Source organism: Cutibacterium avidum ATCC 25577, from assembly GCF_000227295.1.
Classification (GTDB): Bacteria; Actinomycetota; Actinomycetes; order Propionibacteriales; family Propionibacteriaceae; genus Cutibacterium; species Cutibacterium avidum.
This window is the reverse complement of record NZ_JH165054.1, coordinates 1,751,577-1,982,262: the sequence shown is the minus strand read 5'-3', so window position 1 is coordinate 1,982,262 and position 230,686 is coordinate 1,751,577. Positions and strand designations below refer to the sequence as shown.

Genomic DNA, 230,686 nt, shown 5'->3' with positions numbered 1-230,686 from the left:
GTGGAGTCAGGTGGACGGCTGGGCATGGGAGTCGTCGACACCATGACGATCGATCAGGTGCCACCGGTGGATCGCCTCATCGACCGTGTGCTGTGGTTGGCGCGACGCACCCAGGTGGATCCCACCCTGCTGAGGGCAGGGGTGCTGAGCCCTGCCTGCGGGCTCGCCGGCTGGTTCCGTCAATCGGCTGCCGAGGTCTGCCGGACGGTGAGACGGGCAGCTGACCTCGTCGATGAGCAGCTGGATCGGGCAGGCTGAGCAGGTAGGGTTCCGATCGTGGGTTTCTTCACCAATCTCAACCTTGACGGCCAGACGCCGGAGCGCACTCGGCCGCGTGTCGGTGAGAAACAGTGGGCTCCGACTGGAGTCCCGACCACGAAGCGCAAGAAGGTGCAACGAGTTCTCGCACCCGTCGCCTTCGTCGTCGCTCTCGCGGTGTTGGTCGGGGTGGGGTACTACTTCTTCCGCATCCTCGTCATGCGCGGGTGACAAGGGTCTTCACAGCGTCGCGCTGGTGTCAGATGATGATGTGGAACCCATACTGGGTCGCCAGGGCCAGGAGGTAACACCGGATGAAGAATCCGACGGTGACCCACAGCGAGAACCACCAGAAGTGCATCTTGGTCGTCGCCGCGTAGATGACGACGAGGTAGACCGGCGGGACACCGGTAATGGCTGAGAAGAACAGCAGAGGCATGCCCCATCGCGGGGTCTCGACCACGTGAGCAGCCTTGTCATTCCATCTCCGTAGACGCCACCGCCAGGATCCCTCCGGAACCGGTTTGGGCTCCTTGTGCTTGATCCATTGCGAATTCGATCCGCGTCGGATACCGATGAACATGATCTGTTTGCCGACGCCGTGGCCAAGAGCCAGCCCCAGGGCGACTTCCAGCGGGCCCAGGAGTTTTGATCCCAGGGCGCCGACGATGAACAACTCCGAATTGAGCACCGGCACCAAGCTGGAAGCCACGCCGAAGGCGAAGGCTGACAGAACCTGGTACCAGAACTGCCAGGTGAGGTAGACCTCCATGTGACCTCAGTTGGCCAGAGCGGCCATGTGCTGCAGACGATTGAGTTCGGAAGCCAGGAACCCTGGGCCTCCCTGACGTCCGGCAACCAGACAGCGCCCCCTCGCCAGTGGGACAGCGGCGATGACGGTGTCACCCCAACCTGGCATCCAGCCAGCCTCGAGCTCAGCGACATGGGAGCGATCCATCGGCGTCAGACGTGCGATGCCCTCAGGAGTGAATTCCGGAGACAGGGCAGTCGAGATGATGACCTGCTCATCGGCATCGAAAAGTGCCGACCAATGAGTGTGGAAGACGACTGGAACGGCACCACAGAGAATCTCGGCGGAATGCTTCGGGTCCTCGGACATCCGATTCAGGGCTGCGATGTCGGACTCAATACTCCAATTCTCCGGATACCTGCTCAACCACAGCACATGAACTCCGTCCAGCATGTCGCAGGCCGATACCAAGGTGTCAGGCATCGTGGTTGGGGGAAGAGTCAGCATGAAGTCGTCGACGACGTAGTGATCGCCCTTTTCGACAATCTCGATCGCGGATATGTCGGCATCGGCGGTGCCCATGGCGGTCGCCACCGAGCCCAGGGAACCCGGCGTGTCTGGCAGCTGAATACGAATCATGAGCACTCACTCATTGTTGCGGGTGGATCCGACGATCCCAAACTGAATTCGTGTTCCGGCGGGTCATCATCGAGGGAGGAAGTGCTCATCTGGCAGTCATGTCGGCCAGTGGTCCTAGGATGGTCCGAGGGCATTCCCGCCCCCATGCCGTCAACCAGGAGATTCATCGTGGCCCTCACGCCGGATGACGTCGTCCGCCTGGCCGGCCTGGCACGCATCGACCTCACTGACGACGAGACCGCGTATCTGGTTCCTCAGCTTGACGCGATCCTCGACGCCGTGGCCGCAGTGTCAGCCGTCGCCACCGACGACGTGCCACCTACCTCGCACGCTCTGCCGCTGTCCAACGTCTTCCGCGAGGACGTCATCAAGGAGTCGATGTCGGCTGATGACGCCCTGGCCATGGCCCCTCACAGTGAGGATCAGCGCTTCCGTGTGCCCCGCATCCTGGACGAGGAGGCACAGTGAACGAGCTCGTGACCCTGACTGCCGCCGAACTCGGTGCGCGCATTGCGTCCCGCGAGGTCTCCAGCGAGGAGGTCACCCAGGCGCACCTGGACCGCATCGACGAGGTCGACGGCGACGTGCGTGCCTTCCTTCTGGTTGATCACGACGGCGCCCGGGAAACTGCCCGACGGATCGACTCTCGGATCGCCGACGGTGAGAAGCTCGGTCCGCTGGCCGGTGTGCCGCTGGCCGTTAAGGATCTCTTCTGCACCAAGGGGCTGGCCACCACGGCCTCATCCCGAATGTTGGAGGGATGGATCCCGCCCTATGACTCGACCATCGTCACCCGATGCAAGGACGCCGGTATGGTGATCCTGGGCAAGACGAACCTGGACGAGTTCGCCATGGGATCCTCGACCGAGACCTCTGCCTTCGGCCCCACCCACAACCCGTGGGACCTCGACCGAGTTCCTGGTGGCTCGGGCGGCGGATCCGCCGCCAGCCTGGCTGCTTTCCAGTCCCCGTTGGCTCTCGGTACCGACACCGGCGGGTCCATTCGTCAACCCGGTGCGGTGACCGGCACCGTCGGCATCAAGCCGACTTACGGGTCGACGTCCCGGTACGGCGTCATCGCGATGGCGTCTTCCCTGGACACCCCCGGACCCTGCGCTCGTACCGTCCTGGATGCGGCCCTGCTGCACCAGGTGATCGCCGGTCATGACTCGATGGACCAGACGACCATCGACCAGCCCGCCCCGGCCATCGTCGAGGCTGCGAACCAGCCGGACGTCGCCGGAATGCGGATCGGTGTCGTCACCGAATTCGCCGGCGAGGGGTACGACCCGCAGGTCGAGGCACGCTTCGACGAGGCCGTCGAGATCCTGACGAGTGCGGGAGCCGAGATCGTCGAGGTCTCCTGCCCCAACTTTGACCTGGCCCTGCCTGCCTACTACCTCATCCAACCCGCGGAGGTCTCCAGCAACCTGGCCCGCTACGACGCCATGCGCTACGGCCTGCGCGTCGATGATGACGGCGAGCACTCTGCCGAGCAGGTCATGCGTGCCACCCGTGGTGCCGGATTCGGTGCCGAGGCCAAGCGTCGCATCATCCTGGGTACGTACGCCTTGTCGGCCGGCTACTACGACGCCTACTACGGCTCGGCCCAGAAGGTCCGCACCCTCATCCAGCGTGACTTCGAGAAGGCCTGGAAGACCTGTGACGTGCTCGTCTCCCCAGCCACCCCGACGACGGCATTCCGGCTGGGGGAGCGCACGGCCGACCCGATGGCGATGTATCGCTCCGACCTGTGCACCATTCCGGCCAACATGGCCGGCAGCCCTGCCGGGTCCTTCCCGATCGGCCTGTCCGAGACCGACGGCATGCCCGTCGGTATGCAGGTGATGGCCCCGATCATGGCGGATGACCGTGTCTACCGGGTCGGTGCGGCCCTGGAACGGCTGCTGAACGAGAAGTGGGGTGCCCCGCTGCTTGCGAAGGCTCCCGAACTGAGGGGAGAGGCATGATGGCGGACGAGCTGCTGCCCTATGACGAGGTGATGGCTGACTACGAGCCGGTCATCGGACTCGAGGTCCACGTCGAGCTGTCGACGGCGACCAAGATGTTCTGCGGATGTTCCACGGATACCGAGAAGGATCCCAACACCAACGTCTGCCCGGTCTGCCTGGGTCTTCCCGGATCGATGCCGGCCATCAACGGCCACGCCGTCGAGTCGGCCATCCGCATCGGTCTGGCCCTCAACTGCAAGATCGCCGAGTGGTGCCGCATGGCCCGGAAGAACTACTTCTACCCGGACATGACGAAGAATTACCAGACCTCGCAGTACGACGAGCCGATCTGCTACGACGGCTGTCTCGACGTCGAGGTCGACGGCGAGGTCTTCCGTGTCGAGATCGAGCGTGCCCACATGGAGGAGGACGCCGGAAAGTCCCTGCACGTCGGCGGATCCGACGGACGTATTTCCGGTGCCAGCCACTCCCTCATGGACTACAACCGCGCCGGCGTCCCGCTCATCGAGATCGTCACCAGGCCGATCCGTGGGCTGGGAGCCAAGGCGCCGCAGGTGGCACGGGCCTACATGGCTCAGCTGCGCGACATCATGATCGCCCTGGGCGTCTCCGAGGCCAGGATGGAGCGAGGCAACCTGCGTTGTGATGCCAACGTCTCCCTCATGCCACGCGGAAGCAGCACCTTGGGCACCCGTACCGAGACCAAGAACGTCAACTCGCTGCGCTCGGTCGAAGGAGCCCTGACCTACGAGATCCAGCGTCAGGGATTCGTGTTGGCCGAGGGACGCAAGGTTCGTCAGCAGACCCGGATGTGGCAGGAGAGCGGCGAATACACCATCGCCGGACGCGACAAGTCCGACGCCGAGGACTACCGCTACTTCCCTGAGCCGGACTTGGTTCCGGTCGCGCCGTCCCGGGAATGGGTGGAGGAGCTGCGTGCTGGCCTGCCGGAACTTCCAGCTGCCAAGAGAGCTCGTCTGGCCTCCCAGTGGCAGTTCTCCGAGCTGGAGATGACTGCGGTTGTCAATGCCGGCGCCCTCGACCTCCTTGAGGAAACCGTCAACGCTGGCTGCCAGCCCGCTGCCGCGCGCAAGTGGTGGCTCACCGAGCTGTCTCGTCGTGCCAACGAGGCCGAGGTGGACCTGTCCGAGGTCGGTATGTCCCCGGCCCAGGTCGCCCAACTGCAGAAGCTCGTTGACGACGGTACCCTCACCGACAAGCTGGCCCGCCAGGTCATCGACGGTGTCATCGCTGGCGAGGGAGATCCTCAGCAGGTGGTCGATGGACGCGGTCTCGCCGTCGTCTCCGACGACGCCGCCCTTGGTGCTGCTGTTGACGACGTCATCGCTGCCAACCCGCAGATTGCCGAGAAGATCCGTGGTGGCAAGGTCCAGGCGGCTGGTGCTCTCATTGGTCAGGTCATGAAGGCCATGAGGGGTCAGGCAGACGCGAAGCGGGTCAGGGAGCTCATCCTCGAGAAGCTCTCCTGACCCACGCGGTTGAGTTCCTGCGCCCCGGCCCTCACAACGAGTGGTCGGAGCGTATGAACTCGGAGAGGGTGTCCGGCTCACCGAGGACGTCGACCTGGGCGACCGAGGTGCGCCCGGTGAGCAGTAGGAGGATTTCCGAGGGCTTGCCGACGATGGTGACGATGCGGTCACCGGGATGAAGGGTGATGGGGTCCCCCAGTCCGGTCATCTCCGCGCGCACGCCCACCGGGGAGCGACGAGTCAGAGCACGTCCGTACTTACGGATGATCCCCGCCAGTCGAAGCTCGGCGCGGTGGCCCAGTTGTCGGGGTCGCCAGCCGGGCTGGGCCCGAAGCAGATCCTCGTGGTGGATGAAGTACTCCATCGAGTTGGCGGCGGCGTCCATCCCCGGAACGCGGAAGATCGAGAAACGGCCTGGCCCCTGAGCGAAGCGTGCCACCAGATCCTCGAAGGATCCCGATGCCTCCATTTTGTCCGCACGGGCCTGTGTGACGGCGTCGAAGACGCTGACGGCCATACCGGGGATGGCCAATGGATCATTCTCCCGGAGCAGGACGTGGGTCAGCAGGTCTCGGGCGGTCCATCCCTCGCACAGAGTCGGGGCGTCGGGGCCAAGTCGTGACAGGTCTGCAGCCAGTCCGGCTCGTTCGTCTCGTGCCATGGACATTCAGGTCCTCCTTCGAGCTATGAGTCCATCTTGCCAGCACCGGTCCGAAACGCGGCGCGGACTCCAGATGTCGGTGATTCGGTGTTCAATGAGCCCGTGCTGACCGAAGAACCCACTCTCACCCCCGACGTCGCAGCGCGCCTGCGACGCAATGACGCCGGTCTGGTACCTGCCGTGGTCCAGGACGCCACGACCGGGGACGTCCTCATGATGGCTTGGATGGACGATGTCGCCCTGGCCCGTACCCTGGCCACTCGTCGTGCGACCTACTGGTCCCGGTCGCGTCAGGAGTACTGGGTCAAGGGGGAGACCTCCGGCCACACCCAGCACGTTCGTTCGGTTCAACTCGACTGTGACGGCGACACCCTGCTACTTCGCGTCGACCAGGTCGGAGGGGCATGCCACACCGGGGACCACACCTGTTTCGACGCCGATGTGCTCCTGGACGAGGTGGCCGAGTGATGATCGACGTCACCCCATCACGTGAGGAGTTCGCTGCCCTGGCGGAGGAGCACACTGTCGTCTCGGTACGGACCAAACTGATCTGCGATGACGACACCCCGATTGGTCTCTACCAGCATCTCTGCGGGGACCGACGACTGACCTTCCTGCTGGAGTCCGCTGAGTCGGGCATCTGGTCGCGGTGGTCCTTCATCGGAGTCATCACTCGCTGCGCCCTGACGTCCGACGGGCGTTCGGTGGAGTGGATCGGCGAACCGCCTGCGGGTTTGACGGTCAGTGATGACCCGCTCGGCGCCCTCAAGGAGGCCCTGGCCGCCCTGAACACCCCGGTTGAGTCTGGTCTTCCACCCTTGACGAGCGGTTTTGTTGGATATATCGGGTACGACATGGTTCGTCGCCTGGAGGATATCGGCGACGATCTCGTCGACGACCTGGGCCTTCCGGTGGCATGCCTCATGCTCGTCGGGGAGATGGCGGTCCTCGACCACCAGCGCGGCGAACTGTGGCTCATCTCCAACCAGGTGGTGGACGGAACCGATCTCGATCAGACTTACGACGACGCGGTTGACGCCCTCGAGGCGATGGTGACGAGGTTGGCCGAGCCGCGGGAGGTGTTGACGGCCCGTGCCGTGGACCGCGCCGCGAGTCAGGTACGTCGTCAACGCACGCCCAAAAAATTCGGTGAGATGGTTGACACCGCCATCGAGCGCATTCGCGACGGTGACATCTTCCAGGTCGTCCCCAGCCAGCGCTTCGACGTCGAGACCGAGGCTGACGCCCTCGACATCTACCGTCAGCTGCGTCGCACCAATCCCAGTCCCTACCTCTACCTGCTGCGGTTACCTGGATTCGACGTCATCGGATCCTCCCCGGAGGCTCTGGTGACGGTGGCAGACGGTGTCGCGACGACTCACCCCATTGCCGGTACCCGCCCGCGCGGACGCACTGCGGCCGAGGACCGGGCCATGGAGGACGAGCTGCTGGCCGACCCCAAGGAGCGCTCCGAGCACACCATGCTCGTCGATCTGGGGCGCAACGACCTGGGCCGGGTCTGCGTGCCCGGAACGGTCAACGTCACCGAGTTCATGCACGTGGGGCGATATTCCCACGTCATGCACCTGGAGGCGGCGGTGACCGGCCAGATCGTTGACGGCCTGGACGCCGTCGACGTGACGATGTCGTGTTTCCCGGCTGGCACCCTGTCCGGGGCACCGAAGATTTCCGCCATGCGGATCATCGAGGAGCTCGAGACCACCCGACGTGGCGTCTACGGTGGCGTCGTCGGGTACTTCGATCTGCACGGCAACTCGGACTGTGCCATTGCCATCCGGACCGCCGTCCTCAAGGACCAGGTCGCCCATGTGCAAGCCGGAGCCGGAATCGTGCTGGACTCGGTCGGAGCCAAGGAGAACGCTGAATGCCAGAACAAGGCGGCGGCCGTCATCCAGGCAATTCAGGATGCGGGAACCCTGCATCCCCTGCGGGAGGACACACAGTGAGGACTCCGATCCCAGTCGTGTGGCGAGTGGTTCTTGCCGCCTCCCCGATCCTGGCTGCCATCCTCGTCAGCGTCGCATCCAGGCGAACCTGGATGGAGCGTGCCGGAATTGGACTGACCGGTGCTGACGTCACGGGAGGATTGATCACGGCGACAGCCCTCATGCTCGTCATCACGGTGGCCCTCCTCCTCGTCGTCAAGACGGTCGGTCGCCGCGTCACCGGAATCGTGCAGGCCTTGGTCGGCGTCGGGATCGCGGCTGTCGTCCTCACCCACCGCAGTGCGTCGCCACATCAGTGGGCTGCCAAGGGGGTTGATGCCGGAGCGCCGCAGATGACCGTCACCCCATGGCCATGGGTGTGTCTGGTGGCCGGAGCCATGACGATTGTCACCGGCGCCGGGATAGCGGCCTTCGCCGACCGTTGGCCCAGCCGTTCAGCCCGTCGTACCGGAGAACTGGTCGGCGACTCGCGATCCGCGTGGGATGCCCTGGACAGGGGAGAGGACCCCACCCTGGCGGATTTCCGTACTCAACCAGGGGCCCGGTCACAGGCAGAACCCGAGTCGTCGGAATCGAATTCTGACGAGTTGGCCCACGAGGGCGGGAATGGCTCACACAATGGTCGGTAGGTCCGCTCCGACGGCCAATCAGGGTAGGATCATTACTGGATTCGCCGCGTTGCGGGTATCCGACGGCACCCCTGACCAGCTCGGGGAGTCCACCCGCATCATCGACCAGCTGCGTGGAACAAGCCGCGCCTGACCACCGGAGGGAACACCATGAGCGTTGATCGCGCCACTCGTCAGTACAAGCACGGTGGGAGCCCCGCGAACTGGGCAGGTTCGATCGTCGCCCTCATTGGCTTCATCGTCGCCACCGTCGGTGCCATGTCTGGCCCCAGCTGGATCACCTGCATCGTCGGCGCTGCTCTCGTCGTTCTTGGCGGTGTCGTCACCCTGGTGATGCGCGCCATGGGTTATGGCGGAGCACGCTGAATGTCGCCCACCGTCACCGGAACAATTCTTGACGAGATCATCGCTGGTGTTCTCGAGGATCTCCATGAGCGCCAGCTCATGGTCACCTCGGACAACCTTCACGAGGCCATCGAACTCGTCACACCCGCAATCGACCCCGTTCGTCGGCTGACCTCTCCTGGTCTGTCGGTCATCTCCGAGGTCAAGAGGTCCAGTCCGTCGAAGGGTCACCTCGCGACGATTGGCGATCCTGCTGCGCTGGCCGATCAGTACCGGATTGGCGGAGCAGCCGCCATCAGTGTTCTCACCGAGGAGCGTCGTTTCCAGGGATCCCTCGCCGACCTCGACACGGTACGGGAAAAGGTCGACATTCCGATTCTCCGCAAGGACTTCGTCGTCACTGAGTACCAGGTGCTCGAGGCGCGTGCTCACGGCGCCGATCTCGTCCTCCTCATCGTCGCTGCTCTGCCCGACGACGAGTTGCGACGCTTTTACGATCTTGCGACCGAGCTGGGCATGACCCCCTTGGTCGAGGTGCACACCCCACAGGAGGCTGCTCGGGCAGCGGCCCTTGATGCCCGAGTCATCGGGGTGAACGCCCGAAATCTCAAGACCCTCGAAGTCGACAGGGCCATCTTCGGCACCCTGCTTGGCGAATTGCCAGAGAATGCCGTCAAGGTGGCTGAGTCTGGAATCCTCTGCGTGGACGACGCCGTCGAGGCCCACAAATGTGGTGCCGATGCGGTGTTGGTGGGGGAGATGCTGGTTCGCCACGGTGAACCAGCCCAGGTGCTGCGCGAGATCCATCGCGCCACCGTCTGACCACGCCTGACATCCAACGGAAAGGACGACCATGTCCGCTCGAGACCTGCCCGACGTCCACGGCCATTTTGACGCCTTCGGTGGCCGCTTCGTCCCGGAGGCACTTCAGGCTGCCCTCAACCAGCTTGAGAAGACCTTTGAGGCCGCCCTCGCTGACCCCGACTTTCACGCCGAGCTGGATGTACTGCGTCGTGACTACGCGGGACGCCCCTCCCCACTGACGGAGGCCCCCCGGTTCTCCGAGTACGTGACCGAGCAGACCGGCCGCAAGGTGCGGGTCCTGCTCAAGCGTGAGGACCTCAACCACACCGGCTCGCACAAGATCAACAACGTGCTGGGGCAGGCGCTGCTGACCCGACGAATGGGCAAGCACCGCCTCATCGCCGAGACCGGTGCAGGTCAGCACGGGGTGGCGACGGCCACCGTCGCCGCCATGATGGGCATGGAGTGCCGGGTGTACATGGGCCAGGTCGACACCGAGCGTCAGGCTCTCAACGTCGCTCGTATGCAGCTCCTGGGAGCTGAGGTCGTCGCCGTGGAGGCTGGCTCTCGTACCCTCAAGGACGCCATGAACGAGGCCATGCGCGACTGGGTCGCCCACGTTGACGACACCCATTACCTCATCGGCACCGCGTCTGGCCCGCATCCCTTCCCCAAGTTGGTGCGCGAGTTCCAGCGAGTCATCTCCGCTGAGGCGCGTCAGCAGTGTCTCGACCGCGCAGGGCGACTTCCGGACGCGGTTTGTGCCTGTGTTGGCGGCGGATCCAACGCCATCGGCTCCTTCGCCCAGTTCATCGACGACCCCGAGGTTCGCCTCTACGGATTCGAGGCTGGTGGCGACGGCGTCGAGACCGGACGTCACGCCGCGTCGATCACCGGAGGTTCGGTCGGCGTGCTGCACGGCACCCGCACCTATATCTTGCAGGACGCAGACGGTCAGACGATGGAGTCCCATTCCATCTCGGCCGGCCTGGACTACCCCGGTGTCGGTCCCGAGCACTCCTGGTTGGCTGCCAACAAGCGAGCCACCTATCTTCCCGTGAACGACCGCGACGCCATGAAGGCTCTGCGCACCCTCACCCAGACCGAGGGCATCATGCCCGCCATTGAGTCGGCTCACGCCGTGGCCGGCGTCCTGCGGATTGCCAAGGATCTGCCGGACCACGACGGTGAGCCGCCGATCGTCATCGTCACTGTGTCGGGACGAGGGGACAAGGACGTCGACACCGCCCTCGCATGGTTCGACATCGACGGCAGTGTTGACGCCACCACCGGAGGTATGGAATGACCAGCAGTGCGAGTGCCTACCTGAAGGCCCGTGAGGAGAATCGTCCGGCCCTGGTTGGTTACCTGCCGGTGGGGCATCCCTCGGTACCCGATTCCATCGACGCCATGAAGGCTCTCACGACCGGTACGACTGGTATCGGCGTCGATCTCGTCGAGATCGGGATGCCCTATTCCGACCCCATGATGGACGGGACCGTCATCCAGCACGCCACCACTCGAGCACTCGAGCGCGGGGTGCGCACTCGTGACACCCTGCTCGCTGCTGAGGCGGTGGCCGACACCGGCACCCCGTGTGTCGTCATGACCTACTGGAATCTCGTCGAGCACTACGGGGTTGACGCCTATGCCCGAGATCTGGCATCGGCCGGCGGGGCTGGACTCATCACCCCTGACCTCACTCCTGACGAGGCGAAGGAGTGGATGGCGGCGTCGGAGGCCCACGGTCTGGACCGAGTCTTCCTGGTGGCCCCGTCCTCGACCGACGAGAGGTTGGCCTCCACCGTCGCCGCCTGCCGTGGCTGGGTCTACGCCACCTCCGTCATGGGGGTGACGGGAACTCGCGCCCAGACCTCCTCGGCCGCCCCCGAATTGGTGGCTCGCGTCAAGGCCGTCAATTCCGAGATCCCCGTTGGTGTCGGTCTGGGCGTCTCCAACGGTGACCAGGCAGCTGAGGTTGGTTCCTTCGCTGACGGTGTCATCGTCGGGTCCGCTCTTGTCCGCGCCCTCGTCGAGGCTGAGGAGCAGGGGGAGACTGCACACATCGGTATCGACCGGATGCGCACCATCGTCGATGACCTGGTGTCCGGAGTGCGGCGGGCGCGACTCCAGTGAACCTGCTGTCGATCCCCAGCCCATCGGTCGAGGCCTTTCACCTCGGACCGCTGACGATTCACATTTACGCCCTGTGCATTCTGGCCGGAATCGTCATTGCCTACGTCAGTGGCGAGCGTCGCTACCTCTCCCGAGGTGGTAAGCAGGAGCACTTCGAGGAGTTGTGTGCCCTCGCGGTCATCGCTGGCATCATCGGTGGGCGCCTGTACCACGTCATCACAGACCATCAGCTCTACTTCGGCCCTGGCCGGACCTGGTACCACTGTTTCTACATCTGGGAAGGCGGGCTCGGTATCTGGGGTGCCATCGCCCTGGGAAGCCTGGCGGTCTGGCGGTACTGCCGCCACAAGGGGATCATGTTCGCCTTGGTGGCCGATTCCCTGGCACCGGGCATCCTGGCCGCTCAGGCCATCGGACGTCTCGGGAACTGGTTCAACCAGGAGCTCTTCGGCCGCCCGACGACCTTGCCATGGGGACTTGAGATCGACCTCGCCCATCGGCCGGCGGGGTATCTGCAGTACGCGACCTTTCACCCCACCTTCTTGTACGAGCTGGTGTGGAGCTTGGCCGGGGCGGCGTTCCTGGTCTGGGCGGATCGTCGCTGGAAACTTGACCATGGCCGTTTGTTCACCCTTTACGTCGCGGTCTACACCTCTGGTCGTTTCTGGGTGGAGCGGTTGCGCATCGACCCGGCCCATCACGTGGGACAATGGCGACTCAACGACGTCACCGCCCTGGTGGTCCTCACCGGCGCGGTCGTCATTCTAATCATCCTGCAGCGCCGTCATGGCAAGGACGACGGGCACAGCGATCGCCCAGCTGCTCAAGCCAAGTGACTCTGCCGCAATGAGTCCACAACCCGGACATGTGTGTCAAGGTGTGGTCATCGTGTGACAGTCTGTCCCCGGATCGGGTGTGCTTGCGCAATTGCAGCACACCTGTCTCCGTCGAAAGGAGTACCGATGATCTTCGGTCATCGCCCCCGGCAGGGCCTCTACGACCCCCAGTTCGAGCACGATGCCTGCGGCGTGGCCTTCGTGGCCACCATGACAGGCGTGGCCAGCCATGAGATCGTCGAGCAAGGACTTGAGGCACTGCGCAATCTTGACCACCGTGGTGCCACTGGCGCTGATCCGGCCGCCGGCGACGGCGCAGGCATTCTCCTCCAGGTGCCGGACGCCTTCCTGCGACGGGTCACCGGAATCCGCCTCCCGGAACCTGGAGCCTACGCCGTTGGACTGGCGTTCATGCCCCTTGACGAGGCCAAACGTGCCCGCGCCCGCGCTGCCATCGAGCTCATCGCTGCGGACGAGGGCATCGAGGTGCTGGGATGGCGTGAGGTCCCGGTCCACACCCACACTCTTTCCAAGGTGTCCTTGGGCACCATGCCTCATTTCGAGCATCTCCTCATTCGTGACCGTGACGGTCGTATCGGTATGGATCTGGAGCGGCTGGCCTTCGTGTTGCGGCGACGTGCCCAGCACGAGGCCGGGGTCTACTTCGCCTCTCTGTCCTCGCGGACCCTGGTCTACAAGGGAATGCTGACGACCAACCAGCTCGAGGAGGTCTTCCCCGAGCTCCACGACGCCGACTTGTCCAGCGCACTGGCCCTGGTCCACTCCCGGTTCTCGACGAACACCTTCCCGGCCTGGGAGTTGGCCCACCCGTACCGACTCATCGCCCACAACGGCGAGATCAACACGGTGCGCGGCAACCGCAACTGGATGCAGGCTCGTGAGGCCTTGCTGAAGTCCGACCTCATCCCAGGTGACCTGGCTCGGCTGTACCCCATCTGCACCCCGACTGGATCGGACTCAGCCTCCTTCGACGAGGTGCTCGAGTTGCTTCACCTGGGAGGACGCTCCCTGCCGCACGCCGTCCTCATGATGATCCCCGAGGCGTGGCAGAAGAACACCGAGATGACTCAGGAGCTGCGCGACTTCTACGAGTTCCACTCCTTCCTCATGGAGCCCTGGGACGGTCCGGCCTGCGTCACCTTCACCGATGGCAATCAGATCGGCGCAGTGCTTGACCGCAACGGTCTGCGTCCCGCCCGGTACTGGGTGACCGACGACGGACTGGTCGTCTTCGCGTCCGAGTCCGGTGTGCTTGACCTGCCGGCGGCCCGCGTCGTCGAGAAGGGACGCCTCAAGCCCGGACGTATGTTCCTCGCCGATCTCTCGGAGCATCGCGTTGTTGACGATGCTGAGATCAAGACCCGACTGGCTTCTGCCAAGCCCTATGGAGAGTGGCTCGACCAGGGTCGCATCGACCTCGACGACCTGCCCGAGCGCACCCACATCGTTCACTCCCATGCGTCCGTCACCCGTCGTCAGCAGCTCTTCGGCTACACCTCCGAGGAGCTCAAGATGCTTATCGCCCCGATGGCGAACCAGGGTGCAGAGGCCACGGGAGCCATGGGTTCCGACACTTCGCTGGCGGTCCTGTCGAATCGGCCACAAATGCTGTGGGACTACTTCAGTCAGCTCTTCGCCCAGGTGACGAACCCGCCGCTGGACGCCGTTCGTGAGGAACTCGTCACCTCCCTGACGGGTACCATCGGTCCCGAAGCCAACCTGCTTGAACCCGGACCGGAGTCCTGCCGTCAGGTGGTCGTCAACTACCCGATCATCGACTCCGACCAGCTCGCCAAGATCGTCCACATTGATGCCGACGGTGAGCACCCGGACCGCAAGACCCATGTCGTCCGGGGACTCTTCTCCGTCGAGGAAGGCGGTGAGGGTTTGCGACGTCGCATCGAGGAGATCCGGGCCGAGGTTTCCGAGGCCATCGCCGATGGAGCCACCATCATCGTGCTCTCGGACCGTCACGCCACCCGCGAGCTGGCCCCGATCCCGTCCCTGCTGCTCACCTCCGCCATCCACCACCACCTGGTTCGCGAGAAGACGCGTACCCAGGTCGGGCTGGTCGTGGAGGCCGGTGACGTCCGAGAGGTCCACCACGTCGCACTCCTCATGGGGTATGGCGCCTCGGCGGTCAACCCCTACTTGCTCTTCGAGTCGGCTGAGGACATGGCCCGCCACGAGGTGTGGGTCTCGGCTGACCCTGAGATCGCCATCCACAACGTCTACAAGGCTCTCGGCAAGGGTGTCCTCAAGACGATGAGCAAGATGGGCGTCTCCACCATCCCCTCGTACACCGGTGCCCAGATCTTCGAAGCCACCGGTCTATCTCAGGAGTTCATCGACGAGTACTTCACCGGGACGACCAGCCGTATCGAGGGAATCGGACTGACCGAGATCGCCGACGAGATCCTTGCTCGTCACCTCAGCGCCTACCCCGAAACCGGTGTACGTCTCGCCCACCGCACCCTCAAGCCCGGCGGTCACTACCAGTGGCGTCGGGAGGGAGAGGAGCACCTCGTCGACCCGGAGTCGATCTTCCGGCTCCAGCTGGCGGCTCGCACCAACGACTACGCCCAGTTCCGCCGCTACACCGACCACATCAACGATAACTCCAGCCGACTCATGACCCTGCGATCCCTGCTGGAGTTCCGCCACGATCGTCCGGTCGTGCCGCTGGAGGAGGTCGAGCCGGCCAGCGAGATCGTCAGGAGGTTCTCCACCGGCGCCATGAGTTATGGCTCGATCTCCATGGAGGCCCACCAGACCCTGGCCATTGCCATGAACCGGATCGGCGGCAAGTCGAACACCGGTGAGGGTGGCGAGGATCCCGAGCGTCTCCACGATCTGGAGCGTCGATCGGCCATCAAGCAGGTGGCCTCCGGACGATTCGGCGTGACGAGCGAGTACCTTGTCAATGCCGATGACATCCAGATCAAGATGGCCCAGGGCGCCAAACCCGGTGAGGGTGGCCAGCTCCCCGGACCGAAGGTCTACCCGTGGGTTGCGAAGACCCGCCACTCGACCCCAGGCGTCGGACTCATCTCCCCACCGCCTCACCACGACATCTACTCGATCGAGGATCTCAAGCAGCTCATCCACGACCTGAAGTGCGCCAACCCGCGGGCCCGCATTCACGTCAAGCTGGTTGCCGAGACCGGAGTCGGCACGGTTGCTGCCGGTGTCTCCAAGGCCAAGGCCGACGTCGTGCTCATCTCGGGCCACGACGGCGGAACCGGCGCGGCCCCGCTGACCTCGATCAAGCACGCCGGTGGTCCCTGGGAGCTCGGCCTGGCCGAGGCGCAGCAGACCCTGCTCCTCAATGGCCTGCGGGATCGTATCGTCGTGCAGTGCGACGGTCAGCTCAAGACCGGACGAGACGTCGTCATCGCCGCCCTGCTGGGTGCCGAGGAATTCGGGTTCGCGACCACGGCGCTCATCGTCGAGGGGTGCGTCATGATGCGCAAGTGCCACACCGACACCTGCCCGGTGGGTGTGGCGACCCAGAATCCTGAGCTGCGCAAGAAGTTCACCGGGGACCCTGACCACGTCGTCAACTTCATGATGATGATGGCCGAGCAGACTCGCGAGATCCTCGCCGAGCTGGGATTCCGCTCCATCGACGAGGCCGTGGGCCATGTCGAGGTCCTCGACACCCGTAAGGCCATCACCCACTGGAAGGCCAAGGGCCTCGACCTCTCACCGATCCTGCACCAGGTGGAACTGCCGGAGGGCACCCCGCTGCACCATGTCTGCGACCAGGACCACGACCTGGCAACGAGCCTGGACATGAAACTCATCGACATGTGTGCCGATGCCCTCACCGACGGCACCCCGATTCGACGGGAGCTCAGCATCCGCAACGTCGATCGCACGGTCGGCACGATGCTCGGCAGCCGGGTGACGGTGGCGACGAATGGCACAGGTCTTCCCGACAACACCATTGATCTCACCTTCACCGGTACCGCTGGTCAGAGCTTTGGTGCCTTCGTGCCACGCGGCATGACGATGAGGCTCGTCGGAGACGCCAACGACTACGTCGGCAAGGGATTGTCCGGTGGCCGGGTGATCGTCGCCCCGTCCGTGGAGGCCCCCTTCCGTCCCCGTGACCAGATCATCGCCGGAAACGTCGTCGGTTACGGCGCCACCTCCGGGCAGATCCTGCTGCGCGGCCAGGCAGGTGAAAGATTCTGCGTGCGCAACTCCGGAGCCACAGCGGTGGTCGAGGGGGTTGGCGACCACGGTTGTGAGTACATGACCGGGGGAGAGGCGCTCGTCCTCGGCGCTACCGGACGCAACTTCGCCGCCGGCATGTCAGGCGGGGTGGCATGGGTCCGTAATCTCGACGTCAACCGGCTCAACCCGGAGATGGTTGACGCCCTGCCGATGGAGGAGGCTGACGTCGATCGCGTCATCGAGCTGCTGACGTTGCACCAGACCGAGACCGGATCGACCCTCGCCGGAGAGATCCTGGCCGAAGGCCCGGAGTGCATCCGAAGTTCCTTCACCAAGGTGCAGCCGCGTGACTACGCCAAGATGATGAAGGCCATGGTCGAGGCCGCGGAACGCGGACTGGACGACAACGAGATGACCGAACTTCTCATGGAGGTGTCCCATGGCTGATCTGCACGGTTTCATGAAGGTGCCGCGACAGGAGGCAGAGCGTCGTCGGGTCGAGGAGCGCATCCACGACTGGAAGGAGGTCTACCCCGGAGGTCCCGGCCACGCCCTGTTGCCGATCATCACTGATCAGGCCAGTCGGTGCATGGACTGTGGTGTGCCGTTCTGCCACACCGGGTGCCCGCTGGGCAACCTCATCCCGGACTGGAACGACCTCATCTGGCGTGACGAGTGGCGTGAGGCCCTGGAGTCCCTGCTGGCGACCAACAACTTCCCGGAGTTCACCGGTCGCCTGTGCCCGGCTCCCTGCGAGACTGCCTGCGTCGAGGGAATCAACCGTGACCCGGTGACGATCAAGAACATCGAGGTCGCGATCATCGACAAGGCGTGGGAGGACCGTCGCGTCATTCCCATCGTCCCCGAGTGGCACTCCCTCAAGACGGCCGCCGTCGTCGGGTCCGGTCCTGCCGGTCTGGCAGCAGCCCAGCAGCTCACCCGCGCCGGCCACACCGTCGTCGTCTACGAGCGGGACGACGCCATTGGCGGCCTGCTGCGCTACGGCATCCCGGACTTCAAGATGGAGAAGTCGGTCCTGGACCGTCGTATCAAGCAGATGGTGCTGGAAGGCACCGTCTTCAAGACGAACACCGAGATCGGCGTGGACATCACCGGCGAGCAGCTGCGCGAGCGGTTCGACGCCGTCATCCTGGCCACCGGTGCCACCGTGCCGCGCATGCTGGACGCCCCGGGGATCGAGCTCGACGGTGTCTGTTACGCCATGGAGTACCTCACCCAGCAGAACAAAGTGCTGGCCGGGACCGAGGTCTCCGACCAGATCCGCGCCGACAGCAAGCACGTCGTCATCATCGGTGGGGGAGACACCGCCAACGACTGTGTCGGCACTGCGGTGCGTCAGGGGGCGGCATCGATCACCCAGCTGCAGTACAACCCCGAACCGCCGAAGGATCGTCCGGCCAATCAGCCGTGGCCGACCTATCCGCTCATCCTGCGTGTCCCCAGCTCCAATGAGGAGGGCGGTGAGCGGGTCTACTCGACCAACACCGTCGAGATCGTCAGCGATGACGAGGGCCACGTCAAGGCCGTCCGAGTGGTCTCGGGCCATCGTGACGAGAACCGGGTCTTCATCGCTGACGAGGGCAGTGAGCACGACCTTCCGGCCGATCTGGTCATCTTCGCGATGGGATTCGCCCACCCCGAGCATGATGGGGTCGTCCAGGAACTTGGACTGGAACTCGACGGTCGCGGAAATATCGTCCGGAATGACGCCTACGAGACCAACGTCCCGGGAGTCTTCGCCTGTGGTGACGCGGGTCGTGGTCAGTCCCTGGTGGTCTGGGCCATTGCGGAGGGACGGGCGGCGGCCAACGGCGTCGACGCGTATCTCAAGGGTTCGCGATCAGTGCTGCCGAAGCCGGTCAAACCCTCTGATCGTCAGATGATGGTCTGATCTCGACGGGGAAGAAGCCTTGTGGGTTCGACAGGAGATACCGGGTGGGAGGAGACTGCTGGGATGAACGATGATCAGCAGGATCTCGATTCGGCGATTCATCACGCCAAGGTGCTGACGTGGGTGTGCGTCGCCCTTTTCGTGGTGCTTGACGTCGTCGGGCTGACGGCATCGAGCCAGAGCGATCCGCGCTTCGTGCTGGGCGCCTTCGGTGGGGCTGCCTCCTTCCTGGGCATCATCGGTGCCGGGGTCTGGTGGGCCTATCTGGCCTCCCAGCGCAGGGCTCGGTCCTTGGATGACCGTCTCGATCACGAACTTGGTATGGAGGACGAACACGACGACCGTCGTGAACCACCCTCCGTCTAGTGTTCCGCCATGACTGACGACCTGCGACGCAGAACCGTGGTGGACGCCTCGATGGGCGCGATCATGGCACCCCTGGCTGCCAGAGCCACCCGCGCCACGGCCTCCGAACATGGCGACTTCACCATCGTCGTCGTCGACAGTCAGATGTCTGACGGTCAGTACTGGCTGAGCCTGGGAGCAGTGCGTCGGCTCGGGGACATCTGATGGTCGTCCGCGCGGTCTCCCGCATACCGGTGCATGATCCGGATCTACCACACAGTACTGCGGTCCGGCTTGGAGGCCGGGCCGTAGTAGGTGCTCAGGGTCACTCGTCACTTGAGTTCGCGGTGGGGTGAGGTCTCCTGAGAGGTCGCGGGGGAATCGACGACCTCACCCTCGATGAGGGTATTGCGTGGATCTCGCCGCACTGCCGAGGAAATGGAGTTCGCGATCTTGTGGACGCCCACTGCGATGGCGATGTTGGCAATGCCGTAGAGCAGGACGCCGATGGCCAGCAGCCAGCTCATGGCCACCACGCCGAATCCGGGGTGGACGAGGATGACGATGCCCAGCACGAACAGTCCGATGCCGCCGCCGAGCATCCAGGCCCAGGCCTTCTCCGTGACGAACCTCATGGGCAGGGCAAAACCGGTCGCCGCAACGCCGAGGAGAACCAGCCAAACTCCGAGGAGGATGGCGATGACGTGGAGTGAGAATCCAGGGTGGATGATGAGGACGAGGCCAATGATGATGCCGATAATGCCCCAAGCTCTCATGAACCCGGTGCCAACCATGCCGCGAAGGGGCTGAGCATTGATGAGAGTCATGACGGAGTCGACGATGGCGTAGACACCGACGATCACCACGAGGGCCTCCATGGTCTGGTGGGACCAGACGACAGCCATCACCGCCGCGATGATCGCGAGGATCCCCTTCGTGAGGGGAACCCACCAAATTGACTTCCAAGTCTTTGTCAGGGTCTGTGACGACATGACTCAAGTCTACGTGAGGACCTCAGGTCCGGTGAGTGCTGACTGCCGTTCGGGTGCTGGTCAGGAAGGTTTCAAGATCGTCCATGCACAGCTGAGCGACCCTGGCGAAGAGAAAGTCGATGACGGCCAACTGAGACATTCGGCTGGACATCGCTCCGGCCCGGACCTGGGTCTCGCGGGCTGGGGTGACGAGAACGTGATCCGACAGCTGCGCGACGGGAGACTGGGGCACTCCCGTCATGGCGACTGTCGTGGCACCGTGGGCCCGAGCCGCGGTGAGAGCCTCGACGACTTCCTGGGTGTTACCGCTGAACGAGATCCCCACGGCGACGCACGCCTGTCCGCACAGTGCGGCATGGACGAGTTGGACGTGGGTGTCGTTGTGATGCTGGCAGACCAGACCGATGCGTTCCAGCTTCTGGGAGAGATCGTCGGCCACGAGCCCGCTGGAACCGACCCCGAAGAGGACGGTCCGCGGCGCGATGGAGATGGCGCTGGCCACGGCTTCGAGCTCTTCCGGGTCCACCGATCGGGCGGTGTCCTCAATGGTGCGAGCCTCATGGAAGGCGATCTTGGAGATCATCTGTTCCAAGGTGTCGTCAAGCGAGATGGTGCCCTCGGCTACCGACGAGCGCTCCATCTCAATGCTGCGGCGAGACAGGTCACGGGCAAGCTCGGCGCGCAACTCGCGGCAGCCCTTGAGTCCAAGGGCACGACAGAAGCGCACCACGGATGCGGGGGATACTCCAGCAGCCTGGGCGAGCCGGCTGGTTGATGCTTCGAGTGCCCAGTCCGGTTCAGCAAGGACCACTGCGGCAACCTGCGCCTCCGCCGGGCGCATGGTGGACCTGGCCATGTCGATGCGGGGCAACAGGCTGCCAGCCATATGAAAAATCCTTCCATGATTAACGATTCTCGTGTAACATCATTTCACACCGTCTGAACTGTTTGGTCCTGCTGCGGACCGTGGAAACACAGTGTGGTCTATGTGGCCCACACGGTTGTACAGAGGGCGTGGTTCCAAGACATGGAACCACGAAGTTTTGTCGTCGCAGGAGGCGAGTCCATGGACCATCTCACTAGGCTCACCACCACGGAGGGTCGGAATCCGGCCAGCGAGGGTCTTGATCAGCTGACGACCCTCGAGGTGCTTCACGTCATGAACGATGAGGACCACCGTGTTCCTGATGCCGTCGCCCGGCAGCTTCCTGCCATTGCGACGATCGTCGAGGCTGCGGTGGCCGGATTGTCGGCCGGTGGTCGGCTGATCTATGCCGGGGCGGGAACGAGTGGGCGGCTGGGGGTTCTCGACGCTGCCGAGTGTCCTCCCACCTTCAGCACGCATCCCACCATGGTCGTCGGTCTCATTGCCGGTGGCCAGCAAGCCATGTTCCAGGCAGTTGAAGGAGCGGAGGACGACCAGGAGTGCGGGGCTGAGGAGATCAATGCCCTGCATCCCGGGCCGCACGACGTCGTCGTCGGGCTCGTTGCCTCCGGGCGCGCCCCGTGGGTGATAGGAGCAGTGCGTGCTGCCAAGCAGGCCGGGGTGCCCTCACGGCGTCGGTGTGTTGCAACCAGGACGCCCTTATCAGTGACGAGGTCGATCTGCCCGTCGAGATCGACGCCGACCCTGAAGTGCTCGCCGGGTCGACCCGTCTGAAGGCCGGAATGGCACAAAAACTCGTCCTCAACACGATCTCGACGGCGACCATGGTCGGGCTTGGCAAGATTTACGGGTATTTCATGGTCGACGTCTCTCCGAGCAACGAGAAACTGCGGCAACGTGCCGTGTCCACGACGGGATGCACCCGGGACCAGGCCGTTACCGCCCTTCGTGAGGCTGACGGCCACGCCAAGATGGCATCGTTCATCGTCGCTGCCGCGGCATCAGAACTAATAACAATTGTAAAAATTCTCAGCGCTAAACATGTAACCCTGGCAGACGGCTTGTTCGCGCCGAGTATGAACAAAAACGGCAGACGTGCCAACCCGTTACGGAGCATGTTTGAAGAATCGCCGGGAGAATGCATATACGCGAGTTTCCCCGTCGTTGTGGCATGTTGGGAGGCAGGACGGTCGAAAGGAGGCGGCCTCCCTAAACATAAAATCGCGTGAAAATTGGAAATACGGTAGGAATCAAGGAAGTGATGACGATGAAAGCTCGCGGTCCTATTACCCGGAGAAGACTGGTGCTGGGCACGTGTGTTGCGTCTGCGGCGGCGGTTATGAGCCCGGCGTTCACGTTGGAATCGAACGCTGCGTTTGGAAAGTCAACCACAATGTGGAATGAATCAATGGGTGACGCGTTAAAATGTTTTCCCGTGGGTGGCGGATATCACACAGGAAGAGATATTCCTCCGGGCTTCCAGCAAACCGCCTGGACGGGACTGGACCGTGCCGTAGGGGTTTCGGAGTCTGGTGTTGAGGTGAACCCACAGTTCGCTACGCCGTCGTTCTGTTCCTCGGCTGTCTATCTTCTGCTACTGAAAAGCATTGAAATGTACGAAAAATCCTGCGGGCACGTCCTCCCAGAGAAGCAGTGGGAGTACCTGAAGCCTTACACTGTCGAGAATCGGGCGTACCCAATCCAAGCCGACGGAGTTGGAGCGTGGGGTCGAGCAAATGCTAATGGACCTGGCTTGGCTGAACTTGTTCATGAATTGGGAATCGGAACTAATATGTACATTGGTACAACAGATGAGTACATAAACTCAAGCGACCGCAACGCACTATTCGCCAGTATCCGCAAATTCGATTATATGAAGATCTTCTGGAACGATGAGATAGGAAAAGATGAGTCTGGTCACATGGTGGTTGTTCTAGGAAGGTCTATTGAGCGTGGCCAAGCTGGCCATAGTGTGGGCCTGCTGCACTACTGGTCTTCCAACGGGTCACACACCGATATAAATGGCGGGTATGGAATTAAATGTGTCTCGGTGGATAAAATTCATCGGGCCGTCATAACACGAATCGATTGGCCTTGGAAGCTGTGGAGCACCGAGGTGATGAGACCCGATGATGTGTGCGCGCCTCTGGCTGAGATCGCTAAGGACAGGAGTATGACACCCGAAGAGATGAAGCGATTGGTGGATGCCAAAAGCTTCTGGCCAAGAAGGGTGCGGAGATCATCGCATGATACTGACGCCGAGAGGAGCATGAGATGAACCGTATTCGGAGCTTGGCCCGGTTTCCTGGACGGTTTGTAGTGGTTGAATCATGCCGCCGCGTTAGTGGTGGTGTGAGGGGTTTTGAACTGGCCTCCTACAGCCGATGTCCGAACAGCCAGCTTGTGTACTGGCTGGCCTGGTGGGTATGCATGATCGTTCCCGGGCGGTGGTTGGCGTTGCCGGCCGGCTATCTGCAGCGTGTTGACCATCAACTCGGTGCGGGTGTGGTCGGCGATCGCCGACCACACGATCCGGCGGTTGGCTGGTCGCGCCACTTGGAGAATCACGACCGCGACATCTTCAGCACCCGGCAGGCCACCGACACGGCAGTTCTCGCCTCGGGAAGTTCTTGGACGCACTGGAACCCTATGTTGGGAGGATGTTCTCCCGGGCGAAGTAGGCCGAGGCTCGTTTCAAGGTCTCGACTTCCATTTCCAGTACACGGTTCTTGCGTCGCACCTCGGTCAGTTCACGACGCTCGTCACTGGTTAGGCTTCGGCTTGGCCGGTGTCTACGCCCTGGGACATCACCACCTCAGAATCAGTGTTCGGAAGAACGGGTCAGGCTCCAGAACGCAAACGCAGCCCGTGCGGGCGATGCCATATACCCCTTTCGTGTCGGCTTGAGAGGCTATGAGCACTGGGAGTCTGACCTGCGCGAGATCATAGATCTTGACTTCGATTTATATCGACTGTCGATTAGCTGGGCTCGTTTGTTCCCGAATGGCTTTGAAGATGAACACAATACAGATGGCGTGGCCTATTATGACCGTGTCATTCGTTGTCTTACCGACGCCGGTATCCGAGCGTTCATCACGATTAATCATTATGTACTCCCTGTTGCAGTAGTCGACAAATATGGGGGATGGAAGAACCGTGACGTTATCGATCTTTACCTAAAAATGGCGGAATATGTGGTTGGCCGATGGCGAGAAGAGGTGAATTATTGCCTCCTAATTAACGAGATCAATGCCGAGTATTTCAGTCCGTTCAATGGGTTCGGTATCACTGGAAGTGACGATCATGTTTATGGCTACGAATTCTGTATTCAATGGTCTTCATTATCAAATGGCTCGACTGGTTCGGATTGTGCAGACGGGAAAAGTATTGTGGATTACTGATCATCTTGGATCTGAGCCTCGGCTTGGTCGGCGTCCGTACCTAAGGCTGAGGAATGCGCGCTGAGGCTGACCAGCATCGAAGTTAGCCTTGCAGAACACGGGCCAACTCAGGTCATGCGCGGCGGCGAATGGGAGGGGTGGCTGGAATAGTTCGAGGATGACATCTGGATCAAACCCGCAAATGCTGAAGTCCTGGGACGTGGATCATCACGATCGCGGACAACATCATGAGAATCGGGTACGGAAGGGCGAATTGGTCCCTGACGCCCCCAATGCCGGGTGCCGCAGGGCCGGATCCCTCCAGATAGACACCGTGGGGAGATATTGCGGTGAGATCCATCTCATGGTGCACGACGATAAGCTTGACGGGGGCTTCGTCAGGGTCGGCGAGGTTGCTGGTCCGTACACGGATCTGGTGTCCCAGTTGGCTGGGGGTATGCAGGTTGACTTCGTCGTTTGCCGCCCGACGTGAGTGGTCGGGTCGCCCCGGTCGGTGGTGCGGACTAGTCTGTCCGAGTTAGCACCACCTAGGGCCGGAGTGACCTCCATTCCGGTCGGTTCGTGAAAGGACTGTCCGTGGCCCGATCCGACTTCGTCCACCTTCATACTCACACTGAGTACTCGATGCTGGATGGTGCTGCCAGCAACGAGAAGCTTTTTGCCGAGGTGGCTCGTCAGGGCATGCCGGCGGTCGCCATGACCGACCACGGCAACATGTTCGGTGCCTACGAGTTCTTCCAGATCTCCAAGAAATACGACGGAGACCAGAATTCGCTGGTCAAACCGATCATCGGCATCGAGGCCTATGTCGCCCCGAGTACGCGCATGTCCCGGGTCCAGGAATTCTGGGGAACCTCCCGTGACGCAGGTGATCCGGACGCCGAGGGTGGCAAGGACGTCTCCGGAGGTGGCCGTTACACCCACATGACGATGTGGGCCAAGGATCCGGAGGGGCTTCACAACCTGTTCCGGTTGTCCTCCCTGGCCTCTTACGAGGGCTATTACATGAAGCCCCGCATGGACCGCGAACTGATGTCCAAGTACCCCGGTGGCATCATTGCCTCCACCGGATGCCCGTCGGGTGAGGTGCAGACCCGACTGCGTCTGGGGCAGTTCGAGGAAGCCTGCCAGGCTGCGGCTGTCTACCAGGACATCTTCGGCAAGGAGAACTACTTCTGCGAGTTGATGGACCATGGTGTCCCGATCGAGAAGCAGGTGCGATCCGACCTGCTGAGGCTGGCCAAGAGGCTGGACATTCCTCTTCTGGTCACCAATGACTCGCACTACGTCACCGAGGACCAGGCTGACGCCCATGACTCCCTGCTGTGCGTCGGTGTGGGGCGTAACAAGGATGATCCGAACCGCTTCCGCTTCAATGGTTCGGGCTACTACATCAAGTCCTCTGACGAGATGAGGGCGCTGTTCCCGGATCATCCCGAGGCCTGCGACAACACCCTGCTGCTGACCGAGATGATCGGGTCCTACGACGAGGTCTTCAATCACGTCGACCGGATGCCGCAGTTCGACGTCCCGGAAGGGGAGACGCAGGAGTCCTGGCTTCGTAAGAAGCTTCAGGAGGGCATGGATGAGAAGTTCGGTCCGAATCCGCCTAAGGAGGTCCTCGACCGTCTCGAGACGGAACTCTCGGTCATTGAGCCGCTGGGATTCTCCTCCTACTTCCTCGTCGTCTCCGACATATGCAATGCGGCGCGCTCCATGGGCGTGCCGGTCGGGCCGGGTCGTGGATCGGCTGCCGGTTCCCTCGTCGCCTATCTGACGGGTATCATCGCCATCAATCCGCTGGAACACGGACTGCTGTTCGAGAGGTTCCTCAACCCGGAGCGTGTCAACCCGCCCGACATCGACCTCGACTTCGACGATCGCCAGCGTGACAAGGTCATCGATTACGTCACCCACAAGTACGGGGCGGAGTACACCAGCCAGGTCAACACCTTCGGCAAGATCAAGGCCAAGGCTGCCGTCAAGGACGCCAATCGTATTCTCGGCTATCCTTTCGCCCTCGGAGACAAGATCACCAAGGCCATGCCCCCGGATGTCATGGGCAAGGGAATTCCGCTGGGCAAGATCTTCGATCCTTCCCACGAGAGGTACGGCGAGGGCCAGGAGTTCCGCCAGCTGGTTGCCGACAACCCCGACGTCGCCAAGGTTGTCGAGACGGCGAAGGGCCTCGAGGGATTGATCCGCGGTACCGGTGTGCACGCATGTGCCTTCATCCTGTCCAGCGCTCCGCTGCTCGACCTGGTGCCGATGCACAAGCGCGACAAGGACGGCATGATCATCGCCGGCTTCGCCTACCCCCAGCTCGAGGAGATGGGGCTCATGAAGATGGACTTCCTGGGTCTGCGAAACCTCGGCATCATGGATCACTGCATCAAGATCATCAAGGAGAACCGGGGGATCGACGTCGATCTCAAGGAGCTTGCCCTTGATGACGAGAACACCTACGAGATGCTGGCCCGAGGCGACACCCTGGGCGTCTTCCAGCTCGATGGCACGGCCATGCGATCCCTGCTGCGTCTCATGGGACCAACCTGCTTCGATGACATCGTTGCCGTGTTGGCCCTGTACCGACCAGGCCCGATGGGTGCCAATGCGCACATCTCATATGCCCAGCGCAAGAACAACCGAGAACCGATCATCCCGATCCATCCCGAACTCAAGGAGGACCTCGACGAGATCCTTGCTCCCACGTACCACCTCATCGTGTACCAGGAGCAGATCATGTCGATCGCCCGGAAGCTCGCTGGCTACACCCTGGGTGGCGCTGACCTTCTGCGTCGTGCCATGGGCAAGAAGAAGAAGCACATCCTGGAGGAGAACTTCATCCCCTTCCAGGCTGGCATGCGTGAACACGGGTACTCCGACGACGCCATCCAGACCCTGTGGGACGTCATGGTCCCCTTCGCCGGATACGCCTTCAACAAGTCCCACGCTGCCGGTTATGGACTGGTCTCCTACTGGACGGCCTATCTCAAGGCCAACTACCCGGCCGAGTACGGAGCTGCCCTGCTGACCAGTGTCGGTGACGACAAGGACAAGATGGCGATGTACCTGGCCGACATGCGGTCCCAGCACATCAATGTCCTGCCTCCCGACGTCAACGCCTCCTCGCTGGAGTTCACCGCTGTCGGTGAGGACATCAGGTTCGGTCTGGGAGCTGTCCGCAATGTCGGTGCCAACGCCGTCGCGGAGATCATTCGGGCCCGTGAGGAGAACGGCCCGGCCACTGATTTCTTCAGCTTCCTTGACCAGGTCAGCCTGACGGTGTGCAACAAGAGGCTCATCGAGTCCCTCATCAAGGCTGGCGCCTTCGACTCCATGGGCCATTCCCGACGCGGCCTGATGGCGGTCTACGAGCAGGCGGTCGATGCCGTCATCGACATCAAACGCCACCAGGCCAATGGTCAGGACGACCTCTTCGGCATGGGGGACGACTCGGAACCCACCCAGCTGGGTGTCGAGCGGGTCGTTCCGGAGGACGACTGGGACCGCAGTACCAAGCTCGCCTTCGAGCGTGAGATGTTGGGTCTGTACGTCTCCGATCACCCGCTGCGAGGCCTGGAAGCTGCTCTGGAGGCCGAATCAGACATCTCGGTGGCCGAACTCGTCAACCCTGAAGGCCATCATGAGGGGCGCTACACCATCGCCGGTATGGTCACTCAGATCGTCCGACGTACCACCAAGAACGGTGACATCTGGGCCTCTATCACGCTGGAGGACCTCGGCGCCTCCATCACTATTGCCTGTTTCCCGAAGGTGTACCAGCGCGTGGAGCCGCTACTGGCCGTCGACAGCATCCTCAAGGTGCGCGGATTCATCAGGGAACGTGACGAGACCGTCGAGATGTCAGCCAATGACGTCTGGCTGCTGGACCTCACCGATGCCGGCAATGCCCCCATGACGATTGATCTACGTCGCGGACGATGCAACCGGGGCACCATCGAGGGCCTGCGGGGAGTGCTGCGCAACCACCCGGGTAGCTCCGAGGTGAGACTGCGACTCCTCGACGGAAAGGTGACGACCACCTTCCGGCTTGCCGATGAACTCAAAGTCACCACTGGCCAGCCGCTGATGGCCGACCTCAAGGCCCTGCTCGGCCCCTCATGCATCCCCAGGAGGCAGTCATGAACGAGACGATCCGTGCTCACGGTCTCGCGATTCTGCGGTCGAGCCTGCTCGTCGTGGGGATGGGCGTCGTCCTGGGCGGACTGGCTGCTCCGATATGGCACTCCATGGTGACCTTGCCGACCTACACGGTGGGATCCGATGGTGCGGCATCGACAACGGAGAAGGGCCTCACCCAGGTCTTTTCGACCGACGCCGTGTACTGCCTCGTGGGCCTGATCGTCGGACTGATCATCGGCTTCCTGAGCTGGGTCCTGATGCGCCGTCGCGGTGCGTGGGGAGTACTGGCTGCCGGGGTGTCGTCCTGTCTGTCTGCCCTGGCCTGCTGGTGGGTAGGGGTACTCATCGGCCCGGACTCCTTCGCCGAGCGCATTGTTGCGGCCAAGACGGGTGAGGTCGTTCCGGTTGATTTTGCCCTCCACACCTGGGTGTCGGTGCTGGTCTGGTTGCTTGCAGCAATGGTCCCGATGCTTATTGCATCCTTGGTGACGGCCTGGCGTCGCTCTCCGCGAACTGGACGCTCCGAACCGGCGACCGAGGCTTCACTAGACTGACGGTGTGCTGAGAATCGTCGATCTGACCCGTGAGACCACTGGCGACCTGCGTCGCGCCGTGCCGCGCGCTGACTTTGATGTCGATGCCGCGATGGCGGCCATCATCCCTGTCTGCGCTGCGGTCAAGGACCGTGGCGCAGAGGCACTGCGCGAATACAGCGAGAAGTTCGACCATGTGGTTCCGGATCATCTGAGGGTTCCGGCTGAGGTCCTGGTCGAGGCGGCTGCCGACCTTGACGACACCTTGCGTCAGGCCTTCACCGAGTCCATTCGTCGACGTCGTCAGGTGTGCCGGGAGGCCGAGGTGGAAACCTCGCCGGCACCGGTCGAGGTGGCTGCCGGTGCTCGTGTGAGTCAGCGCATCGTTCCCGTAGGCCGAGTGGGGCTCTACGTCCCTGGCGGATTTGCCCCGTTGGCCTCCTCGGTCATCATGAATGTCGTCCCGGCCCAGGAAGCCGGCGTTACGTCGATCGCGGTGGCATCCCCGCCGCAGGCTGAGTTCGGTGGCCTGCCGCACCCCAACATCCTCGCTTTGTGTCACCTGCTCGGGGTTGACGAGGTCTATGCCGTCGGCGGCGCCCAGGCCATCGCCATGTTCGCCCACGGTGTCGAAGGCTCCGACGAGGCCGATTCCTGCCCGCGGGTCGACATGGTCACCGGACCGGGCAACATCTATGTCGTTGCTGCCAAGCGCTACCTGCGTGGCACCGTCGGCATCGACTCGGAGGCTGGTCCGACCGAGATCGCCATCCTGGCCGACAAGACCGCTGATCCACGTCACGTTGCTGCCGACCTCATGAGCCAAGCCGAACACGACACGCTCGCCGCCGCTGTTCTCGTCACCGATTCCACCGAGCTGGCCGACATCGTGGAGAAGGAGTTGGCCACGATGGTCGAGGCTACCCTGCACTCCGAGCGGATCTGTACCTCACTGACCTCCGAGCAGTCGGCCATAGTCATGGTGCGCGACATCGACCAAGGTCTTGAGGTTGTCAACGCCTATGCCGCCGAGCACCTGGAAATTCAGACGGCCGATGCCGCCGCGGTGGCAGCGCGAGTCCACAACGCCGGTGCCATATTCGTCGGTCCTTGGTCCCCGGTCTCCCTGGGTGACTACTCGGCTGGATCCACCCACGTGCTGCCGACGGCAGGTGCTGCCTGCCACTCCTCGGGACTGTCGGTGCGTTCGTTCATGAGAGCTATCCACGTCATTGACTACACCGAGGACGCCCTGCTCGACCTTGCCGATTCCGTCGAGAACTTCGCCCTGGCCGAGAACCTGCCCGGCCATGCCAATGCCATCACCGTGAGGAGGCCGCGATGACCCAGCGTCGACGGACGACCCAGCCCCGTCCGATGGCCAAGCCGCAGCCGAACCCCATTCAATTGGCTGATCTGCCGCTTCGCCCCGAACTGGTGGGGGAGGAGCCCTACGGTGCCCCGCAGCTCGACGTCCCGGTGTGCCTCAACGTCAATGAGAACCCGTACCCACCGTCGGAATCGGTGCGCAAGGACATGGCCAAGGCCGTCTCCAATGCCGGCAAGGGGTTGAATCGCTACCCGGACCGAGAGGCCACGGGTTTGCGCGAGGACCTTGCCAGGTACATCGGATTCGGGGTCAGCAGCGATCAGATCTGGCCGGCCAATGGGTCCAACGAGGTCATGACCCACATCCTGCAGGCCTTCGGCGGTCCGGGTCGTACTCTCCTGACCTTCACGCCGACCTACTCGATGTATCCCGAGTACGCACGCAACACTCACACCGAGTACGTCACTCGTCCCCGCAATGCCTCCTACGGTCTGACCACCGACGAGATCGTGAGCGCCATCGAGGAGGTCAAGCCGGACGTCGTCCTGCTGACCACGCCGAACAACCCGACCGGCACCACCATCCCGGTGGCGGTCATAGACGAGGTCTGTTCGGCCACCGACGCGATCATCGTCGTCGACGAGGCCTACCAGGAGTTCACCGATACCCCGGAGGACTCGGCAATCGCCCTGCTTCCCAAGCATGGACGCCTCATCGTGGTGCGCACCCTCTCGAAGGCGTTTGCCCTAGCCGGAGGTCGTCTTGGATATGCCGTTGCGGCTCCTGCCGTTGTAGACGCCCTAAGGATTGTCCGATTGCCCTACCACTTGTCGGAGGTGTCCCAGGTGGTGGCCCGGGTCGCTCTGGCCCATGCTCCCGAGATGCTCGCTCGGGTCGACGAACTCCGTGAGACGCGTGCCAACCTCGAGGACTGGTTGCGCGCGCACGGTCTGGACGTCGTCTCGTCCCAGTCGAACTTCGTCCTCTTCGGGAGGTTCGCCGATCGCCATGCGGTCTTCCGGGCCCTTCTCGACCACGGCGTTCTCGTCCGTGAGGTGGGCCCGACTGGCTACCTGCGTGTCTGTGCTGGTACTCCTCGGGAGACCGACGCATTCCGAGCTGCACTGCTCGACGTCCTTCCGACCGCTCGTCGGCTCGATCCCGAGGAGGATTGATGACCCACCGCTGCGCTCACGTTCACCGCGAGACCTCCGAGTCCAACGTCGACGTTTCCATTGATCTTGACGGCGAGGGGGAGTCGACCATCTCCACCGGGGTCGGTTTCTACGACCACATGCTCACGGCCCTTGCCAAGCATTCAGGCATCGACATGTCGATCACCACCACCGGAGACGTCGAGATCGACGGTCACCACAGCGTCGAGGACACTGCCATCGTGCTGGGACAGGCCTTGGCCCAAGCCCTCGGCGACAAGCGAGGGATCGCTCGCTTCGGTGACGCCGTGGTCCCTCTCGACGAGGCGCTCGCACAATGCGTCGTCGACGTCGCTGGGCGCCCGTGGGTGGAGTGCACCGGAGAGCCGGAGGGTCAGATCTACGCTCGTCTCGGCGGTTCCGGTGTTCCCTACCAAGGATCCATGACCTATCACGTCGTGCAGTCACTGGCTCTCAATGCTGGCCTGTGCGTGCACCTGCGTCTGCTGGCCGGACGGGACCCCCACCACATCTGCGAGGCCCAGTACAAGGCTCTGGCCCGCGCTCTGAGGATTGCCGTCGCTCCGGATCCGCGCAATGCCGGGCGTGTCCCCAGCACCAAGGGTGCCCTCGATGTCTGATCCGGTGCGGGTCGGCATCATCGACCACGGCTCGGGAAATCTGCATTCGGCCGGGCGCGCCCTGCGCAGGGCCGGTGCCACCGTCACGATTTCCCGTGACCCGGGAGCTCTGCTCGACAATGACGCCCTCGTCCTGCCCGGAGTGGGAGCCTTGGCAGCCTGCATGGCAGGCCTGCGCGCCATGGGTGGGGACCACCTGGTGCATCGTTGGGTTGGCGAGGGACGGCCCTTGCTCGGGATCTGTGTCGGCCATCAGATGCTCTTCGAGCGTGGCAGTGAACGCGGCGTCGACGTCGAGTGCCTCGGGGTACTGCCCGGTGTCGTCGAGGAGCTGCCGGCTGACCGCCTGCCACACATGGGGTGGAACACCGTCCAACCGGGGACCCGGACGACCCTGTTTCGGCATGCGGATGGCGAGAGGTTCTACTTCGTCCACTCCTACGGGGTGCTCGTTGACGGGCCTGACGACCACTTCACCACGGCAACCCATCAAGGTGCGACCTTCGTCGCCGCCGCTGAGGTTGGTCCGGTGACCTCCACCCAGTTCCATCCCGAGAAGTCCGGAACGGCGGGTCTGGCCTTGCTCGAACGGTGGATGGCTCGGGTGTGTTGATAACCTGACCCTCGTGACCGGAGAACTCACACTACTTCCAGCCGTTGACGTCCAGGGTGGACGCGCCGTCCAGTTGCAACAAGGGGTGGCCAGTTCCGAACGCGCGTTCGGTGATCCCCTGGAGGTGGCTCACAGGTGGCGAGGTCTGGGAGCCCAGTGGATTCACCTGGTCGACCTCGACGCCGCCTTCGGACGTGGATCCAACACTGAGATCATCAGCAACATCGTCGAGCAGATGGACATCAACGTCGAGGTGTCGGGCGGTATCCGCGATCAGAAGAGTCTGGAATCGGCTCTGTCGGCCGGCGCCACTCGCGTGAACATCGGTACCGCCGCTCTGGAGAATCCCACCTGGTGTGACGAGGTCGTGCGCCGCTATGGCGAACAGGTCGCCATCGGTCTGGACGTCAGGGGAGATCAGCTCGCGGCGCGCGGCTGGACTCGCGAGGGCGGCAAGGTCCTCGACGTCCTGGCCCGGCTCGAGGACGCCGGGTGCAAGCGCTACGTCGTCACCGACGTGACCAGCGACGGCATGTTGACCGGACCGAACTATGAACTCTTGGGCCGAATCTGTGCGCGCATCCAGGGAACCGTCGTCGCGTCCGGAGGCATCGCCACCCTGGAGGACCTGCGTCGTCTGCGCGGACTGGTCCCGATCGGGGTGGAGGGAGCCATCGTGGGAACTGCTCTCTACGTGGGTAATTTCACCCTGCCGGAGGCCCTCGAGGTGTGCCGGGCACCGATCCCGGCGGACTCTGCCCCCCGTACCCGACGCTGACTGACGGTCAGGTCACCGTCCGCTCTCCTCAGCCCGATTCGACGTCGGGTGAGGAGTGTAGACTACTTCATTGTGTGCGTGGGCTCGTCCTGCGCCGAATGCTTGGCCCCTCTGGGCCGATAACTGCGACATTCGAGGAAGGGAGACACCGTTCATGAGCGGTCACTCCAAGTGGGCCACCACCAAGCACAAGAAGGCGGCCATCGACGCCAAGCGTGGCAAGCTGTTCGCCCGACTGATCAAGAACATCGAGGTGGCGGCACGACTCGGTGGTGGAGACCCGTCGGGCAACCCGACCCTCTACGACGCCATCCAGAAGGCGAAGAAGAGCTCGGTCCCCAACGACAACATCACCCGCGCCGTCAAGCGCGGTTCCGGTGAGGGCGCCGACGCCGTCAACTACGAGACCATCATGTACGAGGCCTACGGTCCCGCTGGCGTCGCCGTCCTCATCGAGTGCCTGACTGACAACCGTAACCGTGCCGTCTCCGACGTTCGCGTTGCCGTGACCCGCAACGGTGGCACGATGGCCGACGGTGGCTCGGTGCAGCGTCTGTTCCAGCGCAAGGGTGTCGTGGCAGTCTCGAAGACCTACGAGGTCGAGGAGGGTCGCAAGACCGAAACCCGTGAGGTGGACGAAGATCAGCTCATGGAGGCCACCATCGACGCCGAGCCCGAGGACATCGTCGACGATGGCGACGTCTTCGAGATCATCTCGGACCCCAACGCCGTCGTTGACGTCCGTAAGGCCGTCCAGGATGCCGGCATCGACTACGACTCGGCCGAGGTCTCCTTCAAGCCGGACTTCACCCAGCCCGTAGAGCTCGACGATGCTCGCAAGCTCTACAAGATCCTCGACGCCCTCGAGGACCTCGATGACGTCCAGAACGTCTTCTCCAACGCTGACGTCCCCGCCGAGGTCGCTGCGGCTCTCGACGAGGAGGAGTGACCATCCCAGATACGACCCCCAACCCGCGTGTCGCGCGGGTCATGGGGGTCGACCCCGGTTTGACCCGATGCGGGGTCGGGGTCGTCGAAGGCGGCCCCGGGGCCCCGTTGAGGCTCATCGCGGTCGGCGTCATCCGTACCCCCGCAGATCTGGATCACGCCCATCGTCTGCTGCGCATCCACGATGGGTTGGAGGAGTGGCGCGACCACATCCGTCCTGACGCCATCGCCGTCGAGCGGGTCTTCGCCCAGCACAACCGCAACACCGTCACCGGCACCGCGCAGGCCGCAGGCATGGCGATGATGATCGCTGCTCGCCACGGCCTGCCGGTCGCCCTGCACACCCCTAGTGAGGTCAAGGCGGCCATCTCCGGTTCTGGGCGTGCTGACAAGGCCCAGGTGGGTCTCATGGTCGCGCGGGTGTTGCGCCTGTCAGCCCCGCCGAAACCAGCCGACGCTGCCGATGCCGTGGCCTTGGCGATCTGTCATCTGTGGCGAGGCGGAGCCACCAATCGCATCGAAGCAGCCGTGGCAGCCCAACGACGTGGCCGTCCGGCACCTCGTTCCTGGAAGGATCTTGCCCGGTGATCTCCCATTTCTCCGGCACCGTGATTGCGGCCGGCCCGACCTGGGTCGTCCTCGACAACCACGGAATCGGCGTCAAGGTGCTGTGCCCGCCTGCCACGGCTGCGAGTGCACGTGTCGACCAGACGATGACCTTGCAGACCTCCCTCCTCGTCCGCGAGGACTCCCTGACCCTTTACGGCTTCGTCGAAGCTGACGACAGGGACGCGTTCGAGCTCGTCCAGACGGCTTCCGGGGTCGGCCCCAAGCTCGCCGCGGCGATCATGAGTGTGCTGGACGCCAACCAACTTGCGTCGGCGATCAGCGCCGAGGATGAGGCGACGCTGTGCCGCGTGCCCGGTATTGGTCGCAAGGGTGCAGCGAAGATGATCCTCGAGCTCAAGGACAAGATGGCAATCGTCGCTCCTGCCGGGTCAACCCCTGCCGGTACGAGCCAGCCGGTGGCACCGTGGAGAGAGCAGGTTGCTGATGGGCTCATCGGTCTGGGGTGGTCTGCGAAGGATGCTGACAAGGCTGTTGAGGAGGTGGCCACCCTCAAGGAGGCCGACCCCTCGATGACGATCGGCAACCTCATGCGAGCAGCCCTGCGCAGTTTGGCTCGATGAGATGTCGGACCCCTCTGGCACACTGACAGACGTCGTCAGGAAGGAGAATCTCGGTGGAGCATTCGCCCGTCGATCCTTGGGCCGAGCCTCCTGAGAAGGCCGAAGAGGCTGCTCTGCGCCCTGGTGCCCTGGCGGAATTCGGGGGACAGCAGCGTGTCGCCGAGCAGTTGGGACTCGTCCTGGCCGCGTCACAGTCACGCGGTACGACCCCGGACCATGTCTTGTTGTCCGGACCTCCAGGGCTTGGAAAGACCACCTTGGCCATGATCATCGCGGCCGAGATGTCCGCCCCGATTCGTATCTCCTCCGGCCCTGCCATTCAGCACGCGGGGGACCTGGCTGCGATCCTGTCCTCGCTTGTTCCCGGTGAGGTCTTCTTCCTTGACGAGATTCACCGGATGTCCAAGCCTGCCGAGGAGATGCTCTACCTGGCGATGGAGGACTTCCGCGTCGACGTCGTCGTCGGCAAGGGCCCTGGGGCCACCGCGATCCCGATCGACATTCCACCGTTCACCCTTGTCGGGGCGACGACACGGGCAGGCCTGCTGCCCGGGCCGCTGCGGGACCGATTCGGCTTCACGGCCCAGCTCGACTACTACCAGGTGGCCGACCTTGAGCGGATCGTCACCCGCTCGGCCGGGGTCATCGGGGTTGACCTGGCTGAGGGGACCGCCCATACCATCGCCTCCCGCTCTCGCGGCACGCCTCGGATTGCCAACCGACTGTTGCGCCGCGTCCGTGACTGGGCTGACGTCAACGACGAGTCCCCGGTGACACCGAGGGGGGCGGAGACGGCTCTGGATCTCTATGAGGTGGATCCGCTCGGCCTCGACCGCCTTGACCGTGCCGTGCTCAATGCCGTCTGTCTCAAATTCGGCGGAGGCCCGGTCGGTCTGTCCACCCTTGCCATCAGCGTGGGGGAGGAGCCTCAGACCGTCGAGGAGGTCGCCGAACCCTTCCTCGTCCGGTTGGGCTTCCTCATGCGTACCCCTCGGGGGCGGGTTGCCACCGACAGGGCGTGGCGCCACCTCGGTCTTGAACCACCTACCAACAGCACCGGCGACGGCCTGTTCTGACCATGTTCACCGGTCCGGGGTAGCATGACCCCGGTCACACCCGTAGACAAGGAAAACTCCCTATGCCTCTTCTCGCCAGCCCGCTGGGCGGTCTCATGCCCATCCTGATTCTTTTCATCCTGCTCATCGGATTCACCGTGTGGCAGGGAAAGAGGCAGGTCAAGAAGCAGCAGGAGGAGCGAGCCAAGCTCGAGTCGAACCTGCAGGAGGGCACTCGTGTCGTGCTCAACAGCGGTCTCTTCGTGACGATCACCCACCTGGGCGACAAGCAGGCCGTCGTCGAACTCGCCCCTGGCGTCGAGGTCAGCGTCCTCAAGCAGGCCATCGTTCGACCTGCTGGTGACGAGGAGGAATTCGCCTTCGCCGACGACGTCCCGGCACAGACCTCTCCGGCCAGCAATGAGACTCTCGCCGAGGATCCGGCAATCGACGCCCAGCCTGAGACCTCGGCTACCGAGTCCACCCTCGCTGCTGAGACTGACGAGCAGCCCCGGGCCTGACAATCCACCAAGACCAAGGAATATTTTCGACGTGGCAACGAAAAAGCGGACACACCATCCAGGCAGAACCCTGGTGATCTTCCTGGTGGCCATCATCGTCATGTACGTGCTCATGGGAGCTACGCGTACGTGGTCACCCAAACTTGGCCTGGACCTCAGAGGCGGTACGTCCGTCACCTTGACGGCCAAGACGGATGATGGCAAGGCTCCCACACCGACGAGCCTCGAGCAGGCGCGGCTCATCATTCAGCAGCGCGTCAACTCGCTTGGTGTCGGCGAGTCGTCAGTGACGACGATGGGTGATCGCAACATCGTCGTCTCGGCCCCGAACGTCGAGAGCTCCAAGCTCGTCGAGATGGTTGGCCAGACTGCCCAGCTCGGATTCCGTATGGTCTATGCCGAGGAGCCGGTGGGTGAGAAGGGTCCGACTCCCGGCCCCGCAAAGCCCTCGGCCCTCCCCACTGCCGACCCGAAGGCCAAGGCGTCGTCAAGCGCCTCTGCCAGCTCGAAGCCTGGTGCCAAGGACAGTGGCCCAAAGTACAACGAGAAGGATCCGACCTCCGCGGCCAAGATGGTCAAGGACGCCGAGAAGTGGAAGCCGTCCCCGGAGGATATGAAGGCCTTCCAGGACTTCAAGTGCACCAAGTCCGTCGAATCCCCGCCGAACAAGGCCCTGGTGACCTGTGACCGTGAGGGCAAGACCAAGTACCTGCTCTCCCCGGTCGCCATCACGGGGACCCAGGTCGAGAGCGCCGACTCCGGAATCCCGCCGGGCCAGCTGTCCTACGTGGTGAACCTGAAATTCAACTCCATCGGCACGAATTCCTTCAGTGAGGCGACCACCTTCCTGTGCTCGCGCCAGAGCCCGCAGAACCAGTTCGCCGTCGTCCTGGATGGCAAGGTCATCTCCTCCCCGCAGTTGGATGGCGGCAAGGGAGCCTCCTGTCCGATCAACGGTGGTCAGGCCGAGATCTCCGGACACTTCACCCAGGACAGTGCTGCTGACCTGGCCAACGTCCTCAAGTACGGTGCCCTGCCGCTGTCCTTCGACATCTCCAGCGTTGACAATGTCTCGCCGACCCTTGGTGGCGAGCAGCTGCGTGCCGGGATCATCGCCGGCGTCATCGGACTGATCCTGGTTGCCGGTTACTGCCTGCTGTACTACCGAGGACTGGGCCTGGTGGCCATTGGCTCCCTGCTCATCGCCGGTATCACGACCTACACGGCCATGGTGCTCCTGGGCGAGGCTGTCGGATTCACTCTTTCCCTGGCTGGTATCGCTGGCGCGATCGTCGCCATTGGCGTGACAGCCGACTCCTTCATCGTCTACTTCGAACGCATCCGAGACGAGATCCGAGAAGGACGGACCCTGCGTACCGCCCTTCAGACCGGCTGGACGAAGGCCCGCGGCACCATCCTGATGGCCGACGGCGTCTCCCTGCTGTCCGCCATCGTGCTGTTCGTACTGTCAGTCGACCAGGTGAAGGGATTCGCCTTCACCCTGGGTCTGACGACGTTCATCGACCTCCTCATCTGTTTCTTCTTCACCCACCCCGTCGTCACTCTGCTGGGACGCACCAAGTTCTGGGGCCAGGGCCGACGCGGCTCCGGCCTTGAGGCTGGGCACATGGGTGTCACGGAAGCTCAGCTGCTCGGTCGGCGAAGCAGGCGATCTGCCCCGCGGGCCAAGCGCACCATCGAGACGGAGGAGGCCTGACATGACTGACGACAAGAACGCCAAGACCTCATCCGTCGCCTCGAGGCGGTCCGAGGAGAAGAGCAAGAAGCACAAGCACGGTTTCACCCATGCCCTGTACACGGGTGAGATTTCCTACGGCTTCATCCAGCGCCGTAAACTCTGGTACACGATCTCGATCATCGTCATCGCGATCTCGCTGCTTGGCCTGTTGGTGCGTGGCTTGAACCTCGGTATCGAGTTCAAGGGCGGCGTGCAGTTCCGTTCTCCTGCCCACGTTGCGACCTCGACCGTCGACGACATCCGCAGGTCAGTGCTGTCTTCCGGAGTCCCGGACATGGACTCCACCGAGGTCGTCAGTCTCGGCTCGAACGCCGTCCAGGTGCAGACCAGGGCACTCGACAACGAGGAGACCACCAAGGTTCAGGGGGCTATCGCCAAGGCCACCGCGACCAAGACGGACTCCGTCACGTACTCCAAGGTCGGTAGTCAGTGGGGAGACCAGATCACCGGCAAGGCCATCAAGGCATTGGTCGTCTTCCTGGTCTTGGTGATGTTGCAGATCTGGGCCTATTTCCGGCACTGGAAGATGTCCATTGCCGCCCTGATCGCTCTCCTGCACGACCTCATCGTCACCATCGGCATCTATGCTTTGATCGGCTTCACGGTGTCCCCGTCGACCGTCATCGGCGTGCTGACGATTCTGGGCTATTCCCTCTACGACACCGTCGTGGTCTTCGACAAGGTGCGCGAGAACGTCCAGGACATCCAGAAACGCGACTACACCTTTGCGGAAGGCGCCAACCGGGCCGTAAACCAGGTGCTGGTGCGTTCCATCAACACCACCATCGTCGGCGTTCTGCCGGTGGCGGCACTGCTCTTCGCCGGTGCCTTCGTGCTCGGGTCCGGGCCTCTTGAGGATCTCGGCCTGGCCCTCTTCGTCGGCATGATCGTCGGTGCTTACTCCTCGATCTTCATCGCCACCCCGGTGTTCACCCAGCTGCGTGAGAATGAGCCGGCCATGAAGGAACACACCGCTCGTGTCCTGCGCCGCCGTGAGCGTGCTGCGCACAAGGGTCCTCAGGTGACGGCTCAGACCGTCGCCGCCGAAGGGCCTGGTGACGTCACGTCCATCACTGGGAGCGAGCGTCATCAGCCGCGTCGTTCCACTCGCTCCGAGAGGAAGAAATGACCTACCGTACTGACCTCATCACCGGCCTGATCCGGGATGTTCCGGACTTCCCGGAGCCCGGGGTGACCTTCAAGGACATCACCCCTCTGCTGGCCAACGCCAACGGGTACGCCGCTGCGATCTCCGAACTCGTTGACACCGCTCCGCGCGGGGTCGACGTCGTTCTCGGCATGGAGGCTCGTGGATTCATGTTCGCCGGGCCGGTGGCCCTGTCCTTGGGCGCTGGGTTCGTCCCGGTGCGCAAGCCCGGAAAGCTCCCCGGTGACGTCTACTCCCAGTCCTTCGTGCTGGAGTATGGTTCCGCCACCCTCACCATCCATCAGGACGCCGTTCAGCCCGGCTCGAAGGTGCTCATCGTCGACGACATCCTCGCGACGGCAGGAACGGTCGGTGCCACGGCATCCCTGGTGGAGAAGCTCGGTGGTGAGCTCGTCGGTGTGTCGGTGCTCATGGAGCTGTCCGCCCTGGGGGGCCGTGAGAAGCTCGACCGGGCCGGTATCGGTCCGGTCAACGCCGTGATCACGGTCTGATCATGGTGCCGGAATCAATGGAGTCTTCGAGCCGTCGCAACGTCTTTGAGCAGTCGGCCCTGGTCAAGCTTCCGTTCAAGACCACCAAACCCTTTCGAGAGCTGGTCAAGCGGCTGGTCTGGTCAGCGATTCTGTTGCTGACCAGTACCTTGATCGTCTGGGTCGACCATGACTCCTATGTTGATTCCACCGTCGGTGACGGCGTCTCCCTGATCGACGCCTTCTACTACTCGACGGTCACCGTGACCACGACTGGTTACGGTGACATCACCCCGGTCGCGCCCCATGCGCGACTCATTAATGCCTTCATCATCACCCCGTTGCGCATCACCTTCCTGGTGCTGTTGGTCGGTACCACCCTCGAGATGTTGGCCAACGAGGGGCGACGCGGACTGCTTGACAGTGCTTGGAGGAAGCGCATGAGGAACCACACCGTCGTCATCGGGTACGGCACGAAGGGGCGCAGCGCCGTCAACACCCTGCGCAACCATGACGTTCCCGTCGAGAAGATCGTCGTCATCGACAATCGTCCCTCTGCGGTGGCCGAGGCTAATCGGTCAGGCCTGGCTGCCTTCGAAGGCGACGCGACGAGGCGGGATCTGCTGAGACGAGCTGAGATCAGCAAGGCGCGCGAGGTCGTCATCACCCTCAACCGAGATGACTCGGCCATCCTCACCACACTGACGGTGCGACAGCTCAATCCGCGCTGCCACATCGTCGTCTCCGGCAGGGAGGACGAGAACCTTCCGCTGCTGCGTGAGTCCGGAGCCGACGCCGTCGTCACTTCCGCCGACGCGGTGGGCCGTCTGCTTGGTCTGTCCTCGGTCAACCCGCACGTGGGCACCGTCGTCGACGACCTGCTGTCCAGCTCGAAGGGTATGGAGGTCGTCCAGCGGATGGTCTCCAAGACGGAGATCGGTGCACGTCCGGCCGACATCCAGAACGAGCGGCTCCTGGCCGTCATCCGCAATGACGTGCTGCGCAACTTCTACGACCCGTCGATCGGTCAGTTACAGGCTGGTGACGTCATCGTCGTCGTGCGGAAGGCGGTTCCTCGCGCCACTGGCACCCAGACCGAGTCTGACCTGGTCCGCTGAGAACAGCAGGAGCCCCCGTACCGGAAGGCTCATTCAGCTGTCGGCATGGGTGCTGACCGACCACATGCCGTCGCACTCAGCCGACATGACGGTGGTAAATGCCACTAGAATGAATAATCCAACTTGCCAGGAGGTGCCCCGATGGCCGACGACAGCGTCTACGGTCCGTACGGATCGGGCAAGGGAACCCTGGGCAAGCCGAAGACTGACCAGCAGCGTCCCCAGCCCCGGATGAGGATGCGCGAGCGCATCGTCCGCTGGGGGACCCCGAAGCCATCAGGACCGCCCCAGAGCGTCACGGATCCGCTTATCTCGGTAGTCCTTGCCAATCACCCGAAGGCCGACACCGCTGTCATCGAGCGGGCATACCGCACGGCTGAGCATTATCACCGTGGGCAGACCCGCAAGTCGGGCGATCCCTACATCACCCATCCCCTAGCGGTGACGATGATCCTGGCCGAGCTCGGCATGGACGAGCAGACCCTGTGCGCCGGTCTGCTGCACGACACCGTCGAGGACACCTCGTACACGCACGAGCAGCTAACAGCAGACTTCGGCGAGGAAGTGGCCCTGCTCGTCGACGGGGTGACGAAACTCGACAAGGTCCAGTACGGGGAGTCGGCGAAGGCCGAGACCATCCGCAAGATGGTCATCGCGATGAGCCGCGACATCCGAGTGCTGGTCATCAAGCTCGCCGATCGGCTGCACAACATGAGGACCTTGGGATTCCTGCGGCCGGACAAGCAGAACCGCATCGCCAAGGAGACCCTCGAGATCTTCGCGCCACTGGCTCATCGCCTTGGCATGAATGCGATCAAGTGGGAACTGGAGGACCTGTGCTTCTCCACCCTCAATCCCAAGCTCTACGACGAGATCGTCCACATGGTGGCCGAGCAGGCCCCGCAGCGGGAGGCTCAGCTCAAGGAAGTCATCGCGATCGTCCGTCAGGACCTCGATGAGGCCGGCATCGAGGCCACCGTCTACGGTCGGCCGAAGCACTACTACTCGATTTATCAGAAGATGGTCGTGCGCGGTCGGGACTTCTCAGACATCTACGATCTCATCGGTCTGCGCATCCTCGTCGACACCCCGCGCGACTGTTATGCCGCACTGGGTGTCATGCACGTGCGATGGAATCCCCTCCCAGGGCGGTTCAAGGACTACATCGCGATGCCGAAGTACAACATGTACCAGTCCCTGCACACCACCGTGCTGGGGCCCGGCGGGCAGCCGGTGGAATTGCAGATCCGTACTCACGAGATGCACCGGCGGGCTGAGTACGGTGTTGCGGCCCACTGGAAGTACAAGGAGAACCCCAACGCCGTTGGCAAGGGGATTCAGCCTGACGGCACCGACCTGTCCTGGGTACAGTCGCTCAACCAGTGGTCCAAGGAGGAGTCCGATCCCGGCGAGTTCTTGGATTCGTTGCGTTTCGAGATCAATTCCTCGGAGGTTTACGTCTTCACCCCGAAGGGCGACGTCATGGCCCTTCCCCAGGACGCCACCCCCGTCGACTTCGCCTATGCCGTCCACACCGAGGTCGGCCACCGCTGTATTGGCGCTCGCGTCAATGGCAAACTCGTCACCCTGGACACCAAGCTGACCAACGGCGACGTCGTTGACATCCTGACCTCGAATTCCCCCGGTGCCGGTCCCAGTCGTGACTGGCTGGGGTTCATCGCCTCTCCACGTGCTCGTTCCAAGATCAAGTCCTACTTCACGAGGGAACGCCGTGAGGAGTCCATCGAGGCCGGTAAGGATGCGATCGCCAAGCAGTTGCGTCAGGCTGGTGTGCCGCTGCAGTCCTTGCTGACGGTGGAGTACCTCACCGCGGTGGCCGACGACCTGCGGGTGCCCGGCATCAACGCCTTGTACGCCGCGGTGGGGGAGCACAACGTCAGCGCCCAGTCGGTCGTCGAGAAGCTCATCGCCCTGGGCGGTGGGCCGGAGGAGACCACGGCCGACGTCGAGGAGGAGCTCGCCGTTGGCGTCAAGACTCCGCGGCATCGCAGCAACGAGACCGGGGTCATCGTCGACGGTGACCCCGACATGCTCGTCAAGCTGGCTCGGTGCTGCACCCCGCTGCCGGGGGACCCAATCATGGGCTTCGTCACCCGCAACGACGGGGTCTCGGTACATCGCACGGACTGCTCGAACGCCAAGAACCTGCTTGAGCACCCCGAGCGGATCGTGCCGGTCTCCTGGTCTGAGAACCAGCAGGAGGGCTACCAGGTCACCATCCAGATCGAGGGTCTCGACCGTGCCGGCCTGCTGCTGGACACCTCACGCGTCCTCGCCGAGCAGGGGGTCAGCCTCATCTCGGCGAACATGAGTGCATCGAAGACACATCTGGCTCGATTGCGGCTCACCTTCGAGGCTCCCGACCCAACCCACCTCAAGCACCTCATCGAGTCCATCCGGCGGATCTCCGGGGTCTATGACGTCTTTCGCGTGAAGTCGTGACCCGGTGTGGCTCTCGGGATTTGACTTCTCTGTCTGGAAAGCCGCCGGTATGACGAACGGCCCCGGTCGTTGTGACCGGGGCCGTTTCCTGTCAGTCAGGCGCTGAACTCGTCGAGGGCCTTCTGGGCCTCCTCCAGCCAGGTCTGGTAGGTCCTGATCGACTCGCGGTCCTTCTCGGCCTCCTTGGCGTGGCCAGCAGCCTCGGCCTTCTCGGCCTGGGCGCTGAGCTTGTCGATCTGGGCGCTGAACATGTCGACGGTGGCGCGGGCACGCTCACGAGCCTGCGGATCGGTGCGCTTCCACTCGGCCTCCTCCGCGGAATGGACCTGACGCTCCAAGTCACGGACGCGGGCGTCGATGCGCTTCATGGCGTCACGGGGCACTCGACCGACCTCGTTGAACTTCTCCAGGAAGGAGCGGAACTTGGCCTTGGCCTCCTCGATGTCCTTGACCGGCAGGATGTCCTTCTCGGCCTCGTCGAGAAGGTTCTCCTTGACCTCCTGGTTGCCGCGATACTCCTCGTCCTGCTGGCTCTGAGCAGTACTGCGGGCGTCGAAGAACTTGTCCTGGATGGCGCGGAACTCCTTCCACAGCTTCTCGTCGATGTCGCGAGGAGCCGGGCCAGCAGCCTTCCAACGGTTCATGAGGTCGCGGAACTGACGAGAGGTCTCGCCCCAGGCCGTCGAATCAGCCAGCGGACGAGCCTCCTCGATGATCTGCTCCTTGAGCACGCGAGCCTTCTCACGCAGGTGATTCTGCTCAGCCATGTGCTGCTTGCGGCGACGGGTGAAGGCGGTGCGAGCCCCGGAGAAGCGGTGCCACAGTTCGTCGTCGGTGGTCTTGTCGATACGGGGGAGATGACGCCACTCCTCGAGCAGGTCGCGGAACTTGCCGATGCCACCGCGCCAGTCGGTGCCAGCAGCGATGGCTTCCGCCTTGGCGACCATGTCCTCCTTGGCCTGCTTTGCGCGGGCCTTGGCCTCGGCCCTCTCCTCCCGACGGGTCTCCGCCTTGGCGTCGATGGTGGGGCTGAGAGCCTCCACCCGAGCTGCGAGCGATTCCAGGTCGCCGACGGCATGGGCCTCACGGATGGACGTGACGAGTTTGCTTGCGGCCGATCGGGCTTCCTCCGGCGAGGCGGTCCCGGAGCTCACTCGTGATTCCAGCAGCGACACCTCGGTCTCGAGGGCGTGATAGCGGCGCACGAAGAATTCAAGGGCTTCCTCGCTGGTGGAGTCCGGCACCTGGCCGACAGGCCTCTCCCCGTCACTGGTTCGGACGTAAACGGTGCCGTCATCATCGACGCGGCCGAAGGACTGCGGAGCTTGTGCGTGACTCATACGCTCCATCTTGCCCGATAAAGTGGCAAACGTGTTCATTGCGTCCTTCATCACTGGTCCTTTTCAGGCCAATTGCTATCTCCTGGCGCGCGAACCAGGGTCTGACTGCGTCGTCGTCGACCCTGGAATGGGTGCCGAGGAGTTCCTCGGCGAGGCACTCAAGACCCACCATCTAACCCCGGTGGCGGTCGCGCTCACCCACGGTCACATCGACCATGTCGGTTCAGCTCGTCAGGTTGGAGATCAGTACGGCATCCCGGTGCTGTGCCCTCGAGATGACCGGCATCTCCTCGCCGACCCCATGGCAGCCTTGTCTGACTTCGCCCGTCCACTCATCGAGCAGTGCTACGGATCGACGACCTTGCGCGAACCCGAGGAAGTCGTCGACGTCGAGCCGTTCTCCCACCACGAGTACGCCGACCTCGACCTGGAATTCCTGCACGCCCCGGGCCACACTCCTGGGTGTTCCATGATCCGCATGGTTGACGCGCAGTTCGGCCCGATCGTCATGTCCGGTGACGTCGTCTTCGCAGGTTCCATCGGTCGAACCGACATGCCCGGGGCTGACCCGGCACAGATGTCTCGCAGCCTGTCCGACGTCGTCTGGCCCCTTGACGACTCCACCCACCTACTGCCAGGACACGGGGGACCGACGACGATGGCCCAGGAGCGCATCTCCAACCCATTTCTCAACCGCACGTAGGTCTCGTCGCACTCCCACTGAAAAGTCTCACCGAACAGTGGCGAATGAGCCCGATTGCTCTCGGGCTGGCAGAATGACTCCTGCGGGGTAACCCGCCCAGATACCCAACTCTTCGAAGGATTCCTTCCATGGCCCGTCTCAAGCCCTTGTCCGGTTTTCCCGAATTCCTGCCCTCAGGACAGATGGTGGAGAACCATGTGACCCGGATCCTTGAGGAGACCTTCGAGCTTCATGGTTTCGCGCCGATCCACACCCGTGCCGTCGAGCCCATGGAGCAACTCACCCGCAAGGGAGAGATCGACAAGGAGGTCTACGTCGTCGATCGACTGCACGCTGACCCTCATGACTCGCGGTCCGAGAAGGACCGTCTGGGCCTGCACTTCGACCTCACCGTTCCCTTCGCCCGCTACGTGTTGGAGAACGCCGGCCACCTGCACTTCCCGTTCCGTCGCCACCAGATCCAGAAGGTGTGGCGTGGTGAACGTCCTCAGGAGGGCCGCTATCGCGAGTTCACCCAGGCTGACATCGACATCGTCGGCGACCAGACCCTGGCCGAGCACCACGACATCGAGACCCCGCTGGTGATGCTGTCGGCCCTTGAGCGCCTGCACACTGAGCTGGGCTTCCCGACCGTCACCATGCACGTCAACAACCGCAAGCTCTCCGAGGGGTTCTACCGCGGGCTGGGCATCGAGGACCACATGGCCGTTCTGCAGCGGGTCGACAAGTACGACAAGATCGGCCCGGACGCGGTGCGTGAGCTTCTCACTGACGAGCTGGGCCTGTCTGACGACGTCGCCGGCAAGTGTGTCGCCCTGGCCTCCATCCAGTCTGCCGACGACTCCTTCATCGGCAAGGTGCGCGAACTCGGGGTGTCCAACGACATGCTCGAAGAGGGCCTGGATTCCCTCAACCGAGTCGTCACTGCCGTCAACAAGGTCGTCCCCGGACGCATGGTCGCCAACCTCAAGATCGCCCGCGGCCTGGACTATTACACCGGCACCGTCTACGAGACCGAACTGACCGGCCACGAGTCGATGGGTTCGGTGTGCTCGGGCGGCCGTTACGAGTCCCTGGCCTCCGACGGCAAACACGTCTACCCGGGCGTGGGAATCTCGCTCGGTCTGACCCGCTTGCTGGCCCCGATCATCTCCCGAGGGGAGCTGACGTCTTCTCGTTCGGTTCCCTCGGCGGTCCTCGTGGCCGTCAACACCGAGGAGGATCGTGTCAGCTCGGAGGCCGTCGCCCACGCGATGCGCTCCCGCGGCATCCCCTGCGAGGTGGCCCCCAAGGCCGACAAGTTCGGCAAGCAGATCAAGCATGCTGATCGTCGCGGGATCCCCTACGTGTGGTTCCCGGGCGCTCAGCACAGCGACCACCGAGACCCCGACACTGTCAAGGACATCCGCTCCGGTGACCAGGTCGAGGCTGACGCCGCGAGTTGGAACCCGCCTGCCGAGGATCTTCATCCCGGCGTCGTCGGCTCGTGGTGAGTGCGGCCGACCGAAGGACGACACCTACGAGGAATAGGGCTCCCGGTAACCTCCGGGAGCCCTCCTTCACACCTCAGCAAACTGGGCGTCGCTGAGCACGGGAGGTGATGACGTCGTCGGCGGCCAACGTCAGCCACCACAGGGCGCCCAGGGCCAAGCTGAAACGCTGCCAGATCCCGGTGTAATCCATCGGGGTGCCATCGAACCAGTCCATGGCCCCGATGCCGTTGAGCAGGGTGAACACGATCCACGCCCATGCCACCACCAGACCGAAGGTGCGGAACCTCGTCATGGTGGAGTTGAGCAACAGGATCGGGAGGGCAAAACCGATGACGACGATCGTCGAGGTCCCGACGTGGACGAAGTGGCTCGGGCTGACGTGACCGGCCTCCTCGGCAGCTAGACAGGCCTTGGAACGAGTAGGGGAGCAGTCCATCGTCACCAAGGCGTCAAGAACACTGAAGAGCCCGCCAGCCACGAATCCAATGCCCGACCACCCCTTGCGGCCAAGGGGGCGATGACCAGCCCAGGCGAGAGTGGCCAGGCCTGCCAGACACAGGGAGGTCCCCATGATGACGTCGGTGGTCTGGAAGAGGTAACGCCATGGCTGGTCACGGGCGGAGTACTCCGATACGAAAGCATGCAGCTGGCTCATCGCGGGGTTGAGAATGCCTGCGAATGCCCAGGTCAGGGAGGCCAGTGATGCGAAGATGAGGAAGGTTGCGCGCCACCGTCGACACGTCGCTTCACGATGAGGATTCAGCACTGACGGCCTTCCCACTCGCTGCGCAGTATGCCGTGGTAGATCTGGTCGCGGATCGTTGACCCGCTGAGGCAGGAGGCTCGACGCAGACCCTCGGTCACCATACCGGCCTTCTCCATGACTCGTCCCGAGGCGACATTGGCCGGGTCGTGACTGGCCTCCACCTTGTTGACCTGTGCGACGGCGAAGAGATAACCCGTCACTGCGACCAGCGCCTCGGTGCAGTAACCCCTGCCCCACCAGCGCCGTCCGACGACATAGCCGACATTGACCAGGCCGACGCTGAGATCCTGTTCGACGACCGAGGTCTGCCCGATGAGGGTCCCGTCCTCGATCAGCTCAATGCCCCAGTTGAAGGTTCCTGGATCATCGTAGGAATCGACCCAGGCACCGACGATGGCCCGGCTCACATCCACGCTGGAATGGGCGGGCCACCTGAGGAACTGTGTGACCTCCGGGTCACTGGCCCAATTGTCATACATCTGCTGGGCATCGTCGACGGTCAACCGGCGAAGTACTAGGCGATCCGTCCGTAGCCGACGGGTGCCAGTCAATTCCATGCCGGTGACGATATCATCGGTTCCCAAAGGCCAATTACACGTGCAGTGACAGCTCCATCACAGGCGTTCCGTTGAGGTCTGGGCGTGATGCCGTCTGGGGAGAGGTCGGGATCTCCTCGTCTGACTCCGGCCGTATGGCCTCGTTGGCGTCGAGCTCTTCCGAGTCGTTGCGATCGCGCGCGGTGGCAGCCATCAGCTTGATGCGGTTGAGCTGGTTGACCTGGGAGGCACCGGGATCGTAGTCCACCGACACCACATTGGCATGCGGGAACTGACGGCGGATCTCTCGGAAGATGCCGCGACCGGTGACGTGATTCGGCAGGCAGGCGAACGGCTGGACGACGGCGATGTTCGGCACGCCCTCGCGGATCATGTCGACCATCTCACCGACGAGGTACCAACCCTCGCCAGCCTGGTTGCCGAGCTGGACGATGCGTTGGGCGTCCGCCATCAGCTCTGTGATCGGGGTCGGAACCTCGAACCGGGTCGACTTCCTCAGCGCCGTGGTCACCGGCTTCTGATACTGCATCAGTAGACCACGGAAGGCCTTCTTGAGGTGACGGCTCCACTTGTCAGTACCGAAGGTCTTGTAGTTGTAGTCGCCTGCGGACAAACAGTTGTAGACGAACCACATGAGCCCCGGCAGGACGGCCTCGCAGTCCTCGGATTCGATGGTGTCGACGATGTGGTTGTTGGCGTCCGGGTGGAACTGCACCAAGATCTCGCCGAGGACGCCGACACGAGGCTTGCGTGGGCCGTCAATGAGCTCAAGATGCTCGAAATCGTCGACGATGCCGTTGATGATCGCCTTGTAGGAGGTGCGCCGTCCCCAGGTTTTGGAGTGCCCGCCGTCCAGGAAGTGCTCCCGCGCGATGGTCGTCCAGTGGTGCATGAGCTCGTCAGCCGCGCCCGGAACCGCCTCGTAAGGACGAGTGCGCAGGTGGACCTTCTGCAGCAGGTCCCCGATCGTGATGGCCTGAACCATGCGGTGAATCAGGGGAGCGGTGAGGGAGAAGCCCGGGTTGTCCTCGACACCCTGCAGGGAAGCCGCGATGACCGGGATGTCCCCGAATCCGGCGTCCTTGAGGGCTTTGCGCAGTAGACCGATGTAGTTGGTGGCGCGGCACATGCCACCGGTCTGGGTGAGGAAGAGGGTGGTGTGGTCCAAGTCGTATTTGCCCGACTTTAGGGCCGAGACGAGCTGACCAATGACAACGATGGCGGGGAAACAGGCGTCGTTGTTGACCACCGACAGGCCGAAGTCGATGTTCTCCCTGGAAGCTTGCTCCAACACCTCGACGTTGTAACCGGAGGCGCGCAGAGCTGCCTCCGCGACCGAGGTCTGGTACGGGGCGAGCTGGGGCACCAGGATGGTGTGGGTCGCCTTCATGTCCTTGGTGAAGAGGACTCGGTCGTCGGAAAGCGGATGGGTCACCAGCTTGCGATCGTGGCGGGCGCGTTCCTTCGTCGCGGCCTGCAGGGAGCGCATCCGAATACGGGCCGCGCCCAGGTTTGACACCTCGTCAATCTTGAGAGTGGTATAGATGCGGTCACGCGCTGCCAGGATCTCGCGCACCTGGTCGGTGGTGATGGCGTCCAGTCCGCAGCCGAAGGAGTTGAGCTGGACGAGCTCGAGATCGGGGCGGGAACCCACGAAGGCGGCTGCCTGGTAGAGGCGGGAATGGAACATCCACTGGTCACGCACACGCAGCGGACGCTCTAGCAGGTCAGACCCAAGATGGGCCACGGAGTCCTCAGTGAGGACCGCCATGCCCAGGGAGTTCACCATCTCGGGAATGCCGTGGTGAATCTCGGGATCGACGTGATAGGGGCGTCCTGCCAGCACGATGCCGGGAACGTTGTGCTCAGCCATGTAGGCCAAGGCGCCCTCGCCCATCTTGCGGACGTCGTCATGGAAGATCTTGTCCTCCTCGAGCCCCTTGGCAACAGCTTGACGGGCCTCCTCAACGGTCACCCCGTCCTCGGCGAAAATCTCGGCCAGCCGCTCAGCGAGCTTGTCCGGGTCGGCCAGGGAGAGGAAGGGGGAGATGAGCTCGACGTCCTTCTCGCGCAGGCTCTCCACGTTGGCACGGATGACTTCGGGGTAGGAGGCGACGACCGGGCAGTTGAAATGGGCGTCGGCGTCGGCCACGCTGACCTGCTCGAAACGGATGCAGGGGTCGAAGATTCGCTTGACGCCGCGCTTCACGAGATCTTCCACGTGACCGTTGTTGAGTTTGGCGGGGTAGCAGATGTTCTCGCTGGCGATGGACTCCATGCCCTTCTCGAACAGGGCATGGGAGGAGCGCCCCGAGATCATGACGCGGTAGCCCAGGGCTGAGAGGGTCGTGAACCAGAACGGGTAGTTCTCGTACATGTTGAGGGCGCGAGGCAGACCCAGGTCGCCGCGGAAGGCCTTCTTGACGGTGAGTCGTCGATAGCTGAAGAGCCTCTTGTACTTGGTCTCGAAGACGTTGGGCAGCTCGGATTTCGGCAGTTTGGCCATCGTGCGGTTGTCGACCTCGGCGCCGCGGTCGCAGCGGTTGCCGGAGACGAAGACGCGTCCGTCCGAGAAGGTGGCGATGGTGCGCTGGCAGTGGTTCTGGCACAGGGTGCAGTCATCGCGGTGGGTCTCGACGGCGAACCCGTCCAGTTCGGCGCGATCTCGCAGACCGTCAGAGGTGGTGGGCTCGCCAGCATGGAAGCGGGCACGGGCCGTCAGCGCGGCACCGTAAGCACCCATGAGTCCGGCCTCGGCAGGACGGACGACCTCGCGGCCGGTGAGTTTCTCGAAGGCTCGCAGCACAGCATTGTTGAGGAAGGTGCCGCCCTGGACGACGATCTTGTCACCCAACTGGGACGGATCGGTCAGCTTGATGACCTTGTACAGGGCGTTGCGGACCACGGAGTAGGACAGTCCGGCAGCGATGTCGGCGGGAGAGGCCCCTTCCTTCTGGGCCTGCTTGACCGAGGAGTTCATGAAGACGGTGCAGCGGCTGCCCAGGTCGACGGGATGCTGGGCCATCAGGCTCATGTCGGCGAAGGACTGGATGTCAGTGTCCATCCCGGCGGCGAAGGTCTGGAGGAAGGACCCACATCCCGACGAGCAGGCCTCGTTGACGGAGATGGAGTCAATGACCTGGTCGACGACGCGCAGGTACTTCATGTCCTGGCCGCCGATATCGATGATGGCGGTGACTCCGGGAAGCAGGTGATCAGCAGCCCGGTAGTGGGCCATCGTCTCGACCTCACCGTCCTCGGCACCCAGGGCAGCCTTGACGAGCCCCTCGCCGTAACCGGTAGTACAGGTACGGGCGATGGTCGCCTCTGCGGGCATGGTGTCGTAGAGATCCGTGAGGATCTGCACTGCTGCGCTCACCGGGTCGCCCTCGTTGGAGGCGTAATGGGAGGCGACGATGTTGAGGGACTCGTCAAGCAGCACCGACTTGATTGTCGTCGAACCGGCGTCAATACCGAGGAAGAGGTTGCCGCGAGCGTCATGCAGTGGCAGATGGGGGAGTTTGGCCTGGGAGTGACGCTTGGTGAACTCGGCCAGCTCCTCCTTATTTCTGAACAGTGGCGGCATCGACTGGGAGATGCCGTTCTGGGTGCGGGCGTGACGGGAACGCTCAGCAGTCTCGGCGAGGTCGACCGGCTCCGAGGCGGACGTCAGGGCAGCCCCCATGGCCACGTAGAGTTGGGCGCGCTCCGGTGTGATGTACTCGTCGACCTTGCCCTCGAGAACTCGCGCGAAGGCATCTCGTAGGGCCGGCATGAAGTGCAACGGACCACCGAGGAAGATGACCTTGCCGCGGATCGGACGTCCACAGGCCAGGCCGGCGATGCACTGGGTGGCGACGGCCTGCATGACCGACGCCGCGAGGTCTTCATGACGCGCACCCTCGTTGATGAGGGGCTGGAGGTCAGACTTGGCGAACACACCACAGCGCGACGCGATGGGGTGAATGGTGTGGGCACGCGATGCCAGGTCGTTGAGGCCAGCGGCGTCGGTGTGGAGCAGGGTGGCCATCTGGTCGATGAAGGCACCCGTTCCGCCGGCACAGGAACCATTCATGCGCTGCTCGGGGACCGGCTTGAGGTAAGTGATCTTGGCATCTTCCCCGCCGAGCTCCAGGAGGACGTCGGCATCCGGGTTCCAGTGCTGGACGGCTGCGGTCTCGGCCATGACCTCCTGGATGAATGTGAGGTCCAGGGCCTCGGCGGTTCCCAGACCTGCTGATCCGGTGACGGTTGCGTGCACCGTGGCGCCGGGGAGAGCCTTGGCAGCGTCACCGAGCAGTGACGCCATGGCGCCGGTGATGTCGGCATGGTGACGTCTGTAGTCCTCGAAGAGAATGTTCTCGTCAGGGTCCAGGACGACGGCCTTGATCGTCGTCGATCCGACGTCCAGCCCCATCCGAAGGTCCTGGTCGTCCAGTGCGATCGCATTGCCACGATGTGCGTCCATGTCCCCATTTCATCACCGTGGAAATCTCTTCGCAGCAAGTGGGGTTCCCCTTTCTCGAGAGATTTTCGGGGGAGTACGGTCGTGCCATGTCTGTCCCGAGTCAGTCACAGTGCACCCGAGCGCCTCGCCGCGGCCCGCGAGGCGAGGCCGGGGCAGCACGAGCGTCGATTCTGGCGGCCGCCAGGGCCCTGTTCCTGGCCGGTGATTATCAGTCGGTGAGCCTGCGGGCCATTGCTCGTGAAGCCGGGGTGGACACCTCGCTGGTGAGCTACTACTTCGGATCCAAGCAGGCTCTCTACAACGAGGCGATGTCCCTGCCGAACGGACCACACCGGATCGTTGCTGACGTCTGTTCCGGCACAGACCCGGATCACCTGGGCGAAGCACTGGTCAAGGCCTTCATCGATGCCTGGGACGGTCATCTTGGCCTGGGCGGACCGGATCCGCAAATGCAGGGGGTGGTTCAGGCCCTCCTCACCCAGCCTGACGCCTTCGACATGGTTCGCGAGTTTTACACCGACCAGATCCTGGCGCCCGTCGTCGAGCTCTTGGTGCCCCGGTTCGGGGAAGAGGAGGCGGGGGCCCGGGCCTCCCTGGGGCTCTCACAGTTGTTGGGAATCTTCACGGCTCGTTACGTCGTCGGGCTGCGATCCCTGGCAAACCTCTCTGCCTCGGAACTCATTGCTCGGGAGGCTCCGACGCTTCAGAAGACCTTGACCGGCCCGGCATCCGAGGAATAACACGTCCGTTTTGTCCCCAGGGCGTTCAGTTCACCTACCGCAGTGCGACGGCCGGCGTTAGAGTGATACCCACAAACTTGGCGCACAGCCGCGCCTCCGCCCACGGACAACGGGAGATGACCAATGACCATCGCAATCAAGATGGGTTTCCTCGATGGTGACCCCATCGTTGACGACCAGGGTCGACTTGTCGGACGAGGAGGCGGAACCGCGCTGGTCGAGCGACTCCTCAAGATGTACCCGGGAGCCGTCGTCGTCGACCACGAGGATCGGCAGTGTGACGGTTTCGAGGCCAAGACGCTGTCCAGCCTTGACCCGCTGGAGACCCTCGTCATCAACCTCGACGTCATCGACTCGGTCGGCGTCTTCCAGACGATGCACCGTGAGGGTGCTGAGCCGAAGATCCTCAACCTGCAGTGGCTGCCCCCGTCCCACTACCACCACAAGGTGAACTTCGCGGCCATGGGCCTGGCCTACGCCCTCTTCCCGACCCTGTGCTCCGGTGAGCGCACCGCCGGCGAGGTGACCGAGCTGGTTCGTCGCTGGACGATCTCCCCGCTGGCCCACCAGGCTCGGATCGCCTGGGTTCAGCCTGGTATCCGTGACGATCTCGTCCGCGAGCACGTCGATCCCGAGGTGCCGACCGTCCTTTACCCGGCTATTCACCTTACCGACAACAAACAGCCGAAGGTCTTCCTCGACGTCATGAATCGCGTCGCCTCCGAGATGGACGTGCGCATGGAGGTTCGTCTGAGCCAGCGCGACCTCGCCAGCGTCATGGCCATGAAGATGTCCTCGCCCAAGTGGGCCTCGGTCGGCCCACTGTTCGGTCAGCGCGAGGAATACTGGGAGGCCCTGGCCCGTATGACGGCATTCCTCGCCACTGCGAAGAATGAGGCCTATGGCTTCGAGTACCTCGAGGCCTTGGTCGCTGGTGCGGTCGGTGTCTTCCCGGATGCCGCTTGGGCCCGCAAGACCGTTCCTGAGGACTACCCCTACTTCTACCGCACCACCGACGAGGCGGTGTCGATGCTGAAGGACGTGTTGCGCGATCCCGGGACGGCCCGAAACGCCATTAATGACGCTGCCGGTGGCTCGCTGCGCGAGTGGATCCTCGCCAACAACGAGCGTTCCGGTGGTAACGAGGCCATCCGCAAGCAGATAGTGGAATGGTTCCCCGAGATCGAGGCCTGATCCTTGGTCGAGACATGATTGAGCGCCGTGCGGTGTCGACCGTCACGGCGCTCAATCATGTCTCGCCGTGGGGCGTGCCCCTCGGGCAGTGCGTCCCGGATGACGGCTGAGGTGGCCGCCGGTATGCTGGCTCGCGGCCCGTACCGTCTATACGTGGCCTGCAACAACGGAAGGATGAAAACGTGCTGCGAACCCATGACGCCGGAAGCCTGCGAGCCAGCGACATCGGCAAGGAGGTGACTCTCGCCGGATGGGTCGGGCACCGACGCGACCATGGCGGCGTCGCCTTCATTGATCTTCGCGATGCATCCGGTCTGGCCCAGGTCGTCATCCGTGACGAGATTCTGGAGTCCTCCGGCGCCCATGATCTGCGCAACGAGTACTGCATCAAGGTGACTGGTGTCGTCGAGGCTCGTCCGGAGGGCAACGCCAACCCGAACCTTCCCACCGGCGAGATCGAGGTCGCCATCTCCGAGCTCGAGGTTCTCAACCCCTCGGCCCCGCTGCCCTTCCAGATCGACGAGCACGTCACCGTCGGTGAGGACGCCCGTCTCAAGTACCGCTACCTGGACCTGCGGCGTCCACGTCAGCATGAGGCCCTGGTGCTGCGCTCCAAGGTAACCCACGCCATTCGTGAGGTTCTCGACCGCCACAACTTCTATGACATCGAGACCCCGACCCTGACCCGTTCCACTCCTGAGGGTGCCCGTGACTTCCTGGTGCCGGCTCGTCTTGCCCCCGGGTGCTGGTACGCCCTGCCGCAGAGCCCCCAGCTGTTCAAGCAGCTGCTCATGGTGTCGGGCATGGAGCGCTACTACCAGATCGCACGTTGCTACCGCGACGAGGACTTCCGAGCTGACCGTCAGCCCGAGTTCACCCAGCTCGACGTCGAGATGAGCTTCGTCGACCAGGATGACGTCATCGCCCTGGCGGAGGAGACCATGGCGGCCTGCTGGAAGATCATCGGCGTCGACATGCCGACCCCGCTGCCGCGCATCACCTGGCACGAGGCCATGGACCGTTACGGCTCCGACAAGCCTGATCTTCGTTTCGGCAACGAGATCACCGAGGTCACTGATTTCTTCGCCAACACCCCGTTCCGCGTCTTCCAGGCTCCCTACGTGGGCGCCGTCGTCATGCCTGGTGGGGCCTCGCTGCCGCGTCGCCAGTTCGACGCTTGGCAGGAGTGGGCTCGTACCCGAGGCGCCAAGGGCCTGGCCTACATCACCATCTCCGACGAGGGTGTGCCTGGCGGTCCGGTCGCCAAGAACATCTCGGAGGAGGAGAAGGCCGGTATCGCCGAGAAGGTCGGTGCCAAGCCCGGTGACGCCATCTTCTTCGCCGCTGGACCGAAGACCTCCTCCCAGGAGCTGCTCGGTGCGGCCCGTCTGGAGATCGGCCGTCGTTGTGAACTCTTCGATCCCTCCGACTGGGCCTTCTGCTGGGTGGTCGACGCCCCGCTGTTCAAGCCGACCAAGGAGGCCGAGGCCTCTGGCGACGTCGCGGTCGGTGGCGGTGCCTGGACTGCTGTCCACCACGCCTTCACCAGCCCGACCCCTGAGTGCATGGACACCTTCGACACCGATCCGGGTTCGGCCCTCGCCTATGCCTACGACTTCGTCGTCAATGGCAATGAGGTCGGCGGCGGATCCATCCGTATCCATCGTCGTGATGTCCAGGAGCGCGTCTTCAACGTCATGGGCATTGGTCCGGAGGAAGCCCAGGAAAAGTTCGGCTTCCTCCTTGACGCCTTCAAGTTCGGTGCTCCGCCGCATGGTGGCATCGCCTTCGGCCTGGACCGTCTGGTCATGCTGCTCGGCAGCTTCGAGACCATCCGGGACGTCATCGCCTTCCCGAAGACCGGCAACGGCTATGACCCGTTGACGGCCGCTCCGGCTCCCATCACCCCGGCTCAGCGTCGTGAGGCTGGGGTGGACGCCAAACCGAAGAAGAAGGCCGAGTCCCCCGAGGGGCAGAGGGACGACGCAGAGAAGTCCAGGAAGTGATGATTCCGAGCTGACGGCGGGCGGCGACCGATGCGCACGGTCGCCGCCCATTCCTCATGTCGAGCGTCGTTGGACGTCGGGGTGTCGCAGCGCGGCGATATGGTGCCATGGTGAGTGAGGATCTCTTCGGCAATGTCGGGCCGGTCCAGCCGGACGCGACCAGTGGCGGGTCCTTGGACACTCCCAACCCTGACGCGCCACTGGCCGTTCGACTGCGCCCCCGCACGATTGACGAGATCGTCGGTCAGCAACACCTGTTGACCCCAGGGTCGCCGTTGCGCCGGCTGGCCGAGGGCACCGGGGCCATGAGCGTCTTCCTGTGGGGCCCTCCGGGGGTCGGCAAGACGACGATTGCCTCTGTGGTGTCCCACGCCACGAACCGACGGTTCGTGGAGATCTCGGCCGTGACCGCCGGAGTCAAGGACGTCCGACGGGAACTCGACACCGCTCGTCGCCAGCTGGCGCTGGGAAGGCCGACCGTCCTCTTTGTCGACGAGGTGCACCGGTTCTCCAAGGCCCAGCAGGACGTGCTCCTGCCCGCAGTCGAGAACCGGACCGTGACCCTCATCGCCGCCACCACGGAGAATCCATCCTTCTCGGTCATCTCCCCGCTGCTGTCCCGATCCCTGCTGCTGACCCTGAAACCCCTCACCGAGGCTGACGTGTCCTCCCTCATCGACCGTGCACTGAGTGATCCGCGCGGTCTGCGCACCGAGTCGGACGGGCTCTACACCCTTGACGACGATGCCCGAGCCGACCTGCTGCAGCTGGCCGGGGGAGACGCCCGACGAGCCCTGACCTATCTCGAGGAGGCCGCAGCCGGGGCGAGCACGGCTGGAACTGACACCATCACCAGTCAGATCGTCTCGACGGCCGTGGATCGCGCTGCGGTGCGGTACGACCGTGACGGTGATCAGCACTACGACGTCATCAGTGCATTCATCAAGTCGGTACGTGGTTCGGACGTCGACGCCGCCATGCACTACCTGGCCCGGATGATCGAGGCGGGGGAGGATCCCCGGTTCATCGGCCGCCGTCTGGTGATCTTGGCCAGCGAGGACATCGGCATGGCCGCCCCGAGCGTGCTGCAAACCTGCGTTGCCGCAGCCCAGGCCGTTCAACTCATCGGTATGCCCGAGGCCCGCCTCAACCTGGCCCAGGCGACCATTGCAGCAGCCACCGCCCCGAAGTCCAACGCCGTCATCACCGCCATCGACGGGGCACTGGCCGACGTCCGCGCCGGTAAGGGAGGAGAGGTGCCGGCCCATTTGCGTGACGCGCACTATTCATCCGCCCACGACCTCGGTCACGGGGTCGGATACCGTTACGCTCACAACTTCCCGCACGGGGTGGCAGAACAGCAGTATCTTCCTGACGACATCGCCTCGACGCGGTACTACCACCCGACTGACCACGGCAATGAGGCTGCCATCTCACAACGTCTGAGCCAGATACGGATGCTGCTCGGACGAGACACCACCGAGGAGAAGAAGTCATGACCCTGGGTCAGATCGCCGGACTCATCGCTGCCCTCGCGGCGGTGGTGCTCGTCGCGCTGTGTGCCGTTCCCCTGCTGAAACTTGGTGGCGTTCTGGATGAGGTGCGCAAGACGGTCCGCGACGTGGATGAGTCGACGGTGCCGATCTTGGAAGAACTCAAGGGAACGGTCGTCATCACCAATGGTGAGATCTCGAAGCTTGACCAGGTCATCGAGGACATTCACACCATTTCCGAACACGGCACCGTCGTCACCGGTCAGGCTGCTGAACTCGCTCAAACCTTCACCCAGACGGTCGGGACGCCGATGGTGAAGGCCGCTGCTTTTGGCGAGGGAGTGCGACGCACGATTCGTCGTCCCAGGCGTCGCAACCATCCCTCCCAGGTCGAGAACGAGGCAGCTCCCGCTGAGGTGAGTCATAGTGCGTCATCAGCTGAGGACCTCGACGACGAGAACTGATCCACAATCGGATCCCCCCTCGCTCCACGATTCCCACCTCGACATTTTCCGCGGCGCGCTGAGATGTGGCCTATCGCGCGTCCGGGTAGGGTTGGGACCCGGTATGTCCTGAAAATCTGTCAGGACGTCCCCCACAGGCCACAACCAGCGACCACGTCAAGAAGGACCAGGCATGAGAACAGCGGAGATCGGACAGCGCTTCGTCGACTTCTTCGAGAGCAAGGGTCACGCAGTGGTGCCGAGCGCCTCGCTGTTGTACAACGACCCCACCCTGCTGTTCGTCAATGCCGGCATGGTGCCGTTCAAGCCCTACCTCATGGGCACCGAGCCTTCCCCGTGGAAACGCGCCACCAGCATCCAGAAGTGCGTCCGCACTCTCGACATTGACGAGGTCGGCAAGACCACCCGCCACGGCACCTTCTTCCAGATGCTGGGCAACTTCTCCTTCGGTGACTACTTCAAGAATGAGGCCATCCAGTACGCCTGGGAACTCGTCTCCAAGCCTGCCGACCAGGGTGGATTCGGCTTCGACCCGGCCAGCATCTGGGTGACGGTCCTCGGCCCGGGGTTCCATCCGGATTACCCCGAGGGCGACATCGAGGCGCGCGAGGCCTGGCGAGCCGTCGGGGTTCCCGATGAGCACATCCAGGGCCGTTCCCTCAAGGACAACTACTGGCACATGGGCGTCCCCGGTCCGGGCGGCCCGTGCTCCGAGATCTACATCGACCGTGGTCCGGCTTACGGCCCCGACGGAGGTCCGCAGGCCGATGAGGATCGTTACCTCGAGATCTGGAACCTCGTGTTCGAGACCGAGGATCTGTCCGCGGTTCGCGCCAAGGAAGATTTCGACATCGCCGGCCCGCTGCGCAGCCTCAACATCGACACCGGCGCTGGTCTGGAGCGCATTGCTTACCTGCTCCAGGGCGTCGACAACATGTACGAGGTTGACCAGGTCTTCCCCGTCATCGAGAAGGCTTCGGAGATGTCGGGCAAGCGTTATGGCGCCAATCATGACGACGACGTCCGACTGCGCGTGGTTGCCGACCACGTCCGTTCCGGCCTCATGCTCATGACCGACGGCGTCACCCCCGGCAACGAGGCTCGTGGTTATGTGCTTCGTCGTCTGCTGCGTCGCGTCGTTCGTGCCATGCGTCTGCTCGGTGTGGAGGATCCGGTGCTACCTGAGCTGCTGCCGGTCTCCCGCGACCTCATGTCTGCTTCCTTCCCGGACGTCCTCGCCCAGTGGGATCGAGTCATCGGGGCCGCCACCGCCGAGGAGGAGACCTTCCGTCGTACCCTCAGCGCCGGTACCGCGATGCTCGACGCCGCGGTGGCAGATACCAGGGCTGCGGGCTCCAAGACCCTGTCTGGTGACAAGGCCTTCCAGCTGCACGACACCTACGGTTTCCCGATCGACCTCACCCTTGAGATGGCGGCCGAACAGGGCCTGCAGGTCGACCGTGACAAGTTCACCGCCCTGATGGCCGAGCAGCGCGCCCGTGCCAAGGCAGACTCCAAGGCCAAGAAGGGCCTGCTCACCGACCCGGAGGCCTACTCCCAGGTGCGCGCCCTCGGTGAGACTCCCTTCCTCGGTTACACGGATCTGACCGTCGACACCACCGTCACTGGCATTATCGCCAACGGTGCCTCCGTCACGGTTGCCGAGTCCGGATCCGTCGTCGAGGTCGTGCTCGCCGAGACCCCGTTCTACGCCGAGATGGGTGGCCAGGACTCCGACTCCGGCATCATCCGCGCCAATGGCTTCGATCTCGAGGTCCTGGACGTCCAGCGCCCGGTTCCCGGCCTCATCGTTCACAAGGTACGTCTCGACGGAGACCTCGCTGTCGGTGACAAGGTGACCGCGCTGGTCAACCCGACCACCCGTTTCGGGGCCTGCCAGGCCCACACCGCCACCCACGTCATCCACGCAGCCCTCCGCGAGCTGGTCGGGCCGTCGGCCACCCAGGCCGGCTCCTACAACAAGCCCGGCTACCTGCGTTTCGACTTCTCGGCCACCAAGGGACTCTCGGAATCCCTCAAGGAGGAGATCGAGGAGCGCTGCAACGTCGCCATCCACGACGATTTCGAGGTCACTGACACCCAGATGCCTCTTGAAGATGCCAAGGCCATGGGAGCCATGGCCATGTTCGGCGAGAAGTACCCGCCGATCGTGCGCGTCGTCGAACTGGCCGGCCCATGGTCCCGCGAGTTGTGCGGTGGCACTCACGTCGCCTCCACCGGTCGTATCGGCATGCTGAGCCTGCTGGGCGAACAATCGGTCGGTTCGGGGACTCGCCGCGTCGAGGCGCTGGTCTCCACCGATGCCTTCCGCCACATGGCTGCCGAGCGTGCCCTGGTCAACGAGCTCACCGGCATCCTCAAGGTGCAGCCCGACCAGCTGGCCGACCGCGTCTCCAAGCTCGCTGCCGACCTCAAGGACGCTGAGCACAAGCTGGCCGCCGCCCGCACCCGCGAACTCATGGGGCAGGTTGACGACATCGTCGCCGGTGCCACCCCGGCCGGATCCTTCGACCTCATCGCGGCCAGGGTGCCTGGTGTTCTTGGCAACGACCTGCGCACCCTGGCCTCCGAGGTCCGGGTACGCGTCAAGGATCGCCCAGCGGTCGTCACCCTCATCGGAGGTACAGACGACAAGCCCGCCATGATCGTCGCGACGACTGAGTCCGCTCGCGCCGCCGGAGCCAGGGCTGGTGCCCTCATCAAGGCCGGTACGGGGCCGATCGGTGGCCGCGGTGGCGGCAAGGACGACATGGCTCAGGGTGCCGGCAGCGATGCTTCTGGTATCGACGCCGCTCTTCGTGCCATCAACGCCGAGTTGGCTGCGCTGTGAACTCCGAGGAGCGTCCCGATACCTCCCTGCGCGGTGTGAGGATCGCTGTCGACTGGGGGAAGGCCCGGATCGGTGTGGCCGCGAGTGACCGTGATGCCATCCTTGCCTTCCCGGTCGAAACGGTGCAGACCGCGAATCGTCCGGTGCAGCGCCTAGCCGAGATCATCGCCGAGTATGAGCCCGTCGAGGTCATCATGGGCCTCCCGGTGGCCCTCGACGGCACCGAGCAGATCGCCGCGCGGGATGTTCGGCAGGCTGGACGTCAGCTGGCCGAAGCCATCAGTCCGATTCCGGTGCGCTGGGTCGATGAAAGGATGACGACACGTACGGCCGCTCGTGCTCTCCACGATGCTGGGCGAGACGCGCGCAAACAGCGTGGCGTTATTGATCAGGTGGCTGCGGTGGCCATACTGGAGCACGTGTTGGAGCAAGTCCGGTCGGCCCGATCGGCGACGACGACAGGAGGGACGGATTCGTGAGCGGACCGTTCGACGAACAGGATGACCCCAAGGCGGAGTTCTGGTACAAGTTTCGCAGTGCTGTGGCGGTCATCTTGTCCTTGGCGGTTCTCGTTGGTGGGTGCGTCTTCGTCGGTGTCAAGACTTATGACGCCTACATCTCGTACAAGTCGGCCGACGACTACCTCGGAGACGGTGAGAAGGACGTCCTGGTGCGTGTGCCCTCGGGCGCGTCGGTGAGCGAGGTCGGATCGATCCTGCTCGACAACGACGTCATCAAGTCGACGAAGGCCTACAACAAGGCCATTCGCGAGTCGGAGTCTGACGTCACGATCCAGGCCGGCCAGTACAAGCTCAAGACCCACATGAGCGCGGCGAAGGCTGTCTCCATCCTGGGCAACCCGGACAACATCCAGCGCACTCGCGTCACCCTTCCCGAGGGGCTGACAACCGAGGAACAGTTCGCCATCATGGCCAAGGGCACCACCATGCCCGTCGACAGTTTCAAGGTCGCGTACAAGCAGACCAAGAAGCTTGGCCTGCCGGTGTGGGCCAAGGACCGTCCGGAGGGTTTCCTCTTCCCTGACACCTACGAGGTGGGTTCCAACCCGACGCCGCTGGAGATTCTGCAGATGCAGGCGAACCAGTTCGTCAAACAGGTAAACACCATGAACTTCATGGGTCAGGCCCAGACCATCAAGCGCAGTCCCTATGATGCCCTCATCGTCGCCTCCATCCTGGAGAAGGAGGCCAGGAACCCCAAGGACATGAGGATGGTCGCCGGCATCATCTACAACCGTCTCAACCAGGGTATGAAGGTGGAGTCGGATGCGACGGTACTGTACGCCAACCATGCCGACGGAAAGCTGACGACGACCGACGAGCAGCGCGCCAAGGATTCTCCTTACAACACCTACCTGCACAACGGCCTCCCGCCGACTCCCATCAACAATCCTGGTGCGGCGTCGATGGAGGCGGCCGTGACCCCGATCAAGAGCGACTACCTGTACTGGGTCGTCACGGATCCCGACAAGGGGACGACGGCCTATGCCAAGACCCTGGCCGATCACGAGAAGAATGTGAAGAAGTTCCAGGCGTGGTGTCAGGACCACAAGGGTAAGTGCTGATCGGGAGGAGTTGACGATGCGGTGCGCGGTTGTTGGTCATCCAGTGGCTCATTCCGTGTCGCCGGCAATCCATCGGGCCGCATATCGGGTTCTCGGACTGGACTGGTCCTATGACGCCGTTGACGTCGAGCCCGGTGGACTGCGCACCTTTGTCGATGAGCTGGACGAGTCGTGGCGCGGCTTGTCGGTGACGATGCCCCACAAGGTTGATCTCAGTGAGTTGGGGGAGACCGACGAGACCGTCGAACTGCTCGGAGCGGCGAACACCTGGGTGCGTCGTGGCGGGAGAACCATCGTACGTAACACCGACGTGACCGGCGCCGGAGCTGCGCTTCGGTCTCGAGGCGTCACCGAGGTTGGGAAGGTCGTCATGCTCGGAGCGGGGGCGACGGCACGGTCGGTTCTTGCCGCTGCCGTCCAACTGGGGGCAGACGAGGTCATCATCATGTCGCGCTCTCGCGATCGGTCGACCGAGATCCTTGAGCTTGCCAACCGTCTTGGGATCCGCGTCGCCTGGTTGCCCTTCGAGTCCGAGCCGTCGCGTTGTGACCTCATGGTCTCGACGGTTCCGGCCGGGTCTGTCATGGACCGGGCTGAGAACCTCGTTGCCCATGCTGACGCCGTCTTCGACGTCATTTACGACCCGTGGCCGACGCCGCTGACGGTGGCTGGGGAGAACGCTGGCATCACGGTCATCGACGGTCTCGACCTGCTCGCCGGACAGGCCGTCGACCAGGTTCGTCTCATGACGGGCCATGACGTGCCCATGGATGTCTTGAGGTCCACAGCGCAGAACGCTCTGGCTGAGCGCGCCCGCCTTTGAGAGACTGGGCCCCATGTTGCGTTACCTCACTGCCGGGGAGTCCCACGGCGCTGCCCTTGTCGCGACGGTGGAGGGCATCCCGGCCCATGTCCGCGTCGGGGCCGACGAGATTTCAGAGGAGTTGCGACGTCGTCGCCTCGGGGTGGGGCGAGGGGCCCGGATGTTCTTCGAAGCCGATGAGTTGGAGCTGATCGCGGGGTTCCGGCACGGGGAGACCCTCGGCGATCCCATCGCGATCCGGATCGGTAACTCCGAGTGGGACAAGTGGCGTACCGTCATGGCTCCCGGACCGGTATCCCCCGAGGAGCTGGCCGGTCAGGCTCGTGGTGCTGCTCTGACCCGTCCCCGTCCGGGACATGCTGACCTCGCGGGTATGCAGAAGTACGACTTTGATGAGGCCCGTCCGATCCTGGAACGCGCATCGGCCCGTGAAACCGCTGCGCGAGTGGCCCTGGGAGCAATCGCCAAGGCCTTCCTCAAGCAGGCCCTCGACGTCGATGTGTTGTCCCACGTCGTGTCCCTCGGGCCTGTCGAGTGTCCTGAGGATGTGCGGCCGGAACCGGCGGATCTGGCCTGTATTGACGCTGATCCGGTGCGTTGTGCTGATCCGGCCACGAGCGAGCGGATGGTTGCTGAGGTGGAGGCGTGCCGCAAGGAGGGCGACACCATGGGTGGTGTCGTCGAGGTGTTGGCATATGGTCTGCCTGCTGGGTTGGGATCCCACAGCCAGGGGGACCGACGACTCGATGCGCGTCTCGCCGGAGCACTCATGGGGATCCAGGCCATCAAGGGTGTCGAACTGGGGGACGGCTTTGAGCTGGCCCGTCGTCGCGGCTCTCAGGCCCATGACTGGATGGAGCCGACCGAGGCGGGTATCCACCGCATGAGTGATCGTGCGGGCGGTACCGAGGGCGGCATGTCCACCGGCCAGGTGTTACGGGTGAGGGCGGCCATGAAACCCATCGCAACTGTTCCCCGCGCCCTGCCGACGATCGACACCACCACTGGTGAGGCCGCCACGGCCCATCATCAGCGTTCCGACGTCTGCGCGGTCCCGGCGGCAGGTGTCGTGGCCGAGGCCATGGTTGCCCTGGTGTTGGCCGAGTGCGCCCTGGACAAGTTCGGCGGAGACTCGGTGGCCGAGACCCGCCGTAATGCTCAAGCCTACCTGAGTCGCCTGGCCGAGCGCGGTCTGGTGGTGGCCCCGTGAGTGTCATCGTTCTCATTGGTGCTCCAGGGTCCGGTAAGTCGACGGTGGGGCCGCTCCTGGCTGAGCGTTTGGAGGAGGAATTCGTCGACGTCGATGCTCTCATCGAACAGGTCGAGGGGCGCGACATCCCGGAGATCTTCCTCGTCGAGGGAGAGCCGTACTTCCGCCAGGTGGAGAGGCGGGAGACCCTCGCTGCGATCGAATGCGGTGGAGTGATCTCCCTGGGTGGTGGAGCTCCGGTCGACATCGAGGTCGGTAAGGCCTTGGATCAGGTGTGTGTCGTCTGGCTGGACGTCTCGGCTCGTACCGCGGCTGACCGGGTGGGGCTGAAGGACACCGGCCGACCGCTGCTGGGAAGCCAGGTGCACTCGCAGTTGGTGCGGCTCATGAAGGATAGGCGAGCGGTGTACGAGCGTCCGGCAACCATCCGAGTGTCCACCGACAAACTGACTCCCGACCAGGTCGTCGAGGCGATCATGAGTGAGCTGGCCGACCTGGAGGGGGAGTCATGAACCTTGTCGAGGTAGCAACGGCTCAGCCCTACCGGGTAAGGATCGGCTCCGGCGCTGTGACGGAATTGGCTGGTCTCGTGGCAGGTCGCAGGGTCGCGGTCGTGTGCCCCGAGCCGCTTCTGGGCCTCGTGGGTCGAGTTGGTCTTGACGATCCGATCATCATCGCGGTGCCGGATGCCGAGGCCGCCAAGTCACCTGATGTGCTGGTCCGCGGTTGGCAGGGCCTGGCCGAGGCTGGCATGACTCGCGGCGACGTCATCGTCGGTCTGGGTGGTGGAGCCACCACCGATCTGGCTGGGTTCTTGGCGGCGACGTGGATGCGTGGGGTTGGCGTCATCCAGGTCCCGACGACGGTGCTCGCCATGGCCGATGCCGCGATCGGCGGTAAGACCGGCATCAATATCCCGGCTGGGAAGAACCTCGTCGGGGCGTTCCACGAACCGAGGGCGGTGCTGTGCGATACCGATCTGTTGACAACCTTGCCTGTCCGTGAGGTGCGATCGGGGCTTGCAGAGATTGTCAAGTGTGGATTCATCAATGATCCTGTCATTCTTGATCTCGTCGAGGGACACGACGTTCTCGACGTCACCTCGAAGGCCTTTGTCGAGGTGCTTACCAGGGCAGTTTCGGTCAAAGCCGCCGTTGTCAGCGGAGATCTGCACGAACGAACGTCATCACGTGGCCAGGTTGGTCGCGAGAGATTGAATTATGGGCACACCTTGGCCCACGCGGTGGAGGCCCACAAGCACTTCACCTGGCGCCACGGTGAAACCGACGCCGTCGGGATGGTCTTCGCCGCTGAGTTGTCCCGGAGGTGCCTGGGACTGTCTGTCGAGGTCGTGGATCGTACCCGGACCATCCTCTCGGGGATCGGGCTTCCCACCACCTTCGATGAGGTCGCGTGGGCGGATCTTCGCGCGACGATGAACCTCGACAAGAAGACCCGGCTCGAACCAGGCACTGGTCGGCGCGTCCTGAGATTTGTCGGTATCAGGGAGCCCGGTGAGGTCGCGATGATCGTCGACCCCTCCGAGGACGTGTTGGGCGAGTGCTACCGGAGCCTGCAGAGCGCCTGATGTCCCAGCGTATGTCGCTGTTACGTCGCTTTCCTGCTCGCGCGACTGCTGAGGCGTCCGCTCATTGATGACCAGCCGGGGGTTGGTACCTCGATATGGGTGCCGGTCAACGAGCATTGATGTCTCCGAGCACGACTGTCCGTACCCTCATGCGGCAATCGCGGTTATGAAAGCTGAGGTTGCCACTCGGGGCCGCACGGTCGGTGGTCACAACCGACATCTCCACAGCCGTACCGGGTGACAGCTCAGAACGGCGGCTACGCCATGCCAGATTGAACTAGGTGGCGGCTAGGCTGTGGCAAGGCCGCCCATGATCTTCCGCAACACCGGTTCGGTGAACATGGTCTTGGGCCGATGGCGACGGTGGAGATGGGACGCCAACCAGTCGAGTACAAATCTCGGGTTGTGTCGGATCATGGTTGGGGTGGTGTGAAGGACCTTCCAGCCATGCCGATCGAGGTGGGCTGATCGCATCATTGTTGCCTCGTAACCATCTGCGGTGCCATGGACGTTTCTGCCGTCTATCTCAAGGGCCACCTTCTCGTCCTCAAATGCTTGGTCGAGGTAGTAGTACCTGTCGCCAACCCGCACCTTGTGATTTGGTTTGTGGCCGGTGATACCGACAGCTCTCAGCATTCGGCTCATCTCCAACTCGGGAATTGACCATGCCGCCAACGTGATGTCGGCCAGAGCAGCATCGACCTGGTCCCTTGGGTAACGACCCGTCAGGCTCTTGCGTGCGCGCCGGCAGCTTTCAGGGGTCACGAGCCGTTGCCTCAACGCTTCACAAACCCACTCCCATTCCCCTTGGATGGCCAACACCAGGACCGAGACCTCCGGTGCTGCGAGACGAATCCTCTCCCTCTCGGTGATGAATCGGTGCGGAACGTGCCAGCGATGAACGCGGATGCCCGGCCTGACGAGGGCACGGGTTCGAGAGAATGCCTCAACTTTGTCGACGGTGCGCAAGTCCATCGGGCGAACCGAACCTGGGGCCGTCATCCCGAGCAGGATGAGGGCCGTCTTGCCTACGAGGACGACATCCCGGTGCCACAGGAAGAGCGCCCGGATGATTGTCTCTGGGTCGCGAGCAAGGGGTGTGGCGGCAACGACCCCGGGCAGGATGCGGACAGCGTCTCCGCGTGCCACCGCCCGGTCGGCCTGACCCCGGATGTAGCTATGACGGTGAATACGCGCGATTCCGCGGCGCTCGATCTGGTCTTGAAAGGTTCTCACGTCTTCAGTTGTCGTCGGAGACCCCGGAATCCGTCAGGCAATGTCAGATCTGTGGACAAGTGAGGTCCGGGTACCGACCACGGTTGTGGACAACTAGAGACTGGTCGAGCTTCTCGCTGGGTGGGGCGTCACCTCACACTGTCATCACCGCAATTGCCACAAACAACCCGCGCCAAGACCCAATGTTTACCTTGGATTGCGCTGTGAATGTCTCGCGCCGGGGATTTCGGAGATTGCCAGGGCTCATCGCTCACCCGTAGTGTCTTCATATGAGCGAAGATACGCATACATGCACCTTTGGTATCGACAGCGATTATGTCGACCTCGCGGCGGAAGTGTTCGCCCTGCTCGCTGACCCAACTCGGATTCGCATCATCCTGGCTCTTCGGGAGGGCGAGATGTCCGTGAGAGATCTGGCGGAAGTCGTCGGTAAACGCCCCACCGCTGTTTCCCAGCATTTGGCCAAATTGCGCATGGGTCGCATGGTGTCTGCCCGCCGCGACGGCACAACGATGTTCTACAGCCTCACCGACGAGCACGCCCGCAATCTAGTTTCGCAGGCTGTCTTCCAGGCAGAACACGATGTCGACGCCATTCCAACCCACCACATGGTTGAGATGACCCAGGGTGCGCGCTGCCCGGCCAGCCGTACGACGACGGCCTGACCGTCACGCCGGTTCCGTTTCCGATGACACAGGAACCGTCTTCCGCCCGCCGAGGGCGCATTTTTCGGCGCGAGAACCTCCGCTGACCACATTTACCTCCCTCAGGAGAACATCCATGCCCTCTTGGCGTGACCGTTTTGACCTTGATCTCGGCTGGCGCGCGGCTCTCTGCGCCGTCGCTGCCGTCATCGTCGGACTGGGTCTGGTATGGCCAGACCACCGGGTCCCCGCGATTGGGGTCATCTGCCTGACTGTCGGGTGCTGGCCTTTCCTCGCTGAGGCCTTCGACGATCTCTGTCATGCCCACATGAGTATGGAATTATCGATGCTGTGTGCCATTGCTGCTGCGGCAGCGATCGGCGAATGGGTCACCGCACTCATGATCACCACATTCGTGCTCGTCGCCGAGATCCTCGAGGACCTCTCCATGGAGCGCGGTCGTGACGCTCTCACCGACCTGATGGCTTTCCTCCCGGACACGGTTCGGGTGAGACGCAACGACGGGATCGTCGACACTGCTCTGGCTGAACTCACCGTGGGGGACCTCATCGTGATCTCGCCAGGGGATCGAGTTGCCGTGGATGGACTCATTCAAGCGGGAAGATCCGAGGTTGATCAGTCCCGAATCACCGGCGAACCGATGCCGGTGACCGTGCGTGAAGGGGACCGCGTCCTGGCGGGTTCTGTCAATCATGGCGGCGCGATTGAGGTGCGCGTCGAGCAGATCGGAGCCAATTCCAGTTATGGTCAGATCGTCGAGGCTGTGCGCTCCGGCCAGGACAGCCCGACCCCGGTTCAGCGGCTCAGCGATCGCGTTGCCACCTGGATCGTCGCAGCGGCCTTCCTCGCTGCAATCATCACCTGGTTCGCGACCCACGACCTGCGAGCCACCATCTCGGTCATCGTCGTCGCCGGTGCATGTGGTGTTGCAGCTGGCACGCCACTGGCGATCCTGGCTGGCATGGCCCGGGTTGCCAGACGCGGAGCCTTCGTGAAAGGCGGCGTGCACCTGGAGCAACTCGGTCAGGTCGACACGGTGGTGATCGACAAGACGGGCACGATCACTGCTGGACAACCGACGGTTTCCAAGGTCGACCCGGCTGCAGGCTGGGCGGATGACGATGTCCTCTCCCTGGCCGCATCCGTCGAGCAGTTCAGCGAACACCCGGTTGGCCGTGCCATATGCGCGGCTAGTGACGTGACGGCCTTGATGGCCGAGGACTTCCGCTATGAGCCTGGGCATGGTGTCTCAGGCGTCGTCGGCGGTCGCCGCGTCGAGGTCAGCAGACGCGTCCCCGCCGGGTTCTCCACGGACGCCATCGCGCGGTCATACGTGTGGGTGGACGACGAATGGATTGGCGCAATCCAGTTCGTTGATGAGATTCGTGAGACGTCCGCAGCAGCAATTGAGGAATTGCACCGCATGGGGCTTCAGGTCGTCATGTTGTCGGGAGATGCGGAGGCAACAGCCAGACAAGTGGGCGATCAGGTCGGTGTTGACGAGGTCCGTGCTGGATTGCGTCCGATTGAAAAGGCCGATGTCATTTCGGAACTCATGGCATCGGGACGCAAGGTGGTCATGGTTGGTGATGGCTTCAACGACGCTCCCGCTCTTTCGGCAGCCACCGTTGGGGTGGGCATGGGCGCCGGTACCGAGATAGCTCGACGATCTGCCGACGTCGTCCTCATCTCCTCGGACCTTGCCGACCTTGCCGGCGCCGTCAGAACGGCTCGACGGGTGCGAGGCATCATCTGGTTCAACGTCGTCGGGACCCTAGCCGTGGATGTCCTCGGCATGGTCCTGGCCGCGACCGGAGCTCTCGGACCTCTCGGTGCGGCGCTGGTTCACGTCGGTAGTGAGACGGCCTTCATCCTCAACTCGGCGCGGCTTATTCCCACTGGGTTCAATGCAGGTGAACGACGGCGCCCATAATCACGTATCAGCCCCGTCGTCAGGGGCGCCGCCATCCACCCCGGCGGGACAGCCTCCCTCAGTCTCCAACGGTGTCTCGGGCTCGACGTACCAACCGAGGATCGGGCTGGCCGACGACATCTTCGTCTTTGCCTTCGTAATCGTATTGGGACAGGAAATACCTCATGGCGTTGAGACGCGCGCGTTTCTTGTCATTGGACTTGACGCAAATCCACGGGGCAGCATCGGTGTCAGTCGCGGCGAACATCTCTTCCTTGGCGCGGGTGTAATCGTCCCAACGTCCCAAGGATTCCAAGTCCATTGGGGAGAGCTTCCAGCGGCGAACCGGATCGAGCTGACGAATTGCGAACCTAGTGCGCTGTTCCTGACGGGTTACCGAGAACCAGAACTTGGTGACGTGGATTCCCGACTCGATCATCATCTCCTCGAGCTTTGGGGCCTGGTGCAGGAAGATTCGATGCTCTTCGTCAGTACAGAATCCCATTACCCGCTCGACGCCGCCCCGGTTGTACCAGGACCGGTCGAAGAGGACTATCTCGCCGGCAGTGGGAAAATGCTGGATGTAACGCTGGAAGTTCCACTGGCCGAGCTCGCGGTCCGAGGGCTTGTCGAGGGCGACGGTACGGCAGCGACGGGGATTGAGATGCTCACTGAACCTCTTGATCGCGCCACCCTTCCCGGCTGCGTCGCGTCCCTCAAAGACGATGACGTGACGGTCGCCGGTGTCGTCAATGGAGTATTGGAGCTTGAGAAGCTCGATTTGCAGCAACCTTTTCTGGGTTTCGTACTCTCGCCTGTCCATGAGGTTCGGATAGGGGTAATCCTCATGCCAGGTCTCCACGGCGGAACCGTCTGGAGCGATGAGTTCGGGATCGTCTCCGTGCTCATCGGAATCGACGACATATCCGGCATCAGCGACCAGGTCAATGAATTCACGCAGCGAGTGCTGGTCGGAGTCCGTGGCGGGATCAAAGTGGGCGCGCAGCCCGGTGGAGTCAAGGTCGTGCATGGTGTCAACGTTACTGAAGAGGTGTGCGGCCAAGGCCTCAACAACATGAACGGGACATGACGGGACCATGTCATGGGAGCGGCGAGTGGTCCGCACCTGCCTGTCATGGGTCTGCCTTCCCCCGGCATAGGGGGGTTGAAGCCCCCCGTCCGCTAGACTTGCCCAGGATGTCGGCTGGCGTGCCGCATCCTGATCCATGATCGACGCAATTCATCTCGAAAGGGACCGACCTGTGGTTATCTCCACCAATGACATCAAGAACGGCACCGTTCTCAACCTCGACGGCCAGCTGTGGACGGTCATCTGGTTCCAGCACCACAAGCCGGGTAAGGGCAACACCGTCGTTCGTACCAAGCTGAAACACGTGCTGAGTGGCAAGGTTGTGGACAAGACCTTCAACTCTGACGTCAAGATCGAGTCGGCCGAGGTCGATCGTCGTGACATGCAGTACCTGTATCAGGATGGTGACGTCTACGTCTTCATGGACGAGACCACCTACGAGCAGCTGCCAATTCCCTCTGAGGTCGTCGGTGACGCCAAGGACTTCATGCTCGAGAACCAGACCGCCACCGTTGCCCTGCACGAGGGCAACCCGCTGTACATTGACCTGCCCGCCTCGGTCGAGCTCGAGATCACCTACACCGAGCCTGGCTTGCAGGGTGATCGTTCCACCGGCGGCACCAAGCCCGCCACCCTCGAGACCGGTCGCGAGATCCAGGTTCCGCTCTTCATCACCACCGGTGAGAAGGTCAAGGTCGACACCCGCTCTGGCGACTACCTCGGTCGTATTTCCGAGAAGTGAGTACGAACACCACTCCGACGCCTGACGACGAGGGCCCCATCGAGAGGATCGGAGACCTCGAGGTCAAGCGCGTCAGCGGAGACATCCAGAAGCACGCTGACCTCTCGACGCGGTCCAAGGCGCGCAAACAGGCCCTCGACATTCTGTTCGAGGCTGATCTCATGGGTACCGACATCCTCGAGGTCTTGGCCGCCCGTCCGGGCGTCTTCACCAACCCGGTACGCCCGTTCGCGGCTGATCTGGTTCGCGGGGTGGCTGCCTCTCAGGCTGGCCTGGACTCGGTCCTCACCGATTGTCTGTCCGAGGGCTGGACGTTGGACCGGATGCCGCGCGTCGATCGTGTCCTCGCTCGCCTGGCCGCCTTCGAGATTCTGCATACGGATACGCCGGACCCGGCCGTCATCTCTGAGGCCATTGAGCTGAGTGAGGAGTTCTCGACCGATGACTCGGCGCCATTCCTCAACGGTTTGCTTAACGCCGTCATTGTCCACGGCCCTGCTCGGGTGGAGGATGTGTCCTCTGCGGACGTTGCCCCTCCGGAGGCTGCTGGTGACGGCGAGAACGTGACCGAAAAATCAGTGGTGGAGGAATCCGTTGACGGGGCAGATCTGGAATCGGAAGAACATCCGACATCCAACGATCACGAATTGGACACAGATCCCCACGAATCGTCCCCAAGCTCCGACTAAGCAGACTAGTCTACCGAAGGTCTCCACCAGGGTTCTGGTGGAGACCTTCCGCACTGTTCGGAATGGCTGCACACTTGATCGGAGGGGCTCGTGTCCATACCCACTCTTTCACCGGAACAGCTTTCGGCTGCTCGTGAAGCAGCGACACGGGCCAGGCGAGTCCGGGCTGAGTTCAAGGCGAGGGTTCGCGCCGGGGACCTGTCGTTGTCCGAGGCCTTGGACGAGGCTGCCGAGGACGATGTACTCGCCCACGTCAAGGTTGTTGACCTGCTGAAGGCCCTTCCTCGCGTGGGGGAGAAGCGCGCTGCCGAGATCATGGAGCGCCTCGATATCGCCCCGAATCGCCGCATTCGTGGCCTGGGCAGACATCAGATCGCCGGCCTGCGTGCCGAGTTCGACCGTTGTTCCTGAGGTTCTTCGCCCCTACGCTGCGCGACGTCGTCGCCATTGACCACTAGGGTGTTGCCATGAGCAGCGACCCCGTCATCCCACAGGCCCGTGGTCTTCGACACGACCATCCCGTCACGGTGGCCGTCGTCTCAGGGCCAACGGCCGTCGGCAAGGGAACGGTGGTCGGCGCGTTGTTCCGTCGCCACCCCGAGATTGTCGTCTCGAGGTCGGTGACGACCCGTCCGCCTCGCCCCACTGAGCGTGACGGCATCGATTACGACTTCGTCACCCCGGCGCAGTTCGACGAGCTTGTCGACGGTGACGGGCTGCTGGAGTGGGCCGTCGTCCACAACAGCCACCGATACGGCACCCCACGCGAACCCGTTGAGAAAGCGGTTGCGGACGATCGCACCGTCATCCTTGAAATCGATCTTCAGGGTGCCCGCCAGGTGCGTGAGACATATCCGCAGGCCACGCAGATCTTTCTCGCCCCGCCATCGTGGGACGAGCTCGTCCACCGTTTGATCGGTCGGGGGACGGAGACCCCCGAACAGCGGGAGCGTCGGTTGCAGACGGCTCGTGTGGAGTTGGCGAATGCCAATGAGTTCGACGCCGTGGTCGTCAACGACACCGTGGACCATGCCGTTGCTTCTCTGGTAGAGTTGTTGGGTCTATGACCACACTGGGAGGACATTCCTTGACCGAGACCACGCCTGAAGGCATCGTCAACCCGCCCATCGACCAGCTCCTCGAGCACGTCGACTCGAAGTACCGCCTCGTTCTCTTCGCCGCGAAGCGCGCCCGTCAGATCAATGCGTATTACTCGCAGCTGGCGGAGGGGCTGCTGGAGAACGTCGGCCCGCTCGTGGAGACGACCAACCAGGAGAAGCCGCTGTCCATCGCCATGCGTGAGATCCAGGCCGGTGTCGTTGAGGCCCATGAGATGGACGCCGAGGAGATCGCTGCTCAGGCCGCTGCGGCCCAGGAGGCCCCGTCCATCGAGCTCGACGATCCCTTCGCTGATCTCGCTGATCCGAACGCCTGATCTGAGTCTGGCGTGAGTGTCGTCGTCCTTGGTGTCGGAGGAGGAATTGCCGCCTACAAGGCGTGTCTGCTCTCGCGACTCCTCTCCGAGGCCGGTCATGAGGTCCATGTCGTCCCCACCAGGGCCGCCCTCGAATTTGTCGGTCGTCCCACGTGGGAGGCACTGAGTGGGCATCCGGTCCACACCGAGGTCTTTGACGACGTTCCCGGCGTCGAGCACATTCGGTTGGCCGAGCGTGCCGACGTGGTCGTCGTTGCCCCAGCGACCGCCGATCTCATGGCGCGTATCGCTGGTGGTCACGCCGACGACCTCCTGACAACGACGATTCTCGCCACGTCCGCGCCGGTTGTGCTGGCGCCCGCCATGCACACCGGGATGTGGCAGAATCCAGCCACCATCGACAATGTCGCGACCCTTCGTCGTCATGGCATCGTCGTCAAGGATCCTGCATCCGGGCGCCTCACCGGTCGGGACTCCGGTCCTGGGCGACTGCCTGATCCGGATGAGATCGCCGAATTCGTTGAGCTGTTGCTGGCCTGTCCGGATGCCGCTGACGCAATGTGCCGCCGGGATCTTGCAGGGAAACGCGTCGTCATCTCGCTGGGTGGCACCCGCGAGGCCATCGACCCAGTGCGTTACCTCGGAAACTCCTCATCCGGACGGATGGGGAAGGCCATCGCTCAGGTGGCAGCTGCTCGAGGTGCGGATGTTCACGTCGTTGCAGCTCACGTCGATGTCGTCATGCCGTCATGCGTCGAGGTGACGCGGATCGACAGCACTGAGGACCTTGCCGAGGCCATGAACGATCTGGCACCTCACGCCGATGTCGTCATCCAGGCCGTTGCGGCCGCCGATTTCGCACCGGTGGCCGCCGACACCAAGATCAAGAAACACGAGGGGGACTCCGCCGTCGGCGCGACGACGTCCCTCGAACTCCACCAGACTCCCGACGTCCTGGCCCGGATCTGTGCCCAATCGGTACCGCATCGGGTCGTCGTCGGGTTTGCCGCCGAGACGGCACCTGACCGTGCCCAGCTCCTTGAGCTGGCGCAGGCCAAACTCGCCCGCAAGGGATGCGATCTATTGGTCGTCAACGACGTGAGCGAGGGGAAGGTGTTCGGCAAGGTCGGCACCGATGTCACCGTGGTCCACCAGCAGGGGCCCGGTCGACGCGTCACCGGATCTAAGTCGCAGGCTGCAGTAGCGGTCCTCGACGAGGTCCACATGCTGCTGGCCACTCAGTAACACGATGCGCGGCTTGTGGCCGCGCGGACAGGAAACCACCATGCCCACCACTCGTCTGTTCACATCCGAATCGGTGACGGAAGGCCATCCCGACAAGATTGCTGATGCAATCTCTGATGCCGTCCTCGATGCTCTCCTTGCCGAGGATCCCCACTCCCACGCAGCCGTGGAAACGGTCGTGACGACCGGTCAGGTGATGGTTTGCGGCGAGGTCACCACTGAGGCCTACGTCGACATCGCGGGTATTGCTCGTTCCCGCATCCTTGACATCGGCTATGACTCCTCGGCCAAGGGCTTCGACGGTGCTTCCTGTGGCGTCTCGGTCGCGATTGATGCCCAGAGCCCCGACATTGCCCAGGGCGTGACCTCAGCCTATGAAACTCGGCATGGTTCCACTGACCTCATCGACGCTCAGGGCGCTGGCGACCAGGGCCTGATGTTCGGATACGCCTGCACCGAGACCCCGTCCCTCATGCCACTCCCGATCGACATGGCCCACGCCCTGTCCCTGCAACTCACCAAGGTCCGCAAGGAGGGCGCGCTGGACTACCTGTGCCCCGACGGCAAAACCCAGGTGACAATCCGTTACGACGAGAACGACAAGCCGGTGGCGGTGGACACCGTCGTCGTCTCCAGCCAGCATCGCGACGGGGTAGACATCGACGCGACGATGACCCCTGATCTGCGTCGCCTGGTCATCGACCCGGTGCTGGAGCGCTACGACCTTGATCACAAGGACATGAGGGTGCTCGTCAACCCGACCGGCAAGTTCGTCATCGGTGGCCCCATGGGCGACGCCGGTCTGACCGGTCGCAAGATCATCGTCGACACCTATGGCGGCATGGCCCGTCACGGTGGCGGTGCCTTCTCCGGCAAGGACCCCTCTAAGGTCGACCGTTCCGCTGCCTACGCCATGCGCTGGGTGGCCAAGAACGTCGTCGCCGCAGGTCTGGCCGACCGCTGCGAGTGCCAGGTGGCTTACGCTATCGGTGCCGCGCGTCCGGTGGGATTCCGCATCGACACCTTCGGGACCAACCACGTTCCCGAGATCGAGATCGAGCGCGCAGTCGCCGAGGTCTTCGACCTTCGTCCCGGCGCGATCATCAAGAACCTTGATCTGCTTCGTCCGATTTACTCCCAGCTCGTCGCCGGAGGACACTTCGGGCGCGAGCTCCCTGGCATCACCTGGGAGGTGACGGACCGTGCCGAGGCCTTGGCCGCGGCCGCCCGTCTCTGAGAGAACACCATCTGTCGCGATGCCGTCGGTGGTGGGCCGTAGCATCTGACCCATGACCGAACCGCTGCTGGAGACGACCACATGGATTGCCCATGTGGTCGTCTCCTCTGGTTTGGCGCACCTGGACCGCCCCTTCGACTACCTCATCCCTGATGACCTCGTCGGTCGGATTCAGGCGGGAACGCGGGTCAGGGTGAAACTCGCCGGACGGCTGTGTGACGGCGTCGTGATGGCGGTCGACCACGAACAGGAACCAGGGGTCAAGCTTTCCCCGGTCGTGAAGTTGATCTCCGAACAGGTCGTGTCGACCCCGGACCAGCTCAGGCTGGCTCGCAAGGTTGCCGATCACTGGGCTGGCACCCTCGACGAGGTGCTCAGGTGGGCCATTCCGACCCGTCATGCGACGACAGAGGCCGCTGACCCGCCGCCGTGGCCAGTCCCGTCCGCGACGATGCCGTCAGGCACCTTGCGGGCTCTCACGGATGGACGTCATTTCCTCGACCTGGTGGCAGCCGGCGAGCGTCCCCGAGTTCATTGGCGGGTCACTCCGGTATGTGGTCCGGGGGACGACGAAGGTCTGGGTGACTGGGCCAATGGCCTGTTGCAGGCCGTCTCCGCAGCCCTTGTCTCCGGGCGCAGTGCCATTGTCTGCTGTCCGACCGTCGAGGATGTCACCACCCTCCATTCCAGGTTCGAAGCCGTTCTGGGAGCGGGGACGGTGGCCGTCCTCCACGCTGATCAACCGGCGTCGACGAGATGGCGCCATTACCTGGCCGTCATTCGTGGCACGGCCAAGGTCATCATCGGCACCAGGTCAGCTGTCATGGCCCCCGTCGAGAACCTCGGACTGGTCGCAGTGTGGGACGAGTGCTCTGACCTCCATGACGAACCGCGAGCTCCCTACCCGAACACCCGAGATGTCGCCGCCCTACGAGCCCAGGTCGATCACGGCGCCCTGCTGTTGGCGAGCTACTCCTGCTCGGTTCGCAGTGCGTCGTGGCTGAGGTCAGGCTGGCTCGTGGGCATTCGGGCAGACCGTCAGACGATGAGATCTGTCTGTGCTCCGGTACGCGTCCCAGGGGATTCCGACTTCGCTCTGGAACGAGATCCGTTGGCCCGATCCGTGCGGTTGCCCGATCTGGCCATGACGACGATCCGTGAGGGGTTGCTGCGTGGACCGGTCCTGGTGTCGGTGCCTCGAGTTGGGGATCTGGTCTCACCGTCCTGCTCGGTGTGTCGGACATCCGTGAGATGCCCTTCCTGCTGCGGCCCGGTGACAGGACGGCGTACTGGCACGGGAGTTGACCTGCACTGCACTTGGTGCGGCACCCATCTACCTCGGTGGCGTTGCCCCGAGTGCGGTTCCACCGACGTCAGGTCCGGAATCGTTGGAGCGACGACGACGGCCGGCGAACTGGGCCGCGCCTTCCCGGACGTGCCCGTCGTCGACTCCTCGGGAAACCACGTGCGAGACAGCGTCGACTCAGCTCCCAGACTCGTCGTCGCCACGCCGGGGGCTGAACCAGTGCCGGAATCGGGATACTCCTGCGCCGTCATCCTCGATGCGCTGTCCTCCCTGACTCGACCGGGGCTGGCTGCGGTGGAACAGACCGTTGATCGCTGGATGGCGATCATGGCCTTCGTCAGATCAGTTCGCGATGGCGGGCGGGTGGTCGTCGTCGGTCCATCGGAGGATGCTGCCTTGCAGGCCATGGTTCGCAACGATCCCATCGGTTGGGCGGCCCGTGAGCTCGAGGACCGACGAGAGGCTCGGTTCCCACCCGCGGTTCCCTGTGGGATCGTCGACGGGGAGCCGCAAACGGTCGCCCTGGCAACCGAGCGACTGAACGAGGACATGGGGGACAAGCTGGAAGTGCTGGGCCCGGCCCCTCAACAGCGGCGAGCTGGAGAGAGTGAGCGTGACCGGATCATCGTGCGTCCGGTGGGACAACTCTCCGTCGGGGAGTTGTCCTCAGCTCTGTTCCACCTGCGTTCCAAACACACCATGAACCATGAACAGGGCACTCTGCGCGTCGTCATCGATCCTGCGCATCTCTTGTGAGGCCGGTGGGCGTTGTCCGGCCGATAGGCTGGAAGGGTGAAATTACTTTTCGCTGGCACACCGGACGTAGCCGTCCCCACCCTGACGGCCCTTGTTGACGACCCACACCATGAGGTTGTTGCCGTCCTGACCCGGCCCGACGCCGCAGTAGGGCGTCACCGCACACCCCGTCCCTGCCCCGTCGCCAAGGCCGCCGAGGATCTTGGCATTCGCGTCATCAAGGCAACCAGCGTGAAGTCCGGCGAGGGACACGACGCCGTCGCGGCCCTCGACATTGATGCCGCAGTCGTTGTCGCTTATGGCGGTCTCATCCCCACGGATCTCCTGGCTGCGCCGAAACATGGTTGGATCAATTTGCACTTCTCCCTGTTGCCCCGTTGGAGGGGAGCTGCTCCGGTGCAGCGGGCCATCATGGCTGGGGACGAGGAGACGGGCGCCTGCGTTTTCCAACTCGTCGAAAACCTCGACGCCGGACCGGTGTATCGCTCCATGACAGTGCCGATTGGCGAGACGGTCACGGCCGGTGAGCTCCTTGACGAACTGGCCCAGACCGCGACCCCGCTGGTGACTCAGACACTCGAGGACATCGATTCCGGGATCGAGCCGACGCCTCAGTCGTCTGAAGGGGTGACGACCGCCCCACAGATACACCCAGGTGACGTCCGCATTGATCTGACGGTTCCTGCCGAGGAGATCGATCATCTGGTCCGTGGCACGTCCCCGACCCCAGGAGCATGGGCTGAACTCGATGACAAGCGCTTCAAGGTGTTGCGCACCTGCCACCTTGGCCCCGACACAACGGTCCCGGACACCGTGGCGACGGCTCAACCGGGCCAGCTCGTCGCCACCCGCAAGCAGCTCTTCCTCGGGACTGGTTCTCGGCCCCTCGAACTGTTGCAGGTCCAGGCTTTCGGGAAGAAGGCCATGAACGGAGCTGACTGGGCGCGGGGCGCAGGGATTGACGCCGGAACCAGGCTGCGATGAATCAGCGTCCCCACCAGAAACGCCGCAAGGCGGATCCAGCACGACGGCTGGCATACACGGCACTGTTGGCCGTCGAGACCCATGGTGCCTATGCCAACCTTGCCCTGGCCGACCAATTGCGTGCCACCGGGATGTCCGGACGTGACGCGGCGTTCGCGACCGAGCTCGTCGACGGCACCTCCCGCGGATCGGGTACCTGGGATCGCATCATTGAGGCCGCATCAGAGCGAAACCCTGCCAAACTCCAGCCCGGAGTGCGCGTCGTCCTACGGATGGCGGCACACCAGATCCTTGCCATGAGGGTGCCCACCCGAGCTGCTGTGGCCACTTCGGTCGATTTGGCCCGTCAAGTCATCGGGGAACGAGTAACAGGTCTTGTCAACGCCGTATCCCGGCGCATCAGCACCCACAGCCTCGAGGAATGGGCCAGCGAGATCGGTGGACGCGAGGGCGTCGACGTCATGGCCCTGCGAACCCTGCATCCAACGTGGATCGTCAAGGCCTTCCAGGATCGTCTTGGAGCTGACGAGGTGGAGGCCGCTCTGCTGGCGGACAACGAGCCGCCGATCCCGACCCTGGTCGTCCGTCCTGGCCTCGCTGAGCGCGACGAAATTGAGTCTGGGACCCCAACTCGGTATTCCCCATGGGGTGTCGTGCGCCCAGGAAACCCGTCCGATGTCGCTGCGGTGCGTGAGGGGAGGGCCGGCATACAAGATGAGGGCTCTCAATTGGTGATCCTGGCCTTGCTGCACGCAGCCGAGGCAAACGGCAGTTTTGGTCAATGGCTGGATCTCTGTGCCGGACCGGGGGGAAAATCCGCGCTCCTGGCCGGACTCGCGAACCAGCACAACACCAATCTGACCGCGGTGGAACTGCATGAACATCGTGCTGATCTCGTGGCGAAAGCCCTCAAGACCATCCCGGGCAACCATCGCGTCATGACTGCCGACGGCACGTGCCCGCCACTTCCAGCTTGGTCTTTTGACGCCGTCCTTGCTGATGTGCCGTGCTCGGGTCTGGGATCCCTGCGCAGACGTCCAGAAGCGCGCTGGCGTCGTACTCCTGCTGACGTCGAGGAGTTGACCCACCTGCAGCGTCGGCTCCTTACCTCGGCGGTCAATCTCAGTCGACCAGGTGGGATCGTCGGATACGTCACGTGCTCACCGCACCGAGCCGAAACCATCGACATCGTTGAGTATGCTCGCGCGTCCCTGCCAGTTGACGTTTTCGACGCTCCTGCCATGCTTCCGGGCATTCCTGGTATCGCTGCGTCCGGAAACTCGAACGCCATCCAACTGTGGCCACATCGTCACGGCACCGATGCCATGTTTTGCGCATTGTTCCGTATACACGACGAGTGAGGAATGCGATTATTAGGCATATGTGTGGCTGACGGATGTCAACGACATCCCAAGATCAGAAACAGCCCGGTCCACGCTGACGTCGGCACTTGATGCACTGGGTATTTCCGGAAGCGGGGCCGAAGGGTGTGGTTGCCCCGGGTTGGTGGGCAACCACACCGTAGGTCGGAACATGCTACGTGTGACATCGGTCGGCAGCGGCCTTGGTGCGCGTGGTGCTCGACACGGTATGGAGGACAAAAGTTAGCTCTCGTCATCCTGCGAAGTTCCTTGGTATACATGTAGGTAGCTCTTTGGGGGATATCCCGGCTTTTGTATTCTCAGCACTCGGTCTCGTCTGCGATAGTGACGTGGTCCGAAGTCGCGGACACGTCGCTCTAACGAGGAGAACCTCATGAGGATCAAGTTGATCGCCGCACCACTGGTTGCCGGTGCCCTGATGGCTCCAGTCGCTCTTTCCACCCCCGCGGCTCACGCTGCCGTGCCGGTTGTTTCCGCCGTGTCGAGTAATACCTCTGATGCACACGCATTGCTTGGCGATGTCAATAATCGTATTCACTCGCTGACCAATGATCTCAAGGTCGCCAAGGCCTCTCTGTCTCCTAAGGAGGTCATTGATACCATTTCGGACCTCCTGAAGCAGGCCAAGATTCTTAAGGCCCAGCTTGAGAAGGTCATCAAGGGAGTCACCACCTTCGTCAAGTCGATTCCGGCTCGTGTCGAGTTGTTCCTGACCATGTGCGACACCACGCACACCGCAACTCTCACCATTCAGGACAAGGTGCAGAACGCGCATACTGTTGTGTTCGATGAGATTGCCCACGCTATCAACGTGCTGATTTCTCTTGATTCCACCCCCGCGCAGTTGACCGACGAGGTGGCTGCCCTTAAAAAGGCTCTCGCTACGGCTCAGGCCATGCCTGACCTTAAGCCGACCGATGTTGCCACCAAGTTCGTGCGTGCCAAACTGGGACGCTTGATGGCGCAAGTTCTGTTTGATCGCGACACCTGCGTCATCAATTACAAGGACGGCGACACCATCCGTCTGCTCAACCGTGCCATCGACAGGGCTGGTCTCATTCGTGGTAACGCATGGGTGCGGGTCGCCGAGGTCGACCAGGCCATGAAGGACCTCAAGGTCGCCTACCAGGATGCCCTCAAGGCCCCGAACAAGAAGGATGCTCCGGCCTCGCCATCCTTCTGCATGCCGGCTGCCAATGCTCCGATAACTCTTGCCTGATACCAATGATCCTCGGGGCCACGGTGGTGGTCCCGAGGATTGCCTCAGGCGTGGCTGGCTATGTCAGTCGTGATCAATGTCCTTTCCACATCCGGGGCAATGGCGTGAGTCGCAGTCGTCACCGGTGGACGATGCGGAAGCCACGGTGTTGGTGATGATGCATCGAAAGGGTATTGCGGATGTCCACACATGACGGTTACCGAATCGGCCACCGTCCAGTGGCCGTGCATCGCGACATGTCGCGGGTCAGGCGTCGGTGCTCCTGCACTCGAGCCTGTGTCGATAGTTGACGAGCGACGCGTTAGTCGTCGTCATCAACTCTGGATACCCCATCACTTCAAGCGGGGATGGTGGGTCACGGTCTTGACGTCGTGGCAAGGAGAGTGCTTCCCCGCGTCCCTGTATGACCCTCTAGGCTGACAGCATGACTGTTCGCATCACGCCGTCCATCTTGAATGCCAATTTGGCCAGCCTCGCCGATGAGGTGGGACGAATCCCGTCAGCAGACGGTTTGCATATCGACGTCATGGACGGCCATTTCGTGCCGAACCTCGTCATGGGAGCGCCTTTCGTGGCATCCCTGCGTCCAACCACTGACCTCATGTTTGACGTCCACCTCATGATCGAGGACCCCGACAGGTGGGCACCGCAATATGTCGAGGCCGGTGCCCAGTCAGTCACATTCCACCTGGAAGCTGCCACCGCGCCCATCAAGCTGGCTCGCGAGCTGCGGGCGATGGGAGCGCGAGCATCTGTGGCACTGCGTCCGGCGACCCCAGTCGAGCAGCTCGCTGGTTTCCTGACCGAGTTTGACCAGATTCTCCTCATGACCGTGGAGCCTGGATTCGGCGGACAGAAATTCCTCGATCCCGTTCTCGCCAAGATCCGTAGTGCACGCAAACTCATTGACGCATCCGGGGCGGACATCTGGTTGCAGATTGACGGCGGAGTCTCGGCTGACACCATTGAGCGCGCCGCCGAGGCCGGTGCTGACACCTTCGTGGCGGGTTCCGCCGTCTACCGATCCGATGACCCCGACCAGGCCGTCACCTCACTGCGCAATCAGGCTCAGGCGGCCCAGGACTGCTGCCACTGAGTACTGCGGTCAGGTACCGCGGTGGCGTAGATAGGACTGAAACTCCACGGCCAGGACGTCTCCCGTAAGCCCCTCGGGCAGGGTGGCATCCTGTTCCGTCTCGAGGGCTGCGACGTACTCGGCCAGTTCGGGATGCTCAGACAGGGCCTCGTCGATGGCTCCGACCCATTCTCGCTTGTCCTCCTCGAGACCAGCTTGCGGCACGGCAATCCCGGTGAGTTCCTCGATCCGGACAAGGAGGGACTGCACAGCCGGAGGGCAGGGGGATTCACAGGCGTATTGCGGCACCCCGACCCACAGCCCGATGGCGTTGAAGTCGTGGCGCCGTGCCTCTGTGACAAGGACGAAGGGGATGCCCGTCGGGCCGTCGTACTCGAGCTTCTCCGCCCCCAGGGCACTGACGAGGTCAGGGTCGGTCGTCGAGACCATCACGGGCAATTGCCGTGTGTGGGCGACATCAGTGGCCATCGCGCCAAGCACGACGAGACCAGCCGGTTTGAGCTTGCGTAGTCGCCGCAGCAAGCGGAAGCAGTAGGTTCGCCAGCGCAGACTTGGCTCCGGACCGGTGACGATGACGATCGGCTGGCCTTGCCACCCGCCAACACGGATCGTCGTGCACGGCCAGTTGACGATTTCGACGTCATTCATGACGGTGATGGCAGGACGGGTCTGACGGAAGTCGTGGAACTCCTCGCCACCAATCGTCCGCCAGGTTTTCGCCTCGGAGTACTTAGCGATGAGGGTCGCCGCTTGGGTGGCGGCCGAGCCGGCGTCGTTCCAGCCACTGAAGGCCACCACGACCCATGGCCGGTCCATGTGTCGAAATCGCATGGTGCCAAGGCTAGCCTGACCCCTAGGCTGGAACCCATGACCCTTCGCACCGCTCTGTCCCGGCACGTTCTCGTCATTGATGGCGCCATGGGCACGATGCTGCAGAGCAGCGATCTCACGATAGATGACTTCCAGGGACTTGAGGGCTGCAACGAGATACTCAATGTCACCCGACCCGATGTCATCTCCCGCATTCATGACGCCTACCTGGATTCCGGGGCTGACATCATCGAGACCAACACCTTCGGTGTGAACCTGCCGGCCCTGACGGAGTACGGCATCGCTCCACGTGCTGTCGAACTGGCATCTGCTGCCACGAAACTGGCTCGCGAGGCAGCTGACAAGCGTACGGACAAGCCGCGTTACGTCGTTGGATCGATCGGTCCGGGAACCAAGCTGCCGACCCTTCGTCAGATTGGTTTCGCCGCCATCCGCGATGTCTACCAGCAGGTCATCGAGGCCATGATTGACGCGGGCGCCGACGGCGTCCAGATCGAGACCTGCCAGGACCTCTTGCAGGCTCGCGCCGCAATCATAGGCGCTCATCGTGCCGCCACCGCGCGCAAGGTCGACCTGCCTATTCTCGTCGACTTCACCGTCGAGACCACCGGAATCATGCTCATGGGGTCGGAGAGCGGTGCAGCGTTGACGGTGCTGGAATCTCTCGGCGTCGACGCCATCGGCCTCAACTGCGCCACCGGACCCGCCGAGATGGCCGAGCACCTGCGCACCCTGTCCCGCGGCGCACAGGTGCCGATCATGTGCATGCCGAACGCCGGCCTGCCCGAGATCACGGGGGAGGGGGCCCGCTATCCCCTTGGTCCTGACGATCTTGCCCCTGTTCTGGACGACTACGTTGATCGTTACGGCCTGTCGGTCGTCGGCGGCTGCTGTGGTACCACCCCCGACCACATCCATGCCATTGCCGAGCGGGTTTCAGGTCGACCGGTTCCCGAGCGCGAGATTCACCACGTCGACGCCGTGGCCTCCCTGTACAACGACGTCCCGCTGAGCCAGGACACCGCCTATCTGGCCATTGGCGAGCGCACCAACGCCAACGGTTCCAAGGCCTTCCGTGAAGCGATGTTGGCCCAGAACTGGGATGAGTGTGTTGACATCGCCAGGGCCCAGACCCGCGACGGCGCCCACTTGCTCGACCTGTGCGTCGACTACGTCGGTCGCGATGGCGTGGCGGACATGTCCGAACTCAGCGCCCGACTGGCCACCGCCTGCACGCTGCCAATCATCCTTGACTCCACCGAACCTGACGTCCTGGCTGCCGGTCTGGAGCATCTGCCCGGTCGCTGCATCATCAACTCGGTGAACTTCGAGGACGGGGACGGTCCTGGATCGCGCTACCAGCGCGTCATGCCGATGGTCGTCGAGAATGGGGCTGGAGTCGTCGCACTCACCATTGACGAGGAGGGCCAGGCACGCACCGCCGAGTGGAAGGTACGGGTGGCCTCTCGTCTCATCGATGATCTCGTCGACAACTGGGGCATGGACATTGGTGACATCCTCGTCGACTGCCTCACCTTCCCGATCGGCACTGGTCAGGAGGAGACCCGCCGCGACGGTCTGGAGACCATCAACGCCATCGCCGAGATCAAGAAGCGTTACCCGGGTGTACGTACCACCCTCGGTGTCTCGAACATCTCCTTCGGCCTCAACCCGGCTGCCCGCATCGTCCTCAACTCGGTCTTCCTCCACGAGGCTGTCAAGGCCGGTCTGGACTCGGCCATCGTCCACACCGCGAAAATCCTGCCGATCGATCGCATTCCGGAGGAACAGCGCGAGGTCGCCCTCGACCTCGTCCACGACCGGCGTCATGACGGTTATGACCCGCTCAATCGCTTCCTGGAACTCTTCGAAGGAGTGACGGCTGCCTCGATGCGTGCCGAGCGTGAGGCCGAGCTGGCCGCCATGCCGCTGTTCGAGCGCCTCAAACAGCGCATCATCGACGGCAATGCCAAGGGCCTGGAGGATGACCTCGACGAGGCCATGGAGTCCAAGGCTGCTCTCGACATCGTGAACGAGGATCTGCTGGCCGGCATGCAGGTGGTTGGCGACCTCTTCGGGTCGGGCAAGATGCAGCTTCCCTTCGTGCTGCAGTCCGCGGAGGTCATGAAGATGGCAGTCGCTCACCTCGAGCCTCACATGGACAAGTCGGACACCTCCGGCAAGGGCACCCTGGTGCTCGCCACGGTCAAGGGAGACGTCCACGACATCGGCAAGAACCTCGTCGACATCATCGTCTCCAACAACGGCTATCACGTCGTCAATTTGGGCATCAAGCAGCCGGTGACGGCGATCATCGAGGCCGCCGAGACCCATCGGGCTGACGTCATCGGCATGTCTGGTCTGCTGGTGAAGTCGACGATGGTCATGAAGGACAACCTGCTCGAGTTGAACCAGACCGGACTGGCTTCCAAATACCCAGTCATGCTCGGTGGTGCTGCCCTGACGAGGACATTCGTCGAGGAGGACCTCAACGACCTGTTCGAGGGCGAGGTGCGCTACGCGAGGGACGCCTTCGAGGGACTTCGCCTCATGGATTCCGTGATGGCCGTCAAGAAGGGGGTTCCGGGAGCTGAACTCCCGAAGCCTCGACGCCGTCGTATCAAGGTCAAACAGGCCGCTGTTGAGACCGACGACATGACTTCTGATGACAATGCGCCGCGCGCCGATGTGGCCCGACCGGTTCCAGGGTCGGTCGAGATCCCGACCCCGCCGTTCTGGGGTTCGAGAGTCTCGACGGGTATTCCGTTGGCCGACGTGTTGGTCTGGCTCGACGAGCGCGCCACCTTCATGGGCCGATGGGGTCTTAAGGGTTCGCGCAGCGACGGGTCCTGGGATCGCATGGTCAATGAGGTGGCTCGGCCCCGTCTACGACTTCTCCTGGACCGCATCCGTCAGGAGAACCTGGCCCAGTTCGGCGTGGTTGATGGTTACTGGCCGTGCTTCTCCCAGGGGCACGACCTCATCATCCTGGACCCCGAGGACACCTCGAGGGAGGTCACCCGGTTCACCTTCCCACGCCAAAGTAGTGGTCGGAAGCTCTGCCTGGTCGACTTCTTCCGCGACGTCGACGAGGCTGGCGAGTACGGCCCGGACGTCATTGGTTTCCAGCTGGTGACGATGGGCAAGGCCGTCTCGGCTGCCACCCAACGACTCTTCGAGGCCAATTCCTACCGGGAGTACCTCGAGTTGCACGGGCTGTCCGTTCAGTTGACCGAAGCCCTCGCCGAGATGTGGCACGCCCGTGTGCGTCATGAATTGAGGATTGACGACGACGGTACCTCCGTCACCGATGCCATCGATCATCAGACCTATCGGGGCTGCCGGTACAGTTTCGGGTACGCCGCCTGCCCGAACCTCGATGACAGGGCCAAGGTGGTGAAACTGCTCAACCCGGCGAGGATCGGTGTGGAGCTGTCGGAGGAGTTCCAGCTCCATCCAGAACAGTCCACCGACGCCTTCGTCGTCCATCACCCGGAGGCCAACTATTTCAACGCCAAGTGAGACGTCCTTGCACACCTCGACTGCCAACCGTTTTGCAGCGGTGTTGTGGGACTTTGACGGGACCCTCGTCGATACAGAACCTCGCTGGGTCGAGGCAGAACTGGCGATTCTGTCCTCCCACGGAATCATGTGGGAGCCCGAAAAGGCCAGTAGCTTCACTGGCGGACCGATGACCGATGTCTGCGAGGCGATGGCCGGAGAGATTGGGGAGTCGGTAACCGCCGAGGATGTGCGGCACCAGCTCATCACGATGGTCTCGACCTTCAACCGGGAACGAGAGGTGCCGTGGCGTCCGGGTGTGCTGGACCTGCTGACAGAGATCCGTGAGGCCGGTGTGCCCATGGCGCTCGTGACGGGATCGGCCCACGCCGTCGTCGAGCCGGTGCTTGAGGCCGTCCACGACCGTATCGGCAACCCCTTTGACACCGTTGTGACCTTCGACGACGTCACCCCGGGGACGGCCAAACCGGCGCCAGATCCGTACTTGTTGGCTGCCGAAAGGCTTGGCGTCGACATCGCCGACTGTCTGGCGATCGAGGATTCTCCCAAGGGGACTACCTCAGCGACGACCGCTGGGGCCGCGGTGCTCACCGTTGACGGGCTGGCCGAGATCGGTCCTGGACCTCGCCGGGTTCATCGCCCGGACCTGTCCGGTCTGTCACTGGCTGGTCTCGTCAGCCTGTGGCACCTTGCCGACGAGCCTGCTGCTCCGGTGTCAAATGGCGGCGGGGGAGTCCTGCGTTCTGGGGAGCGGATCACCCTCACTGATCCCAAGGGGCGCAAACACTCGATCGTCCTGCAGTCGGGTGGCATCTTCCACACCACGAAGGGGGCAGTGCGCCACGACGACCTCATCGGCGGGCCTCAGGGAGTCGTCGTCACCTCCGTCGGCGGCTTGCAGTTCCTGGCCATGCGACCGATTCTCAGCGAGTTCACCGTCTCGATGCCGCGTGAGGCCGCGATCATCTACCCCAAGGAGGCGGCCCAGATCACGATGTGGGCCGACATCTTCCCCGGGGCGCGCGTACTGGAGGCCGGAGTCGGGTCCGGCGGCCTGTCGATCCCATTGCTGCGCGCCATTGGGCCGAACGGACGCCTGTATTCCTACGAGAGGCGGCAGGAGTTCGCTGACGTCGCCCGCAAGAACGTCGAGTCCTTCTATGGCGAGGTGCCGTCCACCTGGGATCTCAAGGTCTCCGACTTGGTGACTGGCATTACGTCCGAGCCGATCGACCGCGCCATCCTCGACATGCTTGCCCCATGGGAGTGCGTCGAGACGGTTGGCAAGGTGTTGGTTCCGGGCGGCGTGCTGTGCTGCTATGTCGCCACCACGACCCAGATGGGTCGGGTAATGGACACTCTTCGTGCCGATGGTGGATGGACGGAGCCGCAGGCCACCGAGACGACGACCCGGGACTGGCACGCTGAAGGCTTGGCCATCCGTCCGGCTCACGGGACGACGGGTCATACCGGCTTCCTCGTCATTTCACGTCGGCTTGCTCCTGGTGTGACGGCGCCAGTGCGTAAGCGTCGCCCTGCTCCGGGCGCTTACGGGCCTGACTATCACGGACCTCGTCCACGCAACATCATCGAGCACGATCAGTGGCGGTTGCCGAAGGAGGAGAAGTGATGGTTGGGGTCGCATGACCACGTTGTGGCTGTGCCGCTGACGCGTTCAACCGCACGGTTTCATCAACAACCACAGAAGAGGGCCGGCGGGGTTCACCCGCCGGCCCTCTTGCCGTCACACCTGCCGTTTCCTGCGACGCGCCGTCCTGGTGCCGATCATCATGGCTCGCCACCCGATGAGGGTGAGAGCCAGAAAGCTTGCCGCCACGATGATGAAGGCGACTGCCACCCCCTGATCGGTGAAGTAGCGAACCACCATTCCCACGAGGAGGGTGGACGCCCACAAAACCAGTCCAGCCAGCCAGCGCTGTGCCGGGATACGAGCTGTCACGACGATGACCCAACCGACGGCAAGGCCCAGCACGAACGGCGTGCCGGTTCGTAACAGGCCACCGGGGGAGAGGGCCTCCCCGTGGCTGGCCCGTCCAATCGTTGCGAACAGGATCACGCAGATGATGTCGGCGACGAGAGCCCGTCGTACCGAGGGCGATGCCAGCTCGTCATTCATCGCGGCCTCACGGAGAAGGCGAAGTCGGCCGTGGAGGTCGATGTGATCATCGGCGGGTGCAGGTCACGCATGCGGAACAGCTTGTGGCGATGGACAAGGGCCAGGGTGATGATCGTCGAGATGATGAGGATGCCACCCTCGACGGCGAATCCAAGCGCCATCGTCGACATCGGTCCACCTGAGATGAGGACGCGGAAGGCGTCGACGGAGTACTTCATCGGCATGACGACTGCCAGCTTCTGATAGACCGGCGGCAGCATCGTGACAGGGAAGGTTCCGCCACATGTGGGCAGCTGGAGTACCAAGAGGATGAGGAAGATGGCTGTCTGTGGCGAGCCGAAGATGAGTCGCATCCAGAAGGCCAGCATCATCCATGACAGTGATGCCAACGTCACAAAACCTATGAAGTACCAGGGATGGACCGGGTCGAGTCCCAAGGTCAACCAGACGCCGAAGGCCATGATGTACGCACCAACCAAGGCGATCACCGCCAGCGGGCCAAAGCCGACGAGCGCGATCGACAGGGCATTGGCCCGACCAGTCATGGCACGACCGGAGAAGGTACGCACGACGAGGAAGGTCGAGATGCAGGCGATCCACATGGCGATGGAGAAGAACATCGGCGCGAGGCCACGTCCGTAGTACTTCGCGGAGTGGAGGATGGTCTGCTCGACGTCGACCGGGGAACTCATGACATTGGCCAGATTGGTGCGCTGGTCATCCGTCATGCCGGGTATCTGTTTGGCACCGGTATCGAGGCCCTGATGGAGCTTTGTCGCTCCCTTGGACAGAGCGTCAGCACCCGCCTTGAGCTGCCCCAGACCATTGCTCAACTGCATGACGCCAGAGGCAATTTCCGGAGCTTTCGCGGTGAAGTCGCGGCCGGCGTCGGTGGCGTTGTTGACAGCCTTGTTGAGATCCTGGGCAGCTGAATCAGCGTTGTCCATGGCACCGTTGATCGTCTCAAGGCCATTGTTGACCTGCTGCGCATCCTTGTTGAGACGGTTCAGCGAGGCCTTGGCATTGTCGGCCAGGGTGTCAGCATTCTGCTGATTGAGGCTCAGATTGAGGCCTGCCGAGATATTTGCGACCGCCGCAATATTGGACGACACGGTCGTCGTTGAACTTGCGGCGCCATTGATTTGCTTGGTCAATGCGATGTAGTCAGGATCATCGGCAAGTTCAGGATGTTTGGCAGCAAGAGCCGATGCCTTGTTCGCCGCCCCGGTCACATCGTGCTGAATCTTGACGACAGAATTCCCGTTGGGATTCTGCAACGTCGCCGTCGCGGAGACGAGGTTACCGGCCTGTTTCTGCAAAGCAGGAAGGTTCTTGGTCACATTGTTGATGAGCGGAATCATTGCAGAATTGACGGCCTGGGCATCGGCCATGACGCTTTGTGCGGCGCCGGTGATGGCTTGGGCACCCACCCGGGTCTGGCTCACTGCCATCGACGTCTTGGCCGCTGCCGAATCGGCGTTCGCCAGTGCGGAATTTACCTTGTTGACGGTTGCGGTGGAGTCGCCAACGGCCTTGGTCGCCCCCAGGACCTTGGTGTTCATCTCATTGACGCCGTCGTCAAGGGTTTTCATGCCGGAGTCGAGTGTTGCTGAGCCCTCGGACGCTTTCGTCAATGAGTCCTTGATGACGCCCAGGTTGACGAAAAGTGCATTGAAGTAGGTCTCGGACACACTTTGGTCCAAGGCCTGCTCAAGGGCTGTCTGAACCTGTGAGGTCAACAGACCGATGATGAATCCGTTTGCGTCGTCACGGTGGAGCTTGAGTGTCGCCCGAGCCGGCTTGAAGTCACCGGCAGACACGATGCTCGTCGAGAAGTTCTCGGGTACCTCGATGACCATGAAGTACTCGGCGTCACGAAGACCCTGATAGGCCTTGCCCTCATCGGTTCCGAGGAACTGCCAGTCGAATCGCGGATTCTTCTTCAGAGTTTCCTGGAACTCCTTGCCACCTTCGATGGTCCGACCATCAAACGTGGCCGGCTTATCATGATTGACGATCGCAATCTTCACCTTGTCGGTATTGGAATAAAGATCCCAGTTGGCGTGAAGATAAATACCACCGTACAGCAGCGGAATAATGAGAATGAAGATGAGGCCGAGCTTGGAGCGTCCTTTGAAACGCCGAAACTCGAACTGTACGAGTCTGATGAATCGAGTCAGCATGCGTTATCTCCGGGGGGAGTCATCGGTATGGGTATTTTCCGTCGGAGTGTTGTATTCGGTTTCTTCGTCAGGCGCAGAATCGGTCTTGGTGTCGACCTCGTGCTTGGTTTTTTCTTCCTCTCCGTCAAGAGGAATCTGTGTCACTTCTGGGGCTTCCGGGTCGCGAGAATTACCGTCAACATCCTTGTTGCCATGAATGTCGGTGACCGCATGGGCACGGTTGTGGGCCGGCAGTTCGACGTCGAGGGATCCGGGCGGCGCCATGTCGTCATCCACTGTCGCGGCGATGATGGTCGAGTCGTCGAGCTCAGTGAGCTTTGAGAACATCTCGAACAACAATCTCTGCTGGTTGTGGGGAACCATGACATCGGCATCGTCAATGACGACTACCTTCGTCTCCCTCAGCATGGCAAGAGCCACCGACGCCACGGCACGCTCAATGGCTTCGAGCTGCTCGAACTCGCAGGAGCGGTCAATGCGGAAACCGACGATTTCCTCGATCTGACGCACCCTGCTCTCGGCTGTCTTGAGGTTGACAGCATCGAGGTGGCATCGCTCGGCGACTGATTCATTGAGGGTCAGGCGATCCTCCGGGACCACGTAATCGGCGATACGGGCCACGGACGTGCGATGAATGGCGCGGTAGGGCTCGGCCATCGCATCAATGCCGTCGATGATGAGGGTCCCGCGCGTTCTGCGGAACCGTCCGGAGAGGGCCAGCAGCAGGGCCGACTTTCCGGCGCCGGCGGGGCCATGGATGACGGCTAGCTGACGCGGCGCGAGGTCCATGTCGAGAGGCCCGAAGATCATTCCTTGCCGCCCATGGGCGTTCAAGTCGCGGGCGTGGAGCACCACTCCCGAGGCGTCCTCAAGGGCCTGGGTGTCGACCGGAGGACGTTTCGAGAAACGCATCACTGGAGGAACCCCCTGATTGAACGTTCGATGACATCCGTTATGACCTGCTGGTCAATGACTGCACTGGCCACGGAGTGTTCCAGGGCAAGCACGTTGACCAGGCTGAGGACCACCACCGCGAGGCTGCGTGGGTTGGCATCCTCCGCGGACTTGACGCGGTCGAGTACACAGTACTGGGTCGTCAAATCGACCAGTTGAGCGATCCGCTGTTTCTGCAGTTTTGTGTAGGCCTCGGCGATCTCCTCGTCATGGCGGGCCAGAGCACGGAATTCCGCGAGAATGACCTGCCACGGAGCATCTTCCAGGAGGATCTCCGTGAGCTTCTCGCTGATCTGCCTCATGACCTCGTCGGGGCTGCCACCGCTCGACAAGATGGGGGAGAGGGCATCGACGACATCCCTCTCGCCACTGGCAAGCCTTTCGGTGCACACCTGTCCGAAGAGGTCGGGCTTGGACCCGAAATTGGAATACACGGCCCCTTTGGTGAATCCGGCATCCGATGCGATGCGGCGCAGACTCGCGCCGGCATAGCCGTCCCGTTCGAAATTTTCGGTGGCAGCGACGAGTATGCGGTTTTTGACCTCGTCGCGATGAGGTCTTTCCACTGCGGCAGGCATCACGGGTTGTCGTCCTTCGAAAGAGCAAGGGGATCGTGGGCAGTACCACTGGTATCGGATACCGATGGTATCTGCATCGGGGTCTGTACCCAAATCGGTCGGCTAGGCTGGAAATCCCGAGTGCATCCGTGACGAGGAGGGTCATGCCACTGTCGCTGTCCGATCTCGATGAGGATTACCTCACCGCGAGTACAACCACCGATTCGTTTGCCCTGTTCTTGAGGCGTGTGGCCCCTGAGCTGCTGCCTCCGACGACGGTGGACACCAGTGTTCCTGAGCTGTCGAGGCACGGCAGAACGGTGCTGGCCATCCGTTGCAGCGGGGGTGTGATAGCCGCCGCCGACCTCGGATCGGCGATGACGCGGCGCCCAAATCAGCGAGATATTGACCGAATTCTCGGCACCGATGATCGCTGTGTGACCGGAGTTGCAGGCGCAGCGGGTCTCTCGGGGGAGATGATTCGTCTCTTCCAGGCCGAGGTCGATCACCTCGAGAAGATCCAGGGACAACGGATCAGCATGGACGGTCGAGCCGCGAGGTTGTCGAGTCTGGTGCGCTCGAACGGCACGATGATGGCTCAGGGTATGGCTGTGACGCCATTGCTGGCCGGGTGGGATGACCTCGCTCACCGTGGACGCATCTTTTCCTATGACGGAACGGGTGGATGCACCGAGAAGCACGCTCACGCCTGCGTCGGGTCCGGGACTCTGTTCGCCACCGATGTCCTCAATGACGGTTACCGCCCTGGGATGGATCGCGACGAAGCCATCATGCTTGCGATTCGCGCTCTGCACACCGCCATCAGCGACAACACCACCTCGGCCCTGTCGGGACCTGATTTGTCTCGTGGTCTGTACCCGACCGTTGCACATGCCGATTCCACCGGTGTCACGCGGATTCCCACCGAGGAAGTCGCGGTGCTGGCGAAGCGGGTCGTCGACGAGATCACCGCCGAGACGGAGCACGAGGAGGTCCAGTCATGACGATTCCTGCCTACGTTCCACCGAGTCAGTGGGTGGCCGACCGGGCCAGTTTCGTGTCTGATTCGATCCGTGATGGAGGTGACGGCATCGTCGTCGCTCGTTGCGTGGAGGGCATTGCGTTGGTTGCCTGTCAGAGTGGTGCAGATCTTCCCAGGGGTATGAGGTCGATCTCCGAGATTCACGATCGGCTTGCCTTTGCCGCGGTCGGGATCTTCCATGAGGCCGAGGACCTGCGGGTGGCGGGCATTCGTTTCGCCGATCTTCGTGCCTACGCCTATGACCGACTTGACGTCACGGGACGCAGCTTGGCGAGCATGTACTCCCGCATCATCGGCAAGGTCTTCACCCGCCCTGAGGTCAAGCCCTACCAGGTCCAGGTGACCGTGGCAGAGCTCGGCCTCGTCCCCTCCGAGGACCGCTTCTACACCATTGACTTCGACGGGACCGTGCGTGTCAGCACTGATCCCGTTCTCATGGGGGTGGCTTCTGAGTACTCTTTCGACCTGCCGGACCATGCGTCGGTGTCTGAGGTCGTTCGGGCTTCGATGAGTGTTCTTGAGGCTGAACCAGAGAGCATCGAAGTGGGACTGCTCGATCGCCACGCCTCGACCCGACGCCACTTCCGTCGTCTCGACGCTGCCACCGTGCTGGAGGCTGACAGTGACGAGTCCTGAGGACGTTGCACTGGCCTTGAGGGGTCCCATTCTCATCGTCGGTGCAGGACTCATCGGTGCGTCAGTCGGGAAAGCCCTCGTCGCCGCGGGGGCCGACGTCCACCTGTGGGACATCGATCGCGGCAACGCCCTGGTGGCGGCCGGACGTGGCGCAGGCCAGCTGGACGGCCTCGACGACGATGCGTATCGGGTCGTCGTGGTGGCAACCCCGCCCGCCGCTGTCGCCTCGACCATCGTCGAGCGCCTCAACCGTCATCCCCGCGCCGTCGTCACGGACACCGCGTCGGTCAAGGGAGCGGTGCTCGCCGAACTCATCGACTTGACAGCTGGTCGAGATGTCGATGTCACCAGGTACGTCGGCTCACACCCCATGGCTGGCACTCAGTACACAGGCCCGTTGACAGCTTCCGGCGAACTGTTCGTCGACCGCACCTGGGTGGTGACTCCCCGTACTGACAACCGGCATGATGACGTCGAGCAGGTCATTGCTCTGGCCAGGACGTGCGGCGCTCGTGTGGTGAGCATGGATGCTGACGAGCACGACCGAGCCGTCGCCGAGGTGTCCCACCTTCCTCACCTCATGAGCATCCTCACGGCGGCCAATCTGCGGCATGCACGTCCTGAGCACCTGCGGCTCGCTGGATCAGGCATCCGTGACGTCACGCGGGTGGCTCGTTCCCAGACCGCCATGTGGCGCCAGATCCTCAACGCCAACCGGGCCGAGGTGCGTAGCCAGTTGGAGGCCATTCGCGCCGACCTCGACGACTTGTTGTCTCGCCTCGACGACCCCGATCTCTTGGAGGAGTTCCTCGGTGTCGGGCAGTCGGGGGCACGCAAAGTCGCCGGTAAGCATGGTCACGAGATGATGAAGACCACGGCGGTCGTCGTCGAGATTCCCGATGCGCCTGGTGCCCTGGCGAGGTTGTTCGCTGATGTCGAGGCTGCTGGTATCAACGTCGAGGACCTCTCGGTCGAGCACGATCCGGCCCGTGAGGTCGGTTTCCTGTCGATCGATGTTGCCCCCGATCGGGCTGAGCAGCTGACGGTGTCAATGCGCGATCAGGGATGGACGGTGCGTTCCTGACTGCTGTCGGTGGATGCCGATAGTCTCGCCTGGTCGGATCGCCATTGAAAGGCAGGCAGAACGTGTCAACCTCACCTCTTGTCATCGCCATTGACGGGCCCAGCGGGTCAGGCAAGTCGTCGACCTCTCGGGGGGTTGCCAATCGCCTCGGCGCGGCCCATCTGGACACCGGATCGATGTATCGTGCGGTGGCCTGTCGCGTCGCTCATCTGGGAATTGATCCGAAGACCAATCCGTCCGACGCCATTGAGGTGGCTCGCACCTGCCGGTTGGACATCGACACCTCTGCCGACCACGACCTCGTCGTCATTGATGGTGACGACGTCACCGAGGAGATCCGGTATCCGGAGACCAGTGCCAAGGTGTCTGCGGTTGCGACCATTCAGCCTGTTCGAGACGCCCTCACCGCTCGCATGCGCCAGATCGCGGCCAACTGCGGACGCATCGTCATGGAAGGTCGCGACATCACCACGGTGGTGTGCCCCGACGCCCAGGTGAGGGTGCTTCTGGTGGCCGACCCTGCCGTCCGCATCGCTCGGCGTCAGGCCGAGCTGGGGGAGAAGGTCGACATGGAACAGGTCATCGACTCGATTGTGCGTCGCGACCGTGACGACTCGACGGTATCGACCTTTGAGCAGCCGGCGGAAGGGGTTACGTTGATCGACTCCACCCGCCTCAATCTGGAGCAGGTCATCGACGCCGTCATCGGCCTGGTTCCTCAGTCGCTGCGCTGAGCAACGTTTCCGCGGGCGCGAGACCGTGTACCGTGGTTCAGTCCCCTAGCAGGAGTGTGTCCTCATGTCCGACTCGCCCGAGTTCTTCGACGGCCCCAGCGACGGCACCGAGGAGGCCCTTCCCAAGCCGGTCGTCGCCGTCGTCGGGCGGCCCAATGTGGGTAAGTCCACCCTCGTCAACCGCATCCTCGGACGCCGAGCGGCTGTTGTGCAGGATGTCCCCGGCGTGACCCGAGACCGGGTGTCCTATGACGCTGAGTGGTCCGGTCGTCAGTTCGTGCTCGTAGACACCGGTGGTTGGGCCTCCGATGCCTCAGGCATGGCCGCCATGATCGCTGAGCAAGCTGAGCTCGCCATCTCGACAGCCGACGCGGTGCTGTTCGTCGTCGACGCCAATGTCGGTACGACTGACGAGGACGAAGCCGTCGTCCAGGTGCTGAGGCAGTCGCGCAAGCCCGTCGTCGTCGCAGCCAACAAGGTTGACGACGTGCGTGGCGAGGCCGAGGCCGCGACGATGTGGAACCTCGGTCTGGGGGAGCCCCACCCGGTGTCCGCCATGCATGGTCGTGGGTCGGGTGATCTGCTCGACGCCCTCATCGAGGTGCTCCCGGAAAGCCCGGCCAGTTATGAGACGACAGGTGGTCCGCGCCGTGTCGCCATCGTGGGCAAGCCGAACGTCGGCAAATCCTCGCTGCTGAACCGACTGGCCCGTCAGAACCGCGCCGTGGTTTCAGACGTGTCCGGTACGACTGTGGACCCGGTCGACGAGCTCGTCACCGTTGGCAACACCCTGTACCAGTTCATCGACACCGCAGGTCTGCGGAAACGGGTCAAGGAGGCCGCCGGGCACGAGTACTACGCCTCCCTGCGCACCCAGGCCGCCATCGAGCGCGCCGAGGTGTGTGTGGTCGTCATCGACGCCTCGGAGTCGATCAGTGACCAGGATCTGCGCATCCTTACGATGGTCGAAGAAGCCGGACGCGCGATGGTCATCGCCTACAACAAGTGGGACTTGACTGACGACGAGCGTCGGCGTTACCTGGAGCGCGAGATCGAACGGGATGTGCAGGCCTATGCGTGGGCTCCCCGGATCAACATTTCTGCTCTCAAAGGTCGCAACGTTGACAAGCTCGAGAAGGCCATCGAGACGGCTGCCGCAGGTTGGGAGACGAGGGTCTCGACCGGCAAGCTCAATGCCTTCCTCGGACGTCTGGCGGCTGCACACCCGCACCCGGTTCGTGGTGGCAAACAGCCGCGGATCCTCTTCGGCACTCAGGCTCACAACTGCCCGCCGACCTTCGCTCTGTTCACCTCCGGAATGTTCGACCAGGGGTACGTGCGGTTCATCATCCGGCGGCTGCGCGAGGACTTCGGCTTCGCCGGATCGCCAGTGCATGTCGAAATCCGTCCGCGTGAGAAGCGCAACAAGAAGTGACGGATTTGGTCGTAGGAGCGGAAGTACGCTAGTGTACATCTTCGGGTCGCCGAGCGATCCAATCGGGCTGTAGCGCAGCTTGGTAGCGCACTTGACTGGGGGTCAAGGGGTCGCAGGTTCAAATCCTGTCAGCCCGACAAAATGCCTGGTGGGAATGTTTTTCTCGCCAGGCATCAGTCGTCTATATTCCACGTCGCTATTCTGAGCGGGTGGACATGCCGAAGCCAACCCCGTTTCCTGCCCCCGCCGACGATCTCCGACTGGTCATCTCCGACATGGATGGCACCCTCCTCGACGGCGAGGGGAACATCCCGGCCCAGCTGTGGCCACTCCTGGAGATCATGAAGGATCGTGACGTCGCCTTCGTACCGGCCTCCGGACGCCAGTGCGCCACCCTGTCCACGATGTTCCATTCCCACCTCGACGGGATGCCAATCATCTCGGAGAACGGTACCTATGTCGTCCGCGATGGCGCCGACGTCTCCTCATCGATCATCGACCCCGACCTTGCGCACGAGGTGATTGAGGGAGTTCGAAGGCTCGTCGAAGATGGGCATGACGTCGGTTTGGTCGTCGCGACCAAGTCCATCGCATACCTCGAGCGCGGGGATGACCTTTTTGTCTCCCACGTCGCGACCTACTACCACAGCCACACCGTCGTCGATGACCTCACCGAGCACACCGGCGACGTCATCAAGCTGTCCATCTATGACTTCGGCGAGGCCTCCGAGGTCACTCACCCGACGATGCAGCGCATCGCCCCTGACCACCAGGTCATCCTTGCCACCCCGAACTGGGTCGACATCATGAACCCCGGCGTGAACAAGGGCAGTGCCGTCAAGGCTGTGCAGGCCGATCTGGGTGTCACCCCGGACCAGACGGCGATCTTCGGCGACTTCCTCAATGACCTTGAGATGATGCCGCTGGCGAAGTGGTCCTTCGCAATGGCCAACGCCCATCCCGACATCATTGAGGCCTCGAACTACGTTGCTCCGTCCAACAAGGAGAATGGCGTCATCACGGTCCTCGCCGAGCTCCTCGACGTCGAAGTACCCGACGCCTGATCAGGCCAACCCAAACTCCCGGGCCCGCTGCCAGAGATGGTCGCGGGCGTCCGGGTGGGCAGTGTTCTCGATGAGTTGACGAGCCTGCTCATTCTGGGAGTTTCCGAACAGCTCAGCCGTGCCCTGCTCCGTGATGATGACCGAGGGCTGGATCGCCGAAACCGGTGAATCAAGCGTGTCCACGATCGTCGAACGGTTGGCTTTCGGATGCCAACTGCGCATGGTGATGAGGGCCTGACCGCCGGGGGAGTGCATGGCGCCCACCAGGAAGTCGGTGGATCCACCGACTCCGGAATGGATCTTGGTACCGACTCGAGTTGCGTTGACCTGACCGAACAGGTCCACCTGCAAAGCCGTATTGACACTGGTGGCCTTGGGCTGGCCAGCGATGATCCCGGGGTCATTCGTGGTCTCGCAGCGCAGCAACCGTACCCGCGGATTGTCGTCGAGCCACTCGTACAAGGCGGGTGTTCCCATCGCGAAGGTGCCGGTGACGACGCGATCGTCCAAGGTGTGAGCTTCGTCCAGGAGACGGATGGAGTCGGTGAGGAGTTCGGTCCACACGCCCACGTGGATGTCCTCGGGCAGCTGAGCGACGACGGCGTCAGGAACCGCACCGATCCCCACCTGGAGGGTGGCGCCGTCACGGATCCGGGAAGCCACCCGGTCACCGATCTGGCGGGCCAGCGGACCCGGGGACGGCATGGAGGCAGTTGGCAGGGAAGCGTCGACGAAAACGCCGATGTCAATGTCATCGACGTCAACGATTCCGTCGCCGAGGACATGGGGCATGTTCGGATTGACCTGGGCAATGATGAGAGCACCTCGCCGCTTGGCCGCGTCGAGGGCGGCCGGCAACACCTGGACCTCAATGCCCATGCTCACGGTGCCATTGCGTGGAGTGCTGGTGTGCAGAACGAGGATGTCGGGTGCGAGTCGCTCCTCGTAGAGGCTCGGTGCCAGGCTCAAACGACAGGGGACATACTCGAGGCTCTCGGCACGTCGACCACCCGGGCCGATGAAGATCGTCTCGTGAACGACGTCCTTGCGTGTGGGTACACCGACTGGCGCATTGATGCACACCAACCGCCACGTCTCGACACATCGGTCGATGATGCCCAGGAGTGGTAGGGGAGTGGCCCCCGAACCGCCACAGACCACCCGCGGCTGGCCTGCCACACCCCGCAAGACGCGTTCAAGGCCGACTTGATCCATCATGCGCACGACAAAGAGCGTAGTGGCTGGGACCCTTCGCATGGTGGGCGCGACGACGAGAACTGGCAGAATGGTCACGATGTCACCCCGTCTGCCAGCGCACAGAACCAGCCCCGTAGGCCCCGGAGTCGGGACCGTCGAGACCAAGTACGCGACGGTTGCCACGCCGGACGACCCTCTCCATCTGATCGCAGGTGGTCGTCTCGATCACGTCACCGTCGCCTACGAGACCTACGGCACCCTCAATGAAGCTCGTGACAATGCGGTGTACATCTGTCACGCTCTCACCGGAGACGCCCACGCAGCAGGTTTCCACCCGGGAGCGGATCGCCCAGGGTGGTGGGACAACATCATCGGACCGGGTCGCGCCATCGACACCGACCGCTTCTTCGTCATCGCCTCCAACCTGCTGGGAGGCTGTTCCGGTACGACTGGACCGGCCTCGACCAATCCGGACACTGGAAAACGCTGGGGACTCGATTTCCCTCAGATCGATATGCACGACTTCGTCGAAGTGCACCTGCGACTCGCCGAGCACCTGGGTGTGGAGCACTTTCACGCCGTTGTCGGCGGCTCCATGGGCGGTATGCAGGCCCTCGACTGGTCGCTGACGTACCCGTCAACCCTGGACAACGCCATCATCATTGCCTCGTCGAGCGGGCTGACGGCCCAGAACATCGCGTTCTCCGCGGTGGGACGTGAGGCGATCCTGCGCGATCCAGTCTTTGCGGATGGCACCTATGACGACGTCCGCCCAAACACCGGATTGTCGATCGCGCGGATGCTCGCTCACATCACTTATCTGTCCGAGGACGCCTTCGCCGAGAAGTTCGGACGGTCTCGTCAGTCCGAATCGGTGGAACGCGGGTTCGGCATCAACTTCGCCGTCGAGTCATACCTTGATCACCAGGGCGAGGCCTTCCTCACCCGATTCGACCCACTCAGTTACATCTATCTGACTCGGGTCATGGACTACTTCGACCCGTTCGGCCGCGCCGGGGCCACCGACGCACTGGTGGCAGATCCGGTCAACTTCCTCGTCATCTGCTTCGATACCGACTGGCGATTCTCCCCGGCCCACTCACGCCGGATCGCCCGTCATCTCGAGGGAGGAGGGCTACCAGTGAGTTTCGCAACGATCGCCTCGTCGTGGGGCCACGACTCCTTCCTCATGAAGCTCGACCCCTACCACGACCTCGTCAGGGCCTTCCTCACCGCCGATCGGTTGCCAATGAGGGCATCACCGCGGGCACCACATTTCGACGGCCACCTGTGCACGAGGGAGACGACGCTGTGACACTCCGTCCCGATCAACGCATCATCACCTCACTCGTGCCGTCCCATTCCCGCGTCCTTGACCTTGGATGTGGCGACGGCTCCTTACTCCGTCACCTCATCACCACCCGAGACTGTCTGGGGACCGGTGTCGAGTTGGATCAATCCTCCCTGGCCACCGCGATGTCGGCGGGGGTGCCGGTGCTGGGGATGGATCTCAACGAGGACCTGGGGGAGTTCCACGACGACTCCTACGACGTCGTCATCTTGTCGCAGACCCTGCAGGCCGTCGTCTCTCCTGACGTCGTCTTAGCGGAAATGGCACGCATCGGCACCCTGCTCATCCTGCTCGTGCCGAACTTCGTGTACTGGCGCAACCGACTCAAGATCATCGGAGGCAGGATGCCGGCCTCCCACGATCTGCCGTACTCCTGGCATGACACCCCCAACCAGTCGTATTCCGGCGTGGCGGACCTCGAGGACTGGTTCGCCGAGTTCGACCTGGAGATCGTCGAAAGGGTCTGCCTCGACGGCCGAGGTCGCCCGTCCCGGGTAGCATCTGCGGCACCGAATTTGCTCGCCGGATCTACCATTCACGTGCTGAGATCCCACTGGGCCGAACCGGGGACAGGGAGGAGCCACTCATGACCAAGCACCACGACGAGGAGGACGAGGATCGGTCGCCGATCTTGGAAGCCACCGACCGGCAGATCCTAAGTCTGCTCGAGGGAGACGGTCGGATGTCGTGGACCGAGCTCGGACATCAGACAGGTTTGTCCACCTCAGCCGCCCAGCAGCGCGTCAAGAGGCTCGAAGCCAAGGGAATCATCTGCGGCTACCACGCCGCTCTCAACCTGGAAGCCATCGGCGCAGGCATTACGGCTTTTATCTTCCTCAACCCCATCGATCCTGAGGAGGACGAGAGGATCCCCGACATCTTGAGGACCTTCTCGGAGGTGCGAGGCTGCCACTCCATCGCTGGCGCGGCCTCCTACCTGGCGAGAGTTCAGGCGCCCAACACCAGTCACCTCGACCAGCTGGTCACCCGCATCCGCAAGGAGTGTCACTGCGGGACGGAAACGGTCGTCGTCCTCGACACCATGTTCGACGATCTCGGCATGCTGGGTACCCGGTGACGCACCTCTCCCACCTTCCGCGCACGTCGTGGCTGCGCGGCCTGGCTGCACTTGCCGCCGGCGCCGCCACAGGTACTGGATTCCAGCCGCTGGATTGGTGGATCCTCGTCATTCCAGGACTCGCCGCACTCATCCTGCTCGTCCGTCCCACGACAGGCCGTGCCGCGGCCGGTCTGGGATACCTCTTCGGTCTCGGCCTGTTCGCCACCACCATCGCCTGGGTCGGCGTCATGGGTCCTCCGGTGGCGGTGCTTCTCGTTGCCGTCATGGCGTTGTGGTGTCTCCTGGCCGGGTGGGCCATCCGCTGCGTCAGCGTCCTGCCCGGCGCACCTTTGTTCCAGGCTATGGTCTGGACGGCCACAGAAGTGGGAGCCGCTGCGGTCCCGCTTGGGGGCTTCGGCTGGGTTCGGCTGGCCTGGACTGTCGTCGACACCCCATGGGTCGGAGCCCTGAGGTGGGCCGGGACGACGGGGACGAGTCTTCTTGTCGCCCTGGCGGCAGCCCTCTTGGCGCGTGTCATCGCGGCCCGAGGAAAGCGGCGTGTCAATAATGCGGTTGGCCTCATGGCAGAACTCGTCGTCGTCGCAGTCCTGGCGACCGTGTCGGGGGCGATCGCCACACGCGACAGTCATGATGACAGCGTTCGGGTACTCGTCGTCCAAGGGGGAGTGGACGGTACTGCCGGTCCCTACGCGATGGGCTATGCCCGGTCCGTCACGGACAATCATCTGTCCCAGACGATCATGGCCGTCGCCGAGCAACGGGTTTCAGGCAAGGGCGCACCCGACATGATCCTGTGGCCCGAGAACTCCACCGACATCGACCCAATTCTCGACGTTGAGAGCCACCAGATCGTCATAGGGGCGCTGGCCATCTCGAAGCGGCCAATCCTCGTGGGAGCAGTGACCGACGGACCCGACGATGACGAGCGCCAGACGACGTCGATGTGGTGGCCGGCGTCGTCACCCAAGCCGACATCCATCTATCACAAACGCAACTTGGTGCCGTTCGGTGAGTGGATTCCCGCCAGGTCATTCTTCCTGCCGCTCATTCCCATATTGGAGAATATTGGACGCCAGTCCGTTCCGGGGACGACTCCGGGTGTCCTTGACTCGACTATTTCTGGGACGAAGGTCCCGGTCGGCGTGGTGGTCTGTTTCGAGGTTGCCTATGACGACACTGTCGCGGACACGGTTCGCCATGGGGCAAGAATTCTTGCGGTTCAATCCAACAACTCGTCATTCATCGATACCGCCCAAACTCCCCAGCAATGGCAGATCACCAGAGCGCGCGCGGTTGAAACGGGGAGACACATCATCGTCTCGACGACGAATTCCTTTTCCGGGTTGGTCAATCCGGATGGCTCAGTAGCCCTGCGTACCGAAGAGGGGGCGCACACCAATTTCACGGTGCAGGTTCCGCAGGAGTCCGGGCTGACGCTGGCCGTGAGAATGGGGACGTGGCTACGGGTCGTCGTCGTTCTCGTTGCGGCTGGTGCGACAGTGGTGTCGGTGATTCGACGTCGCCGCGATATGCTCGCACAAGCAAACAACAGATCGGAGAGGAATGTTCGCCACCGACACTGAGGTCCGGCTCGATAAGGTCCTCGTCATCATTCCGACCTACAACGAGGCGGAGAATGTCGAGACGATTGTCGCGCGCACCCGCCGTGCTAATCCGAAGGTCGATGTTCTCGTCGCCGACGACAACTCTCCGGACGGCACCGGCGAGATTGCCGACCGTCTGGCGTCTGCAGACGATCACGTTCTCGTCATGCATCGGAAGGGCAAGGAAGGACTCGGTTCTGCTTACCTGGCCGGGTTCCACTGGGGTCTGGACCACGGCTACGACGTCCTCGTCGAGATGGATGCCGACGGCTCCCATCAACCCGAGCAACTGCCGTTGCTCCTCGAGGCCCTCAAGCATGCCGACATGGTCAAGGGATCTCGCTACGTCAAGGGTGGGTCCGTCGTGAACTGGCCGAAGTACCGTGAGCTCATCTCGCGTGGTGGCGGCCTGTGGACCCGGATGTGCCTGGGAATTGGTGTCAAGGATCCCACCGGTGGATTCAACGCATTCCGCGCGAACACCCTGCGGACGATCGGTCTGGACGAGGTTGCCTCGGCCGGTTATTGTTTCCAACTCGACCTGACGTGGCGCACCCTCAAGAAGGGCATGACCGTCGCCGAGGTGCCGATTGAGTTCATCGAGCGCGAGTACGGCAACTCCAAGATGAGCAAGGAAATCGTCGTCGAGGCTCTGCTTCGCACCACCTTGTGGGGGGTTGACTATCGTTCCCACCAGCTCAAGGATCTCGGGCACGTCGCCCTCGAACGGGCTGAGCAGGTTGCCGGCGACATCAAGGACCGTCGTTTGAAGCGCTGAGGCCAACCAGAGCACATGAGAGTGCCCCTTCTCTGCTGGGCACTCTCATGCTCTTCGGGGCCACGACACGCTGACTCGGTGTCGCCCCAGGGTTCTGGCCGAGGATCAATCCCCCTTACGGATCTCCTCCAGCCTTTCAGCAAGCAATTCCTCGAGTTCGGGGATTGAGCGACGCTCAGTAAGCATGTCCCAGTGGGTGCGCTGCGGCTTCTGCTTCTTCCGCTGAGGATCGGTGCCGTCGCTCCGCAGCGCCTCAGCGCCACAGCGCGGGCACTCCCACAAGCTCGGCAGATCTGCCTCGGTGGAGAAGGTGAGGTCGAAGTGGTGACCGTTCTGACAGTCGAAGCCAATCTCTTGGCGTTCGGCCATCTCAACGCCTTCTTCGTCCTCGAAGCTCTTGGATCCCAAACCCATGCCTCGCAGTGCACGGTCGGCCATGATGCTCCCTCCTGGTCGTAGGCGTCAGGCCCTGGTTGGGCCGTCGTCTATGGGTCCAGCATCCCACAAGCCACAAATTCCGGGAGCAGAACCGAATTTCGGGACGGGCGTTCGCGTCGTGGAACAAGCTGTGACCAGTGGGGCATTCAGCTCGCCGCGACTCACCGTGGAATGAGTGTCGGGGCGTCCTTGGGCTGGTGAATGCGCGCGAAGTCGCACATGAGGTCGGGACGATCCGTGACGATCCCGTCGACTCCCATGTCCATGAGTTCTCGAGCCTCTGACACCTCGTTGATCGTCCAGACGTGAACCGCTCGACCGAGGCGATGGGCAGCGGCAACGAAGGTCGGCGTCACCAGGGGAACACCGTACCGGCTCACACGATGGGGGACCTGGTACGCGTCGCCTCGAGATTCGGCCATCTGGAGGCTGTTCGGTCCGACGACGGCCCACCCAACTCCGACCGGTCCCACCGCGGTTGCCGTGCGCTCGCGCACCAAGCGGCGGAACGTTCGGATGCGTTTGCTGCTGAACGATCCGACGCAGACCCGATTCCAGGCCCGGTGACGGGAAAGGACCTCGATGAGGGGCATGGTGGCGGCGTCGTGCTTGATGTCGATATTGATGAAGGATTCCGGAAAGGCGTCGAGGACGTCATCGAGTGTGGGGATGGGCTCTCCGCCGACGCTGGCTTGTCTAACCGTGTGCCACGGCATCTTCGCAATGACACCGCTGGACTCGGTGACCCGGTCGAGAATGGGGTCATGAAAGGCCATGAGGACACCGTCACTGGTGGCGTGAACATCAGTCTCGAGGTGGGTGCACCCGAGATCCACCGCATGTCCGAAAGCCGCCAGGGTGTTCTCGATCCCCTTGTTGACGATCATTCCGGCTCCGCCCCGATGGGCAAGAACGGTGAACGGACGTTGGCAATACGGGTAGTCAGTGGCTCGCACAGCCATACATTCTTCCCCTGAGATGGTCCGGATCCGTGATCGCCATGGCAACTACAGTGTCATGCGTGAGCCCCACCGTCTTGTCATTGCAGTCCCATGTCGTCCAGGGAACCGTCGGAAACAGCATCGCAGTTCCGGTGATGCGCGTCATGGGGGTCCGAGCATGGGGGATGCCCACGGCTCTGCTGTCCAACCACAACGGCCGTTCCAGCGTCGCCGGTATCCCGATCGATGCTCAGCAGATCAACGGCATGGTTGACGCCCTCAACTCCAACGGCGAACTCAAGCATGTTGACGCTGTCTTGTCGGGTTACCTCACGGCTCTCACCGGTCCCACCGTCTTGCGGACCGTGGAGAAGTGCCGGGAGCACCATCCCGATGCCATGTGGGTCTGCGACCCCGTCATGGGAGACATGGTTGGTGATCAGGTGAGGACTTACGTTCCTGACGACACCGTGGCTTTCATGAAAGAGGCTGTCCAGAGTGCCGACGTCCTTGTGCCGAATGTGGCCGAGCTCGGCATCCTGACCGACACCATGCCGCTCACGATTGACGAGATCGTGGACGCCGCTCGTGGCCTTGATGGCCCGAAATTCGTCGTCGTCACCTCAGTACCGCATCAGGACGAGAACGGTGACGGGCTGGCCATGGTTGCGGTGGCGGGGGAACGGACCATTGTGACCCATGGTCCCCTCATCGACCGTCACTTCAACGGCGCTGGCGACCTGACGACGGCAGTCCTGACGGCTCAGCTCGTCGCAGGGGAGTCCCCGGAGACTGCACTCGGCAAGGCTGCAGGCGTCGTCCATGCGGTCCTCGAGCGCACCTGGAACCATCCCGGTGACGAATTGGACTGGTCGCCCGAGGACGCCTCGGCTCAGCCGTGGAAGACGGAGATCTTGGCTCCCAGTGCCCCGAGTCGGGTGGGTAGGTCCTCGTAACCGCGGTTGATCATGTAGACGTCGCGCAGGGTCGTCTCGCCGGAGGCGGCCAGGGCAGCCAACAACAGGCAGACGGCCGGGCGCAGGGCCGGTGGGCAGATGAGTTCACGGCCGCGCCAGCGCGTCGGTCCCCGCACGATGAGTCGGTGCGGATCGAGGAGCTGGACGTCGGCTCCGAGTTTGCCCAACTCGAGCAGATGGATGGCCCGGTTCTCGTAGCACCAGTCGTGGATGAGGGTCTGGCCCTCGGCCTCCGCGGCGATGACGGCGAAGAACGGCAGGTTGTCGATATTGAGGCCCGGGAAGGGCATCGGGTGGATCTTGTCCGCGACCGCGCGCAGCTCGCTCGGGCGGACGGTGACGTCGACCAGACGGGTGAATCCGTTGTGGGAGACGTACTCGGGGGAGAGATCGAAGTCCAGACCCATCTCGGAGAGAATCGCCAACTCGATTTCGAGGAACTCGATGGGGCAGCGGGTGATCGTCAGCTCGGACTTGGTGACGACGGCTGCCGTGAGGAGGCTCATGGCCTCGATCGGGTCCTCGGACGGCGCGTACTCGACGTCGACATCAATGTTTTCGACGCCACGAATGCGCAGGGTCGTCGTCCCGATGCCCTCGATCTTGACGCCGAGCTGGCACAGGAAGACGCACAGGTCCTGAACCATGTAGTTCGGGCTGGCGTTGCGCAATATCGTCACGCCCGGAGTCTGGGCTGCGGCGAGCAGAGCATTCTCGGTAACGGTGTCGCCGCGCTCGGTCAGGACGATGTGACGCTCCTTGACCGTGCGATCCGTCATGTGGCACTGGTAGAAACCCTCGGTCGCGACGACGTCAAGACCGAAGGCGCGCAGGACCTGGAGGTGAGGCTCGACGGTACGGGCGCCCAAGTTGCAGCCGCCGGCGTAGGGGAGCTTGAAGGAGTCATAGAAGCGCATCAGTGGGCCGAGGAACATGATGACGCTTCGGGTGCGACGGGCGGCCTCGACGTCCATGTCGTCAAGGTTGAGCTCAGCAGGACGAATGAGGGTGAGGTCGCGCTCGTCCTCGGACCACTCGTAGGTGACGCCGATGGACGTCAGCACCTCAAGGATGCGATTGACCTCCTCGATGTGAGCGACTCCGCGCAACACAGTGCGGCCACGGTTGATGAGACAGCCACACAGCAGGGCAACGGCAGCGTTCTTGGAGGAACGCACCTCGATGGAGCCCTCGAGCTGGCGGCCGCCTTCGATGCGGTAGTTCATCGTGCCGCCACCCGGCTGGGTGATGATGGGGGACTCAAGGGCCTCGGCGATGCGGTTGATGTACTCCAGCGAGAGGTTCTGTGTGCCTGACTCGACCCGGTGGATGGCGCTCTGGGAGGTCTTGAGGAGCTCCGCCAGTTGGTTCTGCGTCATGCCGCGCTGCTTGCGTGCGTCGCGGATGAGGCGACCGACGGCAGCTGGGGTGATGTTGTCCACAGCAGATCCTTTCGACGAGATGAAGTCTTCCGACAAGGATATATCAGATCTGAGGTTGAACCGCGGGGCAGAAGGGGCCAGTCGCAACCCGACAGAAATCTCCTCAGTGAGATCATCGTCACAGACCGACCTTCCCACTAGAGTGTTACCCATGAGCTCACATTTTGACGTTGTTGTCCTCGGAGCTGGCCCTGGCGGCTACGTTGCCGCCATTCGTGCCGCTCAGCTCGGCAAGAAGACCGCCATCATCGAGAAGGAATATTGGGGTGGTGTCTGCCTCAACGTTGGCTGCATCCCCACCAAGTCGCTTTTGCGCAACGCGGAACTTGCGCACATCGTCACAAAGGAGGCTGGCGCCTTCGGCATCGGCGGCGACATCTCCGTCGACTTCGGCAAGGCCTACAGCCGGTCGCGTGAGGTGTCCGACCGGATGGTCAAGGGTGTCCACTACCTCATGAAGAAGAACAAGATCACCGAGTTTTCCGGGTGGGGCGAGTTCACCGGGCCCAAGTCCGTCGTCGTCAAGGACGGGCAGGGTCAGGTGTCCGACGAGATCACCTTCGACAACTGCATCATCGCCGCTGGGTCCACCGTCAAGACCTTGCCGGGAACCCAGCTGTCGGACCGCGTCGTCACCTACAAGGAGCAGATCCTCTCCGACGAGGTCCCCGGATCGATCATCATCGCTGGTTCTGGCGCCATCGGCACCGAGTTCGCCTACGTCCTGGCCAACTACGGCGCCCAGGTCACCATCGTCGAGTACCTTGACCGGATGGTCCCCAACGAGGATCCCGAGGTCTCCAAGGAACTCACCAGGGCCTACAAGAAGCTCGGCGTCAAGGTCATGGCCGGCACCAAGGTCGAGTCGATCGACGACTCGGGAGACAAGGTCAAGGTCACGGTGAGTCCGGCCAAGGGTGGCGAGTCCACCGTGCTCGAGGCCGACCGAGTCCTGCAGGCCGTCGGCTTCGCCCCGCGGGTCGAGGGGTACGGCCTGGAGACCACCGGCGTCAAGCTCACCGAACGCGGCGCCATCGAGATCGACGACTTCATGCGCACCAGCGTCCCGGGCATTTACGCCATCGGTGACTGCACGGCCAAGCTCATGCTGGCCCACACCGCCGAGGCCCAGGGCGTCGTCGCCGCCGAGACCATCGCCGGGGCGCAGACCATGCCCATCAACTACGCCATGATCCCTCGGGTCACCTATTGTCAGCCGCAGGTCGCCACCTTCGGCTACTCCGAGGCCCAGGCCAAGGAACAGGGCTACGACGTCAAGGTGTCACGGTTCCCGTTCTCGGCCAACGGCAAGGCCTGGGGCATGGGTGACGGGTCCGGCTTCGTCAAGGTCGTCGCCGACGCCCGTCACAACGAGCTGCTGGGAGCCACCATCATCGGACACGACGTGTCCGAGCTCATCCCGGCCCTCACCGTGGCACAGATGTGGGATATCACCACTGACGAGGTCGCCCGCAACATCTTCCCGCATCCGTCCCTGTCGGAGGCCCTCAAGGATGCTGTCGAGGGTATCGGCGGAGAGATGATCAACATCTGACGTTCTCATGTATGGCTTGAGGCGGGGTCCTGGTGACGGGGCCCCGCCTCGGCGTCTGGGCCACTAGCCCCGGTGTTGCCAACACAGAGCGGGTTCGAAGACGCGAATGGCGGGCAGGAGACCCACGACGAAGACGGATCGAGGGGCCGCGGTCATCCGCGGCCCCTCGATCTCTGGTATCCGGTGTCAGTACGAGAGGTCCTCGTACTCCGGGTTGTCGATCTGGAGTTCGGCGTACCGGCTCTCGGGGGCCGAGACGTGGTACGGGCGACCCGTGGCCTGCCAGCTGAGGTTCGGCGCACAATGGACGTTCTGGGCATCGGCGTCGAGGATGATGAATCCCCAGGCCAGACGTCCTTCCTTGCCGGCGGGCAGGGTGTAGGGCCCGACGACCTGCTTGAGCGACCAGTGGACCTCGTTGACGTAGGTGAACCCGAAGGTCTGCGTCATGATCTTGGCCAGGTCACCCTGACCGGCAACCTTTGCGCTGACCTGGAGGGTCTGGGTGCGCGACTGTTTCACCTTCGTCGAGACGGGCACTGCATTGGCAGTGTTGTTCGCGACGCTGGAGGCGTCGGTCTGCTTGAACCAACGCTTCTTGGCCGTCAGGTAGGTGCCGTTCTCACCGGGGGTCGAGCACTCGGTTCCCGGCTCGTAGTCGGAGTTCCACCGTTGCGGCAGCTCGAACTGGGTGGGGTCACTGGCGGAGGCCGACTCGGCCGCATGGGCGTCGGAGACGGCGAACGGGGCCACTGACAGGGCAGCCGCCGCCGCGAGTGTGACCCCGCGACGCACCTGGTGTGTCAGGAATCCCATGGGCGATCAGGCCTCGAGGGAGGGGTCGTTGTCGCGGGTGCTGATGGCGATGTGACGCTCCTTCGGAAGGCTCGCGGTGAACTCACCACCGTTGGCCTTCCAGGTGTGATCGGCGCCGCAGACGGTGTGCTGGCCACGGAAGTCCGAGACGACCCATCCGGCACGCAGGACCGCGGTCTTGCCCGGAGCCAGGTTGTACGGGCCGACGGTGTCGCCGACCTCGTAGGACTGGCTGTCGGTGTAGCTCGTCGAGAAGGTGACGTGGATGAGGTCGAGGATCGGGAAGTCGACCCCGGCCGAGACGTTCCAGGTCTTCGTCTTGGTCTCGGTGATGGTCCGGGTGATGGGCAGCGGATCGTCGTTGTAGTTCGAGATGGTCCACGTGCCGGCCGAGCCGTCGAAGTAGCTACGGGTCCGGGTGATGGTCTGGCCGGTCTCACCGATGTTGGCGCAGGAGGCGCCGATCGTCGTGGGGTTGGCGGCCTGGGCCGGGGCGGCGGCCTGGGCCGGAACGACCGTGAAAGCGGCCGAGGCGGCGAGGGCTGCGGGAACGGCAAGCAGTCGGGTGATCATGAGTGTTCTCCTTCGTGGTCGGGATTGACGGTGGTAGTGGTGTTGAGGACGCCGAGATCAACGATCTGACTGAGTCGGCAGGGGAACCTGGCGGTACTTGTCGGGAGTGACGTCGATCTTGCGAACGCTGCCGTCCCGGGAGGTGACGGTGGCCTCGGCCCAGAAACCGCTTGGCGCCGAGGCGGTGCCGTAGTTCGACACCAAGCTGTACTTTCCGTCTCTGCCGCAGTGGATCTCGCGATAGTTCACGCGGGTCATCGTCGTGCCATAGGTGACGCGCACGCGCTCACCGGGCTGCAGGTGTACCGCACCAAGGGCGGTTCCGACGGGCATGTAGGCACGGTTGGTGGCCCCGACGCTGCCAAGCCATCCTGCCGGCAGGCGGCCGTAGCGACCCATCCAGTTGGCGTACCCGTTGTACTGGGCACCCACGACGAAGTCGGTCACCGGGTGGTAGTCGTAGGGGGCCTTCGACCAGTTGAGGAAGTCCGTCGAGTAGCCGGGCTTGCGGTAGGTGGGCTGGATCGACGAGATGTCGTAGGGGTACCACGCGATGTCGCGGGCACGGCAGGTCTGACCCTTCGCCGGCCAGGACGGATCCTTCTGCGGAGCGACGGCGGGCTCGACGACGTGGTCGGTCGGCTTCGCCACGGACTCCAGGCTGGGGCCCGACATGGCGGTGTAGGTGTCCGATCCCATCGGCTTGCTGTTGGCACCCGCGTGGCGCGACGGGATCTGCATCGCCAGATCCGAGATGGAGCCGTCGGCGTGGATGAGGTAGACGAAGGCGTATCGCTCGGCCGGACCGGTGCCGCGAATGACGTTAGCGCCGTTGGAGTTCTGTAGGACGCCGTCGCTGCAGGTGACGAACATCGAGACGAAGTCCTTCTCGAGGACGCCGTATTCGACGCGGATCGACTCACCCGGCTTGAGCTTAACGGGACCGACGGTCTCACCCTCGACCCAGCCATTGGACAGCTTGAGGCCGATGTCAGACTTGGCGGTGGTGTTCCATCCGGAGGGGAGCTTCGCCGCCGAGGTCGCCGAAATGGCGTGGTTGCTCTCAGTTTCGATCGTGCCGGTGTACGGCACGACCTGATCGGTGCGGTTGGTGAACTGGATCGTGCCGTCGCTGAGGTAGCGTCGTCCCGTCTCACCGTAATGCCACTCGGGGTATCCCTGGGCGTGGGCGGAGGCATCCGTGCACGACTCATAGAGGTGCGCGATCGGATAGCCCTGCGGCTTGGGTGGAATGACGGCGTGAGCCGCCGGCACCTGCATCATGGCAGACACTGCGAGGACTGCCGAGGCAGCCGCCGCGAGAACTCTGCGCCCTGGACGTCTCTTCAAGGGCATGGCTTTTTCATACTCCTCACGGATTCGCATCCATAGGAATTGACGTGCTTCACAGAGCCCCTGTGGAAGTCGATGCACGCCCCTGTCAAGGAGAATAGGCAACCATCCCGGGAGGATCTGCGATCCAATGCTAACGACGCGGAGGTTCAATTCACAAAGGGCGGCGATCTGGAATATCCAGTAATGACGCGGTTGTGAACAGGACATGAACCCGTGATGACGAGCATGTGATCGGACACCGAACTGGGACAATGGCCCCCAGGCAGCAACAAGACCACTGAAACCCGTCGACAGCCTTTGTTTCATCTCGTGGATACATACCGAGTCTGCACGTCGCCTTTCCGGGCCGCCACCACTGCATGACCTCGCCTGCGGACAGTGTACGAGTGAGACATCCGCCACTTCTGGGACATGTCGCTCGTGATGGAGATTTCGATTCTCGGGGCGGGTTCATGAATGAGTGGGACGATTCACCACCTGCGTGGTACGCTGCGTCTCGCCGGTCAGGGAACCTGGTGCGAATCCAGGACTGACGCGCAGCGGTGTGGGTGATGGCTCGCCGCGAGCCCACTGGGTGGAGACACCTGGGAAGGGGACGAGCCGCGCGACCCCGAGCCCGAAAACCTCCCGGCGAATGCAGCCGCCGTACGCCTCGCGAGATGGGCGTCAACCGCCAGGAGTTCCTTTGCCACATGTCCGCCATCGAGACACCCATCCCTGCGCTTCGCCCGGGCAACGGCAACTGTCGGACGGATCGACGTCATCGCGGGCCCACGAGGATCACCGGTTGCCCGCCGGGCCCGTACTGCTGGTCCTGGCGGTTGCCCTCATCCTGAGCGTCGTGCTCTCGCTGGCCTTCGGCACGATCCGGCTGCCCATCGAACAGGCGTGGCACGTCCTGGATGTACACGTGCGCGGAGGCAGCGTCGAGGCCACCGTGGACCAGATCGTGTGGGGGTTGCGACTTCCACGAACGGTGCTGGCCGTCGTCGCCGGGGCCGGACTGTCCGTCGGCGGCGCCGTCATGCAGACCTTGGTACGCAACCCGTTGGCCGATCCCTACATGCTCGGGGTCTCGGCAGGGGCCAGCGTCGGGGCGACAGCCGTCATCACCACGGGAACGCTGGCGGCCTTCGGCGTGTACTCGCTGTACCTGGGTGCCCTTCTCGGTGCCCTCGTCGCGACCGCGGCCGTGTTCGGCATCGCCATGGCCCAGGGAGGTCTGAGCCCCTTGCGGCTCGTCCTCACCGGTGTCGTCATGTCCTCAGCCTTCAGCGCGATGTCGAGCTTCCTGGTCTTCCACAGCAACGACCCGAAATCGGCCCAGTCCGTCCTCTTCTGGCTGTTGGGCAGCGTGGCAGGCGCCTCTTGGCAGACCCTCGTGCCGACGGCGGTGGTGGTCGTCGTCACCCTGCTGTTGCTCATGATTGGATCCAGGTGGCTCGACGCGCTAGCAGCAGGCCCGGAACTCGCCTCCTCGCTCGGGGTTCCGGTCACCGGCCTGAGAGTCGCCCTTTTCATCGTCCAGGCCATCCTCGTGAGCGCGATCGTCGCGGTCTCCGGCGGCATCGGATTCGTGGGCCTCGTCATTCCCCACCTCACCAGGCTCCTCGTGGGACCGCGCCATCGCGTCGTCCTGCCGGTCAGCGCTCTGTTCGGCGCACTCTTCCTCGTGTGGGTCGACGTCCTCTCCCGGGTGGCAAGCCGCCCGCAGGAGACTCCGTTGAGCATCGTCACAGGTCTGCTAGGCGCCCCGGTGTTCCTACTACTGCTGGGACGGCGCCACTACCAGTACGCGGGGGCATGATGGGCACCCGACTGACCACACGACGTCTCGCGGCGCAGGTCGAGGGGCGAACCATCGTCCGAGACGTCGATCTGGACTTCGAGCCCGGTACCGTCACGGCCATCATCGGGCTCAACGGTTCGGGCAAGTCGACCCTGCTGCGTGCCATCGCCGGAATCAGCCGGCCGGCCGCCGGAGACGTGTTCCTCGACGATGTCCCCCTCCGACGTCTCTCGGCCAGACAACGCGCACGCCAGGTGTCCTTCGTCGCCCAGGAGGACTCACCACCTGGTGACCTGCTCGTGCGTGAACTCGTCGCCCTGGGACGTACCCCTTATGGACGGCCGTGGGACCACGGCGGTGAGGACGAGCATCGCATCGTCATGGAATCACTAGACCGGGTCGACATGTCCGACTACGCCGATCGGCCCTGCTCACGACTGTCCGGTGGAGAGCGCCGTCGAGTCATGCTGGCTCGTGGGCTGGCCCAGCGCACTCCCATACTCATGCTGGATGAACCGACCAACCACCTGGACCTGGCCCAGCAGCATCACCTGCTCGCACTCATCCGTGACCTCGACCAGACCGTCGTCGTGGCGATCCATGACCTCACGTTGACCGAGCGGTACGCCGATCACGTCGCCGTTCTCGCAGGGGGACGCGTGCTCACCCAGGGTCCACCACATGACGTGTTCACCCGTGGCGAGGTGAGCAAGGCATTCGGCATGAGGCTCACGCGCCACGTCGACCCCATCACGGGCCTATCCCATCTTCTCTGTGACCCGGCGAGCCCCGGCCCGTTGTGTCACACCCATCCCACTGACACATCCCGACCGGAAGGCACCTCATGACCCGATCACCACTCATCGTCGCCGGCGCGGCCGCCCTCACCTTGGCCCTCACGAGTTTGCGCCCACGTGACCCACACGAGTTCCTCGATCTCGAGCGCCTCCGGTCCCTCGACGGTCACCATCACCAACTGTGGTGCTCGCCGAGCCTTCCCCTCCCATGCGCGACGAGTGTTCGTCAACGACAGCAACATGGTCGCGATGATGTTGTCGATCGGCGCCGGCGACCAGATCGTCGCGGCGACGGGGATCAAGGGCCAGACCGATGCCTTGGCGAAAGTTTACGGCCACCGGGCGGTGTCGGCCCTGCCCGACAGTGACGGCTCCTACCCGACGCTCGAACAGGTTCTGGGCGCGCGACCCGACGTCATGCTCGCCGGGTACGGATATGGATACGGTGAAAGCACCCATCTCACTCCCGAGGAGCTGCGCGCACGGGGCATCAGTGCCTACGTGTTGTCGGAGAGTTGCCGTGCGAAGAGCGATGACAAGGCTCGCGGAGTCATGGATCCCTGGACGGCCCTGCGGTCGGATCTGAGCAACCTGGGCGCCGTCACAGGGCACACCCAGGAGGCCCTGAGGGTCGTCAAGGACATCGACACGCGACGTCGGGCTCTGGCCCGAGCCCCTCAGGCATCGACCAAGCCGACGGTGCTCATGGTCGACAGCGGCGACACCGGCAGCGTGTTCACCAGTGGGCGCTACGGCGGCCCTGAAGGCATCATCAAGGCGGCGGGTGCCGTGAGCGCCACCACGGACGTGGCCAACACGTGGACGTCGATCTCGTGGGAGAAGATCGCGCAGACCCGACCCGACGTCATTGTCTTCGACGACTACCCCGGCCAGACGATGGCCCAGAAGGTCGCCCTGCTCGAGGCCAATCCGGCCACGAAGAACCTTCCTGCCGTGAAGAACCGCCGGTTCGTCAACATCGCGTACCCGGCGTGGACCAGTAGTCCACTCAACGTCGATGCTGCCGAGACACTGCGACAGTCCTTGGAGAAGTACCGCTTGGTCCCCGCGTCAGGGATCAAGCCGCGGCACGACGTGACCGCTCGCGGCTGAGCCCCCGCTCGACGATCGCCCACCTTCACACGGTCGTCGAGCGGACCAGTGCGGATCCACATCCGATGTCAGTTACCTCCAAGTGCAGGGAGCGGAACCTCGGCATCAGGCTCTCCGGTGATGCGGTTGCGCAGGTCACGCCGGGTGAGCTCGATGACCCACATCCAGAACACGTGCCCGAAGGACTCGCTGAGGTGCTCGTCGAAGGGCTGGTGCCAGGGGGCGGGGACGGTGCCCATGGCTGGCATGAGGATGAGATGGAAGAGCACCCAGATGGCCAAGCCGAACACCGCGCCCTGCCACAGCTTGACGCGAGGGTGCTTCTCGGCCAGCAGCGCGTACACGACGGCGAAGAAGATCGAGAACCCGAAGTGGACGATGAAGCTCACGAAGGGGAGCGGCCACCCGCTGAAGGTGTACGACATGTGAGTGAAGTGCTCGCTGAACCCAAGTTGCTGAAGGAGCTGCTGGGGAGGGTTCGTGGCATTGCGTGCCGCGGTGCGCGGAGGCAGCGGAACTTCCCAGCCAAACTTCACGATGGCGCCGATAATCCCCGCGAGCACGCCCGCCCATAACGCGGCACCATACCTCCGGCGACACGGCTCCGTGGTGTTCGAGGTCATGTGATCAACTCCTTGCACGACCCAGCGCTCCGGGACGATGACATGCTGACAGATATTCATGGCGTGACCGCTCGCTGCTGAGAGTAGCTCAGGACCACGCTGCGCCCTCGCCACGGCCAACGCATGGTGCGATGACTAGCATCGGTTCGCGCGAGTCTCACCGGTGCCTGCGCGAAACTCGTCATAGGTGACCATGAGGTAGTCGACGAAGGACGTGCGGACCTCGGGGCGGGAGAAGTAGGCATCGACGAGCCGGCCGTTGCGGTTGGTGCGGTCGACGATGATCTCGTCGGCCATCTCCTCAAGGGCGAGGCGGTACTGGTCACGATCGTTGTTCTCAGCGACCATGCGCATGTCGTCGCGTTGTATGACGTCCCTGCGGGTCTGTTCGAAGGTGAGCTTGTCGGCGTCATTCAGCTCGGCACCGAACTTCTCGTTCATCACCGCGATGAGGGCCGAGAGCTTGTCCGTCTCGGGCTCGTTCTGCTTGCCGAGGCCACCGCCGGGCAGTGCGGTGCCGGGGATGTCGTCGTCGGCTTCCAGATCGATGGCGGTCTGGTCGGTCACGGCCATCCGCAGATGGGTTAGCTGCACCTGCTTACTGATCTGTGGCATGGGGTCCCCGTCTCGGGCGGGCAGTTGGGTGAGCAGCACCTTGCCGTACAAGTAGAGCTTCTCCAGCGACGGGTCGATGTACTGCATTACCTGGGCCAGGAAGGCGTAGGCGCGGCAGAACTGGTCGAGGGTGGCGCGGAATGCCTCCTGCTGCTCCTCGTCCAAGGCGGTCCAGCGGCCGACTGCCGGGTGAAGGTTCGCGTACACCTCGCCCTGGCGGTCCGGGGCATCGCTGAGCAGCGCGGTCACCGAGGCGTCCATCTCGGGCTCGGACAGCACCTGCGCGGACCACAGGTCGTTGCTCATGTTGTAGAGCACGTTCGGATCGGTCGGTGTGGCCAGTGATGCCTGGTAGAAGGGTTGGAAGGCCTGCTGGATCTCCTCGGCGGTGTTGGCGAAGTCGAGCACGAAGGTGTCGTCCTTGCCGGGCGTCGTGCGGTTGAGCCGGCTCAGCGTCTGGACGGCCTTCACCCCGGACAGCTTCTTGTCGACGTACATGGTGTGCAGCAGGGGTTCGTCGAAACCGGTCTGGTACTTCTCCGCCACCACGAGCACCTGGTAATCGGCGGTGTGGAACTTCTTGGGAAGTTGTCCCTCGGGGAAGCCGTTGAGCTCGGCCTCGGTCCACTGCTTCTCGGGCATGTCGGGATCGGTCACCGGGCCACTGAACGCGACCAGCGCCTGTAGCGGGTGAGTTCCGCGGTCGTAGCCCTTGCGCATGATGTAACGGTCGATGGCCTCCTTGGTCTTCACCGCGTGCAGTCGGCTGCGGGTGACCACCATGGCCTTGGCGTGCCCGTTGATCTTCATGGCGGTCTTCTGCCGGAAGTGCTCGACGATGATCTCGGCCTTCTGGTCCATCTCGTAGGGGTGCAGGGACGCGTATCGAGCCAACGCCGCCTTGCCCTTCCTGGTCTCCAGGTCGGGGTCCATCGCGCCCTCGGCGTTCGCGAGCCGGTAGTACACCGAGTAGGTCGTGTAGTTGCTCAGCACGTCCAGGATGAAGCCCTCGGCGATAGCTTGGCGCATCGAGTAGACGTGGAAGGGGTGCATCAATCCGTCCTCGCCCCGTTGCCCGAACAGGTCAAGGGTCTTGGGCTTCGGAGTCGCGGTGAACGCGAAGAAGGACAGGTTCTTCTGCTTGCCACGGTGCGCCGCCGACTCGATGATGACATCAGCCGCATCGGCCGCCTCCTCGGCGGCGTTCTCGGCCTCCTCGGCGGCCGCGAGGAGGGCTTCGGGACCACCGAGCACCCTCTTGAGATCCTTCACGGCTTCCCCGGAGGTGGAGGAGTGGGCCTCGTCGACGATTACCGCGAAGTGTCTGCCCGCCACCTCCTTGGCCTCGCCGTTCTTGGCGTCCTCGGCGGCAGCCTGCACCACGACGGGGAACTTCTGCAGTGTCGTGACGATGATGCGGGCCGCATTGCCCTCCAGCGCCTCCTTGAGCTGCGCCGAGTTCTTGTCGACCCGCACGATCGTGCCCAAGGTGTGGTCGAACCCGGCGACGGTGGCCTGAAGCTGCTGATCGAGCACCTTGCGGTCGGTGATGACGACGACCTTGTCGAAGATCGGTTGATCGTTGTCGTCGTGGAGCCGGGAGAGCTGGTGGGCCGACCATGCGATGGTGTTGCTCTTGCCCGATCCAGCCGAGTGCTGAATGAGCCGATCGACCCCGGCGCCGTCACGTTTCGTCGCGTCAAGTATCGAGCGGACGGCGTGCCACTGGTGGAAGCGGGGAAACAGGATCGTGCCGTCGCTGTCGTGGACGAAGTTGCCCAGGATGTCGAGCCACGCGTCGCGCTGCCACACCTGCTCCCACAGGTATGACGTCTGGTAGCCGCCTGAGCTGGCTGGAGGATTGCCCGCAGTTCCTGGATGGCCGGCACCCGCGCTGCCCTGATCGAAGGGGAGGAACCGGGTCTTCTGCCCGGCGAGCCTGGTGGTCATGGACACGTGGTGCGGGTCGACGGCGAAATGCACGAGCGTGCGGCGGGCGAAGATGAGGTCGGCCGGGTTCCGGTCGGTGCGGTACTGCTGGCGGGCGTTCTCGACGTCCTGCCCGGTGAGGGTGTTCTTCAGCTCGGCCGTGGCGACGGGAATGCCGTTGACCACGAGCGTCATGTCGAGTGAATCCTTCGGGCGCGACACGGAATGATGAAGCTGGCGCACCACAGCCAGCCGGTTCGCCTCGTAGCGGGCGGTCTGTTCCTCGTTGAGCCCGGAGGCGGGTTTGAAGTAGCACAGGCGCACGTCGACGCCCCGGTCCTTGATGGGGGAGCGGAGCACCGAGATCGTGCCTCGCTGGTTGAGTTCGGCGGCCAGGCGCGTCAAGAACTTGGTGCGTGCTGCGTCGTCACCACCATGGTGCCGGACGAGTTTCGCCCACGCCTTCGGCTGGGTGGACTGGACGAAGGTGATCAGTTCCTGCGGGAACAGGCCGAGCTTCTTGTCGTAGCTTCCGGGATCGACCTTCGACCACCCATGGTTGAGGAGGTGGGCCTCGATGTTGCCCTCGAAGGTGTGCTCAGTGGTGACAGACATAGCTCACTCCGGAATTTTCGTGGAGGCTGTGGTGACGTCGAACTCGCCCGTGACGGCGGCCGTGATGAGGGATTGCTTGTATTCCTGCAGGAGAGAGATAAGTTGCTCACCCGTGGATCTGGCTGCGGCAGCCGACTCGCAGTATTCGTCCAGGTAGTTCACTATCGCGCTCTGCTCCGCGAAGGGTGGTCTCGGGACTATCTCGGTGGCCATCTCATTTCGGTTGATCCCAGGGACGGCAGCTCTGGCCTGCATAGCGCTATAGGGGAAAGCCTTGAGAAGGTAGTAGATCCAGCGCAGACTATTTCCAAATGTCTCTTTGACATACAGAGTGGTGTTGTGAGGCCAGTACGGCTGATCGATCCAGTGCACGTTCCCAACGCTTCCGTATCGACCTATGACGACACCAGGGCCATTAGAGATCGGGGTGTTGTGCCAACCGCTGATTCCCGCAGTGGTGATGACTGGAACCGGCCCAGGTATCTGTTCATCGGCGGTCAAATCTACTCCTCGTTGAAGTACAAGTACTCGAGACAAGGAGATCATCTCTGTTCCGGCACTCCGTGCCGTGAACCACGGATGCCCAGACGAGACAACCCCGGACGACTGAGGAAGAGCACCGGCCACTGCGCTTGTTAAGACCGTATTGAGAGCCTCACCTCCTAGAACTCCCTGCTGCTTTCGGGCTGCGATGATCCGGTCGATCCGGGCGACGCGGTCGTCGAGGAAGTCCGCGATCCGCCGCTGCTCCTCTACTGTCGGCAGCCATGTCTCGATCTTGGCGAATGTTTCCCATGGGATGTCAAACTGATTGGGCGGCAAGTTCTTTCCGAGCCCTGCATATCTACTAACGGCCCATTGAGAGCGCAGAAGATGATGGGCATAGCGACTGTCCAGTGTTGGCTGAGCTCTCAGGATCCAGTAGGCGGGGCTGGTGATTCCGCGAATCTCGGAGCGGCCGATGCTTCCATGCGGCTTGCCGAGGGCATTCATGATGATGTCACCGGGCTCGACCACCTTGTACCCGCTCAGATCAAGTGAGGGGGCTGGTCGACCGTCATCGCCGCCGCGGAGTCGCACCCCCGTGGCCACAGACACTCCGAGCAGGGGAAGGTCTGACTCCCCGCGTCGGTCGATCCTCGTCAGAAGGTGTCCCAAGGTCTCAGTGGTCACAGCCCTAGTCCCGTCATCCAGCCCTGGATCTGGGCCTCCAACTCCTTGATCTCCGCGGCGATCTCCTCGACAGGGCGGGGCGGCGTGTAGACGTAGAACTGGCGGGTGAAGGGAATCTCGAAGCCGAGCTTGGTCTTGGAGTGGTCGATCCACGCGTCGGGCACGTACGACCGGATCTCCTCGGTCAGGTGCTTCTCAGCAGAGTCGAGCAGTGCCTGGACGCGGGCGTCATCATCGAGGTCGAACCAACCGGCGGGCAACGGGATGTTCTCCTGGTCGCGCAGGTCGGTGTCGGGTTCCGGCTTGCCCTTCTTCATCACCACCGGCGCATCTGGATCATTCACCGCGCAGGCGGCGGCGTACTTCTTCTTCTGCGTTGCGGTCATGCCGGGGGCGTCGGCGAGTAGGGCCTTCTGCGTGCCGTATGTCCTCCCGACCAGATTGGTGAACTGCTCAAAGGGTGGGGTCTTGACGACAGCCTCGGTCACCTCCCAGCGCCGATGCAGGGGGCGTTCGACGGTGACGCGCTGGAATCCGAAGGTCTCCCGGGGCAAGACCTTGACGCGCTTGTCGTCGGCGAACTCGTCGAGGGCGCCGCTGAACAGGCGCACGATTTCGTCGATCGCGTCATCGGTGAGTTCCTTGCGCTTGTCACCGAGGCTTTTGCGCATCTTGGTGCCCATGTCGCGGGCATCAATGAGTTTCACCAAGCCGCGTTCGGCGTCGGTCCTGGCGTTGGTGAGAATCCACACATAGGTGGAGATGCCGGTGTTGTAGAACATCTGGTCGGGCAGGGCGACGATGCCCTCCAGCCAGTCGTTCTCCAGCAGCCAGCGGCGGATCTCACTCTCACCCGATCCGGCCTGGCCGGAGAACAGGGGAGAGCCGGACAGGACGATGCCGACGCGCGATCCGTTCGGACTGGCGTCGGTGACGGGCTTCATGTGGCTGAGCATGTGCTGCAGGAACAGTAGGGAGCCGTCGGAGACGCGGGGGAGTCCGGCGCCGAAACGACCATTGAAGCCTTGTCTGTTGTGTTCGTCCTTGATGGGTTGGGCGTAGCCCTTCCAGTCGACGCCGTAGGGCGGGTTGGCGAGGATGAAGTCGAATTTGTCGGTGGGGAAGGCATCGGCGGTGAGGGTGTTGCCGTTGTGCATCTGCTCGGGGCCGATGCCTTGCATCATGAGGTCGGACTGGGCGATGGCCCAGGTCTCGTCATTGAGTTCCTGGCCGTAGACCTTGACGAGGGCCTTCGGGTTGAGCTCCTTGATGCGGTCCATGGTGATCATGAGCATGCCGCCGGTGCCGGCCGCCGGATCGTAGATGGTACGCACCGGCATCTGGTTCTCGGTAAGGTCGCGGGCGGTCTGACCCCCGATGAGAAGATCGGCGACCAGACGAATCACTTCACGCGGGGTGTAGTGCTCACCGGCGGTCTCGTTACTCATCTCGGAGAACTTCCGCAACAGTTCCTCGAAGATGTAACCCATGGTCTCGTTGCTGACCTCGCTGGGACGCAGGTCCAGGTCCGCGAAGTCGGCCATGACGCCGTACAGGATCCCGGCGTGGTCCATCCGGGTGATCTTCCCGTCGAACTGGTACGCCTCGATCACCGTCGCCGCGTCAGGGGAGAGGGACGCGATGTACTTGGCGAGGTTGTCAGCCAGGTTCTTGTCGTCACTGAGCAGCCGGGCGAATGTGTACCGCGACGTGTTATAGAACCGCTGGCCGCAGATACGCTTGAGCACCCTGTCCTGACCAGGGCCAATCTCCACCAGACCATCGGCGTACTCCAGGACCTCATCCTTGGTGGGCTCCAGCACCGCATCCATACGGCGCAACACCAGCAGCGGCAGCATCACCGAGCCGTACTCATGTTGCTTGAACGTACCGCGTAACTTGTCCGCCACCCGCCAGACGAACGCCACCTTGTCCTGAAAACCCTGCGGAGCCATGTGATCCCTTCGTCGCGAGTGGAGCAATGGCATCATAACGTCGAGACACCCGATTCACGCGCGGTGAACCGATTGACGGTGACACCACGCCGTGACACGTCGCCTTCGGGCGGGTCGAGTCCCCGCGGCTCATGTTGGGGCAAATGCACTTGAGTCTTGCGGACTCAACGCTGCAGACGGTTCGCTTGTAGTGAGCTAGCTGTGCGCAGGTCTGCCGACCCCGTTGATATGGGACTGACCGTGATGGGCGTGAGCATCCGCTCATGCCGAAGGGCGCCAGGCGTGTGTCGGGGCTGGAGTCCAGGCCAATGAGGACCGTGGTGTCACTGTGGTGGGACTGGAGTCTGATGCGCCACATGGCCAGGTATCACTAGGCTCCATGCTCATGGATGAACTCGCGGAGGATCCCGTCTGGAGATCCATTGCCAAGGTCTGCATGGCTGTCGCGCTGATCGCGGTGCTGTTCAACATGACCACTCAGTGGGAGCTGGAAGGCCATTTCCAGACATGGTCCTTCGTCCGCAAAAGCATCGCCAAGGTCGTCAGCTCGGGGACCGTGTGGGCAGGCGTCGCCGTCTACGCTGGATGGAAGCTGTCCCGTCCAACCGTGGCATTCCTGGGCGGTATTGTCGCGTCTGTCGCGACCTTGTTCATCCACTATGTCGTCGGCGGCGTGCTCGACTTCGTCACCGGCTGGGTGATCCACCTAGATGGGACCAACGACCTGCTAGGCAACCTGAACTGGTTTGCTGCTGCCGCACTGCTGTGCGGTCCGCTGGGCCTGGTGGGGTGGATGGCAGCAAAACCAGGTGGGGCTGGCGCAGTGGCACGTTGTGTGGTGCCGGTGGGGGCGCTGTTAGAGCCCTTCGTGATGGGTTGCTTCTCCACCCCCTTTCTGGGACGTCCTTGGGCGGAGCGCTACTCCGACTACACCAGCGGAGTCTTGCTGGTCGCGCTTGGACTCATGGGAGTGGCGTGGGCCCTGTGGCCCCGAGATCGAGGACACGGACAGCTCCGTCGGCCCTTCTCGACCTAAGGCCAGTGAGGACCCGCACCAGCCGCAAAAGGCTCGTAGCCAACGCTCGCTCACGTCGCAGGGAGTGGAGGCCAGTCAGGCCCAGTGCGCGGGGGAGTGGAGGCCAACCGGGAGACGGGTGCGTGCATCACTTGAGAGGGCCTTTGCCCTGCCCTGCTGACCTAGGTGGTCGTTCTCCCAGGTCGCAGCGGCAGAAGAGGCGCCCCATCCGATCTCGAATGGCCGCCTGAGCACCGACTCAGCATCTCCGAGGAAGTCAATGTTGACCAGTTCGTCACGCTCACCAAATGTGGTGAAAGGAACAAGCTCACCATCCACCAGTTTCCGCTGTAGGCCGGCAGTCCCTGGCGCCATCTCGCCACCCCACCATAGTTGTCCGATAAGAGACATTATGTCATTCCACGAAGGTCGAATGGTCATTCATCATCGAGCACCCCCGGATGTGCGCTATCCCAAATCGGTGACGCGTGGACTACGAATGTCTTCCGTACCGGATTCGTGGATTCCTGACTACCAGTTCGGGCGCTGTCGGTTCCTTTTGATCTCCCCGCGTCGTTTCTTCGCCTCAAGGCGACGACGCTGCGATCCCCTGGTTCGTTTGGTGGGACGGCGTCGTCGCGGTTGGACGCATGCCTTCTGGAGCACGTCGGCCATCCTGGCACGAGCGAGACGGCGGTTGGCCAACTGAGCCCGCTCATCCTGAACGGCAACCGTCAAGACTCCATTGACCAGGCGATTCGACAGGGTTGTCAGCAACATCGGTCGCAAGTGTTCTGGCACGGCGTCAGAGCGAGCCACGTCGAACTGCAGTTCGACCCGTGAGTCGCTGGTGTTCACGCCCTGGCCGCCAGGCCCGGAGCTGTGGGAGAACCGCTCCTGTAGTTGTGACTCGGGAACGACGAAACCAGGAATGATCTCCATCTCTTCTATCATGGTCGTCGCTCCCCTCGCTATTTACTCGGCCCGGATACTCCTTCGAACAGCCCATCAAGGATACCCACGACCCCGAGCACCACCTCCACAGGAGCCTGTGTGCTACGCAGAATTCGCGTCTACGGTTCCGATGACCGACACGGCGTACACCTCCTCCTGCGCCTTGATGGGTGAGAACTTCTAATCCGGTGCGGACCATCAACACTTCACGGGACGTCACTCCAATGCGACACTGTGTGCCGTCATCCGCCTGCGGCGCTGCCGGTCAATCCACAGCAGGATGATTGTCAGCGCGAGTGTGACAGCTCCGACGTAGTACGGGCCACCGACCCCCCACAGGGAGCTCAGCGCACCGGCAAGAGTGGGAGCGCACGCGCCGCCGAGGAAGCGAACGCCGGAGTAGGCCGACGACGCGACCTCGCGCTGGATGTTGCTCGCGGACATCACGATCTCAGTCATGGCAGTGTTGACGATGCCGATGAACAGACCGCCAATGATGACCCCGATCACCTGAGGAATCGGCGAGATCCAGGTCGCTAGTAGGACCTCGTCAATGGTGAACAGGATCAGGGTGACGACAACTGTGCGACGAATACCGAGGTGTTCGCAGGAACGCGGTCCGAGCCACACCGACCCCAACGAGACCATGAGGCCCCAGCCAAAGAAGACCAGACCCAGATCGAGCGGGGTGAACTGACCACCAGCTCGAATGGACGCCTCGGCCAGCGGAAACGGCGCGTAGGCAAGCAAGGTGAAGTAACCGTAGTTGTAGACCAGGGCAGCCAGCATGAGAATCGAGATCCGCGGATCGACGAGAGCCTTGAACGGCTCGGCAGCAGAGCGGCGCTGGGACTTGTCGATCGGGGTCGGCGGGACGAAAAACGCGATGGCGACAAGACCGATCGCCATGAGAACTGCGGTGCCGAGAAAGGGGCCCCGCCATGAAATCGAACCCAGGGCGCCACCGACGAGCGGACCCAAGGCCATTCCGGCCCCAAGAGCACCTTCGTACAGCATGATGGCGCGACGGGCATCGGCAGAGGCGCCAAGAACTGTCGCCAAGGCGGTCGAGACGAAGAGAGCGTTCCCAACTCCCCAGCCGCCGCGGAATCCGATGATGAGGTTGACGTGACCGGACAACGCGCAGGCCGTCGCAAAGGTCACGATGATGACGAGTCCGACGAGAAGGGTCTTCTTGCGGCCAATGCGGGTGGCCACCCATGAGGCGAAGAACATCAACGCGGCAGAGACAAAGAGGTAGGTGCTGAACAGCAGCTCGGTCTGCCCCGGGCTGGCGTGCAGGGCCGACGAAATCTCCGGGAGGATGGGGTCAACGACGCCCACCCCCATGTAGGAGAAGGCCACCGCAATGGTGACAGCCCACACGGCCGGTCTGATGGGTTCTTTGCTCGTCACTTCTTCGTCGTCCTCTCATCGTCGTCAGACAGCACCTGGACTGCCCTTCGCAAAGCCGGAAGCGCCTGAATCAGTATGGAACGCTCTTCGTCGGTCAATTCCTTGAGAGCAGGCACGACCGACTCCCCCACTGACAATTCGCAACGGCGGCAGTAATCACGACCCTCATCAGTGATCTCGATCAATCTGCTGCGGGCGTCGTCGGGGTCGCGCCGTCGCGTCACCAGGCCGTCACGCTCAAGCCTCTCGACGATGTCCGTCGTGGTGGTTGGCCTGGTTCCCTCCACGTGGCTGAGGGTTCCGGTGCTGACGCTCCCCATCACTTCGAGGGTGTGCAGGACCCGCCACGTCACTGAGGACGGCGGAATGCCAGCACGTCGCTTGGCCAGGCGTTGAACTCGTCCGCACGTGAGAACCAGGTCGGCTGCGGATTCGGCCTCAAGCGGGTCGAAGGGTTCGGGCAAGATGCGTCCGGAAGTCACGTGACCTCAGAGTACTCCGGTTTCCGGAATACTTCATCGTGTGATCGTCGTGACGCCCGGTTCCCGTAGAATGTGACGCGACACCTAACTGATGAGGACCCATGAACAACACCACGATGCAGGATGATGCCGCCGATTCCGCGAGCATGGAAGAGCGGACCACAGCCGTCACCGCGATCGAGCTCCTCTTCGACCTGGTCTTCGTCGCTGCCATTGGTCAGCTCGCAACCACCCTTCACGATCATGTGACGTGGCGGGGCGGGCTCGAGACCATGGTGCTGTGGGTACCGCTCTACTTGTTGTGGGCCAACACCTCGTTCTCGGCAACCGGAACCATCACCGAGAACAAGTCGTTGCGGCGGCCCATCCTGTGGGTGCTCTTCTTCGGAATCTTCATGGCTGCCGGCATCCCAGTGGCGTTTGAGGACGGCGTCGAATGTCTCGCCTTCGTCGCGCCATATCTCATCGCCCAGCTCGGTCAGGTCGCCATGACGTGGTTCATCCACGGTCGCGAAGAGATGAAACTCCATTCCCGCGGGGTCATGGTGTGGCATTGTCTGTCAGCCATCGGTTGGATCATCGGCATTTTCGTTGAGCCGCACGCCCGACTGTGGGTCTGGTTCGCTGCGGTCATCGTCGAAGTGGCAGGGATGCTGCTGCGTCATCCGCTGGGACGCAGGAACAACTGGCCCAGCGCAGGTTGGCCAAGCTCAGGTTGGGCGTCATCCGCTGGGACGCAGGAACAACATCGACACCACCGAGTGGCAGTTCGACACCGCACACATGCTTGAACGCATCCGGCTGTTCCTCATCCTGGCTCTGGGCGAGCAGATCGTCAGCATCGTCACCGGCCTTCACGAAGCGGGGTTCCATCTACTCAACCTCCTTGCCGCCACCACTTCCATCGTCACCTTCTTCGCCTTGTGGTGGCTCTACATCTGGGACGTCGAGGTCATTCTGGAAACCGACCCTGCTGAGCACGATGATCCGGCCGAGTCCGGGGCACGCTCCGTCACCGTGCAGATGGTCCTTGCGCTGGGCCTCATCCCGCTCGCAGTGTCCGATGAGATCATCGTCGGCGAACCGGCCCATCACGGCAGCCTCACGCTGACAGCCCTGGCCTGTGGAGGTGCCATTCTGTATCTCGCGGCACAGGCATGGCACATTCACAGGGTCACTGAGCACACGCCATGGCGTCGCCTCGTGGCAATCCTCGCCCTCGTCATCGTCGCGGCGGCAAGCTTCATTCCTGCCATCGTGACCAACGCCTTGGTTGCGACCATCCTCGTCATCACCGCTGTCATGAGCCGACGTCACCACATGAAACACTTCGACCGAGACCCGACTGAGCATGACCGAATTATTGAGAAGTGACCATGACTGCTCTCCCCCATCCGCACACTGGGGACCTGTTCGAATCCCCCGTCATTCCTGGAACCGGCTGGCCAGGAGACCTGGCAACGCCACGGACACCAGTCGCCAACAACGCTGATGACGTTGCGAAGATTGCCGGCCGATGCAATGAACCCACCGACCTTGACGCCGCGATTTCAGTGTGCCGGGCATGTCCTCGCCTCATCGAATGGCGGGAGGACAAGGCGATCAGCAAGCGCGCTCAATGGCGCAATGAGCCTTACTGGGGGAGGCCCGTACCCTCGTTCGGGGATCCGATGGCCCGAATGGCAGTCATCGGCTTGGCACCCGCTGCGAATGGAGCCAACCGAACTGGTCGCATGTTCACCGGAGACCAGTCCGGGGATTGGCTGTACCGTGCCTTGCATGACGCCGGTGTTGCGTCTCAGGCGGAAAGCATCGACGCCGCTGATGGTCTGAGCCTCGATGACTGTCGCATCATTGCCCCGGTGCACTGCGCTCCACCCGACAATTGGCCGAGTCCCGACGAGAAACGCACCTGTGCGATCTGGTTCGACAACGAACTCTCTGCGCTGACCACCCTGCGTGCGGTGATGTGTCTTGGTCAGATTGCCTGGACGTCAACTCTGGGGGCTGCCCGCCGGCTCGGGTGGCAGGTCCCCCGCCCCGCTCCCCGCTTCGGCCACGGGGCTCGAGCCGAGATCACGAGGACGGACGGCACCACAGTCCACGTCGTCGGGTGTTACCACGTCAGTCGGCAGAACACGAACACCGGACGCCTCACGCGTCAGATGCTTGACGAAGTCGTCCACACACTTCGAGGTCTGGCTGTCGAATGATGCCCCTGGCACACCAGCCATCATCTTGGTATGACGCTGTACCCTGCCGCACCATCGCCAGTTCAGCAGCCAGGTCAAGCCCTAGGAAAAGATCCCGATCCATCCCGTAAGGACAGCTTGGCGATGTGAACGCTCGCGCACCATGATCGCCTTCCGTGCATTGATAATGCCCGTAGGCTGGGATCATGGTCATTCTCTCCAAGATTTACACCCGTACTGGCGACCACGGCTCGACCCGTCTGGTCGACAACTCAGTGGCAGCCAAGTCAGATCTGCGCGTGGAAGCGTATGGTCTCGTCGACCAAGCCAACGCCAACATCGGTCTGGCCATTGCCCTGGACTCCACGATCCACGTGCTCACCGATGAGGTGCGAGAAGCGCTCGGCATCGTCCAGAACGAACTGTTTGACGTCGGCGCTGATCTGGCCAACCCGCTTGTCGCAAACCCGAAGTGGGAACCGCTTCGCACCGTCCAGGAAAGCGTCGATCGGCTTGAGCGTTGGTGTGACGAGTTCGGCGACGATCTCCCGACCCTGAAGTCGTTCATCCTCCCGGGCGGAAACCCTGTCGGTGCGCAGCTGCACGTGTGCCGAACTGCCATTCGTACCGCGGAGCGAGCGGCATGGCGAGCTGCTGAGACATACGGAAATGAGATTTCGGATGACCCCGAGACGACTCCGGGCGGTGTCAACGAACTGGCGATCACATACCTCAATCGCTTGTCCGACCTGCTCTTCATCCTGTCGCGAGCAGCCAACAAGGCTGGCGAGGATTCTTCCGACGAGGTGTTGTGGGTTCCAGGTGGAGAACGCAACCCGGGAGCCACAAAGGAATGATCAGATGAGGTGACCTGCGGCGGCATATTCGACGCCACCGGGGGGAGCCGCCTCGAGCCACGACATGAGGCCGGTTACCACGCCAGGATCAACGACGATCTGGCACACCGAGGACTTGCCCTTGCGCCCTGTCTGAAGGGTGACGATCCCGTAGGCATCGGAGGCAAGTGCCAAGGAGTCATTCACGTTCGGCGGGCGGTGCTCGACCATGACGAGTCCGCCCCGCCTCAAGACAATGGCGGGAACGGGACGGGGATCGATCGCTCGATACCACTCGAAGGTGCCGTCGGCGTAGCGGGCAGTGCCAATCATCCATCCGCCGGGCTTGGGCCCACCCATAACTCGCAAACCGCACAAAAAAGCACCGCGTCTACGCATGAGAACGCGGTGCCTGACGAGAAGCCAGATCATGTAGATGACGGCACAACACACGATGAGGCCGATGATGACAGCATCCATCGCCAGCGTCGACAACATCGGTGTCATACCGATGAAAGCGATGGAAGCGTGCATATTCCAACGCTAGTCGTCAGAACATTGACATTCCACGAAGGTAACCCTAAGTTCCCTCGTCAGCGACGAGATGAAAAAGGGTCGCCGCGAGTGATTCGCGGCGACCCCCTTCCCACCCTCGTCAGACGTTCTACTTCCCGGCGACGCGGGCAGCAGCAAGCTGAGCCTGCGCCAGGTGAAGGCGGTGGGTCAGATCCTGGACGACCAAGGAGTCCTCCTCGGTTCGCTCGTCCGCGTTGATCTTCTTCCTCAGTTCGTCGAGGTCGCGGTGAGCCTGATCGACCGAGATCTCCTCCGACTTCGTGGCGTACTGGGTAATGATCGACACGTGGCCGTCATTGTCCAGGGCCACGAAGCCACCGTCACAGGCGATGACCTCGCGGGCACCGTCAGGAGTGATGATCTGGGCTGCGCAGGGCGCGAGGGCCGCGAGGAAGGCCTCGTGTCCGGGAAGGAGACCAATATCACCCTCGGTGGTCCGAACGATGATGTTGACCGACTCCCCCTTCCAGACCTCGCCGTCGGCGCAGACGACCTTGACTTGAAGCGGCGGGTGGTCCATGGGACTCAGCCCTCCTTCTTCATCTTGTCCCAGTTCTCCATCACCATGTCCATGTTGCCAACGTTGAAGAAGGCCTGCTCCGGAACGTGGTCCACGTCGCCACGGCAGATCATCTGGAATCCCTCGATGGTGTCGGCCATGGAGACGGTCGAGCCCGGGACACCGGTGAACTTCGCACCCGTGTAGGTGTTCTGTGACAGGAACTGCTGGATGCGGCGGGCACGAGCGACGGTGACCTTGTCCTCCTCGCTCAGCTCATCGACACCAAGGATGGCGATGATGTCCTGAAGCTCCTTGTTACGCTGCAGAATCTGCTTCACCTGGGTGGCAGTGTCGTAGTGCTCCTGCCCCACGTACAGCGGGTCGAGGATACGAGAGGTCGACGTTAGTGGATCTACGGCCGGGTACAGACCGCGAGAAGCAATCTCACGGGAGAGCTCAGTGGTGGCATCCAGATGGGCGAAGGTCGTCGCCGGAGCCGGGTCGGTGTAGTCATCGGCAGGGACGTAGACAGCCTGCATCGAGGTGATGGAGTGACCACGGGTCGACGTGATTCGCTCCTGCAGCTGGCCCATCTCGTCAGCCAGGTTCGGCTGGTAGCCCACGGCTGAAGGCATACGACCGAGCAGGGTCGAGACCTCGGAACCAGCCTGTGAGAACCGGAAGATGTTGTCGATGAACAACAGCACGTCCTGGTTCTGGACATCGCGGAAGTACTCAGCCATCGTCAGGCCGGTCAGGGCGATGCGAAGACGGGTGCCCGGGGGCTCGTCCATCTGGCCGAAGACAAGGGCGGTGTCCTTGAGAACCCCGGCCTCGTCCATCTCGTTGATGAGGTCGTTGCCCTCACGGGTACGCTCACCGACACCGGCAAACACCGAGGTACCGCCGAAGTTGTGAGCAATACGGTAAATCATCTCCTGAATCAGAACCGTCTTGCCAACGCCGGCGCCGCCGAAGAGGCCGATCTTGCCGCCCTTGACGTACGGGGTGAGCAGGTCGAGAACCTTGATGCCGGTCTGCAGCATCTCGGTCTCGGGCTCCAGGTCATCGAATCCAGGCGGATCGCGATGGATCGGCCAGCGCTCGGAGACCTCGATGGTCGACGGATCGACGTTGAGGACGTCACCGGTCACGTTCCACACGTGGCCCTTGGTGACATCGCCGACCGGCACAGTGATCGGGGCACCGGTGTCACGGACCTCGGTGCCACGGCGCAGACCGTCAGTCGGCTTGAGGGAGATGGCACGCACGACGTTCTCGCCGATGTGCAGGGCCACCTCGAGGGTGATGGTATGGGTCTCCCCCATCACCTCGGTGTCAACGTGAAGGGCATTGAAGATCTCCGGCATCTGTCCAGCCGGAAACTCGACGTCGACGACGGGGCCGATGACACGGACGACGCGGCCAATGCCGGCAGCCTCGTCCTTCGTCTCGGGGGTAATAGCTGTCGCAGTCATGATGTTCTCTCTCACTCCTGTGGGGCGGACTCTGCAAGGGCAGCGGCGCCACCCACGATCTCGGTGATTTCCTGGGTAATGGCAGCCTGACGGGCCTGGTTGGCCTGCCGACTCAGCGACTGGATCAACTGCTCGGCATTGTCGGTGGCTGCCTTCATGGCGCGTTGCCGGCTTGCCAACTCCGAGGCGGCCGATTGCAGCAAGGCGTAATGGATACGGTTCGCGACGTACAAGGGCAGCAACTGATCCAGAACACTGACCGGATCCGGTTCGAAGTTGTACTCGTGGAAGATCTCCTCATCGGATGTGCCGACTCCAGGATCACCAGCCTCGAGTTCTCCCTCCGGCGTCGCCTTCGGATCGACGACGGCCAGCGGCAACAGTCTCACGACCTTTGGTTTCTGCGTCAGCATCGAGTCGAAGTGGGTGTACACGATGTGGATCTCGTCAACCCCACCTTCCTCAGTCGGACGGAGGAACTCCTCGATCAACGTGTCCGCGATCTCGCGGGCCTGTCTATAGGTCGGCGAATCGGAGAAACCACTCCACACGTGCTCGGCCTTGCGACCACGGAACTCGAAGTATTGCACTCCCTTGCGACCACACAGGTAGGTGACGACCTCCTGCTCCGGCCTGAGAGCGGCGTGCAGCTGCTCGGCCGACTTGATCGCATTCGAGGAATACGCTCCGGCGAGACCGCGATCAGAGGTGACCAACAGCACAGCCGAACGCTTCGGGGCCGGATTGACGGAGGTGAGCGGGTGCTCCTCGTGGGTGTGGGAGGCAACCGCCGACAGGGCTCGTGTCAACTCTAAGGAGTAGGGACTCGCCGCCCTGACGATGTTCTGTGCCTTGACGATCCGAGAGGAGGCGATGAGCTCCATCGCGCGGGTGATCTTCTTAGTCGTCGCGACGGAGTTCCGCCTTTCCCGCAGTTCCCGCAGGTTTGAGGCCACGGCTCAGCCCTTCTTCGCGCGAACGATCTTGACCTGGTCGATCTCCTCGTCGGACATCGGATCGAACTCCTCGTGACCAACCAACATCTTGCCGTCAGAGGTCTTGAATCCCTTCTTGACCTCGTCGAACGCGGCCGCAGCTTCCTTCTGGGCGTCGTCGTCAAACTTACCGGTCTCACGGATCGTGGTGAGTACGTTTCCGTGGCTGCGCAGGTACTCGAGCACATCGCCCTCGAAACGCAGCACGTCGCTGACGGGGACGTCGTCGAACTTGCCAGTGGTGCCGCCCCAAACGCTGATGGTCTGCTCCTCGACCGGGTACGGGGAGAACTGTCCCTGCTTCAGGAGCTCCATCAGACGGGCGCCACGATCCAGCTGACGACGGGAGGTCTCGTCCAGGTCGGAGGCGAACATGGCGAAAGCTTCCATGTCCCGGTACTGGGCCAGGGAGATCTTCAGCGTGCCGGACACCGACTTCATGGCCTTGATCTGGGCGGCGCCACCAACTCGGGACACCGAGATACCGACGTCGACAGCCGGACGCTGGTTGGCGTTGAACAAATCCGACTGCAGGAAGATCTGACCGTCGGTGATGGAGATGACGTTCGTCGGGATGAAGGCGGACACGTCGTTGGCCTTGGTCTCGATGATCGGAAGACCGGTCATCGAACCGCCGCCCAGCTCGTCGGACAGCTTCGCGCAACGCTCCAGCAGACGGGAGTGGAGGTAGAAGACGTCGCCGGGGTAGGCCTCGCGACCCGGCGGACGACGCAGCAGCAGTGACATTGCTCGGTAGGCCTCGGCTTGCTTGGTCAGGTCATCGAACACGATGAGGACGTGCTTGCCCTGGTACATCCAGTGCTGTCCGATGGCCGAACCGGCGTACGGAGCGATGTACTTGAAGCCAGCGGGGTCAGACGCCGGGGCGTGAACGATGGTGGTGTACTCCATCGCACCAGCCTTCTCGAGAGCGCCCTTGACCTCGGCCACCGTCGAGCCCTTCTGGCCGACCGCGACGTAGATGCAGCGAACCTGTTTCTTGGGATCGCCGGACTCCCAGTTGGCCTTCTGGTTGATGATGGTGTCGATCGCAATGGCGGTCTTACCGGTCTTACGGTCGCCAATGATGAGCTGACGCTGACCACGACCGATCGGGATCATCGAGTCGATGGCCTTGAGACCGGTCTGCAGCGGCTCGCGGACCTCCTGGCGGTCCATGACACCGGCAGCCTGAATCTCCAGGGCACGACGTCCCTCGACATCCTTGATCTCCCCGAGGCCGTCCACGGGATTGCCCATCGCGTCGACGACGCGACCGAGATAGCCCTCACCGACGGGCACCGACAGCACCTCGCCAGTACCACGAACGGTCGATCCCTCATCAATACCGTCGGAGTCGCCGAGCACGACCACGCCGATCTGCCGCTCCTCCAGGTTGAGGGCGATGCCCATCGTCCCGTTCTCGAAGCGCAGCAACTCGTTAGCCATGACCGAGGGAAGACCCTCGACATGGGCGATACCGTCGCCGGACGTGACGACGGTGCCGACCTCCTCACGGGCCGCCGCCTCCGGCTCGTAGTTCTGGACGAAGTTGTCCAGGGCGTCGCGGATCTCCTCCGGACGTATCGTCAGTTCCGCCATTGCGTCTCCTTGTAAGCTCCCCCATCCCGCACCCGAGGTGGGGGTCACGTGTGTCAGCCCAGTTCTCGTCGGGCTTGGTCCAGACGGTGGGCCACCGTCGAATCGATGACCTCGTCACCGAGGTCGATGAGCGCACCACCGAGCGTCGCCGGGTCGACGACCTCGGACAGCTCGATCGGGCTGCCGGTGATCCGTTCCAGTTGCTTCACCATCTCGGCACGCTGTGCGTCAGTCAGCGCACTGGCAGTCGTCACGATGGCGCGCCTCCGTTCGGCCAGTTCGGCGGCAATGTGAAGATAGCCGTCGACGACCTGCTCGAAGGTGTTGTCGGACGACACCACCGCGCGGCGAGCCAGGAGGAGGGTGTCCTCGCTGACTCGATCGCCAATCAGCGTCGTGAGTAACTTCTGTCGATCCTTCACCGAACGGTTCGGATCACCGATCGCCACCTGAAGTGAAGCCTGTCCGCGTACCAGTCGACTGATGTGGAACAGCTCGTCGGCAACCGTGTCAAGACGGTCAGCCTGCCGGGCTCCGCGCAGCACGGCGCGAACACCCTGGCGCTCCAGCGCACGCGTCAAGGCCGCTGGTGACCGCCACTTGCAAGTGGTGGTCGCGTCCAGTAATTCCTTGCAGTCGGGAGAGACCTTCGACGCGAAGACCGCGTCCACGAGCCCCTGACGAGCCTTGGCCTCAGAACCTGTGTCCGAGACGGCTCGGCACAGACCACGTTCGCGATCCAGGACGTCGACAACCGCGAAGACCTCGCTGGCGAAGTCGGCTGTTGCACCGAGTCGATCTCCAGCTTCATCCAGCTGTCGTGACGCGCTCACCACTGTCGTCATGCCCGATTCACCGTCCGCGAGTCAGAAGCCGAGGGCTCCTCGGCCAGCGAGGAGAGGAAGCGGTCGACGGTCGCCTGGACGCGCTGATCGTCCTGGAGGGACTCCCCCACAATCCGACCGGCAAGAGTCGTCGCCAGACCACCAATCTCAGAGCGCAGTTCTCGCACTGCTTGTTCGCGCTCCGCCTGAATCTGAGCGTTAGCGCGCTCAGTGATGCGATTGGCCTCGGCCTGGGCCTTGGCACGCATCTCCTCAACGATCTGTGCGCCTTGGCTCTTGGCGTCCTCGCGAATCTGGGCAGCCTCGTCACGGGCGTTGGCAAGCTGAGCCTGGTACTTCTCCAGAGCAGCCTTGGCCTCCGCCTGAGCCTTCTCGGCCCTCTCGATCCCACCTTGAATCGTCTCGGTGCGCTCCTCGTAGAGCTTCTCGAAACGGGGGACAACCGCCTTGGCGATGAGCCAGGTGAGAAGCAGCAGGAGGATGATGCCGACGATGATCTCGATGGAATGGTGTGGGACAAGTGGCCCCAAATCCATTTCGAGAATGTTCATGCGTCCGGACTCACTTAACGATGAAGGCGAGCACGAAGCCGAACAGGGCGAGGGCCTCGACCACGGCGAAGCCGATGAATGCCGTCGACATCATGGCCGGACGAGCCTCAGGCTGGCGAGCAGTGCCATTGATGACGGACGCAAAGATCCACGCCACGCCGAGAGCCGGGCCGAGGGTTGCCAGGCCGTAGCCGAGGGAGTTGAGCGAGCCACCGATGAGCATGGGAACCATGGTGTGTCCTTCCGGATTGTGCCCCTTGTGGGGCGTTGTCTTCGTCGCCGGTCGGTTTGACGACGAGGTCTAGGGGGTTGTGCCGTCAGTGTCCTTCGGAGATGGAGGACGCCACGTACTGTGCCGACAGCACGGTGAACACGTAGGCCTGCAGGAAGCCCACGAACAGTTCCAGCGCGAAGAGCGCGAAACTGAGGATCAGGGAGAAACCGCCAGCAATGTTGTACATGACGCTGGAGGGGTAGGTGAGAAGGAATCCGCCGCCGACGACGAAGATCATGATGATGAGGTGGCCGGCGAACATGTTGGCGAACAGTCGCAACGACAGGGTCAGCGGACGGGTGATGAAGTTCGACAGGAACTCGAGCGGGATGATGAGCCACCACAGGTACCACGGGACGCCCGGAGGAAGCATCGAGTCCTTGAGGTAACGGATGCCCTTGGTCTTGAAGCCGGCGATGACGTAGACGAACCACGAGACGATCGCGAGACCGTAGACGTATCCGACGTGGGAGAAGGTCGGGAACATGAAGACGAAGAGCTCGCCGAACCAGTTATTGATGAGGATGAAGCTGAACAGCGCAACCAAGTACGGCAACCAGGGCTCGAAGCCATGACCGATGGTGTCACGCACCAGCGCGTTGCGAATGAAGTTGTAGCAGTACTCGCCGAAGACCTGGCGCTTGCCGGGAACGACCTTGAGGCCACTGCTCATCCACAGCCAGAAAGCGATGACGATGACGAAGGCGATGATCGCCTGCCAGAACGGTTTGTCCATCCAAGCCGCCCCGAGAGTCCCGTCGAACTCGAAGTCCTCAAGCCCCGGAGTGTGGAACTCCAGGGGAGACACGATCCCGTTCACTGACCCTCCCGGTCGTTGTTCTGTTCAGGCACGGTTCCGTACCGTTTGACGATGAGGTAGACACTCGCCGCGAGTCCGACAACCATGCCGACGACGAAGATCCACATCTGGTGGAAGTGGCTGGCCAACAGCCACCCGATGCCACCGTAGAAGAGCATGCCCGCCAGGACGTAGCTCAGGACGCCCCAGGCGTCGTCGCTGGAGGACGGCGTGGAGCTGGTGCTCGTTCGCGTCATCGAGTTCGTGCCCATATCCAGGCTGACTCTAGCAGCCATAGGCCTGTCAGTGCTCATCGTCGAGCTCCGTCGGTCCGACGAGTTTCGGCACTGGAGGAATCATGATCCTGCGGGTCTTCATAAATGCGTTGGGGACGTCGTCCAGCGACGACAACACCGACGATCCACGCGAGGGAAACGGCGACGATCGCTGCCGCACACGGGATCGGGAGCAGGCCCGTGTGGTACTGAGCCAGGAGTGCGCCGAGACCACCAAGAACGGCGATCTGGATGATGAAGAGCCCTACTCCCAGGATCCAGGATCCACTGCGGTTCAACAGGTGGACTCCGCGTCCACAAGCCAGAAAGACAACGGCAGCTGCGGTGCCGGCCAGACCACTGAGAGCGGAAGCCAGATGGGGAGTGACGCCAACCGTCGCCACCGTAGTGACAAGAAGCCCACATGCAGTGGCCCAGACCAAGCCGCTTCGGTAAATGCGTGACAGCACGTGAGAGGTCACGGGAGCAGAGCCAGCCACAGGAGTATGCCTGGGACCAGTCATGGCGAGACTCGTCATCTCGTCATCCCTCCCCGACGTCATGACCGATGGATCCAGTGATGGTGATTCAGGCCGCCAGAACTCGACAACGCTACGCTGTGAGTCGAGTGATTGGCCCTGCGAGGTTGCCCTCGGTGAGAAACGTAACACACAACGCGCGATGGCGTCGAAATCTCAGGCCTCGGCAGCCGGATGTCGCGAATTCGCCATGGTCAGGAGCACGCACATGACGAGTCCCGCAATGACGATGACAACCGCCCACCAGGTCCTCTCCAGGCCGATGAACACCGTCCCGAAGGTCAACACGGTGGTCCACAGATACATCAGCAAGACGGCTCGAATGTGGGAGTGACCATGCTGCAGGAGGCGGTGGTGAAGGTGCTGCTTGTCGGCGACGAAGAACCAGGTTCCCCGCCAAGTTCGCCTGACGTATCCCATGACGAGGTCGAGGACGGGAATCGCGAGCACCATGAGCGGGACGATGATCGGGAGGTAGGCGGGCACCAATCCGCCACCCTGTGCCGTCAAGGCCGTGGAGTCGATCTGCCCGGTGAGGGAAATCGTGGAGGTGGCGAGCAGCAAACCCAGCAGCAAGGCCCCCGAATCCCCCATGAACATCTTCGCGGGATGCCAGTTGTGAGGCAGGAATCCCATACAGGCTCCCGCAGTCGCAGCGGTGATGAGGCTCGTCGTCGTCGCCACCACAAAATCTTGCTCGTGGGCCAGCAGGTAGGTGTAGGAGAAGAAGGCGAGAGACCCGATGGCGACGACACCAGAGGCCAATCCGTCCAGTCCATCGATGAAGTTCACCGCGTTGGCGCACAACACGATGAAGAAGACCGTGACGAGGATCGATGTGGGCGTCCCCAGGGCGATGATCGAGTTGGGCAGCGGGATCCAGAACATTCGGACACCACCTGTGACGACGATTCCGGCCGCCAGCACCTGCCCTGCTGCTTTCGCCAGGGCAGGTAAGTCAAGCAGGTCGTCAAGGACACCCACGGCGCAGATGACGGCCCCAGCGACGCAGATCGTCAGGGCATCGTCGGCCACCAGGAGGTGACGCCCCAGGAAAGGCATGTTTCGCGCCAGCAGGCATGCCAGTGCCACTCCACCGAGCATGGCCACCCCTCCGAAGTAGGGTATGGGCCTGGTGTGCACGTCCCTCGCGCGCACCTTGGCGACAGCCCCCCACCTCAGGGCAGCTTGCCGGCACAGGCCCGACAACAAATAGGTCGTCAGGCCTGATGTCAGCATCACCAGGATGTACTCCCGCATGTTCGCAGGTCAGTTCTCGTCAGTCGGCGTGACTGGGGCATCGGTGTCCGCAGCAGTTGCGCCCTGAGCGATCTGTTCGGTCTCCTCGGCAGGTACGACATCATCGGTCGTGGAGGTCGGAGACTCTGTCGGGCCCTCTGGACTGGGCTCGTCCGACGGAGTTGTTTCGGCCTTGCGGACGTCCTCCTCAGCGGCCTCATCCTCGGACTCCTCCATCCCGACGACATCGGGAGCCACCTCATGGATGGCTTCCAAGGACAACGCTCCCTGGCGAACGACCTTGCCGTCAGTGGTCGACACGAAGTCGATGATGGTGGAGGCCTCTCCCACCCGACTCGGGCCGGCATCCAGATACACCGCAACCGTGACGCCGAGCTGATTGGCGGCCTCCTGAGCCGTCAGCGCGGCCGGATGTCCGGACTTGTTCGCACTCGAGACCGCCATCGGGCCCGTCATACGCAACAACTCACGGGTCTGATCCTGGTCGGGAACGCGCACGGCGAGGGTGCCGTTGGTCTCCCCCAGATCCATCCCGAGGGACTCCTGAGCACGCAGGATGAGAGTCAGACCACCTGGCCAGTACTTCTCCGCGAGAGCCTCCGCCGCGACCGGAATGTGCTGGCACAAAGCAGGCAAGGCGACCGAATCACTGACGAGGACTGGCGGCGGCATGTCGCGACCGCGTTCCTTGGCGTTGAGAAGACGTTGAACGGCCAAGGAATTGAGAGCATCAGCACCGATCCCATAAACGGTGTCGGTCGGCAAGACGATGCACTCACCGTCGGCGATGGCGTCAGCTGCCTGTTCCAGAGCCTCTTCGTAGGTCGCCGGATTCACGACGTCGAGTATGAGCGGGGTGATCCCGGTGTCCTCGGTCTCGGCCACGGCCTCGACGGGCTCGGACTGACTGTCGGTATCGGTCGACTCAACGTCAATGTCCTCCGTCAGCTCATTGTCCTCGACCGTCGTCTGGTCAGTCTCATCCATGTCATACATCCTTGCACCGTCGTCGAGCCGTGACGAACCTCGGCCTACCTGCGAGATCATCATGGTCCTCGATCTCGTCCCACTGCGCCGCCATTGCCATGCACCCGGTCAGGGCCTCGCGCTGAGTGTCGTCGTGCTCCATCACGAACAGACCCCCCGGCACGAGTAGCTGTGCGGCACGGTCGATGAGACGACGTGGAAGGTCCAACCCGTCATCCCCGGAGAACAGTGCGAGGTCGGGTTCGTGGTCCGTGACGTCAGTAGGCATAACTGGGGCATCAACACGTCGCAGATACGGCGGGTTGGTGACGACGACATCGAAGCGACGCCCATCATCTGGAGCCTCGAGGGCATCCCCGGCAAGAACCTCCACCCCGGTATCGGCAAGGTTCCGATGAGTCCACACCAAGGCAGCCTCGTCGAGTTCGACCGCGCTGACACGAGCTCCTGGTACCTCGTTGGCAATCGCGAGCGCGATGGCGCCGGTGCCCGCACACAGATCAATGACGCTCGGAGCAGATCCTGCCATGACGAGGCGCCGTGCCTCGTCGACGGCGCATTCGGTCACCAATTCGGTTTCCAGCCGAGGAATGAAGACTCCTGGGCCCACGTCCAGGCGCAGACCGCGGAACCAGGCATGCCCGACGATGTACTGAGTCGGTTCCCCGGATCGACGTCGCTCCACCATCTCGTTGAACCGATCCTCATCATGAGGGCTCACGCTCGACACGAAGATGAGTTTGGCGGGTTGGACGTCAAGGGCCTCGCACAGCAGCATCCGTGCGTCAGCAGCTGGGGTCTCGATACCTCCGCTGGTCAGCTGCCGGGTGGCTCGCGCCAGGAGAAGTGAGGGGGTGGGATCCGTCATGATGCTTCCTGCCCATCACGACGATCAGCCATCCGCCGGCTCACCTCGTTAGCGTGGAGGGCGTCAAGGACCTCGCCGAGATCACCCGCGAGGATCTGGTCAAGTTTGCGGGACTTGTAGCCGATGCGGTGATCGGTGAGCCGATTCTCCGGAAAGTTGTAGGTACGCACCCGCGCCGAGCGGTCGACGGTACGGATCTGGTCCCGACGCATGCGATCGTTCTCGTCGGCAGCTTGCTGGGCAGCCAGTGCGGCGACCTTGGCGCGTAGCATCCGCATGGCCTCGGCCTTGTTCTGCAGCTGGCTGCGTTCATTCTGACAACTGGCAACGATGCCGGTCGGAAGGTGGGTGAGACGAACTGCGGAATCGGTGGTGTTGACCCCCTGGCCGCCGGGGCCTGACGAACGGTACACGTCGACGCGCACGTCGGCAGGATCAATGTCCACCTCGGTCTCGTCGACGTCAGGCATGACGAGGACACCGACCGCCGAGGTGTGAATACGTCCAGCGGATTCCGTCACCGGTACCCGCTGAACCCGGTGAACACCGCCCTCGTGCTTGAGATAACCGTAAGCCGGGCGTGACGGAACCCCCTCGACGGCAACGACGACGGAGCGATAACCACCGAGATCGGTCAGCTCGCTGGTGAGTTCACGAATCGACCAGCCAACCCTCTCGGCATAGCGGGTGTACATCCGTAGCAGGTCGCCGGCGAACAGGGCGGACTCCTCGCCACCCTCGCCGGAATGGATCTCGACCAGGGCGTCCTCTTGGTCAAGGGGATCCGAGGGAGCCAGCAGCTCGGTCAGTTCACCGTTGACAGTCTTGAGCTGGTTTCGTAACGCGTCGGCCTCCTGCGCGAAGGCGGGATCCTCGTCAGCGAGATCCTCCGCGGCCTGGATGTCTGCTGCCAGGTGGTCGACGCGATCGGCCACCGACACGACGTGGCGCAGGCGCGAATGGCGTTTGCCCAGTCGTCCCATCGCAACCGGGTCGGACAGCACCTGTGGATCGGCGAGCTGAATCTCGATCTCCCGCAGATGACGACGAACCTCGTCAACCGCTTGCTGCGTCGATTCGCTCATGACCCTCCTGGCCAACCGTGTCGGGACCACACGAGACCCCTGAAAAGACCATGACGCCGAGCATCAGCCCGGCGTCATGGTGATACGTCATTGATGGACGACGTCAGTTCTTCTTGCCGTAGCGGCGCTCGAACCGGGCGACGCGGCCGCCGGTGTCGAGGATCTTCTGCTTACCGGTGTAGAACGGGTGGCACTTCGAGCAGACGTCGGCATTGAGGGTGCCGGACTTCGAGGTGCTGTGGGTGGTGAAGGTGTTCCCACAGGTGCACACCACGGTCGTCTCGTGGTATTCGGGATGAATTCCCTGCTTCATATGTGATCTCCTTAATCAAACGTGCCCCGGGTCGCCCGACTGATCATGCGGACGTGAACCGGAACCAGCGTTCGACGATACACCGAACGGCCGGCACCAGTCCACCTGACGACGTCAGTCCTGGCTGGGAGTCGTCTTCGAGATCGTGTAGAGGAACTCGACGTTGGTCTGAGTCTTGCGCAGCCTCGAGAGCATCATCTCGAGGGCCTGGGAGTCTTCCAGGCCGGAGAGAACGCGTCGCAGCTTCCACATGATCGCGGTCTCCTCGCGCGAGAGCAGCAGTTCCTCGCGACGGGTACCCGATGCGTCGACGTCGATGGCCGGGAAGAGCCTCTTGTTGGCGAACTCACGGCGCAGACGCAACTCCATGTTGCCGGTGCCCTTGAACTCCTCGAAGATGACTTCGTCCATCTTGGAGCCGGTCTCGACGAGCGCGGTGGCAAGAATCGTCAGGGATCCGCCGTGCTCAATGTTTCGGGCGGCACCGAAGAACTTCTTGGGCGGGTAGAGAGCCGCGGAGTCGACACCGCCGGAGAGGATTCGTCCCGAAGCAGGGGCAGCCAGGTTGTAGGCACGTCCCAGACGGGTGATGCCGTCCAGCAGGATGACGACGTCGTGGCCGAGCTCCACCAGACGCTTGGCCCGCTCAATGGCCAACTCGGACAACTGGGTGTGGTCGTCGGCAGGACGGTCGAAGGTCGACGCGATGACCTCACCACTGACGGTGCGCTGGAAGTCGGTGACCTCCTCGGGACGCTCGTCGACCAGCACCACCATGAGGTGAACCTCAGGATTGTTCTTGGTGATCGAGTTCGCGATCGACTGCATGATCATCGTCTTGCCAGCCTTCGGAGGCGAGACGATGAGGCCGCGCTGGCCCTTGCCGATCGGGCTGACCAGGTCGATGATGCGGCCGGTCATGTTCTTGGGATCATCCTCGAGGCGCAGGCGCTCCTGCGGGTACAGCGGGGTGAGTTTGGAGAACTCGGGACGCTGCTTCATCTGCTCAGGATCCGCGCCGTTGACCTGCTCGATCTTGACCAGAGGTGCGAACTTCTCACGCCGCTCCCCCTCGCGGTGTGCACGCATTTGACCGACAATGACGTCGCCCTTGCGCAGCCCATGGCGACGGACCATGGCCATCGAGACATAGGCATCGTTCGAGCCAGGCAGGTATCCCGAGGTGCGCACGAAAGCGTACTGGTCACGAATGTCGAGAATGCCGGAGCACGGCACGAGGACGTCATCCTCGCGGACATTCGGCTCGGAATCGGAGTAACGCTCGTTGGAACGCTTGCGACGATTCTGTCGATCGCGCTGACGGCGGCGGCGAGAGCGGCGACCACCATTGCCGTATTCCGAAGAGCGGCCGTAGTCATCGTCAGACTCATGATTCGAGTCATTGTTGTTGCGGTCACGCTGGCTGCCGCGATTCAGTTGGGGACGCTCGCCATTCTTCCCGCGGGACAGTGCCTCCAACCGGGCACCAACCTCGTCGTTGACATCGTCGCCGGAATTGCCGTTGGAATTCTCACGGGAGGTGTTGCGAGCCCGACGACGCGGCGAGTCTCCTGTGCCGCCACGGTCGCCATCGTCACGGTGCGGACGGTCGTTGGTGCCGTCCTCGCCACGCTGACCCCCGTCTTCTTGCGTCGGCACCTTGTCGGCACGTTTCTGCACTTCTGCGGCGTCGAGAAGGTCACCGACCGACGGGGTCCTTTCGCCCTCAGAGGAGCGCGACTCGGGATCAGTCGAGCCATTGTCGCGGCGACGACGGGTGCGCTGCGGACGGGTATCGTCCCCCTCACCGGAAGTGTGGAGCGCTAGACCACCATCACGACGAGGGCCGGATTTCCCAGTTCCTGGGTATCCCCCGTCAGAGATGGCGGCCACGAGGTCAGCCTTGCGCATACTGCGAGCTCCCTTGATACCCATCTGGATGGCGATGGATCGAAGCTCGGGCAGCAACTTCGTGGACAGATCCGAGGATCCACCCGGCTGTGAGGTTTGAGTCACGTAAGTCCCTTCGAACTGCCCCGGCCGGTGCAACTTCCGGCGGGCGAGGTTTCATCGGGCCTGCCGTCGGAATCGACAATGGGTCGGGCGGCTGACACCACGGGGATCCGAGATGGTCTGCTGAGCGAGACTCTCGGCCATGGTGTGGCGTTCGAGGCCCTCGAACGCCGAGGACATGGTCCCCACGAACGGGACTGTGGCACAGGGACCACGATTCGGTCGTCAGTGGGGAATTGCGCGCATCGAGCGCGCTTGCGTCACCACTATAACGCACGAAGCGGATCGCATTCACACAACGCGTCAGAGGAGATGAACGCCTTCTCCGAGAACAAGATCGTGGACGACGAAACCAGTGGTGTCGACGTCCCAGGCTCCCTCGAACTGATCACGGGCGCCCAGGGCCAGGACGGTGGGTCCGGCGCCGGAAATGACGGTGGCAACACCACGGTCGCGCAAAGCGTCCATGAGCGCAGCTGACTCTGGCATGAGAGTGCGACGGTAAGGCTGATGCAGCCAGTCCTGAGTGGCGGCCAACAAATGCTCTGGCGAGGTCGTCAGGGCCGTGACGAGGAGTGACGCGGCCAGAACTTGCTGCACGGCGTCGGCACGGTCAACCTGCTCAGGAAGAACCTGGCGTGCCAGCGCGGTAGGCACATGGCGATCAGGAACGAAGACACGGAAGATGATTGACGGGTTGACGGCCAGCCCGATGTGGTTGACGACTCCCCCACTCAACCAGGCCAGCTGGGCCCCACCGAGGATGGCCGGGGCAGCGTTGTCCGGATGTCCCTCGATGGCAGCCGCCATCGTCAGTAGCTCGGTGCGGTCCAACGGCACTCCCGGACACGCCAGTCCCCAGGCCAAGGCCAATCCGGACACGATTGCCGCGGCCGAGGAGCCAAGGCCACGGCTCTGCGGAATGGCATTGAAAGCGGTCAGGTGCAACCCAGCATCCGGGCGGGGGTAACCCAGTTCCACCAGCCCCTGTCGCAACGTTGCGACGACAAGGTGAGATTCATCATGCGGAACAGTGTCGGCCCCCTCCCCCGTCACATCAATCTGCACCCCGGGGTGATCAAGGACTTCGACTCCGACCTCGTCCCACAGGTCCAACGCCAGACCCATGCAGTCATAGGCAGGGCCCAGATTGGCCGAGGTGGCAGGAACACGCACCCGCACGCTGTCAGCCATCGTCAACCTCTCAGGAGTGGAAATCCAGCAAAGCTGCGACCTTGTCGGTCGACGCCTCGACGGCCTCGGTCGACAAGGTGGTGCGGCTCAGGGCAGTGTCAATGTCCTTGAGGCCATTGCCCGTCACAGTGATGACGATGCGCTGACCAGGCTCCAGACGGCTCTCGGACTTCAGCTTGAGAAGACCGGCCACACCAGTGGCTGAGGCCGGCTCCACGAAAATACCCTCGCGAGCTGCCAGGAAAGCCTGCGCGTCGAGGATCTGCTCATCGGTGACGGCCTCGATGAGACCGTTCGACTCATCGAGGGCGGCCAGGGCGAGATCGCCGGATGCCGGACGACCAATACGAATGGCCGTGGCCATCGTCTCGGGATCGTCGACGTCGTGCCCGAGTACCAGCGGAGCGGCCCCAGAGGCCTGGAAACCAAACATCCTCGGGGTGTGGCTGGCAGGGCCGTCAGCGGCGTACTCGCCGTAGCCCTTCCAGTACGCGGTGATGTTTCCTGCGTTACCAACAGGCAGGGCGTGGATGTCAGGGGCATCGCCGAGAACGTCGACGATCTCGAAGGCGGCCGTCTTCTGCCCCTCGATGCGGTACGGGTTGACCGAGTTCACCAGGGACACCGGGAAGTTCTCGGCCAGCTCGCGAGCGATGCGAAGACAATCGTCGAAATTCCCGAGGACCTGAATGATGCGACCGCCGTGGACGACGGCCTGGGCAAGCTTGCCAGCTGCGATCTTTCCCTGGGGAAGAAGCACGACTGGGGTCATGCCAGCCCGGGTCGCGTAGGCCGACGCCGAGGCCGAGGTGTTGCCCGTGGAGGCACACACGACTGCCTTGGAACCATCAGCAAGCGCCTTCGTCATGGCCATCGTCATGCCCCGGTCCTTGAAGGAGCCGGTCGGGTTGGAACCCTCGACCTTGATCCACACCGAGGAGTCGAGCTCGGCCCCCAGACGCGGCGCCGGCACCAACGGCGTGGATCCCTCCCCCAGAGTGACGATCTCGTCGATACCGTCCATCGGGAGACGGTCTCGGTAATTCTCGATGACGCCGAAGGGACACTTCTGCCGGGTCATGATCACATTCCCTCCACTCGGATGACGCGGGGATCAGAGTTGACGTAATGGTGTCCGGTGAGTTCGTCGACGCATTCCTTGACGTCGCACTCTCGGGCCTCGTGGGTGAGGATCTTGAGGGTCGCGGACCAGCCGTCGACACGGTCATTGCCCTCTACCGCCGACTGCTGCACGGTCTGCAAGGAGACGCCATGGCTCGCGAAGATCTTCGCGACTTCGGCGAGGACGCCAGGCTCGTCGCGTACCTGCAGGCGCAGGTGGAACCTGGTGTGAACCTCGGCGATGGGCAGAATCGGGAACTCGCCGTAGACGTCCTGAGGCGGTCCGGCAACTCCTCGAACCAGGTTACGAGCCACCGTCACCAGGTCACCCATCACGGCGGAGGCCGTCGGGGAGCCACCCGCACCCGGGCCGAGGAACATCAGGTGCCCAGCCTCGCGAGCTTCCACGAAGACAGCGTTGAAGGCACCAGAGACTCCGCCCAGCGGGTGGGCGGCAGGAACCAGCGCCGGATGAACGCGAGCAGAGATGCCGTCAGGACTGGCCTGGCAGACGGCAAGCAACTTGATGACGCAGTCCATGTCCCGAGCGGCGGCAATGTCCTCCCGAGTGATGGCAGTGATGCCCTCCCGGTACACCTGGTCGCCGCGCATGCGCGTGTGGAACGCCAAGGTGGACAGCAGGGCCGCCTTGGCGGCGGCGTCATATCCCTCGACGTCGGCGGTCGGATCGGCCTCGGCATATCCCTTGGCCTGCGCCTGGGCCAGAGCGTCGTCGAAACCTGCTCCCGTGGTCGTCATCTGGTCAAGGATGTAGTTCGTCGTGCCATTCACGATGCCCATCACTCGGGTGATCTGGTCACCGACAAGCGACTCGCGCAGCGGCCTGACGATCGGGATGGCTCCGGCCACTGCGGCCTCGTAGTAGAGGTCGACGCCATGGTCCTCGGCGACCGCGTGCAGTTCCGTGCCATGGGTAGCCAGCAGAGCCTTGTTGGCAGTGACGACGGAGTGTCCCTTCTCCAGGGCAGCCGTCAGGAGCTGACGCGCGGGGTCGATGCCACCAATGAGCTCGATGACGATGTCAATGTCGTCCCGGTTGACCAGCCCTGTCGGGTCATCCGTGAACAGCCGCGAGTCAAGGCCCTGACGGGGGCGATCAGGATGGGCGACAGCGATGCCAGCAAGCTCGACACGACGGCCCACCCGAGCCGCGACGTCGTCACTGCGGGACTCAATCATGCGGGCCACCTGGGAGCCCACGACCCCGCACCCCAGGAGGGCCACGCGGATCGGCTGGGCTGACGCGGGACCGGTGGTGTTCGTCATCTCGTCCTCATCTCGTTGTTATCAGCTGATGGTTGGTCAAGGGCCCTGGGCCGTGTGCTTCTGTGATCTATCACGGCCACTGCACCTCGGACGTGACCGGGCCCGGGTCCAGGGACAGCAGATCGTCAATGCTCTCCCGTCGCAGCAATACCGATGTGTCCGGGTGGTCTCCGATACCGACGCGGACGACGGCTGGTCGCGGCACATGGTTGTAGTTCGATGCCATGGACCTTGAATAGGCGCCGGCACCAGGAACTGCGATGACGTCGCCCGGGGACACGTCACCGGGGAGGTACACGTCGCGGACCAGGATGTCGCCGGCCTCGCAGTGCTTTCCGACGATGCGGCACAGCACCGGAGTGACGGTCGAGGCACGGTTGGCGATGACGGCAGAGTATTCCGCAGCATAAAGCGCGGGACGAATGTTGTCGCTCATGCCGCCGTCAACCGACACGTAGATCCGTTGGGCGCCGGTGTCCAGGTCCACTGGCTTGACGGTGCCGACGGTGTACAGGGCCATCGTCGTCGGCCCGACGATCGCACGACCAGGCTCCAGGGAGATGTGGGGAACCTCCAGTCCCCTCCCCCGGGCCTCAAGGGTGACGATCTCCCGCAGGGAAGCAGCCAGGCTCTCAACGGTGGCCGGAGAGTCCTGGTTGGTGTAGGCAATGCCGAATCCGCCACCGAGGTCGAGTTCCGGCAGGGCAGTGCCGGTGGCCTGCCGGAACTGTTCAAGCAGTTTCATGGTGCGACGAGCCGCCACCTCGAAACCCGCGGTGTCGAAGATCTGGGAGCCGATGTGGGAATGAATGCCCTGCAGGTCAATGACGTCACTGGTGTGGCACCTCACCATGGCCACCATGGCTGCACCATTGGTGATCGAGAAACCGAACTTCTGGTCCTCATGTGCGGTGGCGATGTACTCGTGGGTGTGAGCCTCGACGCCCGCAGTGACACGCACCATGACTCGGGCGTGCCAACCGGTCTCTCGACACAGCTTCTCGATACGGGTGATCTCGTCCAGCGAGTCGACGATGATACGCCCGACCCCGACGCTGAGAGCCAGCTTGAGCTCGTCGATGGACTTGTTGTTCCCGTGCAGGCCAATGCGTGCAGGATCCATTCCGCCTTGGAGAGCCGTGATGAGCTCTCCACCGGTGCAGGTGTCCAGACAGAGGCCCTCCTCGTCGATCCAGGAGGCGACGGTGCGCGTCAAGAAGGCCTTGCCTGCGTAATAGACGTCCCAGCCTGCGAAAGCGTCGCGGAAGGTCCGGGCGCGCTGGCGGAAGTCAGCCTCGTCGAGGACGTAGAGGGGGGAACCGTACTCGGCCAGGAGGTCTGTCACGGAGACGCCTGCGACGTCGACAATTCCGTCATGTCCACGTCCCGCTGACCCGGACCAGAGCGCAGGATCCAGGGCATTGACGTCATCGGGCAGGGTCAGCCACTGAGGGCCGGCAGCCGCGACATCGGCATGGACCGAGCCGGCAACGTGCATGTGCGTCATGGTTCCACCTTGCCAGAGGGTGACGACAGGGCCGGCGGGTGTCCACGTCCGTGGCCATGAATGGCGCATCATCCCACCAGTGCGCTAAAGTCGATGGACGGTCGGGGTCCACGGACCCATCGGCTCCCGTAGCTCAGGGGATAGAGCACCGCCCTCCGGAGGCGGGAGCGAGGGTTCGAATCCCTCCGGGAGCGCCCACCAGTGACGCAGCGAGACACCAGTGACCGGGTAGGGTTTCACATCGTGCGAGCCCTTGACACCGAATCCCCTCGTCAGAGATCACGAGCCGCCCTGTTTTCCGGGGCCGGTGCCATCATGCTGTGGGTTGTCGGACGCATGACCATGCTCCATGTCTTCATCAAACCCTCGTCGAACTACATCACCGGGGATGTGCAGTACTACCTGTGGTGGATGCAGGGCGGACAGCCCGATCCAGTGGTTCTTCCGGAATACCCGCTTCCTGTCGTGTGGTTCCTGCGTGCCTTGCACTGGTCTGCCGGTGACTCCTACTTCATACCGGCATTCGCCACGACGATGCTGCTGCTTGACGCACTGCTTGCTGTCGCCATGTGGATCCACGGCCACCGAGCCGGCGCTCTGTGGTGGATCGTCCTGGTGCCATTCCTCGGACCCATCATGTGGAATCGCTTCGACATGGTGCCCGCCGTTTGCATGGGGTTGGCAGCTCTCTGGTACCGCCGTCACCAGGCCGCGTGTGGCGTCATGATCGCCTTGGGCGCCGCGGTGAAGTTGTGGCCGGCCCTTCTCATCCTTCCCATGATTTCCCGGCACAAGGCAGCCATCCGACGCCTGATCGCATTCGGCGCGACTGGTGTTGCACTCGCACTGGCCTCGTTGCTGGACGGTGGATGGGGCCGCCTCGTGTCCCCATTGACGTGGCAGTCGGGCCGGGGGCTTCAAGTCGAATCCGTACCCGCCACCGTTCCCGTGTACCAACACTTCAAGAATCCCGACGGTGGTTACAAGGTTGAGATGTCGAAGTACAACGCCTTCGAGATCTTTGGCCCGGGCGCGTCTACGTGGCAATCACTCTCGACCATCCTCATGGCCCTCACCGTGGCACTGGCGATCGGGGTGGCCCTTCTCTCGTGGCGACGCAACGGTCTTGACCACCGCAGCGCGGTGCTGGCTGATCTCGTCATCATCGGCGCTCTCATCATCGCCAACAAGACGTTGTCCCCCCAGTACTTCGTGTGGTGGGCTGCGCCAGCCGCCATGGTCCTCGATCGAGTCTCTGGTGAGAACACCTCTGAGAACCCTCCCAATCCGAACACCCTGTCCTGGGCCCAGACATGGTGCTGGACCGCCGCAATGTTCCTTCTCATCACGGCTTTCTTGACGCAGCAGGTATACCCACTGAATTACCCTGGCATCATCGGCTCGCCTCCCAGTCGCATCAGCACGAGTCTCCTGGTCAGCCGCAACGCCATGACCATCGTGACCTTCGTGGCTTGTGTTGTTGCGTTCGTCGCGAGCCTCCGCATGCACCGTCCCGCCCAGCCGACATCGGCCCCGACGAAACCAGTCCACGCTACTCTGGACGAGCGGTGACCAATATCACATTTTGGTGATCGGGGATGAGTGTTTCCCGATGTGCCCAAATTGTTGGGATGGCCTGGTCAATCCGGCTACGATCATCACGTCTGGGTCCATGGACACAGACAGAGCAGCGCAGCTCGGAGGGCCTTTCCAGAGGTTCCGCGAGTGCTTGACACGACGGTTTGACGGAAGAAGGCAGTGGTGAGTCCCGCCCCACACGACAAGTCCAACAACTCTGCTGATTTTGGAGCCAACGACTGGCTCATCGAGGAGATGCGTGACCAGTACCAGAATGATCCGAGTTCGGTCGATCCTGCTTGGGCCACATTTTTTCACCACGAGGCGGCCCAGGCGTCCGATGAGGTGACTGGATCGGCAGTCGGCGAACAGCCCGCTCGTCAGGATCCCAAGCCTGAACCGGCTCCTAATCCCGTCGCCAATCAGAAGCCTGCTCCGGCTGCGAAGGCCGAAGCCAAGCCGGCTCCCAAACCCGCTGCATCAACCGCCCCCACCCCGACACCGAAGGTCAAGGACATGGCATCGAAGCCCGAACCATCAAAGACTTCCCGCGAGCCTGCCCGTCCTCTTCTGACGGCTGACGCCCCGCGTCACAGCGCCAAGCTGGAAACCGTCGAGCCCACGGTGACGAAGATGAAGGGTGCGCCGATGCGCACCGCCAAGAACATGGATCAGTCGCTGACCATGCCGACGGCCACCACGGTGCGTGACGTGCCGATGCAGCTCGTCATCGAGCAGCGCACAATGATCAACAACTTCCTTCGCAAGGCCAAGGGCGGCAAGATCTCCTTCACCCACATCCTCGCCTATGCGATGGTGCAGGCACTCAAGACCGTTCCGGCGATGAACAACGCCTATGCGGAGATCGACGGCAAGCCTCACCTCATCGAGAACCATCAGATCAACCTCGGCATGGCCATAGACGTCGTCAACAAGGACGGCTCCCGCAAACTCGTGGTGCCCGCCATCAAGGGCGCCGAGCAGATGGACTTCCTCGACTTCTGGCGTGCCTACGAAGAGATCGTCCGCAAGGGTCGCACCAATGAGCTGACCATCGAGGACTTCAAGGGAGTCACGGCCTCCCTGACGAACCCCGGCGGTTTCGGCACCAACCACTCCATTGCCCGCCTCATGCCTGGTCAGGGCATGATCCTCGGCGTCGGATCGATCGACTACCCAGCTGCCTACCAGGGCAACTCCCCCACCCGTATGGCGGAGCTGGGCATCTCCAAGGTGACGACCCTCACCTCTACCTACGATCACCGCATCATCCAGGGCGCCCAGTCCGGCGAATTCCTGCGTCGCATGCACCAGCTGCTCCTGGGTGCTGATCGCTTCTACGAGAACATTTTCGAATCCCTGCGTATCCCCTACGCTCCGGTCCAGTGGGCGAGCGACCGTCAGGCCAACCGCCCCGACCAGGTCGGCAAACAGGCTCGCGTCATCGAACTCATCGACTCCTGGCGTCGCTTCGGCCATCTGTCCGCCGACATCGATCCCATCGAGTACCGGCCGCGGTTCCACCACGACCTCATGCTCAACAGCCACGGCCTCACCCTGTGGGACATGGACCGCACCTTCCCGATCGCGAACTTCGCCGGGCAGCGTCGCGCCATCATGACCCTGCGTGAGATCCTCACGATCCTGCGTGACTCCTACGCCTCGACGATGGGCATCGAGTACATGCACATCGCTGACCACGAGCAGCGCAAGTGGTTCCAGGATCGTTTCGAGAAGGAGCACCAGCCCCTCTCCCGCGAGATGCACCTGCAGATCCTCGACCAGCTCAATGAGGCCGAGATCTTCGAGACCTTCCTGCAGACCAAGTTCGTCGGTCAGAAGCGGTTCAGCCTCGAGGGTGGCGAGTCGGCCATCGTCCTGCTGGCCGCACTGTGCAACCTGGCTGCCGACGACAGCCTCAACGAGGTCTGCATCGGCATGCCTCACCGTGGTCGTCTCAACGTGCTGGCCAACATCATCGGCAAGTCCTACGGGCAGATCTTCCGTGAGTTCGAGGGCAATGCCGAGCCGGTGAACTCCCAGGGATCGGGTGACGTCAAGTACCACCTCGGTGACGAGGGTGAGTTCACCGCAGCCTCCGGCAACACCATCAAGGCGTCGGTTGCCGCCAACCCGAGTCACCTCGAAGCCGTCGATCCTGTCCTCGAGGGCATCTGCCGGGCCAAACTCGACGCTCTGGGCAACCCGGACAACTTCCCGGTCCTGCCAATCCTCATGCATGGTGATGCTGCCTTCTCGGGTCAGGGTGTCGTCTACGAGACCCTGCAGATGAGCCAGCTCGAGGGATACCGCACCGGTGGCACGATCCACGTCATCGTCGACAACCAGGTCGGATTCACCACCTCGCCCCGTGACGGACGTTCCTCGACCTACTGCACCGACGTTGCCAAGGCCGTCGGGGCCCCGGTCCTGCACGTCAATGGAGATGACCCCGCCGCGGTGGTCCACGCTGCTCGTATTGCCTACGAGTATCGCCAGATCTTCCACCGTGACGTCGTCATCGACGTGGTCTGCTACCGCCGCCGCGGCCACAATGAGGGTGACGATCCCAGCTTCACCCAGCCGCACATGTACGACCTCATCGCTGAGAAGCGTTCGACCCGAAAGCTCTACACCGAGAGCCTCATCGGTCGTGGTGACATCACCGACGAGGACGCCCATGCCGTGATGTCGAAGTTCCGGTCTCGCCTCGAGACGGTTTTCAAGGAGGTCCGTGAGGCCACCTCGAGGCCCGAGCCCTACAGCGGCGTTCCGGACTACCCGGTCAAGCACAGTGGCCTGCATCTGACCACGGTCGAGGCCGACACCTTGGAGGCCGTCGCCCGGGCTCATGAGAACCTGCCGGAGACCTTCAACGCCCATCCCAAGGTTGCCCCTCAGATGACGCGTCGTGCCAAGCACATTCGAGAGGGTGGGATCGACTGGGCGACCGGCGAGATGATCGCCCTGGGCTCCTTGCTGCGTGAGGGCATCCACGTCCGCCTGGCCGGGCAGGACAGCCGCCGCGGCACCTTCTCGCAGCGCTTCGCGGCCCTGGTAGATCGTGCGACCGGAGAGTTCTACGTGCCCGTCAACCACCTCGGTGGCGAGCAGGCGCACCTGGACGTCCTCGACTCCCCGCTGAACGAGTACGCGGCGATGGGCTTCGAGTACGGATACTCGGTCGCCCGTCCGGACTCCTTGGTGCTGTGGGAGGCCCAGTTCGGTGACTTCGTCAACGGAGCCCAGACGATCATTGACGAGTTCATCGCCTCGGCAGGTTCGAAGTGGGGGCAGAAGTCCGGCGTCGTCCTGCTGCTCCCCCACGGCTATGAGGGCCAGGGACCGGACCATTCCTCGGCCCGCCTGGAGCGCTTCCTCAACCTGTGCAGTGAGGGAGCCCTGGCTGTCTGCCAGCCCTCGACCCCGGCGAGCTACAGCCACCTGCTGCGTCAGCATGCCTACGTCAACAGGCACCGACCGGTCGTCATCGCTACTCCGAAGTCCATGCTGCGTAACAAGATGGCGACCTCTGACCCGGAGGAGTTCACCACTGGCAAGTGGCGCCCGGTTCTGCCCGATCCGTCCATCACTGATCCGTCGGCCGTCACCAGGATCATCCTCTGCTCAGGCAAGGTGCGTTGGGAACTCGTCAAGCAGCGCAAGGCCGCCGGGCTCGACGGTCAGCTGGCCATCATCCCGCTGGAGCGGCTCTACCCGCTTCCGGACAAGGAACTGGCCGAGGTACTCGAGCCCTACAGCAACGTCACTGACGTTCGTTGGGTGCAGGAGGAGCCGGAAAACCAGGGTGCCTGGTACTACATCCTCACTCACCTGGCCCAGGCGATGTCCGACAAGCTGCCTGGCTTCTTCGATGGCCTGACCGCCGTGACACGTCCGCCGTCCTCGGCTCCCTCAGTGGGCCAGCACAGTGTGCATGTCCGCGAGGAGCAGGAGCTGCTCGAGAAGGCCATGGCCTGATCCGCCCAATCACCGCCATGGCGCCATCCCTCGTGGGGTGGCGCCATGGCGCATGCTGTGGTGCATTATTGTGCCCATGTATTTCACCGACAGGGGCATTGAGGAACTGGAAGATCGTCGCGGAGACGAGGAATTCACCGTCGCGTGGCTGGCCGACGAGCTACGTCACTTCGTCGACCTCAACCCGGAGTTCGAAGTCCCCGTTGAGCGCCTGGCCACCTTCCTCGCCCGACTCGACGACGAGGACGACTGAGTCACCACGAGCCCGGAACCGATGCGGTGACGGCTGGCTGCGGGGCAATCAGTCCCGCAGCCAGGCCCGCGACCGTGGCAACAAGGAAGCCATGACAGCCGCGGCCGGGATGACGGCCAGGATCCAGAACCACACCGGGCCACCTGAACGCTGCAGTGATACCAGAACAACGACGTGTAGCAGACCGCTGGCGACCATGAGCCCCTGCGCCGACGGTCGTCCCTTCACGGCCATCCACCCGACCAGCACGACGAGAGCGGCATAGATGATGAGCATCGTGCCTACTCCGGCACTGAAGACGTCGCGACCACTCACCATGACCGCGATGGCCACCACGAGGAGGGCAATCGCGCAGATCCAGGTCGCCACCACCGCGACCAGGACCGATACCGGGATGCCGCCGCGCAACGCAGACGATCGTGAATCCTGCTCACTTGACGGAATCATTGTTTTGCTCCTGCACGGATGAACCGACGACGTATCATAATCGAACTGGCCGCGAACTACTCGAAGCGTCCTCGCCTGGACCGACGTTCATTGTGTCCGAGCGATTCGTGGGAGGATGTTCGTCCTTCGGTGGATGCTCTTGCCAAAACATTCGACGGTTGCCAGACTTTCATGGTTGCCCGCCGAACGGCCACTCGTCGGTCGTACGGCATGACGGGTTATCCACCCGCACATCACACGTGCCCCGGGTTGCGCTGGGGAGAAGGAGTCGAAGAGGCATGGACTGGCGCCACAGGGCTGCCTGCCTGAGTGAGGATCCCGAGCTGTTCTTCCCGATTGGGAACACTGGTCCGGCCCTTGCCCAGATCGAGGAGGCGAAGGAGGTCTGTGCCCGGTGCGAGGTTCGCGCCGAGTGCTTGGCCTGGGCTCTGGAAGCCGGCCAGGATCACGGTGTGTGGGGCGGCATGAGCGAGGATGAGAGGCGCGCGATCAAGCGTCGTCAGTCCCGCTCCCGCGTTCGTCGTTCCTGACTCACCTCGGACAGGCAGCCCGGAATCATTCGGATCCGTTCCGGGGAAACCATCGGTCACGTCTCATACTCATAACCGGTCAAGCGGAATCATGAGCTTGGCGCAGGTTCCCACGCCGTCGGGATTGTTTTCGAGGGTGAAGGTTCCACCGAGGTCCTGGACCAACGTCGTGACGATGGACAGCCCCAAGGAGCTGCGGTGCTGGTCGAGTGAGAATCCCTCCGGCAGGAGGCTTCCGTCATTGACGATGTCGACGACCAGCGAATCCTCGGTGCGGTAGGGACGCACGATGACGTTTCCCGACGAGGAATCCAAGCTGTGCTCGATGGCGTTCTGGCACAGCTCCGTCGTTGCCAAGGACAAGGCTGTGGCGGTCTCGGCAGGAACACTGCCGAAGGTCCCTTCACGCCGTGCCGCCACGGACCCTGAAGATGCCGCGACGTCTCCAACCATGTGGAGAATGCGATCGGCAACCTCGTCGAAGGCCACCTGCTCCTCGAAGTTCTGCGACAGGATCTCGTGCACCACGGCGATGGCCGAGACTCGTCCCATGGCCTGTCGGAGAGCTTCCTTGGCATCCGGATTCTTCATCCGCCGCGACTGCAGACGCAGGAGAGCTGCCACGGTCTGCAGGTTGTTCTTCACCCGGTGATGGATCTCGCGGATCGTGGCGTCCTTGGTGACGAGCTGACGATCTCGGTCCCGCAACTCGGTGAGGTCGCGGATGAGAATCATCGTTCCTGCCGAGACCTCGACGTCATCCAGCCAGGTCTGCAACGGAATGACGCGGGCACGCAAGGTCGCCTCGGAGTTCTCAATATCGGTCTCGGAAAGCCAGCGGCCCTCCAGATCAAGGGTGAAGGACTGACCAACCTCGCGCACCTTGGGGCACAGGTCCCGAACCGTCGGAATGAAGTACTCGCCGTCCAAGTCTCCTGTCAGGCCCAGGCGTCGAAAGGCCGACAGGGCATTCGGGCTGGCAAAGGTCACCATTCCCGTGGATGCGACCCGGATGACCCCGTCAGTGACCTTCGGCGCCAGAGCCCTGTCAAAGTCCGGGAAGAGCGGGAACCGGCCGTGGTGAAGCATGTCCGACAGGATGTCGGCAATCTCAAGGTAGTTGTCCTCGGTGCTTCCAGGAGCTCGCACCCCCATCTGGTTGGTGTGTCTTTCGACCACGGCGATGACATCGTCATGACGAATGACGGGAATCGCCCAGACGTCCACAGGAATACCCGCCGACAGCTTGTTGTCGCTGGTCTCGCACATCTCGGCGCTCATGAACGCCTCGGTGACGAGGCTCTCGTCGTCGTAGGAGACCGACTCGCCGACGACGTCGTCCTCCAGGGCCGTCGGGCCGGTGTCGGGACGTACCTGGGCGGCTGCCCAGAACACATTGGGATCCTTGTCCGGAACCCACAGGATGAGATCCGAGAAGGACGTGTCAGCGAGCATCTGCCAGTCGTCGACAAGTTCCTCGAGCCACGCGATGTCGGCGGCGGGGAGGCTAGTCCGGTCAGCGACCAAGCGATTGATGGCAGGCATGCCGTCACTCTAGTGACCAGAATCGGACCAGCTCCACCCGGTGCCATTTTGTCGATCAATGTGCGTTTCGATTTGGGCCAGGCACACCCCATACGGCAGAATTGATCGTCGTTGCCGCGTACCCGCGCGGACCCTCCTTCAGCAGTAGGGAGGTTTATGACCCCTCAGGAAGGAGAGCGCCATGGGCAAGACTGGTCGTAAGCGTCGTGCGCGTCGCAAGAAGGGCGCCAATCACGGCAAGCGTCCCAACGCCTGAGTTTTTGGGATGACGAGGCCCCCGTCCATATGGACGGGGGCCTTTTACTGGTCAGCGGTCTCAGGCCTGCCAACGATAGGACACCTGTATCTGTACGACGCGCATCCTCAGCTGCATCCGGTGCGGCGACAGGGCGACGACGGCTGGAACACCATGCCGATCATCTCCACCATCTGCCTAGCAACAGCGCCCCTTGTGCGTCGGCCAGCATGCTCGCCTCAAAGAACTCGGCGTTGCGCAACCCGAGGACGGCGGCGCGCACCATACGCGCGATTCTCACCCAGTGCGTCAACCAGCGACGCGACGATGGCCACGAGCGAGCCCATAAACAGACTTACAATCAACAACCCCAGGAGCAGGTGCGGTTATTGCACCCCACCGTGTGACATGTGTTCGCATGGGCGTTAACTACGCTTCACCTCACTGTGCTTAAAGTTGTGGCTCAGAGAGAGGGGACCATGAACCATCACCCCGACGATAAGCACCTATCGCCTGACGAACTCGAGGATGTCCGTCGCCGCGGCGACGAAGAACTGGCCCGCCTGAGCTTCAGCCGCCGCTCGATCCTGCAGGTCGGCATGGCCGCAGCAGCCAATGCGATGGTCACTGGCCTCGCACTACAAGGCACCCAAGCTGCCGCCGCTCCCAACAAGGACTCAGTCGACCCCGACAAGCTGCTCTGGCTAATCGGCGATCACCACGTCCACACCCAGTGGAGCTACGACGCAAAGTACCGGATTAAGGATCAGTTGGATGCCGCCGAGTACTTCGGCTGCGACTGGGTGGTGTTTACGGAGCACTCCAACTTCGTGCATGCCGACCCAGGTGTGTTCAACTCCCATAAAGAGATCGAGGCCGAGCGTAAGGCACGCAAGAACTTGCTCATCTTCCAGGGCCTGGAGTGGTACATCCCCGCGGCTGAGCACGGCACAGTCTTCGTCACCGGTAAGAACGAAGCGAAGATTCTCCGTGCGTTCGAACTTGCCTACGACGGCAAATTGAACGGTTGGGAGAAACCGAAGGTCGGCAGTCCTGAGGAAGCCGAGCAGGAGAAGATGGCCGCCGCCGGCATCGCCTGGCTCGGCAAGCAGAAGGCTGAGGGCAGGATCGACGACGTCCTCGTCCTCGCAAACCACCCAATGCGTTTGGGCATTGACTCCCCCGACGAGTTCCGTCTGTGGCACGACGCCGACCCGCACGTCATGATCGGCATGGAGGGTGCGCCAGGCGCGCAGGGTTACCCGTACGGCCGCAACGTCGGCAATGGCGATATGCGCGGAGAATACACCCACGATCCGCGTGAGGACTCCTACCCCGGTTACAAGGCTGAGCACATGCGACCGTATGGCGGTTGGGACTGGCTGACGGCCACCGTGGGCGGCTTCTGGGACTCCATGCTGGCTGAGGGACGCCGCTTCTACATCACCGCGAACTCGGACGCCCACCTCGCCTCGTGGCACACGTGGCGTCTGGGCGACTACCCGAAGAAGCCGGAGTACGACAACGCCAAGAACGAGAATGCGCAGATGAAGCTCCTCGGCGGGCGCCGTCCGCACCCAATTGACACCGCGACGGGTGAGGTCGCCGGCGATCTGTTGATCAAAAACCCCGACGGTTCGGTCGGCATCTCCGGTGATCTGCTGCGCAGCCCTGAGGACGCGAAGTTGTACAAGGACGCGCAAAAGGTCCGCGCCGAGATCGACGCGAAGACCCCCGAAGGCGAGGAGCCGAAGTACCCGGAGCCCCTCATTGACCCACAAGGTGGTTCGGACTTCTGGCCCGGCCAGTTCACCCGCATCCACGCAGGTGCAACGGAACGCAGCTACACCGCCGTCATGGATGCGCTGCGCGCAGGCCGCGTGTGGGCCAGCCACGGCCAGCTCATCAAAAGCTTCATCGCCAAGGTGAGCGCAAATGGTCGAGTCGTCACGCTCGGTGACACGATTGAGGCGTCGAAGGGCGGCAAGATCACCGTCGAGCTGACGATCGAGACGGCGACCGAGCCGGTCAAGAGCATCAAGATGTCGCCGAAGGAACCGAAGGCTACGGACCCGACGGTGGGTGTCGAGTGGGTGCCGGAGCTGGCATTCGTGGACATCATCGGCGGGCCGATCACTGGCCCGGTTGCGGATCGTGAGACGCTGCGCGCACCTGAGACCCGCGTACTGCACACGTTCAAGACGAAGGGTCAGAAGGGCAAGCTCGTCCTCACACACGAGTTCAAGGATCTGAAAGAGGACTTCTACATCCGTTTCCGCGGCTCCGACGGCAAGCGCACTGGCACTGGATACCACGGCCCGGATGTGGATCCACACGGTCCGATCATGCACGACGGCACGGCCCGCGCGGGCAATCCATGGGTGGATACCTGGTTCTACGCGAACCCGGTGTTCGTGAAGGTGGTCGACCCTGCGTCGCCCAGCACCTCGCCATCCGCAACCCCGTCGCAGCCCGCCTCGCGCAAGCCCACGCCGACGACTGCCCCGACTGTCGATCCAGGTGAATCGAACCCGCCCGTTAAGCGGCCGAAGCTACCCAACACTGGTAATTAGAACCTCATCAAACCTCAAGTTTTGTGCATCCCGTACTCACGACTGGCACGGGATGCACAAACGAGTGTTTCAGTTGGTGACGGAGGAGGTCATGTCACAAGATCTCTTCCGTCACTGACGCCAGTCCCCTGACGTCCTGTGTGGCGGTGATTCCTCCACACAATTGACTGTCCCCAAGGACCACACCCCTGCTTGTGCGTGAGGGGTCTTTTACTAGTCAGCGGTCTCAGGCCTGCCAACGATAGGACACCTGCATCTGCACGACGCGGGTTCTCAACTGCATCGGTGCGGCAACGGTGCGATTGCATCGTCTGAGGGCTCGGGACACGGCTGCTTCCATGTCCGCCTCATCCATGCAGCTCTCACAGGCCGCGATGTGACGACGGAAGGCGTCGGCCTCTTGTTCGCTCATCTCGCCGTGCAAGAACTCCTGGAGGTGGTCGATGACCCAACAACAGGACTCCTCGTCACCATTAGACGGCGTCATCGCGATCCCTCCTTTCCTGCACTACGCGCCAATTCCGGACGACCAAGGTCCTCCTCGTCAATCTGACCGGCATGAGGGCCAATCCCCCGCGCCCCGGCGACGTCGACCAACTGCTTTCGCAACTGCTTACGGGCACGATTGAGCCGACTCATGACCGTCCCGATAGGCGTTCCCATGATCTCGGCGATCTCCTTGTAGGCGAATCCTTCGACATCGGCCAACAGGACAACCTGCCGGAACTCGTCGGACAGCCCGTCGAGAGCGTCAAGGATCTGCTGGTCTGGCAGCCCGTCCAAGGCTTCCAATTCGGCGGACCGAAGCCCGTTGCTATCATGAGAGGCCGCCCGCGCGATCTGCCAGTCCTCGATGTCCTGGTCATCGGAGGTCTGCGGTCGGCGCTGCGCCTTGCGATACGAATTGATGTAGGTATTCGTCAGGATGCGATACAGCCAGGCCTTGAGATTGGTTCCCGGACGGAATTGGTGGAATGACGCGAATGCCTTCGCGTAGGTCTCCTGGACGACATCCTCGGCGTCGGCCGGGTTTCGGGTCATCCGCAATGCAGCACCATAGAGCTGATCGAGATACTCGAGGGCGTCACGCTCGAACCGCTCGGCTCTTTCAGCCTCGGTTTCCTTGGCGACATCCACGGTGCCCGGCACGTCCCCGTGACGATCCATCTGACGATCCATCCTGGGTTCGAACTCTCGTGTGGTCATCGCTGCCCAGCTTAGTGCACAGCGCCGATGACCGGACGGACAACGGCTCCGCCTGGTGCACGGCGTGGTGAGGACAGCGTTCATGTCGGATCAACGCATCACAAAGGTTGATCTATTCCCACGGCGACCGTTCATCTGACGAAAATATTGCCCATCCGGCTACCGCGGAAGGCCTTGGCGCGGTAGACATATGTCCATGAGTATCATCCGAGGCTTGGGCCGGACCATGTTCGCCAGTTACTTCATCGTCAAGGGGACGAACTCCGCGATGAAGCCCGAATCTTTCGTGGAGGATGCCGAGCCGGTTGCTGACCGTCTCCTTCCTCTGATGCAGCGCGCACTGCCGGCATCTGTCGGCGCATACATCCCTGAGGACACCAAGACCTTGGTTCGCATCACCGGCGCTGCCCAGGCTTTTGGCGGTCTCGGAATGGCGACGGGTCTCGCCCGTCGTGTCGGTGCCGGAGTTGTTGCCACCACGATGGTTCCGCATGTGCTCGCTTCCATTCCTGACAAGTCCTTGCCGAGGGACGAGCGTGCCGCGGCTCGTTCGGTCCTGCTGCGTAACGTCGCTCTGTTGGGTGGGGCCATGATGGCCTCCCGCGACACCGCCGGTCGTCCCAGCCTGGCCTGGCGCGCTGGTGACACCCAGCGTCGCGTCTCGTCTGCTGCCAGTGACCAGCGCAAGGCCATCAGCTCCTCCTTCGACGACCTGTCGAAGTCGGCCCGCAAGAAACTCGAGAAGGCCCAGAAGGAAGCCGCCAAGGCTCAGAAGAAGGCCGAGAAGGCTCAGAAAAAGATTGCTGACTGACCAGCATCACTGGACCGCCCCGCGAGTCGTCCATCGTCTCGCGGGGCGTGTCGTCGTCCCGGGATCCAAGTCCCAGACGAACCGCGCCCTTGTCCTCGCGGCACTCGGCGACGGGCCCAGCGTCCTCGACGGTGTCCTCACCTCACGTGACTCTGACCTCATGACCGCTGGGCTGCAGCACCTCGGTGCCGACATCCAGCCTGCCGGCCCGTCCTCAGTTCGGGTCGTTCCTGGCCTGGCGCGTTCTGCCGGCCCGATTGACTGCGGCCTCGCCGGTACCGTCATGAGGTTCCTCCCGGTGGTAGCCGCACTTGTCATTGGCGAGACCCGATTCGTCGGTGACGAGCAGGCGTCCCGGCGCCCGGTCGGACCCGTTCTCGACGGGTTGCGTCAGCTCGGTGTGACAGTTGATGCCGACCAGCTGCCATTCGCCATGACGGCTCCTGCCCGTCTCGGTGGCCCCGAGGTGACGATCGATTCCTCAGCGTCGAGCCAGTTCATCTCGGCCATGTTGTTGCCCGCCGCTCGCTTCCCGCGCGGTATTGATCTTCGTCACGACGGGACGTCTGTACCGTCAGGTCCCCACATCGCCATGACCTGCGAGATGTTGGCAGAGCGTGGCGTCACGGTGATCAGTGACGAGCCCTGCCGCTGGGTGGTGCGTCCCGGCCCGATTCACGCTCTCGACGATGTCATCGAGCCAGACCTCACCAACGCCGCCGCCTTCCTCGCCGCAGCCATGATCGCTGGCGGATCCGTGACGGTGCCGGCGTGGCCAGCTTCCAGCACTCAACCTGGAGCGCAGTTCATCCAGATCGCCGCCACGATGGGAGCTGCTGCGACTCGTTCCGAGGGATCCATGACGCTGGAGGCCCCCGGATGGCATGCCCTCCGACCGATTGACGTCGACCTGCACGAGGCGAGCGAGCTCACCCCCGTGGTAGCCGCAGTCGCGTCCCTTGCCCAAGGCCCGTCCCGTATTCGTGGGGTCGCACACATTCGCGGCCACGAAACAGATCGCCTTGCCGCCCTCGAGCATGAATTGTCCGGTATCGGCGTCACCGTCCGGCAAACCGAGGACGGTCTGCAGATCGATGGCCAGGGTGCCGACTCCCTCCATGGCGGGTTGTTCGGGTGCTACGCCGATCACCGGATGGCCCATGCCGGGGCCCTCCTGGGCCTGGCCGTCGAGGGGATCGAACTCGATGACATCACGTGCACGTCGAAGACCATGCCGCAGTTCCCACAGATGTGGGCTGAACTCGTCAAGGAGGGCTGAGTGTCGCCACGACGTCTGGCTTCCTCGGGAATCGACACCGGCGACTGGTCCTCCTACGACCGGCCGCGTCGCCGTACCAAGCCGCGAACCAAGCAACGCCCGGATCACTCATCGCTGCCCGTCGGGACCGTCATCACCATCGACAGGGGCCGCTACCGATGCCGTCTCGATGACGACGTCGAGGTCATCGCCGCCAAGGCACGACAACTCGGTCGGAAGTCAGTCATCGTCGGGGACAAGGTGCGTCTTGACGGCGATGTCTCAGGTGCCGAGGGAACCCTGGCCAGAATCGTCCACACCGAGGACCGGACCACCGTCCTGCGGCGCACGGCCGATGACACCGATCCGCATGAGCGTCCCATTGTTGCCAACGCCAATCAGGTGGTCATCGTCACCGCCCTCGCCGATCCCCCACCGCGTCCCGGGATGATCGACCGCATCCTAGTGGCTGCCCATGCCGCCGGTGTCTCCCCCATCCTCTGCCTGACCAAGGCCGATCTGGCGCCGGGAGATGACTTCGTCGAGCTGTACTCGGATGTGGGGATTCCGGTCGTGACCAGCCGCCCTGGTAGTGACCTGAAGGATCTTCACGAGTTGCTGGACGGCAGGATCAGCGTGCTCGTCGGCCACTCCGGGGTCGGAAAATCAACACTCATCAATGCCGTGGTTCCCGGCGTCCATCGCGTCACAGGCCACGTCAATGACGTCACCGGGCGCGGTCGTCACACCTCCACGAGCGCGGAAGCCATCCCGCTGCCCCAAGGCGGCTGGATCATCGACACCCCAGGGGTGCGATCCTTTGGTCTGTCCCACGTTGAGCCCGACGGCATCCTCGCCGGTTTCAAGGAACTGGATGAGGTTGCCGTCAACTGCCCACGCGGATGCCGCCACAGTGCCGACAGTCCCGAGTGCGCCATCGACGACGCCCTCGCTGTGGGAACGGTGCGGCAGTCCCGGGTGGACTCGCTGCGACGTCTGTTGAGTGCTACCGCCCCGCGTTGAGCAGGGCGGTAGCAGTGTCGTTCACTCGCTGCCATCCCCGTGGTCCTCGGCGTTCTCCTCGAGCACCTCGGTCACGGGACGTCCACTGGTCCGACGGATGAAGGTCGCGATACCGTCAGCCTCTTCGTCACGGCAACCGAGGTACGGCATGTGACCGGTGTCGAAGAAGGCCTCCTCGATGCGATCGAAGGCATCGTCGTCGAGCTTGAGATGGTTGATGGTGTCGCGAGCCGCGAAATAAGGGGTCGCCAGGTCGTAATGGGCGTACTCGACGCGCACGTGCAGGCCCTTCTGAGCACGCATGACCCGTTCCAGCTTGTCGGTGACGTTGACCGGACGGCCCTGGAACTCCTTGTAGTTCCAGTTCCGGTACAGCGGCAGGCCCAGGTTGTACTGGGACTCCGTGGTCACCTCAAGTTCGCTGCGCAGGTAGTGCTGGAAGCCGTGGACGAAGGCTGCGCCGGTGTCGTCACCGCTGGGGTCGGTGTCGGCGACCTCGTCGGTCCGCTTCGGCAATGCACCCTTGTAACGACCGTCGATACGGCCGACGACCTTGCCCTCGCCACGCAGCAGCTCGGTGCAGAAGCGCATGTGCTCGATACGCAGGTTGGCACGCTCGATGTAGCTGACATCCAGGCCGGTGAGCTGGGACAGGGTCGCCGTGACCTGAGCCCTCTCCGCAGGGTCGAGGCGATGGCCGCCAGCGAGAGCCTGACGGTAGGGGCCGTCGGCGAATTCCTCGGCCTCTGCGAGGACGTCTTCCAGGCTGCGATCAGAGTTGTGGCCGTGGTAGTGGGCGACGGCGGCATAGGTCGGCAGGAAGTCAACGCAGGCTCGGTCCCAGGTGAGGTCCTCGAAGTCCTGGTTACCGAAGTCGAGCACGGAGGAGACCAGGATGATGCCATTGAGGTACAGCGAGAAGGTGTCCTGCAGGCGCTGGGCAACACTCACGGCCCGGACAGTTCCGTAGGACTCTCCCAGCAGGTAGAGCGGGCTTCCCCACCTGCCATGACGGGTGACCCACAGTCGGATGAGCTCGCTGACGAGCTCGACATCCTTGCTCCAGCCGTGCCACTGGTTTGGATCCTCGCCATCGACGACTCGGGAGTATCCGGTCGACATCGCATCAATGACAACGAGATCGGTCTCCCGAAGCAGCGTGTGCCCGTTGTCAATGAGGTGGAACGGCGGGGTGGCCGGCTCCTCGGGGGTCCCCGGATCAACCACACGTGGGCCGACAAGGCCCATGTGCAGCCACACCGAGGAGGATCCCGGGCCGCCGTTAAACACGAATGTCAACGGCCTCGTGGTGGGATCGGTGTCGTCCAGGGTGTAGGCCGTGATGCCCATGAGAGCCTGCGGCGTATGAGCGGTGAAGGCATTGTTGGCGATCTTCTCGCTGCCCAGAACGATGCGTCCGGTGGTTGCGGTATAGCTGAGGTCACCGTCAACCGTGGAGATGGTGTGGTGAGTTGTCACCAGATCATCAGTCGGAGCTGGCGCGTCAGCGGCCACGGTGGGGGTTTCGTCTGTCGTCATGACCTAAGCCTAAGGCCGTCGGTCGCAAGCCACCCGGGTTTTGGTGCCCATGATGCCACACCCGCACCAGTAGGGTGAGGGCATGGCCGACCACACCGATGACCTCCGCCTGGCACACATCCTCGCTGACGATGCCGACTCCTTGACGATGTCTCGATTCGGAGCCAGGGACCTGACGGTCTCGACCAAGCCCGATCGTTCTGAAGTGACCGATGCAGATCTGGCCGTTGAGGACTCGATTCGCCGCACCTTGTCACGGATGCGCTCCCGAGACGCGGTGCATGGCGAGGAACGGGCTGACACCGGCGAGGGCCCGCGTCGCTGGATCATCGATCCGATCGACGGCACCGCGAATTTCCTGCGCGGAGTTCCGGTATGGGCAACCCTCATTGCACTCAGTGTGGAGGACGAGATCGTCGCGTCCGTCGTGTCGGCTCCAGCCCTGAGACGTCGCTGGTGGGCCGCCAAGGGCTCCGGCGCGTGGACCGGCAAGTCGCTTGCCTCGGCAACGCCCATTCACGTATCCAATGTGCGCAACCTTGACGACGCCTTCCTGTCCTACTCCTCCCTCCATGGATGGGTGGAGAGCGGTCGCGGTCGCGGTTTTGGTGAACTCATGAGATCGGTGTGGCGTACCCGCGCCTTCGGTGATTTCTGGTCGTACATGATGGTTGCCGAGGGAACCGTCGACCTGGCATGCGAACCGGAGCTGGGGCTGCACGACATGGCCGCCCTTGACGTCATCGTCACCGAAGCCGGCGGCACATTCACTGGTCTCGACGGCAAAGACGGCCCCTGGTCAGGAAATGCCATGGCGTCCAATGGGTTCCTTCATGACGAGGCCTTGGCCATGGTTCAGCCTGAGGATTGAGGCTGCGTCGTCAGCATCAGAACCCGTTGAGAATGGAAGCGGGCGGGTGATCATCACCCGCCCGCTCCTTGTGTCGTGGAGATCAGAGGATTCTGGCGCGAATCGTCCCCTCGAGATCGGTGACACTGGCCAACAACCCGCCGTCAGTTTCGGCAATGTCGAGGACGCAGTAGCCGAGCTCCCCCTTGGTGGCCAGCGCCTGATACGTGACGTTTCCGCCCTGGTCGGCGACGAGTCGGTTGAGCGTGGCCATCACACCGGGGATATTGCGATGGAGGTGGCCAATACGGGCGCCAGTACGCGGGGAAGGCGTGATCTCGGGAATATTGACGCTCATCCCGGTTGCGCCATTCTCGACGTAATCGACGAGTTTTCCGGCGACATAGCGACCGATGTCGACCTGGGCTTCCTGGGTGGAACCACCAATGTGCGGAGTGAGGATCACATTGTCCAACTCACGCAACGGGGAGGTGAACAGCTCCTTGCCCGAGGCAGGTTCCTCGGGGTAGACGTCGACTCCGGCACCCGCGATGTGGCCCGTACGCAGATTGTCGACCAGGGCGTCAATGTCGACGACCTTGCCGCGGGAAAGATTGAGGAACAACGAGCGCGGCCTCATCACGGCAAACTCCCGCGCTCCAATGAGGTTGTTGTTGCTCGGGCGTCCATCAACGTGCAAGGACACGGTATCGACGCTGCCCAGCAACTCTTCCATAGACTCACACTTGTGGGCGTTCCCCATGGGCAGGACATCGGCAATGTCGTAGAAGAAGACCTGCATGCCCATGGATTCGGCCACCACGGAGAGCTGCTGGCCGATATTTCCGTACCCAATGATGCCAAGACGACGACCGCGGATCTCGTGGGACCCGATGGCGGACTTGCGCCACACCCCGTTGTGCATCTGGGTGTTGCGATCACCGAGACGACGGGCCAATGCAATGATCTCCGCCATCACCAGTTCAACAACCGAACGGGTGTTGGAATAAGGGGCGTTGAAGGCCGGAACACCAGCCTGGGCCATGGTGGCCAGATCCATCTGGTTCGTGCCAATGCAGAAGGCACCCACGGCGGTGAGGTTGTCGCCACACGCCTCGACGACTCGGCGGCTGACGCGAGTCCGCGACCGGATGCCCAACAGATCAACTCCGTCGAGGGCACTGATGAGGTCGTCCTCGTCGAGGGCCTCGCTCACCCGCTCAACCTCGTAACCGGCCTGTTTCAGGGTTCGAACGGCTTCATCGTGGATGTTTTCGAGCAGGAGCGCCTTCATGACGGTCAGTTTATGGAGGGAGCAGGGCCGAACTACCGAGCTCGTCTCAGTGGGTGGAATCGTCCACACGGATGCGAGGAATCGCTGTCAACAACTCCTGGGTGACCTCGTGCTGCGGATCGCGGTAGACGTCAGAAAGTCGGCCTCGCTCGACGATGCGTCCAGCACTCATGACGGCCACGGTGTCGCACAGGTGACGCACCACGGCCAGGTCGTGAGAAACGAAGACCATCGTCAGTCCCCGTTGGCGCACCAAGTCATTGAGCAGGTTCAGCACCTGAGCACGCACCGACACGTCGAGAGCGGACACCGGTTCATCGGCCAGCAGGACGTCAGGTTCAGTGACCAAGGCCCTGGCAATGGAAATGCGCTGACGCTGACCACCAGAGAACTCGTGTGGAAATCGGCTGGCGGACTCAGGATCCAAACCGACGTCAACCATGACCTCTGCCAGGCGGTCCTTGCGTTCCTCACGGGTCATACGTCGTGCAACCGGGGACCGCAGTGGCTCGGTGATCGCCCGACCGATGTTCATACGCGGGTCCAGAGAGGACCGCGGGTCCTGGAACACCATCGCGGCCGACCGACGTAAATCACGTACCGCGCCGATGTCGCTCAGGGATCGTCCCCGGAAGCGGACGATACCGGAATCCGGTCGACGCAAGGCCATCATAATTTTCAGCAGGGTTGACTTCCCCGACCCAGACTCTCCCACCAGGCCGAGCCGTTCCCCCTTGTCGATGTGCAGGGAGATTCCGTCCAGGGCGTCGATCCCGGCGCCACGCGACCCCAGATGAAGATGCAGGTCCTCGACGTCGATCTGGGTGGTCATGAATCCTCCAACACAATCGTCGTCCCGGGCTCGACAAGGTCGAGTCGTGCAGCTCGCAGCAGCCGTCGGGTGTAGGGGTGATCAGGTTCGGACAGCACTGTGCGAGCTGGACCGGTTTCGACGATCTGGCCCGAGGTCATGACGATGAGGTCGTGGCAAATGTGGGACACCACCGCCAGGTCGTGGGTGATGAACAGACAGGCCGCGCCCACTGAGTCGAGCACCTGGTCAATCGTTGTCAGAACCTGGGCCTGCACCGTCACGTCAAGGGCTGTCGTCGGTTCGTCGCAGATGAGCAGGTCTGGAGAATTGACCAGAGCCATGGCGAGCAGAACTCTCTGACGCTGGCCACCAGAAAGTTGGTGCGGGTAGGAGTTCGCCACTCGGGTCGGATCCTCGATACCAACCTGTTCAAGCATCTCCAGGACGCGGTCATGAGCCCGGCCTCGCGCGACGGAATGGTGCAGCAGGGCAACCTCGCCAACCTGTCTTCCGACCTTCATCGTCGGGTCCAGTGCTGTCATGGGTTCCTGAAAAACCATGCCGATGCTGCTGCCTCGCAACGCGGACATGGCCCGATCGCTGGCCCCGATAAGCTCCTCACCACGCCAACGGATGGAACCCGACACGTGGGCGTTGCCAGGAAGCAGACCCATGATCGCCAGGGCGGTGACAGATTTCCCCGATCCGGACTCACCGATGAGGCCGAGACGCTCACCGGGGTCCAGGGACCAACTGATGTGATCAACAGCGACCCGACGATGCCGTCCGAAATCGACAACGAGATCGTTAACCTCCAGAAGCGCCATCAGCGGACCTCCCGCAATCTCGGATCAAGGAAATCACGCAAGCCGTCTCCCAGGAGAGTGAATCCCATGACAGCTGCGGCAATCGCCAGGGCAGGCGCCACGGTCAGCCAGGGGCTGTCGAAAAGGTACACCTGGGAATCACGCAGCATTCGTCCCCAAGTGGCGACGGTTGCCGGAGTGGCCAGCCCGAGATAACTCAGCGCGGCCTCCGCCAGGATCGCCGTGCCATAGGACACCGAGGCCTGCACGCCGATCAGCGGAGCAATGTTGGACAGCACGTGGTTGTAGGCGATGGAATGCCATGACATCCCTGAGCTACGCGCCGCGACGATGTAGTCCTGGGAAAGGATCTGTCGGCTGGCGGTTCGCGTGATACGGGCGAACACGGGGACCGTCGAGACACCGATGGCCACCATGCCGGTCAGAGTCGATCCACCCACTGCCGCGGCCAGGATGATCGCCAGCAACAGGGCTGGGAACGCGTACAGCAGATCGGCAGCTCGTCCCACAATCGTGGACCAGGGGCGAGGAAGCATGGCGGATGTCACCCCCCACGGCACGCCGATTCCGGCGGCGATGAGTACCGACACCACTCCGACGAGCAGACAGGTACGAGCACCCACGAGCATCCGGGATGCAATGTCGGAGCCGAATCCGTCGGTTCCAAGCCAATGCTGGCTGCTGGGCCCCAGAAGACGATCTGCCGGGACGACGAGATTGGGATCGTATGGCGTCCACACCGCAGAGGTGATTCCAGCCACGACGACCAAGCCGACCAGAACACACCCCATGACCAGACCTGCCCTCCTCATGAGTGGTCCCCCTGTCTGGAAGTGGCTCTGATACGCAGCCGAGGATCGAGGGCCACGATGAGGAGATCCGTGAGGTAGGAGATCACCAGCACGATGGCCACGATGACCATGACGACGTCACTGACGACAAGAAGATCGCGGGTACTGACAGCATCGAGGAGATAGGACCCCAGACCTGGGATGACGAAGACCTCTTCGACGACGATGGCTCCCACCAGCATTGCGCTGGCCTGCAGGCCAAAAACTGTGGCCAAGCTGATCGAGGCGTTGCGCAATCCGTGACGATGCAGTGCGGGCCACAGCCGCCAACCGACGGCGCGGGCCGTGCGCAGGTGATCGTCAGCGAGAACGTCGATGAAGGCACTGCGTACGTAACGTGTCATCACTGCGGCTTGCACGATGGACAGGGACAACACCGGAAGGACCAGGTGCGCCGCCCATCCTCCGGCATCCTCATGCAGCGGTACGTATCCTCCGGCAGGCAGCCATCCGAGGGTCACCGAGAACAGCAGGATGAGGAGGATTCCGGCGAGGAAGGCAGGAATGCTCATGAGGACCTGTGACAGCGCGGAAGCCGCGAATCCTCGACCCTCGCGACGATGGACGGCCGCGTAGGCTCCCATCGGCAAGCAGACCACCAGGGCCAGCAGCAATGACAGCCCGACGAGCCAACCCGTCACCGCCAGTCGCGACGCAATCTGCGGACCGATCGGTTCAGCGGAAACGATGGAAATGCCCAGGTCGCCCCTGACCAAAGAACTGATCCAATCCCAGTACCGCTGGGGCCACGGGAGGTCCAGGCCCAGTCGGGTGCGCACGGCTGCTGCAGCTTTCGGGTCCGCGTTGGCGCCCAGAATGACCTGGGCGACGTCACCGGGAAGCAAGCTGAGCAGGGCATAGACGATCAAGGATGCGACCAGTAGCCACACCAGCAACTCCCCCAATGGGAGGAGCACACGTTTGAGGACGGTCACCTCGTCCTCCTGACCTTGGTGAGGTCGAAGCTCATCGAGGTGGTGTTGCGCTGTAGTCCGCTGATACCAGCCTTGCTGATGGTGATCTTCGGCATCAGGAAGAGGAATCCTCCGGCGGCGTCAGTCGCCAGGATCCTACTGGCCTGCATCATGGTCTCGTTGGTGCGGTCGGCTGGTCCCGTCCGGGCGGATTCGATGAGCCGGTTGAATTCCTTGTTGCGGTAGCGCCAGTAGTAGTCGGGGTTGGCCCAGTTGACGATGTCGCGTGCCTCCACGTGGGCGACGATCGTCAGGTCGTAATCAGCATGGGTGTAGACGACATCGAGCCAGCGGGCCGGGAATTCCAGCTCGTCACTGTCGACGATGATCCCGATCTGGGCCAGGTCGGAAGCAACCACCCGCGAGGCTGCCGTCGCGTAGGGCAGGGCCGCGGCCCGCAGTCTGAGGGTCAGTCCGTTGGGGTACCCGGCCTCAGCAAGTAGCTTGCGCGCCCGTGCCGGGTCATAGGGCCAGGTGTGGGACAGATCGGTGAACCAAGGGTCGGTGGGTGGAACCATCGAGCCGATGAGTGTTCCCTGGCCATTCCATACGACGTCCAGCAATCCGTTGCGGTCAATCGCCATGAGGATGGCCTGCCGAACCCGTCGGTCTGAAAGCGGCTTGGAGGTGTTGTTCATACCCAGCACGACCTCGCCGTTGGTGGTTCCCCGCAGTACCCGGTAGGCCGGGTTGCTCGTGAAGCGGGAGAGGGCCTGGGGAGTCGTCAGATCAGAGACGACGTCAAGATCTCCCGACAGCAGGGCGGCCGTCTGCGAGGTCGGGTCCGAGTAGTACGAGAAACGAACGGTGGGACGTCCCCCCTCGTGCCACGGACGAGGGGACGGCGACAAGGTCACCGAGTGCCCCGGCGTGAACTCGGTGACGACGTAGGGGCCAGATCCTTGCGGCCGGGTGGCCAGATCCTTGGTGGCGGGATCAATGACGACACCCGATGTGCTGGCCAGGTTGAACAACAGGAAGTTGTCGCGATGGGACAGGTCAAGAATGACGGTGGCGTCGTCAGGGGTACGGATAGCCTTGACTGCCGACAGGTTCGCCTGGTTGACGGGGCTGGCCGACTCGGCTCTCATCCGCTCCAGGGAGGACTTCACCGCCGCTGAGTTCACCGCGGCCCCGGAGGCGAAGCGCGCTGAAGGATCAAGGTGGAAGGCGAGGTGAAGTCCGTCCTCGGACAGCTGCCACGACTTCGCCAGCAGACCGACGAGCTTGCCCGAGTCGTCGACGCGGATAAGGGTCTCGTACACGTTGTAGAGAAGAACCTGCGGGATCGCTGCGGCAGCATTCGACACCAGGTCCAGTGTCGGAGGGGCAGCCGTCGCCCCAATGGTGAGGACTCCCTCTTCTGCGGACTGGCAGCCGGTGATTCCGGTGGTCGACAGAGCCACTGCCACGGCAAGTCCCGCAGCCTTCAACTGGCCTCGCATCGTCTGCTCATGCTCCCTTCGGGCGTAGCACGTTGCGAATGAGCATAACCGACCCCGACTTCATGCAGTCTGTGGGGTTAGTACTGCAGTCATATGTGCACGGCTTCCGAAGGCGGCCGAACGGGTGACGCAGACGGGGTTGATGCGCCGATCATTCGAGCACGTCCCGCCCCGATTTGTATTGCACCGGTGTGATCTGTATAGTCGAACAAGTCGACGCGGGGTGGAGCAGTTCGGTAGCTCGCCGGGCTCATAACCCGGAGGTCACAGGTTCAAATCCTGTCCCCGCTACCAGAGAGGCCAGCTCGTCTCCCCCTTGGGAGGCGGGCTGGTTTTCTTTGCGCTTGGGGATGAGGTCCTCGACATGGACGTCGAGGAGTTCAGCGGTCGCAATGAGATCCGTCACCGACCATCCGAGCTCTCCACGAATTCTCTTGCCCGCAGTAGCCGGAGAGACATGCAGTGCTCTAGCAAGGTCACGAAACTTCAACCGCTTCTTAAACAGCAGCATCTGTACGGTCATGCCGACAGCTTCATCAGCAGAGTAGGTGTCAATGAGGCCAGCTTCACGGGCTTGCTCATAAATCTTAGCCATGAACAAGATGGTACACAGATGCATATATGGTGTCATATGTTTCCATTATTGATACTTTCATATCTATGTAGCACGCTCTGTGCATGACCTCCTCCCATCTCGATGTCGAAGCTGTCGCTGACAGTCTTCTGTCCCCCCAGATTGTCGCCGCGGTGCTGCCGGAAACGAGTACGGCCACGGTCACTCGGTGGTGTCGCGATGGTCGGATTCCTGGCGCTCGGAAGTTGCCGTCGGGCCGGTGGATTATTCCGGCTGCATGGGTCCTTGATCTGGTCACGCCTCCTGAGTCGGGCCGCGCGGATGCGGACCTGTGGTCGTCTAGTCCGGACGAGTGAGGGGTGAGCTGGCGTGAGTTTGGTTGCGATCACGTGGGCGATCTCCTGCGATGTTCCGGACTCTACGACGAAACTGACGCTGTTGATGTTGGCTGACAAGGCCGGTGACGATGATCGTGCGTGGCCGAAGGTTTCGACGTTGATGGGCGAGGTGCAGGCGTCGCGGTCGACGATTATGCGCTCGCTGAAGTGGTTGGAGGCTGAGGGGCTGATCACGCGTGAGCAGGGTTTTGAGCGTTCCAAGTTCGGCGGGATGCGGAAGACGAACAGCGTGTATCAGTTGATGATCCCTGACAAGATTTCGCGTGCTCGGGTGCGGGATCATCATCCCCAAGAAGTGCGTCCCTTGAGGGGGGTTGTGGGGTGGGACGAGTCGCGTGTCACCGGTGACACCACGGATGACCGTTGTGTCACTGGTGACACATCCGTTGTGTCATGGGTGACGCAACGTACTAGGGAAGAACCCTCACCTAGGAACCCATCCCCTCCCAACCCTCCCCTGCCGGCGTCGGCGGCGACGCCTGGTCAGGACGGGCAGGGACGGGAAGATTCCGATGAGTCGACCACAGCAGACCCGGTCGACCCGCCGACCCGGGAACCTCGCCCCCTCCCCGACGACGGCGGCGGGGCTGACTGGGACCTGGTGCGCCAGTGCCTGCCTGAGCCGATGCAGGTCCTCGACGATGTGGGCGCTGCCCGCCTCACCCCGACTCTGACGGCTTTGACGGCTGGTGGATGGTCAGCACGACAGGTGCGCAACCATCTGCAAGCCCAGCCCTTGCCCGAACACGTGCACTCGATGGCTGGCCTGGTGTGTGCCCGGTTACGGCGCCTGACCGCCACCCATCCGCCGACCAGCCACGACGCCACCCCGACGCCGCCGACGATCACCGACGCCGAGGCACGCCGGAGGGCGTGGCTCGACGACCTGCAAGCACAAGCCAAACATCGTCAGCAACTCGCCCAGGCCCGTGCCCTGATCCGCGCGGCCCGAATCAGTCAGGACGTCTCGTGAGCACCCCTCGTGCTGTGGCGGTGCGTGCCCCGCCGATCCATAACACCCGCCGATCCACAACACATGATGAATGCCGGATGTCGAAACGTAAGGACTTTTTGAAAATGCTGGATAGGAAGAAACGAGCGGGGTGGCAACCCTCGTGGCTGCTGGCCTCATAGCCGCCTCATCGGCGACAGCGTATGGTGATTCGTACTCCTGGGACGGTAGAACGACTCACTATGTGGGCGTAAAGATTAACTATGGCGATGGTTGGATTGGGTCATACCGCCTCAACAATAGAACCCATCATGGTTCGACCGGCCAGTTCTATTGCGCTGATCCTGAGAAGGATGGCCCGAGCGCTGGTGGGACCTATCAGTCTCGGGGTTCGACCACGAGGTGGGCGCGTGACGGTGGTGGATCGCTGTCCCCGACGGCGCTTTCACAAGTCGCCTGGGTCTTGGGCAAGTGGGATGCCACGTCGAATAATAGGCAGGCGGCCGCTGTTGATGCCGCAGTGTACGCATTGGAGGGGTTCCCAACCTATCAGTTGGGTTCTAGTACTCATGGGCGTCATCGATCTGATGCGGCCGGTGTGACAGCACGGGCTCAAGCGATGGTCGCAGAGGCGAAAGCCCGCGCCGCTGCCGGTAACTACAAGTTGAACGTTGATATTCCATCGCAGGTGCCAGCCCATAGTCGCTATAAGGCGACAGTGCGGTTGGTTAATGGGGCAGGACGTCCTGTGCCCGGGGAAAAAGTGACGTTGGTGGATGGTCGTAACTCGAAAGTCACGGTGACGACGAACAAGGCCGGTGTCGGCTCAGCAACGTTCGGCACGCTCGATCGGGCCGCGAAGGTTTCAGCAGCCGCGACGCTGCCAGCAACAGCAGTCACGTAGGCGATCCCGTCGAACAAAAAAGCTCAGCGGCTGTTCGTCTCCGGTGCCAAAACCACGGTGAGTGCACGTGATACCGCGTCCTTCCCTCCGCCTCCGCCTGCGAAGCCGCCGAAGGTCGGCACGACTGCTGTTGACAAGGCTGATGGGGATCACATGATCCCTGCGTCTGGTGGTGGGGCCGAGAGGGGCTTGCCAGCGTATGCTTGGTGGAGGTTCGTGTGCGGAACCGGTTGGTGAATCTCATTGCCGTACCTGCCCGTGAACATGGACAGCCACGTACCGGGAAGAGACGAGATGACGGCAGCCAATGACGCCCCGCAAGTATGCGAGGAGGAGCCTGGGCAAAACAATGACCTCGGGGGTATACCGATATTTCGCGGCATTGACCTTCCCGAGGCCCATCGTCATCAGTCCTACCACGATCCCACGGTGAGTCGTGAGACGTTGCAGGAGTGATTCTCACCCGCCAGGCTCAGCCGCTACCGGATCGAACCAGTCGATGCGTGGTACGTGTGGAACACCCGCATCTCGAAAGCGTTCTTGGAAGACATCAGCCATGTCGAGGTACTCCTGAGAAACTTCATTGACGTGCGCCTGAGCGCCGATACTGGCATACGGCGTTGGTGGGAATCCCCGAGCTATCGCTCGGTGGTTTCCCGCGTAACGTCGCCAGGGCCGAGACGCGACTGCGGCGCGCGGGGCTCGATGCGACCCCTGATCAGATCGTGGCGAGTCTGTCACTGGACAACTGGCGCTTTCTGCTCACCCCGCGCCTGGAAGCAACCGTATGGAAAGCTCTCACTGACTTACGTAACGGAGGCATGCCTCACTACCCGGGGCGTAGCCGACGCGACTTCGAGGAAAACGTGGAGCTCATCCGCCACGGCCGTAACCGCGCCTCCCATCAAGAGCCCCTCATCAGCGCTCACCCTGACCAACAAGCTGAGATTCGCAGGCTTGCCCATTACGTAACAGCGATCGACACCGTCGCCCGCAACATCAACCCCGACGCGGCCGAATGGATCGCCACCCACTCACGCGTTCTCGATGCCATCGCCCAGCGACCCACACGGCAAGACCATTAACCCGCATTCGTCGTAGACCGACGCCTCTTTCAACACCGTGCGTAAACTGGCTCTTCACAGATGAGGGGGTGGTGAAGGTAGCGTTGTCCATGTTGAGGTCTTGGGCGATGGGTGTGTAGCTACTCCCAGGCCTCCTCGGACGGCTCGGGTTCTGCGATCACCGTCTCGACCAGCAGGCATGGGAACTGGAACTATCCTGGCGGAACCGCCTACTCCCCCCAACACGTGGTACTGGTCCACCGACGTCGGCAACTTCATGGCCGCCGGAACCGAGTACGACACGAGCCGCGTCACCGGCGTCGGTACGTGGAGCACCTCGGTGGTCAAGACCTCCTCCGTCGGCCAGTCGATCACCGAGATCCGCAATCGCGACGGCATCTTCTGATACCGACGCCCAGTCACACGTCGGCCCCGTCGCCACCACGATCACATCCGATCCGTGGTGGCGACGAGGTTTTCACTCGACTGCCGAAACCTGTTCCCAGGCCGAACCGTCAAAACCACTCCTTGGCCTTGTACCCAGTCATGCGTAATCTGACAGACTGATGACTCGTGGCACATTACGATGGCTCCCCCACCTGTACCGGCGACGCAGCCGACGAGATCGAGTCCCCGTCGACCAGGCGGATCATCGCTCTCGTGACGATCCTCAATGCCATCGGACTGGTCATTGACGTCACGGTGGCATCCATCATCGGATCGGCATCCCTCTTCGCCGACGCGGCCGACTTCCTCGAGGACGTCCTCATCAACGGGCTCGTCCTGGTGGCCCTCGGGTGGTCGGTGCAGTCACGACGGAAGGCCAGCATTTGGTTGGCCGGCCTCATCCTCATCCCGGCAGCTGCAGCACTGGGAACTGCCGTCTGGAAGATCACCTCGGGAGCCCCGCCTGAGCCCGTGCCGTTGTCAGTGACGGCCATCATTGCCCTACTCATCAACCTGTCGTGTGCCATCGCCCTCATGACATTGCGTCACCAGGGATCGAGCCTAGTTCGAGGTGCGTGGCTGGCAGCACGCAATGACGTACTCGGCAACGTGCTCATCCTCGTCGCTGGTCTCATCACGACGGTGTGGTTCACGGTCTGGCCCGACGTCATCGTCGGACTCGTGATGGCCCTCATCAACGCCACGGCTGCCAAGGAAGTGTGGGAGCAGGCTCGCCGCGAGGTACCTGAACTCGAGATTGACGAGGCCTGAGCCGTATTCAAATCTCTCGCCAGTCCCGGTCGTCGGTCGCCTTCCGACACGGAGCTGCCAGACGCGACGGCACTCACTGACAGAGCGGCTGATCCCAGTCCTCGCCTCGCAATGGGACGATAATGACCGGGCGCAGCTGACGGCGTCCCAGCTGGACTGCCACCGATCCGTCCAGCCACTCCTGCAAACCGGCACGGAAACCGGGACGCCGAGTTCCCAGCACGAAGCACCCAGCGCCAATGTCATGGGCGAGGTGGGCAAGCTGTTGATCCGGCAGACCAGACAGATAGACGAGCTCCCACTCCGTCTCTGGGTAGTTCGCCATGAAAGCGTCCAAGGAACCTTGGATAGACGATCGGGCGGTCGCATTCGAGATGCGCTCGGCGGTCGGGTCGAGTGGGTGGCTTTGGTCGGGATCAGACGGGTTCGGCACGCGATCGGTCGCGACATGGGCGAAGACGATCTTGCTACCCATGGCCATGGCATGCTCGACGCCAGTCGCGAGTACTGCCCGCGGGATGTCCGGCATGATCGCGATGATGACCGGACGGCCCCTCATCGTGCCTCGGGGCGAACGTTCGTATGTCACGGATGCACGGCGGCCGGTCTCGGACTCGTCTTTGACCATCTCGGGTTGCTGCTCCGTCATGATCGTCTCCTAGATGTCGCGGCACACTACCGACACGATGCACATTACCGACCACGAGACGATCTCGTGACCGGTCGTCACTCCAGGGTGCCGAGAACCGCAGACTCCAGGGCCGGGACGAGGTTGACCGATCCGAGCAAATCCTCCGGATGGTCGACGAGACGGGCCACGCCGTAATGGCTTCCATCACGCAGCGCACCGGCCACGACACGTACTTCCTGACGATGGGGATGAGCAGCGACGAAACCCGCAGCCTTGTCCGGATCGTCCGGAATCTCGTTGGCACACTCGTCGGGCAGGAAGATCCGTTCGACGCAGATGGCCGCCCCGTCAACGGCCTCTCCCCAGGCTGTCGTGGCGAGGGCCTGGGCCAGATCCTCTCCCGGTCGGAAGTCGTCCTGCTCGATACTGGAAAGGCTGTCTGGTCCACCCACGGCGAGCTGACCGGCAAGGGCAGGCTCAGCCTTCATGAGGTCTACGGTGCGCACCAAGGCGAACAGGCGTGGCGGGCCGCCCCAGCTCGATGTCCCGACGAACCTCTCGATCTCAGCCAGACATGCTACGAGGGCGTCATTGACCGACGGTGTCTCGGACCCTACGTTGTCGGCGTCCTGACTCATCTTGTCGTCCTCATCATTCAGCAATGTGGTACTCCCGCTCCGCCAGCGCGGATCTTCTGGATGGCCGCGATGGCGTCCTTGAGGCTAGAGACCTTGACCAGGCGCATCGAGGTCTGAACCCCACTGATGTCCAGGCAGTTGCCTGCCGGCACAAGGAAGATCTTGGCGCCATCCCGCTCGGCACCGGATATCTTCTCCTGGACACCGCCGATGGCAACGACGTTGCCATCAGGGGAAATGCTTCCGGTGCCGGCAATCCGCAGCGAACCAATGAGGTCATTCGGGGCGACCATTTGATAGATCGACAGGGCCATGGCAAGTCCAGCTGAAGGACCGACGATGTCCGCCGGGATTCCATAGGTGATCGTCGGGGCGTATCGGTATCCAGTGTCGACAGTGATACCGACGGCAGGAGCTCTGCGGTCACTGACTGATGAGACCGTCGTCACGGCAATCGTTTTGCGAGTGGAGTTCCGCAACACCACGAACACCACGGTGTCGCCCACGGCATGCTTGCGAACCGCCTTGCCGACGTCGAGAAGGGAGGCCACCGGCTTCCCATCGACCTTCTCGATGAGGTCACCGGGCTCGAGTTTTCCGTGAGCCGGACCAGCCGCACTGACGGCGTTGACCATCGGCATCTCAGTGACAGGCTGGCCTGCAGCGCGCAGTGCAGCCACGGCAGCGTCACGCTGAGAGGTGTCCATCATGTACGACTCCTCAGCATTGACCTGCTGAGGAGAGCGGCCTGGCGGATAGATGGCCTCCCGCTGCAAGACATCATGGTCCCGACGAATGCGGTCCACCAAGGCCTCTGCGAGGCTGAGACGCGAATCTGCGCGGGTGATGGACACCGTTGTCATCCTCATTTCGCCCTCGCTGTGGCGAGCCGTCAAGCCGTCAATCTGGATCATCGGCTTGCCCTGCTCGTTCGTTGAGAGCAGATCCACGGTCTGTCCTGGCGACCTAGCCACGAACGGGATGGGCACGAGGATCAGGGCCAGCACGCACAGCAGCACGACAAGAGCCGACGAGATTGCCGTCCAACGGGTGGGGAAACGCACCCCTTGACGGGTCTCGACATCGACCGCGGTGGTCGTCGCTGCGGGCGTGCCGGAGTCATGCGCCTGTGAATTGGGCGTGATCGACTCGGACATGGTGGCCATGCTAGCCGGAACGGACAATCACTTTTCCACGACGGCGACGGCTCTAGACTTGGCGAGACACCACGCCAAGCGAACGGAGACGGGAATGAATGACGGACCCCAGAATCCTGGGCAGCCCGACCCCGAGGAGATGGCCGAGCAGTTGCGCCGCATGATGCAGCAACTGGGCCTGCCCGCCAATGGTGACCTCACCTCTTTCATGACCCAGTTGTCGCAGATGTTCGGCTCAGGCGGACCGGTCGGTTTCGGAATGCCCGGAGCCAATCCGAGTGAGGGACCGGTCGACTGGTCTCACATCAAGGACATGGCCCGCCACATCACGGCGTCCCACGGCCCTGACCCGACGCCAGGACAGCAGGAGCGCAGTGCTCTGCTCGACGCATCGCGTCTTGCAGAGAGCTGGCTCGACCGAGAATGTGAGTTCGCCCAGGTCAACACACAACCTGCCTGTTGGAGCCGTGCGGAGTGGATCGAGCACACCTTTTCCTCATGGCAGTCTGTCGTCGAGCCGGTGCTGGTCTCCCTGACCGAGGCGATGACCGGATTGATGTCACCTGGCGGTCCCAATGACCCGATGGCTGCCCTCACCCAGATGATGGGACCGGCGCTTCGCCGGATGTCAGCCATGCTGTACGGAGCTCAGCTGGCCCAGGGCCTCGGCAAACTGTCGACCTCGACGGTGACGGGAACCGAAATTGGTCTCCAGGTCTTGTCGGTACCGCAGGTCGTCCTTCTCCCGACCAACATCGCCGCGGCATGGAAGGATCTCGACCTCGATCCACGAGATGTCGAGCTCTACCTCGTGCTGCGTGAGTCGGCCCGTCAGCGTCTATTCAATGCGGTGAGTTGGCTCGGACCACAGCTGTTGGCCCTAGTTGAGCACTATGCACGCGAAATTCGCATCGATTCCTCGGCCATCGAGGACGCCATCGACATTGATGACTTGTCCCAATTGACCCCGGAGAAGGCCCAGGAGATGTCCGAGCGGTTGCAAGGACGCCTCTTCGAGCCGACCCGCACGCCAGAGCAGGAGGGCGTCCTACAGCGCCTGGAAACCCTGCTCGCCCTCATCGAGGGATGGGTCGACGAGGTGACATCCCAGGTCGCCCGCACCTGGCTTCCCAGTCACGATCAGCTGGCCGAGGCCGTGCGTCGACGTCGCGCCACATCTGGCCCCGCCGAGGTGTTCTTCCAGTCCCTGCTCGGTCTGGAGCTTCGCCCCCGCCGCGTCCGCGACGCAGCCAACCTGTGGGCGGCACTGCGTGATGCCCGCGGCACGGTCGGACGCGATCAGGTGTGGAACCACCCCGATATCGTGCCTACCGCCGCCGACCTCGATGACCCGCTGGGCTATGTCTCAGGCGACCGTCAGGACATTGCTGAAGGCGGCGATGATCTCGATGCCGAGTTGGAGAAGCTGCTGCGCGATCACGGTCAGGACGGCTGAGCCAACGGATCGTCCGGCTGGTGTTCTGGGGAATCGACTCCCCCGGAAACAGCCCACTGGTACCCGTTGAGGAATCCCTCCGCGCGCTCCGCATTGGGGAATCCTGCGAGCAACTCGTGGAACCGCCGATTGTGATTGGCTTCCACCAGATGGCACAGCTCGTGAGCCAGAACATGATCTATGACCCAGTCGGGAAAGCCGACCATGCGATCTGAGAGCCTGATCTGTCCCGTCACCGGGGTACATGATCCCCACCGAGTGTTCTGGTTCGACACCCACCTCACGGAGATGGGCTCGACCGGGTGCCCCACCCGCGGCTCGAGGTGGACCCGACACAGCCGACGGGCACGACGCGTCAGCTCGTCGGAGGTCGCACCGGATCGTCGTCGAGCCTGGGATCGCGTCACCTTGTCGACCAGTTCCATGACTTGACGGTTCTGGTCAGCTTTCCGCATCCCCATGGGAACCATGACAAGGACGGACGTACCCTCCATCCGTGCGCTCAGGGTGAGGTGACGTCGGGAACTACGCCGAATGATGATTTCCGGTCTGCCGTCGCATGCTGCGATGATCTCGTCAGTGGTCGCCCTGCCAGCCATGTGGCCCATCATGCCCGGTGGTTAGGACAGTTTCGGTGAAGCGGTGTTCTGCTGGGGGCGACGTGGTTGACGAGAACCCCGACCTGCCCTAGATTGAGAACGGCCCCCGGATCTCGGATGTGCAGGGGAAGGCACATCGTGATGGTCCGGGGGTTCCCATGTCCCCCCGAATCCCCTGCTCTGACATGCCAGGTGGCGTTCGAAATTCAGTGTTGTTCGAACTCCCACATGTGTTGTCCGCGAAGGGCAGCGTGTTGCCCGTCATTGTTGACGTGTTGCCCGTCGTCTCGTTGGTCCTTCCCCGCGCTTCAAGCCTTTCGCGATTCTCAGGGCATGCGTGTTGAACTTGATTGTCCCTGGACGCCCGTACCGGGCGGATTGCGTCTGCTTGCTCCAGACGGTCGATCATTTCGGCTGCGAGGCGTGCGAGCAAGCTATGACGGACACGTCGATGTTCCTGCAGACGTCGCAAGTCGCCTTCACGAGTCCGGAATGGTGACGATGCCGACCGGCCTACGGGTAGCCGTTGTCAGTGATGACGGCGTCTCCCAAGACATCGTCCGCGGTCTGGAGGCACGACGTATCGAGGTGACGACGTGGATGCGTGGCCGGCAGCCCGGGAGCTTCCGTGACCTTCGGTGTGTGTCCGGGGCGTCCTGCCCCGTGGTTCACGTCGTCGTGATCTGTCCAAGGACCCTGCTCGGGGGACGTGACATCGCCGAACAGTGCCATCGAGCCGGCGTCCCGTCGGTCATTGCCTGGGGACGCCATCGCTGGGGTGTTCTCGGACCGATCAACGATCACCACCCCGGATGCCAACACTGCGCAGACATGGCACTGGCTGCGCACGACCCCGACTGGGTGACGATGGCCCGTACGACGACGGGAGACAGCCACGATCCGGCCGTCACTGCGTGGCTGGTGAACCAGATCGAAGCCACAGCTGGCGCTCTTCGCGATGACTCAGACGTCTATCGCGCGAAGTCCGTCCAGGTACGTACGAACGCCGGAGAACGCAGTCTCGTCGTGCCGGCCCAGCCCGGTTGTCACTGCTGGCCGCCTCAGGAGGCGTCGTGCAATACCTTGATGAGATCAGCTGCGTAATGATCGGCCTTGCGTCGGCCGATACCAGGCACCTGCAGCAGTCCCTCCACCGAATCTGGCCGCTTCTCGGCCACGCTGAGCAGAGTGGCATCGGTGAGAATGACGAAGGCGGGCACACGATCCGACTCCGCTCGTTTGCTGCGCCATTCGCGCAACCGCTCGACCAGTGTCGGGTCAACCCCGACCTCGCAAGCAATGTGGTGGCCAAGTTTGCGATCCCGGGCAGCCGTCAACGCCTCTCCACAGACCGAGCACACTGCAACGGTGGCGCGACGTTTGCGGTGGCGTGGGGGTTTGGTCGACGCATTTCCGGTCCCGGGCAATCCCCGCAGGAAGCGCGAGATACCCTGACGGTCTCGGTCCGAACCCGACCAGGAATACGAAACCCACAGGTCTCGACGAGCCCTCGTGACTCCGACATGGAGCAGACGTCGTTCCGAGGCAATCTCGACGGGAGTTTCAGCCATGATGAACGGCACCATGGCGTCGCTCATCCCGTACAGGGCAACAACATCCCATTCAAGACCCTTCGACGCGTGCAATGTCGCAAGGGTGACGCCGTCTCCGACAGGGGCCTCCTGGGTGGCAGCTCGCCGGGAGAACACAGTGGCCAAATCCGCCAGAGTTGCCGTCCCCTCCTCGACAGCCGAGGCCGCCAAGTCACGGAGTGCCTGCAGCGATTCCCACCGCTGCCTCACCTCCCCCTCTCCCTGAGGAGCAGCGGTCGTCCACCCTTGCGAAACAAGAAGGCGATCGAAAGCGGGCAGGGCGTCGGCCCCGGGTTCATCGGCGACGATCCGAACGAGAGCATCGAGAGTGCGACGCACCTCCCGCCTCTCGTAGAACCGCTCGGATCCCTTGACCAGGTATGGGATGGACCGCTCGGCGAACGCCGCCTCAAGGTGGGATGCCTGAGAATTGATCCGGTACAAAACGGCAATCTCAGACCACGGAATCCCCGCGGAATGACGGGATTCCACCCACATCGCGATCGCCGAAGCCTCGGAGGAGTCGTCACCGAGCGCTTGGTAGACCGGTTCGGAACCCGACCGGCCACGAGAAACCAAGGTCACCCCCCTGCCGTGCTCGGGAGCTTCGTCCGGGGTCATACGGTTGACGAGAACCTCATTGGCCAGCCGGATGATCTCCGGGGTCGAACGATAGTTCCGGACCAGGTCGATACGTTTCGCACCCGGATGATCTGCCACGAAATTCATCAGGTAGTCAGCACGTGCACCAGCGTAGGAGTGAATGGCCTGGTGGGGATCCCCGACAACGCACACATCATTGCGGTCGCCGAACCACAGCTCGAGCAATCGGTGCTGGAGAGGAGAAACATCCTGATACTCGTCGACGACGAAGTGCTGATAGCGGGAGCGGATTTCCTCCGTGATGTCCCGGTGCTGGACCATCATTCCGACGGCACACAGCAGGATGTCATCCAGATCAATGACGCAACGTTCCCGTTTGACCGCTTCGTATCCAGCCAGGACCCTACCGACATCGGTGGCCGAAACCCCGGCCACGACTCGTCCTTCCGTTCGCGCCAAGGCTGCATATTGTTCGTTGGGGACATTCGAGACCTTCGCCCAGGAAATCTCGGCGGACAGGTCCCGTACCAGTGCCTTGTCATTTCCCAGACCAATGCGTCGGGCTGCCTCGGCGACCATGGAGAACCTGGAATCACTCACCGGTGGCAACTCACAGTTGTAGGCGCGCGGCCAGAAGAACTTGATCTGGCGCAGGGCGGCCGAATGAATGGTGCGAGCCTGAACCCCCACCACGCCGAGATCAGCGAGTCGTCCCTTCATCGTGCCGGCGGCCTTGGTGGTGAAGGTCACCGCAAGGGTCCGGCGCGGGTCGAGCTTCCCTGTCGCGGCTCCGTAGGCGATGCGATGGGTGACAGCGCGAGTCTTTCCCGTTCCGGCACCAGCGATGACACACACCGGAACGTCGAAGGTCTTAGCAACCTTGACCTGCTCAGGATCCAGTGCTGCCAGGATCGCATCTGCCGACTGGGTTCTCACGGCGATCACCATAGGGGCACGCACCGACAGCTCCGCGACGGCATGTTCCGCCGCGATGTTCCGCTCCTGTGCCACCGACTGCACCGAAACCTGTCCGACAGCAGCCCTAGACTGACTCACCAGTTCGGTCTCCAACATTTCAGGACAAGGCCGAGTCGTCACGAGGAGGTGCCCCGATGGCAGGTGTGGTGAAGGTGGTTCGTACCTGGCACCAGGTCCGAGAAGCTGTGACGACGGCCCTTGCGCAACCCACTGAGGACCCTTTCGTCCGTCCGCTGCTCGTAGCACCCAGCACCGCCCATTCCCGCGCTCTGCTGCAATCCCTTGCCCGCCGCCATGGCATTGCCGCTGGCATCCAGTCGACCACGCCCCACGGTCTTCGAACCCACCTCGAAGAACAGCTCCTCGGGATTGGGCGCGACGAGGATCCGTGGCGCCCTGGGCCGTTGGCGTTACGCATTGCGCGCATCATCGAGACTGATTCCCCAGGTTTCGAGATCGTCTCCGCTCATGTCGATGCCAGCCTTCGACAAGGCATTCCACGTGCATCATGGACGACAGCCCGACAAGCCGCAGAAGCCTTGACGGCGCTCGCCCGAGACTCCCACGAGGTGTTGCGAACCTGGGCACAAGGCCACGGCCCTGGACGCGACGATGGACATGACGTCGATCTCGCTGGTGCCCCCCTGGATCCCGCCCGATCCTGGTGGGCCCCACTCTGGCGTGCCCTGCTCGCCGATTCCTGCTCCGTTGCCGATCCGGTGACCAGACACGAGATGTTGGTCAACGCACTGCGAGGCCAAGAAACCTCCTCCGGTGCACCCATCGTGTGGTTCTCATCGACGGCTCTGCCCCATCATGACGTCGAGCTGGCCGAAGCACTAGCAGCATCACGCACCATCACGATCGTCCACCTCGACCACGCCATTGGACATGACGATCCGTGGCGCACCTTCGACCGCCTGCGCACCACGACGACCACGAGGTGGACCGCATCATTGCTTCCGGCGACGAGTGAAGCCCCGGGCGCTCCAGGCGACGAGTTAGCCCCCGTCGAGATCCACAACTGCCATGGGCCGGACCGTCAGGCAGAGGTCATCCGCGACATCGTCTGCGCAGTTCTTGCCGACGACGAGACGGTTCAGCCAAGGGACGTCGTCATCGTCTGTTCGGGGCGTCAGGATACCGCGCACCTGTTGTCCGCAAGCACCATGGCGGATGTCAGTCATCCGGCCAACCAAATCCGGTTCACGACTCCCCCTCCCCAGGATCGCGTCAATCCGGTGACCGAAGCCGTCACAACCGTCCTTGGTCTGGCGTCTTCTCGCGCGACTGGGCAAGATCTCCTCAATCTGTGCGCTATGCCGGCTGTGAGGGCACGTTTCGGATTCTCCGACGATGACCAGGAAACCATTGAACGGCTGGTGAGCCAGGCCGACATCCGATGGGGAATTGATCCAGCGGCTCGTGAGGTTGCCGGGCTGGGTCGCATCAGGCAGTCGACTTGGTTGGCCGGAATCGAGCGCATGGTGCTCGCCATCGCGATGTCGTCGGCTCCTCCCACCCACCTCGGTACCGTCACACCCATTACTGACGTCGGTTCCACCACGATCCCAGTGGTCGGGAAGCTGGCCGAACTGGTATCGCGATTACGCAAGGCGTTTCTGGACACCGAGGCACCCGCGCCAATCACCACGTGGTTGACTCGCATCAGCGACATCGTCGACAACCTCACCGCCGCGCCCAGCGATGCTCCGCGATCGGTCCTTGACACCCTCTCCCTTCTGACCGGTCTTGACGTGGCTGCCGAGAATCGACTTTTCGATCGCCAGGAGATCATTGATCTTCTGATCTGGTTGTCGCGCACACATCACGGTCGTCACACATGGTTCGACGGTTCGCTTCACGTTTGTCGTCCCGGGGACCTTTCTCCCATTGATCATCAAGTCGTCATCGTCGTTGACCCTGATCAAGACGTCATTCGGACCGACCAGCTTCAAGGGTTGCGCGATGACTGCCTTGACCCGACTGCGAGAGCACGCCAGGACCTACTTGACGTTGCTCTGTCGGCAAGGAGCCGCCTCATCGTCGTGCGACAGGCTCGAAACGCTGTGACCAACCTGGCCGTCCTGCCTGGCCCATTCACAACGACCCTCACGCAGTCACTGGAGATGAGGTCCGTCACTGCCCGCTCCGTCGATCACGGTTTGCAGCCCTTCTCGCCTGATGAGTTCTGCGATGGAAACGGTGTATGGTGGCGCGGTTTCGATCACACCGCAGCCCACGCGGCACGATGCCAGCCTGGTTCGCAGCGACGTCGTGAACGCGTTGTCCTACCACCGGTGACGGAGCTTCCCGAATCACGGATGTCGCCAACCGATCTCACCCTGGCGCTGTCTCACCCCGCTCGGACATTGCTCCGGGCACGGGCAGGTGCGCCAGCCAACGAGAGAAACACGGAGTTGCCAGTCGACCTCCCCCTTGCCCCGACATCGTTGGACAAGTACTGGATCCGTTCTCGGATACTCGCGGACCTCGAACATGGTTCGAACCCAGAAGATGCCATCAACGCCGAGCGTTTGCGCGGGTCAACTCCCCCAGGCCGCTTGGGGCAGCGAATCGTCAGTTCCTTGGCAGACGATGCGATGCGTATTTCGCAGACGGCCAAGGAACTTCGTGGTGGTCACGATGAACGATTCATAGAAATCAACCTTGATCTCATTGACGGTGACAACCCGCCATTGACGTGGCCTGATGGTCTCATCGTTGATCCGATGCATGTGGTCTCACTGCGAGGCCGTGTCGGCGTGAGGAACAATCAGATCGTTCATGCTGTCGCGACACGTGCGAATGCCAGGCCAATACTTGATCTGTGGGTTGACCTCCTCGCGGTCGCCATTGCCACTGACGAGGTCGGATGGTTCGGGACTCTGGTCTCGAGCGACGGGGTTCGAAGGATGGTGGCTCCGGACCCCGAACACGCACGCGGGGTTCTCGCCGGTCTGGCACGTCTGGCATGGTGGAGCAACCAGCAGTTCATCCCCCTACCCGTCAAACTAGCCCATGCCCTGGTAGGCCTGTCTCCCATGGCTCGCAATGACTACCGCACCGGCGCCAGTGCACTGCAAGTGCAGTGGTCCCGGGAGCGTGATCCAAACTGGGCAGCATTCCTGGGCACTGACGTCACCGAGCTGATCACCCGCTGTCATGAACTCGGCACCACTCTTGAGGAGCTTTCCGGGTGGTTGTTCGACCCCATCATTCGGGCATCGCAAGGTACTGGATTCTCACCACCTTCGATGGCTCGATTCGCTCATCCCGGGAGTATGGCATGACGACGAAGGCCTCATTCAACATCGTTGATCCGCTACCTCAGGGAACGGTCCTGTTGGCTGCGAGCGCGGGAACTGGGAAAACCTGGACGATCTCGGCGGTGTGCGCCAAAGCGATCGCTACCGGAATGGTGAACATCGAGAATCTCCTCCTGGTCACCTTCAACCGATCGGCAGCTCGGGAGCTGCGTGGCCGAGTGTATGAACGCCTTGTCAGCACCGCATCCCTGCTCGCGGGTCGCCGGAAGTCTGCAGACGCCTGCGATGACTCCGTGATGAGCCTCGGCGCAGAAGGGTTGAAACGTGTGGAGGCGGCCCTCGACTCCTTCGACCGGGCCGTCATCACGACCACCCACGAGTTCGCCTCCCGAATGCTCGCCGAGTTGGGAGTCCTGTCAGACCACGACCCGTCGTCAGTCCTGATGGCCGACCTCACTCCAGTGGCCAACGAGGTGTCTGACGACTTTTATCTGGCTCGACATCTCGATGCTGACCGACCTCCTTCTGTCCTTGACAAGCGGGATCTGTCCAGGGACGTTGCCGTCAGGTATGGCGAGGTGCCGATCGCGACAGATGTGGAAGCCATGTCGCCCGATGTTGGCTGGGCCATGTCCGTGCGTGACGAGGTACGAAAGCGCTCGCGAAAGCGAGCAATACATACCTTTGACGACCTCATCGGAGATCTTGTCGGAGCACTGCGAAATCCGGTACGTGGCCCGATGGCATGTGCGACGTTGGCACGGCGCTTCTCCCTGGTCATGATTGATGAGTTCCAGGACACAGATCCTCTCCAGTGGGAAATCTTGCACCGGTCATTTCACGGACACAGCAACTTGTGGCTCATCGGAGATCCCAAACAGTCCATCTATGCATTTCGCGGCGCCGACATCTACGCCTATCAGGACGCCGCGAATTCCGCTGAGCACGTCCTCCATCTCGACGTCAACTACCGGGCGGACAAGCCCATCGTCGAGGCGATCAGTACCCTTTTCGGCAACGCACAGCTAGGACGCGGGATCGCCATGGAATCGGTCACCGCTCGTCACCCGACGTCACGAATCGGCACTGGGACCTCGCAGACTCACCGGTACAGCTGGTCACAACCATTCCAAATCCGTTGTCTCCAAGCCCCTCTCGACGGGCAACTGGATGCCACGACCTCGGATCGCCTCGTCACCGAGGATCTCGTCAATCAAGTCATCATGATGCTGGAAGGCGGCACGATCATCCATGACGAGGATGAGCAGGACAGGCCACTTCGCCCCAACGACATCGCCATCCTCGTCAGGACGCGCAGGAGAGGTGCGGAGATCGCTGCTGCCTTGTCACGGGCCAATCAGCCCGCTGTCTTCTCCGGAGCATCACCGGTGTGGTCTTCCCAGGCCGCCGAGGATCTCGTCATTCTCCTGGAAGCTCTCGACAACACTGACGAGAGGCTGCGCACCCGGTTGTGCCTGTCTGACCTCATTGGTGCAACCCCTGCTGACCTCGCGGCATCGGATTCAAGGGTGCGTTCCGACCTCGCCATCGACGTGGCCCGTTGGGCGAGCGTGTGGCCCAGCATCGGAGTGTGGGGCACCGTCGAAGCGGCCCTCCACCGACCAGGGGTGTTGGATCGTCTAGTCAGCATGAGCGGGGGCGAGCGATACGTCACCGACCTCCGCCAGGTCGCTCAAAAGGCCCACACCGCGGCTGCCGAGGCCAGATTGACGCCGATGGCAACTGCCGGATGGATACGCGATCAGCAACGACGAGCTGGTGACGATGACCCCCGTCGTCTCGACAGCGACCATCAGGCCGTCAACGTCATGACCATTCATGAGGCGAAGGGGTTGGGGTTCCCCGTCGTCCTGCTGCCTGACATCGCCAATGGATGGGCGCCGAGAAAGAACATCAGCGGGCCGGTTGTCTGGCATGACGGGCAGCGCCGAGTACTCGACATTTCCTCCCAGGGGATTGATCGCACCATGGCGATTGAGAACCACGAGGAGGATGAGCGTGGCGAGAATCTGCGACTTCTCTACGTCGCTCTCACCCGAGCTCGATCAGCCGTTCGGTTGTGGTGGTCTCCATGCTCACGACGCAATCGATGGTCGGCCTTCCAACGTCTGGTCGAGATGGACCGTTCCACTGGCGAACTCAGCCTTGGCAGGGCCGGAACTGATCCCGGTACCCTCCCCTGGCTCAACTCAGGGCCAGTCACGACAGCCATTGCACCCGCAAATCAGAAACAGCTCACTCGAGCATCGGACGCCGAGCATCGGAGCATTGCGGCTCCTCGTTCTCTGACACGACCCCTCGACCTCGACTTCGTCCGAACCTCGTACTCGGGATTGACTGCCGAGCTTCATGGCTCCGTCCTCGCTCCTCTGCCGACCACTTTGACTGACGAACCTGAGGACGACGAGTCCCCCGACACCACTGCACCAGGCCTCTGCGGACTCCCAGGCGGCACCTCCTTCGGCACCCTGGTACACACAGTCCTTGAATACGTCGACACCGGTTCTGCGGATTTGTTCAACGAGGTCCTCGCGATCACCCGCAGAACTCTGCGCACCACGCCATTGCCGGACGTCCCTGCAACAGATCTTGCCAACGGCTTGGAACAGGTTCTGCGGACTGATCTTGGCGACCTGGCGCCGGGCATGTCCTTGTCGAGCTTCTCCCCCGACGACCGACTCGCGGAGATGAACTTCGAGTTGGCGATGTCCCAATCTGGTCTGGCAGCGACGATGGCCGATCTGGCAGCTCTGCTCAGGGATCCAGGTTTGGTGCCATCTGACGATCCGATCAATGGTTATGGGGACGCCCTGGCCCACATACCCAACAGTGACCAGACTCTGCGAGGGTTCCTCACCGGTTCGATTGATGCCGTCCTGAGACGACCGGATGGACGCCACCTCGTGGTCGACTACAAGACGAATCGGGTTCCCGGCGCTCGGAAACTTCGGGCCGACATGTACGACACCGACACCATGCGCGCCATGATGTTCAGCTCTCACTATCCCCTTCAGGGACTGTTGTATTCGGCTGCCCTGCATCGTTTCCTCTCGGCGAGCCTTACCGGGTACGACCCTGCCCGTCACCTCGGTCCGATTGGGTATCTCTTCGTTCGAGGGATGGCCGGTCGCCCAGCTCCGGAGATGGGGATGCCGCAGGGAGTGTTCACCTGGCATCCAAAGCCGGAACTCGTCGAGGCCATCAGCGAGTGTTTGGGAGGTCACCATGCCTGAACTCGTACCGGTCGGAGCCGGAACCAGGTTGGAGCCCTTCGCCCGCGCCGGTGTTCTCGAACCAAGCGACATCCACCTTGCCAACCTGGTGTGCCGTATCGGCGAGGAGCACAACGCTGACGTCAGTTTGGCCATTGCGTTGTCGTGTCGTGAGCTGCGTCGAGGGTCGGTGTTCTGGGACCCCCACGAGATCGCCGAGTCCATCCGACGTCAGGTTCTCGACCCAGCCATCCCGGACATCAACGACAGCGAGCAGGCTGCGCTCTTTGACGACTTGGAATGGCCCGAACCGAGAGAATGGCTGTCTGCCCTTGCGGAGAGCCCCATCATCGCGGGCCGTGGTGATCCACTCAACCAATTGCCGGCTCGCTTGGACGATGGCCTGCTCTACCTTGAGAAGTACTGGCAGGCTGAGCACGATGTCGCTCGCGATTTGGCCTCACTCGCCGCAGACCCCCCCAGCCAGGGACCCGTGCCCGCCGAGCAGATCGTGTCAGAGGTCAGCGCTGCTCTTGCATCCTCCGGAATCACGTTGGATCCGGCTCAGGCCCAGGCTGCTGTTGCCGCCATCACTCACAGGATCAGTGTTCTTGCTGGTGGACCTGGAACAGGCAAGACGACGACAGTGTGCACCCTCCTGGCATCACTTCAGAAGGCGGATCCTCACCTCGGTGCCATTGCCCTCGCGGCCCCCAGCGGCAAAGCAGCGGCCCGACTTCGCGACTCGGTGTCAGAGGTATCAGAGCGCATGCCTGACGATCTCAGCCCCATCGTCGCTGATGCCACGACCGTCCATTCCCTCTTGAAGTGGCAGGGGCCAGGGACATCCTTTGGCTACGACGAGCAGCACCAGCTTCCCTTCGGAGTGGTCGTCGTCGACGAGGCGTCCATGCTCTCCCTCCCACTGGCGGCCAGCCTCCTCGCCGCTATTGGGACCGGGACTCGCCTCATCCTGGTGGGAGACCCGGGCCAGCTCGTCTCGGTGGACGCCGGAAGTGTTCTGGCAGACATTGTGTCGTCAGCCGGCACCCTCGATACACGTCTGCCTGTCACGATCCTCACTCGCAACCACCGGTCGCGAGGCGACATCGCGGATCTGTCGGAAGCCGTTCGTGAGGGCGCCAAGGAAACCGCTTTGGAGGTGCTCACCAGGTCTCAGCCCGACCATGATGCGTCAAGGCCGAGCTCCGTCCTGCCGAGCATTTCCTGGATCGACGCCGATCCCGCCAATATCACCATGGCTGACCTTCCAGCTGTCGCGGACGTCATCGCACAGACGGGATCGCAGATGCTCGAGCTGGCCCGGTCGGGCTCCGACGCCGCTGCCCTCAAACTCGTGGATGGCCATCGCTTGCTGTGCGCCCATCGGGAAGGACCATATGGCGTCGACGAGTGGTCGCAACGCATGGTTTCTGTCCTCGCCGATGTCCTTCCCGGAGTCGATCAGAGCCGATGGGCGCTCGGTGAAACTGCCATGGTCACACACAATCTCGCTCAGCTGGGCGTGAACAATGGCGACTGTGGAGTTGTCGTGGAGACGCGACCTGTTCCGACCGTAGCTCTTCCCGGACCTGGCGGGGCCCCTCGGCGCTTGCCCTGTTCCCTCATCCCATCTCTGCAACCTCTGCAGGCGATGACGATCCACAAGGCCCAGGGCAGTCAGTTCACCAATGTCACGGTGATCTTGCCGCCCCCGGATTCCCCGCTCCTCACCCGTGAGTTGTTCTACACGGCGATTACTCGTGCTCGTGAGCACCTCACGGTTGTCGGGATGAAGGAGTCCGTGGAGCGGGCCATTGATCGGACCAATGACCGCCGGTCTGGTATCCAGCGTCGGTGGGAGGAGACTCGCTCACTGTGACCAGAGCAGTTGCCGAAGAACTTGCGGTCGCTCACCTCAGCGGAGACGACAAGTCGAGCCCGCTCTCAGGTTCCGGAAGCCGATGTGCCAACCATGCATCAATGAGAGCTCTGGCAATCGACAAGGTCGGTGGCAGCTGCAACCGACCGGACTCAACCTGATCGGACACCTCGTCGCGGGTGAGGAAATCAGCCCCTGCCAGCTCGTCGTGGCCCACGTCGATCGTTCCGGCTGCTCGTGCGACGTAACCGAACATGAGTGACCGCGGGAAAGGCCATGACTGTGAGCCGACATACCGAGCAGCGGTGATACTCAGGGTCGTCTCCTCAGCAACTTCGCGGACCAAGGCATGTTCCGCTGGTTCCCCCGCTTCGACGAACCCGGCCAGAAGGGACCGACGATGAGGAGCCCAGGAGTGTTGCCGAGCCAGCACAATGCGGTCCTCGGCGTCCAGTACCGCAGCGATGATCGCCGGGTCGGTACGCGGGAAGACCTGGTGACCATGGGCACAGATCCGAGCCGGACCGCCGTTCGTGATGCGTGTCGGTTCCCCACACCGGGGGCAAGTCGGCTTGCTCTCGTGCCATGCGAGAGCTGCAACCGCTGCCATCACCACTTCACGATCAGTCGGGTCAAGGTCCACGGTGCGCAAGCTGCAAGCTTCTGTACGCGGCTCACCGTTCCGCCGGGCAAACCACGGCACTCCACCGACGACGCCCAGGAACAGGTCGCGCTGGTCGTCCCGATCCCCCTCAGTTGGAACCGTTGCCACGCGTCCGTTGGACATCACGACCTTGTCATGCGGATCGATCAGCAACAATCGGGCCATCGGATCCTTCCACCGAGCTCGATTCGCCTCGTCGTCGTCCCGGTCTGCATGGCACCGATCCAATATGGGTCGAGCCACGATGCGCGTCTCGCTGATCCCAGTCACGTTGTCACTGTAATCCCGGTCATCGCGAACGAGCCGAGGGCCGAGACTTGCTGGACGACATATCGGATTCGTCCTCCGCACCCTCCAAAATCGCAGCCACCTGATCAGCATCCAACAATGGTTCTGCGGTGATGGTCTCGTTGGCCCCGACATGATGGAAAACCGCTCGCACCCGAGACGGATCGATCCCTCGGGCTTGGGCCCATGCCAACCGATAGATGGACAACTGAAGCGGGTCAGCCGACCGTGGCCGCGAGGTTTTCCAGTCAATGACCAGTTCATCGCCGGGATGATCGGGGTCGGCCACCACCGCGTCAAGACGTCCACGGACGACGGTGTTCCCAATCGTCATGACGAAAGACCTCTCCACCGCGAGGACTGTCGCGTCTGCCCACCGACTTTCCTCGAAAGCCTGGCGAAGGGTTCGCAGTGCGTGGCCCCCGGCCGACTCCGTCACCGCACTACCCTCGACCTCCAGGCTGTCCTCCTCAGATTCGTCGATCTCTTCGATGTCAAGGAGCGGGATCGGCTCGGTCGGGGCGAGGCGTTGGCTCACCCACTCGTGGAATGCCGTTCCGATACCGGCTCCCCTGTCTGCAGGTCGAGGCATCGGACGTCGCAGTTCCTCCCGGAACGCCTGTGGATTGGCGTGGAGCCTCACCATCTGAGAGGTGGTCAGTCTCGGCGGAATGACCGCATGGTCGCTGTCATCGCGCCGACGTCGAGCATCAGCCACCAAGGCCTGCGCGTCGGACCGCCACGATGCCACCCGATCGGCGTCCTTGGGATCATCAACAGCTGGTAGATCAACACCGTCAGGCATCTTGGTGCTGGTCCATGGGATGGCGCTCTCATCGGCGAACACCGGCCATGGAGTCCCGTCCTGGGTACTGGCCTCAGGTCGCTCGCCAAGCTCTGGCCACGTCACATCGAGCATGGTGGCAAGGAGATCTGCGTACTGGCCGGGTCTGTAACAACCTTGTCGTCGTGAGTCCCATTTGTGCCATGACACGATCAAGCGTTCTTTGGCTCTCGTCAGGGCCACATAGGCCAGCCTGGCCTCTGACCATCGTGAATCGTCCTTGAGGGCCGCGACGTATTCCTTGGCATCGGCCTCACCTCCGGAAACGGGATGGTTGATCTCACTCGCATCTCCCCTGGCGAAGGATGGCAGGACAGCGGCCACGGTCACGAAATTATCCGGACTCAGCTCCGATGGGAACACGCCTTGGGCCATGTCAGGAATGATCACGAACGGCCATTCCAGTCCCTTGGCCCCGTGAACGGTCGATATCGTCACGGCATCGCTGCGGTCTGCGGAGGCTCGGGCAAGGCCATGCCCATGGTCCTCCTCGGCTGCCAGCCATGCGACGATCCCCGCGATCGTCATGTCGGGGTCGCTCCGACGCACCTCTCGTACTGCGTCCCACAACTCGTCGAGCTGGTCACGACGGGCCAAGCCACGACCTGGGTCGTCGGCAGCCATGTCGTCCACGAGCCCGGTAATTGTTTCGATGCGCAGGATCAGGTCGTCGGGGCTGTCCCCCTGATGGACCTCAACCTCGACGATCTCCGCAGCAAGACGCTTGAGTGCAGATCGCACCCGTTCATCGCCTACCGGTAGACCTTCCATGACAGCGTCGACGAGATGGACGTCAACATCCTTGGGATCCAGGCCGTCAGCCTCCGCCTGTGTCTTGGCCAAGGTCCGTGCCCGTCGGTGAACCCAAGCAAGATCGTCCGTTCCCAACCCGAATCGAGGGGCAGCGAGCAGGGTCGTCATGGCTGCATCGTCATGATGATCGACGAGCAGACGAAGATGAGCCACCACCATGGCAACATCCGGCAGAGACAACAACCCGGAGAGGTTTGCCACTCTCACCGAGATGTCACGAGAGCTCAGCGCATCGTAGAGGTCGGCAATGTCGCCGTTGCGTCTGACCAGGATTGCGGCATCGGACCACCGTGTGATTGCCCCACGTTCTTTGGCCTCCACCAGCATGTCGGCACACGCACGGCACTCATCAACCCAGGTCGGGTATGCGGCAACACCGACGTCCCCTCGACGGTTCCCCTCTGGAGCGACGAGAGGCATCCCCACCGCGAGTTCCACGCGGTCCTCGGCCGCGCTGTCGTCGACAGATTCCATGGACGATGCCAGCGACTCCCGTAACTCCTCGGATGCCACGTTCGCGGCGTCAATGATCTGATTGGCACATCGTCGATTCGTGGCCAGGGACAACATGGTCGCAGGGCGACCCGTCTCATCAGGAAACCGCCGGTGGAAATCCAAGATGTTGCTCGCGGCCGCTCCACGCCATCCGTAAATGGCCTGCAACGGATCACCGACAGCCATCACCGGATGACCCATCCCGTGATCAGCATCCGGCCCCGAGAAGAGGGCAGCCAACAGATCAGCCTGCGCCGACGATGTGTCCTGATACTCGTCGAGAAGAACGACACGGTATCGGGCCCTCAATTCCTGCCCGACCCGTGGATGATGTGCGACGAGGTGCAGGGCCTGCAGCATGCGATCGCCGAACTCGACGAATCCGCGCTGCCGTTTGAGATCCCGGTAAGCCTTGACCAGATCGAGTAGGTCCTCACGTTCGTCCACCGTGAGAAGGTTCTTCTTCACACTGGCGTACTGCTCCCCATCGCGTCGTGTCGGTGCATCGACAAGCATCTGACGCCAACGAGCATCCGCAGCTCGCACCGTATCCTCACTCGCATCGTGTGAGGACATCGCTCCGGCCAGTGACACCACCGCTTGAGCAATCGACGTCGGCGTCAGATGGGTGCCCACCAACGGTGGCCTGTCCAACTCTGACACAACCTCCGTGGCCAACTGATACGCCCTCGCTCCTGTGATGAGATGAGCACCCGTGTCTATCCCATCCCACGCCCCGTAGTCGGCTACCAGAGTTCCGGCAAAGCTGTCGTACGTCGCCACTGTGGGCCTGGGCTGCTCCGGGGTCAGTAAGCCTGCACTGGTGAGGTTCTTCTCGATCCGCTCCGACAATTCGGATGTGGCCTTGTTGGTGAACGTCAAGCCCAGGATTTCCTCCGGCCTGACCAGCCCACCGGCGACAAGCCAGACCACCCGGGCCGCCATCACTGTCGTCTTACCCGTACCTGCTCCAGCAATGACGACGCACGGTTTGAGCGGTGCCGTGACAGCCCTCTGCTGTTCAGCTGAGATGGGGATCCCAAGCAGAGATGCAATGTCGACGTCATCGTTCCGGATCTCGTCAGTCGACTCCGTCATGAGGCCCTCCCGTGCTGTCGAGGTACTGCAGTCGAGGAGTCCTTCGGGACCAAGGCCGGGCATCCGGCCCTCGCTGGGCAATGACCGCAACCCTTGTTCGCAATCGCGGTGTACTCACCAGACTTGACGACCTTGACGGCCTTGTCAACGCTCGCCTCGATCCAGTTCTGGCAACCATCAACTGGCTCCGTGCCGTTGGGCCAGGGAACGTCCGAAAGCCCACTCTGGCGGTCGATCTTCGCATTTGCCTGTCCCTTGCCCGCCCCAATCCGAAGATGGACCAATTCCGCGCCGCTCACCGACGCCTTCCCAAGACTCGCGACTCCACCGGCGGCGACGACGGCTTGGTAGACACCGATCTGTAGGTGATGGGAGTTCTTCGTTTCAGGAGACTTGCTTGTCCCAGTTTTGAGATCCACCACATAACAGGCGCCTTCTGCGTCTCGTTCGAGCCGGTCTATGCTTCCACGTACTCGAGCCACACCGGACGGAACCTTGATCGTGCCATCGACACGCACCTCAGCACCGATGAGATCTCGATCACGCGAAGCCAACCACCCGTCAAAACGCTTAAGCGCAGCTTTTGCATCGTCGAGCTCGGCCTCTTGCTGCCACTCCGCGGTCAATTCGATGTCCGGCCACGACTCCTCCAACTCAGCCAGTGCTCCGGGCAGGGACCATCGATCCATGTTCTCCGCACAGATCCGATGGACAAGGGTACCGATACTTGCCCTGAGGGCAGCACCGTTGCTGGCTCCGGCACGACGAGTCATGAACCACCGTCTCGGACAGGTGAGCAATTCTCCAATGTGCGAGGCGCCCAACTCGATCTCACCGGTGACATCAGCCTGACGAGGGGCACCCTCACGCCACCAGGTTTGCGGGTCAGCTTGTGGCACGAGAGGCCGTCCGTGGTGCTCTTCACCACGCAAATCATCCAGAAGCTCCTGAGCTTGGACCCGTACCCCTGGCGACTCGGTCTCGTCCGCGACAACTCGACGCAGTTCGCCAACGAGCTCGGTAAGGCCGGCGAAGTTCAGGACGTTCACGCTGTCCTCGAGGTGTGGAATCCCCGTCAACACCCCGGATGGGCGGATGCCTTCATCCGGAGACTCGACTGAGCACAACAGTAATTGATCTCTCGCGCGCGAACACGCCACAAGTAACAGCCTGGTCTCGGCACGAAGGTTTTCCGACCATCCAGGAACCGTCACGGGACCGTCCGGAGACCATCTGTCTGCAGCGACCAGGGAACCGGTGTGGTTGTCGGCAGGCCAGTTGCTCTCTTCCAGTCCGCAGACCGCCACCACGCTGAATTCTCTTCCCTTGACACGGTGAGCAGTGACGACGGTGACCCCATCGCGATCTTCATCAGATTCACGAGCGCGGTCTGCTGGAATCTGCTCTCGACTGACCATGTCGATGAGGCGACGTCCTCCCGACACACCAGCCATGGTGCGGGCTGCCTCTGCCATGTCGAAGAGAGAACACAGGCCGTCGAGATCACGATCAGCTGATGCATCCCCGGCCAAGGCGCGACGACGCAGGGCGGACGCCCATGAGCTGCCCTGCCACAAGGCCCACAACGCCTCATGGCACGTGCCACCGAGGCGCAAAAGGCTTGCCGAGAGTTGAACTCGCCGGACCAAGGCGGCAAGCGGCTCAACCAGAACTCGTAGTCCTGGAGGCACGGTGGTCACATCGCTGTCATCGTGAGCTCCATCACTGACGGCGTCGTCGGCCATCTCCGTCCTCGTCACAGAACGGCTCGCATCCGCGGCCAGCTCCTGCAGCACCTCCCAATTCAGCTCCTCCCGGCGAACGAGTCGGCACCAGGTTTCGAGGCGATGAACGACAGTGAGATCGATTCCTGCCAATGGGTTCGTGATCAGGGCCGACACTTCTCGCCGGCCCGGTTGGGTTCCTGTTGCGAGACGGACAGCCACCTCAAGAGCATTGAGGATCTGAGTGACGGCGTGGACGTCAGACAACGCATGCTCATCCCGCGAGCGCAAGACCGGTATGCCCTGAGAGGCAAGGATCGTCGCGATCACTCCCAGCTCAGCCCCATGACGGGTCACCACCGCCATCTCACTCCAAGGGACGCCATCGGCCACGTGAGCATGGCGAAGACTTCCAGCGACCTTTCTCACCAGGCGAGTGGTGCTGCCAGCTCGAACGGCGGCTACCTTTCCCGCCTCTGTGGCCGCGGCGTTGTTTGCCCGCCGTCTCAGACGGCTGGACGACGGTATCGCTGGCATTCCTGCACGCAATGACTCAACGACGTCGGCAACATGCGCATGATTACGGTAATTGATCGTCAGGTGGTGAATCGACACGTCCGGGAACTCATCGATCAGATCGTCGAGGCGTTCCGCGGCTGCTCCTCGAAAACCGTAGACGGTCTGGTCCGGATCGGCGGTCAGCACACAAGGAACATGGCATTGCGCAATCTGGGCAATGAGGCGAATCTGGGACGGATCACACTCGGTCAGATCGTCGCACACCAGCAGCTTGACCCGTGACCTCACGTCGATGGCCGCACCTGGACGGGTCAAGGCGATCCGAGCACGATGCACCGCCTCGGCGTAATCCACTGCCCCCTCCAGATCAAGAACGTCCAGATAATCCGTCAGGAATGGTCCCAGAACCTGCCATTCCGGCACTCCCCAGGTCATCCCCGCAGCAGTGAGGTCCTGCGGGTCGCATCCTTCTTGACGAAGTCGCGCCGCCATGACACGCACGTCAGACGCGAATTGAGAGGTCTGTGCGCATGCCTGCAGTTCCTCGGGCCAGTCCGTCATGTCACGAGCCGCAAGAAGCTCTCTGATACGAAACTCCTGCTCAGGAGCGGTCAACAGCCGTCCCGAGAAATGTCGAGATCCAAGGATGCGCCGGGCCAACGCGTGAACCGTCATGACATGAGGGTCCAGATGAGCGCCTCCGAGTCGTCGTACGAGGCCATTGCGCAATGTCTGGGCAGCCGGTCTTGTCTGGCCGAGCAGCAGGATGTCGGACAGGGAGCCGCCAGCTTCGACGTACTGCGCGGCCACCTCAAGACACAGACCCGTCCGTCCGGTGCCCGGCCCTCCCATGACGAGGACCGTGCCAGCATCATCATTGAGCACCCGCACCTGAGCGTCATCCCATCCATGCATGGCACACATCCCACCACCGACCTGCGACAGCATTGCCGTCCGGCTGGGTCTTTTCCACAGAACAACGACGTCAGCAGTCATTTCCTGGTCTCATCGGCCCACCATGTGAAAGGGTGGAAGAGCTGTCTCACCCCCATGAGACGCGTCCGCATGTTCGTAGCTGGTCATAAACCTCGTCGGTAGACATGGATCTACCGCGATCGCCACACCACGTCGAGCGCTGCGCCCGGATTCAGCCGGAGCCCTGCGGAGAACAATTACCCAGCCTGAGGACCTTCATGAATGAATCGGACCAGTCATCGGCCGAAATCGTGACGCCCGATACCCCCGCCATCTCGCGAGTGGACCTCACCGAGCGAGCTGCAGCTCGTGGAGATGTTGCCTGCGCCTCACACATCGGACTACGTCATGAAACGAACCAGGACGCGGCAGCCCTCGGCATCGACAGTTCCGGGCGTCATATCGTCCTTGTCGTCGCTGACGGCGTCTCGTCCACCGATGGTGCTGAGGAATGCGCCAGAATCGCATCTCACACCGCGCGCGATTACCTGACGGCGACGATGGACCAGGGGATGCCAGCCAACGACGATGACATCGTCACCCTCTTCGAGCGAGCCTTCCGAAAGGCGCACGAGGCCGTGGTGAGCGCATCGCGTCCGATTGGTGCGTGCACTCTGGCCGTCGCCGTTGCGACACAAGAACGCATTGTCGTGGGCAACATCGGTGACACCCGAACCTACTGGTTCCCTGATGATGGTGGCTGTGTCCGACTGTCCATCGATGATTCCATGGCCCAGGCACAAATGGACCTAGGAATGTCTCGGGAAGAAGCAGAGGCGGGGATCGGCGCCCATGCCATCACGAAGTGGCTCGGCGCCTCCGCCACCGACCTCGCTCCCCGCGTCATGGCCTATCAACCACAGCATTCCGGATGGCTCCTGGTGTGCAGTGACGGATTGTGGAATCACGTTCCCGATCCGGACGACTTGACCACGCTCGTCACTGATCTCGCGGGCACGGTGCGAAAAAATGACCAGGGTCGTCCCGACCCAGCAGATCTCGCGGCCGGACTCATCGCGCACGCCAACACGTGCGGCGGTCATGACAACATCACTGTGGCGCTGTGGCGCCGGGACGCTTGATCCAACGGTAGATTTGTCGTCATGGAGATCAAGATCGGCATCGTCAACACTGCAAGTGAAGTCAGCATCGACGCTCAAGAAAGCGCTGAGTCCATTGAGCAGCAGCTCAAGGACAGCCTCAGCCAGCCCGACGCCGTCCTCACCCTGACGGATGCCAAGGGCCGCAAGGTTCTCGTTCCCGCCCGTGGGATCGCCTACCTCGACCTGGGGCAGCCCAACAGCCGTCAGGTCGGGTTTGGGACTCTCTGAACTCGGTCACGGTTGAACGTCATGGCAGCTTCGGGTCATTCCGGAAGCTGCCATTGTCACCTACCGCTCGAGGCCACTCGCCGTTTCGTCAATCACGGTTCGAGGCCGAGATCAATCATGCGTTCGTCATGGACGTTCAACACACCAGCCATCACCTCATTGATGAGGTCGAGATCATCGAACTCTCCCCCACCAGCTTTCGTCAGGGCCGCGGTCAGCGCCTGATGACGGGCAAAGAGCCGTTGGGCCACCGACAACACCTCTCCCACGAGACGTCGTGCGAACAGGGATTCTGCCGATTTGTCACGTTGCCCGGCGATGATGTGACGCATCACGGCATCCCATCTCACGCGGCTCCCCGTACCGCGACCGAGCCACGGGCCGAAAGACCCGCAGGCCGGACGAAGTTCGGGTGCGAGATTCGGCTCGACCCGGTCCAGGAAATCGGCGATGAGATCAACGACGATGTGGTCGCGCAGCAACACCTGGGACCAAGACCGGGAGGGCACGTACTCCTCCACGGACCCGATGAGGGGTTCCGTCTCTACTAGAACCGTGCGATCCGTCAGATGGGTTCTGGCTTCGGCCAAGATCTGCTGAATCTCAGCACTGCGATCAACGATGAGGAACCGTTCGGACAGGCCGGGAGCCAGGACCATGCCGGACACCGTTGCGGAGAATCCATGCAAGGCACAGGACGCTGCGACGGACCAGAAGATCGTCACAACCGAGGAGTCGTCGGGGTTCGTGTCGTCGATGCTCACGCCAACAGGTTAGAGGGTCGACGGCACTGGAGGTAAGATGGCTGGTGGTGTGTCGACCGCGTCACCTCGCAGGTCCACACCGCACGTGACATCGTCGCGGAACAGAGTTTCGCGCGACGACATCACGAGGAACGACTACGAAGAATGACACAGGGCCTTGACGGGCCCACGCACGAAGAGGCCAAGACACTGACCGAGACCACTATTTCCATTTCCACCTCTTTCGCCGATCTCGGCGTCCGAGAAGACATTTGCCAGGCGCTGGAGGGGGTGGGGATCGTCTCTCCCTTCCCCATCCAGGCCATGTCCATCCCGATTTCCATTCAGGGCACCGATCTCATCGGCCAGGCCCGCACGGGCACCGGCAAGACGCTCGCCTTCGGCATCACCGTCCTGCAGCGCATCATCCTGCCCGGAGATGACGACTGGGAGGAGTTCGAACACAAGGGCAGGCCCCAGGCACTGGTGATGTGCCCGACCCGGGAGCTAGCCCTCCAGGTGTCCAAGGACATCTCGACCGCCGCCTCGGTGCGCGGCGCGCGAGTCCTCACCGTCTATGGCGGCGTCGGCTACGAACCACAGATCGACGCGCTGAAGGCCGGGGTCGACGTCGTCGTCGGCACCCCCGGACGTCTTCTGGACCTCTCCCAGCGCAAGGACCTCGACCTGTCCCACGTGCGCATCGTCGTTCTCGACGAGGCTGACGAGATGCTTGACCTGGGCTTCCTGCCCGACGTCGAGAACCTCATCGGGCGCACCCCGACCTCTCGCCAGACCATGCTCTTCTCGGCCACCATGCCGGCACCGATCATGGCTCTGGCCCGTTCCCAGCTGAACCGTCCGGTACACGTGCGTGCCGAGGGTGCCGACGCCCAGGCCACCGTTCCGGATACCCAGCAATTCGTCTACCAGGCCCATCCGATGGACAAGATCGAGGTCATCGGGCGCATCCTGCAGTCCCGCGATGTCGAGAAGGTCATCATCTTCTGCCGTACCAAGCGCACCTGCCAGCGTCTGGCCGACGACCTCGACGACCGTGGCTTCAAGGCTCGGGCCATCCATGGCGACCTCACCCAGGTCGCTCGCGAAAAGGCCCTCAAGAAGTTCCGCAGCGGCGACGCCACCATCCTCGTCGCCACCGACGTCGCTGCGCGTGGCATTGACGTCACCGGGGTCTCCCACGTCATCAACCACGAGTGCCCCGAGGACGAGAAGACCTACGTCCACCGTATTGGCCGTACCGGACGTGCTGGTGCCAAGGGCGTGGCCGTCACCCTCGTTGACTGGGCTGACGTCACTCGCTGGAACCTCATCAACAAGGCACTGGACCTCGAGATCCCCGAGCCCATCGAGACTTACTCGACCTCCCCGCATCTCTACACCGACCTCGACATCCCGGAAGGTACCAAGGGCGCTTTGCCCGGCGCAGAGAAGCGTGAGCGTCATCACCACAAGCGTGACGACAAGCACGACGGCCACCGCAGGCATGGTGATCGCAGTAGGGGCCGTCGTTCCCGCGAGGATTCCAAGGACGATGACACACCGCGCCGCAAACGCACCCGTCGCCGCAACGGCACGGTGATCCGCGGTGGCGACGAGGTCGGCAGCGCGCACGGCAGGCATGAGGCCAAGGAACACAAGAAGTCTCCCGAGAAGGACGCTGCTTCCACCAAGGAGCAGGCACCCAGGAAGAAGGCCAGCACGAAGACCGCTGGCGACAAGGGGACGGCCGCCGTCCCGCGCCGCCGCAGGGCACGTCGGTCCCTGTGAGGTTCGGTCTGAACACAGGACGAGGCACGGACATGATGTCCGTGCCTCGCTTCATATCACCAGATTCAATAGACCATCCTCATGGCTGTCCGCACCTCAGCGAGAGTCTGGTCGGCGACGGCGTTGGCACGCTCATTTCCTTCCCGGAGCACCTCGCGCAGGTGGCCCTCGTCAGCGGCAAGTTCAGCACGACGCTCACGAATCGGGGCGAAGTAGTCGTTGAGGGAGGCGGTGAGACGCTTTTTGAGGGTACCCGAACCACCGTCACCGATTTCCTCGGCAATGGCAGCGGGATCACCGTTCTCGCACAGGGCGGTGAGCAGCAACAGGTTCGAGACCTCAGGACGGTTCTCCGGATCCCACGTGATGTGGCGCTCGGCGTCCGTCTTGGCCTTCTTGATGAGCTTGGCGGTCTGATCGGCGGTCATGCCGATCTCAATGGTGTTGCCCTTCGACTTGCTCATCTTCGTGCCATCGAGACCCAACACATGCGGGGTGGCGGAAAGCAGCGCCTCCGGCTCGGGGAAGACCGGCTCAGAGGCATCGGCTCGCCCGTACCTCTCGTCGAAGCGACGAGCGATGACGCGGGTCTGCTCGATGTGCGGCAGCTGGTCACGGCCGACCGGGACGAGGTTGGCCTTGCAGAAGAGGATGTCGGCAGCCTGGTGCACCGGGAAGGTGAGCATGAGACCCGACATCGGGCGGTCCGAGGTGGCCAGCTCGTCCTTGACAGTCGGGTTACGACGCAGCTCCGCGTCGGTCACCAGCGACAGGAAGGGCAGCAGCAGCTGGTTGAGGGCAGGCAGGGCCGAGTGGGTGAAGATCGTGGTACGGACCGGGTCGACACCGATGGCAAGGTAATCGGCGATGTTCGACATCACATTGGCCTGCAACTCGCCGACGCCGTCACGGTCATAGATGACCTGGTAATCAGCGATGACGAGGAAGGACTCGATTCCCTTGTCCTGCAGACGCACCCGATTGGCCAGGGAGCCGAAGTAGTGACCGATGTGGAGACTTCCGGTGGGACGATCCCCGGTGAGAATCCGCCATTTCTCGGGATGGACGGCCAGATCGGTCTCAACCTTGTCACTGCGGGCCTGCGAGCGCGCCAAGGTGGCAGCGTTCGATCCGATTTCGGAGACGTCGCTGGTCATCGAAAATCCTTCCTCGCCGCCCTCCTCGGCGACGAGGCGGCCGCCGGGCAGGGCGGCTGTCACATCGTCAGTGCCGCACGCAGCGACGCCACCACGAGGTGGCATTCGCAGGTGCAATCGTCATGTCGGTCACTGTAGCAGTCTCACCGGACGCGAAGAACTCCACCACGCAGCTGGATCCTCGTCACGAGCTCTCGATAGGCGGTCTCACGGGTGAGATTGCATCCCAGCTCGTGGTCCTTCTTGCCCGAGCCGTGGTAATCGCTCGCGCCGGTCCGGACCAACCCGAGCCGTCCTCCCAGATCGAAGAGCATACGGCGGGCTGCCTGGTCGTGGTCCTGGTGCTCCACCTCGATTCCGTCGAGCTGGTGATAGGCGGACAACGACGCGATCATCTGCGGGGTGAGGACCTGCTGGGCTCCCCTGCCCCACGGATGTGCCAGGACGGCGACGCCGCCGGCATCGTGGATGAGGTCGATGCCCTCTTCCAACGCCACGCTGTGCCGTGGAACATAGGCGGGCTTGCCGTCAGCGAGCCAGTCTCGGAAAGCCTCGTCACGGTCTTCGACGTAGCCCTTGGCCACCATCGCGTCCGCTACATGGGGCCGACCCAGGCTCGAGGCCGAACCGGCAGCTCGATGGACGTCCGCCGTCGTCACCGACATTCCGACCTCGGCAAGTTTCTGACAGATGGCGTCCAGACGCCCAACTCGCGAATCCGGCGTGATCTGCAGCTTTCTGCCCAGAGCTGGATCGTCAGGACGCGGCCCGTAACCGAGAAGGTGAACGTCACGACCACCAACGTGGCACGTCATCTCGAGGCCAGGAAGCAGCCGGACACCGAACCGCTGTCCGGCTGCCTGAGCCTCTTCCAGCCCATCGAAGGTGTCATGATCCGTCAGGGCGATGACGTCCAGACCGCTCGTGGCAGCCCTCATCACGAGGCGGGTCGGGGAATCCGTCCCGTCCGAGATCGTGGAATGGGTGTGGAGATCAATTCTCACTGCTTGGCCTCCTGGCCCACGGAGGACCGCAGGTCACTGACCATCACGACGCAGTGCGCTAGATCCGGGGTTGTCGTCATCGCTTCAACAATACGTCCACCATCAACCAGAACGTTGGCCGTTCCAATCTCAAGGGCCCGACGCGTCGCCTCGGACATCACCTGAAGGAGATCCTCGCGGAGGCTTGCCCGCACTCGGGCATCCGTCGGACGGTCCTGGGGAAGCTGTTCGACGAGATGGGTCAGGCGGGTCATGTCCACCCTGCGCGCCAGCGTCAGGTATGCCTCGGCGACTTCGTCGAGAGGATGACCTTCGTCAGAGATCTCGACAACGCTCAACAGCACTGGGCCCCAGTCGTGGGAGGCGACCACAGCGGCATCCGCACGATCAAGTCCCAACTCGGTGACATCGTCAACCTTCTTCTGCCACTCGTCGGCACTGTCGCCCAGCAAGTCGGAGAGCTTGTCGACGAGTTTCGCGACGCCCGGACGGTAGGTCTCGATCGCGGCAGAGATGTTGTCCGCACCTCCGTGGTTGAGGAACCACCTCGTGGCGTCCATGGCGAGATCTCGAAGAGCGAGCCTGATCTCGGCAGTACGGGCTGCGTCCAGTCCGAGGTGGGTGAGGTTCGTCTCCACCCTGCCCAGTCCGAAGACCGATCGGGCCGCCAGCTGGCAACGGATGACCTGAGCGATGTCTGCCCCGGTCTGCAGATGCAAGCGGTGGAAGGCCGTGATGCCCTGGGAGTCAACGAACCTGTTGACGGCTTCGGTGGTGATGATCTCCCGGTGCAGCCGGTGATCTGGCATCCGATCAGCGAACCTCTCACGCAGCAGCGGCGGGAAGTAGCCCACCAAGCGATCCGCCACGAAGGGATCTTCCGGAAGATCCGTGGCCAGCACGGCATCGCACAGGGCGATCTTCGTCCACGCGAGCAGGGTGCACAGCTCCGGGCTGGTAAGGCCCTCCCCTGCGGCCATTCGACGATTCATCTCAGCGGTCGACGGCATGGTGTCGACGACGCGATCAAGATGGCCAGACTCCTCGAGTTCGCACATCCAGGCTTCCAGGACTCCAGGAGTCGGCCCGGACGGGCTCACCGCATTGGCCAGCGCGAGGTTCTGAGAACGGTTGTGCCGCAGTACCAGGGTAGCGACGTCGTCAGCCATGGCAGGCAGGAGTTCGTCGCGTTCCTCGGCGCTGAGGCGGCCGGCAGCCACTTCGGCATCAAGCAGGATCTTGATGTTGACCTCATGATCAGAGGTGTCGACGCCGGCAGAATTGTCGATGAAATCGGTGTTGATTCGGCCACCGTTTCGGGCGTATTCGATGCGACCTGCCTGCGTCCATCCCAGGTTTCCGCCTTCGCCAGCAGCCCTGGCCCGCACCTCCTTGGCCGTGATGCGAACCGGATCATTGGCTCGGTCGCCGACCTGGGCGTCGGTCTCACTCGTGGCGCGTACGTAGGTTCCGATTCCGCCGTTCCACAGCAGGTCAACCGGAGCCCGCAGGATCGCCGAGATGAGATTGTCAGGGGTCATCCTCTTGACGGAGCCGTCGATGCCGAGGGCCTCGCTCATCTGCTGACTCACCGGAATCGACTTCAAGGTGCGATCCCAGACGCCGCCGCCCTCGGAGATGAGGGACGAGTCGTAATCGCCCCAGCTCGAGCGCGGAAGATCGAAGAGGCGACGACGCTCCTGCCAGGACGCGGCAGGATCCGGGGTCGGGTCGACGAAGACGTGACGGTGGTTGAAAGCTGCCACCAGCTTGATGTGCTTGCTCAGCAACATGCCATTGCCGAAGACGTCACCGGACATGTCGCCGATACCGACGCAGGTGAAGTCGTCAGCCGCCTGGTCGATACCCAGGTCGGCGAGATGCCGGGTCACCGACTCCCAGGCGCCGCGGGCCGTGATGCCCATGGCCTTGTGGTCGTAACCATGGGATCCACCCGAGGCGAAGGCGTCACCGAGCCAGAATCCGTGCTCCGCGGCAATTGCGTTCGCGGTGTCGGAGAAAGTGGCAGTGCCCTTGTCAGCGGCCACGACGAGGTAGGGATCGTCCCCGTCGTGGCGCACCACGTGGTCAGGGGCGACGACCTTGCCTTCGACGACGTTGTCGGTCAGGGACAGCAGCGACGAGACGAAGATGCGGTAGCACTCCTTGCCTTCCTCGGCCCAGCCCGCGCGGTCGGTCGTGGGATCGGGCAGATGGGCGGGAACGAAGCCGCCCTTGGCGCCCGCAGGCACGATGACCGAGTTCTTGACCATCTGGGCCTTGACCAGGCCGAGGACCTCGGTACGGAAGTCCTCGGGACGATCCGACCAACGCAAGCCTCCTCTCGCCACCGCACCGAAACGCAGGTGAGTTCCGGAGACCCTCGGCGAATTGACGAAGATCTCGAACTTGGGTCGTGGGGCTGGGGCGAAGTCGAGCTCACCCGGGCGCACCTTGAAGGCCAGCGCTCGGCGATCCTTCTGCCACCAGTTGGTGCGGATCATGGCCTTGATGACGGCATGCATCATGCGCAGGATGCGATCGTGATCAAGGGAGGCGACGTCGTCCAGATCAGAAAGGAAGGTCTGCGACAGTTCCTCCACCTTGGCCAACCGCTCGGCTCCGGCATCGACCCCGTCATCGTAAGCCGACGGATCGAACTTGGCCTCGACGATCCTCACGAGGTCGCCTGCCAGATTCGGGTTCGCCCGTAGTGTCTTCGCCATGTAGGTCTGGGAGAACGGACTACCAACCTGCCGGAGGTAACGAGCGATACAGCGCAACATGGCCACCTGGGACCAGGACAAGCCCGCCTCGGTCACGAGGCCCGAGAAGGTGTCGGATTCGCACTCCCCACGCCAGGATGCGGCAAAAGCCTCGGTGAAACGATGTCGCTCGGATTCCTTCCACAGCTCGCCGGGGGCCTGCAGGCCAAGGTCGAACAGCCAGATCTCCCGACCGCGCAGGACAATCCGGTGCGGATGCTCATCGACGATCTGGACGCCGAGGCTCGACAGGTGCGGCATGACCTGGGACAGCGTCATCGGCGCGTGCTGGTTGAAGATCTTGAGGCGCAGGTCGGAGGGATCGGCCGGGTCATCCGGACGGTACATGACCAGGCCCAGGTCATCCTCAGCCAACCTGTTGAGCAGTTCGAGGTCCAGAATGCCCTGCTTGGCCGTGAATTCCTGCTTGTACTCGGGTCCGAAGTCAATTCCGCGTCGGTCACTCTCAATGCTGCTGGCCAGGGCGATGAACTCGTCATCCCAGTTCGAAGTGGCGTCGGCGAGCTCTGCCTGCAGTTCCGCGTCATCAATTGGAGGAAGAACCTCACCGTCAGGGACCTTGGCAGTCAAGGTGATCCTGACCAGGGAGGACTCACCCATCATGATGGTCGAGTCGAACTCGACCGCGCCGGTCCGCTTGGCGACGATTCCCTCGACGACGCCAACAGTGCTGGCGTCGAAACGGTCGGCCGGGACGAAGACCAGCAGGTGGAAGAACCGACCCCACGGACCGCGGCGGACCAGTGCCCGAAGGCGCTGCTTCTCGCGCAGGTCGACGATCGTCATGATGAGTGGCACGAGCTCTTCGGCCGAGGCCTCGAAAAGGGCATCACGTGGGAACTCAGCGATGGTACGAATGACCGCCTTGCCGCCATGGGAGTTGGCTCGGTATCCCGAAAGTGCCAGCACGCGGGAGGCCTTGGCGCGGAGGACCGGGATGTGCGTCACCGACTCGGTGTATGCGGCCGACCCCAGCAGACCGATGAAGCGGTGCTCAGCGACGACGGTGCCGTTCTCGTCACGGATTCGCACGCCAACGTAATCCCGGTATCCATTGCGCTGCACGGTGGAACGAACCGAGTCCTTCGTGACGACGATGGTGGAATGATCCTCGCTGTGAGGGATCGCATCGAAGCGCGGCCCGTCATCGGTGATGCCCAGCCGGGTACCGGGTACTGGCGTCATGGTGTCCCCGTCGACCCGGAACTCCTCGTAGGACAAGTACATGAAATGGTCATTGGCCAACCATTCCAGGAGCTCACGCGTCGAGTCACGATCATCGGAGCGCCCTTGGGAGGCACTCACCAGCTCAGCGGTCCGCAACATCGCCTCTTGCATCGCCGCCCAGTCGTCCGTGGCCCGAACAACCTGGTCAAGGCAGCTGTGAAGATCCTCATCGAGCTGCTTGGCAGCCTTGCCAGTGTCAACACCAATCGGCGCCGCGGCATCAATGTGAATCCAGGACTCCGGCTCGCAGCCCTCGCGTCCGGGAGTTCCGACACTCTCAACAGCTCCCTCGACGTTGCGCTTGACACCGAAAATCGGGTGCCGAACGTCCTCAACTCGCCACCCATGACGAAGCAGGCACGACACGACGGTGTCGACGAGGAAGGGACGGTCATCCATGACGACCTGCACCGAGTTGACCTGACCGTCAGACCACGGCGGATCGATACTCACGCCGACGCGAACCGGTCCAGGCTTCACGGCAAGCTTCATCTGCCGTTCCATCGCCTGACGAATCACCTCTTCACAGCAGTGATCTCCAGTGGCGTGCTGCTCCAGCACCGATGCCACGAGAGCCGGGATGACTTTCTCCATCTCTGACACGATCAGGTCACCTTCGTCATGGTCACGGGGCCACATCAACGTGGTCCTCGATGAGAACTCTACAAGGGTTTATGCCTTCGCGTGAACCACTGAGCAAGGTCGTTTTGCGAGGTGTGTCGCAAGCGTCCGGCATCATGGTGACATGGACATCAATTCACGGGCCCATTTCGACGCAACCACTGATCAAGTCGTCACCATGATGACCGATCCGGCATGGTGGCAGGACGTCCACCGACGCGCCGGGGCCACCACCAGCAATGCCGTCATCACGGGGGACTCGTTGAGCCTGGACGTGGCCGTGCCCGCTCCCAGCCAGGTGACGAAGTTCATCGGCTCCACCCTCACCGCCAAGCAGACCTTGTGGTGGCAGCCCGCCAATCCCGATGGATCGCGGGAGGGCTCCTTGCAGATCGTTCCTCAGGGCATGCGGGCGAAGGCAGACGGACACGTCTCCGTGCGTCCCGACGTCACCGGAACCGAGGTCGTATACACCGGTACCTTCACCGTGTCGGTCCCACTGGTGGGCAAGAAACTGGAAAAGGCCGCGGCCCCGCACATCACTCAGGCCTTCGACATGCAGCAGCGGGCGGGCGACGACTGGTTGGCCTCCCACTGAGGCCAACCCCACCCGTCGCGGCGGTCCGTCACTCCAATCCGGGGAAACCCTCGGGGTCGGTGTCGGCCGCCGGAAGCTCCTCGGTGATGTCATGCCAGGACAACTCGTGCTCACCGATGAGAGTCTGAACGGTGACGTCATTCCAGGCATCGTCGATGATCATGCCCTTGACGGCTGCGGCAGCATCCTTGGAGTCGGCGTCGTCATCGTCGGCAAACCACGCCGTGATCTGCGAGGGCTCGAGACGGGTCAGTGTCACTCCGCCGTTGTCGACCTCTTCGTGATCGGCAATTTGCTCGGCAGGGACATGAGCGACGAGAACCAGTCGACGACCGGTATGGGTCAGGCCCCACACCGAACCGATGACCATGGCAGCATGTTCGGTTTCCTCGGGATCAGTGACGTCGAGGATGACACGAAGCTCCTCGGTGACCGTGAAGGCCGTCACCTGTTCTCCCGGCGCAGCAACGAGCTCACGAGCCCGTTGCGCATTAGTTGGGATGAAAACGATGGTGGACGTCGACAATTGAACCCTCCTTGGCCAGCGTGACCCCTGATGCATCGTCCACGGTACTCAGATGCGGACGGGAATCATATATTGGCTCGCGCCGTCCCAGATGACGGCATCGTTAGCTCACTCGAGTTTTCCACAGATTTGCGCATCAACCCTTCCCGAGGAAGGCCGCGTGCACTGTTCTAGAGGCCATGACGACCACATCAGCGCCCATTCCCCTTGATTCGGCCCGGCCACATCATTCGGACATCTTCCTGGAGCTTGACCGGGACTGGTGGCCGGACGAGTTGCGCGTCGTCTCGTCATCACCGGTGACGAGCGCCGTGGAAGGCAACACAGAGGCTTACCGACAGGCTGTGCGACTGACCCGGGCAATCCACATCATCATCGTGGAGACGATAGCCGGGCGACGCCCCATGAATCAGCTCATGCGAGCATCCAGCCCTCGTGCTGCGGCAACCATGCGCAAATGGCCCCGGGGTCCTGGCTGGAGCCGTATGCTCCTCGTCGGCGAGCCTCAAGTCAGTTTTGACGACGACCACGTGGACGGGGTCGGCCTGATCGATCTGCGTGGCAGGCGGCTCCCGTTGGCCACGAACCTGGTTCAGCACGGTGGTGTATGGCATCTCGACGAGGTCGAACTCGTCCTGAATCCCCGAGTGGCCGCACTGCTCACCGAGAAACACATCACCCAGGAAACGGTCGGCATGGCGTGACGACGGCGCCGACATGGCAATGTCGACGCCGTTCCGGATGTCACATCAGCGCTTCTTGCGGTTCTTCCTCGATTTCTTGGACGCAGACCTCCTCGCGGCCCGGTTGCCCTCGGCCTTGGGATTCTTCGGCGCACCACCTTCAGCAGTCGTCTTGGCGTCACCCTGCTCGTCGGGAGCCGAGTAGCTCAGAGCGCGACGCGCACGGCTCTCCTGGGGCAGCACCGAATCTGCCGTCACCGGCTGTCCCTCGGCGTCGGTCACCAGACCAACCTGCGGACTAGTCTCGATCTCAAGGTTGAACAGGAACCCGACGACCTCCTCCTTGAAGGAATCCATCATCGAGTTGAACATGTCGCCGCCCTCGCGCTGGTACTCGACCAGCGGATCGCGTTGGGCCATCGCACGCAGGCCGATGCCCTCGCGCAGGTAGTCCATCTCGTAGAGGTGCTCACGCCACTTGCGGTCGAGTACCGTCAGGAGGACCTCACGCTCGAGCTGGCGCATCGTCGCCTCACCGAGCTCGGCCTCGCGACGGTCATAGGCATCCTGGGCATCCGCCTTGAAGTCCTCGACGAGCTCCTCACCGTCCTGACAGTCGGCGTACTCGTTGATGTCGAGACCAACGGGGTACACAGTGCCGACCTCGTCCCACATCGCCTCGAGGTCCCAGTCCTCGGAGTAGCCCTGGGTGTACTTGCGCACACCGGCCTCGACGACGCGATCAGTGGTGGCGCGCAGCTCGACCTCGACGTCGGCACCTTCGAGAACCTTGCGACGGTCCCCATAGATGACGTGACGCTGACGGTTCATGACGTCGTCATACTTCAGGACGTTCTTACGCATCTCGAAGTTCTGCGCCTCAACCTGCTTCTGGGCACTCTCGATCTGACGAGACACCCACTTGGACTCGATCGGCATGTCCTCGGGCATCTTGAGGGTGACCATGGCGCGGTCGATGACCTCAGGCTTGAACAGGCGCATCAGCTCGTCCTGCAAGGACAGGTAGAACCTGGACTCACCCGGGTCACCCTGACGACCGGAACGTCCACGCAACTGGTTGTCGATACGGCGAGACTCGTGACGCTCGGAACCGATGACGTAGAGGCCGCCCAGTTCCTCGACCTCCTCGTGCTCGGCCTTCGACTGTTCCTCGTACCTGGCCAGGGTGTTGTTCCAGGCGGTCTGGTAGGCCTCTTCATCCTCCACCGGGTCGAGCCCCTTCTCGCGAAGGTCCAGCTCGGTGAGGAATTCTGGGTTACCCCCCAGGATGATGTCGGTACCACGGCCGGCCATGTTGGTCGAGACCGTCACAGCTCCCTTGCGGCCGGCCAGGGCGACGATCGCCGCCTCGGACTCGTGGTGCTTGGCGTTCAAGACCTTGTGGGGAACGCCGGCCCGTTTGAGCTTCTCCGAGAGCAGCTCCGACTTGGCGACGGATGCGGTACCGATAAGGATCGGTTGACCAGCCTCGTGGCGCTCGACGACGTCGGAGATGATGGCGTCGAACTTGGCATCCTCGGTGCGGTAGATGAGGTCCTTCTGGTCCTTGCGGATCATCGGGCGGTTCGTCGGGATCGGGATGACGCCCAGACCGTAGATCTTCTGGAACTCGCTCTCCTCGGTCTTGGCGGTACCCGTCATGCCGGCGAGCTTGTCGTACATGCGGAAATAGTTCTGCAGGGTGATCGTCGCGAGGGTCTGGTACTCGTCCTTGATCTCGACATGTTCCTTGGCCTCGAGGGCCTGGTGCAGACCCTCGTTGTAGCGACGCCCTGCCAGGGTACGACCGGTGTGTTCGTCGACGATGAGGACCTCGCCATCGATGATAACGTAGTCCTTGTCGCGGTGGAAGAGCTCCTTGGCCTTGATGGCGTTGTTGAGGTAACCGATGAGAGGAGTGTTTGCCGATTCGTACAGGTTCTGGATTCCCAGACGCTCCTCGACGACGCTGATGCCGTGCCCCAGAACGGCCACGGTCCGCTTCTTCTCGTCAACCTCGTAGTCGACGTCGCGTTGAAGCCTCGAGACGATCTTGGCGAATTCCGGGTACCACTGCTTGTTCTCCTCGGCAGGGCCGGAGATGATCAACGGGGTACGAGCCTCGTCGACGAGGATCGAGTCAACCTCGTCGACGATGGCGAAGTGATGGCCACGCTGCACGCACTCGCTCAAGGAGCTGGCCATGTTGTCGCGCAGGTAGTCGAAGCCGAACTCATTGTTCGTGCCGTAGGTGATGTCGGTCTTGTATGCCTCCTTGCGCTCCATCGGAGGCATGTCCGACAGAATCGCCGAGATCGTCAGACCCAGGAAGTGGTGCACACGACCCATCTGCTCGGACTGCACTCGAGCCAGGTAGTCGTTGACGGTGACGACGTGGACGCCCTTGCCGAGCAGCCCCTCAAGGTAGGCGGGGAGAAGACCGACGAGGGTTTTGCCCTCACCGGTCTTCATCTCGGCGATGTTGCACTGGTACAGGGCCGCACCGCCCATGATCTGAACGTCGAAGTGACGCTTGCCGAGTACTCGCCTGGACGCCTCACGCACCGTCGCGAAGGCCTCCGGAAGCAGCCGGTCCAAGTTCTCGCCGTTGTCGAGACGCTGACGGAAGTCGGCGGTCTGTCCCGCCAACTCGTCGTCGCTCATGGCGACGTAGTCCTCCTCGATGCTGTTGACCTGGCCGACAATGCGGTTGAGTCGGCGGATGATCTTGCCTTCACCGGCGTGCAGCACGCGATCCATGAGGTTCACGGGGTGGGTCCTTCAAGGAGTAGACGTCGTGTCGTCCGGGCGCATCCCGGACGAGCAGCTCAAGAGAGCTGCCTTCCCCATCCTAGGGGGTTTGCGGCCGAACCAAGAACGCCGCGGCCTTTCGTCCTGGACACGTGAGGGTTGCTGAACCCCTCATGAGTCCATTCCTCACCGTCCTTTCCCGCCATTGACCCGCGACATGAATCGGCGGCGGCGCAGGATTATCCCGCACCGCCGCCGATGTCGTTGTGTCTTGACGATCCAGGAATCACTCGTGGTCAAGATCCAGATGGATCACGCCGTAGTTGTACCCCTTCTTGCGCCGGTAGACGACGCTGGGCTGCTTGGAATCCTGATCGAGGTAGAGGAAGAAGTCGTGCCCGACAAGTTCCATCTCGTCGAGAGCCTGGGCAAGGGTCAGGGGAACGGCCTGGAAGACCTTTTCCTTGACATAGATGGGGCTGTCCCCGGTGACTTCCACGTCGCCCGCGATCTTCCTGGTGGCCAGGATCTCGGGTGCATCATCGGTGCTTTCCTCGGGCAAGACGTCCAGGACCTGGGAGACGCGCAAGCCACGACGACTGCGACGACGATCAGCAGCCTTGACGAGCTGGGTGCGGAGTCGATCGGCAGCCATGTCAAAGGCAACCATCTTGTCTTCCGCCTGCCCGACAGCTCGCACCACCGGCCCCTTCGCCCGTAGTGTGATTTCACACGTCATGGCCTGGTCCTTGGCCCCCTTGGCGTCCTGGGCGGTGAAGACCACCTCAGCGCGCTGGACCCGGTCCCTGAACTTCTCGACCCCGGAGAGCCTGTCCTCGACCTGGGCGCGCACGTCGTCACTGACGTGGCAGTGCCGTCCCGTAACGATGACATCCATGACAACCTCCTGTATTGGGGTTCGCATCGGTGTTTCCGACGCAGAAACAAATGGCACGACCGTGTCCCATCCCCCTCGTGGAGGTCAGGGTGCCAATCGGTCGTGCCATGCACCTACGCTAGCCCATGGGAGGGGCTCACAACAGCTGTTTGGCAAGGTTCGGCACCCACGCTGACGTGTCGCCCGACAATGTGATCACGGCCATCTCAGTGGGGTCGCAGCATCAGCCAGGACAACCACGGACAGCACTCGTCGCCCGGACCACCCCAAGGCTCTGCACGCCTCGTCGATCGTCGCCCCTGAGGTGCGAACGTCGTCGACGAGAATGACATCTCCCTCCCCCGTCGGAGCTCTCATCGACCCGCGCTGATTGGCGCCGCGATCCTCGTGGCGAACCTCAAGCTGATCCGCCACGCGTCGAGTTCGGTGCAAGACCTGGGCGAGGGAGGCATTGGACACATCCAGGGTTCGCAGAGCTGATCGCGTCATGTCGGCAGCATGATCAGCACCTCGTCGTCGCACAGCCCTCGCCGTTGAGGGAACTGGAACGACGTCAACGTGGCCGGGAGCGGCTGCTATCGCCGGAGCGAGCCCATGAGCCAGCCAATGGCCGAGCTCGTCGGTCAACCATGCCGCACCACGATCCTTGTGAGCTGTGACGATCCCAGGAACAGGACCGTGATAGCCCATGCAGGCAATGACCGGTGGCGGCCCGTCAACAATGACCCGAGGGGTCGGGTTGATCGCAGACCGACACGCCTCACACAGACCCACGCCCGGCTCCCCACATCCAGGACAGCACGCTCCCAGCAGCAGGTCAGCCAGGGAGTCCATTGGGTTCACGATGAACCAGTGTCGCCGGTCACCGTCGTGTCACGGAAGGGTCAAGCTGTAGTCGCGACCGCACTGACCCCCTGCAGGACCTGGCGCCAGTGGAATCTCTCCTCGTGGTGAAGCAGTTTTCCGTCCTCACTGAGCATGACAGCCTCAGCGCCAGTTTCCATCGGGACTGCCACCACGGATTCCACGCTCGTCCCGCTGAGCGGCCCCATGGACGTCGCACCCGAGCCGTCAACAATGACCTCGTACGGCGCAGTCACCCCAGACTCGATCGCGCTGCCCAGGACACACAATTGGATTTGGGAAAGCCAGGCAACGTCGGTGATCCTCGACAGATTCGCGTCCGAGGAGGACAACGGCATGTCGACGATGTGGCCGAGATGAACTGCGCCGTCCTGCCGTGACAGCAGGCCGATACCCAATCCATAGGTCTTCCCCCGCTGAAGGACCAGGGCCACGCGAATGCCATCAGGAGAGACACTGAAGGAAGCCACTGTGCGACCACCAAGGTCAACGACAGTGGACATTCGGGAACCATCCGCGGCGACGACGATGAGCGTCGGATCTGTTGTCGAGAAGGTCACCACACTGCGATCGACGAGGACTTGAGGACGAAGCAGGTTCACCCCGGTGGCAACGACGTCGACCTGATCACTGCCTTCACGCCATTTCACCAGCGACCGTCGATCCGCGGAAACGGCGTGCCACACCGCGCCCGGGGTGCTCACGGTTGCGACCGGCATGGCGAACTGGGTGGAGGCGACAGCTGAGACACCAGTTTCCGGGCGAGCGTCCTGCCCCAACGCTCCAGGCATGATCTGGAGGGCTTGGCCTGCTGCGTTGACCCGTCCCATCTGTCCCTTGACGACGGCGACCACCGTGGGGGAATCCGTCGACGGGAGCGGTAGGAGGTCGGCGTACAAGTCTGCCGACACTGTGTTGTCCTCAGCCGCCTCGGGAAGAGGCAGCAGAGACCCGCCGGCGGTGAATCGGATACGTGAGATGGCAGCGAAACCACTCAGAGTCCAGGTGACTTGGCTGGCGAGCAGCCGACGTTGAGATTCTGAGAGTTGGGCTGCGGACGCACTCAGTGGCACGGTGACGACGCCAACGGCGTCAACCGTGGTCGTCCCGACGGCTCTCACCCCTGCCGGCAGTGCCGTGCGAAGTGCAGGCTTCAGGTATTCCGGCACACCCGCCATCATCGCCCTGAGCGCGGCGTCAGGGGTAGCCCCCAGGCTCGGCAGATGAATGACGTCCGGGACCAGGCGGTCAGCGTCGGCGGCGAAGAAGTAGACCGGAATCGCCGACCAAGCGCGCTGGAAGGTGTATTGCGAGATCAGCAGCCCTTCGGGAGGCCGGGAAATCCGCCATTGTCCGGATTCCTGGGCCATGCCGAAATCATGTTTGAGCGTCTGCGATTCCCCTGGGTGGTAATGACCGTCGGCATCAACAGTGCCGATGATCGGAGCCTGGAGAGAAGCCGTCGCCACCGTGCTGGTCGGCTTGTGATTGGTGGCCTGGTAAATCGTCGCTCCGGAATGGGGATCCCAGCGGTCCGCCATGTCCTTCGTGAGGTAGGCACGCGCGACGCGGTAGTCGTCGCGAGCACTCGTCATGGCTTGCAGGAAACCGCCCACGACAAGGTCAATCGATGCGCCATCAGCAGGAGGCTGAGGAGCGACGTCAATGCCCTCCCGCTGACCTGAGGCTTGGTGTGGGTCTTCAGCCTGTGTCACTGCCCCTGTGGACGGCACCTCGGCGCAACCTGCCAGTAGGAGGGCGGCTCCCGACAGCACGGCACGTCGTGTGGGACGCAGTGTCATCGCTCCTCCTCCGATTCGGTCGGACCGGCATCGCTCGGCGCAGCGGGTAATGGGGACTCGACGATCACTGCCCCGGAATCCCTCGGAATGACCAGCCGGAAGAAGGCACCATCTCCGGGTCGTCCCCACGCCGTCAACCAGCCATGGTGCAGGTTGGCGTCCTGACGAGAAATGGCCAGGCCGAGACCACTGCCACCCACGGTGCGTACCCGGGACGGGTCTCCACGCCAGAACCTGCCGAAGACCTTTTCTGCCTGCCATGGCTCGAATCCGACTCCGTGGTCACGCACGGCGACCCCTACAGCACAGTCATTACCGACGACGGTCACCTCGACCGGCCTTCCCTCGGCATGCTCAACAGCGTTCGACAACAGGTTCCTGACGATGCGGCTGATCCGTCGCGGGTCAACCTCAGCAGTCTGCGTCGTATCGGCGGTCAGTACGATCGGAACTCCCAGGCGCTCTGCGAGCGGAGTCACGTCGACGGTCTCGGCGCGCACGAGTTCGACGATGTCGCAGTCTTCCAGTGTCAATTGTGCGGCGCCGGCGTCAAACCGAGAGATCTCGAGCAGGTCGGCCAACAGAACCTCGAAACGCTCCATCTGGGCCCGCATGAGCTCGACCGACCGCACCTGGACCGGATCATCGGGATTGGCCTCGATCATGTCGGAGGCCATCCGCATCGTCGTCATGGGGGTGCGCAACTCGTGGGAGACATCCGAGACGAACTGCTGCTGCAGTGTCGACAGCCTCTCCAATTCCCCAATTCGCCGATCCAACTGGGCTGCCATGTCATTCATCGACTGGGCAAGGGTCGCGAGGTCGTCAGTCCCCCGCACCGCCATACGCTCGTCCAACGCCCCGTCGGCCAATTTCGACGCTGTGATGGAGGCTTGCCGAATGGGTTGGGACAGGTGACGGGTCGCCAAGTAGGTTGCTAGGGCGATGGCCAGGGCCATGAGGGCTCCGACGCTGATGACGCTGCGTCGCAGCAACTCGACGGTGGCGACCTCCTGGGTCTCCGAAAAGATGAAGTAGACCGGGATGGACTGGCTGGCCCCGGGGGACCACAAGGTCGATCCGACGACAATCCCGGGGACGTCAGGACGCACGTGGTCGGTGTAATGGACCATCGTCGGCGCGGTCCACATCCCGCTCGACTCCCCCACCTTCGCGGTGAGTTCAGCTGGGACGGAGTCCGGCGAAACCCCCTGGGAGATGAGTCCGGAAACAGGACCCTGGATGAGGACGTGATACTGCCCCGACTGTCCAGCTGCGTCGTCTGCAAGTCGATTGAGCCGCTCGTAGAGAGAAGCTGTGCGCAGATCGGTGTCACGTAGCTGGCCCTGGATGCGATTGATTGTCGTGGTCGTCTCCGCAATGGCAGAGGCGCGTTTGGCGTCGAGGATTCCCACGGTGGCCTGACGAACCAGGAAGAAGCCACCGACGATGAGAATGACCAGACTGCTCGACATGGTGATGGTCACCATGCGCAGCGGCAATGACGACCACCACAGTCGTCGCAGCCCGGCGAGCCAGGACTGGGGCCAAGCAGGTCGTCGGGGGCGGCCAGCATGCCGCGCTGGGGTGATCAGCTTTCCTCCCCGGGTGTCCTGATGCGATATCCGACTCCGCGCACCGTCACGATCATCTGTGGACGTTCTGCGTTGCGTTCCACCTTGGAGCGCAATCTCTGCATGTGGACATTGACCAACCGGGTGTCCGCATTACTGGTGTAGCCCCAAACTTCCCGCAGCAGGGTCTCACGGCTGAACACCTTGTTGGGGTGTTGGGCCATCGTCATGAGCAGGGAGTACTCCAATGGCGTCAAGGAGATCTCTTCCCCGCCTCGCTGCACCAAGTGAGCGGCGGGATCGATGGTCAGGTCCCCGACGGTGATGATTCCCCCCTCATCCCGCTGAGCAGCTGGGGTGCGAAGCCGGGCTCGGATTCGGGCCACAAGTTCTGCGGAGCGGAAGGGCTTGGAGACGTAGTCGTCAGCACCGGCGCCCAATCCACGAACGACGTCAGGGGTGTCGGACCGCGCTGTGAGCATGATGATCGGGACGCCGGATTCGCGTCGGATGTCCTGGCAGATCTGGATGCCGTCACGGCCCGGAAGCATGAGGTCGAGGAGGACGAGTGCGGGTTTGCGCTGCCGAAAGACGTCCATGACGTCGTTGCCGTGCCCGACCCACACGGTCGAGAATCCCTCCTTCACCAGGACGAGCTGGAGCATCTCGGCCAGGGCCGGGTCGTCGTCGACGACGAGGATCGGCCCATGTTCACCGGTGGCGCTCACCACAGACCTCCTGACTCATTCTGTGATGGTGCATATCGTAGTCCCAACGGCATCCGGCCATCGATCAATTCAGGGCGGGGGTGTCCGTAGCGGTGGCGAGCATCGCCGCCGTGCCGTTCTGGCGGTGGAGGACGGCACGCCACAAGCCATGCGGCTCCGAGGAGAAGACGTCCTCCGGGTGAGCGATGGCGCGAATCCAATCACCACGAATGAGCTCAGCCTCGAGTTGTCCAGGCCCCCACTCCGCGTATCCGGCAAAGATCCGTACGTCCGTGAACGCTCCCACAACCAATTCCGTCGGGGTGTCGAGATGGAGCAGACCGATCAGTCCTTGGACTCGTCGCCACCCCGGAGGCTCCTCGCTGGAACGCTGCACACGAGCCAGACAAATCGCCCCGCTAGGCGACATCGGCCCCCCGAGGAAGAGGTCCTGGGGCGGGGTCGCCAGATGGACCCATCCGGGCAGTTGTCGGCGGAGGGTTCCCGGGGCGCACGGCTGATTGATGATGACACCCAGGACTCCATCGAGGCCGACGTCGACGAGGTAGACGACGGACTCGTAGAAAACGCCCTCGTCAATCTGGCGACTTGCCACCAGCAAGTCACCGGCCTTGAGGGGATTCGCGAGTCTCACAACGCCCATTGTGTCACCGGTAACCGGAAAGAAGCTGTATCTCGAGGGAGGCCCCTCCCAGACCTTCTGCATCAATCCGATGGGCGGGGACTCTGGTTCAATGCCCTGCGCACCCGTCGTGAGGACGAGGCCGAGCCCGACGGCGCGATCGGGGCGGCCGCCGGGTGCGTCGTCATCACTGCTCGACGTCGGTTGTGACAAGACCTTTCACGCCGCTGCGGCCGTGAGCAAGGTGCGTGCAGTGGCGCATCCAGGATTTACGCCACCTCGCAACGTCTGAGCCAATTGGAATTCAGACACCGACCACGGTTCGAGGGAAATACCGCCCAGGGCAGCATCTATCTCGTGTTGCCGAAAACGCCACGACATGGCGCCTCGAGCCATTCGGCATGACCACGGCGTCACCAAACCGTGTTCCAGGGCCGCGCACACCCATTCCCATTCGCCGCGAATGGCCAGCAGGAGCACCGACATTTCAGGAACGGCCAGGGCATATGGCTCGTCAAGGATGTAGTGGTCTGCAACCTGCCACCGGTGGACGACGATGCCGTCTCGTCGAATATGACGAGTTGGGCTGAAAGCCTCAACCTGATGCACGGTACCGAGACCCGAGGAGTCAGCGTCGAGTGGCGTCACTCCCTGTAGCGCAAGTGCAACCTGCCCGACCAGCACGCTCTCGGGATGCCAGGCCCGCAAGGCGCGGATCCTGACGTCCGTTTCGCCGACTCGATCGGCCGGGACGACAATGCCGGGTAGGAGACGGGTGGCACGCCCGGCGGCGACAGCACGGTCGGCCTGTCCTCGTAGTGGGCTTGTCCTGGTGATCCGTGCAATACCGTCGTTGTCGAGCCATTCAGTTTCAAGTTCTCTCATACCTACAGTTGTCGTCCGAACCTCGGATTTCAGTCACTCTTTCTCAGTTCTGTGGACAACTCACGGCCGGGTCGTCATCCCCCCTGTGGACAACAAGTTTTGACGAACGGGTGTCATCGGCGACGTGACCACGTGCCTCATAATGAGGTCCATGAATTTCGCCCACCACAGCGACATCGACCTCGACAACCTGGATCCAGCGCAGTCAGTCAACACTGAGCGGCCCACGGTGTTGTTCGCCTGCATCCACAATGCCGGCCGGTCCCAACTGGGTGCTGCCTATGCGCACCACCTCTCCGGAGGAAGCGTAGAGGTGCTCTCGGCCGGATCCGAACCTGCGAAGTCAATCAACACCCTTGTCCGAGACGTACTGCTGGAGGACGGGATCGACATCTCGACGGAAACGCCGAAACTGCTTGTCCCAGAAGCTGTCAAGGCATCTGACATCGTCATCACGATGGGTTGTGGAGAGACCTGTCCGGTTTATCCGGGAAAGCGATACGAGGACTGGGACGTCGCTGACCCGGCCGGTCAGGACCTGGCGACCGTTCGCGAGATCCGCGACGGCGTCAAGCAGCGTGTCGAGGAACTACTCACATCACTCGACGTTCCTGTACAAGCCTTGCGTCAGCCTGGCCACAAGTGAAGTGTCCCGAACTCCAGGCGGAAGCGAGACTGAAACCACAGCAGGCATGCGCACGTGAGCGAGCGTCATGATGCGGTGCCCAGCTCCAGGCCAAGCACGATGAGAGGAGGAAGCACCGAACACCTCTCGCCCAGGGCGCACGTGTCGAACTCGTGGCAATGCGAGAGCATCTGCTTCTGCGGCTGCCGGCTCACTCCTGCGGCGTAATCTGAGGGCGGTGGTGATAGGGGGCACGAACCTGGGAGCCGCCGGCGGCGAACCAGTCGAGCACCGCGCGCTGGGCGTGGTCGCCGAGACGGGGCAGCGAAGGGTTAGCTTTTCGTGAGCTGAACAGTGATTGTGGGTGAAGCGTCTCTGATCGACCCCAGCGTGGCGATGTTGAAAAACTGCTGTCTCACATTAAACCAGTGGAAGTACGGCCCCGACTCCTCCTGGAATCGTCTCTCCATCAGATAACTGTTGCCGTCGATCTCGACAGGCGATGTAATTCTTAGGTTTGGGATGGGTCCCGGGTATGGCACTGACAGCTGGATCTGAGTGCCGACAGCCTGGGCCTTTGCGCTTCTACCCGTGAACGGATCCTCATACTCGACCGTGATTGGCGTCGCACTCTGGGGTGGCCAGTAATCCCATGCGTTGATTGTCACGAGCTGCGGCCGACCGACAGCTGAAACAGTCGGCATTGACACCGCCGCCGTCACAAAAAGAGCGACGACTGCAAGCGCCCTGTCTAGCCTCACCGCCTTCACTTGGGGGGAACTGACGATGAAGCCCACGAGCGCAGCGAAGATGGCCGTCACGGTCATGACTGCGACCGCGCCTAGGTCGAGTGCCCTGTAGGCCCACTCGAAGCCAGAAAGCAAGCAGGCCAGGGCCAGTAGTGTCAGGATCAATGTGACAAGCCACGCGGGTCTGCATCGAAGTTTGACCACCGCAAAAAGAGTGCTGGGCCTTGACCCTTGGTTGTGGACACGTGGAATCCAGCATGGGCTGGAGGAAGCGAGATGATCATCACCATGGCCAGGAAGAACTACTCGATGGAGTTTCGTCGGCAGGCCGTTGACTTGTACGAGACCACGCCCGGTGCGACGTTGAAGCAGATCGCTGGGGAGTTGGGGGTCTCCCGTGGGACCCTGTCGTTGTGGGTCAAGGACTTGGGCAACGGTGTCCGCACCAGCGACGGACCGACCCCAGCCACGCCCCCTTCCGGTGAGTCACCAGTAGCGAGGATCGCCCGGCTGGAGGCCGAGAATGCCCGGTTGCGGGCGGACAAGGCCAGGGTGGAGACCGAACGGGACATCCTGCGCAAGGCGGCCAAGTATTTCGCCGGGGAGACGAGCTGGTGAACCGCTTCCAGTTCGTCGCCGACCACCAGACCACCTACCAGGTGAAGCGGTTGTGCCAGGTGTTGGAGCTGTCCCGCTCCTCGTTCTATGCCTGGCAGAAAGCCGGCCCGGCCCGTCAGCAGCGCGCTGAGGACGACGCTGTCCTGGCTGCACGGATCCGACGGGTCCAGGACCCGAAAGCTGGTGGGGACCCGGCCTACGGGGCACCGCGGGTGACCGTCGAACTGAACGACGGCGCCGCCCGCGAGGATCGTGTCAACCACAAGCGCGTCGCCAGGGTGATGCGTGCCCACCAGCTGGCGGGGACCCGGCTGCGTCGCAGGGTTCGCACCACGGTCCCGGAACCGGCTGATGAGAAGTTCGGTGACCTGCTGCAGCGGGACTTCACCTCCGAGAAGCCGAACCAGCGTTACGTCGGTGACATCACCTACCTTCCGCTGGCCGGTGGCGGGAACCTCTATCTGGCCACCGTGATCGACTGCTACTCCCGCAAACTGGCCGGCTGGGCGGTCGCGGACCACATGCGCACCGAACTGGTCGAAGACGCGCTGAAAGCCGCCTGCGCGCAGCGCGGCAGTCTCCGGGGTGCGATCTTCCACAGTGACCATGGGTCGGTCTACACCTCGAAGGCCTACGCCAAACTCTGCAAGGGTCTCGGGGTGACCCAGTCGATGGGGGCCGTGGGGACCAGCGCCGACAACAGTCTGGCCGAGTCGTTCAACGCCACCCTCAAACGCGAACTCCTTGCCGGGCAGGCCACGTTCGCTGGGCCTGAATTGTGTCGCCGTCAGGTCTTTCGCTGGGTCACCCGCTACAACACTCGCCGTCGCCATTCCTGGTGCGGCTACCTGTCCCCGAACACCTATGAGGCCCGCCGGGCCGCTACGCTGCCAACCGCAGCGTAATCAACCACCACCGTGTCCACGATCCGGGGCGAAGGCCCGCTCAGCGCCAATAAAGTCGCAACGACTGCGTAGGTCCATCGTTAACCCTGAAGGACAGCAGCGGGGAATGCGACAGCAAAATAGACCGGAAGGAGTGAGCCGGTGGAATGATTTGGTGTCCGGTACATGCCGACAGTCAACCAGACATCCGACCCATCCCGACGACCGGATCCATCAGGATGTATTGCGAGCGTTGCTGCGCGACGATCCAGGAGGTCTCCGGCACGTCGAAGACGGGCAGGAAGTGCTACTGCTACAAGAACCAGCGGGCTAAGTAAGTGCACAATGCCCAAGGGGTAAAGG

General features: G+C 62.9%; 195 protein-coding genes, 3 tRNA genes, 6 pseudogenes and 1 riboswitch (1 of these 205 running past the window's edge). Of the genes and pseudogenes, 119 read left to right on the top strand and 85 right to left on the bottom strand.

Annotated features, from left to right (window positions below; translation table 11 throughout):
* Together HMPREF9153_RS08865 and HMPREF9153_RS08860 are read left to right on the top strand one after the other, a co-directional pair.
* Positions 1–258, top strand: partial view of a methionine synthase gene (locus HMPREF9153_RS08865; protein WP_004811376.1) — the 3' end only. The gene continues 726 nt to the left of window position 1, outside the view; 258 of the gene's 984 nt are visible here — the last part of the coding sequence; its start codon lies beyond the left edge, outside the window; the stop codon is at positions 256–258.
* An 18-nt stretch (positions 259–276) separates the two neighbouring features.
* Positions 277–489 (top strand): hypothetical protein, encoded by a 213-nt coding sequence (locus tag HMPREF9153_RS08860; RefSeq protein WP_004811375.1) that lies wholly within the window; start codon positions 277–279, stop codon positions 487–489.
* Positions 490–517: 28 nt separating this feature from the next.
* Here the strand turns inward: HMPREF9153_RS08860 and HMPREF9153_RS08855 are convergent, their stop codons facing one another.
* Positions 518–1,030 carry an SNARE-associated domain-containing protein gene (locus HMPREF9153_RS08855; protein ID WP_004811374.1) on the bottom strand — a complete coding sequence of 171 codons (513 nt, stop codon included), beginning with the start codon at positions 1,028–1,030 and terminating at the stop codon, positions 518–520.
* Positions 1,031–1,036: 6 nt separating this feature from the next.
* Positions 1,037–1,648, bottom strand: a complete 612-nt coding sequence (locus HMPREF9153_RS08850; RefSeq protein ID WP_015582729.1) for an ACT domain-containing protein — start codon at positions 1,646–1,648, stop codon at positions 1,037–1,039.
* A gap of 144 nt (positions 1,649–1,792) precedes the next feature.
* Here HMPREF9153_RS08850 and gatC point away from each other — a divergent pair, with 144 nt between their 5' ends.
* From gatC to gatB, 3 genes are read left to right on the top strand one after another with little or no spacing between them, the layout of a single operon-like run.
* Complete coding sequence (gatC, locus tag HMPREF9153_RS08845; RefSeq protein WP_004811372.1) at positions 1,793–2,116, top strand: Asp-tRNA(Asn)/Glu-tRNA(Gln) amidotransferase subunit GatC; 324 nt, start codon at positions 1,793–1,795, stop codon at positions 2,114–2,116.
* Positions 2,113–3,618: an Asp-tRNA(Asn)/Glu-tRNA(Gln) amidotransferase subunit GatA gene (gatA, locus tag HMPREF9153_RS08840; protein WP_004811371.1), complete on the top strand. Its 1,506-nt coding sequence runs from the start codon at positions 2,113–2,115 to the stop codon at positions 3,616–3,618. Before gatC ends, gatA begins: the two co-directional genes overlap by 4 nt.
* Positions 3,618–5,111, top strand: coding sequence for an Asp-tRNA(Asn)/Glu-tRNA(Gln) amidotransferase subunit GatB (gene gatB / locus HMPREF9153_RS08835; RefSeq protein ID WP_036902427.1), 1,494 nt, complete (start codon positions 3,618–3,620; stop codon positions 5,109–5,111). Before gatA ends, gatB begins: the two co-directional genes overlap by 1 nt.
* 31 nt (positions 5,112–5,142) lie before the next feature.
* Here gatB and HMPREF9153_RS08830 read toward each other — a convergent pair whose 3' ends face one another.
* Positions 5,143–5,778: a TIGR03085 family metal-binding protein gene (locus tag HMPREF9153_RS08830; protein ID WP_004811369.1), complete on the bottom strand. Its 636-nt coding sequence runs from the start codon at positions 5,776–5,778 to the stop codon at positions 5,143–5,145.
* Positions 5,779–5,874: 96 nt separating this feature from the next.
* Between HMPREF9153_RS08830 and hisI the strand changes: the two genes are divergently transcribed.
* The 13 genes from hisI to HMPREF9153_RS08770 all read left to right on the top strand — a co-directional run bounded on the left by hisI (position 5,875) and on the right by HMPREF9153_RS08770 (position 19,174).
* On the top strand, positions 5,875–6,240 hold the full coding sequence (hisI, locus tag HMPREF9153_RS08825; protein WP_171023453.1) for a phosphoribosyl-AMP cyclohydrolase: 366 nt from the start codon (positions 5,875–5,877) through the stop codon (positions 6,238–6,240).
* Positions 6,240–7,739 carry an anthranilate synthase component I gene (locus tag HMPREF9153_RS08820; protein ID WP_004811367.1) on the top strand — a complete coding sequence of 500 codons (1,500 nt, stop codon included), beginning with the start codon at positions 6,240–6,242 and terminating at the stop codon, positions 7,737–7,739. Before hisI ends, HMPREF9153_RS08820 begins: the two co-directional genes overlap by 1 nt.
* A 47-nt stretch (positions 7,740–7,786) precedes the next feature.
* A complete protein-coding gene (locus HMPREF9153_RS08815; protein WP_036902429.1) occupies positions 7,787–8,368 on the top strand; it encodes a Trp biosynthesis-associated membrane protein in 582 nt (193 codons plus the stop codon).
* Entirely contained in the window at positions 8,346–8,501 is a 156-nt protein-coding gene (locus HMPREF9153_RS12345; RefSeq protein WP_023032685.1) for a hypothetical protein, read from the top strand. The genes HMPREF9153_RS08815 and HMPREF9153_RS12345 overlap by 23 nt, the downstream gene beginning before the upstream one ends.
* A gap of 17 nt (positions 8,502–8,518) precedes the next feature.
* Positions 8,519–8,734 (top strand): HGxxPAAW family protein, encoded by a 216-nt coding sequence (locus HMPREF9153_RS08810; protein ID WP_004811364.1) that lies wholly within the window; start codon positions 8,519–8,521, stop codon positions 8,732–8,734.
* Positions 8,735–9,535 carry an indole-3-glycerol phosphate synthase TrpC gene (gene trpC, locus HMPREF9153_RS08805; RefSeq protein ID WP_004811363.1) on the top strand — a complete coding sequence of 267 codons (801 nt, stop codon included), beginning with the start codon at positions 8,735–8,737 and terminating at the stop codon, positions 9,533–9,535.
* A 31-nt stretch (positions 9,536–9,566) separates the two neighbouring features.
* A complete protein-coding gene (gene trpB / locus HMPREF9153_RS08800; RefSeq protein ID WP_004811362.1) occupies positions 9,567–10,823 on the top strand; it encodes a tryptophan synthase subunit beta in 1,257 nt (418 codons plus the stop codon).
* Complete coding sequence (gene trpA / locus HMPREF9153_RS08795) at positions 10,820–11,653, top strand: tryptophan synthase subunit alpha (RefSeq protein WP_004811361.1); 834 nt, start codon at positions 10,820–10,822, stop codon at positions 11,651–11,653. Before trpB ends, trpA begins: the two co-directional genes overlap by 4 nt.
* Positions 11,650–12,489: a prolipoprotein diacylglyceryl transferase gene (lgt, locus tag HMPREF9153_RS08790; protein WP_004811360.1), complete on the top strand. Its 840-nt coding sequence runs from the start codon at positions 11,650–11,652 to the stop codon at positions 12,487–12,489. The genes trpA and lgt overlap by 4 nt, the downstream gene beginning before the upstream one ends.
* A 126-nt stretch (positions 12,490–12,615) precedes the next feature.
* A complete protein-coding gene (gene gltB, locus HMPREF9153_RS08785) occupies positions 12,616–17,139 on the top strand; it encodes a glutamate synthase large subunit (RefSeq protein ID WP_004811359.1) in 4,524 nt (1,507 codons plus the stop codon).
* Complete coding sequence (locus tag HMPREF9153_RS08780; RefSeq protein ID WP_004811358.1) at positions 17,132–18,604, top strand: glutamate synthase subunit beta; 1,473 nt, start codon at positions 17,132–17,134, stop codon at positions 18,602–18,604. Before gltB ends, HMPREF9153_RS08780 begins: the two co-directional genes overlap by 8 nt.
* A 63-nt stretch (positions 18,605–18,667) precedes the next feature.
* Positions 18,668–18,970: a hypothetical protein gene (locus HMPREF9153_RS08775; protein WP_004811357.1), complete on the top strand. Its 303-nt coding sequence runs from the start codon at positions 18,668–18,670 to the stop codon at positions 18,968–18,970.
* A 9-nt stretch (positions 18,971–18,979) separates the two neighbouring features.
* Entirely contained in the window at positions 18,980–19,174 is a 195-nt protein-coding gene (locus HMPREF9153_RS08770) for a hypothetical protein (RefSeq protein WP_004811356.1), read from the top strand.
* A gap of 107 nt (positions 19,175–19,281) precedes the next feature.
* On the opposite strand, the gene HMPREF9153_RS08765 is transcribed toward HMPREF9153_RS08770, so the two are convergent.
* Together HMPREF9153_RS08765 and HMPREF9153_RS08760 are read right to left on the bottom strand one after the other, a co-directional pair.
* Entirely contained in the window at positions 19,282–19,941 is a 660-nt protein-coding gene (locus HMPREF9153_RS08765; RefSeq protein WP_004811355.1) for an HdeD family acid-resistance protein, read from the bottom strand.
* Positions 19,942–19,963: 22 nt separating this feature from the next.
* Positions 19,964–20,836 carry a MurR/RpiR family transcriptional regulator gene (locus tag HMPREF9153_RS08760; RefSeq protein WP_171023468.1) on the bottom strand — a complete coding sequence of 291 codons (873 nt, stop codon included), beginning with the start codon at positions 20,834–20,836 and terminating at the stop codon, positions 19,964–19,966.
* 171 nt (positions 20,837–21,007) lie between these two features.
* On the opposite strand from HMPREF9153_RS08760, the pseudogene murQ reads away from it, so the two are divergent.
* The 21 genes and pseudogenes from murQ to HMPREF9153_RS08660 form a co-directional block, all read left to right on the top strand.
* A pseudogene (gene murQ, locus HMPREF9153_RS08755) lies at positions 21,008–21,816 on the top strand (N-acetylmuramic acid 6-phosphate etherase); the annotation flags it as partial.
* Between the two features lie 272 nt (positions 21,817–22,088).
* Positions 22,089–23,105: a hypothetical protein gene (locus HMPREF9153_RS08750; protein WP_036980133.1), complete on the top strand. Its 1,017-nt coding sequence runs from the start codon at positions 22,089–22,091 to the stop codon at positions 23,103–23,105.
* Positions 23,106–23,673: 568 nt separating this feature from the next.
* Positions 23,674–24,208, top strand: a pseudogene (locus HMPREF9153_RS12755) (family 1 glycosylhydrolase); the annotation flags it as partial.
* A gap of 363 nt (positions 24,209–24,571) precedes the next feature.
* Positions 24,572–24,700 carry a hypothetical protein gene (locus HMPREF9153_RS12750; protein ID WP_023032691.1) on the top strand — a complete coding sequence of 43 codons (129 nt, stop codon included), beginning with the start codon at positions 24,572–24,574 and terminating at the stop codon, positions 24,698–24,700.
* A gap of 104 nt (positions 24,701–24,804) precedes the next feature.
* A complete protein-coding gene (dnaE, locus tag HMPREF9153_RS08740; protein ID WP_004811349.1) occupies positions 24,805–28,377 on the top strand; it encodes a DNA polymerase III subunit alpha in 3,573 nt (1,190 codons plus the stop codon).
* The gene (locus HMPREF9153_RS08735) at positions 28,374–28,928 is read left to right on the top strand and encodes a hypothetical protein (RefSeq protein WP_015582708.1); all 555 of its coding nucleotides are present in this window, start codon (positions 28,374–28,376) and stop codon (positions 28,926–28,928) included. The genes dnaE and HMPREF9153_RS08735 overlap by 4 nt, the downstream gene beginning before the upstream one ends.
* Before the next feature lie 4 nt (positions 28,929–28,932).
* Entirely contained in the window at positions 28,933–30,252 is a 1,320-nt protein-coding gene (gene hisD / locus HMPREF9153_RS08730; protein WP_004811347.1) for a histidinol dehydrogenase, read from the top strand.
* A 32-nt stretch (positions 30,253–30,284) separates the two neighbouring features.
* Positions 30,285–31,412 carry a histidinol-phosphate transaminase gene (locus tag HMPREF9153_RS08725; protein ID WP_036902437.1) on the top strand — a complete coding sequence of 376 codons (1,128 nt, stop codon included), beginning with the start codon at positions 30,285–30,287 and terminating at the stop codon, positions 31,410–31,412.
* Positions 31,412–32,032, top strand: a complete 621-nt coding sequence (hisB, locus tag HMPREF9153_RS08720) for an imidazoleglycerol-phosphate dehydratase HisB (protein ID WP_004811345.1) — start codon at positions 31,412–31,414, stop codon at positions 32,030–32,032. Before HMPREF9153_RS08725 ends, hisB begins: the two co-directional genes overlap by 1 nt.
* Positions 32,025–32,645 carry an imidazole glycerol phosphate synthase subunit HisH gene (hisH, locus tag HMPREF9153_RS08715; protein WP_004811344.1) on the top strand — a complete coding sequence of 207 codons (621 nt, stop codon included), beginning with the start codon at positions 32,025–32,027 and terminating at the stop codon, positions 32,643–32,645. Before hisB ends, hisH begins: the two co-directional genes overlap by 8 nt.
* A gap of 13 nt (positions 32,646–32,658) precedes the next feature.
* Complete coding sequence (gene priA, locus HMPREF9153_RS08710; RefSeq protein WP_004811343.1) at positions 32,659–33,423, top strand: bifunctional 1-(5-phosphoribosyl)-5-((5-phosphoribosylamino)methylideneamino)imidazole-4-carboxamide isomerase/phosphoribosylanthranilate isomerase PriA; 765 nt, start codon at positions 32,659–32,661, stop codon at positions 33,421–33,423.
* A 154-nt stretch (positions 33,424–33,577) separates the two neighbouring features.
* Entirely contained in the window at positions 33,578–34,372 is a 795-nt protein-coding gene (locus tag HMPREF9153_RS08705; protein ID WP_004811342.1) for a YebC/PmpR family DNA-binding transcriptional regulator, read from the top strand.
* Positions 34,373–34,413: 41 nt separating this feature from the next.
* Complete coding sequence (ruvC, locus tag HMPREF9153_RS08700) at positions 34,414–34,959, top strand: crossover junction endodeoxyribonuclease RuvC (RefSeq protein ID WP_004811341.1); 546 nt, start codon at positions 34,414–34,416, stop codon at positions 34,957–34,959.
* Entirely contained in the window at positions 34,956–35,561 is a 606-nt protein-coding gene (ruvA, locus tag HMPREF9153_RS08695; protein WP_004811340.1) for a Holliday junction branch migration protein RuvA, read from the top strand. Before ruvC ends, ruvA begins: the two co-directional genes overlap by 4 nt.
* A gap of 47 nt (positions 35,562–35,608) precedes the next feature.
* Positions 35,609–36,637, top strand: coding sequence for a Holliday junction branch migration DNA helicase RuvB (gene ruvB / locus HMPREF9153_RS08690; RefSeq protein ID WP_036901822.1), 1,029 nt, complete (start codon positions 35,609–35,611; stop codon positions 36,635–36,637).
* A 62-nt stretch (positions 36,638–36,699) separates the two neighbouring features.
* Positions 36,700–37,137, top strand: coding sequence for a preprotein translocase subunit YajC (gene yajC, locus HMPREF9153_RS08685; RefSeq protein ID WP_004811338.1), 438 nt, complete (start codon positions 36,700–36,702; stop codon positions 37,135–37,137).
* A gap of 73 nt (positions 37,138–37,210) precedes the next feature.
* Positions 37,211–38,854, top strand: coding sequence for a protein translocase subunit SecD (gene secD, locus HMPREF9153_RS08680; protein ID WP_004811337.1), 1,644 nt, complete (start codon positions 37,211–37,213; stop codon positions 38,852–38,854).
* 1 nt (position 38,855) lies between these two features.
* Positions 38,856–40,025: a protein translocase subunit SecF gene (gene secF, locus HMPREF9153_RS08675; RefSeq protein ID WP_004811336.1), complete on the top strand. Its 1,170-nt coding sequence runs from the start codon at positions 38,856–38,858 to the stop codon at positions 40,023–40,025.
* Complete coding sequence (locus HMPREF9153_RS08670) at positions 40,022–40,555, top strand: adenine phosphoribosyltransferase (RefSeq protein ID WP_004811335.1); 534 nt, start codon at positions 40,022–40,024, stop codon at positions 40,553–40,555. Before secF ends, HMPREF9153_RS08670 begins: the two co-directional genes overlap by 4 nt.
* 2 nt (positions 40,556–40,557) lie before the next feature.
* Positions 40,558–41,652 carry a potassium channel family protein gene (locus HMPREF9153_RS08665; RefSeq protein ID WP_004811334.1) on the top strand — a complete coding sequence of 365 codons (1,095 nt, stop codon included), beginning with the start codon at positions 40,558–40,560 and terminating at the stop codon, positions 41,650–41,652.
* Positions 41,653–41,793: 141 nt separating this feature from the next.
* Positions 41,794–44,115: a RelA/SpoT family protein gene (locus HMPREF9153_RS08660; protein WP_004811333.1), complete on the top strand. Its 2,322-nt coding sequence runs from the start codon at positions 41,794–41,796 to the stop codon at positions 44,113–44,115.
* Between the two features lie 95 nt (positions 44,116–44,210).
* Here HMPREF9153_RS08660 and HMPREF9153_RS08655 read toward each other — a convergent pair whose 3' ends face one another.
* Positions 44,211–45,509, bottom strand: a complete 1,299-nt coding sequence (locus HMPREF9153_RS08655) for a DUF349 domain-containing protein (RefSeq protein WP_171023454.1) — start codon at positions 45,507–45,509, stop codon at positions 44,211–44,213.
* Here HMPREF9153_RS08655 and HMPREF9153_RS08650 point away from each other — a divergent pair.
* On the top strand, positions 45,487–46,158 hold the full coding sequence (locus tag HMPREF9153_RS08650; RefSeq protein ID WP_004811331.1) for an MBL fold metallo-hydrolase: 672 nt from the start codon (positions 45,487–45,489) through the stop codon (positions 46,156–46,158). The genes HMPREF9153_RS08655 and HMPREF9153_RS08650 overlap by 23 nt on opposite strands.
* A gap of 128 nt (positions 46,159–46,286) precedes the next feature.
* Positions 46,287–47,651 carry a histidine--tRNA ligase gene (gene hisS, locus HMPREF9153_RS08645; protein WP_004811330.1) on the top strand — a complete coding sequence of 455 codons (1,365 nt, stop codon included), beginning with the start codon at positions 46,287–46,289 and terminating at the stop codon, positions 47,649–47,651.
* A 73-nt stretch (positions 47,652–47,724) separates the two neighbouring features.
* Here hisS and HMPREF9153_RS08640 read toward each other — a convergent pair whose 3' ends face one another.
* The 3 genes from HMPREF9153_RS08640 to HMPREF9153_RS08630 are packed head-to-tail and all read right to left on the bottom strand — an operon-like array spanning position 47,725 to position 53,442.
* Entirely contained in the window at positions 47,725–48,417 is a 693-nt protein-coding gene (locus tag HMPREF9153_RS08640) for a DUF998 domain-containing protein (RefSeq protein ID WP_004811329.1), read from the bottom strand.
* Positions 48,411–48,974: a GNAT family N-acetyltransferase gene (locus HMPREF9153_RS08635; RefSeq protein WP_036902440.1), complete on the bottom strand. Its 564-nt coding sequence runs from the start codon at positions 48,972–48,974 to the stop codon at positions 48,411–48,413. Before HMPREF9153_RS08635 ends, HMPREF9153_RS08640 begins: the two co-directional genes overlap by 7 nt.
* 34 nt (positions 48,975–49,008) lie before the next feature.
* Positions 49,009–53,442: an acyl-CoA dehydratase activase-related protein gene (locus HMPREF9153_RS08630; RefSeq protein WP_004811327.1), complete on the bottom strand. Its 4,434-nt coding sequence runs from the start codon at positions 53,440–53,442 to the stop codon at positions 49,009–49,011.
* An 86-nt stretch (positions 53,443–53,528) separates the two neighbouring features.
* On the opposite strand from HMPREF9153_RS08630, the gene HMPREF9153_RS08625 reads away from it, so the two are divergent.
* The 12 genes from HMPREF9153_RS08625 (at position 53,529) to HMPREF9153_RS08570 (ending at position 67,396) form a co-directional block, all read left to right on the top strand.
* Complete coding sequence (locus tag HMPREF9153_RS08625) at positions 53,529–54,182, top strand: TetR/AcrR family transcriptional regulator (RefSeq protein ID WP_442486007.1); 654 nt, start codon at positions 53,529–53,531, stop codon at positions 54,180–54,182.
* A gap of 123 nt (positions 54,183–54,305) precedes the next feature.
* The gene (locus HMPREF9153_RS08620) at positions 54,306–55,376 is read left to right on the top strand and encodes a hypothetical protein (protein WP_004811325.1); all 1,071 of its coding nucleotides are present in this window, start codon (positions 54,306–54,308) and stop codon (positions 55,374–55,376) included.
* 182 nt (positions 55,377–55,558) lie between these two features.
* Entirely contained in the window at positions 55,559–57,382 is a 1,824-nt protein-coding gene (gene aspS / locus HMPREF9153_RS08615) for an aspartate--tRNA ligase (protein WP_004811324.1), read from the top strand.
* Between the two features lie 107 nt (positions 57,383–57,489).
* Entirely contained in the window at positions 57,490–58,881 is a 1,392-nt protein-coding gene (locus HMPREF9153_RS08610; RefSeq protein WP_004811323.1) for a replication-associated recombination protein A, read from the top strand.
* Positions 58,878–59,339, top strand: coding sequence for a DUF948 domain-containing protein (locus tag HMPREF9153_RS08605; protein WP_004811322.1), 462 nt, complete (start codon positions 58,878–58,880; stop codon positions 59,337–59,339). Before HMPREF9153_RS08610 ends, HMPREF9153_RS08605 begins: the two co-directional genes overlap by 4 nt.
* 172 nt (positions 59,340–59,511) lie before the next feature.
* A complete protein-coding gene (gene alaS, locus HMPREF9153_RS08600) occupies positions 59,512–62,190 on the top strand; it encodes an alanine--tRNA ligase (protein ID WP_004811321.1) in 2,679 nt (892 codons plus the stop codon).
* Positions 62,191–62,225: 35 nt separating this feature from the next.
* A complete protein-coding gene (gene ruvX / locus HMPREF9153_RS08595) occupies positions 62,226–62,669 on the top strand; it encodes a Holliday junction resolvase RuvX (protein WP_171023470.1) in 444 nt (147 codons plus the stop codon).
* Positions 62,666–63,775: an endolytic transglycosylase MltG gene (mltG, locus tag HMPREF9153_RS08590; RefSeq protein ID WP_004811319.1), complete on the top strand. Its 1,110-nt coding sequence runs from the start codon at positions 62,666–62,668 to the stop codon at positions 63,773–63,775. Before ruvX ends, mltG begins: the two co-directional genes overlap by 4 nt.
* Before the next feature lie 16 nt (positions 63,776–63,791).
* Complete coding sequence (locus tag HMPREF9153_RS08585; protein ID WP_004811318.1) at positions 63,792–64,598, top strand: shikimate dehydrogenase; 807 nt, start codon at positions 63,792–63,794, stop codon at positions 64,596–64,598.
* Positions 64,599–64,611: 13 nt separating this feature from the next.
* Positions 64,612–65,808 (top strand): chorismate synthase, encoded by a 1,197-nt coding sequence (gene aroC / locus HMPREF9153_RS08580; protein WP_004811317.1) that lies wholly within the window; start codon positions 64,612–64,614, stop codon positions 65,806–65,808.
* Complete coding sequence (locus tag HMPREF9153_RS08575) at positions 65,805–66,320, top strand: shikimate kinase (protein WP_004811316.1); 516 nt, start codon at positions 65,805–65,807, stop codon at positions 66,318–66,320. Before aroC ends, HMPREF9153_RS08575 begins: the two co-directional genes overlap by 4 nt.
* A complete protein-coding gene (locus HMPREF9153_RS08570; protein ID WP_004811315.1) occupies positions 66,317–67,396 on the top strand; it encodes a 3-dehydroquinate synthase family protein in 1,080 nt (359 codons plus the stop codon). The genes HMPREF9153_RS08575 and HMPREF9153_RS08570 overlap by 4 nt, the downstream gene beginning before the upstream one ends.
* 288 nt (positions 67,397–67,684) lie before the next feature.
* Here the strand turns inward: HMPREF9153_RS08570 and HMPREF9153_RS08565 are convergent, their stop codons facing one another.
* Complete coding sequence (locus tag HMPREF9153_RS08565) at positions 67,685–68,569, bottom strand: endonuclease domain-containing protein (RefSeq protein ID WP_370882836.1); 885 nt, start codon at positions 68,567–68,569, stop codon at positions 67,685–67,687.
* A gap of 332 nt (positions 68,570–68,901) precedes the next feature.
* Here HMPREF9153_RS08565 and HMPREF9153_RS08560 point away from each other — a divergent pair, with 332 nt between their 5' ends.
* Both HMPREF9153_RS08560 and HMPREF9153_RS08555 read left to right on the top strand, forming a co-directional pair.
* Positions 68,902–69,297, top strand: a complete 396-nt coding sequence (locus HMPREF9153_RS08560) for an ArsR/SmtB family transcription factor (protein WP_004811313.1) — start codon at positions 68,902–68,904, stop codon at positions 69,295–69,297.
* A 115-nt stretch (positions 69,298–69,412) separates the two neighbouring features.
* Positions 69,413–71,230, top strand: coding sequence for a heavy metal translocating P-type ATPase (locus HMPREF9153_RS08555; RefSeq protein WP_004811312.1), 1,818 nt, complete (start codon positions 69,413–69,415; stop codon positions 71,228–71,230).
* Positions 71,231–71,288: 58 nt separating this feature from the next.
* Here HMPREF9153_RS08555 and ppk2 read toward each other — a convergent pair whose 3' ends face one another.
* Positions 71,289–72,239 carry a polyphosphate kinase 2 gene (ppk2, locus tag HMPREF9153_RS08550; RefSeq protein ID WP_015582679.1) on the bottom strand — a complete coding sequence of 317 codons (951 nt, stop codon included), beginning with the start codon at positions 72,237–72,239 and terminating at the stop codon, positions 71,289–71,291.
* Between the two features lie 232 nt (positions 72,240–72,471).
* Here ppk2 and efp point away from each other — a divergent pair, with 232 nt between their 5' ends.
* From efp to rpe, 12 genes are all read left to right on the top strand, one after another.
* Entirely contained in the window at positions 72,472–73,041 is a 570-nt protein-coding gene (gene efp / locus HMPREF9153_RS08545; RefSeq protein WP_015582678.1) for an elongation factor P, read from the top strand.
* Positions 73,038–73,730 (top strand): transcription antitermination factor NusB, encoded by a 693-nt coding sequence (gene nusB / locus HMPREF9153_RS08540; protein ID WP_004811308.1) that lies wholly within the window; start codon positions 73,038–73,040, stop codon positions 73,728–73,730. Before efp ends, nusB begins: the two co-directional genes overlap by 4 nt.
* 90 nt (positions 73,731–73,820) lie before the next feature.
* On the top strand, positions 73,821–74,141 hold the full coding sequence (gene mihF / locus HMPREF9153_RS08535; protein WP_004811306.1) for an integration host factor, actinobacterial type: 321 nt from the start codon (positions 73,821–73,823) through the stop codon (positions 74,139–74,141).
* Positions 74,142–74,197: 56 nt separating this feature from the next.
* Positions 74,198–74,797, top strand: coding sequence for a guanylate kinase (gene gmk, locus HMPREF9153_RS08530; RefSeq protein ID WP_004811305.1), 600 nt, complete (start codon positions 74,198–74,200; stop codon positions 74,795–74,797).
* Between the two features lie 20 nt (positions 74,798–74,817).
* A complete protein-coding gene (rpoZ, locus tag HMPREF9153_RS08525; protein ID WP_015582675.1) occupies positions 74,818–75,165 on the top strand; it encodes a DNA-directed RNA polymerase subunit omega in 348 nt (115 codons plus the stop codon).
* Between the two features lie 12 nt (positions 75,166–75,177).
* Positions 75,178–76,410: a bifunctional phosphopantothenoylcysteine decarboxylase/phosphopantothenate--cysteine ligase CoaBC gene (gene coaBC, locus HMPREF9153_RS08520; RefSeq protein ID WP_004811300.1), complete on the top strand. Its 1,233-nt coding sequence runs from the start codon at positions 75,178–75,180 to the stop codon at positions 76,408–76,410.
* Between the two features lie 40 nt (positions 76,411–76,450).
* A complete protein-coding gene (metK, locus tag HMPREF9153_RS08515; RefSeq protein ID WP_004811298.1) occupies positions 76,451–77,647 on the top strand; it encodes a methionine adenosyltransferase in 1,197 nt (398 codons plus the stop codon).
* A gap of 52 nt (positions 77,648–77,699) precedes the next feature.
* Positions 77,700–79,709, top strand: a complete 2,010-nt coding sequence (locus tag HMPREF9153_RS08510) for a primosomal protein N' (RefSeq protein WP_004811296.1) — start codon at positions 77,700–77,702, stop codon at positions 79,707–79,709.
* Between the two features lie 36 nt (positions 79,710–79,745).
* Positions 79,746–80,693: a methionyl-tRNA formyltransferase gene (gene fmt / locus HMPREF9153_RS08505; RefSeq protein ID WP_004811293.1), complete on the top strand. Its 948-nt coding sequence runs from the start codon at positions 79,746–79,748 to the stop codon at positions 80,691–80,693.
* Positions 80,690–82,054 carry an RsmB/NOP family class I SAM-dependent RNA methyltransferase gene (locus HMPREF9153_RS08500; protein WP_004811292.1) on the top strand — a complete coding sequence of 455 codons (1,365 nt, stop codon included), beginning with the start codon at positions 80,690–80,692 and terminating at the stop codon, positions 82,052–82,054. Before fmt ends, HMPREF9153_RS08500 begins: the two co-directional genes overlap by 4 nt.
* Before the next feature lie 394 nt (positions 82,055–82,448).
* Entirely contained in the window at positions 82,449–83,294 is an 846-nt protein-coding gene (locus HMPREF9153_RS08495) for a CAMP factor family pore-forming toxin (RefSeq protein WP_004811290.1), read from the top strand.
* 424 nt (positions 83,295–83,718) lie between these two features.
* Positions 83,719–84,390 (top strand): ribulose-phosphate 3-epimerase, encoded by a 672-nt coding sequence (rpe, locus tag HMPREF9153_RS08490; protein WP_004811287.1) that lies wholly within the window; start codon positions 83,719–83,721, stop codon positions 84,388–84,390.
* Positions 84,391–84,399: 9 nt separating this feature from the next.
* On the opposite strand, the gene HMPREF9153_RS08485 is transcribed toward rpe, so the two are convergent.
* On the bottom strand, positions 84,400–85,206 hold the full coding sequence (locus tag HMPREF9153_RS08485; protein ID WP_004811285.1) for a proteasome assembly chaperone family protein: 807 nt from the start codon (positions 85,204–85,206) through the stop codon (positions 84,400–84,402).
* Between the two features lie 51 nt (positions 85,207–85,257).
* Between HMPREF9153_RS08485 and metH the strand changes: the two genes are divergently transcribed.
* Positions 85,258–88,743 carry a methionine synthase gene (gene metH / locus HMPREF9153_RS08480; RefSeq protein WP_004811283.1) on the top strand — a complete coding sequence of 1,162 codons (3,486 nt, stop codon included), beginning with the start codon at positions 85,258–85,260 and terminating at the stop codon, positions 88,741–88,743.
* A 7-nt stretch (positions 88,744–88,750) separates the two neighbouring features.
* On the top strand, positions 88,751–90,373 hold the full coding sequence (locus tag HMPREF9153_RS08475; RefSeq protein WP_004811282.1) for an HAD-IA family hydrolase: 1,623 nt from the start codon (positions 88,751–88,753) through the stop codon (positions 90,371–90,373).
* Between the two features lie 114 nt (positions 90,374–90,487).
* On the opposite strand, the gene HMPREF9153_RS08470 is transcribed toward HMPREF9153_RS08475, so the two are convergent.
* The 4 genes from HMPREF9153_RS08470 to HMPREF9153_RS08455 are packed head-to-tail and all read right to left on the bottom strand — an operon-like array spanning position 90,488 to position 94,595.
* Entirely contained in the window at positions 90,488–90,880 is a 393-nt protein-coding gene (locus HMPREF9153_RS08470) for a DUF3054 domain-containing protein (RefSeq protein WP_004811280.1), read from the bottom strand.
* Positions 90,877–93,063 carry a YhgE/Pip domain-containing protein gene (locus tag HMPREF9153_RS08465; protein ID WP_004811278.1) on the bottom strand — a complete coding sequence of 729 codons (2,187 nt, stop codon included), beginning with the start codon at positions 93,061–93,063 and terminating at the stop codon, positions 90,877–90,879. Before HMPREF9153_RS08465 ends, HMPREF9153_RS08470 begins: the two co-directional genes overlap by 4 nt.
* A 3-nt stretch (positions 93,064–93,066) precedes the next feature.
* Positions 93,067–93,975, bottom strand: a complete 909-nt coding sequence (locus HMPREF9153_RS08460; RefSeq protein WP_004811277.1) for an ATP-binding cassette domain-containing protein — start codon at positions 93,973–93,975, stop codon at positions 93,067–93,069.
* A complete protein-coding gene (locus tag HMPREF9153_RS08455) occupies positions 93,975–94,595 on the bottom strand; it encodes a TetR/AcrR family transcriptional regulator (protein WP_021108458.1) in 621 nt (206 codons plus the stop codon). The genes HMPREF9153_RS08460 and HMPREF9153_RS08455 overlap by 1 nt, the downstream gene beginning before the upstream one ends.
* Before the next feature lie 143 nt (positions 94,596–94,738).
* On the opposite strand from HMPREF9153_RS08455, the gene prcB reads away from it, so the two are divergent.
* The 7 genes from prcB to HMPREF9153_RS08420 all read left to right on the top strand — a co-directional run bounded on the left by prcB (position 94,739) and on the right by HMPREF9153_RS08420 (position 100,569).
* Entirely contained in the window at positions 94,739–95,578 is an 840-nt protein-coding gene (gene prcB / locus HMPREF9153_RS08450; protein WP_004811273.1) for a proteasome subunit beta, read from the top strand.
* Positions 95,575–96,252: a proteasome subunit alpha gene (prcA, locus tag HMPREF9153_RS08445; RefSeq protein WP_004811272.1), complete on the top strand. Its 678-nt coding sequence runs from the start codon at positions 95,575–95,577 to the stop codon at positions 96,250–96,252. The genes prcB and prcA overlap by 4 nt, the downstream gene beginning before the upstream one ends.
* Positions 96,173–97,336, top strand: a complete 1,164-nt coding sequence (locus HMPREF9153_RS08440) for a prephenate dehydrogenase (protein WP_138237544.1) — start codon at positions 96,173–96,175, stop codon at positions 97,334–97,336. The genes prcA and HMPREF9153_RS08440 overlap by 80 nt, the downstream gene beginning before the upstream one ends.
* A 62-nt stretch (positions 97,337–97,398) precedes the next feature.
* Entirely contained in the window at positions 97,399–98,070 is a 672-nt protein-coding gene (cmk, locus tag HMPREF9153_RS08435; protein ID WP_004811268.1) for a (d)CMP kinase, read from the top strand.
* Positions 98,071–98,134: 64 nt separating this feature from the next.
* Positions 98,135–99,505 (top strand): ribosome biogenesis GTPase Der, encoded by a 1,371-nt coding sequence (der, locus tag HMPREF9153_RS08430; RefSeq protein ID WP_004811266.1) that lies wholly within the window; start codon positions 98,135–98,137, stop codon positions 99,503–99,505.
* A gap of 63 nt (positions 99,506–99,568) precedes the next feature.
* A tRNA-Pro gene (locus HMPREF9153_RS08425) sits at positions 99,569–99,642 on the top strand.
* A 78-nt stretch (positions 99,643–99,720) separates the two neighbouring features.
* Positions 99,721–100,569, top strand: coding sequence for an HAD family hydrolase (locus HMPREF9153_RS08420; RefSeq protein ID WP_023032715.1), 849 nt, complete (start codon positions 99,721–99,723; stop codon positions 100,567–100,569).
* Here the strand turns inward: HMPREF9153_RS08420 and HMPREF9153_RS08415 are convergent, their stop codons facing one another.
* Positions 100,570–101,787, bottom strand: a complete 1,218-nt coding sequence (locus HMPREF9153_RS08415; protein WP_004811262.1) for an acetyl-CoA hydrolase/transferase C-terminal domain-containing protein — start codon at positions 101,785–101,787, stop codon at positions 100,570–100,572.
* Positions 101,788–101,854: 67 nt separating this feature from the next.
* Between HMPREF9153_RS08415 and metX the strand changes: the two genes are divergently transcribed.
* Genes metX through HMPREF9153_RS08390 form a run of 5 tightly spaced genes read left to right on the top strand, consistent with a single transcriptional unit; the run spans position 101,855 to position 106,580 of the window.
* A complete protein-coding gene (gene metX / locus HMPREF9153_RS08410; protein ID WP_174266640.1) occupies positions 101,855–103,081 on the top strand; it encodes a homoserine O-acetyltransferase MetX in 1,227 nt (408 codons plus the stop codon).
* Complete coding sequence (metW, locus tag HMPREF9153_RS08405; protein WP_004811259.1) at positions 103,057–103,707, top strand: methionine biosynthesis protein MetW; 651 nt, start codon at positions 103,057–103,059, stop codon at positions 103,705–103,707. Before metX ends, metW begins: the two co-directional genes overlap by 25 nt.
* The gene (locus tag HMPREF9153_RS08400) at positions 103,704–104,195 is read left to right on the top strand and encodes an Lrp/AsnC family transcriptional regulator (protein ID WP_004811258.1); all 492 of its coding nucleotides are present in this window, start codon (positions 103,704–103,706) and stop codon (positions 104,193–104,195) included. The genes metW and HMPREF9153_RS08400 overlap by 4 nt, the downstream gene beginning before the upstream one ends.
* Entirely contained in the window at positions 104,192–105,781 is a 1,590-nt protein-coding gene (gene lnt, locus HMPREF9153_RS08395) for an apolipoprotein N-acyltransferase (protein WP_004811256.1), read from the top strand. The genes HMPREF9153_RS08400 and lnt overlap by 4 nt, the downstream gene beginning before the upstream one ends.
* A complete protein-coding gene (locus HMPREF9153_RS08390) occupies positions 105,762–106,580 on the top strand; it encodes a polyprenol monophosphomannose synthase (RefSeq protein ID WP_004811255.1) in 819 nt (272 codons plus the stop codon). The genes lnt and HMPREF9153_RS08390 overlap by 20 nt, the downstream gene beginning before the upstream one ends.
* 105 nt (positions 106,581–106,685) lie before the next feature.
* On the opposite strand, the gene HMPREF9153_RS08385 is transcribed toward HMPREF9153_RS08390, so the two are convergent.
* Both HMPREF9153_RS08385 and HMPREF9153_RS08380 read right to left on the bottom strand, forming a co-directional pair.
* Complete coding sequence (locus tag HMPREF9153_RS08385; protein ID WP_004811252.1) at positions 106,686–107,018, bottom strand: RNA polymerase-binding protein RbpA; 333 nt, start codon at positions 107,016–107,018, stop codon at positions 106,686–106,688.
* Between the two features lie 161 nt (positions 107,019–107,179).
* Entirely contained in the window at positions 107,180–107,974 is a 795-nt protein-coding gene (locus HMPREF9153_RS08380) for a glycerophosphodiester phosphodiesterase family protein (RefSeq protein WP_004811250.1), read from the bottom strand.
* Positions 107,975–108,039: 65 nt separating this feature from the next.
* On the opposite strand from HMPREF9153_RS08380, the gene pdxY reads away from it, so the two are divergent.
* Positions 108,040–108,915, top strand: coding sequence for a pyridoxal kinase (gene pdxY, locus HMPREF9153_RS08375; RefSeq protein WP_015582651.1), 876 nt, complete (start codon positions 108,040–108,042; stop codon positions 108,913–108,915).
* Here pdxY and HMPREF9153_RS08370 read toward each other — a convergent pair.
* Positions 108,852–110,378, bottom strand: coding sequence for a helix-turn-helix domain-containing protein (locus tag HMPREF9153_RS08370; protein WP_015582650.1), 1,527 nt, complete (start codon positions 110,376–110,378; stop codon positions 108,852–108,854). The genes pdxY and HMPREF9153_RS08370 overlap by 64 nt on opposite strands.
* A gap of 151 nt (positions 110,379–110,529) precedes the next feature.
* On the opposite strand from HMPREF9153_RS08370, the gene lpdA reads away from it, so the two are divergent.
* The gene (lpdA, locus tag HMPREF9153_RS08365) at positions 110,530–111,933 is read left to right on the top strand and encodes a dihydrolipoyl dehydrogenase (protein WP_004811244.1); all 1,404 of its coding nucleotides are present in this window, start codon (positions 110,530–110,532) and stop codon (positions 111,931–111,933) included.
* A gap of 186 nt (positions 111,934–112,119) precedes the next feature.
* On the opposite strand, the gene HMPREF9153_RS08360 is transcribed toward lpdA, so the two are convergent.
* From HMPREF9153_RS08360 to HMPREF9153_RS08350, 3 genes are read right to left on the bottom strand one after another with little or no spacing between them, the layout of a single operon-like run.
* Entirely contained in the window at positions 112,120–112,749 is a 630-nt protein-coding gene (locus HMPREF9153_RS08360; RefSeq protein WP_004811240.1) for a hypothetical protein, read from the bottom strand.
* Positions 112,750–112,755: 6 nt separating this feature from the next.
* Entirely contained in the window at positions 112,756–113,322 is a 567-nt protein-coding gene (locus HMPREF9153_RS08355; protein ID WP_004811238.1) for a hypothetical protein, read from the bottom strand.
* 57 nt (positions 113,323–113,379) lie between these two features.
* The gene (locus HMPREF9153_RS08350) at positions 113,380–114,678 is read right to left on the bottom strand and encodes a hypothetical protein (RefSeq protein WP_050796897.1); all 1,299 of its coding nucleotides are present in this window, start codon (positions 114,676–114,678) and stop codon (positions 113,380–113,382) included.
* Between the two features lie 505 nt (positions 114,679–115,183).
* Positions 115,184–115,304, top strand: a riboswitch (cobalamin riboswitch).
* A 161-nt stretch (positions 115,305–115,465) separates the two neighbouring features.
* Between HMPREF9153_RS08350 and HMPREF9153_RS08345 the strand changes: the two genes are divergently transcribed.
* The 3 genes from HMPREF9153_RS08345 (at position 115,466) to HMPREF9153_RS08335 (ending at position 118,377) form a co-directional block, all read left to right on the top strand.
* Positions 115,466–116,485 carry a FecCD family ABC transporter permease gene (locus HMPREF9153_RS08345; RefSeq protein ID WP_004811235.1) on the top strand — a complete coding sequence of 340 codons (1,020 nt, stop codon included), beginning with the start codon at positions 115,466–115,468 and terminating at the stop codon, positions 116,483–116,485.
* A complete protein-coding gene (locus HMPREF9153_RS08340) occupies positions 116,482–117,315 on the top strand; it encodes an ABC transporter ATP-binding protein (protein WP_004811233.1) in 834 nt (277 codons plus the stop codon). The genes HMPREF9153_RS08345 and HMPREF9153_RS08340 overlap by 4 nt, the downstream gene beginning before the upstream one ends.
* A 66-nt stretch (positions 117,316–117,381) precedes the next feature.
* A complete protein-coding gene (locus HMPREF9153_RS08335; RefSeq protein WP_036979751.1) occupies positions 117,382–118,377 on the top strand; it encodes an ABC transporter substrate-binding protein in 996 nt (331 codons plus the stop codon).
* Positions 118,378–118,445: 68 nt separating this feature from the next.
* On the opposite strand, the gene HMPREF9153_RS08330 is transcribed toward HMPREF9153_RS08335, so the two are convergent.
* The 4 genes from HMPREF9153_RS08330 to HMPREF9153_RS08315 form a co-directional block, all read right to left on the bottom strand.
* Positions 118,446–119,000, bottom strand: a complete 555-nt coding sequence (locus tag HMPREF9153_RS08330; RefSeq protein WP_015582644.1) for a YagU family protein — start codon at positions 118,998–119,000, stop codon at positions 118,446–118,448.
* A gap of 135 nt (positions 119,001–119,135) precedes the next feature.
* A complete protein-coding gene (locus tag HMPREF9153_RS08325; RefSeq protein WP_004811225.1) occupies positions 119,136–122,159 on the bottom strand; it encodes a type I restriction endonuclease subunit R in 3,024 nt (1,007 codons plus the stop codon).
* 3 nt (positions 122,160–122,162) lie between these two features.
* Positions 122,163–123,152, bottom strand: a complete 990-nt coding sequence (locus HMPREF9153_RS11570) for a restriction endonuclease subunit S (protein ID WP_169311835.1) — start codon at positions 123,150–123,152, stop codon at positions 122,163–122,165.
* A gap of 176 nt (positions 123,153–123,328) precedes the next feature.
* The gene (locus tag HMPREF9153_RS08315) at positions 123,329–125,287 is read right to left on the bottom strand and encodes a type I restriction-modification system subunit M (protein WP_004811221.1); all 1,959 of its coding nucleotides are present in this window, start codon (positions 125,285–125,287) and stop codon (positions 123,329–123,331) included.
* A 385-nt stretch (positions 125,288–125,672) separates the two neighbouring features.
* Here HMPREF9153_RS08315 and HMPREF9153_RS08310 point away from each other — a divergent pair, with 385 nt between their 5' ends.
* The gene (locus tag HMPREF9153_RS08310; protein ID WP_023033425.1) at positions 125,673–126,323 is read left to right on the top strand and encodes a hypothetical protein; all 651 of its coding nucleotides are present in this window, start codon (positions 125,673–125,675) and stop codon (positions 126,321–126,323) included.
* A 510-nt stretch (positions 126,324–126,833) separates the two neighbouring features.
* Here the strand turns inward: HMPREF9153_RS08310 and arfB are convergent.
* The 3 genes from arfB to HMPREF9153_RS08290 form a co-directional block, all read right to left on the bottom strand.
* Positions 126,834–127,256 carry an alternative ribosome rescue aminoacyl-tRNA hydrolase ArfB gene (gene arfB, locus HMPREF9153_RS08300; RefSeq protein WP_004811215.1) on the bottom strand — a complete coding sequence of 141 codons (423 nt, stop codon included), beginning with the start codon at positions 127,254–127,256 and terminating at the stop codon, positions 126,834–126,836.
* A 216-nt stretch (positions 127,257–127,472) separates the two neighbouring features.
* Positions 127,473–128,672 carry an MFS transporter gene (locus tag HMPREF9153_RS08295; RefSeq protein ID WP_004811214.1) on the bottom strand — a complete coding sequence of 400 codons (1,200 nt, stop codon included), beginning with the start codon at positions 128,670–128,672 and terminating at the stop codon, positions 127,473–127,475.
* Complete coding sequence (locus HMPREF9153_RS08290) at positions 128,669–128,992, bottom strand: MarR family winged helix-turn-helix transcriptional regulator (protein WP_004811212.1); 324 nt, start codon at positions 128,990–128,992, stop codon at positions 128,669–128,671. The genes HMPREF9153_RS08295 and HMPREF9153_RS08290 overlap by 4 nt, the downstream gene beginning before the upstream one ends.
* A gap of 263 nt (positions 128,993–129,255) precedes the next feature.
* Here HMPREF9153_RS08290 and HMPREF9153_RS12745 point away from each other — a divergent pair, with 263 nt between their 5' ends.
* The 4 genes from HMPREF9153_RS12745 (at position 129,256) to HMPREF9153_RS08270 (ending at position 132,203) form a co-directional block, all read left to right on the top strand.
* A complete protein-coding gene (locus tag HMPREF9153_RS12745; protein ID WP_004811210.1) occupies positions 129,256–129,945 on the top strand; it encodes a low temperature requirement protein A in 690 nt (229 codons plus the stop codon).
* The gene (locus HMPREF9153_RS12740) at positions 129,938–130,528 is read left to right on the top strand and encodes a low temperature requirement protein A (protein ID WP_004811209.1); all 591 of its coding nucleotides are present in this window, start codon (positions 129,938–129,940) and stop codon (positions 130,526–130,528) included. Before HMPREF9153_RS12745 ends, HMPREF9153_RS12740 begins: the two co-directional genes overlap by 8 nt.
* Positions 130,529–130,530: 2 nt before the next feature.
* A complete protein-coding gene (locus tag HMPREF9153_RS08275) occupies positions 130,531–131,367 on the top strand; it encodes a uracil-DNA glycosylase (protein WP_004811207.1) in 837 nt (278 codons plus the stop codon).
* A 185-nt stretch (positions 131,368–131,552) separates the two neighbouring features.
* Positions 131,553–132,203, top strand: coding sequence for a cob(I)yrinic acid a,c-diamide adenosyltransferase (locus tag HMPREF9153_RS08270; protein WP_004811205.1), 651 nt, complete (start codon positions 131,553–131,555; stop codon positions 132,201–132,203).
* Here HMPREF9153_RS08270 and HMPREF9153_RS08265 read toward each other — a convergent pair whose 3' ends face one another.
* From HMPREF9153_RS08265 to lysA, 21 genes and pseudogenes are all read right to left on the bottom strand, one after another.
* Positions 132,204–132,716, bottom strand: a complete 513-nt coding sequence (locus HMPREF9153_RS08265) for a DUF2550 domain-containing protein (RefSeq protein ID WP_004811204.1) — start codon at positions 132,714–132,716, stop codon at positions 132,204–132,206.
* Positions 132,717–132,846: 130 nt separating this feature from the next.
* Complete coding sequence (locus HMPREF9153_RS08260; protein ID WP_004811202.1) at positions 132,847–133,278, bottom strand: F0F1 ATP synthase subunit epsilon; 432 nt, start codon at positions 133,276–133,278, stop codon at positions 132,847–132,849.
* Between the two features lie 5 nt (positions 133,279–133,283).
* Positions 133,284–134,738 carry a F0F1 ATP synthase subunit beta gene (gene atpD / locus HMPREF9153_RS08255; protein ID WP_021108443.1) on the bottom strand — a complete coding sequence of 485 codons (1,455 nt, stop codon included), beginning with the start codon at positions 134,736–134,738 and terminating at the stop codon, positions 133,284–133,286.
* An 11-nt stretch (positions 134,739–134,749) separates the two neighbouring features.
* Entirely contained in the window at positions 134,750–135,694 is a 945-nt protein-coding gene (locus tag HMPREF9153_RS08250) for a F0F1 ATP synthase subunit gamma (RefSeq protein ID WP_004811197.1), read from the bottom strand.
* Between the two features lie 3 nt (positions 135,695–135,697).
* On the bottom strand, positions 135,698–137,335 hold the full coding sequence (atpA, locus tag HMPREF9153_RS08245) for a F0F1 ATP synthase subunit alpha (RefSeq protein ID WP_004811195.1): 1,638 nt from the start codon (positions 137,333–137,335) through the stop codon (positions 135,698–135,700).
* 53 nt (positions 137,336–137,388) lie between these two features.
* On the bottom strand, positions 137,389–138,180 hold the full coding sequence (locus HMPREF9153_RS08240) for a F0F1 ATP synthase subunit delta (protein WP_004811193.1): 792 nt from the start codon (positions 138,178–138,180) through the stop codon (positions 137,389–137,391).
* Positions 138,177–138,731 (bottom strand): F0F1 ATP synthase subunit B, encoded by a 555-nt coding sequence (locus HMPREF9153_RS08235; protein WP_004811192.1) that lies wholly within the window; start codon positions 138,729–138,731, stop codon positions 138,177–138,179. The genes HMPREF9153_RS08240 and HMPREF9153_RS08235 overlap by 4 nt, the downstream gene beginning before the upstream one ends.
* Before the next feature lie 10 nt (positions 138,732–138,741).
* A complete protein-coding gene (gene atpE / locus HMPREF9153_RS08230) occupies positions 138,742–138,963 on the bottom strand; it encodes an ATP synthase F0 subunit C (protein WP_004811190.1) in 222 nt (73 codons plus the stop codon).
* An 85-nt stretch (positions 138,964–139,048) separates the two neighbouring features.
* Complete coding sequence (gene atpB, locus HMPREF9153_RS08225; RefSeq protein ID WP_004811187.1) at positions 139,049–139,825, bottom strand: F0F1 ATP synthase subunit A; 777 nt, start codon at positions 139,823–139,825, stop codon at positions 139,049–139,051.
* A complete protein-coding gene (locus tag HMPREF9153_RS08220) occupies positions 139,822–140,100 on the bottom strand; it encodes a hypothetical protein (protein WP_004811185.1) in 279 nt (92 codons plus the stop codon). The genes atpB and HMPREF9153_RS08220 overlap by 4 nt, the downstream gene beginning before the upstream one ends.
* A 14-nt stretch (positions 140,101–140,114) precedes the next feature.
* Positions 140,115–140,483 (bottom strand): hypothetical protein, encoded by a 369-nt coding sequence (locus HMPREF9153_RS08215; protein ID WP_004811184.1) that lies wholly within the window; start codon positions 140,481–140,483, stop codon positions 140,115–140,117.
* 291 nt (positions 140,484–140,774) lie between these two features.
* Positions 140,775–141,878, bottom strand: coding sequence for an MraY family glycosyltransferase (locus HMPREF9153_RS08210; RefSeq protein WP_004811181.1), 1,104 nt, complete (start codon positions 141,876–141,878; stop codon positions 140,775–140,777).
* A 206-nt stretch (positions 141,879–142,084) separates the two neighbouring features.
* Positions 142,085–142,865, bottom strand: a pseudogene (locus HMPREF9153_RS08205) (L-threonylcarbamoyladenylate synthase); the annotation flags it as partial.
* A 1-nt stretch (position 142,866) separates the two neighbouring features.
* Positions 142,867–143,733, bottom strand: a complete 867-nt coding sequence (gene prmC, locus HMPREF9153_RS08200; protein WP_004811177.1) for a peptide chain release factor N(5)-glutamine methyltransferase — start codon at positions 143,731–143,733, stop codon at positions 142,867–142,869.
* Complete coding sequence (prfA, locus tag HMPREF9153_RS08195; protein WP_021108440.1) at positions 143,730–144,818, bottom strand: peptide chain release factor 1; 1,089 nt, start codon at positions 144,816–144,818, stop codon at positions 143,730–143,732. Before prfA ends, prmC begins: the two co-directional genes overlap by 4 nt.
* 103 nt (positions 144,819–144,921) lie before the next feature.
* Positions 144,922–145,131: a 50S ribosomal protein L31 gene (rpmE, locus tag HMPREF9153_RS08190; RefSeq protein WP_004811173.1), complete on the bottom strand. Its 210-nt coding sequence runs from the start codon at positions 145,129–145,131 to the stop codon at positions 144,922–144,924.
* A 114-nt stretch (positions 145,132–145,245) separates the two neighbouring features.
* The gene (gene rho / locus HMPREF9153_RS11970) at positions 145,246–147,147 is read right to left on the bottom strand and encodes a transcription termination factor Rho (protein ID WP_004811171.1); all 1,902 of its coding nucleotides are present in this window, start codon (positions 147,145–147,147) and stop codon (positions 145,246–145,248) included.
* Positions 147,148–147,447: 300 nt separating this feature from the next.
* Entirely contained in the window at positions 147,448–148,338 is an 891-nt protein-coding gene (gene thrB, locus HMPREF9153_RS08180; protein ID WP_004811167.1) for a homoserine kinase, read from the bottom strand.
* Between the two features lie 10 nt (positions 148,339–148,348).
* Complete coding sequence (thrC, locus tag HMPREF9153_RS08175) at positions 148,349–149,419, bottom strand: threonine synthase (RefSeq protein ID WP_370882832.1); 1,071 nt, start codon at positions 149,417–149,419, stop codon at positions 148,349–148,351.
* Positions 149,420–149,421: 2 nt separating this feature from the next.
* The gene (locus HMPREF9153_RS08170) at positions 149,422–150,747 is read right to left on the bottom strand and encodes a homoserine dehydrogenase (protein WP_004811163.1); all 1,326 of its coding nucleotides are present in this window, start codon (positions 150,745–150,747) and stop codon (positions 149,422–149,424) included.
* 70 nt (positions 150,748–150,817) lie between these two features.
* Positions 150,818–152,254 (bottom strand): diaminopimelate decarboxylase, encoded by a 1,437-nt coding sequence (gene lysA, locus HMPREF9153_RS08165; RefSeq protein WP_004811161.1) that lies wholly within the window; start codon positions 152,252–152,254, stop codon positions 150,818–150,820.
* 122 nt (positions 152,255–152,376) lie between these two features.
* On the opposite strand from lysA, the gene HMPREF9153_RS08160 reads away from it, so the two are divergent.
* From HMPREF9153_RS08160 to HMPREF9153_RS12335, 4 genes are all read left to right on the top strand, one after another.
* A tRNA-Arg gene (locus HMPREF9153_RS08160) sits at positions 152,377–152,448 on the top strand.
* Positions 152,449–152,596: 148 nt separating this feature from the next.
* Positions 152,597–153,826: a glycosyltransferase 87 family protein gene (locus tag HMPREF9153_RS08155; RefSeq protein WP_036980113.1), complete on the top strand. Its 1,230-nt coding sequence runs from the start codon at positions 152,597–152,599 to the stop codon at positions 153,824–153,826.
* 186 nt (positions 153,827–154,012) lie between these two features.
* Entirely contained in the window at positions 154,013–157,813 is a 3,801-nt protein-coding gene (locus HMPREF9153_RS08150) for a multifunctional oxoglutarate decarboxylase/oxoglutarate dehydrogenase thiamine pyrophosphate-binding subunit/dihydrolipoyllysine-residue succinyltransferase subunit (RefSeq protein WP_004811156.1), read from the top strand.
* A gap of 76 nt (positions 157,814–157,889) precedes the next feature.
* Positions 157,890–158,066: a DUF6104 family protein gene (locus tag HMPREF9153_RS12335; protein ID WP_015582621.1), complete on the top strand. Its 177-nt coding sequence runs from the start codon at positions 157,890–157,892 to the stop codon at positions 158,064–158,066.
* 48 nt (positions 158,067–158,114) lie between these two features.
* On the opposite strand, the gene HMPREF9153_RS08140 is transcribed toward HMPREF9153_RS12335, so the two are convergent.
* A complete protein-coding gene (locus HMPREF9153_RS08140) occupies positions 158,115–158,513 on the bottom strand; it encodes a hypothetical protein (protein ID WP_004811151.1) in 399 nt (132 codons plus the stop codon).
* A gap of 278 nt (positions 158,514–158,791) precedes the next feature.
* On the opposite strand from HMPREF9153_RS08140, the gene HMPREF9153_RS08135 reads away from it, so the two are divergent.
* Positions 158,792–159,043, top strand: coding sequence for a WhiB family transcriptional regulator (locus tag HMPREF9153_RS08135; protein ID WP_004811149.1), 252 nt, complete (start codon positions 158,792–158,794; stop codon positions 159,041–159,043).
* A 69-nt stretch (positions 159,044–159,112) separates the two neighbouring features.
* On the opposite strand, the gene HMPREF9153_RS08130 is transcribed toward HMPREF9153_RS08135, so the two are convergent.
* Complete coding sequence (locus HMPREF9153_RS08130; RefSeq protein ID WP_004811147.1) at positions 159,113–160,588, bottom strand: sensor histidine kinase; 1,476 nt, start codon at positions 160,586–160,588, stop codon at positions 159,113–159,115.
* A 181-nt stretch (positions 160,589–160,769) separates the two neighbouring features.
* On the opposite strand from HMPREF9153_RS08130, the gene HMPREF9153_RS12955 reads away from it, so the two are divergent.
* Together HMPREF9153_RS12955 and HMPREF9153_RS08125 are read left to right on the top strand one after the other, a co-directional pair.
* On the top strand, positions 160,770–160,844 hold the full coding sequence (locus tag HMPREF9153_RS12955) for a 50S ribosomal protein bL37 (protein WP_369797015.1): 75 nt from the start codon (positions 160,770–160,772) through the stop codon (positions 160,842–160,844).
* A gap of 458 nt (positions 160,845–161,302) precedes the next feature.
* Positions 161,303–163,396, top strand: coding sequence for a PHP domain-containing protein (locus tag HMPREF9153_RS08125; protein WP_004811144.1), 2,094 nt, complete (start codon positions 161,303–161,305; stop codon positions 163,394–163,396).
* Positions 163,397–163,622: 226 nt separating this feature from the next.
* Here HMPREF9153_RS08125 and HMPREF9153_RS08120 read toward each other — a convergent pair whose 3' ends face one another.
* Together HMPREF9153_RS08120 and HMPREF9153_RS08115 are read right to left on the bottom strand one after the other, a co-directional pair.
* The gene (locus HMPREF9153_RS08120; RefSeq protein WP_171023472.1) at positions 163,623–163,889 is read right to left on the bottom strand and encodes an anti-sigma factor RsrA; all 267 of its coding nucleotides are present in this window, start codon (positions 163,887–163,889) and stop codon (positions 163,623–163,625) included.
* On the bottom strand, positions 163,880–164,686 hold the full coding sequence (locus tag HMPREF9153_RS08115) for a sigma-70 family RNA polymerase sigma factor (RefSeq protein ID WP_370882831.1): 807 nt from the start codon (positions 164,684–164,686) through the stop codon (positions 163,880–163,882). Before HMPREF9153_RS08115 ends, HMPREF9153_RS08120 begins: the two co-directional genes overlap by 10 nt.
* 106 nt (positions 164,687–164,792) lie before the next feature.
* Here HMPREF9153_RS08115 and HMPREF9153_RS08110 point away from each other — a divergent pair, with 106 nt between their 5' ends.
* Genes HMPREF9153_RS08110 through rsgA form a run of 3 tightly spaced genes read left to right on the top strand, consistent with a single transcriptional unit; the run spans position 164,793 to position 167,694 of the window.
* The gene (locus HMPREF9153_RS08110; RefSeq protein WP_004811138.1) at positions 164,793–165,413 is read left to right on the top strand and encodes a DoxX family protein; all 621 of its coding nucleotides are present in this window, start codon (positions 164,793–164,795) and stop codon (positions 165,411–165,413) included.
* Entirely contained in the window at positions 165,403–166,692 is a 1,290-nt protein-coding gene (aroA, locus tag HMPREF9153_RS08105; RefSeq protein WP_036979743.1) for a 3-phosphoshikimate 1-carboxyvinyltransferase, read from the top strand. Before HMPREF9153_RS08110 ends, aroA begins: the two co-directional genes overlap by 11 nt.
* On the top strand, positions 166,693–167,694 hold the full coding sequence (gene rsgA, locus HMPREF9153_RS08100; RefSeq protein WP_004811134.1) for a ribosome small subunit-dependent GTPase A: 1,002 nt from the start codon (positions 166,693–166,695) through the stop codon (positions 167,692–167,694). It begins immediately after the preceding gene.
* 21 nt (positions 167,695–167,715) lie between these two features.
* Here rsgA and HMPREF9153_RS08095 read toward each other — a convergent pair whose 3' ends face one another.
* Complete coding sequence (locus HMPREF9153_RS08095; protein WP_004811132.1) at positions 167,716–169,233, bottom strand: S10 family peptidase; 1,518 nt, start codon at positions 169,231–169,233, stop codon at positions 167,716–167,718.
* Positions 169,234–169,315: 82 nt separating this feature from the next.
* On the opposite strand from HMPREF9153_RS08095, the gene HMPREF9153_RS08090 reads away from it, so the two are divergent.
* On the top strand, positions 169,316–170,104 hold the full coding sequence (locus HMPREF9153_RS08090) for an inositol monophosphatase family protein (protein ID WP_004811130.1): 789 nt from the start codon (positions 169,316–169,318) through the stop codon (positions 170,102–170,104).
* Positions 170,105–170,186: 82 nt separating this feature from the next.
* Here HMPREF9153_RS08090 and serA read toward each other — a convergent pair whose 3' ends face one another.
* From serA to HMPREF9153_RS08060, 6 genes are read right to left on the bottom strand one after another with little or no spacing between them, the layout of a single operon-like run.
* Positions 170,187–171,377 carry a phosphoglycerate dehydrogenase gene (gene serA, locus HMPREF9153_RS08085; RefSeq protein ID WP_004811127.1) on the bottom strand — a complete coding sequence of 397 codons (1,191 nt, stop codon included), beginning with the start codon at positions 171,375–171,377 and terminating at the stop codon, positions 170,187–170,189.
* 46 nt (positions 171,378–171,423) lie between these two features.
* Positions 171,424–172,209, bottom strand: coding sequence for an ABC transporter ATP-binding protein (locus tag HMPREF9153_RS08080; RefSeq protein ID WP_004811124.1), 786 nt, complete (start codon positions 172,207–172,209; stop codon positions 171,424–171,426).
* Positions 172,206–173,018, bottom strand: coding sequence for an ABC transporter ATP-binding protein (locus tag HMPREF9153_RS08075; RefSeq protein ID WP_004811121.1), 813 nt, complete (start codon positions 173,016–173,018; stop codon positions 172,206–172,208). Before HMPREF9153_RS08075 ends, HMPREF9153_RS08080 begins: the two co-directional genes overlap by 4 nt.
* Entirely contained in the window at positions 173,018–173,830 is an 813-nt protein-coding gene (locus HMPREF9153_RS08070; RefSeq protein WP_004811119.1) for an ABC transporter permease, read from the bottom strand. The genes HMPREF9153_RS08075 and HMPREF9153_RS08070 overlap by 1 nt, the downstream gene beginning before the upstream one ends.
* Positions 173,827–174,804, bottom strand: a complete 978-nt coding sequence (locus tag HMPREF9153_RS08065) for an ABC transporter permease (protein WP_004811118.1) — start codon at positions 174,802–174,804, stop codon at positions 173,827–173,829. Before HMPREF9153_RS08065 ends, HMPREF9153_RS08070 begins: the two co-directional genes overlap by 4 nt.
* A complete protein-coding gene (locus tag HMPREF9153_RS08060) occupies positions 174,801–176,288 on the bottom strand; it encodes an ABC transporter substrate-binding protein (RefSeq protein ID WP_004811116.1) in 1,488 nt (495 codons plus the stop codon). The genes HMPREF9153_RS08065 and HMPREF9153_RS08060 overlap by 4 nt, the downstream gene beginning before the upstream one ends.
* Before the next feature lie 217 nt (positions 176,289–176,505).
* Between HMPREF9153_RS08060 and HMPREF9153_RS08055 the strand changes: the two genes are divergently transcribed.
* The 5 genes and pseudogenes from HMPREF9153_RS08055 (at position 176,506) to HMPREF9153_RS08025 (ending at position 181,398) form a co-directional block, all read left to right on the top strand.
* A tRNA-Met gene (locus HMPREF9153_RS08055) sits at positions 176,506–176,582 on the top strand.
* Positions 176,583–177,231: 649 nt separating this feature from the next.
* On the top strand, positions 177,232–178,233 hold the full coding sequence (locus HMPREF9153_RS08040) for a helix-turn-helix domain-containing protein (RefSeq protein WP_004811113.1): 1,002 nt from the start codon (positions 177,232–177,234) through the stop codon (positions 178,231–178,233).
* 1,147 nt (positions 178,234–179,380) lie between these two features.
* A pseudogene (locus HMPREF9153_RS12900) lies at positions 179,381–180,201 on the top strand (hypothetical protein).
* A gap of 178 nt (positions 180,202–180,379) precedes the next feature.
* Positions 180,380–180,586 carry a hypothetical protein gene (locus HMPREF9153_RS08030; protein WP_004811105.1) on the top strand — a complete coding sequence of 69 codons (207 nt, stop codon included), beginning with the start codon at positions 180,380–180,382 and terminating at the stop codon, positions 180,584–180,586.
* A 167-nt stretch (positions 180,587–180,753) separates the two neighbouring features.
* Positions 180,754–181,398 carry a cation efflux transmembrane domain-containing protein gene (locus HMPREF9153_RS08025; RefSeq protein ID WP_004811103.1) on the top strand — a complete coding sequence of 215 codons (645 nt, stop codon included), beginning with the start codon at positions 180,754–180,756 and terminating at the stop codon, positions 181,396–181,398.
* 73 nt (positions 181,399–181,471) lie between these two features.
* On the opposite strand, the gene HMPREF9153_RS08020 is transcribed toward HMPREF9153_RS08025, so the two are convergent.
* The 3 genes from HMPREF9153_RS08020 to HMPREF9153_RS08010 all read right to left on the bottom strand — a co-directional run bounded on the left by HMPREF9153_RS08020 (position 181,472) and on the right by HMPREF9153_RS08010 (position 183,833).
* Entirely contained in the window at positions 181,472–181,957 is a 486-nt protein-coding gene (locus tag HMPREF9153_RS08020; protein WP_171023474.1) for a universal stress protein, read from the bottom strand.
* Between the two features lie 167 nt (positions 181,958–182,124).
* Complete coding sequence (locus tag HMPREF9153_RS08015) at positions 182,125–182,688, bottom strand: PPA1309 family protein (RefSeq protein ID WP_171023475.1); 564 nt, start codon at positions 182,686–182,688, stop codon at positions 182,125–182,127.
* A complete protein-coding gene (locus HMPREF9153_RS08010) occupies positions 182,685–183,833 on the bottom strand; it encodes a YlbL family protein (RefSeq protein ID WP_004811097.1) in 1,149 nt (382 codons plus the stop codon). The genes HMPREF9153_RS08015 and HMPREF9153_RS08010 overlap by 4 nt, the downstream gene beginning before the upstream one ends.
* Before the next feature lie 85 nt (positions 183,834–183,918).
* Between HMPREF9153_RS08010 and HMPREF9153_RS08005 the strand changes: the two genes are divergently transcribed.
* Entirely contained in the window at positions 183,919–185,280 is a 1,362-nt protein-coding gene (locus tag HMPREF9153_RS08005) for a zinc-dependent metalloprotease (RefSeq protein WP_036901859.1), read from the top strand.
* On the opposite strand, the gene HMPREF9153_RS08000 is transcribed toward HMPREF9153_RS08005, so the two are convergent.
* Positions 185,268–185,891 (bottom strand): M48 metallopeptidase family protein, encoded by a 624-nt coding sequence (locus HMPREF9153_RS08000; protein WP_004811094.1) that lies wholly within the window; start codon positions 185,889–185,891, stop codon positions 185,268–185,270. The two genes, HMPREF9153_RS08005 and HMPREF9153_RS08000, sit on opposite strands and share 13 nt — an antisense overlap.
* Positions 185,892–186,017: 126 nt before the next feature.
* On the opposite strand from HMPREF9153_RS08000, the gene HMPREF9153_RS07995 reads away from it, so the two are divergent.
* The gene (locus HMPREF9153_RS07995) at positions 186,018–186,983 is read left to right on the top strand and encodes a hypothetical protein (protein ID WP_370882830.1); all 966 of its coding nucleotides are present in this window, start codon (positions 186,018–186,020) and stop codon (positions 186,981–186,983) included.
* Here the strand turns inward: HMPREF9153_RS07995 and HMPREF9153_RS07990 are convergent.
* Positions 186,941–189,022 (bottom strand): ATP-dependent DNA helicase UvrD2, encoded by a 2,082-nt coding sequence (locus tag HMPREF9153_RS07990; RefSeq protein ID WP_171023476.1) that lies wholly within the window; start codon positions 189,020–189,022, stop codon positions 186,941–186,943. The genes HMPREF9153_RS07995 and HMPREF9153_RS07990 overlap by 43 nt on opposite strands.
* Before the next feature lie 164 nt (positions 189,023–189,186).
* On the opposite strand from HMPREF9153_RS07990, the gene HMPREF9153_RS07985 reads away from it, so the two are divergent.
* The 3 genes from HMPREF9153_RS07985 to recD are packed head-to-tail and all read left to right on the top strand — an operon-like array spanning position 189,187 to position 197,436.
* Positions 189,187–192,345 carry an exodeoxyribonuclease V subunit gamma gene (locus tag HMPREF9153_RS07985; RefSeq protein ID WP_004811086.1) on the top strand — a complete coding sequence of 1,053 codons (3,159 nt, stop codon included), beginning with the start codon at positions 189,187–189,189 and terminating at the stop codon, positions 192,343–192,345.
* Complete coding sequence (locus HMPREF9153_RS07980; protein ID WP_004811084.1) at positions 192,342–195,575, top strand: UvrD-helicase domain-containing protein; 3,234 nt, start codon at positions 192,342–192,344, stop codon at positions 195,573–195,575. Before HMPREF9153_RS07985 ends, HMPREF9153_RS07980 begins: the two co-directional genes overlap by 4 nt.
* Positions 195,568–197,436, top strand: a complete 1,869-nt coding sequence (gene recD / locus HMPREF9153_RS07975) for an exodeoxyribonuclease V subunit alpha (protein ID WP_004811082.1) — start codon at positions 195,568–195,570, stop codon at positions 197,434–197,436. The genes HMPREF9153_RS07980 and recD overlap by 8 nt, the downstream gene beginning before the upstream one ends.
* 31 nt (positions 197,437–197,467) lie before the next feature.
* Here the strand turns inward: recD and nudC are convergent, their stop codons facing one another.
* From nudC to HMPREF9153_RS12985, 4 genes and pseudogenes are all read right to left on the bottom strand, one after another.
* Positions 197,468–198,256, bottom strand: a complete 789-nt coding sequence (gene nudC, locus HMPREF9153_RS07970; protein ID WP_275433910.1) for an NAD(+) diphosphatase — start codon at positions 198,254–198,256, stop codon at positions 197,468–197,470.
* 133 nt (positions 198,257–198,389) lie between these two features.
* Positions 198,390–201,638, bottom strand: coding sequence for an ATP-dependent DNA helicase (locus tag HMPREF9153_RS07965; protein WP_004811078.1), 3,249 nt, complete (start codon positions 201,636–201,638; stop codon positions 198,390–198,392).
* Positions 201,635–203,338, bottom strand: a pseudogene (locus tag HMPREF9153_RS12990) (RecB family exonuclease); the annotation flags it as partial. The pseudogene HMPREF9153_RS12990 and the gene HMPREF9153_RS07965, both read right to left, overlap by 4 nt.
* Positions 203,339–203,410: 72 nt before the next feature.
* A pseudogene (locus HMPREF9153_RS12985) lies at positions 203,411–204,805 on the bottom strand (UvrD-helicase domain-containing protein); the annotation flags it as partial.
* Positions 204,806–205,074: 269 nt separating this feature from the next.
* Between HMPREF9153_RS12985 and HMPREF9153_RS07955 the strand changes: the two are divergent.
* Positions 205,075–205,938: a PP2C family protein-serine/threonine phosphatase gene (locus HMPREF9153_RS07955; RefSeq protein WP_004811074.1), complete on the top strand. Its 864-nt coding sequence runs from the start codon at positions 205,075–205,077 to the stop codon at positions 205,936–205,938.
* A gap of 21 nt (positions 205,939–205,959) precedes the next feature.
* Complete coding sequence (locus HMPREF9153_RS07950; RefSeq protein WP_004811072.1) at positions 205,960–206,187, top strand: DUF3107 domain-containing protein; 228 nt, start codon at positions 205,960–205,962, stop codon at positions 206,185–206,187.
* Positions 206,188–206,279: 92 nt separating this feature from the next.
* On the opposite strand, the gene HMPREF9153_RS07945 is transcribed toward HMPREF9153_RS07950, so the two are convergent.
* Complete coding sequence (locus tag HMPREF9153_RS07945) at positions 206,280–206,846, bottom strand: hypothetical protein (protein WP_171023477.1); 567 nt, start codon at positions 206,844–206,846, stop codon at positions 206,280–206,282.
* A 249-nt stretch (positions 206,847–207,095) separates the two neighbouring features.
* Between HMPREF9153_RS07945 and HMPREF9153_RS07940 the strand changes: the two genes are divergently transcribed.
* Positions 207,096–208,721, top strand: coding sequence for a DEAD/DEAH box helicase (locus HMPREF9153_RS07940; protein WP_004811067.1), 1,626 nt, complete (start codon positions 207,096–207,098; stop codon positions 208,719–208,721).
* A 65-nt stretch (positions 208,722–208,786) separates the two neighbouring features.
* On the opposite strand, the gene trpS is transcribed toward HMPREF9153_RS07940, so the two are convergent.
* The 3 genes from trpS to HMPREF9153_RS07925 all read right to left on the bottom strand — a co-directional run bounded on the left by trpS (position 208,787) and on the right by HMPREF9153_RS07925 (position 215,534).
* The gene (trpS, locus tag HMPREF9153_RS07935) at positions 208,787–209,878 is read right to left on the bottom strand and encodes a tryptophan--tRNA ligase (protein ID WP_036902470.1); all 1,092 of its coding nucleotides are present in this window, start codon (positions 209,876–209,878) and stop codon (positions 208,787–208,789) included.
* A 143-nt stretch (positions 209,879–210,021) separates the two neighbouring features.
* Entirely contained in the window at positions 210,022–210,876 is an 855-nt protein-coding gene (locus HMPREF9153_RS07930) for a PHP domain-containing protein (RefSeq protein ID WP_256998271.1), read from the bottom strand.
* 2 nt (positions 210,877–210,878) lie between these two features.
* Positions 210,879–215,534 carry an NAD-glutamate dehydrogenase gene (locus HMPREF9153_RS07925; RefSeq protein ID WP_004811061.1) on the bottom strand — a complete coding sequence of 1,552 codons (4,656 nt, stop codon included), beginning with the start codon at positions 215,532–215,534 and terminating at the stop codon, positions 210,879–210,881.
* Positions 215,535–215,640: 106 nt separating this feature from the next.
* Here HMPREF9153_RS07925 and HMPREF9153_RS07920 point away from each other — a divergent pair, with 106 nt between their 5' ends.
* A complete protein-coding gene (locus tag HMPREF9153_RS07920; RefSeq protein WP_004811059.1) occupies positions 215,641–216,114 on the top strand; it encodes a DUF2505 domain-containing protein in 474 nt (157 codons plus the stop codon).
* 28 nt (positions 216,115–216,142) lie between these two features.
* On the opposite strand, the gene HMPREF9153_RS07915 is transcribed toward HMPREF9153_RS07920, so the two are convergent.
* Complete coding sequence (locus HMPREF9153_RS07915) at positions 216,143–216,640, bottom strand: DUF6912 family protein (protein ID WP_004811057.1); 498 nt, start codon at positions 216,638–216,640, stop codon at positions 216,143–216,145.
* A gap of 179 nt (positions 216,641–216,819) precedes the next feature.
* Here HMPREF9153_RS07915 and HMPREF9153_RS07910 point away from each other — a divergent pair, with 179 nt between their 5' ends.
* Positions 216,820–217,344 (top strand): Rv3235 family protein, encoded by a 525-nt coding sequence (locus tag HMPREF9153_RS07910; RefSeq protein ID WP_004811056.1) that lies wholly within the window; start codon positions 216,820–216,822, stop codon positions 217,342–217,344.
* Positions 217,345–217,389: 45 nt separating this feature from the next.
* Here HMPREF9153_RS07910 and secA read toward each other — a convergent pair whose 3' ends face one another.
* The 8 genes from secA to HMPREF9153_RS07870 form a co-directional block, all read right to left on the bottom strand.
* Positions 217,390–220,092: a preprotein translocase subunit SecA gene (gene secA / locus HMPREF9153_RS07905; protein WP_004811054.1), complete on the bottom strand. Its 2,703-nt coding sequence runs from the start codon at positions 220,090–220,092 to the stop codon at positions 217,390–217,392.
* Positions 220,093–220,360: 268 nt separating this feature from the next.
* A complete protein-coding gene (gene hpf / locus HMPREF9153_RS07900; RefSeq protein ID WP_015582587.1) occupies positions 220,361–220,972 on the bottom strand; it encodes a ribosome hibernation-promoting factor, HPF/YfiA family in 612 nt (203 codons plus the stop codon).
* 195 nt (positions 220,973–221,167) lie between these two features.
* Positions 221,168–221,662, bottom strand: coding sequence for a ComF family protein (locus tag HMPREF9153_RS07895; protein ID WP_036902481.1), 495 nt, complete (start codon positions 221,660–221,662; stop codon positions 221,168–221,170).
* A 194-nt stretch (positions 221,663–221,856) separates the two neighbouring features.
* The gene (locus HMPREF9153_RS07890) at positions 221,857–223,638 is read right to left on the bottom strand and encodes an LpqB family beta-propeller domain-containing protein (protein ID WP_004811045.1); all 1,782 of its coding nucleotides are present in this window, start codon (positions 223,636–223,638) and stop codon (positions 221,857–221,859) included.
* Positions 223,635–225,113, bottom strand: coding sequence for an MtrAB system histidine kinase MtrB (gene mtrB / locus HMPREF9153_RS07885; protein WP_036980105.1), 1,479 nt, complete (start codon positions 225,111–225,113; stop codon positions 223,635–223,637). Before mtrB ends, HMPREF9153_RS07890 begins: the two co-directional genes overlap by 4 nt.
* 116 nt (positions 225,114–225,229) lie before the next feature.
* Positions 225,230–225,940 (bottom strand): MtrAB system response regulator MtrA, encoded by a 711-nt coding sequence (gene mtrA, locus HMPREF9153_RS07880; protein ID WP_004811040.1) that lies wholly within the window; start codon positions 225,938–225,940, stop codon positions 225,230–225,232.
* Between the two features lie 64 nt (positions 225,941–226,004).
* Positions 226,005–226,583: a YqgE/AlgH family protein gene (locus HMPREF9153_RS07875; protein ID WP_036976029.1), complete on the bottom strand. Its 579-nt coding sequence runs from the start codon at positions 226,581–226,583 to the stop codon at positions 226,005–226,007.
* Positions 226,584–226,781: 198 nt separating this feature from the next.
* Positions 226,782–227,447: a hypothetical protein gene (locus HMPREF9153_RS07870; RefSeq protein WP_004811037.1), complete on the bottom strand. Its 666-nt coding sequence runs from the start codon at positions 227,445–227,447 to the stop codon at positions 226,782–226,784.
* A 151-nt stretch (positions 227,448–227,598) separates the two neighbouring features.
* Between HMPREF9153_RS07870 and HMPREF9153_RS07865 the strand changes: the two genes are divergently transcribed.
* A complete protein-coding gene (locus HMPREF9153_RS07865; RefSeq protein ID WP_016667788.1) occupies positions 227,599–228,093 on the top strand; it encodes an arsenate reductase ArsC in 495 nt (164 codons plus the stop codon).
* A 311-nt stretch (positions 228,094–228,404) separates the two neighbouring features.
* Here the strand turns inward: HMPREF9153_RS07865 and HMPREF9153_RS07860 are convergent, their stop codons facing one another.
* A complete protein-coding gene (locus HMPREF9153_RS07860; protein WP_050796896.1) occupies positions 228,405–229,025 on the bottom strand; it encodes a hypothetical protein in 621 nt (206 codons plus the stop codon).
* Between the two features lie 84 nt (positions 229,026–229,109).
* Here HMPREF9153_RS07860 and HMPREF9153_RS07850 point away from each other — a divergent pair.
* Positions 229,110–230,344 (top strand): IS3 family transposase gene (locus HMPREF9153_RS07850; RefSeq protein WP_147612115.1). Its coding sequence is split into 2 segments (ribosomal slippage): positions 229,110–229,419 and positions 229,419–230,344, totalling 1,236 coding nucleotides; the frame shifts between segments, so codons are not numbered across the junction.
* Positions 230,345–230,686 lie beyond the last annotated feature (342 nt).

Excerpts from the sequence above, each read along its gene's own strand:
- HMPREF9153_RS08855 (WP_004811374.1), bottom strand. The coding sequence starts at position 1,030 with ATGGAGGTCTACCTCACCTGGCAGTTCTGGTACCAGGTTCTGTCAGCC.
- HMPREF9153_RS08850 (WP_015582729.1), bottom strand. The coding sequence starts at position 1,648 with ATGATTCGTATTCAGCTGCCAGACACGCCGGGTTCCCTGGGCTCGGTG.
- gatC (WP_004811372.1), top strand. The coding sequence starts at position 1,793 with ATGCCGTCAACCAGGAGATTCATCGTGGCCCTCACGCCGGATGACGTC.
- gatB (WP_036902427.1), top strand. The coding sequence starts at position 3,618 with ATGGCGGACGAGCTGCTGCCCTATGACGAGGTGATGGCTGACTACGAG.
- HMPREF9153_RS08830 (WP_004811369.1), bottom strand. The coding sequence starts at position 5,778 with ATGTCCATGGCACGAGACGAACGAGCCGGACTGGCTGCAGACCTGTCA.
- HMPREF9153_RS08820 (WP_004811367.1), top strand. The coding sequence starts at position 6,240 with ATGATCGACGTCACCCCATCACGTGAGGAGTTCGCTGCCCTGGCGGAG.
- HMPREF9153_RS12345 (WP_023032685.1), top strand. The coding sequence starts at position 8,346 with ATGGCTCACACAATGGTCGGTAGGTCCGCTCCGACGGCCAATCAGGGT.
- HMPREF9153_RS08810 (WP_004811364.1), top strand. The coding sequence starts at position 8,519 with ATGAGCGTTGATCGCGCCACTCGTCAGTACAAGCACGGTGGGAGCCCC.
- trpC (WP_004811363.1), top strand. The coding sequence starts at position 8,735 with ATGTCGCCCACCGTCACCGGAACAATTCTTGACGAGATCATCGCTGGT.
- trpB (WP_004811362.1), top strand. The coding sequence starts at position 9,567 with ATGTCCGCTCGAGACCTGCCCGACGTCCACGGCCATTTTGACGCCTTC.
- trpA (WP_004811361.1), top strand. The coding sequence starts at position 10,820 with ATGACCAGCAGTGCGAGTGCCTACCTGAAGGCCCGTGAGGAGAATCGT.
- gltB (WP_004811359.1), top strand. The coding sequence starts at position 12,616 with ATGATCTTCGGTCATCGCCCCCGGCAGGGCCTCTACGACCCCCAGTTC.
- HMPREF9153_RS08780 (WP_004811358.1), top strand. The coding sequence starts at position 17,132 with ATGGCTGATCTGCACGGTTTCATGAAGGTGCCGCGACAGGAGGCAGAG.
- HMPREF9153_RS08775 (WP_004811357.1), top strand. The coding sequence starts at position 18,668 with ATGAACGATGATCAGCAGGATCTCGATTCGGCGATTCATCACGCCAAG.
- HMPREF9153_RS08770 (WP_004811356.1), top strand. The coding sequence starts at position 18,980 with ATGACTGACGACCTGCGACGCAGAACCGTGGTGGACGCCTCGATGGGC.
- HMPREF9153_RS08765 (WP_004811355.1), bottom strand. The coding sequence starts at position 19,941 with ATGTCGTCACAGACCCTGACAAAGACTTGGAAGTCAATTTGGTGGGTT.
- HMPREF9153_RS08750 (WP_036980133.1), top strand. The coding sequence starts at position 22,089 with ATGACGATGAAAGCTCGCGGTCCTATTACCCGGAGAAGACTGGTGCTG.
- HMPREF9153_RS12750 (WP_023032691.1), top strand. The coding sequence starts at position 24,572 with ATGGTGCACGACGATAAGCTTGACGGGGGCTTCGTCAGGGTCGGCGAG.
- HMPREF9153_RS08735 (WP_015582708.1), top strand. The coding sequence starts at position 28,374 with ATGAACGAGACGATCCGTGCTCACGGTCTCGCGATTCTGCGGTCGAGC.
- HMPREF9153_RS08725 (WP_036902437.1), top strand. The coding sequence starts at position 30,285 with ATGGCCAAGCCGCAGCCGAACCCCATTCAATTGGCTGATCTGCCGCTT.
- hisB (WP_004811345.1), top strand. The coding sequence starts at position 31,412 with ATGACCCACCGCTGCGCTCACGTTCACCGCGAGACCTCCGAGTCCAAC.
- hisH (WP_004811344.1), top strand. The coding sequence starts at position 32,025 with ATGTCTGATCCGGTGCGGGTCGGCATCATCGACCACGGCTCGGGAAAT.
- HMPREF9153_RS08705 (WP_004811342.1), top strand. The coding sequence starts at position 33,578 with ATGAGCGGTCACTCCAAGTGGGCCACCACCAAGCACAAGAAGGCGGCC.
- ruvC (WP_004811341.1), top strand. The coding sequence starts at position 34,414 with ATGGGGGTCGACCCCGGTTTGACCCGATGCGGGGTCGGGGTCGTCGAA.
- yajC (WP_004811338.1), top strand. The coding sequence starts at position 36,700 with ATGCCTCTTCTCGCCAGCCCGCTGGGCGGTCTCATGCCCATCCTGATT.
- secF (WP_004811336.1), top strand. The coding sequence starts at position 38,856 with ATGACTGACGACAAGAACGCCAAGACCTCATCCGTCGCCTCGAGGCGG.
- HMPREF9153_RS08670 (WP_004811335.1), top strand. The coding sequence starts at position 40,022 with ATGACCTACCGTACTGACCTCATCACCGGCCTGATCCGGGATGTTCCG.
- HMPREF9153_RS08665 (WP_004811334.1), top strand. The coding sequence starts at position 40,558 with ATGGTGCCGGAATCAATGGAGTCTTCGAGCCGTCGCAACGTCTTTGAG.
- HMPREF9153_RS08660 (WP_004811333.1), top strand. The coding sequence starts at position 41,794 with ATGGCCGACGACAGCGTCTACGGTCCGTACGGATCGGGCAAGGGAACC.
- hisS (WP_004811330.1), top strand. The coding sequence starts at position 46,287 with ATGGCCCGTCTCAAGCCCTTGTCCGGTTTTCCCGAATTCCTGCCCTCA.
- HMPREF9153_RS08635 (WP_036902440.1), bottom strand. The coding sequence starts at position 48,974 with ATGGAATTGACTGGCACCCGTCGGCTACGGACGGATCGCCTAGTACTT.
- HMPREF9153_RS08630 (WP_004811327.1), bottom strand. The coding sequence starts at position 53,442 with ATGGACGCACATCGTGGCAATGCGATCGCACTGGACGACCAGGACCTT.
- HMPREF9153_RS08625 (WP_442486007.1), top strand. The coding sequence starts at position 53,529 with ATGTCTGTCCCGAGTCAGTCACAGTGCACCCGAGCGCCTCGCCGCGGC.
- HMPREF9153_RS08620 (WP_004811325.1), top strand. The coding sequence starts at position 54,306 with ATGACCATCGCAATCAAGATGGGTTTCCTCGATGGTGACCCCATCGTT.
- HMPREF9153_RS08610 (WP_004811323.1), top strand. The coding sequence starts at position 57,490 with ATGGTGAGTGAGGATCTCTTCGGCAATGTCGGGCCGGTCCAGCCGGAC.
- HMPREF9153_RS08605 (WP_004811322.1), top strand. The coding sequence starts at position 58,878 with ATGACCCTGGGTCAGATCGCCGGACTCATCGCTGCCCTCGCGGCGGTG.
- alaS (WP_004811321.1), top strand. The coding sequence starts at position 59,512 with ATGAGAACAGCGGAGATCGGACAGCGCTTCGTCGACTTCTTCGAGAGC.
- HMPREF9153_RS08585 (WP_004811318.1), top strand. The coding sequence starts at position 63,792 with ATGCGGTGCGCGGTTGTTGGTCATCCAGTGGCTCATTCCGTGTCGCCG.
- aroC (WP_004811317.1), top strand. The coding sequence starts at position 64,612 with ATGTTGCGTTACCTCACTGCCGGGGAGTCCCACGGCGCTGCCCTTGTC.
- HMPREF9153_RS08570 (WP_004811315.1), top strand. The coding sequence starts at position 66,317 with ATGAACCTTGTCGAGGTAGCAACGGCTCAGCCCTACCGGGTAAGGATC.
- HMPREF9153_RS08560 (WP_004811313.1), top strand. The coding sequence starts at position 68,902 with ATGAGCGAAGATACGCATACATGCACCTTTGGTATCGACAGCGATTAT.
- HMPREF9153_RS08555 (WP_004811312.1), top strand. The coding sequence starts at position 69,413 with ATGCCCTCTTGGCGTGACCGTTTTGACCTTGATCTCGGCTGGCGCGCG.
- ppk2 (WP_015582679.1), bottom strand. The coding sequence starts at position 72,239 with ATGCACGACCTTGACTCCACCGGGCTGCGCGCCCACTTTGATCCCGCC.
- gmk (WP_004811305.1), top strand. The coding sequence starts at position 74,198 with ATGAGCAGCGACCCCGTCATCCCACAGGCCCGTGGTCTTCGACACGAC.
- metK (WP_004811298.1), top strand. The coding sequence starts at position 76,451 with ATGCCCACCACTCGTCTGTTCACATCCGAATCGGTGACGGAAGGCCAT.
- HMPREF9153_RS08510 (WP_004811296.1), top strand. The coding sequence starts at position 77,700 with ATGACCGAACCGCTGCTGGAGACGACCACATGGATTGCCCATGTGGTC.
- HMPREF9153_RS08500 (WP_004811292.1), top strand. The coding sequence starts at position 80,690 with ATGAATCAGCGTCCCCACCAGAAACGCCGCAAGGCGGATCCAGCACGA.
- HMPREF9153_RS08495 (WP_004811290.1), top strand. The coding sequence starts at position 82,449 with ATGAGGATCAAGTTGATCGCCGCACCACTGGTTGCCGGTGCCCTGATG.
- rpe (WP_004811287.1), top strand. The coding sequence starts at position 83,719 with ATGACTGTTCGCATCACGCCGTCCATCTTGAATGCCAATTTGGCCAGC.
- HMPREF9153_RS08485 (WP_004811285.1), bottom strand. The coding sequence starts at position 85,206 with ATGGACCGGCCATGGGTCGTGGTGGCCTTCAGTGGCTGGAACGACGCC.
- metH (WP_004811283.1), top strand. The coding sequence starts at position 85,258 with ATGACCCTTCGCACCGCTCTGTCCCGGCACGTTCTCGTCATTGATGGC.
- HMPREF9153_RS08470 (WP_004811280.1), bottom strand. The coding sequence starts at position 90,880 with ATGAATGACGAGCTGGCATCGCCCTCGGTACGACGGGCTCTCGTCGCC.
- HMPREF9153_RS08465 (WP_004811278.1), bottom strand. The coding sequence starts at position 93,063 with ATGCTGACTCGATTCATCAGACTCGTACAGTTCGAGTTTCGGCGTTTC.
- HMPREF9153_RS08460 (WP_004811277.1), bottom strand. The coding sequence starts at position 93,975 with ATGCGTTTCTCGAAACGTCCTCCGGTCGACACCCAGGCCCTTGAGGAC.
- HMPREF9153_RS08455 (WP_021108458.1), bottom strand. The coding sequence starts at position 94,595 with ATGCCTGCCGCAGTGGAAAGACCTCATCGCGACGAGGTCAAAAACCGC.
- prcB (WP_004811273.1), top strand. The coding sequence starts at position 94,739 with ATGCCACTGTCGCTGTCCGATCTCGATGAGGATTACCTCACCGCGAGT.
- prcA (WP_004811272.1), top strand. The coding sequence starts at position 95,575 with ATGACGATTCCTGCCTACGTTCCACCGAGTCAGTGGGTGGCCGACCGG.
- der (WP_004811266.1), top strand. The coding sequence starts at position 98,135 with ATGTCCGACTCGCCCGAGTTCTTCGACGGCCCCAGCGACGGCACCGAG.
- HMPREF9153_RS08420 (WP_023032715.1), top strand. The coding sequence starts at position 99,721 with ATGCCGAAGCCAACCCCGTTTCCTGCCCCCGCCGACGATCTCCGACTG.
- HMPREF9153_RS08415 (WP_004811262.1), bottom strand. The coding sequence starts at position 101,787 with ATGATGGATCAAGTCGGCCTTGAACGCGTCTTGCGGGGTGTGGCAGGC.
- metX (WP_174266640.1), top strand. The coding sequence starts at position 101,855 with ATGGTCACGATGTCACCCCGTCTGCCAGCGCACAGAACCAGCCCCGTA.
- HMPREF9153_RS08400 (WP_004811258.1), top strand. The coding sequence starts at position 103,704 with ATGACCAAGCACCACGACGAGGAGGACGAGGATCGGTCGCCGATCTTG.
- HMPREF9153_RS08390 (WP_004811255.1), top strand. The coding sequence starts at position 105,762 with ATGTTCGCCACCGACACTGAGGTCCGGCTCGATAAGGTCCTCGTCATC.
- HMPREF9153_RS08385 (WP_004811252.1), bottom strand. The coding sequence starts at position 107,018 with ATGGCCGACCGTGCACTGCGAGGCATGGGTTTGGGATCCAAGAGCTTC.
- lpdA (WP_004811244.1), top strand. The coding sequence starts at position 110,530 with ATGAGCTCACATTTTGACGTTGTTGTCCTCGGAGCTGGCCCTGGCGGC.
- HMPREF9153_RS08360 (WP_004811240.1), bottom strand. The coding sequence starts at position 112,749 with ATGGGATTCCTGACACACCAGGTGCGTCGCGGGGTCACACTCGCGGCG.
- HMPREF9153_RS08355 (WP_004811238.1), bottom strand. The coding sequence starts at position 113,322 with ATGATCACCCGACTGCTTGCCGTTCCCGCAGCCCTCGCCGCCTCGGCC.
- HMPREF9153_RS08350 (WP_050796897.1), bottom strand. The coding sequence starts at position 114,678 with ATGCCCTTGAAGAGACGTCCAGGGCGCAGAGTTCTCGCGGCGGCTGCC.
- HMPREF9153_RS08340 (WP_004811233.1), top strand. The coding sequence starts at position 116,482 with ATGATGGGCACCCGACTGACCACACGACGTCTCGCGGCGCAGGTCGAG.
- HMPREF9153_RS08330 (WP_015582644.1), bottom strand. The coding sequence starts at position 119,000 with ATGACCTCGAACACCACGGAGCCGTGTCGCCGGAGGTATGGTGCCGCG.
- HMPREF9153_RS08325 (WP_004811225.1), bottom strand. The coding sequence starts at position 122,159 with ATGTCTGTCACCACTGAGCACACCTTCGAGGGCAACATCGAGGCCCAC.
- HMPREF9153_RS11570 (WP_169311835.1), bottom strand. The coding sequence starts at position 123,152 with ATGAATGCCCTCGGCAAGCCGCATGGAAGCATCGGCCGCTCCGAGATT.
- HMPREF9153_RS08315 (WP_004811221.1), bottom strand. The coding sequence starts at position 125,287 with ATGGCTCCGCAGGGTTTTCAGGACAAGGTGGCGTTCGTCTGGCGGGTG.
- HMPREF9153_RS08310 (WP_023033425.1), top strand. The coding sequence starts at position 125,673 with ATGGATGAACTCGCGGAGGATCCCGTCTGGAGATCCATTGCCAAGGTC.
- arfB (WP_004811215.1), bottom strand. The coding sequence starts at position 127,256 with ATGATAGAAGAGATGGAGATCATTCCTGGTTTCGTCGTTCCCGAGTCA.
- HMPREF9153_RS08290 (WP_004811212.1), bottom strand. The coding sequence starts at position 128,992 with ATGGGGAGCGTCAGCACCGGAACCCTCAGCCACGTGGAGGGAACCAGG.
- HMPREF9153_RS12745 (WP_004811210.1), top strand. The coding sequence starts at position 129,256 with ATGAACAACACCACGATGCAGGATGATGCCGCCGATTCCGCGAGCATG.
- HMPREF9153_RS12740 (WP_004811209.1), top strand. The coding sequence starts at position 129,938 with ATGCTTGAACGCATCCGGCTGTTCCTCATCCTGGCTCTGGGCGAGCAG.
- HMPREF9153_RS08275 (WP_004811207.1), top strand. The coding sequence starts at position 130,531 with ATGACTGCTCTCCCCCATCCGCACACTGGGGACCTGTTCGAATCCCCC.
- HMPREF9153_RS08270 (WP_004811205.1), top strand. The coding sequence starts at position 131,553 with ATGGTCATTCTCTCCAAGATTTACACCCGTACTGGCGACCACGGCTCG.
- HMPREF9153_RS08265 (WP_004811204.1), bottom strand. The coding sequence starts at position 132,716 with ATGCACGCTTCCATCGCTTTCATCGGTATGACACCGATGTTGTCGACG.
- HMPREF9153_RS08260 (WP_004811202.1), bottom strand. The coding sequence starts at position 133,278 with ATGGACCACCCGCCGCTTCAAGTCAAGGTCGTCTGCGCCGACGGCGAG.
- atpD (WP_021108443.1), bottom strand. The coding sequence starts at position 134,738 with ATGACTGCGACAGCTATTACCCCCGAGACGAAGGACGAGGCTGCCGGC.
- atpA (WP_004811195.1), bottom strand. The coding sequence starts at position 137,335 with ATGGCGGAACTGACGATACGTCCGGAGGAGATCCGCGACGCCCTGGAC.
- HMPREF9153_RS08240 (WP_004811193.1), bottom strand. The coding sequence starts at position 138,180 with ATGACGACAGTGGTGAGCGCGTCACGACAGCTGGATGAAGCTGGAGAT.
- HMPREF9153_RS08235 (WP_004811192.1), bottom strand. The coding sequence starts at position 138,731 with ATGAACATTCTCGAAATGGATTTGGGGCCACTTGTCCCACACCATTCC.
- atpE (WP_004811190.1), bottom strand. The coding sequence starts at position 138,963 with ATGGTTCCCATGCTCATCGGTGGCTCGCTCAACTCCCTCGGCTACGGC.
- HMPREF9153_RS08220 (WP_004811185.1), bottom strand. The coding sequence starts at position 140,100 with ATGGCTGCTAGAGTCAGCCTGGATATGGGCACGAACTCGATGACGCGA.
- HMPREF9153_RS08210 (WP_004811181.1), bottom strand. The coding sequence starts at position 141,878 with ATGCGGGAGTACATCCTGGTGATGCTGACATCAGGCCTGACGACCTAT.
- prmC (WP_004811177.1), bottom strand. The coding sequence starts at position 143,733 with ATGACGGATCCCACCCCCTCACTTCTCCTGGCGCGAGCCACCCGGCAG.
- prfA (WP_021108440.1), bottom strand. The coding sequence starts at position 144,818 with ATGAGCGAATCGACGCAGCAAGCGGTTGACGAGGTTCGTCGTCATCTG.
- rpmE (WP_004811173.1), bottom strand. The coding sequence starts at position 145,131 with ATGAAGCAGGGAATTCATCCCGAATACCACGAGACGACCGTGGTGTGC.
- thrB (WP_004811167.1), bottom strand. The coding sequence starts at position 148,338 with ATGGCTGACAGCGTGCGGGTGCGTGTTCCTGCCACCTCGGCCAATCTG.
- thrC (WP_370882832.1), bottom strand. The coding sequence starts at position 149,419 with ATGACCCGGCAGAAGTGTCCCTTCGGCGTCATCGAGAATTACCGAGAC.
- HMPREF9153_RS08170 (WP_004811163.1), bottom strand. The coding sequence starts at position 150,747 with ATGACGAACACCACCGGTCCCGCGTCAGCCCAGCCGATCCGCGTGGCC.
- lysA (WP_004811161.1), bottom strand. The coding sequence starts at position 152,254 with ATGACGCACATGCACGTTGCCGGCTCGGTCCATGCCGATGTCGCGGCT.
- HMPREF9153_RS08155 (WP_036980113.1), top strand. The coding sequence starts at position 152,597 with ATGCTCCATGTCTTCATCAAACCCTCGTCGAACTACATCACCGGGGAT.
- HMPREF9153_RS12335 (WP_015582621.1), top strand. The coding sequence starts at position 157,890 with ATGTATTTCACCGACAGGGGCATTGAGGAACTGGAAGATCGTCGCGGA.
- HMPREF9153_RS08140 (WP_004811151.1), bottom strand. The coding sequence starts at position 158,513 with ATGATTCCGTCAAGTGAGCAGGATTCACGATCGTCTGCGTTGCGCGGC.
- HMPREF9153_RS08135 (WP_004811149.1), top strand. The coding sequence starts at position 158,792 with ATGGACTGGCGCCACAGGGCTGCCTGCCTGAGTGAGGATCCCGAGCTG.
- HMPREF9153_RS08130 (WP_004811147.1), bottom strand. The coding sequence starts at position 160,588 with ATGCCTGCCATCAATCGCTTGGTCGCTGACCGGACTAGCCTCCCCGCC.
- HMPREF9153_RS08125 (WP_004811144.1), top strand. The coding sequence starts at position 161,303 with ATGAACCATCACCCCGACGATAAGCACCTATCGCCTGACGAACTCGAG.
- HMPREF9153_RS08115 (WP_370882831.1), bottom strand. The coding sequence starts at position 164,686 with ATGAACGCTGTCCTCACCACGCCGTGCACCAGGCGGAGCCGTTGTCCG.
- HMPREF9153_RS08110 (WP_004811138.1), top strand. The coding sequence starts at position 164,793 with ATGTCCATGAGTATCATCCGAGGCTTGGGCCGGACCATGTTCGCCAGT.
- HMPREF9153_RS08095 (WP_004811132.1), bottom strand. The coding sequence starts at position 169,233 with ATGACGACAGACGAAACCCCCACCGTGGCCGCTGACGCGCCAGCTCCG.
- HMPREF9153_RS08090 (WP_004811130.1), top strand. The coding sequence starts at position 169,316 with ATGGCCGACCACACCGATGACCTCCGCCTGGCACACATCCTCGCTGAC.
- serA (WP_004811127.1), bottom strand. The coding sequence starts at position 171,377 with ATGAAGGCGCTCCTGCTCGAAAACATCCACGATGAAGCCGTTCGAACC.
- HMPREF9153_RS08080 (WP_004811124.1), bottom strand. The coding sequence starts at position 172,209 with ATGACCACCCAGATCGACGTCGAGGACCTGCATCTTCATCTGGGGTCG.
- HMPREF9153_RS08075 (WP_004811121.1), bottom strand. The coding sequence starts at position 173,018 with ATGGCGCTTCTGGAGGTTAACGATCTCGTTGTCGATTTCGGACGGCAT.
- HMPREF9153_RS08070 (WP_004811119.1), bottom strand. The coding sequence starts at position 173,830 with ATGAGGAGGGCAGGTCTGGTCATGGGGTGTGTTCTGGTCGGCTTGGTC.
- HMPREF9153_RS08060 (WP_004811116.1), bottom strand. The coding sequence starts at position 176,288 with ATGCGAGGCCAGTTGAAGGCTGCGGGACTTGCCGTGGCAGTGGCTCTG.
- HMPREF9153_RS08030 (WP_004811105.1), top strand. The coding sequence starts at position 180,380 with ATGGGAACTGGAACTATCCTGGCGGAACCGCCTACTCCCCCCAACACG.
- HMPREF9153_RS08020 (WP_171023474.1), bottom strand. The coding sequence starts at position 181,957 with ATGAGGGGCCGTCCGGTCATCATCGCGATCATGCCGGACATCCCGCGG.
- HMPREF9153_RS08010 (WP_004811097.1), bottom strand. The coding sequence starts at position 183,833 with ATGGCCACCATGTCCGAGTCGATCACGCCCAATTCACAGGCGCATGAC.
- HMPREF9153_RS08005 (WP_036901859.1), top strand. The coding sequence starts at position 183,919 with ATGAATGACGGACCCCAGAATCCTGGGCAGCCCGACCCCGAGGAGATG.
- HMPREF9153_RS08000 (WP_004811094.1), bottom strand. The coding sequence starts at position 185,891 with ATGATGGGCCACATGGCTGGCAGGGCGACCACTGACGAGATCATCGCA.
- HMPREF9153_RS07990 (WP_171023476.1), bottom strand. The coding sequence starts at position 189,022 with ATGGTGATCGCCGTGAGAACCCAGTCGGCAGATGCGATCCTGGCAGCA.
- HMPREF9153_RS07985 (WP_004811086.1), top strand. The coding sequence starts at position 189,187 with ATGGCAGGTGTGGTGAAGGTGGTTCGTACCTGGCACCAGGTCCGAGAA.
- HMPREF9153_RS07980 (WP_004811084.1), top strand. The coding sequence starts at position 192,342 with ATGACGACGAAGGCCTCATTCAACATCGTTGATCCGCTACCTCAGGGA.
- recD (WP_004811082.1), top strand. The coding sequence starts at position 195,568 with ATGCCTGAACTCGTACCGGTCGGAGCCGGAACCAGGTTGGAGCCCTTC.
- HMPREF9153_RS07965 (WP_004811078.1), bottom strand. The coding sequence starts at position 201,638 with ATGACGGAGTCGACTGACGAGATCCGGAACGATGACGTCGACATTGCA.
- HMPREF9153_RS07955 (WP_004811074.1), top strand. The coding sequence starts at position 205,075 with ATGAATGAATCGGACCAGTCATCGGCCGAAATCGTGACGCCCGATACC.
- HMPREF9153_RS07950 (WP_004811072.1), top strand. The coding sequence starts at position 205,960 with ATGGAGATCAAGATCGGCATCGTCAACACTGCAAGTGAAGTCAGCATC.
- HMPREF9153_RS07945 (WP_171023477.1), bottom strand. The coding sequence starts at position 206,846 with ATGGTCCTGGCTCCCGGCCTGTCCGAACGGTTCCTCATCGTTGATCGC.
- HMPREF9153_RS07940 (WP_004811067.1), top strand. The coding sequence starts at position 207,096 with ATGACACAGGGCCTTGACGGGCCCACGCACGAAGAGGCCAAGACACTG.
- trpS (WP_036902470.1), bottom strand. The coding sequence starts at position 209,878 with ATGACCAGCGACGTCTCCGAAATCGGATCGAACGCTGCCACCTTGGCG.
- HMPREF9153_RS07925 (WP_004811061.1), bottom strand. The coding sequence starts at position 215,534 with ATGTGGCCCCGTGACCATGACGAAGGTGACCTGATCGTGTCAGAGATG.
- HMPREF9153_RS07920 (WP_004811059.1), top strand. The coding sequence starts at position 215,641 with ATGGACATCAATTCACGGGCCCATTTCGACGCAACCACTGATCAAGTC.
- HMPREF9153_RS07910 (WP_004811056.1), top strand. The coding sequence starts at position 216,820 with ATGACGACCACATCAGCGCCCATTCCCCTTGATTCGGCCCGGCCACAT.
- hpf (WP_015582587.1), bottom strand. The coding sequence starts at position 220,972 with ATGGATGTCATCGTTACGGGACGGCACTGCCACGTCAGTGACGACGTG.
- HMPREF9153_RS07895 (WP_036902481.1), bottom strand. The coding sequence starts at position 221,662 with ATGGGCTATCACGGTCCTGTTCCTGGGATCGTCACAGCTCACAAGGAT.
- HMPREF9153_RS07890 (WP_004811045.1), bottom strand. The coding sequence starts at position 223,638 with ATGACACTGCGTCCCACACGACGTGCCGTGCTGTCGGGAGCCGCCCTC.
- mtrB (WP_036980105.1), bottom strand. The coding sequence starts at position 225,113 with ATGTCGAGCAGTCTGGTCATTCTCATCGTCGGTGGCTTCTTCCTGGTT.
- HMPREF9153_RS07875 (WP_036976029.1), bottom strand. The coding sequence starts at position 226,583 with ATGGGCGTTGTGAGACTCGCGAATCCCCTCAAGGCCGGTGACTTGCTG.
- HMPREF9153_RS07870 (WP_004811037.1), bottom strand. The coding sequence starts at position 227,447 with ATGAGAGAACTTGAAACTGAATGGCTCGACAACGACGGTATTGCACGG.
- HMPREF9153_RS07865 (WP_016667788.1), top strand. The coding sequence starts at position 227,599 with ATGAATTTCGCCCACCACAGCGACATCGACCTCGACAACCTGGATCCA.